General features: G+C 66.2%; 203 protein-coding genes and 2 tRNA genes (1 of these 205 cut by a window edge). 99 read left to right on the forward strand and 106 right to left on the reverse strand.

The genetic code is table 11. The features are described 5' to 3' along the window. Positions 1-13: 13 nt before the first annotated feature. The gene (gene mazG / locus SSA01S_RS00005) at positions 14-751 is read left to right on the forward strand and encodes a nucleoside triphosphate pyrophosphohydrolase (RefSeq protein ID WP_082794840.1); all 738 of its coding nucleotides are present in this window, start codon (positions 14-16) and stop codon (positions 749-751) included. Here the strand turns inward: mazG and hflX are convergent. The 7 genes from hflX to dusB form a co-directional block, all read right to left on the reverse strand. After that, positions 732-2,024 (reverse strand): GTPase HflX, encoded by a 1,293-nt coding sequence (gene hflX / locus SSA01S_RS00010; RefSeq protein ID WP_061778641.1) that lies wholly within the window; start codon positions 2,022-2,024, stop codon positions 732-734. The genes mazG and hflX overlap by 20 nt on opposite strands. Next, positions 2,021-2,602, reverse strand: a complete 582-nt coding sequence (hfq, locus tag SSA01S_RS00015; RefSeq protein WP_439951125.1) for an RNA chaperone Hfq — start codon at positions 2,600-2,602, stop codon at positions 2,021-2,023. The genes hflX and hfq overlap by 4 nt, the downstream gene beginning before the upstream one ends. A 50-nt stretch (positions 2,603-2,652) precedes the next feature. Beyond that, positions 2,653-4,029 (reverse strand): nitrogen assimilation response regulator NtrX, encoded by a 1,377-nt coding sequence (gene ntrX, locus SSA01S_RS00020; RefSeq protein ID WP_058715954.1) that lies wholly within the window; start codon positions 4,027-4,029, stop codon positions 2,653-2,655. Between the two features lie 6 nt (positions 4,030-4,035). Further along, the gene (locus SSA01S_RS00025; RefSeq protein WP_061778642.1) at positions 4,036-6,282 is read right to left on the reverse strand and encodes a sensor histidine kinase NtrY-like; all 2,247 of its coding nucleotides are present in this window, start codon (positions 6,280-6,282) and stop codon (positions 4,036-4,038) included. Between the two features lie 64 nt (positions 6,283-6,346). Next, complete coding sequence (gene ntrC, locus SSA01S_RS00030; protein WP_061778643.1) at positions 6,347-7,789, reverse strand: nitrogen regulation protein NR(I); 1,443 nt, start codon at positions 7,787-7,789, stop codon at positions 6,347-6,349. Next, on the reverse strand, positions 7,786-8,802 hold the full coding sequence (locus SSA01S_RS00035) for a two-component system sensor histidine kinase NtrB (protein WP_082794841.1): 1,017 nt from the start codon (positions 8,800-8,802) through the stop codon (positions 7,786-7,788). The genes ntrC and SSA01S_RS00035 overlap by 4 nt, the downstream gene beginning before the upstream one ends. A gap of 34 nt (positions 8,803-8,836) precedes the next feature. After that, a complete protein-coding gene (gene dusB / locus SSA01S_RS00040; protein ID WP_061778884.1) occupies positions 8,837-9,838 on the reverse strand; it encodes a tRNA dihydrouridine synthase DusB in 1,002 nt (333 codons plus the stop codon). A gap of 93 nt (positions 9,839-9,931) precedes the next feature. Here dusB and SSA01S_RS00045 point away from each other — a divergent pair, with 93 nt between their 5' ends. The 3 genes from SSA01S_RS00045 to SSA01S_RS00055 are packed head-to-tail and all read left to right on the forward strand — an operon-like array spanning position 9,932 to position 12,115. Next, entirely contained in the window at positions 9,932-11,092 is a 1,161-nt protein-coding gene (locus tag SSA01S_RS00045; protein WP_061778645.1) for a bifunctional 2-C-methyl-D-erythritol 4-phosphate cytidylyltransferase/2-C-methyl-D-erythritol 2,4-cyclodiphosphate synthase, read from the forward strand. Beyond that, positions 11,089-11,613, forward strand: a complete 525-nt coding sequence (locus SSA01S_RS00050; RefSeq protein ID WP_061778646.1) for a hypothetical protein — start codon at positions 11,089-11,091, stop codon at positions 11,611-11,613. The genes SSA01S_RS00045 and SSA01S_RS00050 overlap by 4 nt, the downstream gene beginning before the upstream one ends. Position 11,614: 1 nt before the next feature. Continuing rightward, a complete protein-coding gene (locus tag SSA01S_RS00055) occupies positions 11,615-12,115 on the forward strand; it encodes a CinA family protein (RefSeq protein ID WP_058750946.1) in 501 nt (166 codons plus the stop codon). On the opposite strand, the gene SSA01S_RS00060 is transcribed toward SSA01S_RS00055, so the two are convergent. Beyond that, positions 12,076-12,534 (reverse strand): type II toxin-antitoxin system RatA family toxin, encoded by a 459-nt coding sequence (locus SSA01S_RS00060; RefSeq protein WP_058750945.1) that lies wholly within the window; start codon positions 12,532-12,534, stop codon positions 12,076-12,078. The two genes, SSA01S_RS00055 and SSA01S_RS00060, sit on opposite strands and share 40 nt — an antisense overlap. Beyond that, the gene (gene lipA / locus SSA01S_RS00065; RefSeq protein WP_061778647.1) at positions 12,534-13,457 is read right to left on the reverse strand and encodes a lipoyl synthase; all 924 of its coding nucleotides are present in this window, start codon (positions 13,455-13,457) and stop codon (positions 12,534-12,536) included. The genes SSA01S_RS00060 and lipA overlap by 1 nt, the downstream gene beginning before the upstream one ends. Positions 13,458-13,607: 150 nt before the next feature. On the opposite strand from lipA, the gene SSA01S_RS00070 reads away from it, so the two are divergent. Next, positions 13,608-14,264: a carbonic anhydrase gene (locus tag SSA01S_RS00070; RefSeq protein ID WP_061778648.1), complete on the forward strand. Its 657-nt coding sequence runs from the start codon at positions 13,608-13,610 to the stop codon at positions 14,262-14,264. A 95-nt stretch (positions 14,265-14,359) separates the two neighbouring features. Here SSA01S_RS00070 and aspS read toward each other — a convergent pair whose 3' ends face one another. Then, on the reverse strand, positions 14,360-16,174 hold the full coding sequence (gene aspS, locus SSA01S_RS00075) for an aspartate--tRNA ligase (protein WP_061778885.1): 1,815 nt from the start codon (positions 16,172-16,174) through the stop codon (positions 14,360-14,362). Between the two features lie 138 nt (positions 16,175-16,312). On the opposite strand from aspS, the gene rnd reads away from it, so the two are divergent. Both rnd and SSA01S_RS00085 read left to right on the forward strand, forming a co-directional pair. Then, positions 16,313-17,491 carry a ribonuclease D gene (gene rnd / locus SSA01S_RS00080; RefSeq protein ID WP_061778649.1) on the forward strand — a complete coding sequence of 393 codons (1,179 nt, stop codon included), beginning with the start codon at positions 16,313-16,315 and terminating at the stop codon, positions 17,489-17,491. Next, entirely contained in the window at positions 17,488-17,775 is a 288-nt protein-coding gene (locus SSA01S_RS00085) for an I78 family peptidase inhibitor (protein ID WP_061778650.1), read from the forward strand. Before rnd ends, SSA01S_RS00085 begins: the two co-directional genes overlap by 4 nt. Here the strand turns inward: SSA01S_RS00085 and SSA01S_RS00090 are convergent. From SSA01S_RS00090 to SSA01S_RS00105, 4 genes are read right to left on the reverse strand one after another with little or no spacing between them, the layout of a single operon-like run. Continuing rightward, positions 17,762-19,234: a Ppx/GppA family phosphatase gene (locus SSA01S_RS00090; protein WP_061778651.1), complete on the reverse strand. Its 1,473-nt coding sequence runs from the start codon at positions 19,232-19,234 to the stop codon at positions 17,762-17,764. The two genes, SSA01S_RS00085 and SSA01S_RS00090, sit on opposite strands and share 14 nt — an antisense overlap. A gap of 17 nt (positions 19,235-19,251) precedes the next feature. Continuing rightward, a complete protein-coding gene (locus tag SSA01S_RS00095) occupies positions 19,252-21,417 on the reverse strand; it encodes an RNA degradosome polyphosphate kinase (RefSeq protein WP_061778652.1) in 2,166 nt (721 codons plus the stop codon). A 16-nt stretch (positions 21,418-21,433) separates the two neighbouring features. Beyond that, on the reverse strand, positions 21,434-22,042 hold the full coding sequence (locus SSA01S_RS00100) for an HdaA/DnaA family protein (RefSeq protein ID WP_061778653.1): 609 nt from the start codon (positions 22,040-22,042) through the stop codon (positions 21,434-21,436). Further along, positions 22,039-23,298, reverse strand: coding sequence for a heavy-metal-associated domain-containing protein (locus SSA01S_RS00105; protein WP_061778886.1), 1,260 nt, complete (start codon positions 23,296-23,298; stop codon positions 22,039-22,041). The genes SSA01S_RS00100 and SSA01S_RS00105 overlap by 4 nt, the downstream gene beginning before the upstream one ends. A 59-nt stretch (positions 23,299-23,357) precedes the next feature. On the opposite strand from SSA01S_RS00105, the gene purM reads away from it, so the two are divergent. From purM to SSA01S_RS00125, 4 genes are read left to right on the forward strand one after another with little or no spacing between them, the layout of a single operon-like run. Beyond that, a complete protein-coding gene (purM, locus tag SSA01S_RS00110) occupies positions 23,358-24,491 on the forward strand; it encodes a phosphoribosylformylglycinamidine cyclo-ligase (RefSeq protein WP_061778654.1) in 1,134 nt (377 codons plus the stop codon). Continuing rightward, entirely contained in the window at positions 24,481-25,059 is a 579-nt protein-coding gene (gene purN, locus SSA01S_RS00115; RefSeq protein WP_061778655.1) for a phosphoribosylglycinamide formyltransferase, read from the forward strand. Before purM ends, purN begins: the two co-directional genes overlap by 11 nt. Next, a complete protein-coding gene (locus tag SSA01S_RS00120) occupies positions 25,056-25,343 on the forward strand; it encodes an MmcQ/YjbR family DNA-binding protein (protein WP_061778656.1) in 288 nt (95 codons plus the stop codon). Before purN ends, SSA01S_RS00120 begins: the two co-directional genes overlap by 4 nt. Beyond that, the gene (locus SSA01S_RS00125; RefSeq protein ID WP_061778657.1) at positions 25,340-25,939 is read left to right on the forward strand and encodes a hypothetical protein; all 600 of its coding nucleotides are present in this window, start codon (positions 25,340-25,342) and stop codon (positions 25,937-25,939) included. The genes SSA01S_RS00120 and SSA01S_RS00125 overlap by 4 nt, the downstream gene beginning before the upstream one ends. Here the strand turns inward: SSA01S_RS00125 and SSA01S_RS00130 are convergent. From SSA01S_RS00130 to SSA01S_RS00145, 4 genes are all read right to left on the reverse strand, one after another. Beyond that, positions 25,936-26,454 (reverse strand): GNAT family N-acetyltransferase, encoded by a 519-nt coding sequence (locus SSA01S_RS00130; RefSeq protein ID WP_061778658.1) that lies wholly within the window; start codon positions 26,452-26,454, stop codon positions 25,936-25,938. The genes SSA01S_RS00125 and SSA01S_RS00130 overlap by 4 nt on opposite strands. Beyond that, positions 26,454-26,876 (reverse strand): nucleoside-diphosphate kinase, encoded by a 423-nt coding sequence (ndk, locus tag SSA01S_RS00135; protein ID WP_007403624.1) that lies wholly within the window; start codon positions 26,874-26,876, stop codon positions 26,454-26,456. Before ndk ends, SSA01S_RS00130 begins: the two co-directional genes overlap by 1 nt. Before the next feature lie 117 nt (positions 26,877-26,993). Further along, a complete protein-coding gene (locus tag SSA01S_RS00140; RefSeq protein WP_061778659.1) occupies positions 26,994-27,434 on the reverse strand; it encodes a DNA polymerase III subunit chi in 441 nt (146 codons plus the stop codon). A gap of 19 nt (positions 27,435-27,453) precedes the next feature. Beyond that, complete coding sequence (locus SSA01S_RS00145; RefSeq protein WP_061778660.1) at positions 27,454-28,920, reverse strand: leucyl aminopeptidase; 1,467 nt, start codon at positions 28,918-28,920, stop codon at positions 27,454-27,456. Positions 28,921-29,100: 180 nt separating this feature from the next. Here SSA01S_RS00145 and SSA01S_RS00150 point away from each other — a divergent pair, with 180 nt between their 5' ends. From SSA01S_RS00150 to rsmA, 4 genes are read left to right on the forward strand one after another with little or no spacing between them, the layout of a single operon-like run. Beyond that, a complete protein-coding gene (locus SSA01S_RS00150; RefSeq protein WP_170171688.1) occupies positions 29,101-31,329 on the forward strand; it encodes an LPS-assembly protein LptD in 2,229 nt (742 codons plus the stop codon). 58 nt (positions 31,330-31,387) lie between these two features. Then, the gene (locus SSA01S_RS00155; RefSeq protein ID WP_061778662.1) at positions 31,388-32,770 is read left to right on the forward strand and encodes a peptidylprolyl isomerase; all 1,383 of its coding nucleotides are present in this window, start codon (positions 31,388-31,390) and stop codon (positions 32,768-32,770) included. 13 nt (positions 32,771-32,783) lie between these two features. Next, positions 32,784-33,779, forward strand: coding sequence for a 4-hydroxythreonine-4-phosphate dehydrogenase PdxA (gene pdxA, locus SSA01S_RS00160; RefSeq protein ID WP_082794843.1), 996 nt, complete (start codon positions 32,784-32,786; stop codon positions 33,777-33,779). Between the two features lies 1 nt (position 33,780). Beyond that, a complete protein-coding gene (gene rsmA, locus SSA01S_RS00165) occupies positions 33,781-34,605 on the forward strand; it encodes a 16S rRNA (adenine(1518)-N(6)/adenine(1519)-N(6))-dimethyltransferase RsmA (protein WP_061778663.1) in 825 nt (274 codons plus the stop codon). A 139-nt stretch (positions 34,606-34,744) separates the two neighbouring features. On the opposite strand, the gene SSA01S_RS00170 is transcribed toward rsmA, so the two are convergent. From SSA01S_RS00170 to guaB, 3 genes are read right to left on the reverse strand one after another with little or no spacing between them, the layout of a single operon-like run. Further along, positions 34,745-35,248: a tetratricopeptide repeat protein gene (locus tag SSA01S_RS00170; RefSeq protein WP_061778664.1), complete on the reverse strand. Its 504-nt coding sequence runs from the start codon at positions 35,246-35,248 to the stop codon at positions 34,745-34,747. A 32-nt stretch (positions 35,249-35,280) separates the two neighbouring features. Beyond that, entirely contained in the window at positions 35,281-36,468 is a 1,188-nt protein-coding gene (locus SSA01S_RS00175) for an RsmB/NOP family class I SAM-dependent RNA methyltransferase (protein ID WP_061778665.1), read from the reverse strand. Positions 36,469-36,486: 18 nt separating this feature from the next. Beyond that, positions 36,487-37,944: an IMP dehydrogenase gene (guaB, locus tag SSA01S_RS00180; protein WP_058716891.1), complete on the reverse strand. Its 1,458-nt coding sequence runs from the start codon at positions 37,942-37,944 to the stop codon at positions 36,487-36,489. A gap of 127 nt (positions 37,945-38,071) precedes the next feature. Here guaB and SSA01S_RS00185 point away from each other — a divergent pair, with 127 nt between their 5' ends. Continuing rightward, entirely contained in the window at positions 38,072-39,046 is a 975-nt protein-coding gene (locus tag SSA01S_RS00185) for an SPFH domain-containing protein (RefSeq protein WP_061778666.1), read from the forward strand. Beyond that, positions 39,043-39,498 carry an NfeD family protein gene (locus tag SSA01S_RS00190; protein ID WP_061778667.1) on the forward strand — a complete coding sequence of 152 codons (456 nt, stop codon included), beginning with the start codon at positions 39,043-39,045 and terminating at the stop codon, positions 39,496-39,498. The genes SSA01S_RS00185 and SSA01S_RS00190 overlap by 4 nt, the downstream gene beginning before the upstream one ends. A gap of 51 nt (positions 39,499-39,549) precedes the next feature. On the opposite strand, the gene SSA01S_RS00195 is transcribed toward SSA01S_RS00190, so the two are convergent. Then, positions 39,550-41,157, reverse strand: coding sequence for a phosphoenolpyruvate carboxykinase (locus SSA01S_RS00195; RefSeq protein WP_061778668.1), 1,608 nt, complete (start codon positions 41,155-41,157; stop codon positions 39,550-39,552). A gap of 210 nt (positions 41,158-41,367) precedes the next feature. On the opposite strand from SSA01S_RS00195, the gene SSA01S_RS00200 reads away from it, so the two are divergent. From SSA01S_RS00200 to SSA01S_RS00230, 7 genes are read left to right on the forward strand one after another with little or no spacing between them, the layout of a single operon-like run. After that, entirely contained in the window at positions 41,368-42,075 is a 708-nt protein-coding gene (locus SSA01S_RS00200; protein WP_061778669.1) for a response regulator transcription factor, read from the forward strand. Continuing rightward, the gene (locus tag SSA01S_RS00205) at positions 42,044-43,609 is read left to right on the forward strand and encodes a sensor histidine kinase (RefSeq protein ID WP_061778670.1); all 1,566 of its coding nucleotides are present in this window, start codon (positions 42,044-42,046) and stop codon (positions 43,607-43,609) included. Before SSA01S_RS00200 ends, SSA01S_RS00205 begins: the two co-directional genes overlap by 32 nt. Beyond that, entirely contained in the window at positions 43,606-44,049 is a 444-nt protein-coding gene (locus SSA01S_RS00210; protein ID WP_061778671.1) for an HPr kinase/phosphorylase, read from the forward strand. Before SSA01S_RS00205 ends, SSA01S_RS00210 begins: the two co-directional genes overlap by 4 nt. Continuing rightward, positions 44,049-44,960 (forward strand): RNase adapter RapZ, encoded by a 912-nt coding sequence (gene rapZ, locus SSA01S_RS00215; protein ID WP_061778672.1) that lies wholly within the window; start codon positions 44,049-44,051, stop codon positions 44,958-44,960. The genes SSA01S_RS00210 and rapZ overlap by 1 nt, the downstream gene beginning before the upstream one ends. A gap of 18 nt (positions 44,961-44,978) precedes the next feature. Continuing rightward, complete coding sequence (locus SSA01S_RS00220) at positions 44,979-45,386, forward strand: PTS sugar transporter subunit IIA (protein WP_061778673.1); 408 nt, start codon at positions 44,979-44,981, stop codon at positions 45,384-45,386. Further along, a complete protein-coding gene (locus tag SSA01S_RS00225) occupies positions 45,383-45,655 on the forward strand; it encodes an HPr family phosphocarrier protein (RefSeq protein WP_061778674.1) in 273 nt (90 codons plus the stop codon). The genes SSA01S_RS00220 and SSA01S_RS00225 overlap by 4 nt, the downstream gene beginning before the upstream one ends. Next, entirely contained in the window at positions 45,655-46,467 is an 813-nt protein-coding gene (locus SSA01S_RS00230) for a TrmH family RNA methyltransferase (RefSeq protein ID WP_061778675.1), read from the forward strand. The genes SSA01S_RS00225 and SSA01S_RS00230 overlap by 1 nt, the downstream gene beginning before the upstream one ends. A gap of 59 nt (positions 46,468-46,526) precedes the next feature. Here the strand turns inward: SSA01S_RS00230 and SSA01S_RS00235 are convergent, their stop codons facing one another. The 3 genes from SSA01S_RS00235 to recR form a co-directional block, all read right to left on the reverse strand. Then, a complete protein-coding gene (locus tag SSA01S_RS00235; RefSeq protein ID WP_061778676.1) occupies positions 46,527-47,987 on the reverse strand; it encodes a DNA recombination protein RmuC in 1,461 nt (486 codons plus the stop codon). 106 nt (positions 47,988-48,093) lie between these two features. Further along, on the reverse strand, positions 48,094-48,615 hold the full coding sequence (def, locus tag SSA01S_RS00240) for a peptide deformylase (protein WP_061778677.1): 522 nt from the start codon (positions 48,613-48,615) through the stop codon (positions 48,094-48,096). A gap of 45 nt (positions 48,616-48,660) precedes the next feature. Next, complete coding sequence (recR, locus tag SSA01S_RS00245) at positions 48,661-49,257, reverse strand: recombination mediator RecR (RefSeq protein WP_061778678.1); 597 nt, start codon at positions 49,255-49,257, stop codon at positions 48,661-48,663. A 53-nt stretch (positions 49,258-49,310) separates the two neighbouring features. Here recR and fmt point away from each other — a divergent pair, with 53 nt between their 5' ends. Together fmt and truA are read left to right on the forward strand one after the other, a co-directional pair. Next, the gene (gene fmt / locus SSA01S_RS00250) at positions 49,311-50,216 is read left to right on the forward strand and encodes a methionyl-tRNA formyltransferase (protein WP_061778679.1); all 906 of its coding nucleotides are present in this window, start codon (positions 49,311-49,313) and stop codon (positions 50,214-50,216) included. After that, positions 50,213-50,962: a tRNA pseudouridine(38-40) synthase TruA gene (gene truA / locus SSA01S_RS00255; RefSeq protein WP_061778680.1), complete on the forward strand. Its 750-nt coding sequence runs from the start codon at positions 50,213-50,215 to the stop codon at positions 50,960-50,962. The genes fmt and truA overlap by 4 nt, the downstream gene beginning before the upstream one ends. Here the strand turns inward: truA and SSA01S_RS00260 are convergent. The 10 genes from SSA01S_RS00260 to smpB form a co-directional block, all read right to left on the reverse strand. Further along, positions 50,944-52,140 (reverse strand): class I SAM-dependent RNA methyltransferase, encoded by a 1,197-nt coding sequence (locus SSA01S_RS00260; protein ID WP_061778681.1) that lies wholly within the window; start codon positions 52,138-52,140, stop codon positions 50,944-50,946. The two genes, truA and SSA01S_RS00260, sit on opposite strands and share 19 nt — an antisense overlap. Before the next feature lie 4 nt (positions 52,141-52,144). Next, complete coding sequence (locus SSA01S_RS00265; protein ID WP_061778682.1) at positions 52,145-53,527, reverse strand: bifunctional ADP-dependent NAD(P)H-hydrate dehydratase/NAD(P)H-hydrate epimerase; 1,383 nt, start codon at positions 53,525-53,527, stop codon at positions 52,145-52,147. Next, positions 53,524-53,910, reverse strand: a complete 387-nt coding sequence (locus SSA01S_RS00270) for a hypothetical protein (protein ID WP_061778683.1) — start codon at positions 53,908-53,910, stop codon at positions 53,524-53,526. The genes SSA01S_RS00265 and SSA01S_RS00270 overlap by 4 nt, the downstream gene beginning before the upstream one ends. Next, the gene (gene ilvD / locus SSA01S_RS00275) at positions 53,897-55,618 is read right to left on the reverse strand and encodes a dihydroxy-acid dehydratase (protein ID WP_058750912.1); all 1,722 of its coding nucleotides are present in this window, start codon (positions 55,616-55,618) and stop codon (positions 53,897-53,899) included. The genes SSA01S_RS00270 and ilvD overlap by 14 nt, the downstream gene beginning before the upstream one ends. 92 nt (positions 55,619-55,710) lie before the next feature. After that, positions 55,711-56,073: a response regulator gene (locus SSA01S_RS00280; protein ID WP_439951123.1), complete on the reverse strand. Its 363-nt coding sequence runs from the start codon at positions 56,071-56,073 to the stop codon at positions 55,711-55,713. 31 nt (positions 56,074-56,104) lie between these two features. Beyond that, a complete protein-coding gene (locus SSA01S_RS00285) occupies positions 56,105-58,522 on the reverse strand; it encodes a hybrid sensor histidine kinase/response regulator (protein WP_061778888.1) in 2,418 nt (805 codons plus the stop codon). A 78-nt stretch (positions 58,523-58,600) separates the two neighbouring features. Further along, entirely contained in the window at positions 58,601-60,628 is a 2,028-nt protein-coding gene (locus tag SSA01S_RS00290) for a M13 family metallopeptidase (protein WP_061778889.1), read from the reverse strand. 62 nt (positions 60,629-60,690) lie between these two features. Beyond that, entirely contained in the window at positions 60,691-62,748 is a 2,058-nt protein-coding gene (locus tag SSA01S_RS00295; RefSeq protein ID WP_061778684.1) for a M13 family metallopeptidase, read from the reverse strand. A 95-nt stretch (positions 62,749-62,843) separates the two neighbouring features. After that, positions 62,844-63,419 (reverse strand): DUF2062 domain-containing protein, encoded by a 576-nt coding sequence (locus tag SSA01S_RS00300; RefSeq protein WP_170171684.1) that lies wholly within the window; start codon positions 63,417-63,419, stop codon positions 62,844-62,846. After that, the gene (smpB, locus tag SSA01S_RS00305) at positions 63,419-63,898 is read right to left on the reverse strand and encodes an SsrA-binding protein SmpB (RefSeq protein ID WP_007403364.1); all 480 of its coding nucleotides are present in this window, start codon (positions 63,896-63,898) and stop codon (positions 63,419-63,421) included. Before smpB ends, SSA01S_RS00300 begins: the two co-directional genes overlap by 1 nt. 124 nt (positions 63,899-64,022) lie before the next feature. On the opposite strand from smpB, the gene SSA01S_RS00310 reads away from it, so the two are divergent. Further along, entirely contained in the window at positions 64,023-64,934 is a 912-nt protein-coding gene (locus SSA01S_RS00310; RefSeq protein ID WP_061778891.1) for an endo alpha-1,4 polygalactosaminidase, read from the forward strand. Here the strand turns inward: SSA01S_RS00310 and SSA01S_RS00315 are convergent. After that, positions 64,931-65,134, reverse strand: a complete 204-nt coding sequence (locus tag SSA01S_RS00315) for a hypothetical protein (protein ID WP_156477598.1) — start codon at positions 65,132-65,134, stop codon at positions 64,931-64,933. The genes SSA01S_RS00310 and SSA01S_RS00315 overlap by 4 nt on opposite strands. 191 nt (positions 65,135-65,325) lie before the next feature. Next, positions 65,326-66,225, reverse strand: a complete 900-nt coding sequence (gene dapA, locus SSA01S_RS00320; RefSeq protein ID WP_061778686.1) for a 4-hydroxy-tetrahydrodipicolinate synthase — start codon at positions 66,223-66,225, stop codon at positions 65,326-65,328. A gap of 80 nt (positions 66,226-66,305) precedes the next feature. Here dapA and SSA01S_RS00325 point away from each other — a divergent pair, with 80 nt between their 5' ends. The 4 genes from SSA01S_RS00325 (at position 66,306) to SSA01S_RS00340 (ending at position 70,128) form a co-directional block, all read left to right on the forward strand. After that, the gene (locus SSA01S_RS00325; protein ID WP_061778687.1) at positions 66,306-68,312 is read left to right on the forward strand and encodes a lytic transglycosylase domain-containing protein; all 2,007 of its coding nucleotides are present in this window, start codon (positions 66,306-66,308) and stop codon (positions 68,310-68,312) included. A 30-nt stretch (positions 68,313-68,342) separates the two neighbouring features. Continuing rightward, positions 68,343-68,825 (forward strand): transcription elongation factor GreB, encoded by a 483-nt coding sequence (gene greB / locus SSA01S_RS00330; RefSeq protein WP_061778688.1) that lies wholly within the window; start codon positions 68,343-68,345, stop codon positions 68,823-68,825. Between the two features lie 113 nt (positions 68,826-68,938). Next, a complete protein-coding gene (locus SSA01S_RS00335) occupies positions 68,939-69,319 on the forward strand; it encodes a DoxX family protein (protein ID WP_061778689.1) in 381 nt (126 codons plus the stop codon). Positions 69,320-69,345: 26 nt separating this feature from the next. Next, positions 69,346-70,128, forward strand: coding sequence for an NYN domain-containing protein (locus SSA01S_RS00340; protein WP_058732352.1), 783 nt, complete (start codon positions 69,346-69,348; stop codon positions 70,126-70,128). Positions 70,129-70,149: 21 nt separating this feature from the next. Here the strand turns inward: SSA01S_RS00340 and SSA01S_RS00345 are convergent, their stop codons facing one another. Both SSA01S_RS00345 and ettA read right to left on the reverse strand, forming a co-directional pair. Further along, complete coding sequence (locus SSA01S_RS00345; RefSeq protein WP_206378986.1) at positions 70,150-71,334, reverse strand: sensor histidine kinase; 1,185 nt, start codon at positions 71,332-71,334, stop codon at positions 70,150-70,152. Between the two features lie 137 nt (positions 71,335-71,471). Continuing rightward, the gene (gene ettA / locus SSA01S_RS00350) at positions 71,472-73,151 is read right to left on the reverse strand and encodes an energy-dependent translational throttle protein EttA (protein ID WP_056434837.1); all 1,680 of its coding nucleotides are present in this window, start codon (positions 73,149-73,151) and stop codon (positions 71,472-71,474) included. Between the two features lie 107 nt (positions 73,152-73,258). On the opposite strand from ettA, the gene SSA01S_RS00355 reads away from it, so the two are divergent. From SSA01S_RS00355 to bfr, 4 genes are all read left to right on the forward strand, one after another. After that, entirely contained in the window at positions 73,259-74,656 is a 1,398-nt protein-coding gene (locus SSA01S_RS00355) for a M20/M25/M40 family metallo-hydrolase (RefSeq protein WP_061778690.1), read from the forward strand. Positions 74,657-74,849: 193 nt separating this feature from the next. Further along, the gene (locus SSA01S_RS00360) at positions 74,850-75,116 is read left to right on the forward strand and encodes a hypothetical protein (RefSeq protein WP_058716863.1); all 267 of its coding nucleotides are present in this window, start codon (positions 74,850-74,852) and stop codon (positions 75,114-75,116) included. A 137-nt stretch (positions 75,117-75,253) separates the two neighbouring features. After that, positions 75,254-75,329 (forward strand) — tRNA-Ile (locus SSA01S_RS00365). A gap of 91 nt (positions 75,330-75,420) precedes the next feature. Beyond that, the gene (gene bfr, locus SSA01S_RS00370; RefSeq protein ID WP_058751020.1) at positions 75,421-75,936 is read left to right on the forward strand and encodes a bacterioferritin; all 516 of its coding nucleotides are present in this window, start codon (positions 75,421-75,423) and stop codon (positions 75,934-75,936) included. A 76-nt stretch (positions 75,937-76,012) separates the two neighbouring features. Here the strand turns inward: bfr and der are convergent, their stop codons facing one another. The 5 genes from der to SSA01S_RS00395 form a co-directional block, all read right to left on the reverse strand. After that, entirely contained in the window at positions 76,013-77,383 is a 1,371-nt protein-coding gene (gene der / locus SSA01S_RS00375; RefSeq protein ID WP_061778691.1) for a ribosome biogenesis GTPase Der, read from the reverse strand. Positions 77,384-77,479: 96 nt separating this feature from the next. Next, on the reverse strand, positions 77,480-78,802 hold the full coding sequence (locus SSA01S_RS00380; protein WP_061778692.1) for an outer membrane protein assembly factor BamB family protein: 1,323 nt from the start codon (positions 78,800-78,802) through the stop codon (positions 77,480-77,482). Next, the gene (locus tag SSA01S_RS00385) at positions 78,799-79,467 is read right to left on the reverse strand and encodes a tetratricopeptide repeat protein (RefSeq protein ID WP_240954757.1); all 669 of its coding nucleotides are present in this window, start codon (positions 79,465-79,467) and stop codon (positions 78,799-78,801) included. The genes SSA01S_RS00380 and SSA01S_RS00385 overlap by 4 nt, the downstream gene beginning before the upstream one ends. Positions 79,468-79,583: 116 nt before the next feature. Next, positions 79,584-80,450, reverse strand: coding sequence for a 3-methyl-2-oxobutanoate hydroxymethyltransferase (gene panB, locus SSA01S_RS00390; protein ID WP_061778694.1), 867 nt, complete (start codon positions 80,448-80,450; stop codon positions 79,584-79,586). 49 nt (positions 80,451-80,499) lie between these two features. After that, positions 80,500-80,844 carry an ArsC family reductase gene (locus tag SSA01S_RS00395; protein ID WP_061778893.1) on the reverse strand — a complete coding sequence of 115 codons (345 nt, stop codon included), beginning with the start codon at positions 80,842-80,844 and terminating at the stop codon, positions 80,500-80,502. Between the two features lie 228 nt (positions 80,845-81,072). On the opposite strand from SSA01S_RS00395, the gene SSA01S_RS19990 reads away from it, so the two are divergent. The 3 genes from SSA01S_RS19990 (at position 81,073) to SSA01S_RS00405 (ending at position 84,114) form a co-directional block, all read left to right on the forward strand. Beyond that, positions 81,073-81,243 (forward strand): excalibur calcium-binding domain-containing protein, encoded by a 171-nt coding sequence (locus SSA01S_RS19990; RefSeq protein ID WP_240954756.1) that lies wholly within the window; start codon positions 81,073-81,075, stop codon positions 81,241-81,243. A gap of 64 nt (positions 81,244-81,307) precedes the next feature. After that, a complete protein-coding gene (locus tag SSA01S_RS00400; protein ID WP_061778695.1) occupies positions 81,308-83,356 on the forward strand; it encodes an NAD(+) synthase in 2,049 nt (682 codons plus the stop codon). Positions 83,357-83,469: 113 nt separating this feature from the next. Continuing rightward, the gene (locus tag SSA01S_RS00405) at positions 83,470-84,114 is read left to right on the forward strand and encodes a GntR family transcriptional regulator (RefSeq protein ID WP_061778696.1); all 645 of its coding nucleotides are present in this window, start codon (positions 83,470-83,472) and stop codon (positions 84,112-84,114) included. Here the strand turns inward: SSA01S_RS00405 and SSA01S_RS00410 are convergent. From SSA01S_RS00410 to SSA01S_RS00415, 3 genes are read right to left on the reverse strand one after another with little or no spacing between them, the layout of a single operon-like run. Continuing rightward, entirely contained in the window at positions 84,104-85,402 is a 1,299-nt protein-coding gene (locus SSA01S_RS00410; protein WP_061778697.1) for an NAD(P)/FAD-dependent oxidoreductase, read from the reverse strand. The genes SSA01S_RS00405 and SSA01S_RS00410 overlap by 11 nt on opposite strands. Continuing rightward, positions 85,402-85,551: a hypothetical protein gene (locus SSA01S_RS19360; RefSeq protein WP_156477599.1), complete on the reverse strand. Its 150-nt coding sequence runs from the start codon at positions 85,549-85,551 to the stop codon at positions 85,402-85,404. The genes SSA01S_RS00410 and SSA01S_RS19360 overlap by 1 nt, the downstream gene beginning before the upstream one ends. A gap of 48 nt (positions 85,552-85,599) precedes the next feature. Next, positions 85,600-86,850, reverse strand: coding sequence for a chymotrypsin family serine protease (locus SSA01S_RS00415; protein ID WP_240954754.1), 1,251 nt, complete (start codon positions 86,848-86,850; stop codon positions 85,600-85,602). A gap of 66 nt (positions 86,851-86,916) precedes the next feature. Between SSA01S_RS00415 and SSA01S_RS00420 the strand changes: the two genes are divergently transcribed. Further along, entirely contained in the window at positions 86,917-87,162 is a 246-nt protein-coding gene (locus SSA01S_RS00420) for a hypothetical protein (protein ID WP_156477600.1), read from the forward strand. A gap of 110 nt (positions 87,163-87,272) precedes the next feature. On the opposite strand, the gene SSA01S_RS00425 is transcribed toward SSA01S_RS00420, so the two are convergent. From SSA01S_RS00425 to SSA01S_RS00465, 9 genes are all read right to left on the reverse strand, one after another. Next, on the reverse strand, positions 87,273-87,869 hold the full coding sequence (locus SSA01S_RS00425) for an alpha/beta hydrolase (RefSeq protein WP_061778699.1): 597 nt from the start codon (positions 87,867-87,869) through the stop codon (positions 87,273-87,275). An 82-nt stretch (positions 87,870-87,951) separates the two neighbouring features. Continuing rightward, positions 87,952-88,371: a hypothetical protein gene (locus SSA01S_RS00430; protein WP_058716854.1), complete on the reverse strand. Its 420-nt coding sequence runs from the start codon at positions 88,369-88,371 to the stop codon at positions 87,952-87,954. A gap of 200 nt (positions 88,372-88,571) precedes the next feature. Then, positions 88,572-89,180: a TetR/AcrR family transcriptional regulator gene (locus tag SSA01S_RS00435; RefSeq protein ID WP_058716853.1), complete on the reverse strand. Its 609-nt coding sequence runs from the start codon at positions 89,178-89,180 to the stop codon at positions 88,572-88,574. Positions 89,181-89,258: 78 nt separating this feature from the next. Then, entirely contained in the window at positions 89,259-90,662 is a 1,404-nt protein-coding gene (locus tag SSA01S_RS00440; RefSeq protein ID WP_061778700.1) for an amino acid permease, read from the reverse strand. A 51-nt stretch (positions 90,663-90,713) separates the two neighbouring features. Beyond that, positions 90,714-91,424: a GntR family transcriptional regulator gene (locus SSA01S_RS00445; protein ID WP_082794845.1), complete on the reverse strand. Its 711-nt coding sequence runs from the start codon at positions 91,422-91,424 to the stop codon at positions 90,714-90,716. Further along, a complete protein-coding gene (locus tag SSA01S_RS00450; RefSeq protein WP_058716851.1) occupies positions 91,424-92,338 on the reverse strand; it encodes a dihydrodipicolinate synthase family protein in 915 nt (304 codons plus the stop codon). The genes SSA01S_RS00445 and SSA01S_RS00450 overlap by 1 nt, the downstream gene beginning before the upstream one ends. 69 nt (positions 92,339-92,407) lie before the next feature. Next, positions 92,408-94,141, reverse strand: a complete 1,734-nt coding sequence (locus SSA01S_RS00455) for a DUF885 domain-containing protein (RefSeq protein ID WP_061778896.1) — start codon at positions 94,139-94,141, stop codon at positions 92,408-92,410. Positions 94,142-94,220: 79 nt separating this feature from the next. Next, complete coding sequence (locus SSA01S_RS00460) at positions 94,221-95,231, reverse strand: Ldh family oxidoreductase (protein ID WP_061778701.1); 1,011 nt, start codon at positions 95,229-95,231, stop codon at positions 94,221-94,223. Continuing rightward, positions 95,228-97,603 carry a glycoside hydrolase family 127 protein gene (locus SSA01S_RS00465; protein WP_240954753.1) on the reverse strand — a complete coding sequence of 792 codons (2,376 nt, stop codon included), beginning with the start codon at positions 97,601-97,603 and terminating at the stop codon, positions 95,228-95,230. The genes SSA01S_RS00460 and SSA01S_RS00465 overlap by 4 nt, the downstream gene beginning before the upstream one ends. 102 nt (positions 97,604-97,705) lie before the next feature. On the opposite strand from SSA01S_RS00465, the gene SSA01S_RS00470 reads away from it, so the two are divergent. After that, on the forward strand, positions 97,706-100,450 hold the full coding sequence (locus SSA01S_RS00470) for a DUF5695 domain-containing protein (RefSeq protein WP_061778702.1): 2,745 nt from the start codon (positions 97,706-97,708) through the stop codon (positions 100,448-100,450). On the opposite strand, the gene SSA01S_RS00475 is transcribed toward SSA01S_RS00470, so the two are convergent. After that, positions 100,396-100,863, reverse strand: coding sequence for a (deoxy)nucleoside triphosphate pyrophosphohydrolase (locus tag SSA01S_RS00475; protein WP_061778703.1), 468 nt, complete (start codon positions 100,861-100,863; stop codon positions 100,396-100,398). The two genes, SSA01S_RS00470 and SSA01S_RS00475, sit on opposite strands and share 55 nt — an antisense overlap. 40 nt (positions 100,864-100,903) lie before the next feature. Here SSA01S_RS00475 and SSA01S_RS00480 point away from each other — a divergent pair, with 40 nt between their 5' ends. The 3 genes from SSA01S_RS00480 (at position 100,904) to SSA01S_RS00490 (ending at position 101,758) form a co-directional block, all read left to right on the forward strand. Beyond that, the gene (locus tag SSA01S_RS00480; protein WP_061778704.1) at positions 100,904-101,089 is read left to right on the forward strand and encodes a Flp family type IVb pilin; all 186 of its coding nucleotides are present in this window, start codon (positions 100,904-100,906) and stop codon (positions 101,087-101,089) included. A gap of 125 nt (positions 101,090-101,214) precedes the next feature. Further along, a complete protein-coding gene (locus SSA01S_RS00485; protein WP_058750891.1) occupies positions 101,215-101,385 on the forward strand; it encodes a Flp family type IVb pilin in 171 nt (56 codons plus the stop codon). Between the two features lie 202 nt (positions 101,386-101,587). Next, on the forward strand, positions 101,588-101,758 hold the full coding sequence (locus SSA01S_RS00490; RefSeq protein WP_058716844.1) for a Flp family type IVb pilin: 171 nt from the start codon (positions 101,588-101,590) through the stop codon (positions 101,756-101,758). Between the two features lie 67 nt (positions 101,759-101,825). Here SSA01S_RS00490 and SSA01S_RS00495 read toward each other — a convergent pair whose 3' ends face one another. From SSA01S_RS00495 to SSA01S_RS20125, 4 genes are read right to left on the reverse strand one after another with little or no spacing between them, the layout of a single operon-like run. Further along, entirely contained in the window at positions 101,826-102,776 is a 951-nt protein-coding gene (locus SSA01S_RS00495; RefSeq protein WP_061778705.1) for an acetyl-CoA carboxylase carboxyltransferase subunit alpha, read from the reverse strand. 11 nt (positions 102,777-102,787) lie between these two features. Next, a complete protein-coding gene (locus SSA01S_RS00500; protein WP_061778706.1) occupies positions 102,788-103,687 on the reverse strand; it encodes a tyrosine-type recombinase/integrase in 900 nt (299 codons plus the stop codon). Next, positions 103,684-105,447, reverse strand: coding sequence for a hypothetical protein (locus tag SSA01S_RS00505; protein ID WP_272867539.1), 1,764 nt, complete (start codon positions 105,445-105,447; stop codon positions 103,684-103,686). The genes SSA01S_RS00500 and SSA01S_RS00505 overlap by 4 nt, the downstream gene beginning before the upstream one ends. A gap of 46 nt (positions 105,448-105,493) precedes the next feature. Next, a complete protein-coding gene (locus SSA01S_RS20125) occupies positions 105,494-105,628 on the reverse strand; it encodes a hypothetical protein (RefSeq protein WP_257575576.1) in 135 nt (44 codons plus the stop codon). 81 nt (positions 105,629-105,709) lie between these two features. Here SSA01S_RS20125 and SSA01S_RS00510 point away from each other — a divergent pair, with 81 nt between their 5' ends. From SSA01S_RS00510 to SSA01S_RS18950, 3 genes are read left to right on the forward strand one after another with little or no spacing between them, the layout of a single operon-like run. Next, positions 105,710-106,252, forward strand: a complete 543-nt coding sequence (locus SSA01S_RS00510) for a shikimate kinase (protein WP_058716841.1) — start codon at positions 105,710-105,712, stop codon at positions 106,250-106,252. Beyond that, positions 106,249-107,349, forward strand: coding sequence for a 3-dehydroquinate synthase (aroB, locus tag SSA01S_RS00515; RefSeq protein ID WP_061778707.1), 1,101 nt, complete (start codon positions 106,249-106,251; stop codon positions 107,347-107,349). Before SSA01S_RS00510 ends, aroB begins: the two co-directional genes overlap by 4 nt. Then, a complete protein-coding gene (locus tag SSA01S_RS18950; RefSeq protein WP_082442294.1) occupies positions 107,349-107,489 on the forward strand; it encodes a DUF2256 domain-containing protein in 141 nt (46 codons plus the stop codon). The genes aroB and SSA01S_RS18950 overlap by 1 nt, the downstream gene beginning before the upstream one ends. Positions 107,490-107,492: 3 nt before the next feature. On the opposite strand, the gene SSA01S_RS00520 is transcribed toward SSA01S_RS18950, so the two are convergent. Beyond that, positions 107,493-108,863: a cryptochrome/photolyase family protein gene (locus tag SSA01S_RS00520; RefSeq protein WP_061778708.1), complete on the reverse strand. Its 1,371-nt coding sequence runs from the start codon at positions 108,861-108,863 to the stop codon at positions 107,493-107,495. 7 nt (positions 108,864-108,870) lie between these two features. Beyond that, positions 108,871-109,794, reverse strand: a complete 924-nt coding sequence (locus SSA01S_RS00525; protein ID WP_061778709.1) for a histone deacetylase family protein — start codon at positions 109,792-109,794, stop codon at positions 108,871-108,873. A gap of 19 nt (positions 109,795-109,813) precedes the next feature. Here SSA01S_RS00525 and SSA01S_RS00530 point away from each other — a divergent pair, with 19 nt between their 5' ends. The 11 genes from SSA01S_RS00530 to SSA01S_RS00580 are packed head-to-tail and all read left to right on the forward strand — an operon-like array spanning position 109,814 to position 120,375. Beyond that, the gene (locus SSA01S_RS00530) at positions 109,814-110,788 is read left to right on the forward strand and encodes an alpha/beta hydrolase (protein WP_061778710.1); all 975 of its coding nucleotides are present in this window, start codon (positions 109,814-109,816) and stop codon (positions 110,786-110,788) included. A gap of 2 nt (positions 110,789-110,790) precedes the next feature. Next, positions 110,791-111,306, forward strand: coding sequence for an RNA pyrophosphohydrolase (locus tag SSA01S_RS00535; protein WP_061778899.1), 516 nt, complete (start codon positions 110,791-110,793; stop codon positions 111,304-111,306). Positions 111,307-111,317: 11 nt separating this feature from the next. Beyond that, the gene (locus tag SSA01S_RS00540; RefSeq protein ID WP_061778711.1) at positions 111,318-112,229 is read left to right on the forward strand and encodes a DUF481 domain-containing protein; all 912 of its coding nucleotides are present in this window, start codon (positions 111,318-111,320) and stop codon (positions 112,227-112,229) included. Positions 112,230-112,279: 50 nt separating this feature from the next. Continuing rightward, positions 112,280-113,482 carry a hydrolase gene (locus tag SSA01S_RS00545; protein ID WP_061778712.1) on the forward strand — a complete coding sequence of 401 codons (1,203 nt, stop codon included), beginning with the start codon at positions 112,280-112,282 and terminating at the stop codon, positions 113,480-113,482. Further along, positions 113,479-114,498 (forward strand): arginine N-succinyltransferase, encoded by a 1,020-nt coding sequence (locus SSA01S_RS00550; RefSeq protein ID WP_061778713.1) that lies wholly within the window; start codon positions 113,479-113,481, stop codon positions 114,496-114,498. The genes SSA01S_RS00545 and SSA01S_RS00550 overlap by 4 nt, the downstream gene beginning before the upstream one ends. Before the next feature lie 5 nt (positions 114,499-114,503). Then, entirely contained in the window at positions 114,504-115,757 is a 1,254-nt protein-coding gene (locus SSA01S_RS00555) for an N-succinylarginine dihydrolase (protein WP_061778714.1), read from the forward strand. 39 nt (positions 115,758-115,796) lie between these two features. Then, positions 115,797-116,015 carry a hypothetical protein gene (locus SSA01S_RS00560; protein WP_058716832.1) on the forward strand — a complete coding sequence of 73 codons (219 nt, stop codon included), beginning with the start codon at positions 115,797-115,799 and terminating at the stop codon, positions 116,013-116,015. A gap of 49 nt (positions 116,016-116,064) precedes the next feature. Then, entirely contained in the window at positions 116,065-116,964 is a 900-nt protein-coding gene (gene cysD / locus SSA01S_RS00565; protein WP_061778715.1) for a sulfate adenylyltransferase subunit CysD, read from the forward strand. A gap of 1 nt (position 116,965) precedes the next feature. Next, positions 116,966-118,879 carry a sulfate adenylyltransferase subunit CysN gene (gene cysN, locus SSA01S_RS00570; RefSeq protein ID WP_061778716.1) on the forward strand — a complete coding sequence of 638 codons (1,914 nt, stop codon included), beginning with the start codon at positions 116,966-116,968 and terminating at the stop codon, positions 118,877-118,879. Continuing rightward, a complete protein-coding gene (locus SSA01S_RS00575) occupies positions 118,876-119,607 on the forward strand; it encodes a 3'(2'),5'-bisphosphate nucleotidase CysQ (protein WP_170171678.1) in 732 nt (243 codons plus the stop codon). Before cysN ends, SSA01S_RS00575 begins: the two co-directional genes overlap by 4 nt. Before the next feature lie 57 nt (positions 119,608-119,664). Further along, entirely contained in the window at positions 119,665-120,375 is a 711-nt protein-coding gene (locus tag SSA01S_RS00580) for a ZIP family metal transporter (protein ID WP_061778718.1), read from the forward strand. A gap of 53 nt (positions 120,376-120,428) precedes the next feature. On the opposite strand, the gene SSA01S_RS00585 is transcribed toward SSA01S_RS00580, so the two are convergent. From SSA01S_RS00585 to SSA01S_RS00605, 5 genes are all read right to left on the reverse strand, one after another. Then, positions 120,429-120,947: a YciE/YciF ferroxidase family protein gene (locus SSA01S_RS00585; protein ID WP_061778719.1), complete on the reverse strand. Its 519-nt coding sequence runs from the start codon at positions 120,945-120,947 to the stop codon at positions 120,429-120,431. A gap of 25 nt (positions 120,948-120,972) precedes the next feature. After that, positions 120,973-121,755: an SDR family NAD(P)-dependent oxidoreductase gene (locus SSA01S_RS00590; protein ID WP_061778720.1), complete on the reverse strand. Its 783-nt coding sequence runs from the start codon at positions 121,753-121,755 to the stop codon at positions 120,973-120,975. A gap of 11 nt (positions 121,756-121,766) precedes the next feature. Beyond that, positions 121,767-122,942, reverse strand: coding sequence for a zinc-dependent alcohol dehydrogenase (locus SSA01S_RS00595; protein ID WP_061778721.1), 1,176 nt, complete (start codon positions 122,940-122,942; stop codon positions 121,767-121,769). Further along, positions 122,939-123,529: an SRPBCC family protein gene (locus SSA01S_RS00600; protein ID WP_061778722.1), complete on the reverse strand. Its 591-nt coding sequence runs from the start codon at positions 123,527-123,529 to the stop codon at positions 122,939-122,941. Before SSA01S_RS00600 ends, SSA01S_RS00595 begins: the two co-directional genes overlap by 4 nt. 117 nt (positions 123,530-123,646) lie before the next feature. Next, complete coding sequence (locus tag SSA01S_RS00605) at positions 123,647-124,363, reverse strand: Crp/Fnr family transcriptional regulator (RefSeq protein ID WP_244885490.1); 717 nt, start codon at positions 124,361-124,363, stop codon at positions 123,647-123,649. 544 nt (positions 124,364-124,907) lie between these two features. Here SSA01S_RS00605 and SSA01S_RS00610 point away from each other — a divergent pair. After that, complete coding sequence (locus SSA01S_RS00610) at positions 124,908-126,098, forward strand: amino acid aminotransferase (protein ID WP_061778724.1); 1,191 nt, start codon at positions 124,908-124,910, stop codon at positions 126,096-126,098. 85 nt (positions 126,099-126,183) lie between these two features. On the opposite strand, the gene xylA is transcribed toward SSA01S_RS00610, so the two are convergent. The 3 genes from xylA to SSA01S_RS00625 are packed head-to-tail and all read right to left on the reverse strand — an operon-like array spanning position 126,184 to position 130,108. Continuing rightward, positions 126,184-127,506, reverse strand: coding sequence for a xylose isomerase (gene xylA, locus SSA01S_RS00615; RefSeq protein WP_061778725.1), 1,323 nt, complete (start codon positions 127,504-127,506; stop codon positions 126,184-126,186). A gap of 1 nt (position 127,507) precedes the next feature. Continuing rightward, on the reverse strand, positions 127,508-128,956 hold the full coding sequence (gene xylB / locus SSA01S_RS00620) for a xylulokinase (protein ID WP_061778726.1): 1,449 nt from the start codon (positions 128,954-128,956) through the stop codon (positions 127,508-127,510). Positions 128,957-128,965: 9 nt separating this feature from the next. Then, a complete protein-coding gene (locus SSA01S_RS00625) occupies positions 128,966-130,108 on the reverse strand; it encodes a glycoside hydrolase family 43 protein (protein WP_419836501.1) in 1,143 nt (380 codons plus the stop codon). A 247-nt stretch (positions 130,109-130,355) separates the two neighbouring features. Here SSA01S_RS00625 and SSA01S_RS00630 point away from each other — a divergent pair, with 247 nt between their 5' ends. The 5 genes from SSA01S_RS00630 to SSA01S_RS00650 all read left to right on the forward strand — a co-directional run bounded on the left by SSA01S_RS00630 (position 130,356) and on the right by SSA01S_RS00650 (position 137,792). Continuing rightward, positions 130,356-131,426, forward strand: coding sequence for an alpha/beta hydrolase (locus SSA01S_RS00630; protein ID WP_167348871.1), 1,071 nt, complete (start codon positions 130,356-130,358; stop codon positions 131,424-131,426). Positions 131,427-131,461: 35 nt separating this feature from the next. Next, positions 131,462-133,378 (forward strand): NPCBM/NEW2 domain-containing protein, encoded by a 1,917-nt coding sequence (locus SSA01S_RS00635; protein WP_061778728.1) that lies wholly within the window; start codon positions 131,462-131,464, stop codon positions 133,376-133,378. A gap of 81 nt (positions 133,379-133,459) precedes the next feature. Continuing rightward, a complete protein-coding gene (locus SSA01S_RS00640) occupies positions 133,460-134,596 on the forward strand; it encodes an endo-1,4-beta-xylanase (protein WP_061778729.1) in 1,137 nt (378 codons plus the stop codon). Further along, on the forward strand, positions 134,593-136,257 hold the full coding sequence (locus SSA01S_RS00645) for a glycoside hydrolase family 43 protein (protein ID WP_061778730.1): 1,665 nt from the start codon (positions 134,593-134,595) through the stop codon (positions 136,255-136,257). The genes SSA01S_RS00640 and SSA01S_RS00645 overlap by 4 nt, the downstream gene beginning before the upstream one ends. Further along, a complete protein-coding gene (locus tag SSA01S_RS00650; RefSeq protein WP_061778731.1) occupies positions 136,254-137,792 on the forward strand; it encodes a glycoside hydrolase family 43 protein in 1,539 nt (512 codons plus the stop codon). The genes SSA01S_RS00645 and SSA01S_RS00650 overlap by 4 nt, the downstream gene beginning before the upstream one ends. A 15-nt stretch (positions 137,793-137,807) precedes the next feature. Here SSA01S_RS00650 and SSA01S_RS00655 read toward each other — a convergent pair whose 3' ends face one another. Then, positions 137,808-139,352 (reverse strand): tryptophan halogenase family protein, encoded by a 1,545-nt coding sequence (locus SSA01S_RS00655; protein ID WP_061778732.1) that lies wholly within the window; start codon positions 139,350-139,352, stop codon positions 137,808-137,810. 64 nt (positions 139,353-139,416) lie between these two features. After that, positions 139,417-142,338 carry a TonB-dependent receptor gene (locus SSA01S_RS00660; protein ID WP_061778733.1) on the reverse strand — a complete coding sequence of 974 codons (2,922 nt, stop codon included), beginning with the start codon at positions 142,336-142,338 and terminating at the stop codon, positions 139,417-139,419. A gap of 304 nt (positions 142,339-142,642) precedes the next feature. On the opposite strand from SSA01S_RS00660, the gene SSA01S_RS00665 reads away from it, so the two are divergent. Together SSA01S_RS00665 and SSA01S_RS00670 are read left to right on the forward strand one after the other, a co-directional pair. After that, complete coding sequence (locus SSA01S_RS00665) at positions 142,643-143,332, forward strand: SapC family protein (protein WP_061778901.1); 690 nt, start codon at positions 142,643-142,645, stop codon at positions 143,330-143,332. Continuing rightward, positions 143,329-144,336, forward strand: a complete 1,008-nt coding sequence (locus SSA01S_RS00670) for a cupin-like domain-containing protein (protein ID WP_061778734.1) — start codon at positions 143,329-143,331, stop codon at positions 144,334-144,336. Before SSA01S_RS00665 ends, SSA01S_RS00670 begins: the two co-directional genes overlap by 4 nt. A gap of 4 nt (positions 144,337-144,340) precedes the next feature. Here SSA01S_RS00670 and SSA01S_RS00675 read toward each other — a convergent pair whose 3' ends face one another. After that, complete coding sequence (locus tag SSA01S_RS00675) at positions 144,341-146,803, reverse strand: glycosyl hydrolase 115 family protein (protein WP_061778735.1); 2,463 nt, start codon at positions 146,801-146,803, stop codon at positions 144,341-144,343. Between the two features lie 113 nt (positions 146,804-146,916). Between SSA01S_RS00675 and SSA01S_RS00680 the strand changes: the two genes are divergently transcribed. Continuing rightward, positions 146,917-148,161 carry an SGNH/GDSL hydrolase family protein gene (locus SSA01S_RS00680; RefSeq protein ID WP_240954752.1) on the forward strand — a complete coding sequence of 415 codons (1,245 nt, stop codon included), beginning with the start codon at positions 146,917-146,919 and terminating at the stop codon, positions 148,159-148,161. Here SSA01S_RS00680 and SSA01S_RS00685 read toward each other — a convergent pair whose 3' ends face one another. The 4 genes from SSA01S_RS00685 to SSA01S_RS00700 form a co-directional block, all read right to left on the reverse strand. Next, entirely contained in the window at positions 148,162-150,561 is a 2,400-nt protein-coding gene (locus tag SSA01S_RS00685) for a TonB-dependent receptor (RefSeq protein WP_244885492.1), read from the reverse strand. Beyond that, positions 150,558-151,493, reverse strand: coding sequence for a FecR family protein (locus SSA01S_RS00690; RefSeq protein ID WP_061778736.1), 936 nt, complete (start codon positions 151,491-151,493; stop codon positions 150,558-150,560). Before SSA01S_RS00690 ends, SSA01S_RS00685 begins: the two co-directional genes overlap by 4 nt. Further along, the gene (locus tag SSA01S_RS00695; protein ID WP_061778737.1) at positions 151,490-151,981 is read right to left on the reverse strand and encodes an RNA polymerase sigma factor; all 492 of its coding nucleotides are present in this window, start codon (positions 151,979-151,981) and stop codon (positions 151,490-151,492) included. The genes SSA01S_RS00690 and SSA01S_RS00695 overlap by 4 nt, the downstream gene beginning before the upstream one ends. Positions 151,982-152,121: 140 nt before the next feature. Then, the gene (locus tag SSA01S_RS00700) at positions 152,122-155,271 is read right to left on the reverse strand and encodes an autotransporter outer membrane beta-barrel domain-containing protein (protein WP_061778738.1); all 3,150 of its coding nucleotides are present in this window, start codon (positions 155,269-155,271) and stop codon (positions 152,122-152,124) included. Between the two features lie 279 nt (positions 155,272-155,550). On the opposite strand from SSA01S_RS00700, the gene mgtE reads away from it, so the two are divergent. Continuing rightward, complete coding sequence (gene mgtE / locus SSA01S_RS00705) at positions 155,551-156,909, forward strand: magnesium transporter (RefSeq protein WP_061778739.1); 1,359 nt, start codon at positions 155,551-155,553, stop codon at positions 156,907-156,909. Positions 156,910-157,038: 129 nt separating this feature from the next. On the opposite strand, the gene SSA01S_RS00710 is transcribed toward mgtE, so the two are convergent. From SSA01S_RS00710 to SSA01S_RS00720, 3 genes are all read right to left on the reverse strand, one after another. Then, complete coding sequence (locus SSA01S_RS00710) at positions 157,039-157,896, reverse strand: glycoside hydrolase family 16 protein (RefSeq protein WP_061778740.1); 858 nt, start codon at positions 157,894-157,896, stop codon at positions 157,039-157,041. A 72-nt stretch (positions 157,897-157,968) separates the two neighbouring features. Further along, positions 157,969-158,772, reverse strand: coding sequence for an SDR family NAD(P)-dependent oxidoreductase (locus tag SSA01S_RS00715; RefSeq protein ID WP_061778741.1), 804 nt, complete (start codon positions 158,770-158,772; stop codon positions 157,969-157,971). Positions 158,773-158,794: 22 nt separating this feature from the next. Next, positions 158,795-159,541, reverse strand: coding sequence for an alpha/beta fold hydrolase (locus SSA01S_RS00720; RefSeq protein WP_061778742.1), 747 nt, complete (start codon positions 159,539-159,541; stop codon positions 158,795-158,797). Positions 159,542-159,743: 202 nt separating this feature from the next. Between SSA01S_RS00720 and mgrA the strand changes: the two genes are divergently transcribed. Together mgrA and SSA01S_RS00730 are read left to right on the forward strand one after the other, a co-directional pair. Beyond that, on the forward strand, positions 159,744-160,826 hold the full coding sequence (gene mgrA / locus SSA01S_RS00725; RefSeq protein ID WP_061778743.1) for an L-glyceraldehyde 3-phosphate reductase: 1,083 nt from the start codon (positions 159,744-159,746) through the stop codon (positions 160,824-160,826). Between the two features lie 113 nt (positions 160,827-160,939). Then, complete coding sequence (locus tag SSA01S_RS00730) at positions 160,940-162,055, forward strand: glycoside hydrolase family 43 protein (RefSeq protein WP_061778744.1); 1,116 nt, start codon at positions 160,940-160,942, stop codon at positions 162,053-162,055. A 54-nt stretch (positions 162,056-162,109) separates the two neighbouring features. Here the strand turns inward: SSA01S_RS00730 and SSA01S_RS00735 are convergent, their stop codons facing one another. After that, entirely contained in the window at positions 162,110-162,967 is an 858-nt protein-coding gene (locus tag SSA01S_RS00735; protein WP_061778745.1) for a hypothetical protein, read from the reverse strand. A gap of 69 nt (positions 162,968-163,036) precedes the next feature. After that, positions 163,037-164,335 carry a S8 family serine peptidase gene (locus SSA01S_RS00740; RefSeq protein ID WP_061778746.1) on the reverse strand — a complete coding sequence of 433 codons (1,299 nt, stop codon included), beginning with the start codon at positions 164,333-164,335 and terminating at the stop codon, positions 163,037-163,039. Between the two features lie 80 nt (positions 164,336-164,415). Between SSA01S_RS00740 and SSA01S_RS00745 the strand changes: the two genes are divergently transcribed. The 6 genes from SSA01S_RS00745 to SSA01S_RS19945 all read left to right on the forward strand — a co-directional run bounded on the left by SSA01S_RS00745 (position 164,416) and on the right by SSA01S_RS19945 (position 171,517). Beyond that, a complete protein-coding gene (locus tag SSA01S_RS00745; RefSeq protein ID WP_394664509.1) occupies positions 164,416-164,907 on the forward strand; it encodes an RNA polymerase sigma factor in 492 nt (163 codons plus the stop codon). Then, positions 164,904-165,614, forward strand: a complete 711-nt coding sequence (locus SSA01S_RS00750; RefSeq protein ID WP_061778747.1) for an anti-sigma factor family protein — start codon at positions 164,904-164,906, stop codon at positions 165,612-165,614. The genes SSA01S_RS00745 and SSA01S_RS00750 overlap by 4 nt, the downstream gene beginning before the upstream one ends. A gap of 108 nt (positions 165,615-165,722) precedes the next feature. Further along, complete coding sequence (locus SSA01S_RS00755; RefSeq protein ID WP_061778748.1) at positions 165,723-166,739, forward strand: LLM class flavin-dependent oxidoreductase; 1,017 nt, start codon at positions 165,723-165,725, stop codon at positions 166,737-166,739. A gap of 323 nt (positions 166,740-167,062) precedes the next feature. Further along, positions 167,063-169,813 (forward strand): DNA gyrase subunit A, encoded by a 2,751-nt coding sequence (gyrA, locus tag SSA01S_RS00760; protein WP_061778749.1) that lies wholly within the window; start codon positions 167,063-167,065, stop codon positions 169,811-169,813. 41 nt (positions 169,814-169,854) lie between these two features. Then, a complete protein-coding gene (locus tag SSA01S_RS00765; RefSeq protein WP_061778904.1) occupies positions 169,855-170,160 on the forward strand; it encodes a DUF952 domain-containing protein in 306 nt (101 codons plus the stop codon). A 73-nt stretch (positions 170,161-170,233) separates the two neighbouring features. Continuing rightward, positions 170,234-171,517 (forward strand): methyl-accepting chemotaxis protein, encoded by a 1,284-nt coding sequence (locus SSA01S_RS19945; RefSeq protein ID WP_061778750.1) that lies wholly within the window; start codon positions 170,234-170,236, stop codon positions 171,515-171,517. 4 nt (positions 171,518-171,521) lie between these two features. Here SSA01S_RS19945 and SSA01S_RS00775 read toward each other — a convergent pair whose 3' ends face one another. Continuing rightward, positions 171,522-171,956, reverse strand: coding sequence for a DUF488 domain-containing protein (locus tag SSA01S_RS00775; RefSeq protein ID WP_061778751.1), 435 nt, complete (start codon positions 171,954-171,956; stop codon positions 171,522-171,524). A gap of 74 nt (positions 171,957-172,030) precedes the next feature. Here SSA01S_RS00775 and trmFO point away from each other — a divergent pair, with 74 nt between their 5' ends. Then, on the forward strand, positions 172,031-173,425 hold the full coding sequence (gene trmFO / locus SSA01S_RS00780; RefSeq protein WP_061778752.1) for a methylenetetrahydrofolate--tRNA-(uracil(54)-C(5))-methyltransferase (FADH(2)-oxidizing) TrmFO: 1,395 nt from the start codon (positions 172,031-172,033) through the stop codon (positions 173,423-173,425). Here the strand turns inward: trmFO and SSA01S_RS18955 are convergent. From SSA01S_RS18955 to pdhA, 4 genes are all read right to left on the reverse strand, one after another. Further along, positions 173,334-173,825 (reverse strand): EF-hand domain-containing protein, encoded by a 492-nt coding sequence (locus SSA01S_RS18955; RefSeq protein ID WP_082794848.1) that lies wholly within the window; start codon positions 173,823-173,825, stop codon positions 173,334-173,336. The genes trmFO and SSA01S_RS18955 overlap by 92 nt on opposite strands. A 275-nt stretch (positions 173,826-174,100) precedes the next feature. Then, positions 174,101-174,793: a squalene/phytoene synthase family protein gene (locus SSA01S_RS00785; protein WP_061778753.1), complete on the reverse strand. Its 693-nt coding sequence runs from the start codon at positions 174,791-174,793 to the stop codon at positions 174,101-174,103. Positions 174,794-174,880: 87 nt separating this feature from the next. Next, positions 174,881-176,311, reverse strand: coding sequence for a pyruvate dehydrogenase complex E1 component subunit beta (locus tag SSA01S_RS00790; RefSeq protein WP_061778754.1), 1,431 nt, complete (start codon positions 176,309-176,311; stop codon positions 174,881-174,883). Position 176,312: 1 nt separating this feature from the next. After that, a complete protein-coding gene (gene pdhA, locus SSA01S_RS00795; protein WP_058734033.1) occupies positions 176,313-177,356 on the reverse strand; it encodes a pyruvate dehydrogenase (acetyl-transferring) E1 component subunit alpha in 1,044 nt (347 codons plus the stop codon). A 171-nt stretch (positions 177,357-177,527) separates the two neighbouring features. On the opposite strand from pdhA, the gene SSA01S_RS00800 reads away from it, so the two are divergent. From SSA01S_RS00800 to SSA01S_RS00810, 3 genes are read left to right on the forward strand one after another with little or no spacing between them, the layout of a single operon-like run. Further along, a complete protein-coding gene (locus SSA01S_RS00800) occupies positions 177,528-178,880 on the forward strand; it encodes an MFS transporter (RefSeq protein WP_061778755.1) in 1,353 nt (450 codons plus the stop codon). Beyond that, complete coding sequence (gene cysK / locus SSA01S_RS00805) at positions 178,877-179,797, forward strand: cysteine synthase A (protein ID WP_058734035.1); 921 nt, start codon at positions 178,877-178,879, stop codon at positions 179,795-179,797. Before SSA01S_RS00800 ends, cysK begins: the two co-directional genes overlap by 4 nt. After that, positions 179,794-181,083, forward strand: a complete 1,290-nt coding sequence (locus SSA01S_RS00810) for a cell wall hydrolase (protein ID WP_061778756.1) — start codon at positions 179,794-179,796, stop codon at positions 181,081-181,083. Before cysK ends, SSA01S_RS00810 begins: the two co-directional genes overlap by 4 nt. A 106-nt stretch (positions 181,084-181,189) precedes the next feature. Here the strand turns inward: SSA01S_RS00810 and SSA01S_RS00815 are convergent, their stop codons facing one another. Genes SSA01S_RS00815 through SSA01S_RS00830 form a run of 4 tightly spaced genes read right to left on the reverse strand, consistent with a single transcriptional unit; the run spans position 181,190 to position 182,798 of the window. Next, positions 181,190-181,600, reverse strand: coding sequence for a MerR family transcriptional regulator (locus SSA01S_RS00815; protein ID WP_061778757.1), 411 nt, complete (start codon positions 181,598-181,600; stop codon positions 181,190-181,192). Positions 181,601-181,632: 32 nt separating this feature from the next. Beyond that, the gene (locus tag SSA01S_RS00820) at positions 181,633-182,142 is read right to left on the reverse strand and encodes a lipoprotein (RefSeq protein WP_061778758.1); all 510 of its coding nucleotides are present in this window, start codon (positions 182,140-182,142) and stop codon (positions 181,633-181,635) included. Beyond that, on the reverse strand, positions 182,139-182,501 hold the full coding sequence (gene hisI, locus SSA01S_RS00825; RefSeq protein ID WP_061778759.1) for a phosphoribosyl-AMP cyclohydrolase: 363 nt from the start codon (positions 182,499-182,501) through the stop codon (positions 182,139-182,141). Before hisI ends, SSA01S_RS00820 begins: the two co-directional genes overlap by 4 nt. 45 nt (positions 182,502-182,546) lie before the next feature. Then, positions 182,547-182,798: a Rho termination factor N-terminal domain-containing protein gene (locus tag SSA01S_RS00830; protein ID WP_061778760.1), complete on the reverse strand. Its 252-nt coding sequence runs from the start codon at positions 182,796-182,798 to the stop codon at positions 182,547-182,549. Between the two features lie 146 nt (positions 182,799-182,944). Here SSA01S_RS00830 and purF point away from each other — a divergent pair, with 146 nt between their 5' ends. Together purF and SSA01S_RS00840 are read left to right on the forward strand one after the other, a co-directional pair. Then, a complete protein-coding gene (purF, locus tag SSA01S_RS00835) occupies positions 182,945-184,396 on the forward strand; it encodes an amidophosphoribosyltransferase (RefSeq protein WP_170171568.1) in 1,452 nt (483 codons plus the stop codon). Beyond that, the gene (locus SSA01S_RS00840; RefSeq protein WP_061778762.1) at positions 184,396-185,106 is read left to right on the forward strand and encodes an SDR family NAD(P)-dependent oxidoreductase; all 711 of its coding nucleotides are present in this window, start codon (positions 184,396-184,398) and stop codon (positions 185,104-185,106) included. The genes purF and SSA01S_RS00840 overlap by 1 nt, the downstream gene beginning before the upstream one ends. A gap of 20 nt (positions 185,107-185,126) precedes the next feature. On the opposite strand, the gene SSA01S_RS00845 is transcribed toward SSA01S_RS00840, so the two are convergent. The 4 genes from SSA01S_RS00845 to SSA01S_RS00860 are packed head-to-tail and all read right to left on the reverse strand — an operon-like array spanning position 185,127 to position 188,993. Further along, positions 185,127-186,101, reverse strand: a complete 975-nt coding sequence (locus SSA01S_RS00845) for a DNA polymerase III delta subunit-related protein (RefSeq protein ID WP_061778763.1) — start codon at positions 186,099-186,101, stop codon at positions 185,127-185,129. 7 nt (positions 186,102-186,108) lie between these two features. After that, a complete protein-coding gene (locus tag SSA01S_RS00850) occupies positions 186,109-187,281 on the reverse strand; it encodes a D-alanyl-D-alanine carboxypeptidase family protein (RefSeq protein ID WP_061778764.1) in 1,173 nt (390 codons plus the stop codon). 31 nt (positions 187,282-187,312) lie between these two features. Next, on the reverse strand, positions 187,313-187,993 hold the full coding sequence (locus tag SSA01S_RS00855) for a septal ring lytic transglycosylase RlpA family protein (RefSeq protein ID WP_061778765.1): 681 nt from the start codon (positions 187,991-187,993) through the stop codon (positions 187,313-187,315). Then, on the reverse strand, positions 187,977-188,993 hold the full coding sequence (locus SSA01S_RS00860; RefSeq protein ID WP_061778766.1) for a lytic murein transglycosylase: 1,017 nt from the start codon (positions 188,991-188,993) through the stop codon (positions 187,977-187,979). Before SSA01S_RS00860 ends, SSA01S_RS00855 begins: the two co-directional genes overlap by 17 nt. 341 nt (positions 188,994-189,334) lie before the next feature. Here SSA01S_RS00860 and SSA01S_RS00865 point away from each other — a divergent pair. The 6 genes from SSA01S_RS00865 to SSA01S_RS00890 all read left to right on the forward strand — a co-directional run bounded on the left by SSA01S_RS00865 (position 189,335) and on the right by SSA01S_RS00890 (position 197,597). Continuing rightward, positions 189,335-189,424: transfer RNA gene (locus tag SSA01S_RS00865), tRNA-Ser, on the forward strand. A gap of 70 nt (positions 189,425-189,494) precedes the next feature. After that, complete coding sequence (locus SSA01S_RS00870) at positions 189,495-191,066, forward strand: DUF4435 domain-containing protein (protein WP_206378929.1); 1,572 nt, start codon at positions 189,495-189,497, stop codon at positions 191,064-191,066. Positions 191,067-191,292: 226 nt separating this feature from the next. Beyond that, positions 191,293-193,107, forward strand: coding sequence for a DUF885 domain-containing protein (locus SSA01S_RS00875; RefSeq protein WP_082794850.1), 1,815 nt, complete (start codon positions 191,293-191,295; stop codon positions 193,105-193,107). Between the two features lie 133 nt (positions 193,108-193,240). Continuing rightward, a complete protein-coding gene (locus SSA01S_RS00880) occupies positions 193,241-193,387 on the forward strand; it encodes a hypothetical protein (protein ID WP_167348872.1) in 147 nt (48 codons plus the stop codon). 51 nt (positions 193,388-193,438) lie between these two features. Next, complete coding sequence (locus SSA01S_RS00885; RefSeq protein ID WP_061778769.1) at positions 193,439-194,029, forward strand: NADPH-dependent FMN reductase; 591 nt, start codon at positions 193,439-193,441, stop codon at positions 194,027-194,029. 493 nt (positions 194,030-194,522) lie between these two features. Next, positions 194,523-197,597, forward strand: coding sequence for a TonB-dependent receptor domain-containing protein (locus SSA01S_RS00890; RefSeq protein ID WP_082794851.1), 3,075 nt, complete (start codon positions 194,523-194,525; stop codon positions 197,595-197,597). A 97-nt stretch (positions 197,598-197,694) separates the two neighbouring features. Here the strand turns inward: SSA01S_RS00890 and SSA01S_RS00895 are convergent, their stop codons facing one another. Beyond that, on the reverse strand, positions 197,695-199,884 hold the full coding sequence (locus tag SSA01S_RS00895; RefSeq protein ID WP_061778771.1) for a putative bifunctional diguanylate cyclase/phosphodiesterase: 2,190 nt from the start codon (positions 199,882-199,884) through the stop codon (positions 197,695-197,697). A gap of 159 nt (positions 199,885-200,043) precedes the next feature. Between SSA01S_RS00895 and SSA01S_RS00900 the strand changes: the two genes are divergently transcribed. Then, positions 200,044-200,883, forward strand: coding sequence for a hydroxypyruvate isomerase family protein (locus tag SSA01S_RS00900; protein WP_061778772.1), 840 nt, complete (start codon positions 200,044-200,046; stop codon positions 200,881-200,883). Positions 200,884-200,929: 46 nt separating this feature from the next. On the opposite strand, the gene SSA01S_RS00905 is transcribed toward SSA01S_RS00900, so the two are convergent. After that, the gene (locus SSA01S_RS00905; protein ID WP_061778773.1) at positions 200,930-201,820 is read right to left on the reverse strand and encodes a LysR family transcriptional regulator; all 891 of its coding nucleotides are present in this window, start codon (positions 201,818-201,820) and stop codon (positions 200,930-200,932) included. Positions 201,821-201,912: 92 nt separating this feature from the next. On the opposite strand from SSA01S_RS00905, the gene SSA01S_RS00910 reads away from it, so the two are divergent. Both SSA01S_RS00910 and SSA01S_RS00915 read left to right on the forward strand, forming a co-directional pair. Beyond that, complete coding sequence (locus SSA01S_RS00910; RefSeq protein ID WP_061778906.1) at positions 201,913-202,899, forward strand: NAD-dependent epimerase/dehydratase family protein; 987 nt, start codon at positions 201,913-201,915, stop codon at positions 202,897-202,899. A 9-nt stretch (positions 202,900-202,908) separates the two neighbouring features. Further along, on the forward strand, positions 202,909-204,129 hold the full coding sequence (locus SSA01S_RS00915) for an FAD-dependent oxidoreductase (RefSeq protein WP_061778774.1): 1,221 nt from the start codon (positions 202,909-202,911) through the stop codon (positions 204,127-204,129). Here SSA01S_RS00915 and SSA01S_RS00920 read toward each other — a convergent pair. Then, on the reverse strand, positions 204,126-206,222 hold the full coding sequence (locus SSA01S_RS00920; RefSeq protein ID WP_167348873.1) for a TonB-dependent siderophore receptor: 2,097 nt from the start codon (positions 206,220-206,222) through the stop codon (positions 204,126-204,128). The genes SSA01S_RS00915 and SSA01S_RS00920 overlap by 4 nt on opposite strands. Before the next feature lie 98 nt (positions 206,223-206,320). Here SSA01S_RS00920 and SSA01S_RS19365 point away from each other — a divergent pair, with 98 nt between their 5' ends. The 6 genes from SSA01S_RS19365 (at position 206,321) to SSA01S_RS00950 (ending at position 214,733) form a co-directional block, all read left to right on the forward strand. After that, positions 206,321-206,623: a hypothetical protein gene (locus tag SSA01S_RS19365; RefSeq protein ID WP_156477602.1), complete on the forward strand. Its 303-nt coding sequence runs from the start codon at positions 206,321-206,323 to the stop codon at positions 206,621-206,623. Between the two features lie 103 nt (positions 206,624-206,726). Further along, positions 206,727-207,401, forward strand: a complete 675-nt coding sequence (locus tag SSA01S_RS00930) for a response regulator transcription factor (RefSeq protein WP_061778777.1) — start codon at positions 206,727-206,729, stop codon at positions 207,399-207,401. After that, the gene (locus tag SSA01S_RS00935; protein ID WP_061778778.1) at positions 207,391-208,752 is read left to right on the forward strand and encodes a sensor histidine kinase; all 1,362 of its coding nucleotides are present in this window, start codon (positions 207,391-207,393) and stop codon (positions 208,750-208,752) included. The genes SSA01S_RS00930 and SSA01S_RS00935 overlap by 11 nt, the downstream gene beginning before the upstream one ends. A 159-nt stretch (positions 208,753-208,911) precedes the next feature. Beyond that, entirely contained in the window at positions 208,912-212,142 is a 3,231-nt protein-coding gene (locus SSA01S_RS00940) for an efflux RND transporter permease subunit (protein ID WP_061778909.1), read from the forward strand. Further along, complete coding sequence (locus tag SSA01S_RS00945) at positions 212,135-213,310, forward strand: efflux RND transporter periplasmic adaptor subunit (protein WP_061778779.1); 1,176 nt, start codon at positions 212,135-212,137, stop codon at positions 213,308-213,310. Before SSA01S_RS00940 ends, SSA01S_RS00945 begins: the two co-directional genes overlap by 8 nt. Then, positions 213,303-214,733 carry an efflux transporter outer membrane subunit gene (locus SSA01S_RS00950; RefSeq protein ID WP_061778780.1) on the forward strand — a complete coding sequence of 477 codons (1,431 nt, stop codon included), beginning with the start codon at positions 213,303-213,305 and terminating at the stop codon, positions 214,731-214,733. Before SSA01S_RS00945 ends, SSA01S_RS00950 begins: the two co-directional genes overlap by 8 nt. A 6-nt stretch (positions 214,734-214,739) precedes the next feature. On the opposite strand, the gene SSA01S_RS00955 is transcribed toward SSA01S_RS00950, so the two are convergent. The 4 genes from SSA01S_RS00955 to SSA01S_RS18960 are packed head-to-tail and all read right to left on the reverse strand — an operon-like array spanning position 214,740 to position 218,036. Beyond that, positions 214,740-215,348, reverse strand: a complete 609-nt coding sequence (locus SSA01S_RS00955; protein ID WP_061778781.1) for a class I SAM-dependent methyltransferase — start codon at positions 215,346-215,348, stop codon at positions 214,740-214,742. Further along, complete coding sequence (locus SSA01S_RS00960) at positions 215,345-215,998, reverse strand: PIG-L deacetylase family protein (RefSeq protein WP_061778782.1); 654 nt, start codon at positions 215,996-215,998, stop codon at positions 215,345-215,347. Before SSA01S_RS00960 ends, SSA01S_RS00955 begins: the two co-directional genes overlap by 4 nt. Next, positions 215,995-216,990 (reverse strand): acyl-CoA dehydrogenase family protein, encoded by a 996-nt coding sequence (locus tag SSA01S_RS00965; protein WP_082794852.1) that lies wholly within the window; start codon positions 216,988-216,990, stop codon positions 215,995-215,997. The genes SSA01S_RS00960 and SSA01S_RS00965 overlap by 4 nt, the downstream gene beginning before the upstream one ends. Further along, the gene (locus SSA01S_RS18960; protein ID WP_082794853.1) at positions 216,987-218,036 is read right to left on the reverse strand and encodes a glycosyltransferase family 2 protein; all 1,050 of its coding nucleotides are present in this window, start codon (positions 218,034-218,036) and stop codon (positions 216,987-216,989) included. Before SSA01S_RS18960 ends, SSA01S_RS00965 begins: the two co-directional genes overlap by 4 nt. A gap of 179 nt (positions 218,037-218,215) precedes the next feature. On the opposite strand from SSA01S_RS18960, the gene SSA01S_RS00975 reads away from it, so the two are divergent. Beyond that, a complete protein-coding gene (locus SSA01S_RS00975; RefSeq protein WP_061778783.1) occupies positions 218,216-220,378 on the forward strand; it encodes a catalase in 2,163 nt (720 codons plus the stop codon). Positions 220,379-220,451: 73 nt separating this feature from the next. Here the strand turns inward: SSA01S_RS00975 and SSA01S_RS00980 are convergent, their stop codons facing one another. The 3 genes from SSA01S_RS00980 to SSA01S_RS00990 are packed head-to-tail and all read right to left on the reverse strand — an operon-like array spanning position 220,452 to position 224,877. Then, a complete protein-coding gene (locus tag SSA01S_RS00980) occupies positions 220,452-221,333 on the reverse strand; it encodes a polysaccharide deacetylase family protein (RefSeq protein ID WP_061778784.1) in 882 nt (293 codons plus the stop codon). A gap of 42 nt (positions 221,334-221,375) precedes the next feature. After that, positions 221,376-222,584, reverse strand: a complete 1,209-nt coding sequence (locus SSA01S_RS00985; RefSeq protein WP_061778785.1) for an MFS transporter — start codon at positions 222,582-222,584, stop codon at positions 221,376-221,378. Between the two features lie 40 nt (positions 222,585-222,624). After that, positions 222,625-224,877, reverse strand: a complete 2,253-nt coding sequence (locus SSA01S_RS00990; RefSeq protein ID WP_061778910.1) for a beta-glucosidase — start codon at positions 224,875-224,877, stop codon at positions 222,625-222,627. A 198-nt stretch (positions 224,878-225,075) separates the two neighbouring features. Between SSA01S_RS00990 and SSA01S_RS00995 the strand changes: the two genes are divergently transcribed. Beyond that, positions 225,076-228,120: a TonB-dependent receptor gene (locus SSA01S_RS00995; protein ID WP_061778786.1), complete on the forward strand. Its 3,045-nt coding sequence runs from the start codon at positions 225,076-225,078 to the stop codon at positions 228,118-228,120. A gap of 102 nt (positions 228,121-228,222) precedes the next feature. Then, positions 228,223-229,213: the 5' portion of a tryptophan halogenase family protein gene (locus tag SSA01S_RS01000; protein ID WP_061778787.1), read on the forward strand. It continues 527 nt past the right edge of the window; the window shows 991 of its 1,518 coding nt (coding positions 1-991); it begins with the start codon at positions 228,223-228,225; its stop codon lies beyond the right edge, outside the window.

Genomic DNA, 229,213 nt, shown 5'->3' on the forward strand with positions numbered 1-229,213 from the left:
AAGGAGATCGGCGTTGGAGCGCCTGCTGACCATCATGAAACGCCTTCGCGACCCCCAGACCGGTTGCGAATGGGATGTGGCGCAGAGCTTCGAGACGATCGCGCCCTATACCATCGAGGAAGCGCATGAGGTGGCCGACGCGATCGCGCGCGGCGACATGGCCGATCTCAAGGACGAACTGGGTGACCTGCTGCTTCAGGTCGTCTTCCACGCGCAGATTGCCGAGGACCTCGGACATTTCGTCTTCGCGGACGTCGTGACCGCGATCAGCGACAAGATGGAGCGGCGCCACCCGCATATCTTCGGCGATGTGGCCGAGGGCGGCCATCATCTGTGGGAGCAGATCAAGGCCGAGGAACGCCGTGCGAAGGCCGCCAGTGGGACGCTCGACGGCGTCGCGCTCGGCCTGCCCGCGCTGATGCGGGCGGAGAAACTCCAGAACCGGGCGGCGCGGGTCGGCTTCGACTGGCCAGACGAGGCTGGGCCGCGCGCCAAGATCGACGAGGAAATGCAGGAAATCGTCGAAGCCACGCCCGACACGCTGGAGGAAGAGTTCGGCGACCTGCTGTTCACCGTCGTCAACTGGGCCCGCCACCGGGGCGTCGATGCCGAAGCCGCGCTGCGCAACGCCAATCTGAAGTTCGAGCGCCGCTTCAGGGGCATGGAAGAGATCGCCGGTGAGGGCTTCTCCGCCCTCGACTTGGAGGCGAAGGAAGCCCTCTGGCAGGACGTCAAACGTCGCGGCGATTGAACCGCTCGTAATCCGGTTCGGACAGGCGGACGTCATAGACCGCCTGATCCCCCTCAATCACCTGATCCAGCACCTCGCCATGCGCGTGGAGCCAGGCGGCCCCCGCCCCGTCACCGGCATCCAGCGCGATGCGATAACGACGATGGCCCGAGGTCAGCGCGGCGGCAACCTGTTCGATCAGGTCGTCCACGCCCTCCCCCGTCATGGCGGAGAGTGCGACGATGTTCGGGCGACGCGCCGCCTCGACCAGTACGTCCTCACGGTTATCGCCCTCGATCAGGTCGACCTTGTTCCATGCCTCGAACCGCGGGGTTTCGGGATCGACGCCGATCTCGGTCAGCACCGCCTCGACATCGGCGCGCTGCGCCTCTGTATCGGGATGCGCGATATCGCGAACATGGATCAGCAGGTCAGCCGATACCACCTCTTCCAGCGTCGCCTTGAAGGCAGCAACCAATTGAGTCGGCAGGTCGGAAACGAAGCCCACCGTGTCCGACAGGATCGCCTTGTCGATGCCGGGCAACTGGATTTGGCGCAGCGTCGGGTCGAGCGTGGCGAAGAGAAGGTCCTTCGCCATGACATGGGCACCGGTCAGGCGATTGAAAAGCGTCGACTTTCCGGCGTTGGTATAACCGACCAGCGCAATCACCGGCCAGGGTGCCCGCTGACGACGTTCGCGGTGAAGGCCACGCGTCCGGCTGACCTGATCCAACTCCCGTCGCAGCCGCGCCATGCGGTCGCGGATCATGCGCCGGTCGGCCTCGATCTGGGTTTCACCCGGACCACCCAGGAAGCCGAAACCGCCGCGCTGGCGCTCCAAGTGGGTCCAGCTGCGCACGAGGCGGCCAGCCTGATAATCGAGATGGGCGAGTTCGACCTGCAATCGGCCCTCGGCCGTCGCGGCGCGCTCACCGAAGATTTCGAGGATCAGGCCGGTCCGGTCGATGACCTTGGCCTCCAGCGCGGTTTCCAGATTGCGCTGCTGCACCGGGGTTAGCGCGGCGTCGAACACGACAAGCTGCGCTTCCTCCATCCGCACCTGCTGCGCGACCTGCTCAACTTGGCCGCTGCCGATCAGCGTCGCAGGCTTGGGCGCGCGGACGCGCAACGCGACCCGCTCAACCACGTCCAGGCCGATGGCCATAGCAAGGCCCGCCGTCTCATCGAGCCGGGCCTCGGCGTCCCGCGCGGCATCGCCCTGGTCGGGCAGGACGATGACCGTGCGGGCGCCCCGCGCGAACTCACCGCGGTCGCGATCGAAACCGGTGCTCAATCCTCCGCCGATCCCGCCTGCTCTTCGGCCAGGTTCAGCGGACGTGCCGGCTGAATGGTCGACACGGCATGCTTGTAGACGAGCTGCGCCATGCCCTCACGCTGCAGCAGCATGCAGAACAGGTCGAAGCCCGCAATCTGGCCCTGCAGCATGACGCCGTTGATCAGGAACATGGTGACGGGGTCTTCGGACTTGCGCACCGCGTTCAGGAAGATTTCCTGCAAAAGCGGGTTCTTACGCTGCTGTTCGTTCACGCCGTCCACAATCGCGGCGACGTCCAGCGGGCCCGAAGGCATAATAGTGGAAATGGCGTGCTTATAGATCAGCTGCGACTGGCCGTCGCGCCGCAGCAGCACCGAAAAATTGTCGAACCAGGTGACGATACCCTGGAGCTTGACGCCCTTGACGAGGAACATAGTCACCGGCGCCTTGGAGCGGCGCAGTGCATTCAGAAACAGGTCCTGCAGCGAACCCGATTTGTCGGCCATGGGAAAGCCCTTGTTCTTGGCGGGTCCGTGCCCGCGATTAGCGCCGTTTCCCGGCGTCGGAGATGCACCCGTGGACCGGGCACGACCAATATCTAAGATTTCGAGCGGCGTTCGTCCAGAGGGACCGGCCGCCCCATCAATCAATCCTCGCGCGTTTCGCTGATGCCCAGCAGCTTCAACTTGCGGTGCAACGCCGAGCGCTCCATGCCGATGAAGCTGGCCGTACGCGAGATATTGCCGGAGAAGCGCCGGATCTGTACCCGCAAATACTCGCGCTCCCAGCTTTCGCGCGCTTCCCGCAACGGTGCGCCCATGATCGCGGTCGCGCCCGATCCGCCCATATCGGCCCCCTCACCCAGCACTTCGGCCGGCAGCAGGTCTAGATCGATCCGACCGACCCGGTCGCCGGGCGCTAGGATGATCGTGCGCTCGACCACGTTGCGCAGCTGGCGGACGTTGCCCGGCCAGTCATAGGATTGCATCGCCACCATCGCATCGGGCGCAATCTCAGGTGTGCGCACGCGCCGCTCGGTGGCGTAATGTGCCATGAAATGCTCGACCAGCGGGGGGATGTCCTCGCGCCGTTCGGCCAGCGACGGGATGGTCACCGGCACGACATTGAGGCGGTAATACAGGTCTTCGCGGAACCGTCCCTCGGCAATCTCTTGGGTCAGATCGCGGGCGGTCGCAGAGACGACGCGGACATCGACCTTCACGACGCGTGTACCGCCAACGCGCGTAAAGCTCTGATCGGTCAAGACGCGCAGGATACGCGCCTGGGTCGCGATCGGCATGTCGGCGATCTCGTCCAGGAACAGCGTGCCGCCATGCGCCTGTTCCAGAAGGCCGGTACGAACGAGGTCTCCCCCCTCCTCCACACCGAACAATTCCTCCTCGACGCGCTCGGGCGTCATCCGCGCGGCGCTGACCACCACGAAGGGGGCGTCCGCTCGGTTGCTCCAACCGTGGAGGAGCCGCGCGGCGACTTCCTTGCCGACACCCGCCGCGCCCATGATCAGCACCCGGCTGCCCGTCGCCGCCACGCGCTTCAGGGTGGCGCGGATGCCGTTGATGGCACTCGACGATCCGGTCAGGTCGGTCTCGCGCCCGGCGGAGGCGCGCAGCGAGGCGTTCTCGCGCCGCAGCCGCTCGGTCTCGGTCGCCCGGCCGACCATCAGGAGCAGACGTTCGGCCTCGAACGGCTTTTCGATGAAATCGGCTGCGCCCTTGCGGATCGCGGCGACAGCGGTGTCGAGATTGCCATGTCCGGAAATGACCAGCACGGGGATCGACGGATCGCGGCGCTTGATCTCGTCGAGCAGTTCCAGCCCGTCGAGCTTCGACCCCTGTAACCAGACGTCGAGCAGCACCAGCGACGGACGGCGCACCGCCACCGCTTCCAGCGCGGCATCGCTGTCCGCCGCGACTCGGGCGTCATAGCCCTCGTCCTCCAGCACGCCCGCGACGAGTTCGCGGATATCAAGTTCGTCGTCAACGACGAGGATGTCCAAAGCCATGATCTTTTACGTCCGGGTACGAGTCAAAGCAGTGAGCTGGCCCTCCCCAGCCAGTTCGGGTTCGGCGCCGCCCTGATCCAGCGCCGCAAGAGCACCGGCATCGAACATCATCGAAACGATGGTGCCGCCGGTGGGATTGTCGGAAAAGCCGATCGTGCCGGCATGTTCCTCAATGATCTTGTTGACGATGGCGAGGCCCAGGCCAGTGCCCCGCGCACGGGTCGTCATATAAGGCTCGATGATCCGGTCCCGCTCCGGCGGCAGGCCGATGCCGTTGTCCGAAACCGTGATGGTGACCATCGTCGCCTGCTGGCCGACGGTCATCACGACCTTGCCACCCTTCATGCCTTCGGGCCTGGATTCAATGGCTTCGACGGCATTCTTGACGATGTTGGTCAGTGCCTGGCTCATCTGTCGCCGGTCGCAGACCAGGGTCGGAGCGGGCTCTTCCTGATTGAGCTGGAAGGTCACCTCCGGGTGCGCGACTTCGTGCAGGAACATCGCCTGGGCGCAGATATCGGCGATCGCTTCTTCGCGGAACACCGGCTTGGGCATGCGCGCGAAGGACGAGAATTCGTCGACCATGCGGCGCAGGTCGCCGACCTGGCGGACGATGGTTTCGGTCAGGCGGCCGAACGTTTCGTCCTCCGGCCCGATGATCTTGCCATAGCGCCGCTGGAGACGCTCAGCCGCAAGCTGGATGGGCGTCAGCGGATTCTTGATCTCATGCGCGATGCGCCGGGCTACGTCGGACCAGGCCGCGCGCCGTTGATCGAGCAGTTGCTGGGTGATGTCGTCGAAGGTCAGGATGGGACCATCGCCGGTCTGCGCGATCCGCACCGCCAGCGTTCGCATATCACCGTGTAATGCGATCTGCACCGTGGCTTCGCGGCGCCCTTGGTCCAGCAAATCGTCGAGTTCGGGCGCGACCTCGGCCAGCTTGCGGCCCACCAGGCCATCCTGATCGGCGCCCAGTAGCAGGTCGGCCGAGTTGTTCGCGATCCGAATACACCGGTCGCGACCCACCGCGATGACGCCAGCCGACACGCCCGCCATCACCGCCTCGATCAGGGCGCGCCGGTTGTCGAGCTGCGCATTGGCTGTGACCAGCTGCGTGTTCTGACGCTCCAGCTGGCCGGTCATCTGGTTGAAGGCGTTGGCCAGCGTGCCCACCTCGTCGCGGGTGCGGGGGTCGGGCACTCGCGCCGTCAGATCGCCGCCCGCGATCCGCCTGGCCGCTTCGACCAGTTCGCCAACCGGCCGGACAAGCCGGTCGGCGACGGCCAGCGCGATCCAGACGGCAATGCCGACGATCAGCAGGGCGATCGCGAACAGGACGAGGTTGAATTTGAGTTGGAGCGAGCGGGCGCGCCCCTGAAGCGCGCGGTAATCGTCGAACACGTCTTCGGCGGCAAAATGCTGCTTGCTGAGGAAGTCGGCATTCACCCCGGTGCCGACATACAACATGATCCCCTTGCTATTGGGGAGGGGAGTGACCACCCAGACGCGGCGCTCGTTGATGCCGACTTCCGGCCGGTTGGCGCGCTGGGCCTGCTGCACCATGTCTGGGGTCACCAGTTCGCGGAATTTCGAGTCCGATGGCGGGAAGACATAGTCGTAGAATTTGAAGCCCTGCTTCGGGTCATAGGAGAAGAGTACCGCCTCCTCCAATTCACGCACCAGCATCTGCGAGCCGAGATATTGGTGAAATTCCTCGCGATTTTCCTTCAGGACTGGAAGGTTGCGGCCGAGGTCGCCCGACATCGCGCCAGCGCCCTTGACCCAGCGCTCGATGATCTGCTGCTGCGACTGGCGGGCGATATCCATCGCGTCGCCGAACGCCTTGCGCGCACGGTCGGAAATCCAGAACTCGGCGGAGGACTGGAACAGCACCGAGGCCGTGACGACCGTCAACAGGATCGGAATGCTGGCGGTCAGCGAGAAGATCGCGACCAGCCGGACATGCAACCGTCCCCCCCCGCCGACCGGAGACTCATCCGCACGGCGCATCGCCACGCGCCGCCCGAGCAACATCAGAAGCAGAACACCCGGCACTAAATTAAGCGCCAGCAGGGCTGCCATGACCGGAGGCGCGATCAGCCCTTGTGTATCATGGCGACTGTCGATGAAGACATAGGTGCCAATCGCGACGGCCACGGCGCCGATGATGACCGCGATCTCCATCGCCGGGGTCACCGCGAAACGGGATCGCGGTGGTTCGGCAGGTCCAGCAGGCTTCAGGGACGCCAACATCGTTGCAATCGTACAACGTGAAGCGTGTCCTGCAAGACACAATTCGTGAAAATAATGTCAGCCCTTATCCCGCATCGTCGTCGCCGCTGACCAGGATGTTCAAGCTGTCGAGCCGCTTGCGCAAGGTATTGCGATTGATCCCCATGGCGCGCGCCGTGCGCAGCTGATTGCCGCCGTGGCGTGCCAGCATCGCCTCGATCAGGGGCCGTTCGACCTCGCCGATGATCCGATCATAGAGCGTCCCGTCGTCCAGCGCATGGGGCTGTGTCGTCGCCAGCCGGGTCAGATAGGCATGGACGGCCGCACTCAGATCGCCCCCGGCCCCGCCACCGCTCTGCTGGACAAGGAACGAGCGTGCCTCTCCCAGCATGATACGTACTGCATCGGCGTCGATCACTTCATCGCGCGCCAGCACGGCGAGGCGCCGCATCATATTCTCCAGCTCGCGGACATTGCCGGGCCAGTCATGGGCAACCAGCACGTCGAGCGCATGGGCATCGATCCGGCGCCGCGGAAGTCCCTGAAGCGCGGCATTTTCCAGGAAATGGCGGGCGAGCAGCGGAATGTCCTGCCGCCGTTCGCGCAGCGCGGGCAAGGCGATCGGTACGACGTTCAGGCGGTAGAACAGGTCTTCGCGAAACTGGCCCGAGGTGACTTGTTGGCTGAGGTCGCGATTGGTCGCAGCGACGATGCGGACATCGGTGCGGATCGTCCGCGCGCCGCCCACCGTCGTGAACTCGCCGGATTGCAGGACACGCAGCAATCGCGTCTGCGCCTCCATCGGCATATCGCCGATCTCGTCCAGGAAGAGTGTGCCGCCCGCCGCCTGCTCGAAGCGTCCTGCATTGCGCTGCGCCGCGCCGGTGAAGGCTCCGCGCTCGTGCCCGAACAGCTCGGCCTCGATCAGTTCACGCGGGATGGCGGCCATGTTGATCGCTACGAAGGGCGCGGCGCGTCGAGGGCCCAGGTCGTGGATCGCTCGGGCGACCAGTTCCTTGCCGGTGCCGGATTCGCCCGAGACCAGCACGGTCAGGTCGGTCGACACCACGCGCGCGATGACCCGGTACACGCCCTGCATCGCCTGCGACCGGCCGATCAGCGGCAGGGCGCGGTCATCCTCGCCCAAGCCGTCCTCGACCAGCACACCGCCCCGCGCCAGCGCTCCAGCTACCGCTTGGGTCAGTGCATCGAGATCGAAGGGCTTGGGCAGATATTCATAGGCCCCGACCTCGGCCGCCCGGACGGCGGTGGTCAGGGTATTCTGCGCCGACAGGATGATGATGGGCAGCGCAGGGAACCGCTCCGCCACGCCCCGGATATGGTCGATGCCGTCGCCATCGGGCAGGATGACATCGGTCACCAGCACGTCCGGCGCGCCCCCCGCCAGCACGCGGTCCAGCCGCGCCAGCGTCTCGACCGCCGTCACCTCATGCCCAGCCCGGCGCAGCGCCTGCCCGACGACGGTGCGGATTGCGGCGTCGTCATCCACCACCAGGACGTGGCTCATGCCTGGGCCCTGGGCAGCAGCAGACGGAGTACGGTCATTTCGGGCGAACCCTCTCTTGCATATTGGATGATGCCGCTCATGTCGCGGACCAGCTTATCGACGAGCGCGAGGCCCAGCCCCTGCCCTTCGCGGCGGCCCGAAACGAACGGGTCGAAAAGATGGTCGGCGATGTCCGCCGGAGCGCCCGGCCCATTGTCGATGACGCAGATTTCGATGGGCAACGGCAGGCGGGGTCGCCCTTCGCCGGTGCTGACCGACATGCCGTGGCGATAGGCGGTGGTGATGACAATGCGCGGGTTACGCACCTCCCGCACGGCCTCGCGAGCATTTTTCAGCAGGTTGATGACGATCTGAAGCAGCGCGTCGCGGTTGATCCGCGCGGGCGGCAGCGAGGGATCGAAACGCTCCTCCACCGGAACTCCGCGCGCAAAACCGGCCAGTGCCACCCCGCGCGCGTGGGCCAGCAGCGGATAGATATTCTCCGATGCCAGCGGCAAGGGCCTGGTATCGCTGAAATCCTGCATGCGGTCGATCAGCGCGGCGATGCGGTCGACCTCGGTCGTGATCAGCGTCGTCAGTTCGCCGCCATTGAGCAATTGCGCCGCGCCGCGAATACCCGACAGCGGGTTTTTGATCTCATGCGCCAGCATGGCGGCCGCCCCCACCGCCGCCCTTGCCCCTGCGCTGCGCTCGGACGCGTGGCCGAGCCGCCGCGATGGCCCTGCGCTGTGCAATGTGATCGCATGCCAGCCCGGATAGTCCGGGATTTGCGCTTCGACGAAATCGACGCGGATTTTGGGGCCATGCGGTGTAGCGATGACGGTATCGTACACCGCGAAGCCATGGCCGTCCCGGCTCCGCGGCGCGTCGGGCGGCGGCAGGATCGCCGCGAGCGGCTGTCCGACCATCAGCCGCTCGGACAGGTTCAGCAGCTGTTCGGCCAGCGCATTGGCATGGGCGATGCGGTTGTCGGGGTCGACTACCACGATGGCCACGGGCAAGGCGGCGAACATCGCCCCAAACCCAGGGCGACTGCGCCCTGCCGGATCAGGCAGCCGCTGCAAGCTCGATCTGCGGCATGTAGAAATCGTACAGCATCGCCTTGACCCGCTCGGCGCTGGCTTCGTGGTTCACCGTGTTGCGGAACTCGGCCGAACCGTGCAGGCCACGCGTGTACCAGCCGATATGCTTGCGGGCCATGTTGACGCCCGTCTCGGTGCCGTAATGCTCCAGCATCGCGTCATAATGCTCGGTCACGGCGCGATACTGCTCGTCCAGGGCTGGGTCCTCGCGGCGTTCGCCGGTGGCGAACCAATGCATCACCTGCCCGAGCAGCCAAGGACGGCCATAGGCACCCCGCCCGATCATGACGCCGTCGGCTCCCGACTGGTCGAGCGCCGCATCGGCATCGTCGATCGAGCAGATATCGCCATTGGCGATCACCGGGATGCTGACCGCGTCCTTGACGTTGCGAATGAACGCCCAGTCGGCGCTGCCCTTGTACATCTGATTGCGAGTGCGGCCATGGACGGTGATCATCTTGACCCCGATATCCTCCGCGATGCGCGACAATTCGGGTGCGTTCAGGCTGTCATGACACCAGCCCATCCGCATCTTCAGCGTCACGGGCACATCCACCGCCTTCACCGTCGCCTCGATGATCGCCGAGGCCAGCTTCAGGTCGCGCATCAGCGCCGAGCCCGCATCGCCATTGACGACCTTGCGCACCGGACAGCCCATGTTGATGTCGATGATCGCCGCCCCGCGATCGGCATTCAGCTTGGCCGCCTCGCCCATCTCATAGGGGGTGCAGCCGACCAGCTGCATCGACACCGGCTCCTCCACCGGGTGCCAGGCTGCCTTCTGGATCGACTGGCGCGTCTCGCGGATCGCCGCCTGGCTGGCGATCATCTCGGTGACGTTCAGGCCGGAGCCATAGCGGCGGACAAGCGTGCGAAAGGGCATGTCGGTGACACCGGTCATCGGTGCCAGCACGACGGGGCTGTCGATCGTCACCGGACCGACCTGGATGGGAGCGAGGTTACGCATCATACTGCCTGAAAAATAAGCATTCGCCTTATCGCAAGGTCCCCACAAAGGCAAGATTGGCGGCCTTGCCCAAAAGCCGCTAGGCGAAGGTTCATGAGCCAGGATGGAAAGATCGCCGCGCTGATCGTCGCGGCGGGCGGCGGCAGCCGGATGGGCGGCGGCGTGCCGAAACAGTTTCGCGATCTGGGCGGGCGGCCGATGCTGGCCTGGAGCCATGCCGCCTTCTCGACACATCCGGCGATCGATACGGTGTTGACCGTCGTCGCGGAGGATCAGCGCGACCATGCCGGCTCGATCCTGCCCGATGCCTGGATCGAGGCCGGCGGGGCCAGCCGTCGCGAGTCGGTGGCGCGCGGCCTCCGCCACCTGGCGCTGAGGGGCGTAACCAAGGTGTTGATCCATGACGCGGCCCGCCCCTTCCTTTCGGCCGACGTCATCGACCGCGTGCTGGAGGGGCTGAGTTCGGCGGATGGGGCCATGCCGGTGCTGGCCGTCGCCGATACGCTGGCGCAGGGCCAAGACGCCGTGCTGGGTGAGATCGTGCCCCGGGACGGCGTGGTCCGCGTCCAGACGCCGCAAGGCTTTCACCTGCAAGCCGTGATCGCCGCCCATGCCGCCTGGCCCGCCGAGGCGGAAGCCACGGACGACGCGCAGATGGTGCGACGGCTTGGCGGGCGCGTCGCTTTGGTGCAGGGCGATGCCATGCTCGACAAGATCACCTATCCCGACGACATGACCGGAGCCGATATGCGCCTGACCTGGGAAACCCGGACCGCCATGGGCTATGACGTCCATCGGCTGGAGGATGGCGAGGAATTGTGGCTGGGCGGCGTGCTGATCCCGCACCATCAGGGTCTGTCGGGGCATAGCGACGCCGACGTCGCGCTCCACGCGCTGACCGACGCGCTGCTCGGCACGATCGCGGCCGGAGACATCGGTACCCACTTCCCACCCAGCGACCCGCAGTGGAAGGGCGCCGAGTCGGGCCAATTCCTGCAGCATGCCGCCAAGCTGATCGCCGACAAAGGCGGCCGGATCGATTTCGTCGACCTGACCATCATCTGCGAAGCGCCCAAGATCGGCCTGCACCGCGCCGCCATGGTCGAGCGGATCGCCGCGCTGCTGGACATCGACCAGAGCCGGGTGAGCCTGAAGGCCACCACGACCGAGCGCCTGGGCTTTACTGGGCGTGGCGAGGGCATCGCGACCCAGGCCGTGGCGACGGTACGACTGCCAGGCGGAGCAGCGGCATGAAGCGCCTCGGCCTGATTGCCGCGCTGGTGGCCTTGCTCGCGCCCGAATTGGCGACGGCCCAGCGCGCCTGCATCACCGCACCCGAGGCGGAGGCCATGACGCTGGTCGCCATGCCCGACATCCTGCGCGAGACGGGCCGGGTGTGCGCCGCACGGCTGCCCGCCAACAGCCTGATCCGGGGCGGCGGTTCGCTGATCTCGAAATATGAGGGCGCGGCCGACCAGGCATGGCCCGCCGCACGGGCGGCAATCGTCAAGCTGTCCGATCCGGCGATCGATACGCTGCTTCAATCGGACTATGCCCGGCCGCTGCTGACCTCGCTGCTGGTGCCGTTCATCGTCGGGCGTATCGGGTTGGAGGATTGCGGCACCATCGACCGACTGGTGACCCAGCTTGCCCCCCTGCCCCCGCGCAATATGGCGGGTGTGGTCGTGACCGCGCTGCAATATCTCAAGACCGAAAAGGCGCGGGGACGGCAGGTCGCCGTGCCCGACCTGCCGCTGTGCACCAACGGAAACTGATATGGACGTCCTTCTTCCCCGCGAGCTGATCGAACTGGCCGAGCGCGTGGTCGTCGCCAATCGCGCGGCGGGTCGCCGCGTCGCGCTGGCCGAAAGCTGCACCGGTGGACTGGTCTCGGCGGCGCTGACCGAAATTCCGGGCTCATCAGATGTGGTCGAGGCCGGGTTCGTGACCTATTCCAACCAGGCCAAGATCAGCATGTTGAACGTCAGCGCGGAGGTCATCGAGACCTTTGGCGCGGTGTCGACCGCGACCGCCTGGGGCATGGCGCAGGGGGCACTGGCGGCGAGCGAGGCGGATGTCGCGGTCGCCATCACCGGCGTGGCCGGGCCCGGCGGCGGCACCCCGAAGAAGCCGGTCGGGACGGTCGTCTTCGCCCAGGCGCTACGCGGCGGCGACCCGGAAGAGGTCAAGGCCGAGCGTCACGAGTTTGGCGATATCGGCCGTGGGGCGATCCGGCTTCAGGCGGCGCTGTTGGCGCTGGAGCTGTTGCTGCCGTAAAGTTTGGCGGCGCGGTCCTCGAACGCGCCGATCATCCGTCGGAGCGCGGTGCCGAACACCTGCCCCGCCAGCATCTCGAATACCCGGTTCTTGAACGCGAAGTCGACGGTGAAGTCGACCGCGCATCCCTGTTCCTCGGGTCGGAAACGCCAGTTGTTGCGCAGATATTTGAGCGGGCCGTCGAGATATTCGACGTCGATCGATTCCGGCCGCGCCTTGGTCACGCGGCTGGTAAAGGTCTCGCGCAGTCCCTTGAAGCCGACGATCATGTCGGCCACCGTTTCGGTCGGCGTATCCGAGCGGACCCTCATCGCCGACACCCAGGGCAGGAACTCCGGGTAGCGGGCGACATCGGCCACCAGATCGAACATCTGCTCCGGCGTATAGGGCAGATGCCGCGTCTCGCTATGCTTGGGCATCAGCGCGCAGTGGCCAGCTTCGCCTCACGAGCTGCCCGCAGCCGCTCGAAATCGTCGCCCGCATGATAGCTCGAACGGGTCAGCGGCGAGCTGGCGACCAACAGGAAGCCCTTCGCCCGTGCGATCGCCGCATAAGCATCAAAGGCCTTGGGCGTCACGAACTCGGCGACCTTGGCGTGACGCGGCGTCGGCTGCAGATACTGCCCCATGGTCAGGAAATCGATGTCGGCCGAGCGCATGTCGTCCATCACCTGATGAACCTCGAGCCGCTCTTCGCCCAGGCCCAGCATCACGCCCGACTTGGTGAAGATCGACGGATCGTGCCGCTTCACGCTCTCTAGCAGGCGCAGCGACGCATAATAGCGGGCACCCGGCCGGATCGTCGGATAGAGCCGGGGAACCGTCTCCAGATTGTGGTTGTAGACGTCCGGTCGCGCCTCGACGATCGACTCGATCGCGGCCTGCGCCTTGTTGCGGAAGTCCGGGGTCAGGATTTCGATGGTCGTGTTGGGCGTGGTCCGGCGAAGTGCCTGGATCACCTTCACGAACTGCGACGCACCGCCATCGGGCAAGTCGTCACGGTCGACCGAGGTGACGACGATATGGTTCAGCCCCATCTGCGCGGCGGCGTCCGCCACATTCTGCGGTTCCATCGCGTCGACCTTGCGCGGCATGCCGGTCTTCACGTTGCAAAAAGCGCAGGCGCGGGTGCAGGTGTCGCCCAGGATCATGACGGTCGCATGCTTTTTCGACCAGCATTCGCCGATATTGGGACAAGCGGCCTCTTCGCAAACGGTCGTCAGGCTCTTGGACCGCATCAGTTCGCGCGTGGCGGCGAACCCGGCGCTGGTCGGAGCCTTAACGCGAATCCAGTCGGGCTTGCGCGCGCGCCCCGGCGCGGCCAACGGTGTCAACTCGTTCATGGGTTGCGAAATAGCGATGCACCGGGTCGGACACAATGCCTACCGGCCTCGTGGTCAGCGCCCGGCAGACATACTTTGATATGGAACCGAAACGGCCGTGTCTGGTTGGCCTGCTAGAACGAAAATTCCTTCATGGGATAAGAGAGAGCAATGACCGACTTTAACGACCTCGTGGATGGCTATCAGCGCTTTCGGACCTCCGATTGGCGTCGCCAGCGCGACCGCTGGGCCGAATTGAAGGAAGGCCAGAGCCCTAAGGTGATGGTGATCGCCTGCTCGGACAGCCGCGTCGATCCGGCGCAAATCTTCGACACGCTACCGGGTGAAATCTTCGTCGTGCGCAACGTCGCCAACCTCGTGCCCCCGTTCGAGACTGGTGGCGGTCATCACGGTGTGTCGGCCGCGCTGGAATTCGCGGTGACACAGCTCGAAGTGACCGACGTCGTCATCATGGGCCATGGCGCGTGCGGTGGCTGCAAGGCCGCGTTGACGCAGGGTTTCGCGCATGCTCCGCAGGGCGAAGGCGGCTTCGTATCGGACTGGGTGAGCCTGCTGGACGGTGCCCGTGAGAAGGTAATCGCCAAGCATGGCGATGATGCCGATGCTGATGCGATGCGCGAGATGGAGCTCGAATCGGTTCGCACCTCGATCGCGAACCTGCGCACCTTCCCGTTCGTGACCAAGCGGGAAGACGCGGGTACGCTGACCCTGCGGGGTGCCTATTTCGCCATCGCTGACGGCGTTCTTCACATCATGGACGAGCAGGGCGAGTTCAAGCCCGCGGCTCCTGCACTCGTCGCGGCCTAAGCGAATCTGCCCGGTTCCCTGGACCCGGGCATGACACGAAAAGGGCGGACGCCACATCCGGCGCCCGCCCTTTTTTATAGACCTTCGGAGAAGGATCAGCCCGCCGGAGCGACGACGACCTGATCCCCTTCCTTCTTGGGCTCAGCGGTCGAGCGGAGCGACAGTTCGCGCATCTGCTTGTTGCTGGGCAGGCTGGGCGCCCCCATCAGCAGGTCTTCGGCGCGCTGGTTCATCGGGAATAGCGAGATTTCGCGCAGGTTCTGTGCGCCGCAGATCAGCATGACGATGCGGTCGACACCGGCGGCCATGCCACCATGCGGCGGCGCGCCGTACTGGAACGCGCGGTAGAGGCCGCCGAAGCGTTCCTCGACATCCGCCTTGGACAGGCCGACCTTCTCGAACGCCGCGACCATGAGTTCAGGCGACTGGTTGCGGATCGAGCCCGACGCGATCTCGAAGCCGTTGCAGACCAGATCATACTGGTACGCCTTCAGCGACAGCGGATCGGCGGAGTTCAGCGCCTCCATGCCACCCTGCGGCATCGAGAAGGGGTTATGCGCGAACTCGACCTTCTTCTCGTCCTCGTCCCATTCATAGAAGGGGAAGTCGACGATCCAGCAGAGGCGGAACGCGCCCTCTTCGATCAGGCCAAGCTGCTCGGCGACGCGGGTGCGCGCCAGGCCCGCCAGCTTGGCGGCCGCCTCGACCTTGCCCGCCGCGAAGAACAGGCCGTCATCGGGGCCGAGGCCCAGTGCGGCGTAGATGGCTTCCATGCCCTCGGTACCATGGTTCTTGGCGATCGGACCGCCGAACTCGCCGCCCTTGCGGGTGACATAGCCCAGGCCCGCATGACCCTCGGCGCGCGCCCACTCGTTCATCTCGTCGAAGAACTTTCGGCTCTTCTCGGCAGTCTTCGGCGCCGGGATCGCACGGACGACGCCGCCCGAGCCGACGATCTTCTCGAACAGGCCGAAGCCCGAGGTCGTGAAGTGCTCCGAGACATCGGTGATGATCAGCGGGTTGCGCAGATCGGGCTTGTCGTTGCCGTATTTCAGCATCGACTCCGAATACGGAATGCGCGGAAACTGGCCGATCGGGGTAACGGTGCGGCCATCGGCGAACTTCTCGAAGATGCCGCCAATCACCGGCTCCATCGTCTCCCACACCTCTTCCTGGGTGACGAAGCTCATCTCCAGATCGAGCTGGTAGAACTCGCCCGGCAGGCGATCGGCGCGCGGGTCTTCGTCGCGAAAACAGGGCGCAATCTGGAAGTAACGGTCGAAGCCCGCGACCATCAGCAACTGCTTATACTGCTGCGGCGCCTGGGGCAGCGCGTAGAACTTGCCCGGATGGATGCGACTGGGCACCAGGAAGTCGCGCGCGCCCTCGGGCGACGACGCGGTCAGGATCGGGGTCGAATATTCGGTGAAGCCACAGGCCTCCATGCGACGGCGCATGTCGGAGATCACCTGCGTGCGGCGCACGATATTGGCGTGCAGCGTCTCGCGGCGCAGGTCGAGGAAACGGTAACGCAGGCGGATATCCTCGGGATATTCCTGCTCGCCCGCCACCGGCATCGGCAGTTCCTCGGCCGCCGACAGCACGGTCGCGCCGCGCGCGAACACCTCGATCTCGCCAGTCGCCAGGTTCGGGTTGACGGTGCCCGCCGAGCGCGCCTTCACCACGCCGTCGATCGTCACGACCGACTCAACCCGGACGCTCTCCAGGATGGCGAGCGCGGGCGTGTCGCTGTCCGCGACGATCTGGGTGATGCCATAATGGTCGCGAAGATCGACGAACAACACGCCGCCATGATCGCGCTTGCGATGGACCCAGCCAGACAGGCGGACCGTCTCGCCGACCGCCTCAGCAGTCAGCGCGGCGCAGGTGTGGGTACGATAGGCGTGCATGGCGGACATTCTCTGTACGTCTGGGGAAAGTGCTGCCGCTTCCCCGCCCGCCCCCTTTTTGTCAATCCCAATGTGCCCGAACGGGCTTGTCTTGCGTTCCTCTTTGTCAACCTGCGTGAGCCGGGCTATGTGCAGCAAATGCACGTTCATCCGTTGATTACCGACAGCGCCACGCTCGCCAATCTCTGCGCCCGCCTCTCGCAAGCCGACTATGTGATGGTCGATACCGAGTTCATGCGTGAAAGCACCTATTGGCCCGAACTCTGCCTGATCCAGATCGCCGATACCGAAGAGGCCGCCGCGATCGATCCGAAGGCGCCGGGGCTGGACATGACCCCGCTGCTCGACCTGCTGGTCAACAATGACGAAGTGCTGAAGGTCTTCCATGCGGGCGGCCAGGACATCGAGATCATCTACAACCTGACCGGCAAGACCCCGCATCCCCTGTTCGACACGCAGATCGCGGCGATGGCGCTGGGCCAGGGCGAGCAGATCGGTTACTCCAACTTGGTCGACAGCTGGCTGGGCATCTCGGTCGACAAGGGCGCGCGCTTCACCGACTGGTCGCGCCGTCCGCTCGACCAGCGTCAGGTCGATTACGCCATCGGCGACGTCACCCATCTGGCCGCCATCTTCCCCAAGATGCTGGAGCGTCTGCGCAAGACCGGGCGCGGCGCATGGCTGGACCAGGAAATGGAGCGGCTGGCCGACCCGGCGCACTATGCCAACGATCCCGATGTCGCATGGAAGCGCGTGCGGGTTTCGGGCCGCAAGCCCGACATGCTCGGCCGCCTGAAGGCGCTGGCCCGTTGGCGCGAGCTGGAGGCGCAGGCCAAGGACCTGCCGCGCGGCCGCATCGTCAAGGACGAGACGCTGGCCGACCTGGCCGGCCATCCGCCGCGCAAGCAGGCCGATCTGGCCAAGGTGCGTGGCCTGTCGGCGACCTGGGCAGGCAATGATATCGGGGCGCGGCTGATGGATGCGCTCGAAGCAGCTCAGCCGCTGGACGCCGACGAGCTTCCCGCGCGCGACGAGCGCAAGCCGGGCCTGGGTCGTGAAGGCGCATTGGTGGCCGACTTGCTGAAGCTGCTGTTGAAGATCCGGGCCCGCGATATCGACGTGGCCCCCCGCCTTCTCGCCCGCGCCGACGATCTTGAGATGCTGGCAGCGGGCGTTCGTTCGGATTTGTCAGTTCTGGAAGGCTGGCGGTTCGAGCAGTTCGGGCGCGATGCGCTGGATCTGGTCGAGGGACGGCTGGGCTTCGTGGTGAAGGGCGGCAAGCTCAAGATGGTTCGCAATACCGAGGAGGTTGCATGAAGCGTGCGATCGGCATGATCGCGCTGACCGGCCTGGCCGCCTGCGCGCCCGCACCCAAGCCTGCGGCATTTGGCGAGGGCAGCACCTGCGGCGACACCAGGGTCGCCAAGCTGATCGGTCAGGTCTGGCGCGAGTCGCAGCGAGCCGAGACACTCAAGGCCTCGGGCGCGCCGTCGCTGCGGGTGATCGCGCCGGGCACGGTCGTCACGATGGACTTCCGCCCCGAACGGTTGAACATCGAAACCGACGCCAATGGGCGGATCACGCGCATCAAGTGCGGCTGATCCTCGCCGGCGTCTTACCCAGCGCCGTGGCCAGCGCGGCATGGCGGCGTTCGACCGCCTCGCCGTAAAAGCCCCGATCCTCATTCGTGAGGGCAAGGCCCAGCGTCGTCTCGCCGAGTTCCAGCGCAGTCCGCTCCAGCGGTCCGGCCAGACCGCCGCTCAACCGCTGCCCCAGACGAATGGCCAGGCCCCAGCTGGTCGCGAGCTTCAATTGGGCTGGGCTCGCGAGTTCCGCCAGTGGTGAGGGTACGTCGAGGCCGCCGCCGAGGCTGGTGTGCAGCGCCTGGGCCAGCATCGCCCGGCCCTCCGCATCGATACCGACCCAATTGCCGTGGAGGGCTATCTCGACGCCGCGCTCCGCCCGGAATTCCGGGTTGGCACGCCAGCCGACATCGGCGAGCAGGCAGGCAGCATGGCGCAACCGCGTTTCGGCCGACGCTTCGCCGACAAACAGCGGCGCGATCCACTGTTCGAGCAGATCGCCATGCTCCGGGAAGCGCCCTAAAAGCCTTCCCTCCTCGCGCGCCGCGACGATCAACGGATCGAGCGCACGGGTCTTTGCATCGAGGCCGCCATAGAGCAGCCCCTCGCGCAGGCCGAAGGCGGACACCACCGTCGTGCTGCTGCCCAGATGCTTGAGCAACACGCTCAATAGGGCGGTCGCATCGCCCAGCGTCGCGGCGCGGCTGGAGGATAGCCCCTTCACCTCGCGCAATCGCGCCTTGCTGAGATGCGGGATGGTCCGCGACAGCCGCAATATGTCGGTCGGCGTCAGTTCGTAATGATGGATGATCGGGAGCGGATAATCGGCCAGCGTCATGTCCAGCCGCGCCAGCGCACGCCACGATCCGCCGACCAGATAAAAGGGCAGACCCCTGCCCCGGCTTTCCCAGCCCGCATCCTCAATCAGGCGACCGATCTGCCGCTCGAAACTCTTGCTTCCCTTTTCGCGCAGCGCCGGGATGCGCAGGACGCCGAGCGGAAAGGACACCCGGTCCTCGACCCCGCCATCGCGGACCCGCACCAGTTCCAAGCTGCCGCCGCCGAGATCACCGACGATGCCATCGGCATCGGGAATGGCCGACAGCACGCCTTCGCCCGCTGCCTTGGCTTCCTGTTCGCCCGAAAGAAGTTCGACGTCCAGCCCCAGCGACTCGGCGCAGGCGATCAATTCGCCGCCATTGGCCGCATCGCGCACCGCCGCCGTCGCGACCGTCCTCAGGCCCGTGACGCCCATCTCGCGCGCCAGGCTGGCGAAACGGGCAAGCGCCACCTGCGCCTTGGCCAGCGAGCCCGGATCGATAGCCCCCGTCGCCGCCAACCCGCGCCCCAGCCCCGCCATCACCTTTTCGTTGAACAGGATCGCGGGAAGACGCGCCGGGCCCTGATAGACGACCAGGCGAACCGAGTTGGAGCCGATATCGATGATCGCCGTACGCGGCGCGCGGGAGGCTGCCATGCTTCAACGCTCTCCCGTCATCGCTGCCGCCGAAGCGACAGGGTCGGCACCGCCTTGCTGGTGTCGAGCGCGGCACCGCGCCCCGAAAGCGAAGGATTGGTCATGAAATACCGATGCAGGTTGAAGGGGCGATCACCCGGCGTATCGCGGACATAGCTGCCATCGGGCTCCAGCTCCCAGCTTTGTTCGTTGTCGAGCAGGTTGGCGACCATCACTTGGTCCAAAATCTGGTCGTGCACGGTCGGGTTCTGGATGGGCAGCATATATTCGACCCGGCGATCGAAATTGCGCGGCATCCAGTCGGCCGAGGAGATGAAGACCTTGGCCGAGTCGTGCGGCAGGACCTTGCCGTCACCAAACGCCCAGATGCGGCTATGCTCCAGGAAGCGGCCGACGACCGACTTGACCCGGATGTTATCCGACATGCCCGGCACGCCGGGCCGCAGGCAGCAGATGCCGCGCACGATCAGGTCGATCTGGACGCCCGCATCGCTGGCTTCGTACAGCTTTTCGATGACCTGAGGATCGACCAGCGAGTTGACCTTGGCCCACAGGCTGCCCTTACGCCCCGCCCGGGCATGGGCGATCTCGGCATCGATCAGCGCCATCAGATTGTGGCGCAGGTCGCGGGGGGACAGGCTGACCCGGTTCATCGCCACCGGTTCGACATAGCCGGTGATATAGTTGAACATCTGCGCCGCATCGCGCCCGATCAGCGGATCGGCGGTGAAGAAGCTGAGATCGGTATAGATGCGCGCGGTGACCGGGTGGTAGTTGCCCGTGCCGAAGTGGCAATAGGTGCGGAAATCGCTGCCCTCGCGCCGCACGACCATCGACACCTTGGCATGGGTCTTCCAGTCGATAAAGCCATAGACGACCTGCACGCCCGCCCGCTCCAGTGCGGACGCCCAATAGAGGTTCTGTTCCTCGTCGAAGCGCGCCTTCAGCTCGACGATGGCGGTCACCGACTTACCCGCTTCGGCCGCGGCGATCAGCGCCGCGATGACCGCCGACTGTTTGCCCGCGCGGTAGAGCGTCTGCTTGATCGCCACCACGTCCGGGTCCGCCGCCGCCTGTTTCAGGAAAGCGATGACGACCTCGAACGTCTCATAGGGGTGGTGGACGACGATATCCTTGGCCTTGATCGCGGCGAAGCAATCGCCCGCAAATTCGCGGATACGCTCCGGGAAACGCGGGGAGTAGGACGGGAATTTCAGGTCCGGGCGATCCTCGTCGACCATCGCCACCAGATCACCGATGCCCAGCATGTTGCCGCTCTCGGTAATGATTGCGTCCGCGCCGCCTAGTTCGTCGCGCAGCACATCGGCCAGTTCGTCTGGCATGCCGGTTTCCAGCTCCAGCCGAATCACCCGTCCACGCCGCCGCCGCTTGATCGCGTTGGCGAAGTAGCGGACCAAATCCTCCGCCTCTTCCTCGATTTCGATATCGCTGTCGCGCAGCACGCGGAAGGTCGCCGCCCCGTTGACGATATAGCCGGGGAACAACAGCCCCGAGAACCGGCGAAGGATGGTCTCGATCGAGACGTAACGCGATCCCTCGCCAGGCAGACGGATGAAACGCGGCATGGTGGACGGAATCATCACCAACTCGCGAATCGGGGCCTTGTCCGACACGCGGGTCAGGTCGAAGATCATCGACAGACCCTTGTTGGGGATGAATGGAAATGGGTGGGCCGGGTCCAGCGCCTGCGGGGTCAGGATCGGAAAGACCTGATCGCGGACATGGTTTTCCAGCCAGGCACTTGCCTCCTGGTCGATGGCGTCACGACGCAGGACGAAGATGCCCGCCTCGTCCAGTAGGTTGCGCAGGTCTCCCCACACTTCCTGTTGGCTCTCCATCAGGCGATCGGCTTCTTGCACGATCCCGCTCAGCTGCTGCCCCGGCGTCAGCCCGTCGACCGAGCGTTGCTCGACATCCTGTGCTTGCTGCCCCTTCAGGCCCGCCACGCGGACCATGAAGAACTCGTCGAGGTTCGATCCCGAGATAGAGAGGAAGCGCAACCGCTCGAGCAGCGGATGGGCGGCGTTGCACGCCTCCTCCAGCACCCGCCGGTTGAAGGCGAGCCAGGAAAGTTCGCGATTGAAGTAACGGCCGTTCGGCTCGGTCGAGAAGTGATCGTCGTCCGGTTCGGACATTTGCGCGATATGAGCAGGACGGGTCATCGTTTCTCGCTTGGGCTTACGGCTCGGCGATCAGGCCAGCCGCGATCAGAGTGGATCGTGCAAGGGGAATGGACAAGCGCGCGCGCCGTTCCATCGCCCCCTGGTCGAGCATATCCACTGCGCGGATGACAGAAAGGTGACTCCGCTCGATCCGCAGCGTCAGCCACTCGATCAGGTCGGGTCGTGCATCCAGGCCGCGCCGCTCGAACAGATGCTCGAAGAGCCCCGCGACCAGTTCGTCATCGGGCGCGCCGATCTCGGCAAGGCTGCTGTTCGCCAGCCGCGAGCGCAGGTCGGGCAGCTTTACCTGCCAGCGCGGCGGCGGCGCATCCGCGACGATCAGCAGCGGCAACCGGTCGGCCTGCGCCCGGTTCCAGGCATGGAAGATCTGTACCTCCGGCACCCGCTCGGCATCGTCGATGATCGTGCCGCCGGTCCGCGCGGCGAAGATGCGCGCCAGTAGCGAGCGACCCGACTTGCGTGGGCCGGTCAGGATCGCGGCCATGGTCGGCCACGCCACCCATTGGTCGAGCATCCGCGCCGCCAACCGGTTGGACTCGGTCATCAGGAACGCATCGGATCGGGGGTCCGCCGGCCATTGCAACGGCAGCGCCATCTGGTTCATCCGGTCGTCACACTATCCGATGGAAGCGCGGGCGTCTGCACCTGGGGTGCGCGCCTGATGCGCAAGGTCGTGCCCGAACCGGACACCTGGAATCCACGCTGCTCCAGCGCGCGGCGAAGCTGGTCGGGATCGCCGTCATAGGTCACCGCCATGATCGATACGCCGCCCAGCGCCAGGCTGGTCGTGCTGGCCCGGACCACGCCGGGAATGGTGCGCACCAGGCTTTCGGCATTGGCGACTGCGCTGGCGGTAGGCGCGTCATATTGCAGCGAGACGGCGATGCCCGCGCCCGATGACGCGATGGCGGCATCCACTCCCGCGATCGGCTCCTCGCCCGGCGCACTGTCGTCGACGACGGCCACCTCCGCCTTGGGCGGCGGGGTGAGCGACGAATCGGGGTGCAGCGCACCGCTGGCCAGCGCCCGCTGGTACAGTCCGTCCAGTCGCGCCACGCCGGTATCGAGCAACTGGTTCAGGCCGTCCGTGCTCCCGACCCGCAGGGTGATCGTACCCAGCAGCGCATTGTCGGGGCCATGCCGCGCCTCGAACACGCCGATCACCGGGCCGCCGGGCCATTGGCGGTAAAGATGGACGACGGGGATCAGGATGTCCGACGCGCCATATTGATCGAGCACGGTCCGCCACCATCCACGCGAGCGGCGGCCGATCTGTCCGGCGTTCAGCAGCAGCGGGTCGGTGCCGGTGCCCGACGGCCGAATATAGTCGATCGTGCTGTTGCCCGTGCGGAACCGCGCCCAGGCCTGTTGCCACGGCGTGCGTGCCTCGAACATCTGCGACACGCCGCCCGAGACCTGCAGCGGCATGACCAGCATCGGCGGCGAGCGATCGGCATAGGCTGAGACGCCCAGCACCGAGGCCGCGCGTACCCGGTCGAACAACACGCCCAGCTTGGCGACATAGCGGGTCGGGCCGATCTGTTCGTTTTCGACCACAATGCCGCTGACTAGCGAATCGAGCAGGCCGTCCGACGCGCCGGTGCCGCTGCGCCCCAGTCGCTGGGCCAGCATCGCCCAGGCCTTGCGCTGCGCGATCCGCCAGCCGCCAAGCCGCGCATCCTCCGCCGTCTTGCCCGAAACATCGACCGACACCCCGGTCACTTCGTAGGAGCCGCCATTGTCGATGGGGGTAACGCCGCGCGACTGCCCTTCGATCTGGGCGAGCACCGCCCCGCCCCCGGCACCCAGGCCGACAAGCGCGACCAGACCGAACATCAAGGAGGGCGAACGCAAACGCATCGCGGCCTTTTGGCGAACCAGACGTGGAAATCCAAGCGCGATGTCGCTAACCGGCAAACATGACCGACAATAGCACGCCGTCCCCCACCCCTTCGCCCGCCGAAACCGGCGCGTCCTACACCTATGCCGATGCGGGCGTTTCGATCGCCGCGGGCAACGCGCTGGTCCGCGCGATCGGCCCGCTCGCCAAGGCGACGCGGCGGCCGGGGGCCGATGCCGACCTGGGCGGCTTCGGTGGTTTCTTCGACCTGAAGGCCGCCGGTTTCACCGACCCGTTGCTGGTCGCGGCCAATGATGGCGTCGGCACCAAGCTGAAGCTCGCCATCGAGCATAACCGCCATGACGGCGTGGGCATCGATCTGGTCGCGATGTGCGCCAACGACCTCGTGGTGCAAGGCGCCGAGCCCTTGTTCTTCCTCGATTATTACGCGACCGCCAAGCTGGAGGGCGATGTCCCCGAGCGCGTCATCGCCTCGATTGCCGAGGGCTGTCGTATCGCGGGCTGCGCGCTGATCGGCGGCGAAACGGCCGAGATGCCGGGCATGTACGCGCCCGGCGACTATGACCTGGCGGGCTTCTGCGTCGGCGCGGTCGAGCGTGACCAGGTGCTGACCGGTGCCACCATCGGTGATGGCGACGTTATCCTGGGCCTCGCCTCGTCGGGTGTCCATTCCAACGGCTTTTCGCTGGTCCGTCGTCTGGCCGCCGACAAGGGGTGGAAGCTCGATCGTCCCGCGCTGTTCGATCAGGACGTGCTGCTGATCGAGGCGCTGATGGCTCCGACTCGGATCTACGTCCGTTCGCTGCTCCCGTCGATCAAGGCGGGTTCGATCAAGGGGCTTGCCCATATCACCGGCGGCGGGCTGCTCGAAAACATCCCACGCGTGCTGCCCAAGGGCGCGCATGCCGTCGTCGATGCCGATGGCTGGGAACAGCCGCGCCTGATGGCCTTCCTGCAGGCGCAGGGTGGCATCGAGCCTGAGGAAATGGCGCGCACCTTCAACTGCGGCGTCGGCATGGCGGTGATCGTCGCGGCCGACCAAGCCGATGCGGTCGCCGAGACGCTGCGCGCGGCGGGGGAGACGGTCGTCACCATCGGTCGGGTCGAATCGGGCGAGCGCGGCTGCACCGTCAAGGGTTCGGCGGGCACTTGGAGCGCGAAGGCGGACTGGACCGCGACCCATGTCGGCTGACCAGCCGGTGAAGGTTGGTATCCTGATTTCCGGCCGGGGTTCCAACATGCAGTCGCTGGTCGCGGCGTCGAGGGAAGCGGGCGCGGCCTATCAGGTCGCCCTCGTCGCCTCCGACAAGCCCGAGGCGGCGGGACTGGCCTGGGCGAAGGAACAGGGGATCGCTACTTTCGCCCTGTCGCCCAAGGGCATCGGTAAGCCCGCCTATGAAGCGGCGATCGACCAAGCCCTGCGCGATGCGGGCGTTCAGGTGATCGCGCTGGCCGGTTACATGCGGCTGCTGTCCGGCGATTTCGTCGCGCGGTGGCAGGGACGCATCGTCAACATCCACCCCTCGCTACTGCCGCTCTACAAGGGGCTCGACACGCATGCGCGCGCCATTGCGGCGGGCGATGCGACGGCGGGCTGCTCGGTCCATGTCGTGACCGAGGAACTGGATGACGGCGAAGTGCTGGGCCAGGCGGAGGTGCCGATCCTGCCGGGCGACGACGCCACGGCACTTGCGGCGCGTGTGCTCGTTGAGGAGCATCGTCTCTATCCCCAAGTCCTGACGGAGTTCGTGCGTCGATGACCGATACCCTGACCCGCATCCGCGACATCGCCATGCTGCTGCCCGGCACGACCGAAGATACGCAGGCGAGCGAAACCCGCTTCCTGGTCGAAGGCAAGCCGTTCGTCCGCGTCGCGGAAGGCGCGTCGGGCGTGCATGTCTGCACCGCCGACGAAGGCACCGAGCCGCATTGGAGCGAGATCGCGCTGTCGGGCGACATCGACTGGACGCTGGTCGAGGATCGCATCGCGCGGAGTTGGGAACTGGTCGCGCCAACCGAGTTGCTGGAGGCTGGCGGCCGATGAGTGACCGGGCTGGTGACGAAGCGGCCGACCGCGCCAAGTCACGGCGCCGCTTGCTGAGCCTGGCGGAGTTCGTCGCGGTGGCGGGCCTGCTCGTCGCTGCGCTCACGCTCTATCTCAACTGGTCCCAACGGCGCAGCGATGCCGCCGACAAGGCCGCGACCGCCACGGCGCAGCGCAACGAGCGCGCCCGGTTGGATCTGACCGCCACGGTCGAGAATGACGGCCGCCGCCTGGCGCTGCGCGATCCGAATCACGACCTTCAGGATGTGGCGATAGACTTTCCGGGGAAGTCGGGCATTGCCCGTCAAGCGCCGGTCGGCGATCCGGTGATCGAGGCAGGGCCGATCGCCGATCCGATCCTGGCCCTGACCGATGGCCAGACGGACACGAAGGAAGGCCGCCTGCCCGTGCTGATCACCGTCCGCTACTGGGACGGCGATACTGCGCGGACCGTGACGGGCCTGTACGACGTGATCTGGAGCACCCATGGCCGGTTGCTGCGCGGCCGAACGTTGCGGCTGGAAGGACTGCGGCTGAAGGATCGCAACGGCACGCCCGCCAAGCTCGACGCGGCCTGGGCGGCCAAGCGCGGCTAAAGGTCGCGGGCGTAGACGACATCGTCATAAACGGTGTCGCCGACGCGAAACTGGCGCGTTCCAGCCAGCGTAAAGCCTTCACGTTCGTAGAACGCGCGTGCATTGTGGTTGATTCCCAGTACGCCCAGCAGCATGCGGCGGCGTCCAAGGGCTCGCGCATCGTCGATGGCACGCGTCATGAGCTTGTGACCCAATCCGGTGCCGCGCGTCAGCGACAGGGCGTAGATGCGGCGGAGTTCGATGTCGCGGGGGCCGGTTTCGATCGGCAGATCGGGCGGTACGAGAAGACTATAGCCGACCGGCGCGGCGCCGTTGGGATGCTCAGCCAAGGTGGCGACGCAGGACATGTCCGCGATCCAGCCATCGAACTTGGCGACTGAGCTGTTGGTGGTGCAGTGGCGCACCATGTCGGGACCGGTGATGATCCCGGCAAAAGTCTCGAGGAAACTGGCGGCCGCGACCAGCGACAGCGCGGGCGCATCGCCCGGCCCCGCCTGTCGCAGCCGCCATTCCATCAGCCGACGATTTCTTCCGGCTTGAAGAAGTACGCGATCTCGATCTCGGCATTCTCGTCCGAGTCCGAACCGTGGACGGTGTTGGCTTCGATCGACTCGGCCAGTTCCTTGCGGATCGTGCCCGGCTCGGCATTCGCCGGGTTGGTCGCGCCCATGATGTCACGGTTGCGCTGCATTGCGTTCTCGCCCTCGAGAACCTGCACGACGACCGGACCCGAGATCATGAACTCGACCAGATCGTTGAAGAAGGGGCGCTCCTTGTGCACCGCGTAGAAGCCTTCGGCCTGCTCGCGGGTCATCTGGATACGCTTCGAGGCGACGACGCGCAGGCCGGCTTCCTCCAGCATCTTGGTGACGGCGCCGGTCAGGTTGCGGCGGGTCGCGTCGGGCTTGATGATCGAAAAGGTACGGTTCGCGGCCATGATGGTCACGCAGCTCCTGAATAAGTTGGCTGGAAGTGGCGCCGCCCTAGTCGGGGCCGGGCGGCATTGCAATGTCTTATGGTGAGCGGTTGATCCTCCCCCTCGCCAGGGCGATCGCTATGCCGCCTGTTCCCAGCGACCTTGGTCGTTCTGCTTCCAGTAACGCCGTTCCACCCCTTCGCGGTCGGCCAACGCGCGCCAGGCTGCGCGCGCCTCGGCGATACGGTCGCGGTCGAAGAAGTGAAACGTGCGATCGAAGTCGAGCGCCTCGTCGCGCCACACGCCGTCTGCCAGTGCGACATGGCGCGCGCCATTGGTCGGCTGCACCTCGGATGCGATCAGGATCGGCTGGGCGGCATCGTCCGCTTCCCCCGCCTGGGCATGGGGCAGGAACCCGTCAGGGGGGATCATCCACAATTGCCGGTCGAGCGCGGCGCGCTGTTCGGCATCGCCGCTTACGATCAACAGGCGACCACCGCCCGCCATCACCCGATCGGCGATGACGGGCAGCAGCCGGTCGAGCGGCGCCATCGTCAGATGATAGAAATCGACCTGCACGCGCCGCTCCCTGCTTCGATTACGCCTCGAACCGCTCGGCGACGAACCGGTCGAGCAGGCGCACGCCGTAACCGGTCGCGCCCTTGTCGTGGTTGATGCCGGGCTTGTCCGACCAGACCATGCCCGCGATATCCAGATGCGCCCAGGCGACACCCTCATGGATGTAGCGCTTCAGGAACTGCGCCGCCGTGATCGAGCCGCCGCCGCGCGGACCGACATTCTTCATGTCGGCGATCTGGCTGTCGATCAGCTTGTCATAGGCATCGCTGAGCGGGAAGCGCCACAGCTTCTCGCCCGTTTCCTTGCCCGCCGCCAACAGCGCGTCGGCCAGCGAATCGTCATTGGCGAACAGGCCGCCATGCTCGTTGCCCAGGCTGATGATCATCGCGCCGGTCAGCGTCGCGAGATCGACGATGGTCGAGGGCAAATGCGTCTTCTGGACCCAGGTCAGCGCGTCGCACAGGACCAGGCGGCCTTCGGCGTCGGTGTTGATGACCTCGATCGTCTGGCCCGACATCGACGTCACGACGTCGCCGGGACGCTGCGCATTGCCGTCGGGCATGTTCTCGACCAGGCCCATGACGCCGACGACATTGGCCTTGGCCTTGCGCGCGGCGATCGCCTTCATGGCACCCGCGACGGCACCCGCGCCGCCCATGTCCCACTTCATGTCTTCCATGCCAGCGGCTGGCTTGATCGAAATCCCGCCGGTGTCGAAGGTCACGCCCTTGCCGACCAGCGCCAGCGTCTCGGCATCGGCCGCGCCGCCATTCCACTTCAGGACGAGCAGACGTCCTTCGCGCACCGAGCCCTGGCTGACGCCCAGCAGAGCCCCCATGCCCAAGTCGCGCATCTGCGCCTCGTCGAGCACGGTGACCTCCAGGCCGAGCCCCTCGACATCGGCCAGCACGCGCTCGACAAAGGTCTCGGGATAGAGCTTGTTCGGCGGCTCCGAGACGAGCGTACGGGTCAACTCCAGCCCGCCGTTCACCGCATGGATGCGGGCATAGGCCGCCTCGGCATCGGTGTCCGCGTCGACGATCGCGATACGCGTCAGGGTCGGCTTGGCGCTTTCGGGCAGCTTGGTGCGATAGACGTCGTGCCGCCAGCCGCGTTGCACCGCAGCCCCGGCGAATTCGGCGACTGCAGTCGCGGACGGCTTGGTACCCAGCCCGGTCAGGATCAGCGACGCCGAGGATGCGGTGGTCAGCAGCTTGGCGGTCAGCGCGCCGCCCGCCTTGCGCCAATCCGCATCGGTGCCCGAACCGATGCCCAGCAAGATGATGCGACGAATGCTACCGTCGAAGGGGGCGAAGAACTCGACCACGGAGCCCGCCTCGCCCTTGAAGCGCGCGGCCGCGATCGCCGCCTGGCCCATCGCGACCATGCCGTCCCCGCCCGCTCGAGCGAAGTCCGTCTGATCCTTGCCCAGCGGAATGACGACAACGTCGTCGGACTCGACGGAGGCATTGAACGCGATCTGCATGAAGAACCTCTGATCAACTGATATCGGATGCTACCATCTAGGCCTTGTGCCGCTCGAGGCAAGCGCGCGATTGCAGCAAGCCGCCGGTGATGCGATAGGCGGGCGTTCAGCGGCGTCGCCCGGCCGGGGGAGGCTTATCATCGTGTCGGCAAGGACGGACCAGATATCATCGTGCGCAGAATGACGCTTCTGACCGGCAGCGCCCTGCCCTTTGCCCTTCTGATGGCCGCGCCATCGGCCGCCCAGGACCTTCAGGATCGCGCCGTCGCGCCGCCACCCAGCGAAGGGCCTGCGCCCTACAATCCCGATCAGGTTCGTTTCAGCGCCGAGCAGCTGGAGTATGACATCAACGCCGATATCGTCACGGCAACCGGCGAAGTGCGGATGCTCCGCCAGGGCGAACGACTGCGTGCCGACAAGGTCACCTGGAACCGCAAGACGGGCAAGGTCCTGGCGACGGGCAACATCGCGGTCACCAATCCCCAGGGCGATATCGCCTATGGCGACCAGATCGAGCTGACCGATTCGCTAAAGGACGGCGTGGTCGACAATATGCTGGTCGTGCTGGAACAGGGCGGTCGCCTGGCCGCCGTACGCGGCACCCGCCAGCAGGACGGCACGGTCAACCTCGAGCGTGCTGCCTACACCCCTTGCGCGGTGGAGACCTCCGAAGGCTGTCCCAAGGAGCCGTCGTGGAAAATCACCGCGGTCCGCGTCACCTATCGCCCTGATCGCGAGCGCGTCTATTTCAACGGTGCCAAGCTCAACCTGTTCGGCCTGCCGACCATCCCGCTTCCCCGGCTGTCCGCGCCGGTCGGCTCCGGCGGCGACAGCGGTTTTCTGACCCCCGACATTCGGCTGGACCGCGTGAACGGTGTCGAACTCGCCGCACCCTATTATTGGAAGCTCGCCCCCAATAAGGGGCTGACCGTCACGCCGCACATCTTCACCGCCGTGCTGCCGATGTTGGAGGCGCAGTATGAGGCGCTGACCACCAAGGGTGCCTTCCGCATCACCGGCTATGGCACCGCCAGCCGTCGCAGCGACGACCTGAACACGCTCAATCCGACCGACACCAGCCAGGCGTTCCGTGGTTATCTGGATGCCGTCGGCCGCTATCAATTCTCGCCGGAATGGAGCCTGTCGGGCTCGATGCGGATCACCACCGACCGCACCTTCCTGCGCCGCTATGACATTTCCCGCGACGACCGGCTGCGCACCACCGCCAGCCTGGAGCATATCGACGCCGACAGCTATTTCGCGCTGACCGGCTGGTATGTGGAAACGCTGCGCGTCAACGATCCGCAGGGGCAGCAGCCGATCGCATTGCCCGAGCTCGACTATCGCCGCCGGTTCAACGACCCCTGGCTGGGCGGCAAGTTCGAGATGCAGCTCAATACGCTGGCGATCAGCCGGACCGCCGGACAGGATACGCAGCGCGCCTTTGCCAGCATGCGCTGGGACCTGCGCCGCCTGACCGACTGGGGTCAGGAGGTGACCTTCACCGCCTATGGTCGCGCCGACGCTTATAACGCCAACAACATCGCGACTACGCCGCTGGTCTATCAGGGGCTGGAGGGTTTCCAGGCCCGTGGTATCGGCGCGCTGGCCGTCGATGTGAAATGGCCGTTCGTCGGCGAGCTATGGGGCGGCAGCCAGCGCTTCACTCCGCGCGTGCAGATCGTGGCCAGCCCCAAGATCCGCAATATCGAAATCCCCAACGAGGATGCGCGGTCGGTCGATCTGGAGGATTCCAACCTCTTCGCGCTGAACCGCTTCCCCGGTTACGACCGGTTCGAGGATTCGACGCGCATCACCTATGGCGCGCAATGGGCGCTGACCCTGCCCGGCTTCACCTTCGACACGATCGTCGGGCAGAGCTTCCGCCTGAACGACCGGCCGACGATCCTCTATCCGGGGACCGGCCTGTCCGATCGCTGGTCGGATATCGTCGGGCGTACCGACATCCGGTTCCGTGATTTCGTCTCGCTGACCCATCGCTTCCGCCTCGACAAGGACAGCTTTACCGTCCGCCGGAACGAGATCGACGCGACGGTAGGCTCGCGCACCACCTATGCGCAGGTCGGCTATCTTCGGCTGAAGCGGAACATCTTCACCTCGATCGAGGATTTGCAGGACCGCGAGGAAGTGCGGCTGGCGGGACGCGTGCAGTTCGCCCGCTTCTGGTCGGCATTCGGATCGACCGTCATCGATCTGACCGACCGGTCGGAGGATGCGCTGTCGCTGTCCAACGGCTTCGATCCGATTCGCCACCGGCTGGGTGTGCAGTATGAGGACGACTGTCTGCGGCTCGGCTTCACTTGGCGACGCGATTATGTGAACACCGGCGACGCGCGGGCGGGTAACAGCTTCCTGTTGACGCTGGCATTCACCAATCTCGGCCGCTAAGCCGATATTCAGCATTGGCGAACCATATCGCGACGGTTACGCGCCTTCGTCAGGCGCGATGGGGATCACAGACACGGTGAAGCACGACATTCGTACCAAGGGCCGCCGCTTCCGCGCGGGCGCAACGTTGATGCTGGTCGCGGTGGCGACGGGCGCGCTGGCGCAGACCGTGCCCGACCAGACCGTGCCCGATACGGGCGGCCTGAACATTCCGTCCAACATGCAGTTGTTCGGCAAGCTGGACCCCAATGTCCGCAAGCCGACCGCGATCGTCAACGACACGGTGCTGACCCAGACCGATATCGACCAGCGCATGGCGTTGGCCATGGCGCTGAACAACGCGACCAACCTGTCGCCGGAGGACCGCGACCGGCTGCGCATGCAGATCCTGCGTCAGTTGATCGACGAGACGCTGCAGATCCAGGAGGCGAAGACCGCCGACATCACCGTCGGCGCCGATGAGATCAACCAGGCCTTTGCCCGCTTTTCCAAGCAGTTCGGCAAGTCGCCCAGCGAGATGAGCGCCTTCCTGCGACAGGTCGGTTCGTCCGACAAGTCGATGCGCCGCCAGATCGAGGGCGAGCTGGCCTGGAGCCGCTATCTGCGTCGCAAGGTCGAGCCGACCGTCAATGTCGGTGACGACGAAGTGAACGCGATCCGCGCCCGCCTGGAAGCGGCCAAGGGGACCGAGGAATATAACCTCAAGGAAATCTTCCTTTCGGCAAACGAAGCAACCCAACAGCAGGTGTTCAGCAACGCCCGCCAGATCATCGGCGAGATCCAGAAGGGCCAGCAGCCCTTCGAGTATTTCGCACGCAGCTTTTCCGAAGCCTCGACCCGCGCGGTCAACGGCGATCTTGGCTGGGTCCGCTCGGCGCAGTTGCCGCCGGAGCTCCAGTCGGCGGTGCAGCAGATGCAGGTCGGCCAGGTCGCCGGACCGATCCAGATCCCGGGCGGCTTCTCGATCCTGTACCTGACCGACAAGCGTCAGGTGCTGACCGCCGATCCGCGCGATTCGCGCCTGTCGCTCAAGCAGCTGACGGTGAAGTTCCCGGCGGGTACGACCCAGGCGCAGGCCAGCGCCCGTGCAGCCGAATTCGCCAAGGCGACCCAGGCGATCCGTGGCTGCGGCGACGTGCAGCGCGTTGCCACCACGCTCAACGCCGAAGTGGTCGACAATGACCAGGTCACCATCCGCCAGCTGCCTGCGCCATTGCAGGAAATCCTGTTGAAGCTGCAGATCGGCCAGGCAACGCCGCCCTTCGGTTCGCCCGAACAGGGTGTCCGCTCGCTCGTCCTGTGCGACCGCGAGGAACCGCGCTCGGGCCAGTTGCCGACCAATGACCAGCTCCAGAACCAGCTGGAGCAGCAGCGGGTCAATCTGCGCGCGAACCAGAAGATGCGCGACCTTCGCCGCGACGCGGTGATCGAATATCGCTGATGGGGGTAAAGCCATGATCCGGCCACTGGCGATTTCGATGGGCGACCCGGCCGGAATCGGGCCGGAGATCATTGCCAAGGCATGGGCTGCGCGTCGCGATGCCGATCTGCTTCCCTTCGTGGCGGTCGGCGACGCGCGGGCGGTCGAGCGGGTGTGGAACGGCCCGATCGTCCGGGTGTCGGACATGGCGGCGGCCGTCGCGGCCTTTGAAGCGGCGCTGCCGATCCTGTCGGTCGACGACGCGGGCGAAATTCGTCCCGGGCAGCCGGATGTCGAGGGTGCGCGTTGCGCCCTGCATTCGCTGGAACTCGCGGTCGGGTTGGTCCGGTCGGAGGCTGCCAGCGCGCTCGTCACCGGACCGGTCAGCAAGGCCCAGCTGTACGATATCGGCTTCAACCATCCGGGGCAGACCGAGTTCGTTGCCGAACGCTGCGGCGTTTCCGGGGCCAATGCGGTCATGATGCTGGCGGGCCCTAGCTTGCGGGTCGTGCCGATCACCACCCATGTGCCGTTGGCGGACGTCTCCGGCCTACTGTCGGTCGACCTGATCGTCGCGAAGGGCCGCGCGACCGCACGGGGACTTTGCAAGAATTTCGGCATCACCGCGCCGCGCCTCGCCTTTGCCGGGCTCAATCCCCATGCGGGCGAAAGCGGCGCCATCGGGCGCGAGGAAATCGACCTGATCGAACCCGCCATCGCGCAGTTGCGCGCCGAGGGCATCGACGCGACCGGGCCGTTCGCGGCCGACACGCTGTTTCACCCGCGCGCCCGCGCGGCCTATGATGCGGCGCTGTGCTGCTATCACGACCAGGCACTGGTGCCGATCAAGACGCTGCATTTCGACGAGGGCGTGAACATCACGCTGGGCCTGCCGATCGTGCGGACCTCGCCCGATCACGGCACCGCCTTTGGTATTGCGGGCCAGAACGTCGCGCATCCCGGGGCCATGATCGCCGCCATCGCGATGGCGGGCGACGCCGCGCGTCGTCGGGCCGCAGCCGCCGCCTGATATGGACCCCGTTACGCCCCTGCCGCCTTTGCGCGAGGTCATCGCGCGCCATGGTCTGTCCGCCGCCAAGTCGCTCGGCCAGAATTTCCTGTTCGACGGCCAGTTGCTCGCCCGGATCGCCGCCATTCCCGGCGATCTGACCGACAGGCAAGTACTCGAGATCGGCCCTGGCCCCGGTGGTCTGACCCGCGCCCTGCTGATGGCAGGCGCAAAGGTCACGGCGATCGAGCGAGACCGCCGCTGTATCCCGGCGCTGGCCGAACTGTCCGAGGCTTTTCCGGATCGGCTTAAGGTGATCGAGGGTGACGCCCTGCGCATCAACGCGCCCGAGCTGTTCGACAGCAAGCCGCATATCGTCTCCAACCTGCCCTATAATGTCGGCACGCCGCTGCTCGTCGGCTGGCTGTCGGGTGCGTGGTTGCCCTGGTGGCAGTCGTGCACGCTGATGTTCCAGAAGGAAGTAGCGGAGCGGATCGTCGCTGCCCCGGACCAGTCGGCCTATGGTCGGCTGGCCGTGCTGACCCAGTGGCGCAGCGATTCGCGGATCGCGATGCCGGTCCACCGCTCGGCCTTCACCCCGCCACCCAAGGTCATGTCGGCGGTCGTGCACATCACGCCGAAGGAAGCGCCCGAAGGGGTCAGCTTCCGCACGCTGGAGCGCCTGACGGCCTCAGCCTTCGGACAGCGCCGCAAGATGCTACGCCAGAGTTTGAAGCCGGTCGCGGGCGCGAACGAAGCGATGGAGTCGATCGGCATCGACCCCGCGCGCCGAGCCGAAACGCTGTCGGTGGCGGAGTTCGTCGCCCTCGCCCGCGCCTTGGGGTGATTAATCCTCCCCGTTTCGGGGAGGTGGCAGGCCGGAAGCCTGACGGAGGAGGCTTTCCGCCAAGCACGCCGTTTGACGATATCTCCCTCCACCATGCTGCGCATAGTTCCCCTCCCCGTACCGGGGAGGATTAGAGCTCTTACGGCGTCGGCGGGGTCTTCCTGTCGACCTGAGCGGTCGTCACGGTTGCGGGCGGGCCCTTGGCGATCTGCGCGGCGAGCGCGGTCGCGTCGGCGCAGTCGGCCTTGCAGAGCGTCTTGATCTTCGCGAGGTTATCCTTCGCACGCGCCACCGCACCACGCTGAACCAGCGCCTCGCCCTGCCCGCGCAACGCGCGCGTGTCGTTCGGGTCGAGCAGCAAGGCCTCGCGGTACAACCGGATCGCCTTGCCCGGCAGGCCGCGCGCATCGGCGACTTCGGCGAGCAGCACGAACGCGGCCCGGTTGCGCGGATCGACGGTCACCGCCGTCTCCAGCATGTCCGTCGCCCCTTCCAGATTGCCCGCCGCCTTCAGGCTTCGCCCCTGTTCCAGCAACTGCATGGAGCGGGCGTCGATCTGGCTGTCGGGGCGCTGGCCGCTGAGCGAGGTGGAAAGCGAGACCACCGCCAACGCGGCGGCGGCGGCCAGGGACGACAAACGCATGAGGAACTCCGGACGTGGCACTGGGCCTGATGCTAGCATGGCGCCCGGAGGCAGGCGACAAAAAAGCCGTCGGTGCCATGGGTGCCCGGATCGAGCCGATGGCCAAGACCGTGCGGCGTCCCGATGGCGGGCTGGATCGCCTCGACCGACCAGCCACCATGCCCGGCCAGGAAGGCCGCAACCTGATCCGTGCCCTCGGCATCGAGTAGCGAACAGACGATATAGATCATGCGACCGCCCGGCTTGACCAGCCCTGCGCCGATTTCCAGCACCTGCGCCTGCATCCCACCCAGCCGCGCCAGCCGCTCAGGTGTCAGCCGCCAGCGCGCTTCCGGGTTGCGCCGCCAGGTCCCGGTGCCCGAACAGGGGGCATCGATCAGCACGCCATCCGCCTTGCCCGCCCAGTCGGCCAGCATCTCGGCCTCATGGCCCGGATTGAGCAGTCGGCTTTCGATAATGCTCGCCCCGGCCCGCTCGGCGCGTGGCGGCAGTTTCTGGAGACGTGCCCGGTCGATGTCACAGGCGAGCAGCGCGCCCTGATTGGCCATGGCGGCGGCCAGCTGGAGCGTCTTGCCCCCCGCTCCCGCACACAGGTCGACGATCCATTCACCGGGCTTCGCGTTCAGCGTTGCCCCGACCAGCTGGCTACCCTCGTCCTGTACCTCGACCAGCCCTGCGCGGTAGACCTCCGATTGTTCGACCGCCGTGCCGTTGGGCAAGCGGATGCCGAGCGGGGCCAGCGGCGTGGCAGCCCCCTCGGGCCATTCGACCAGCACGGCGTCGCGCGTGGTGGCAAGGCTGTTGACCCGGAGATCAAGCGGAGCCCGGTCCACCAACGCGGCCTGCTGGCCTTCGTCCAGCCCGGAAGCGGTCAGCGCCTCGACCAGCCAGGCGGGCGCGACCCCGCCCTGGGCGCGGGGTTCGTCGGGTGTGATCGGCGTGGGGCCATGGCCTATACCGTCGAACGTCGCCGCCACCGCCGGATCATGATCGGCCACCGCCACCATGGCGGCGCGGCCCGATACTGGCACAGCCCCAGCCTGGCGGATGGCAGCATAGACCAGCTCGCGCACCGCGCGTCGGTCTTTCGAACCAGCGTAACGGCGCGTGGCGAAGTAACGCGCGATCAGCGTGTCCGCCGCCGCACCGCCACTGGCGGCCGCGGCGACGATCTCGTCCAGCAACTCGATCGCCGCCTGGGTGCGGGCTCCGGGGGTCATGCGCGGGCGTCCATGGACTTAGCGGGTCGGGTAATTGGGAGCTTCCCGCGTGATCGTCACGTCATGGACGTGGCTTTCCTTCAGGCCCGCACCCGTGATCTGGACGAACTGTGCCCGCTCGCGCAGGGCCTCCAGCGTCGCCGAGCCGGTATAGCCCATCGCCGCCTTGATACCGCCAACCAGCTGGTGGATGACGTCGCGCGCCGGGCCCTTATAGGCGACCTGGCCCTCGATGCCTTCGGGGACCAGCTTCATCTGGTCTTTGATATCGCCTTGGAAATAGCGGTCCGCCGAACCGCGACCCATGGCCCCGACCGATCCCATGCCGCGATAGGATTTATAGGCGCGGCCCTGGTACAGGAAGGTTTCGCCCGGTGCCTCTTCGGTGCCAGCCAGCAGCGAGCCGACCATGCAGGCACCCGCGCCCGCCGCCAGCGCCTTGGCAAGGTCGCCCGAGGTGCGCAGGCCGCCATCGGCGATCACCGGCACGCCCGACTTCCAGCCTTCCTCGGCGCAGTCCATCACGGCGGTCAGCTGCGGCACGCCGACGCCCGCGACGACGCGGGTGGTGCAGATCGAGCCCGGCCCGATGCCGACCTTGACCGCATCCGCGCCGGCTTCGATCAGCGCACGGGTCGCGGCGGCGGTCGCGACATTGCCCGCGATCACCTGAACCGTGTCGGACAGCTTCTTGGCGGCTTCCACGGCGCGGGCTACGTCGCGGTTATGGCCGTGGGCGGTGTCGATGATGACGCAGTCGACCTCGGCCTCGATCAGCGCGCGGGTCCGCTCGAACCCCTTCTCGCCCACCGTCGACGCGGCGGCGACGCGCAGGCGACCGGCCGCGTCCTTGGTGGCCGACGGATAGGTCACCGCCTTTTCGATATCCTTGACCGTGATCAGCCCGACGCAGCGATAGCTTTCATCGACGACCAGCAGCTTTTCGATCCGGCGCGCGTGAAGAAGGCGGCGCGCCTCGTCCTGGCCGACGCCGACCTTCACGGTCGCGAGATTCTCGTGCGTCATCAGCTCGGAGACGGGCTGCTGCGGGTTCTCGGCGAAGCGGACGTCGCGGTTGGTCAGGATGCCGACCAGACGGCCATCGAACTCGACAACAGGGATGCCGCTGATCCGGTGCCGCGCCATCAGCGCCTGCGCCTCGGCCAGGGTCGCGGTCGGCGAGATGGTGATCGGGTTGACGACCATGCCGCTCTCGAACCGCTTGACCTGGCGGACGGCGGCCACCTGCTGCTCGACGGTCAGGTTGCGGTGGAGCACGCCCATGCCGCCCAGCTGCGCCATGACGATCGCCATGTCGGCCTCGGTCACGGTATCCATCGCCGCCGAAAGGACGGGGATGTTGAGCGCGATCGAACGGGTCAGTTGCGTGCGCGTGTCTGCGGTGCTCGGCAGAACGTCGGACTCCTGGGGCACGAGGAGCACGTCGTCGAAGGTGAGGCCGAGGCGGATATCCATGGGGCTGCCAAATCCTGCGGAGGGAACAAGTGGCGGGCCATGTAACCAAAGCAAGCCGTTCCCGCTAGGCCCTTGCTGCACCGCCATGCTAGAACCCGCATCAGACCGATAAAAGGGGGAGCCGTCCATGGGCCTGATCATCGCCGCACTCGCCGTCCTGCTGGTGCTGATGTATCTGATGATGTCGATCAAGATCGTCCGCCAGGGCTATCAATATACGATCGAACATTTCGGCCGCTACACCGGCACGGCCATCCCCGGTTTCAATTTCTACCCCGCCTTTTTCTATCGTGTCGGCCGGAAGGTGAACATGATGGAGCAGGTCATCGACATTCCGGGGCAGGAGATCATCACAAAAGACAATGCGATGATCTCGACCGACGGAGTCGTCTTCTTTCAGGTGCTGGACGCGCCCAAGGCGGCCTATGAGGTGTCGGACCTCTATGTCGCGCTGCTAAACCTGGTGACGACCAATTTGCGAACCGTCATGGGTTCGATGGATCTGGACGAGACCCTGTCCAAGCGCGACGAGATCAATGCGCGTCTGCTCAACGTGGTCGACCATGCGACAACGCCTTGGGGCGTGAAGATCACCCGCGTCGAGATCAAGGACATCCGCCCGCCGGTCGACATCGTCAACGCCATGGCCCGCCAGATGAAGGCAGAGCGCGAGAAGCGCGCCAACATCCTCGAAGCGGAGGGCTCGCGCGCCTCTGAAATCCTGCGCGCCGAAGGGCAGAAGCAGGCGCGTATTCTGGAGGCCGAAGGCCGCCGCGAGTCGGCCTATCGCGACTCGGAGGCCCGCGAACGCGCGGCCGAGGCGGAGGCCAAGGCGACGCGGGTCGTGTCCGAGGCGATCGAGTCGGGCGGCACCCAGGCAATCAACTATTTCATCGCGCAGAAATATGTCGAAGCGGTCGGCAAATTCGCGACCAGCCCCAACGCCAAGACGATCCTGTTTCCGGTCGAGGCGACCCAGTTGATCGGCACGCTGGGCGGTATCGGTGAATTGGCCAAGGAAGCGCTGGGCACCACCAAGTCCGACGCCCCTGCCCCGCGCGTCACGACCAAGCCGGGGCCGTTCGACCAGTCCTCTTCGTGACGATCGCGGATATCGATCCCGCCGCGTTGTGGCTCGCGGCGGGGCTGGCGCTCGGCATCGCGGAGCTGCTGGTGCCTGGCGTCTTTCTGATTTTCCTGGCGATTGCAGCGGGTGTGACCGCCCTGACCGCCTGGGCCATCCCGGAATTGCCGGTCGGGCTGCAGCTCGCCGAGTTCGCGGTGTGGAGCGTCGCCTGTGTGATGATCGGGCGGCGCTGGTATCGGGATTTTCCGGTCGAGAGCGATGCGCCGGTGCTGAACGCGCCCACCCTTCGGCTGCGCGGGCAGATCGTCACCGTCACCACGCCGATCATTGGCGGCGAGGGCCGGGCCCGGCTGGGTGATGGTGAATGGCCAGTACGCGGGCCGGACGCAAACATCGGCACGCGGTTGCGGGTCGCACATGTCGACAGCGGGATATTGCTGGTCGAGCCGATCGGGAATGGAGACTGATGCAAGGCCAAGGGAAAGCGCCCTCCCTAGAACGCTTTCCCCTGACCAGGTTTAGGCCGTGACCGCCACCTTGGGCGCCGCCGCGCGGACGCCTTCGTCGACATGCTCGGCGAACTGCTGGAAGTTTTCGTTGAACAGATCGACCAGCTTGGCGGCCGTTGCATCATAGGCGGCCTTGTCCGCCCAGGTGTCGCGCGGGTTCAGGATCGCGGGATCGACGCCTGGAACCGCCACCGGCACCTGGAAGCCGAAATTCGGATCGGTACGGAACTCGGCCTGGTTCAGGCTGCCGTCGAGCGCGGCGTTGAGCAGCGCGCGTGTCGCCTTGATCGGCATACGATGGCCGACGCCATACTTGCCGCCGGTCCAGCCGGTGTTGACCAGCCAGCAATCGACGCCTCCCTTGGCGATCCGCTCCTTCAGCAGGTTGCCATAAACCGAGGGATGACGCGGCATGAACGGCGCGCCGAAACAGGTCGAGAAGGTCGCATCCGGCTCGGTCACGCCGATCTCGGTGCCAGCAACCCGTGCGGTATAGCCCGAGAGGAAATGGTACATCGCCTGTTCGGGCGTCAGCTTGGCGATCGGCGGCAGGATGCCGTACGCGTCCGCCGTCAGCATCACGATGTTGCGCGGCACACCCCCCATATTGTCCTTCGACGCATTGGGGATGAAGTCGATCGGATAGGCACCCCGGCTGTTCTCGGCCAAGCTGTTGTCGTTCAGGTCCAGCTGGCGCGTGACCGGGTCCATGACGACGTTTTCCAGCACCGTGCCGAAACGCTTGGTCGTCGCGAAGATTTCCGGTTCCGCCTCGGGCGACAGGCGGATCATCTTGGCATAGCAACCTCCCTCAAAGTTGAAGACCGCCGTGTCCGACCAGCCATGCTCGTCGTCGCCGATCAGCGTGCGGCTGGCGTCGGCCGACAGGGTCGTCTTGCCGGTGCCAGACAGGCCGAAGAATACGGCCGTCGATCCGTCCGCGCCCATATTGGCCGAACAGTGCATCGGCATCACGCCGGTCGTCGGCAGCAGATAGTTGAGCAGGCCGAAGACTGACTTCTTCATCTCACCCGCATAGCGCGTCCCGCCGATCAGGATCAGCTTCTCGGTCATGTTGACCGCGATGACCGTCGAAGACCGGCAGCCGTGACGCGCCGGGTCGGCACGGAAGCTGGGGAGGTCGATGATGGTGTAGTCCGCGACGAACTTGCGCAGCTCATGCTCTTCGGGGCGGACCAGCATCGTGCGGATGAACAGATTATGCCAGGCCAGCTCGGTCACGACGCGGACGCGGACGCGGTGTTCCGGCTGCGAGCCACCATAGAGGTCCTGGACGAACAGGTCTTCCTTCTGGCCGAGCGCCGCGAAGAAATCGGCCTTCAGCACGGCGAAATCGTCCGGGCTCATCGGCTTGTTGGTCTTGCCCCACCAGACGGTATCGCGGGTCTCGTCGTCGCGGACCATGAACTTATCCTGCGCCGACCGGCCGGTATGCTCGCCGGTCTCTACGACGAGCGGGCCGTCCGCCGACAGCTTGCCCTCGCCGCGCGCCACGGCGGTTTCGATCAGTCGTGCGGTGACCAGGTTCCAGTGCAACGTCGCCCGGGTCTCGATGCCCTGCGCCTGCAAACCGATCTCAGGAATCCGTTCGTTCATAAGAGTTTCCTCATTCCCCAAGCCGCCCGGGTCATGATCGCCCGGCCCTATCCAGCGCACGCGAATACGTATGCGTTGACCGGTTCCATAGCCGATTTGTTTAACACGTCAAACAGCGTTGAACGCGAAGATGGTTGAGCCGTGCCTCACTTTGGCCTAACCGACCTTCATGGCGGTTCCTTCGCATGACAGGGCTCTGGGGTTGATCGCATGACCGCAACCATCGCGCTGGTCGATGACGACCGGAACATCCTGACCTCGGTGTCGATCGCGCTGCAGGCAGAGGGATTCGTGACCCGCGTCTATGCCGATGGCGAGGCGGCGTTGAAGGCGCTGACCGACAATCCGCCCGACCTGGCAATCTTCGACATCAAGATGCCGCGCATGGACGGGCTGGAGCTGCTTCGTCGCCTGCGGGAGAAGAGCCAGATCCCGGTCATTTTCCTGACCAGCAAGGACGACGAGCTGGACGAGGCGCTGGGCCTGGCGATGGGCGCGGACGACTATATCGCCAAGCCCTTCTCCCAGCGCCTGCTGATCGCGCGCATCCGCGCCATCCTGCGCCGGTCGGAATATGTCGGCACGCCGCAGGGGACCCCCGCTGCCGATGCGCAGGGGCCGCTGACGCGCGGCGCGCTGGCGATGGACCCGGCACGGCACCGCGTAACGTGGAAGGATGAGCCGGTGACGCTGACCGTCACAGAATTCCTGATCCTGGAAACGCTGGCGCAGCGCCCCGGCATCGTGCGCACCCGCAACCAGCTGATGGATGCCGCCTATCAGGACGACATCTATGTCGACGACCGCACCATCGACAGCCACATCAAGCGCCTGCGCCGCAAGTTCCGGCAGGTAGACCCCGAATTCGACGCCATCGAGACGCTCTATGGCGCCGGCTACCGATTCTCCGAGGAGTGAAGCCCCCGACCTGGCGTTACGCTGGTCGGGCCAGATCTCGCTGACACAGCGGATTCTGGCGATCAACATCTTTGCTCTGCTGCTGCTGGCGGGCGGATTCTTCTATCTCGACAGTTATCGTACCCGGCTGCTCGACAACCGGGTTGCCCAGTCGCTGCGCGAAGTGCGGCTGATGGGCGAGGCGCTGACCTCGGTGCGGAGCGAGGAGCGCGATGTGCTGGTCATGCGGCTGGCCCGCGATACCGGGGGGCGCATCCGGCTGTTCGATGCCGGGGGCAATCTGGTGGCGGACAGCCGCGCGCTCGGCATCCGCAATGTCGTGCTGCGCGATCCCGACAAGCAGGACTGGGGGCAGGTGATCGCACGTTTCCTGGACGCCGGGATCGACACGGTGGTCGGCGCGGCGCGGCCCCCGCTCTATCGCGAGCGACGTGGCGGCGCGGAATGGCCCGATGTGCGGCTGGCGCGTGAGGGGCGCGTGTCCGCTTCCGTATGGCGTGCACCGGATCGCACTCCCGTCATCACCGCCGCCGCCCCCCTGCCCGGCGGCGGCACGATCATGGCGACCGAAAACGCCCGCTTCATCACCGAGACGGTGCGGATCGAACGGTTTCGCTTGAGCGTGTTGCTGGCGCTCGTCGCGCTCATCTCCGTGCTGCTGTCGCTGTTTCTTGCCAGGACGATCGTCCGGCCGCTCCGTCGCCTGGCTCGTGCGGCGGTACGGGTCCGGTTGGGGCGCGCTCGCGAGGTCGTGGTGCCGCGCCTGCCCGACCGGCGCGACGAACTGGGGATGTTGGCGCGCGCCCTGTCCGACATGAGCCTGGCGCTGCGCGCCCGGATCGACGCGACCGAAGCGTTCGCCGCCGATGTCACGCATGAGTTGAAGAACCCGCTGGCATCGCTGCGGTCCGCCGTCGACACGCTGGAGACGGTCCACGACCCCGATCTCCAGGCCCAGTTACTGGCGATCGTGCGCGACGATGTACGACGGCTGGACCGGCTGATCACCGATATTTCCGATGCCTCGCGACTGGACGCGCAGCTCAGCCGTGCCAAGTTCGATCCGGTCGACCTTCACGCCCTGCTGGCAGGCCTGATCTCTCAGCGCGAGGCGCGCGGGGTCGAGCGGGGCATCCGCCTGCGTTTCGACTCGACCGAACCCGGCCCCGCCGTCATCGCGGGCGAGGGCGCCCGGTTGGAGCGGGTGTTCGAGAACCTGATCGTCAACGCCCTGTCCTTCTCGCCCGACGATGCCGTTGTCGCAATCAGCCTGGCGCGCGAGCAGGAGGATGTTGTCGTCCGGGTGGAGGATGAAGGCCCCGGCGTGCCGGAGGAAGCGCGCGAGGCAATCTTCCGGCGCTTCCATTCGATCCGCCCGAGCAGCGAGGATTTCGGCCAGCATTCGGGCCTTGGCCTCGCTATCGCGCGGACGATCGTCGAGGCGCATCAAGGCCGCATCCATGTCGAGTCGCGCGAAGACCGGTTGAGCGGTGCCCGCTTCGTCGTTCGTCTTCCCTTGGCGGTGGGCGCATGACGGGGTCGCAAGAACCGGAACTGATCCACGCGACCGCCGTGGCGATCGGCGAGACCGGCGTGCTTCTGCTCGGTCCGTCGGGGGCGGGCAAATCCGATCTGGCGTTGCGGCTGATCGATCGCGGCGCGACGCTGATCGGCGACGATTATCTCCACGCTCGACAGGTCGATGGCGGCCTCCAAGTCGTCGTGCCGGACCGGATCGCGGGACTGATCGAAGTGCGCGGGGTGGGCATCATGCCCATGCCGCATCGCCCGACCGCGATGATCGGGCTCGCTATTCACCTGTCGAACGAGGCCGAAGGCGAAGAGCGGCTGCCAAACCCCCGCGAAACTGTGATCGCGGGCGTCACGATCCCCCTCTATAGCCTTTTCCCCTTTCCCGCTTCGGCCCCGATCAAGGTCGAGCTTCTGGTATCGTGCCTCAAGGAACGCCTATAATGGACCGAAAACGTATCCTGCTGGTCACCGGCATGTCCGGTGCGGGCACGTCGACGACGTTGAAGACGCTGGAAGATCTCGGCTGGGAGGTGGTCGACAACCTGCCGCTATTCCTGCTCGATGGCCTGCTGGAGGCCGCGCCGCCGCGTGGCATGGAGGGCAAGAACCGGCCGCTAGCGATCAGCATCGGCGTGCGCACCCGCGACTTCGCCCCCAGCCAGATCACACAGAGCATCCGGCGGCTGAACGAAAGCCCCAATCTGGCGATCGAGACGCTGTTCCTGAATTGCGGCGGCGCGGAACTGAAACGGCGCTATGCCGAGACTCGCCACCGCCACCCCCTGGCCATGGACCGATCGGCCGACGACGGCATCGCGCATGAACGGGCGCTTCTCGCTCCAGTGCGCGACATGGCCGACCGATTGCTCGACACGACCAACATGACCAGCAACGACCTGGGCCAGTGGCTGCGCGCCAATTACGCGGTCGAGGGGCTCAGTGAGCCGGTGCTGACCGTTATGTCCTTCGGTTTCTCCAAAGGGCTGCCGCGCAACGCCGATCTGGTGTTCGACATGCGGTTTCTGCGCAATCCCCACTGGTCGGCTGAGCTCCGCCCGGGCACCGGGCTGGATCAGGGCGTGATCGACTATATCCGCCGCGATCCCGTTTACGAGACCGCCGTGGGCCAGATCGAGACGCTGCTCGACACGCTGGTGCCGCGCTACATCGCCAGCGGAAAATCCTATATCACTATCGCCATCGGCTGTACCGGCGGGAGACATCGTTCGGTCCATGTCGCCGAACGGATCGCGGAACGGTTGCGCAAAAGCGGATTTTCGCCCACGGTGGTACATCGTGATTTGAGTGCCGTGCCGAAAGACTCTCTGGAAGCCGGGCCGGCCAAGCAATGATGGATATGCGTGTCTGACATGATCGGTCTGGTTCTGGTGACGCACGGGCGGCTCGCCGATGAGTTCGTGACCGCGATGATACATGTGGTCGGTCCGCAGGAGCGGATCGCTACCATCGCGATCGGGCCGGAGGATGACATGGAGGAGCGGCGCACCGACATTGCCGCCGCCATCGCCACCGTCGATGCCGGGCGCGGCGTGATCGTGCTGACCGACCTGTTCGGCGGCACGCCCTCCAACCTCGCCATCTCGCTGATGGAGCGTGGCCGGGTTGAGGTGATCGCGGGCATGAACCTGCCCATGCTCATCCGTCTGGGATCGGCGCGCAAGTCGATGCAGGTGGTCGACGCCGTCGCCGCCGCGCGTGAGGCGGGTCGCAAATATATCTCGGTCGCCTCCGAAGTGCTGGGCGAGGCCGCCGCATGACGGAACAGAGCCGCACCGTCCTCATCACCAATCGCCGTGGCCTCCATGCCCGCGCCAGCGCCAAGTTCGTCACCCTCGCCTCTACCCAGCCCTGCGAGGTGCGCGTGGCCAAGGATGGCAGCGCGGTGACCGGCACGTCGATCATGGGCCTGATGATGCTGGGCGCCGCCATGGGCGACACCATCACGATCAGCGCGGCCGGTGACGGTGCGGATACGACGGTCGAAGCGCTGGCCGCGCTGGTGGAAGCGAAATTCGGCGAAGACTGATGCCTCGTGAGATTACCGCTTACTCCAACCCACTGATCAAGTGGGTGCGCGACCTGCGCGACAAGCGTCACCGCAAGCAGGCGCGCCAGTTCCTGGCCGAGGGCCTGCGCATCCTGACCGAGGCGCGCGAAACGGGGCGGCTGCCGCACCTGCTATTCTACGCCAGGCCCTCTGCCAATCACCCGCTCGTCCGCGATCTGGTCAAGGCGGTTGAGGCCGCCGAGGGCGAGGCAATCGAGACGACGCCGGACATCCTGTCCAAGCTGTCGGGTAAGGACAATCCGCAGGCGGTCGTCGGCGTGTTCGAGGAATTCGCGGTCACGCTGGACGATCTCGATCGCAGCAAGGCCGGTATCTGGCTGGTCGCCGAGCGCCTGCGTGATCCGGGCAATCTGGGCACGATCCTGCGCACCGGCGATGCGGTGGGCGCGGGCGGCCTGATCCTGATCGGTGAGTGCGTCGATCCCTTTTCAGTCGAAGCGGTGCGCGCCAGCATGGGCGCGCTGTTCACCGTGCCGATCGTGCGGACCGAATGGCAGCTGTTTCTCGACTGGCTGCGGCAAGGGCCGGGCCAGCTGGTTGGGCTCAGCCTGGACACCGACTCGGACTATCGCGCGGCGCATTATACCGCGCCGACCTTCCTGCTGACCGGCAACGAGGCGCAGGGGATGCCCGACGATTATGCCGCCGCCTGCGATACGCTGGTGAAGATCCCGATGCTCGGCAAGGCGGACAGCCTGAACGCGGCGGTGGCGACGGCGGTCATGGCCTATGAAGTTCTGGCCCAGCAACGCGGCGCGAAGGCGGGCTGAACAATATCACTCGCCTCTGACGGAGATGGCGACCAGCCACTCCGTCAGGACGGCGACCGTTACTCCGCCACTTCCGCCGCACCGGTCAGCTCCGCCACCGGCATCAGCTTGGTCAATGGACGCACCGACTGTTCGATGAGCGGTGGCGACTCGATCGTCTTGCCGCCCGTATCGATGTTCAGCGCCTCGAAGCGCTTGGCGCTGGTCAGGACATTGCTCTCCAGGCTGCCGACAAAGGCATTATAAGCGGTCATCGCCGTATCGAGATTCTTGCCCAGCTTCGCGACATGGCCACCCATGACCGACAAGCGGCCGAACAGCTCCTTGCCGAGCACACCAATCTCATGCGCCTGCTGCGCCAGCTTTTCCTGGCGCCAGACGGCGGCCACGGTCCGGGCGATGGCGATCAGGTTCGTCGGCGTCGCCAGCAGCACCTTCTTGTCGAAGGCAAAGTCCCACAGCGTCGGATCATGCTCCAGCGCCGCCGACAGGAAATGCTCGCCGGGGACGAACATGATCACATAGTCGGGCGTGTCCTCGAACTGGCTCCAATAGCTCTTGTTGCCCAGCCCGTTGACGTGGGCGCGCATCGCCGCGGCATGGCGGGACAGCCCCAGTTGCCGGTCAGCCTCGTCGACCGCGCCGAACGCATCCTGATAGTCGTTCAGCGAGACCTTGGCATCGATGACCAGCGCCTTGCCGCCCGGCACGCGCACGATCGCATCGGGACGAAGACGCCCGCCTTCACCGTCCGCGACGCTGACCTCGGTCTGGAAATCGGCATGTTCGGACAGGCCGCAGGTTTCCAGAACATTGCGAAGCTGCTGCTCGCCCCAGCGACCCCGCGCCTTGGGGGCGTTGCGCAGCGCATTGACCAGCTTCGCTGCCTCGCCTGAGACGCGTTCCTGGCCGATCCGCATCGCCTCGATCTGCCCCTTCAACTCGCCGAATGCATCGCGGCGCTCGTCCTCGACCTTGCGCACCCCTTCCTCGTAGCGCTGGAGCCGCTGGTGCACCGGGTCGAGCAGCGCCTTGAGCGTCTGGCCCGAGGCTTCCTCCGACTGACGGAACCGCGCCTCGGCCCGCTCCAGAAACTGGCGCTGGGCGACTTCCAGCGCGCGGGCGGCGGCCTCGCCGAACTGGGCATTGATCTGTTCGCGGGCCTGGCCAAGCGCCTCCAGCGTCTGGGCATAGGCGGTCTCACGCTCCTGCGCCCGCGCACGTAACTCAGCAATTTCCCGCAGCGCCGCGTTGCGCTCCGCCTCTACGGCATCGCGCGCCGCCCGGATCACATCGAGATCGGCCGCCCGGCCCCGTAGCTCGGCCAGCGCCTGGAGCGCATCGGAGCGTTCCCGTTCGGCCGCCTCGCGAGCCGCGCGCAGCGGCTCGACCTCGGCGGCGCGCGTCGTCGCGGTGGCCAGCTCGGCCGCCAGCCCATCGGCCGTGCGCCGCGCGGCCAGCCAGCCGACCACGCCCCCCAGCAATAGGGCGAGCAGCGCGACGGCGATCAATTCGGGCATTTCAACAACCTGTCAGATACGGGAAACAGGTCGGAACATAGAACGAACGAAGCCGGTCGAACAAGGCTATTCGACCGGCTTCGGGAAACGCAACGGTCGGCTGGGCTTAGCCCTTGCGGAGCTTGGTCAGCTTGCGCATCAGCATGTCGCGCTTCAGTCGGCTGACATGATCGATGAATAGCACCCCGTTCAGGTGATCGATCTCATGCTGCATGCAGGTGGCGAGCAGGCCGTCGAGCTCGGCCTCATGCGCGTCGCCCTTTTCATCCAGCCACTTGACCTGGCACGTCGCGGGCCGCTTCACCTCGGCATATTGCTCGGGGATCGACAGGCAGCCCTCGTTATAGGTCGACAGCTCTTCGCTGACCGACAGGATTTCGGGGTTGATATAGGCCTGGGGGTTCTTGATCGGCTTGCCTTCCTCATCCTCTTCCTCCTGCAGGTCGATGACGAGGATACGCTGGTCGACGCCGACCTGGATCGCGGCCAGGCCGATGCCGTGCGCGTCATACATCGTCTCGATCATGTCGGAGACGAGCTGGCGGACGCTGTCGTCCACCGTCTCGACGGGCTTGGAGACGAGGCGCAGGCGGGGGTCGGGAACTTCGACGATGGGAAGAATGGCCATGACGGTTTCGCTACGGTCAGCGGCCCAAACCGTCAAGCCAGCGGATCAGACGACCGGCCGCCGCGCCCGCAGCGCCTGGGCCAGCGTCCCTTCATCGAGATAATCGAGTTCGCCGCCGACCGGCAGGCCATGCGCCAGCTGCGTCACGCGCACCGGGAAGCGCTCGATCCGCTCGGCGATATAGTGGGCGGTGGTCTGCCCCTCCAGCGTCGCGTTCATCGCGAGGACCACTTCGTCCACCCCGCCGCCCTCGATGCGGCGGACCAACGCGTCGATGCTGAGATCTTCGGGCCTCACACCCTCGAGCGCCGAGAGACGCCCGCCGAGCACATGGAAACGCCCCGGGAAAAGCCGCGACCGCTCCAGCGCCCAGAGGTCGGCGACCTCCTCCACAACACACAGCGCCCCTGCATCCCGCCGGGGGTCGGAGCAGATCGCGCACGGGTTTGCCGTGTCGATATTGCCGCAGGTCGAGCAGGTCTCCAGCCGCTCCTCCACCGCGCTCAACGCGGCCAACAACGGGCTGAGCGCTGCCTCGCGCTTCTTGAGCAGATGCAGGACCGCGCGACGTGCCGATCGGGGGCCAAGGCCAGGAATACGCGCCAGCGCCTGGGTCAGCGCCTCGATCTCGGGGGATGCCATATGGGACAGATAGGGGGTTGCGCGCCGTCCCGCCAGCGGGGAGAGGACGGCTCATGCGGATCATCTTCATGGGTACGCCGGGCTTTGCCGTCCCGGTCCTGCACGCGCTGGTCGAGGCCGGGCATGATGTCGTCGCCAGCTATAGCCAGCCACCGCGTCCCGGCGGGCGTCGCGGACGGCAATTGGTGCCCTCGCCCGTGCAGCAGGCAGCGGAAAGCCTGGGCATCCCGGTCCTGACGCCGGTATCGCTGCGTGTCGCCGAGGAACAGGCGCGGTTTGCGGACTTCGGAGCCGATGTCGCGGTCGTCGCGGCCTATGGTCTGATCCTGCCGCAGCCGATCCTGGATGCGCCTCGCCTGGGTTGTCTGAACGTCCATGGCTCGCTGCTGCCCCGGTGGCGGGGGGCCGCGCCGATCCAGCGGGCCATCTTGGCAGGCGATGTGGTGACCGGCGTCGGCATCATGCAGATGGAGGCGGGCCTCGATACCGGACCGGTGCGGCTGGAGGGCTCGACCCCGATCGGGCGCAAGACCACCGGCGAGCTGACCGACGAACTGGCGACGATGGGGGCCAGGCTGATGGTCCAGGTCCTGGTCGACCCGGATCGCTATCCGCCGCGTCCCCAGCCCGAGCACGGCGTCACCTATGCCGCCAAGGTCGATAAGGCCGAGACGCGGCTGGACTTCACCCAGTCCGCCGCCCAGCTGGAACGCCAGGTCCGAGCCTTCCAGCCTGCGCCGGGCGCGTGGTTCGAGGTTCAGGGCGAGCGGATCAAGATGCTGTCCGCCGAACCGATCGACGCGAAGGGCGCGGCGGGTGAAGTGCTGGACGAACATTTGACCATCGCCTGTGGCGAAGGCGCGCTGCGCCCGATGACGGTCCAGCGTGCCGGACGCGGCGTGTCGAGCGCGCAGGAGCTGCTGCGCGGCTTCGCCATTCCGGCGGGAACGCGGCTTTGACGCGATTCGCGCTGACGGTGGAGTTTGACGGGCGGCCCTTCATGGGCTGGCAGCGTCAGTCGCATGGGCCAAGCGTGCAGCAAGCGCTGGAGGATGCCGTCCATGCCGTGACGGCCGAGCGCACCGCCGTCCATGCGGCGGGTCGCACCGACGCAGGTGTGCACGGGCTGGCGATGCGCGCGCACGTCGATATTGCCAAGGACATCGCGCCCTTTCGCCTGATGGAGGCGATCAACGCGCGGATCAGGCCGAACCCGGTGGCGGTGCTCGACTGCATGACGGTGCCGGACGACTGGCACGCCCGCTTCTCATGCATCCGTCGGTCTTACGAATATCGGATCGTCAACCGCCGCGCGCCGCTGACCCATGAGGCCGGACTGGCTTGGCAGGTGCCGCAGCCGCTGGATGAAGTTGCGATGGCCGACGCCGCCGCGCGGCTGGTCGGACGGCACGACTTCACCACCTTTCGCTCGGTGCATTGCCAGGCGGATAGTCCGGTACGGACGCTGGACCTGCTGTCGGTCGAGCGAGAGGGGGCGCGGCTGTATATCCGCGCCGCCGCCCGCTCGTTCCTCCACCATCAGGTGCGGTCGATGGTCGGCTGTCTGGCCTTGGTCGGCATGGGCCGCTGGTCGCCCGACGATGTGGAGGCGGCCCTGGTCGCCCGCGACCGCGCGCAGCTGGGGCTGAACGCGCCGTCGGACGGGCTGTTCTTCGTGGCGGCCGATTACCCGGAGGAAAGCTGACGCGAGAAGCGCGCCGCCAATTCGACATGGGTCGACCAGCGGAACTGCCCCACCGGCTGCACCCAGTCGAGCTGCCAGCCATGCTCGACCATCGCCTTGGCATCGCGCGCGAAGCTCGCCGGGTTGCACGAGACATAGGCGACCGCGCCCACCTCCGCCACGGCCAGCGCCTCGGCCTGATCGCGGGCCCCCGCGCGCGGCGGGTCGAGGACGATCGCGTCGAAGCGGTCGAGCTCGGCTTTTGTCAGCGGACGGCGGTACAGGTCGCGATGCTCGGCAAACACCATCCGCCCGGTCGCATTGGCCGCGCCCTTCAGCGACAGGATCGCATCGCGCGCGCCCTCGGCCGCGTAGACCTTACCGGGTAGCGCCAGCGCAAAGGTGCCGAGCCCGGCAAACAGATCGGCGGTCGTACGCGGCTGGCCCACGGCTTCGCGCACGGCGGCGACCAGCGCCGCCTCACCATCGCGCGTCGCTTGCAGGAAGGAGCCCGGCGGCAAGGGCACGCCCACCCCGCCCAGCGTGACCGTCACCGGCTCCGGCTCCCAGCGCGTTTCCGGGCCGAGCCCGTCATCGACCGCGAAGCGCGCGACGCCGTGCCGCTGGCAAAAGCCGATGATCGCCTCGGCGGCTTCCAGCCCGTCGGGTGAAAAGCCGGTGACCAGCACGTCCGCGCCCTGATCGGCCAGCGTCAGGTGCACATCACCGCGCCGCTTGAACCCCAGCCGCTGGAGCAACCCGCGCAAAGGCGCGACCAGCGCAAATAGCTGCGGGTCGAGGATATGGCATTCCGCCATGTCGACGATGGCGTGGCTCTTTTCCTCCGAAAAGCCGATCAGGACACGACCACCCTTGAACTCGGCATGGAGCGTCGCGCGACGGCGGCTGTGCGGCGGCGAGACATGGGTCGGACGCAGCGGCGCGGTCAGCCCTTGCGCATCGAGCGCCGAGGCGACCCGATCGGTCACGAACCCGGCATAGCTTTCATCGTCCAGATGCTGGAGCTGGCACCCGCCACAGCGCGGAAAATGGCCGCATGGCGGTGTCTGATGATGCGGGCCGGGCGTGACGCGACCGTCCTCGGCCAGCGTGTCGCCGGGGGCGGCAAAGGCGGCATGGCGGCCGTTCGCGGTCACGCCGTCGCCTCGGGCGGCAACGCGGATGATGATATCGCTCATGGCGTCAGCCTCTGACGGCGGAAAGCGCGTCTGCCAAGTCGTCCGCGATGAAAGCCTTACCGCAAGCCCGCGCGGCCTCGGCATGAAGCCATACGCCCGCCTCCGCCGCTGCCAGCGGTTCGAGGCCCGCCGCCAGCATCGCCGCCACCGCACCCGCAAGCACGTCACCCGTGCCGGCGGTGGAAAGCCAAGGGCTCGCTTCGGGGCAAAGGATCGCGCGACCATCAGGGGCGGCAATCACCGTATCCGCGCCCTTATGGACCACGATGGCATTCGATCGCTGGGCGGCGTCGAGCGTCGCCGTCAGCTTGTCGGTCGTCATGTCGCCGAAGAGATGGGTGAACTCGCCGCCATGCGGGGTCAGGATCTTGGGGCCGATATGCGCGGCCAGCGCCTCCGTCTCGACCAGACGCAGCGCATCACCGTCGATCACCAGCGGCCGTCCGCTGCCCAGCGCCGCACCCAGCCGTCGCCGTGCATCGTCGTCACGGCCCAGGCCGGGGCCGATTGCAACCGCACCGATCCGGTCATCCGCGAGCGCATCCGGGCTAAAGTCGCGTCGCACGATCGCGTGGGGCTTTACCGGTCCACTCGTACCGTCAGAGGCGAGCAGCAGCACATAGCCAGCGCCTGCCCGCGCCGCCGCCATCGCCGCCAGTTCGGACGCACCCGACATGCTGCCCGCGACGACCGCGACCATGCCCCGGCTATATTTGTGCGAGTTGGCGTCCGGGCTGGGCAAAGCGGGTGCCGCCATGACCCGAACCGCGCCACTGCTCGGCACACCGATGTCGAGAAGACGGACTTCGCCCATGCGACCTGCGGCGGGTTGCAGGAGATGCGACGGCTTCACCGCACCCAGCGCCAGGGTGACATCGAAGCGCGGCACCTCCCCCAGCAATCGACCGGTATCGGTGGCGATGCCGCTGGGCATATCCACGGCGATGCGGAGCCATGCCGCCTCGGTGAGTCGGGCGAGGCTTTGCTCAGCCACTGGCTCTAATCCGCGTGACAGGCCGGTGCCGAAGAGCGCGTCGACCAAGACGGGCGCCGGTTCCACGTCGTCGAGCGATGCCACCGCCCCGCCCCATAGCTCGGCCGCACGCCGACATCCCTCGCTGCGCGGCTCGGCCAGCGCCGCGACTCGCACCGCCTGGCCCTGCTCACGCAATCGGGCAGCGGCGAGATAACCGTCGCCGCCGTTGTTCCCCGGCCCACACAGGACCAAGATCTCGCGCCCGGCGGCCAGACGGGCCACGGCCTGGGCGATGGCGCGGCCCGACCGGTCCATCAGCGCCGCTTCGGGCACGCCCTGCGTCATCACCGCCTGCTCGGCCGCTCGCATCGCCGCAGCGGTCAGGACGGGCTGGCCTTGGATCGGAATCATGGCGTCCCGACCGTCGCTGGGAGGCGGTAGCGGTCGTCGCCCAGCTGGACTTCGATCTGACGGTTTCCGGCCACCCGAACCTGCGCCGGAACCGCTCCATCAGCGGCGGCAACGCCGCGTCCGTCTTGCGTAACCCGAAGCCGCCGGAACCCGCCATCGGGATGCCGCAGGGTCAGGATCGGTCCGTCTGCAGAGGCAGACTGTTCGACGGTGCAGGCCCGCGCAAAATTCTGTGCGCCCGACAGCGCGCATTCGATGGCGAGGCCGGGGTTCTGCGGCGCGGACGGCGTGTTGGCGGCCGCCGTCCGCTCATCCCCCTGCCCGCCCGAACAGCTGGCCAGCGCCAGGGCACCGGCCAGCCAGCGGACATCAGATGTCCGCATAGACATGGCGCTCGGACTTGGCGCCGGGATGGGTGACCGCGCCCTGATGCGCGGGGCCGACATTCTGGGCATAGCGCCACAACACGCCGGACTGGTAATCGTTCACGCGCGGGGTCCAGCGCGCGCGGCGCTCGTCCAGTACCGAAGGCTCGACCAGCAGGTCGATCGTGCCCGCCTCGGCATCGATGCGGATGGCATCGCCATTCTCGACCAGCGCGATCGGACCGCCATCGGCCGCTTCGGGCCCGACATGGCCGATGCAGAAGCCGCGTGTGCCGCCCGAGAAGCGGCCGTCGGTGATCAGCGCCACCTTCTCGCCCAGCCCCTGGCCATACAGCGCCGCCGTGGTCGACAGCATCTCGCGCATGCCCGGGCCGCCCTTCGGCCCCTCATAGCGGATGACGACCACGGTACCGTCGGTGATCTCGCGCGCCTCGACGGCGGCAAAGGCCTCTTCCTCGCAATCGAAGACCCGCGCCGTGCCCTCGAACTGCAGGCGCTTCATGCCCGCGACCTTCACGATGGCTCCTTCGGGCGCCAGGCTGCCGCGCAAGCCCACGACGCCGCCGGTCGGGGTGATCGGCGTCTTCACGTCGTAGATCACCTTCTGGTCGGGGTTCCAGGTCACCTCGTCGATATTCTCGGCCAGCGTCTTGCCCGTGACCGTCATACAGTCGCCGTGCAGGAACCCGCCCGCCAGCAGCGTCTTCATCAGCATGTAGACGCCGCCCGCCTCGTACATGTCCTTGGCGACATAACGACCGCCCGGCTTCAGGTCGGCGATATAGGGCGTGGTCTTGAAGATTTCGGCGACGTCGAACAGGTCGAAGTCGATCCCCGCCTCGTTCGCCATCGCCGGCAGGTGGAGGCCGGCATTGGTCGAGCCGCCGGTCGCAGCCACCACACGGGCGGCATTCTCGAACGCCTCGCGGGTGCAGATGTCGCGCGGACGCAGGTTGCGCGCGACCAGCTCCATCACCTGTTCGCCCGCCGCCTCGGCGATGCCGTGGCGATCGAGGAAGGGCGCTGGCATCATGTTGCTGTTGGGCAGCGACAGGCCGATCGCCTCGCCGACGCACGCCATGGTGTTGGCGGTGAACTGCCCGCCACAGGCGCCGTGGCCGGGACAGGCGACCTTTTCCAGCGCGATCAGGTCATGGAGCGGGCAGTTGCCCGCCGCATGCTGGCCCACCGCCTCGAACACGTCGACCACGGTCACGTCACGGTCCTGGTGACGGCCGGGCAGGATCGATCCGCCATAGACGAAGATCGACGGCACGTTCAGGCGCAGCATCGCCATCATCATGCCGGGCAATGATTTGTCACAGCCCGCAAAGCCGACCAGCGCGTCATAGCAGTGGCCGCGCACCGACAGCTCGACCGAATCGGCGATAACCTCGCGACTGACCAGCGAGGACTTCATGCCCTGGTGCCCCATGGCGATGCCGTCGGTCACGGTGATGGTGTTGAACCGGCGGGGCATGCCGCCGCCACGGATCACGCCGCCCTGCGCGGCATCGGCCTGCGCATCGAGCGTGGTGTTGCAGGGGGCCGAATTATTGCCAGCGCTCGCCAGCGCAACGAACGGCTTGGCGATATCCTCTTCCTGGATACCCATGGCGTAATAATAGCTGCGGTGCGGCGCGCGCTCCGGTCCGACGGAGACGTGGCGGGACGGCAGGCGGGACTTGTCGAATTGGCGTGTCATGGCGCAGGCCTATGTCGCGAGACAGGCCTTTGACGCAAGCAAATTTCGCAAATTGCAAAACCGACGGTCGTGGGACCGCTCGATCACCGATGTCAGAGTGCGCTCAACGCCTTGGCCACGCCGTCCATGGTGAACGGCTTTTGCAGGCGTGGGCGGTCACGGAAGCGCTCATCCACCGCATCGTCCGAGCCGCCTGTGGCGAAGACGAAGGGGACGCCGCGTTCGGCCAGCGCCTCGGCGACGGGCGTGCTCTTCTGGCCGCCGCGCAGGTTGACGTCCAGGATCGCCGCGTCGATGCCGCCTTCGGCGACACGCGCCAAAGCATCGTCTACGCTGTCCACGGTCCCCGCGACCTGTTTGTCGAGGACATCCAGGAAATCCTCGAGCATCATGGCGATCAGGGGTTCGTCCTCGACGATGAGGATCTGCACGGGCTCTGTCATCAACACCGCCATATCATGCTTTACGCCATCCGCCAGCGACTTGTTACGATGATGTATCGGCGCCGGTGCCTTGCGTGAGCGCCGCCTGGGTCGCTTCGGCCAGTTGCTGGACCGAGAAGGGCTTGGGCAGGAAACCGACATTGGGCAGCGTGATCGACTTGCGTAGCTGCTCCTCGGCATAGCCCGACATGAACAGGACCGCGAGGTCGGGATAGCGTTTGCGGACATGGCCGACCATCGTCGGGCCGTCCATGGTGGGCATCACCACGTCGGAGATCAGCAGGTCGGGCTTGCCATGCTTGTCGAGCATTTCGAGCGCAGCCTCGCCATTCTCGGCGGCCAATACGGTGTAGCCCTGCCGCGACAAGGCGCGTTCGGCCACCGCGCGCACCATATCCTCGTCCTCGACCAGCAGAATGGTGCCCGTGCCCCAATGGCTTGCAGCACGAGCGGCGGGCTTTTCCGGGCTCGTCCTTGCGGCGGGCAGCGCGGGGGCCGCGTGGACCGGCAGATAGATGGAGAATTTCGCGCCCCCGCTCGGCGGCGAATCGGCGAAGATATAGCCGCCCGACTGCTTGATGATGCCATAGACGGTCGACAGGCCCAGGCCGGTGCCCTTGCCCAATTCCTTGGTCGTAAAGAAGGGCTCGAAAATCTTGGGCAGGATCTCCGCCGGGATACCGGTGCCGTTGTCGCTGATGGTGAGCGCCGTATAATCGGCGGCGGGCAGGATATCGTTGCCCATCGCGCGGACGTCCGCCACCGAGACGGCGCGCGTCTGGATGGTCAGGATGCCGCCGCCCACCGGTTCGTTGTCCAGGATCGCGTCGCGCGCATTGACCGCCAGGTTTACGACCACCTGCTCCAACTGCCCCGGATCGGCGCGGATCGGCCCCAGATTGCGGCCATGGCTGACGTCCAGCCGTACCCGTTCGCCCAGCAACCGCTTGAGCAGGTTCGACACTTCCGACACGACATCGGGCAGTTGCAGGATTTGCGGGCGCAGCGTCTGCTGGCGCGAAAAGGCGAGCAGCTGGCGCGTCAGGCTGGCCGCGCGGTTGGAGTTGGTGCGGATCTGCTGGATGTCGTCATAATCGCTGTCGCCCGGCGAATGGCGCATCAGCATCAGGTCGCAATGCCCAATGATCGCGGTTAGGATATTGTTGAAGTCGTGCGCGACACCGCCCGCCAGCTGGCCGACCGCCTGCATCTTGGTCGCCTGCGCCACTTCGCGCTTCAGGCGGCTTTCCTCCGAATTGTCCTTCAGGCTGAGCAGCACCGCCGCCTCGCCCAGCCCGCGTGCACCCGCGATGGTCAGCGCGACCGGCTCCTCCGGGTGATCCTTCAGGCGAACTGCCATATCGGCGGAATGCGTCGCGCCCCCGGCGAAGCGGCGAATCGCATCCGCCACCGCCGCCTTGTCCTCGCGCACCACCAGATCGCCCGGATAGAGCGGCGGCGTACCGCCCGCCACGCCCGCCGCGCGCATGAAGGCGGAGTTCATCTGGATGAAGCGTCCGTCCCGATCGACCAGCGCGATGCCAAAGGGCATGAGCGAAACCAGGCCACGCACATGGCTGCCCGCATTGGCACCTGCGGGCGCGACCAGCGGCTCGTCCTCGTCGAGCAGGACGACCAGCATCGGCGCGCCCTCTCCCTCGACAAAGGGAATTTGCAGGACACGAAGGGGTCGCCCCTCGGCCTTGCCCAGTTCGGCGGCGAAGCGCACCTGTCCGCCCGCATCGTGCGCCAGGAACGTCGCGAAATCGCGGCCGACGATCGACAGCATCTCACCGCCCATCGCGCGGGCACAGAGAACGCGGTTCGCCGCGCGCACCCGGCCATCCGGTGCGATCAGCGCGGCCATGATCCCGGCCGTCCCCAGCCGGTCGCCATGAATGCCGCCGATCAGCCGCTCGACCGTCTCCGCCAAATCCTGTTCATCGGCCACCGCGAAACGCCAGACGAGCAGATCGGCTTCGTCGCCCGCGCGCGTTACCAGCACCGACAGCTCGGTCCCCATCACCGCAATCCGGTCGGCCCGGCCCAGCCCATCGCGCCACGCCGTCCGCCCCGCCTGGGCCAACGCCTCGACGCTGGGCGCATCCAGCGGCACGCCCGGCGGCGTCGGCATCATCGGGAACAGCGAGGCATAGGCGTCATTGGCGCAGACCAGCCGCCCCGCCCGGTCGGTGACGGCGATCGCATCATGGCTGGCATCCGCCACGACACGCGCGAAATCCCAGTCGACGCTGCGGCGTGTCTGCTCGACCCGTGGCGTCAGCAATCGCCAGGTCAGGATCACCCCGAAAACGAGAAGCGCCGCAGCGAGAAAACCCGCCGCGACGATCCAGCTGCGGATCGCGACGAACAGCAACGCCGCCGCCCCCGCCCCGCTGGCGATCGAGACGAGGCCCGCGACGCGGACGGGGTTAAACCTTTCGGAGGACGCAATCGCCATGACGAAACTCTTCATCCGGCGACCCGCCACGGGTCAAGCGCGATCCTGCGCCCGACACCGTGGCGGGATTGCGGAGGTTTACCAGATACGGACGCGCTGCTCGGGCGTCAGATACAGCTTGTCGCTGGGCTTGGGGCTGTAGGCACCGTACCAGGGGTCGAGATTGCGGACGACCCAGGCGCGCTGCTGTGACGGGGAATGCGGATCGGTCAGCAGGCGGTTGCGCAGATTGGCCTCGCGATAATTGCGCCGCCACACCTGCGCCCAGCCCAGATAGAAGCGCTGGTCGCCGGTAAAGCCGTCGATCACCGGAGCCGTCTTGCCGCCCAGCGAGGCGTGATAGGCGTCATACGCCACCGACAGCCCCGCCAGATCAGCGACATTCTCGCCCAGCGTCAGAGCCCCCTTCACATGCAGGCCGGGCAGCGGCTCATAGGCGTCATACTGCTTCACCAGCGCGCCCGTGCGCGCCTTGAACGCCGTGACATCGGCGGGCGTCCACCAGTCGGTCAACTGGCCCTTGGCATCGAACTTCGATCCCTGGTCATCGAAATGATGGCTGAGTTCGTGACCGATCACCGCGCCGATACCGCCATAATTGACCGCCGGATCGGCTTTGGGATCGAAGAAGGGCGGTTGCAGGATGGCGGCCGGGAACACGATCTCGACCATGCCGAAATTGGCATAGGCGTTGACCGTCATCGGGGTCATGCCCCATTCCCAGCGCTGGATCGGCTTGCCGAGATGGCCGATATTCTCCTCATGCCGCCACTGGGCGGCGCGCAACGCGTTGCCGAACGCGTCGCCGGAGACGATCTTCAGTCCCGAATAATCCTTCCAGCGATCGGGATAGCCGATCTTGGGCGTGAAGGCGGCCAGCTTGGCATGCGCCTTCGCCTTGGTTTCCGGGGCCATCCAGTCGAGCTGGTCGATCCGCTTGCCCATCGCGGTCAAGACGTTCTTCACCAGCGCATCGGCGGCCAGCTTCGTCGCAGGCGGGAAATAGCGCGCGACGTAGACCTTGCTCACCTCATCCGACAGCGCGCTGCTGGTGAAGTCGACGGCGCGCTTCCACCGTTCCTGCTGCTGCGGGGTGCCTGACAGGACGGTGCCGTAAAAGGCGAACTGCTCGCGGTCGAACTGGGCGGGCAGGACATCGGCGAACTCGTCGAGCGAGCGGAGCAGCAACTGGTCCTTCAACACCGCGATCGGCGTCGACTGGATAAGGGCGGCGATGCCCGTCACCGCCGTCGGCTGCGCGACGACCAGCGTATCGACCGGCGTGCCCACGCCCTTCAAATAGGTCGCGAAGTCGAAGCCGGGCGCGCTCTTCGCCAGATCGGCCACGGTCATCTTGTTGTAGGTCTTGGTCCGATCGCGGCTGTCGATCCGGGTCCAGTGGACCTTGGCGATCTCCGTCTCGAAGGCGACGACCGCCTGGGCCCGCGCCTCGGCATCCGGCTCGCCCGCCATGGTCAGCATCTTGGACAGATGGGCCTGATAGGCCGCGCGCTGGGCGGCGATCTTCGGATCGTTGCTGAGGTAATAATCGCGATCCGGCATCCCCAGACCGGCCTGACGCAAACCGACGGTGTAGAGATTGGGCTGGCGGGCATCCTGCCCGACGCCCGAGCCGAAGGGGATACCCACACCGTTGCGATCCGCCTCGGCGAGCAAAGCGGCATAACCCGACTTGTCGTTCAGCCCCTTGATCCGGTTCAGCCAGGGCTGGATCGGTGCCAGGCCCTTGGCCTCGATCGCCGCGGTGTCGAGATAGGTGGCATAGGCAGTGCCGATCTGGTTCCGCTGCCCCTTGGCCTGTTCCAGGATCGTATGGGTGCGCTCCCGCGACAGGTCGGCGAGCTTGTCGAACGCGCCATAGCTGGACTTGTCAGCCGGGATCGCGGTGGTCTTCGCCCATTCGCCATTGGCAAAGGCATAGAAGTCGTCGCCGGGGCTGACCGACTTATCCATGCCCTTCTCGTCGAAGCCGAAACGCCCATAGGTCGGGCCCTTCGAGGCGGCGGGGCTGGTCTGCGCGTTCAGCGCCACAGCACCGGTGATCGCGGTCGCGCCCAATAGCGCGGCGATGGCCAAGCTCTTCATCATTCTCTCCGAAACCAAAAAAACGGCTCCCCGGTCGTCGCCGGGGAGCCTTGTTCAAGCGATCACCAGATGCGGACGCGCTGCTGCGGCGTCAGGGCCATCTTGTCGGTCGGCTTGACGCCGAACGCCGCGTACCAGGGGTCGAGGTTGCGCACGGTCAGCACGCGCTCATGGCCCGGCGAATGCGGATCGGACAGCAACGCCTGGCGCAGCGCCGGTTCGCGCCACTTGGTCCGCCACACCTGCGCCCAGCCATAATAGAAGCGCTGGTCGCCCGTCGTGCCGTCGATGATCGGCGCGGGCTTGCCGCCCAGCGACTTGTGATAGGCGTCGAGCGCCACGGTCAGACCCGCCAGATCGGCGATATTCTCGCCCAGCGTCAGCTCACCCTGGACATGCTGGCCGGGCAGCGGTTCGTAACCATCATACTGCTTCACCAATGCGTCGGTGAAGGTCTTGAAGCGGGACACGTCCTGCGGCGTCCACCAGTCGGTTAGCTTGCCGGTCGCGTCATACTTGCGGCCCTGATCGTCGAAGTGATGGCTGATCTCGTGCCCGATCACCGCGCCGATGCCGCCATAGTTCACCGCCGGATCGGCCTTCGGATCGAAGAAGGGCGGCTGCAGGATCGCCGCCGGGAACACGATCTCGTTCATCGGCGGGTTGGCATAGGCGTTGATCGTCATCGGCGTCATGAACCACTCGCCACGATCGATCGGCTGGCCCAGCTTGTTCAGGTCCCGCTGGAACTCGAAGGCGTTGGCGCGCGCGACATTGCCGACCAGATCGCCACGCTGAATCTGCAGCGCGGAATAATCCTTCCACTTGTCGGGATAACCGATCTTGGGCGTGAAGGCTGCAAGCTTGGCCAGCGCCTTCTGCTTGGTCGCGGGCGCCATCCATTCCAGATTGCGCAGGCGGTCGCCCATCGCCGAGATCAGGTTCTTGACCAGCGCGTCGGCAGCGGCCTTCGATTCCGGCGGGAAGTATTTGGCGACATATTGCTTGCCGACTTCCTCGCCCAGGCCGTTGGAGACCAGGCCGACACCCCGCTTCCACCGTGCCTGCTGCTCGGGCGTGCCCGACAGAGTGGTGCCATAGAAGGCGAAGTTGGTCTTGTCGAAATCGCTCGACAGGTAACCGGCATAGCTGCGCAGGACCTTCAGCATCGCATAGTCCTGAAGGACGTTCAGCGGCGCTTCGCTGTAGAGCTTGGCCTCGCCGGTGATCGCGCTGGGCTGTGCGACCAGATAGGCGGGACGCCCCGACACGCCCATCGTCTGCATATACTGCGCCCAGGGGAAGCCCGGTGCCTTGGCGGCGAAGTCGGCGGCCGTCCACTTGTTATAGGTCTTGTCAGCGTCGCGGCTCTCGATCCGGGTCCAGTGGACACCAGCCAGTGCCTTTTCGAAGTTGAAGACGGCCGCCGCGCGCGCCTCGGCATTCTGCTCGCCCGCCAACGTCAGCATCTTGGCGAGATAGGCCTGATAGGCGGTGCGTACGCTCGCCAGCTTGGCGTCGTCCTTCAGATAATAATCGCGGTCAGGCAGGCCCAGGCCGCTCTGGCCGAAGCTGGGGATATAGGTATCTGGGGCCTTGTCGTCCTGGCCGATATAGACGCCGAAGGGCGAGCCGACGCCTTGACGCTGGAGCTTGGCCATTTCGATGGCCAGTGCGTCCCGGTCCTTGGTCGCGCGCAGCTGCTCCAGCCAGGGCTTGACCGGGGTCACGCCCTTTGCGTTGACGGCGGCCTCGTCCATGAAGCTGGCGTAGAAGTCACCGGCCTTGTTGCCGGGCTGCTTCGTGGCTTCGTCCAGGATCGTGCGGGTCTGCTCCAGCGAGCGGTCCTGCAGGACGTGGAACATGCCATAGGAGGAACGGTCGGCGGGGATCGTCGTCGCCTTGTACCAGGTGCCGTTCGCATAATCGAAGAAATCGTCGCCCGGCTTCACCGCCGTGTCGCGGCCCGCCATGTCGAAGCCGAAATCGCCGATTTCCGGACCATTCTTGGCGTTGGGCTTGACCGGGGCGACGGCGGCCTTGTCGACGGGGTTCTTCGTCTGGGCAACGACAGGGGAAATGGCGGTCGTGAGGAGGGCGGCGATCAGCAGAGAGCGCATCTGAATTCCCAAAAAGGATTGTGATAGCGCTGTTGTAGCGAGACGATACGCCTAGTCAAACCGTTAGAAAGACACGCCAAACCGAGATACCGCTATCAAATTGCGGGCGATCTCCGACGGTTGCGCCATTTGCGGGCAATCCATACCCGCCAGCCCAGGGCCGATGCCAGATAGCCCACCACCGCGCATCCGGCAGTCAGGACGCACAGGCCCAGGCCAAAGGCAGGCCCCTGCTCCCACAACCAGTGAAAGGCGCTCAACGCCCATTGCAGCCAGCCCGTCGCGGCCTCTGCCACCGGCTGGGTGTTGATCGGCGTCTCGCTGCGCAGCAGGAAGGTGCCGATGCGATAGGCGATCAGCCACAAAAGCGGCGTGGTCAGCGGATTGGTGATGAAGGTCGTCAGCGCCGCGACCGGAACATTGGCGCGAAACGGCAGGGCAAAGACCGCCGCGATGGCGATCTGCGCGACCGGAAACAGGAACCCGGCCACGACACCCAGCGCAACGCCGCGCGGCACCGAGCGCCGCGTAAAGCGCCACAGCTCGGGCGCAAGCACGCGGTGCGCTACCGGCCGGAGCAGCCGGTTGTTCTCCATCGAATCGCGGGTCGGCATGTTGCGGCGGACCCAGGCCATGGAACGGCCCCACATGGTGGGCACGGCCGAAGCCATCAGCCGCGGTCGCGCAGGATGCGGCCCTGCTCGCGCTTCCAGTCGCGTTCCTTGATCGAATCGCGCTTGTCGTGCGCTTTCTTGCCCTTCGCCAATGCCAGCTCCACCTTCGCGCGACCGCGCGAGTTGAAATAGATCATCAGTGGCACCAGGGTCATGCCCTCGCGCGCCACCGCACCGTGGAGCTTGTTTATTTCGCGCTCATGAAGGAGCAATTTACGCGGCCGCTTCGCCTCGTGATTGAAGCGGTTGCCATGGCTGAATTCCGGCACGTTGGAATTGACCAGCCACACCTCTTCGCCGCGCACCTCGGCGTAGGACTCCGCGATCGATCCCTCGCCGAAGCGAAGCGATTTCACCTCGGTCCCGGTCAGGGCGATACCAGCCTCATAGGTGGTCTCGATGGCATAATCGAAGCGGGCGCGCCGGTTCTCGGCGACGATCTTCTTCTTGTCGAACGTTTGGGGTTTCGGGCGCATGGACGGGCCGATGTAGGCGCTTGGAGCCCGCGTGAAAAGCCGGTCGCGACGGTCTGTCCCGTTTCCGGGCGCGAGCGGCGATGCAACGGTGGTCAAGCGGGCCGCGCTGTCGCATGGCCAAGCCATGGGCAACACACGGAATCATCCCGTCTTCGCACGGTGGATCGGCGGTCTGGCCGCGGGGCTTTGCGTCGCGACGGCCAGTGCTTGCGGCGGCGGCGGTGGGGGCGAAGACCCCGCCCCCATCATTTCGCCAACACCCTCGCCGCAGCCCTCTGCTTCGCCCAGCCCGACCGGCAGCGCCAGCAACTGGTGGCGACCGGCCCGCGCGACCAGTTGGCAGTGGCAGCTCAGCGGGACACTCAACACCCGCTACGACGTCGCGGTCTATGATATCGACCTGTTCACCACCGATGCCGCCACCATCGCGGCGCTGCACGGGCAGGGTCGCCGGGTCGTCTGCTATTTTTCGGCGGGCAGTTCGGAAAAGGGGCGGCCCGACGATGCGCTGATCCCCAGTTCGGATCGCGGCAAGGTGCTGAGCGGTTGGCCCGACGAACGCTGGCTGAAGACCGATTCGGCGACGGTGCGAAAGGTGATGGCCGCCCGGCTCGATCTCGCGCGGGCCAAGGGCTGCGATGCGGTCGAGCCGGACAATGTCGACGGCTATGCCAATGACAACGGCTTGGGCCTGACCGCCGCGATGCAGCTCGACTATAACCGTTTCCTGGCGAGCGAGGCCCATGCCCGGGGGCTGGGCGTCGGACTGAAGAATGACACCGACCAGCTCGCGCTGCTCCAGCCTGCGTTCGACTTCGCGATCAACGAACAATGCCATGAATATGACGAATGCGGCGGCTATGCGGTGTTCCTCGACGCGGGCAAGCCGGTGTTCGTCGCCGAATATGCCGACCGCTATCGCACCAACAGTAATGGCGCACGCGACGCGATGTGCGCCGCCTCTCGCCAGCAGGGTCTTCGCACGCTGGTCCTGCCGCTGGCACTGGACGACAGCTATCGCTTCGCCTGCGATTAATGCCTGCGCGGACCGCCGAGCGGGATCTTGAGGCGGATCATCGCCCGGTTGCTAGAGAAGCTGCCGACCCCGGCCTGCTCGACCTCGGCGGATAGCGTGCCGACACCGGAAATGTCGGTGCGGGCCTTGGGCAGCGTGAAGGGGCGCGAATAGTCCGGGATGGTGCCGATGCGATCGGCGTCGGAGGATCGGCCGCACACCACCACATCGTCACCATTATCGCTGGGCGGGCAGCGACGTGTGGTAGGCGCGCGGCGGGGCGCGGGAAGTACGGGCCCGGCACCGCACCGGCTTGCAAGGCCATCAACACCACCGTCCACATGGGCCGCCGCTCCCTTACGCCATCGACGAAGCGATGCTGACGCAGGAATGCGGCGGAAACGCGGCCGGGTCAGATCAGTCCGGCATGGGCCAGGGCAGCGTCGACCTGGGCCCGCGCCGCCTCGGACGGCCAGGTCATCGGCAGGCGCACGCCTTGCGGGAAATGCGGCAGGATGCGGCTGAGCGCGTACTTCACCGGGCCCGGCGACGCATCGACGAACATCGCCTCGTGCAGCGGGAACAGGCGGTCGTGCAGCTCCAGCGCACGCGCCATCTCGCCCGCCGCGCACGCTGCTTGGAACTCGGCACACAAGCGCGGCGCAACATTGGCCGTTACCGAGATACACCCCACCCCGCCCATCGCATTGAAGGCGAGCGCCAGATCGTCATTTCCCGAGAGCTGACAGAAATCCGGGCCCAGCGCTCCGCGATGATGCGACACCCGCGCCAACGCACCGCTGGCATCCTTGACGCCGACAAAGACCTTGGGCGCGGCCTGCACCACACGGATCAGCGTCGCAGGCTGGATATCGGTCACGGTCCGGCCGGGCACGTTGTAGAGTACGATCGGCAGCGGCGCGTTCTTCGCCAGTTCGGCGAAGTGAAGGGCGATGCCCTCCTGGCTCGGCCGATTGTAATAGGGCGGCACCATCAGCGCGGCGTCGGCGCCCGCTTCCTGCGCGGCCTTCAGGTTCTCGATCGCGACGATCGTGTCGTTCGAGCCTGCGCCCGCGATCACCGGCACCCTACCCCGCGCCTGGTCGACGCAGATGCGGACGACATGGAAATGCTCGTCCTTGGGCATGGTCGCCGCCTCGCCCGTCGTCCCGCACGCGACCAGCGCGGTCGAGCCCTCGGCGATCTGCCATTCGACGAAATCGCGGAATTTCGCTTCGTCGAACGCTCCGCCGACATGACCGTCCTGATCGTCGAACGGCGTCACGAGCGCCGGTATGGACCCTGAAAACATGAGAGGAAATGCGCTCCTGCTGCGCCGAATGGGACACTTTGTTCAGGACATGTACGGGTAGAGTCCCTATTCTGTCCACCATGATGGCATTAACGAAGGCGGGGGCGCTCCTCGCGACATTGGCGGGATCGATGGTCTCGCCGGGCGGGCAGGACCAGCTCGACCGGTATCGCACCCAGATGGCGAATATGAGCCCGAACCAGAGCACGGCGGTCATGCCGTCTGCGGCCGACGGCGCGATCGCCGCCGCACTGGCCCAGTGGCGCGCGCTGCAACAGACCGATGCGCTGCCCTTCGACAGCTATGCCGGGTTCCTGATGGCGCATCCCGGCTGGCCCGGTGAAGCGGGCATTCGCCGCGCCGCCGAGCGGCAGGCGGCGAACTTCACCGCCGCGCCGTCCAGCATCGTGTCCTATTTCCGCCGCTTCCCGCCCCAATCGGCGACGGGCGGCGTGGCCTATGCCCGAGCGCTGCTGGCCACCGGAGCGCCGGGCGAAGCGGCGCAGGCCGCGCGCACCGCATGGCGGCGGGGCACGCTGTCGCCGACCGACGAGGCGCTGGTGATGACCAGCTTCGCCTCGGCGCTGACGCCGGAGGATCATGATGCGCGCATGGATGCGTTGCTCTGGTCGGGACAGACCAGCGCGGCCGCGCGCCAGCTCGGTTATACCAGCGCAGCACGGCGGCCGGTCTTCGCCGCCCGGCTTGCCTTCCGCACCAAGTCGGCCGATGCCGCCAGCCTCTCGGCCTCGACCGCCGAGCTTTATGCCAATGATGCGGGCTATGTCGCCGACCGGGCCCTGTGGCTGCGCGATACGGGCGACAGCCTGACCGCGCGCTCCTGGCTGGCGCGCAGTCGCCAGCTGTCGGTGCGACCGGGCAATGTCGAGAAATTCTACGAAGCGCTGCTGGTCAATGCCCGTGCGGCCTCGGCTGACGGACAGCTCCAGACCGCCTACGACATCGCGCGGCAGGTCGACGATGCCTATCCGGCGGGGACCGATGTCTCGACCAAGCCCTATGGCGAGCGCGACGACTATACCAGCCTGGTATGGCTGGCCGGGCAGACCGCGATGAAGCTGGCCCGGCCCGCCGATGCGATGACGCTGTTCGACCGTTACGGCCGCGGCAGCCAATCGCCGCAGACGCGCGCCAAGGGCTTTTACTGGGCGGGTCGCGCGGCGGAAGCGGCCGGGCGGTCGCTCGAAGCGTCGGGCTATTACAACCGCGCCGCGCAATATCGCGACCAATTCTATGGTCAGCTGGCACTGGAGCGGACCGGCCGTCCGCTGGTCGCGCCGCCCGCCATTGCCGCGACCAATGTCGCGCCCACCGCCCGCGCCGCCTTCGACGCGCGCGAGACGGTGCGCGCCGCCAAGTTCCTGGGCCAGATCGGCCAGTGGCAGGACCAGACCGCCTTCGTCCGCCAGATCGCGGCGGATGCGCAGAGCGAGACCGACCATCTGCTCGCCGCCGACCTGTCACGTACGATCAACCGACCCGATCTGGCGGTGATGGTCGGGCGCAGCGCCATGCAGAACGGGCTGACCGACTATTCGGCCGCCGGTTTCCCCACCGTGCCCGTGCCCGCAGGCTATGAGCAAAGCTGGACGATCATCCACGCCATCGCCCGCCAGGAGAGCCAGTTCGACCGCGCCGCCGTCAGCCATGCCGGGGCGCGGGGCCTGATGCAGCTGATGCCCGCCACCGCCGCCGAACAGTCGGGCAAGATCGGACTTGCCTATTCGCCCGCATCACTGACCGCCGATCCGAGCCTGTCGATCCAGCTTGGTGCCAGCTATTTCGAGCGAATCCGCAATAATTTCGGCAGCTATCCCCTGGCCATCGCGGCCTATAATGCGGGCGGCGGCAATGTGAACAAATGGCTACGTGCCAATGGCGATCCGCGCACCGGTACGGTCGATATCGTCGACTGGATCGAGGCCATTCCCTATGCCGAGACGCGCAATTACGTCCAGCGGGTGCTGGAAAATGCGGTCGTCTATGACCTGATGAACCCGGCCCGTGCCACCAGCCGGGGGCCGACGCCGCTCAGCTGGTATCTCGGCAAGTCACGGCCGGGTTGATCGCGGGCGTAGGCGCGATAGAGCGGCGGGATGGACCGTCCCAACTATATCACGCCAGCGGGTTACGCCGCGCTTCGTCAGGAATATGAGGCGCTGTTCGCGGTCGAGCGGCCTAAGCTGGTCGACACGATTGCCTGGGCGGCGGGCAATGGCGACCGGTCGGAAAATGGCGACTATATCTATGGTCGCAAGCGCCTGCGTGAAATCGACCGGCGGCTGGGCTGGCTGTCCAAGCGGATGAAGGCTGCCAAGGTCATCGATCCCGCCCGGCAGGAGGATCGCAGCAAGGTGTGGTTCGGCGCGACCGTCACCATCGCCGACGAGGACGACAACGAACGCGTGCTGACGCTGGTCGGCGATGACGAAGCCGATGCGGGCCAGGGCCGGGTGGGCTGGAACGCGCCGCTGGTCCGGGCGCTGCGGGGCGCTGCGGTCGGCGACCTGCGGCGCGTGACGCTGCCTGCGGGGGAGCGGGAATATGAGGTAACGGCGATTACCTATCCCGATCCATAAGCGCATCTGCAACGGATCGTTTCGCATCCGGTTCTTGCTGCCGTTCAGGCCGGTGGCAAAATGCTGACCAAGGAAGCGCGATCGTCGCGGCCCTTCGTCACCGAGTATTCGCCATGCCCATTCCCGCCCGCTTCTCCGCCCCGCTTCTGTCCCTGTTCCGCGCTGTGTTCGGCCTGATGTTCCTGGCGCATGGCGTGTCGAAATTCTTCGCCATCCCGCCCTTTCCCATGCCGCTCAATCCGCTGCTGACGGTTGCGGGTGTGCTGGAGCTGGTAGGCGGTGGCCTGTTGTCCATCGGCCTGTTCACCCGGCCGGTGGCCTTCCTTCTCTCGGGGCAGATGGCGGTTGCCTATTTCATGGCCCATGCGCCCCAGGGCTTCCTGCCGCTCGCCAATGGGGGCGAGGCGGCGATCCTCTATTGCTTCGCCTTCCTGTATCTGGCGGCGGCCGGTGGTGGATCGATCGGGGTCGATGCAATGCGCCGTGGCAGCTGACCCTGCGCTCTGATAGGCAGGGCGTCATGAACGCCCTGACCCGCAACATTGCGCTGCTCATCGATGCCGACAATGCCCAGTCGGCCGCCATCGACCCCGTGCTGACCGTCCTGGCGGAGCTGGGCACGGTCAATGTGCGCCGGGCCTATGGCAACTGGTCCAAGCCCGGCCTGAAGGGTTGGCGCGACGTCATGGTCAAGCACGGGATCGAGCCGCAGCAGCAGTTCGACCTGACCAAGGGCAAGAATGCCACCGATATGAAGATGACCATCGACGCGATGGACCTTCTGTTCCGGGGGCGGATCGACGGGTTCGGCATCATGTCGTCGGACAGCGACTTCATGCCGCTGGCCACCCGCATCCGGCAGGACGGCTTCCCCGTATATGGCTTCGGCAATTCCCGCACGCCGGAGGCCTTCAAGCAGGCGTGCAGCCGCTTCATCGATGTCGGCGCGCTGATCAACGAAACACCCCGACCCGAACGCGCCAGTGGCAAGCCTACTCCCGCCGACGTGCCGCTGGCCGATTCGCTGCCGCCCTCGATCGAACAGTCCAAGCGGACGGCGGGCACGCCGCGCCCGATCGACGACGAACTGCTCAAGCTGCTGGTCGATGCCTATAATTCGGTCAAGCGCGACGAACGCGGCTTTGCCAGCCTGTCGGCGATGGGTCAACTGGCGGGCAATCGTTCCAGCTTCGACACACGCAACTACGGCTTCAAGCGGCTGTCCGACCTGATCGAGGCGGTGCCGAACTTCCAGACCGAACGGCGCGAGGACGGCCGGACCTTCGTGAAGCGGGTGCGGTAACGATGCCCCCGAGGGGCAACGTTAATCCCTCGGGTCCGGCATGGTCAGCGTCGCACAGGTCCCGGGCTCCGCATTCTCGAATCGCACCTCGCCGCGGAGCTGCCGCGCAAGGCTCGAGATCATCCGCATGCCCAGGCTGTGGCGCGAGGCCGCCTTCATGTCGAAATTGGCGGGCATTCCCTTGCCCTCGTCGCGCACCGACAGGATGATATGGCCGTCGCGGGCATGCAGCGACACATGGATCGTCCCGCCCTCTTCGCCATAAGCATATTTGATCGCGTTGGTCAGCAGTTCGGTCAGCATAAGGCCGATCGGAATGGCGGTATCGGCGTTCATCTCGATCGCCTCGATATCGCACTGCACCTGATGCTGCTGCGACTGTTCGGCTAGCTGCTCTGCAATACCGCAAGCCAGATCGTCCAGCGACACCATGCCGACCCGCTCGCTGCGCCACAGCCGATCGTGCGTCTGCGCGATGGCTGCGATCCGCGCCTGCGCATCGTTGAGCATGCGTAGAACGCGAGGATCGTCGTCCTCCTGCTTCTGAAGGTTGAGCATGGCCGACACCAGCGCCAGGCTGTTCTTCACCCGGTGGCTGGCCTCGCGGGTCAGCAATTGCTGATGCTCGACCGCCTCGGCCAGGCGGCGCTCCGCCTCCTGACGTTCGATCGCGACGCCGATCAGGTTGGCAAAACCCTGCATGAAGGCGAGGTCGGCCTCCTCGAACCGCCCTTCGTCGGGACTATCGACTTCCAGCACGCCATAACGCTGGCCGGACGCCTCGACGAGCACATTGATCGCACGGCGGATCTTGTGATCGGCCATGAACTGCGGCGTGCGAAACCGCTCTTCCTGGTCGAGATGGTTGGAGATGACCCCCTGCCCGGTCTGGAGCGCGAACCCGGCCGGGGAGCCCAAATCGGTGCGCATCTCGGTCGAACCGACCACGCCCGGCCCCCAGCCGACCCCGGTGCGGACCAGCAGCGTTTCGCGTTCCGGCTTATATTCCAGGAACTTGCAGAAAGAAGATCGCATCCCTTCTGCGCATAATTCGGTTGCCCGCTGCAGCATGGGATCGAGATCGCGAGCGCGCAGCGCCTCGATGCCAAAGGCGGCAAGGACCGATTGCTGGCGAAGCCGGTAATGCAACTGTCCTGCGCTGGCGACCTCCTGATCGTCACCCTGCGCCTGTTCCACCACCGCCATTCCCGCTCGAACCCCTTATTTCTCTTGTTGCGATAACGAATAAATTGGGATTTCGCCGCATTCTTTTAAACCCAGGATAGGAAAACGCCCTCCCCGATCGCTCGGAAAGGGCGTTGCCGAACCCCAGATTGCCGAAATCAGCGGGTCAGTTTCTTGTAGGCCAGACGGGTCGGACGATCGGCCGCATCGCCCATGCGGCGACGCTTATCCTCTTCATACGATTCGTAATTGCCCTCGAACCATTCGACGTGGCTGTCGCCCTCGAACGCCAGAATGTGGGTGCAGAGGCGGTCGAGGAAGAAGCGATCGTGGCTGATGACCACGGCGCAGCCCGCGAACGTCTCCAGCGCCTCTTCGAGCGCGCGCAGCGTTTCCACGTCGAGGTCGTTGGTCGGTTCGTCGAGCAGCAGGACGTTGCCGCCCTCCTTCAGCATCTTGGCCATATGGACGCGGTTGCGCTCACCGCCCGACAGCTGGCCGACCTTCTTCTGCTGGTCGGGGCCACGGAAGTTGAACGCGCCGACATAGGCGCGCGTGCCCAGTTCCTGCTTGCCGAAGCGGAAAACCTCCAGCTCGTCGGAGATTTCCTGCCAGACATTCTTGTTGGGATCGAGTTCGTCGCGGCTCTGGTCGACATAGCCAAGCTTGACGGTCGAGCCGATCTCGATGGTGCCCGCGTCGGGCTGTTCCTGGCCGGTGATCAGCTTGAACAGCGTCGACTTGCCCGCGCCGTTTGGCCCGATCACGCCGACGATCCCGCCCGGCGGCAGCATGAAGTCGAGGCCTTCGAACAGCAGTTTGTCGCCATAGGACTTGGTCAGCCCCTTGGCCTCGATCACCTTGCCGCCCAGGCGCTCGGGAATCTGGATCAGGATTTGCGCCTTGCCCGCGACGCGGTTCTCCTGCTTCTCCATCAACTCCTCGAACGCGCGGATACGCGCCTTCGACTTGGTCTGGCGGGCCTTGGGCGTCTGACGCATCCAGGCCAGCTCGTCGGCGATCGCCTTCTGCTTGCCTGCCTCGTCGCGCTCTTCCTGCTCCAGGCGCTTGGCCTTCTTTTCCAGATAGCCGGAATAGTTGGATTCGTAGGTATAGTAGCGGCCGCGATCGAGCTCGAGCACCCAGTTCACGACGTTATCCAGGAAGTAACGGTCGTGGGTGACGAGAATGACGTTGCCGGTATATTCCTTGAGGTAGTTCTCAAGCCACGACACGCTCTCAGCGTCCAAGTGGTTGGTCGGTTCGTCGAGCAGCAGGATGTCGGGCTTTTCCAGCAGCAGCTTGCAGAGCGCGACGCGGCGCTTTTCACCACCCGACAGGCGGGTGACGTCGGCATCGCCGGGCGGACAGCGCAGCGCTTCCATCGCCTGTTCCAGCTGGCTGTCGAGCGACCAGCCGTCGACGGCGTCGATCTTGGCCTGAAGCTCGCCCATCTCTTCCATCAGGGCGTCGAAATCGGTGTCGTCCTTCGGGTCGCCCATCTCGGCCGAGATGGCGTTGAAGCGATCGACCAGATCGGCGATCGGACGCACGCCGTCCTTGACGTTGCCCATCACGTCCTTCGACGGATCGAGCTGCGGCTCCTGCGCCAGATAGCCGACGCGGACACCCTCGGCGGCCCAGGCCTCTCCGGTGAAATCGGTGTCCATGCCCGCCATCACCTTCATCAGCGTGGACTTGCCCGCGCCGTTCGGGCCGATGATCGCGATCTTCGCGCTCGGCAGGAACTGGAGGTGGATGTTGTTGAGGACAGGCTTGTTGGCGCCGGGGAAGGTCTTGGTCAGACCCTTCATCACATAGGTATATTGGACGGCCATGGCGGCGCGGGGCTCCGTGCTTTTCTTGCGACTGTGGAAATTTCCCGTCCATGTAGTGGGTGCGCGACCCGTTGGCAAACGGGACGACCTGCGCAACACTCCGACGCATGAAGCGCTTGATCCTCGCGGCCCTGACCGCCTCCGCCCTCACCTCTCCCGTTCTGGCCCAGCGCACCGCGCCGCCCATGCCCGCCATTGTCGATCCGCAGGTGACGCAACTGCGCGATGCCGCGCTGAAGGACGATACCGCCTGGGACATTATCGAAGGGCTGACGACCGAAGTCGGGCAGCGGCTGGCCGGAACCGAGGCCGAGGCGCGCGCACGCACCTGGGCGGTCGCCAAGCTGACCACGTTGGGCTTCAAGAATGTGCGGGTCGAGCCCTATCGGATGCCCGTCTGGGAGCGCGGCGCGGAAACGGCCGAGATCATCGCGCCCTTCCCGCAGAAACTGACGCTGGCTGCGCTCGGCAATTCGGGCGCGACGCCCGCGACCGGCCTGACCGGCGAGGTCGTGGTCTTCGCCAATATGGCGGCGTTCCAAGCTGCGCCGGACAACGCGATCAAGGGACGGATCGTCTATATCGGCAACGCCATGCCTCGTACGCAGGATGGGTCGGGCTATGGCGCCTATGGCACCGCGCGCTTCGTCGGACCGGCATTGGCGTCGCAGCGCGGCGCGGCGGCGATCATCATCCGGTCGATCGGCACCGACCATCATCGCTTTCCGCATACCGGCACCACCGACTTCCCCGCCGGTGTGAAGCCGATCCCCGCTGCGGCCCTGTCTGTCCCGGACGCTGAACAGTTGGAGCGAATCGCGGCTCGCGGTGCGCCCATCCGCATGAAGCTGGTCCTGACGCCGCGCCAAGTCGGCATGCGCGAATCAGGCAACGTCATCGCCGAGGTGCCTGGCAGCGATCCGTCGGCAGGCATCGTGCTGGTCGGCGGCCATCTGGACAGCTGGGACTTGGGCACGGGCGCGATCGACGACGCCAGCGGCATCGCGATCACTGCTGCCGCCGCCAAGCGGATCATGGACGCGGGCCAACCGCGCCGCACGATCCGTGTCGTCTGGTTCGGTGCCGAAGAAGTCGGCGGCATGGGCGGCGCGGCCTATGCCAGGGCCCATGCGGGCGAACGCCATGCCACCGCCTCGGAAAGCGATTTCGGCGCGGACCGGGTCTGGCGGTTCGAGGTGAACCTGCCCCCTGCGGCCAAGCCCGTCGCCGACCGGTTGCAGACCGCCCTCGCGCCGCTGGGCATCACGCGGGGCAGCGGCCTGGGCGGTGACGGCACCGACATCGGTCCGACGCTGAAGCTGGGGACGGCGGCGATCGACCTGAACCAGTCGGGCTGGGATTATTTCGATACCCATCACACGCCCGACGACGTGATCGACCGGATCGATCCGGCCGCCCTGCGCCAGAATGTCGCGGCCTGGACCGCGATGTTGGCGGTCGTCGCCAACGCGCCTGAGGCGATCGATGCCGTGAAACCGCGCTAAATCGTAAGGGCATTGGTAACGTTTTGGTAACGCCAACGCCTTGAAAAAGCCCGATAGCCGCCATCGGTTCGTCGCGAACCTTGCCAGGAAGTGAATTTTGCGGATTGACCGCGATGAACCGCGCGTTATTTGAGCCGCTTCGCGACGGCATTCGGGTCGGCCGCGATGATTGCTTATGCTTGGGAGCATTCGAATGAAGAAGATCGCTTTCGTTCTCGCTGCCGCCGGCCTGATGTCCGTGGCCGCCTGCAACAAGTCGCCTGAAGCTGCCGCTGTTGAGAACAACGCGGACATGCTGGCTGACAACATGGAAATGCAGGCCGACAACCTCGAAGCGGTTGCCGACAACACCTCGAACGGTGCTGCTGCTGCCTCGCTCGAGAACGCTGCTGACAACATGAACGCCGCTGCCGACAACGTCCGTGACGCTGCCGACGCCAAGGCTGACAACATGCAGTAATGCCGCCTCGGACCTTCGGGTCCGAAGCGCCGACTGTTATGTCGGAAAAGGGCGCCTTCCATTGCGGAGGTGCCCTTTTTCTTTGACGTTTCACGCTTGCGAACGAGTCCGACGTCACGCTACGGACATCTTCGGTGGGGCCTGTAGCTCAACGGTTAGAGCTGGCCGCTCATAACGGCTAGGTTGCGGGTTCGAGTCCTGCCGGGCCCACCAACACTGCACGAATTTACCTGTAAAAACCTGTTGCCGTCCGGGGCCCCGACTTTCTAGGGTGCGCCAAATCATTGAGGACGAGCATATGAAGGTGAAGGGCGACCCCAAGGTCATCGAGTTTCTGAACGAAGCGCTCAAGAACGAATTGACCGCTATCAATCAGTATTTCCTGCACTATCGCCTGCTCGATCACTGGGGCGTCTACAAGCTCGCCCAGTTTGAATATCACGAATCGATCGACGAGATGCGCCATGCCGACTGGCTGGCCGAGCGCATCCTCTATCTGGACGGCCTGCCCAATTTCCAGCTGCTCGGCCGCCTGCGCATCGGCGAGACCGTCGAGGAAGTCCTGAAGGGCGATCTGGCGATCGAGATCGAGGCCGTGGCCCAGCTCAAGGAAGCCATCGCCTATTGCGAGCAGGTCCGTGATTACGTCAGTCGCGACCTGTTCCAGCGTATCCTGGCGAGCGAGGAAGAGCATGTCGACACGCTGGAGCGCCAGTTCGAGATGATCGAGCGCATGGGCATCCAAAACTATGTCCAGCTGAACGCCATGGCGGAAAACGACACGCCCAAGTCGGGCGCAGCGCCGCATCTTCAGGGATAAAGGTGGCGGGGCGGGTTTCAGCGAGCCCGCCCTTACCTCTTTCCCGGCTCAAGGCACGGGGCCTAGGCCCCTGCCCTCAATCCTTGTTGCCGAACGGATTTTTCGGCGCGCGCAGCGTCAGACGTACCGGCACCGCGCCGAACCCCAATTCCCGCCGCATCGAGTTCACCAAATAGCGCTCATAGCTGGCGGGAAGCTGATCCACGCGGGTACCAAAGATCACGAAGCTCGGTGGACGCGACTTCACCTGAGTGACGTAGCGCAGCTTGATCCGCTTGCCACCCGGTGCGGGTGGCGGGTTGGCGTCGATGGCCCGCTCGAACCAGCGGTTGAGTTCGCCTGTCGGCACGCGCTTCGACCAGGCCGCGCGCGTCTCGAACGCCGCCTCGATCAGCGTATCCAGCCCCTTGCCGGTCGCACCCGACACCGCCAGCAGCGGCACGCCCTTCACCTGGCTGAGCCCGTCCTCCAGCGCCTTCTTGACGCCGTTGAACAGCGAGGAGGGATTTTCCGCCACGTCCCATTTGTTCAACGCGATCAGCAGCGCCCGGCCCTCTTCCAGCACACGGTCGGCAATTCGCAGGTCCTGCGATTCCAGGCCCAGCGTGGCGTCGAGCAGCAGCACCACGACCTCGGCAAAATCGACCGCGCGCAGGGCGTCGGCGACCGACAGCTTCTCCAGCTTGTCCTGCACCTTGGCCTTCTTGCGCATACCGGCGGTGTCGATCAGGCGGACCTGTCGCACCTCACCATCCCGGTCATGCCATTCCCAGTCGATTGCGATCGAATCGCGGGTGATGCCCGCCTCGGGCCCGGTGATCAGGCGGTCCTGGCCCAGGAAGCGATTGATCAGCGTCGACTTGCCCGCATTGGGACGTCCGACAATGGCGAGCTTCAAGGGCGCGAAGGGGTTTTCGAGATCGACCTCCTCCTCTTCCTCGACCTCTCGATCGATATAGGGGAGCAGCGCCTCGAACAGATCGCCCACGCCTTCGCCATGTTCAGCCGACAGCTGGACGGGATCGCCGAAGCCCAGCGCCAGCGCTTCCAGGATGCCCTGTTCGGCGGCGCGCCCTTCCGCCTTGTTGGCGGCGAGCACGATCGGCGTGTCGGAGGCACGAAGCCAGCGGGCGATTTCCTCGTCCAGCGGCATGATCCCGGCGCGGGCATCGACCAGGAACAGCGCGACATCGGCTTCGGCTACCGCCGCCTCGGTCTGGCGACGCATCCGGCCGGGGAGCGTGTCGGGGTCTTCGTCTTCATAACCCGCCGTGTCGATGACCCGGAAATCCAGGCCGAGCAGGTGCGCGTCGCCTTCGCGCCGGTCGCGCGTCACGCCGGGCCGGTCATCGACCAGCGCCAGCTTCTTTCCGACCAGACGGTTGAACAGCGTCGACTTGCCGACATTGGGACGGCCGACGATCGCGACGATAGGAAGATTTGCCATCGCGTTCCGTTAGCGAAAGGCGAGGCTTTCGTCACGGGTATAGCGGTACAAATGTTCCGGCCCGTGGAACATAGGTCCCACGGGCCGGAAAGATCGTTACTTATAGGCGGAGATCCGCCCCTTCTGGTCGAGGACATAGAGCGTGCCATTGGCCACAATCGGCGGCAGCGCGAAGGGCGTCTTGCCGTCGACGGTCGCCTGCACCGATCCGTCACCCGGGTTGGCGTAGACGATCTGCCCTTCCGAATTGGTGAGGATCAGGCGATTGCCCGCCAGCACCGGACCGAACCAAGTGATGGCGCCGCTCTTCTTCTTCTCGTTATGGAAACGCTGCAGCTGCGCGATCCAGCGGGCCTTGCCGCTCGACCGGGCAAGCGCCACGAGGCGCGCGTCGTCGGTCACCAGGAAGATCCACTCGCCCGCGATCCACGGGGTCGAGATCCCGGCGAAATTCTGTTCCCACAGCCGCTGGCCGGTCGACAGCTCCAGCGCGATCATGCGACCGCCCTGGCCCAGGGCATAGACGCGGCCCTGGTCGATCACCGGCGCGGCATCGATGTCCGACAGCGTCGACACCGAGGTCGAGATGCTAGTCCGCGACAGCGCGTCCTGCCACAGCATGCGGCCATTCTCGTACCGATAGGCGTTCAGCTCACCGCTCGAGAAACCGGCAACGACCGTGCCTTGGCTGGCGGCGGGGGCCGCGACGCCGAACACGCCCTGCGTTTCCAGCGTGCCCTGGCCCGCCCAGACGATCTTACCGTCCGTCTGGTTGATCGCGTACAGCTGATTGTCCTGGGTCAGGACATAGACATTGCCGTTGGCGATGGTCGGCGATCCACGCAGCGGGCCGCTGGGCTTGGCGCGCCACAGCACCTTGCCGTCCGCCGCGTTGGCCGCAATCACATCGCCCAGGCCGTCGGTGGCGAAGACCGTACCGCTGTCATAACTGGCACCGCCACCAAAGCGCGCGAGCCGGTTCTCGTCGCCCTCGGTGATCGATGTGGTCCAGAGCTTCGCGCCCGTATCGGCGTTCAGGGCGACCAGGTCGCCGCCGGCATCGACGACAAACATCTTGCCGTCGGCCACGACCGGCGGCGCGCCCAGCGGATCGCGCGCCGAACCGCCGTTGATCGTCGCTTCCCAGACCCGGCGCGGCTGTTCCGCCAGCGCCAGCTGCCCCATGGACTTGGAGGCGTTGCCGCCCGGCTGCGCCCAATCGGGGTTGGTTTCGGGGGCGGGCAGCGTGACCTGCACGTCCGCGATCGTCTTGTCGGCCTCCACGCCGGTTTCCGAGACCAGGATCGGCACGCGGTTGCCCACGGTCGGCGTCTTCTTCGGCGCGGACTTGAACACCCCGCAGGCGCCCAGCGCCATCAGCGCGGCCAGCGCCGCGGAGGTGCGGAAATTCTTCGTCATTGGGTCTTGGTGTCCTCGCTCTGGCCGACCGCGTCGACCCCCAATACACCGGCCATCTGAACCGCACGTTGCCGCAGGGTATCGGGCACATCCTTGTCGCTGGCAATCTGGCCGAACAGACGGCCCGCCTGGTCGCGCTTGTTGAGGCGCAGATAGGCGACGGCCACCATCTCGCCCGCGCTGCCGAACCAAGCATTGCCAGGCACCGCCATGCCGCCCAGTCGGGCGATCACGGCTTCGGGCTTCATCGTGTCATATTCGGCCATGGTCTGGCGGATCAGAGCCAGATCGCGGAAGGGCTGGGCCAGCGACGCATCGTTGGCAACCGCCGCGAAACGGGCCGCCGCGCCCTTCAGATCGTCCTTCTGCAGAAGGATATCGGCCTGGGTGAACTGCGCCAGCGCACGATAGGCATCGACGTCCGAGCCCGCCAGCGCCTTCAGCTTATCGCTGGCCGCCTTGGGATCGTTCTGGCCCAGCGCGTCATAGGCGGCCTGCAACTGCTCGCCGTCCGTGCCCGCCGCCTGGGCCTGGCGATGCTGCCAGTAAAGATAGCCGCCGAACGCCGCCAGCGCGACGACGATGACGCCCGCGATAATCAAGCCCCAGCGGGTCCAGAACGAGGTCAGCCTTTCGCGACGCAGTTCGTCGTCGACCTCGCTCATGAAGGCCTGGCTGGATTGGGGCGTTAGGGCCAAGACGGGCTCCGCTATTCTGGATCAAGGCAACAAGAAGCCGCGACCTTTAGCGAGGAGCGAGCCCGGTGGGAAGCGGCCTTGATTTATCCGGCATCGCGCGGAGCATAGATCTGCTCCGGCCCCGGGAAGCGCCGGGTCCGCACATCTTCGGCATAGGCGCGCGCGGCTTCGCCGATCCGCTCGCCCATCGTCTCGTAGCGGCGCACGAAGCGCGCGGTCCGATCGAACAGGCCCAGCATGTCCTCGCCGACCAGCACCTGGCCGTCGCATTCGGCCGATGCGCCGATGCCGATGGTCGGGCAGGCAATCTGCTTGGTGATTTCAATGGCGATGGGTTCGACCACGCCCTCGATTACGACCGAGAAGGCCCCCGCCTCGGCAACCGCGACCGCATCGGCGATGATCTTTGCGGCTTCCTCCGGCGTCCGCCCGCGCGCGCCATAGCCGCCCAGCACGTTGACCGCCTGCGGAGTCAGGCCGACATGGCCCATGACCGGAATGCCGCGCTCGACCAGGAAGCGGACGGTCGGAGCCATCGCGACCCCGCCCTCCAGCTTGACCGCCGCCGCGCCGGTTTCCTTCAGGAGCCAGGCGGCATTCTCGAATGCCTTTTCCGGGCTGGCCTCATAGCTGCCAAAGGGCAGGTCGATGACGACGACCGCATGATAACTGCCCCGCACGACCGCTGCGCCGTGCGCCGCCATCATCTGAAGCGTGACCGGCACGGTCGAGGGCAGGCCGTAGATCACCTGCCCCAGGCTGTCGCCGACCAGCAGCATGTCGCAATGCGGATCGAGCAGCTGTGCCGAGCGCACCGTATAGGCGGTCAGCATGACCAGCGGCGTCTCGCCCTTGGCGCGACGGATCGCGGGTACGGTCAGCCGCTTCATCGGAGCGGGCGTGGGATTGGCGCGACTGGTCGCGGTGTCGAGCGTGTAGGTCGTTGACATGGCAGCGCCTTACCCTCGCCGCGCGCCGGGCTCCACCCCCCGGATGCGCTTAGAAGATGTCGGCGTAACGCTCCGGCTTGAACCCCACGGTCAGCGCGCCGTCGCGGTCGAGCACGGGCCGCTTGATGAGCGAAGGCTGGGCCTGCATCAGCCGGATCGCCTTGTCGGCATCGATATCCTGCCGATCCGCCTCGTCCAGCTTGCGAAATGTCGTGCCCGCGCGATTGAGCAGGACTTCCCAACCGGTCTGGTCGACCCACTGGCGGAGGGTCGCCTCGTCGATACCGTCCGTCTTGTAGTTGTGAAAGCGATAGGCGACGCCCTGCTGGTCCAGCCAGGTACGGGCCTTCTTCATCGTGTCGCAATTGGGGATGCCGAAGAGGGTGATGGTCATGACGGTTTCCATTGCTGAATCCGATCAGGGTTACAATCGCCACCCCAGGCCGTGAACCGATTCTTCACGCGTCCGACCCATTCATGACGAATGCGAACTTCCACCATTCTTACGATAGCCGGTGCAGTCGTAGTCGGCACGATCGTGGGTATCGGCATAGCGCCCGGCGGCTCATCGACATCTCCATCGATCCAGACGCCCGGAACCATAGTGTCCGACGCAGCAGCCATGACCGGCATAAAGCGCCGACGCGAGCCAGAAATCGGAGACCATTGGGGCGGGTGCAACGATGCCCGTGCCGCGGGCACTGTCCCGATCCATCGTGGAGAGCCCGGCTATGATGCAAAGATGGATGGTGATGATGACGGCATAGCTTGCGAACCGAGTCCCGGCGCCTGAGGCGCTCACCCGCCGCAAACTGCATGGGGTAGCGTCCCCCTCCCCGGCCCGCTATCTCGGAGCCATGCAGGATCACCCCTTTTACGCGCTCCACACCCATGGCCTGATCCGTGTTGCGGCGGCGACGCCCGCCGCGTCGGTGGGCGATGCGCGGGCGAACGCAGCGGCCATGCTCGATCTGGCGCGGCAGGGCGATGAGGATGGGGTCGACCTGATCGTCTTTCCCGAATTGTCGCTGACCTCCTACGCCATCGACGACCTGCATCTTCAGGGTGCTATGCACGGTGCCACGCTCGACGCGCTGGGCGAGATGGTGGACGCCAGCGCTGCCCTGTCGCCCGTAATGCTGGTCGGGGCCGCCCTGCCGCGCAACGGACGGCTGTATAACTGCGCGGTGGCGATCGCGCGGGGGCGTATCCTGGGCGTGGTGCCCAAGACCTTCCTGCCCAACTACCGCGAATATTATGAGAAGCGCTGGTTCGCGAGCGGAGCGGGCCTCACCGGCCTGACCATCGCAATCGACGGGCAGAGCGTGCCCTTCGGCACCGACCTGATCTTCGCAGCGGAGGACGTGCCCGGCTTCGTTTTCCATGCCGAAATCTGCGAGGACTATTGGGCCCCCACCCCGCCCTCGACCTTTGGCGCGCTGGCGGGGGCGACCATCTGTTGCAATTTGTCGGCGTCGAACATCGTGATCGGCAAGGCGCGCGACCGGGCCATGCTCGCGGCGGCGCAATCGGCGCGGGCGACCTGCGCCTATATCTATTCCGCCGCCGGGATCGGCGAGAGCACGACCGACCTTTCGTGGGACGGCCAGGGGTTGATCCACGAGCTGGGCGAGACGATCGCCGAGTCCGATCGCTTCCTGCGCGAGCCCTCGCTGACCATTGCCGATATCGATGTCGAGCGGATCGCGCAGGAACGGCTGCGCTTCGGGACATTCAATGATGCCGCCGCCTTTGCCGGTCATCCCGAGCAGCGTTTCCGCCGAATCGGCTTCGTTCACGATGCCGAAGCCCAGGACCAGGGCCTGCGCCGCGCCGTTCGCCGCTTTCCCTTCGTGCCCGACGATCCCGCCCGGCGCGATGCGGATTGTTACGAGGCCTATAACATCCAGGTCGAGGCGCTGGCCAAGCGACTGGAAGCCAGCGGTGCCAAGACGCTGGTCATCGGCGTGTCCGGCGGACTGGACTCGACCCACGCGCTGATCGTTGCGGCCAAGGCGACCGACCGGCTCGGCTGGTCGCGCGACCGTATCCTGGCCTTCACCATGCCGGGCTTCGCGACCGGACAGGGCACCAAGGCCCAGGCCTGGGCACTGATGCGCTCGCTCGGCGTCTCGGCGGAGGAGATCGATATCCGTCCCGCCGCGCACCAGCTTCTGGAGGATATGAACCACCCCTTCGCGCAGGGGCAACCGGTCCACGACGTAACGTTCGAGAATGTTCAGGCGGGGCTGCGCACCGATTATCTTTTCCGCCTGGCCAATCAGCGGGGCGGGATCGTGCTGGGCACCGGCGACCTGTCGGAGCTGGTGCTCGGCTGGTGCACCTATGGCGTCGGTGACCAGATGAGCCATTACGCCGTCAATGCGGGCGTTCCGAAAACGCTGATCCAGTTCCTGATCCGCTGGTGCATCCGGACCGGACAATATGACGACGCGACCAACACGGTGCTCGCCGCCATCCTGGCACAGGAAATCTCCCCCGAACTGGTGCCCGCCGACGCCAGCGGCGCGATGCAGTCGACCGAGGCGATGATCGGGCCCTACGCGCTCAACGATTTCTTCGCGCATTACGTCATCCGTTACGGCCTGAAACCGTCGAAGATCGCGTTCCTGGCCTGGCATGCCTGGCACGACGCCGATGCGGGCGGCTGGCCCGAGGACCTGCCGCAGGATGCGCGGGTCGCCTATGACCTGCCGACCATCCGGCACTGGCTGGAGCGGTTCCTGACCCGCTTTTTCCAGACCAGCCAGTTTAAGCGATCGGCGCTGCCCAATGGCCCCAAGGTCTCGCCGGGCGGTGCCCTGTCGCCCCGTGGCGACTGGCGGGCGCCGTCGGACGGCACCGCCTCGGTCTGGCTGGAAGAGCTACGAGACAGCCTTCCGTAACCGTAATCACACTCTTGGCAGGCCATGACGAACAGGTCTATGCTTATAACCTAACTCTAACATTTAACCCGGAATTACAGGCTCCTCCCGGCCTGTCGGCACGAGAGACATTCATGAGCCTTGTCGTTCGCACATTGTCGGAACAGATCTTCACGATCGTTCGCGAACGCATCATCAGCGGCCATCTGCCGGAGGATCAGCCGATCCGTCAGGATGCGCTGGCCAACGAACTGGGGGTCAGCAAGATTCCGCTGCGCGAGGCGCTCGCCCGGCTGGAGCAGGAAGGGCTGCTGACCAGCCAGGCCAATCGTGGTTTCTTCGTACGGTCGCTGGGCGCCGCGGAAGCCGAGGAAATCTATGAACTGCGCCTGGCGATCGAGCCCGATGCCGCCGCACGGGCCGCCCGCGTCGCCACGGCGGCGGACCAGGACATCGCCCGCGAAACCCTGGCCGCGCTGGATGTGGCGACGCGCGACGCGCTGCACGAAGTCGCGCACCGCAATCGCGCCTTTCACCTGGCCCTTGTCCGCCCGCTGGGTGCCGCTCTGACCTTCCAGCTGATCGAGCGGTTGCAGGTGCTGGCCGAGCGTTATGTGGTCCAGCATCTGCAACCGGCTGGCCGCGAAGATCGCGCCCATGAGGAACATCATGCGCTGCTCGATGCATGGCTGGCCCGCGACGAGGCACGGGTCGCCGGATTCCTGACCGACCATATCGGCGCCACGATGGTCGATCTTCGCGCACAGCTTAGTCGCTAAGTTCGGCTTCCTTGCACGGGCGGGCTGGCGCAGACGTGATGATCCGCGCGCCCCGCCGATAGGTCAAATAGCGCCACAGCCATTGCAGGCTGACGCGGATACGCTGGGCGAAATTGACCAGCAGCACGACATGGACGATCGCCCAGAGCATCCATGCCGGATAGCCCTTCAGCCGATAGCGTCCGAAATCGAAGATCGCGGCATGGCGACCGATGATCGCCGCGTTACCCCGATTGTGAAAACGGAACGGCTTGGACATCTGCCCGCTGACCATTTCCCGGCGCAGCGCCGTACCCAGATAGCGGCCCTGTTGCTGGGCGACCTGTGCAAGACCGGGTAACGGCGTGCCGTCCTCGCCCAGGCAAGCCGCCACATCGCCCAGCGCATAAACATTCGCAACGCCGGATACACGGAGCCGGTCATCCACCGCCAGCCGACCGCCGGGTCCTGGCGGGGCGCCCAGCAGGGCGGCCGCGCCCGTCGGCGCGACACCCGCTCCCCACAACACGGTGCGAGCGGGAATGAACCGGCCCCCGGCGGTCAGCCCTTCGGCCGTGATCGTCTCCACCGGCATGTCGGTCATGACCTGCACGCCGATCCGCGCCAAAGCCCGCTCGGCATAGCGCGCCAGCGACTCAGGAAAGGCCGACAAGATACGCGGGCCACCCTCGACCAGGATGATCCGCGCCGTCTCCGGCCGAATACGCCGAAAGTCCGACGCCAAGGCGTAGCGGGCCAACTCCGCCACCGAGCCCGCCAGTTCGACGCCGGTCGGGCCGCCCCCGACGATGACAAAGGTCATCAGCGCCTCGCGATCGGCCGCCCCGTCGCGTTCGGCCTCCTCGAACGCCCCCAGGACGCGCGACCGAATGAGCCGCGCCTCCTCGATCGACTTGCAGGCCGGGGCGTAGGCGCGCCATTCGTCATGACCAAAATAGCTGCTGGTGGAACCGGTCGCGATGACCAGCCGGTCATAATCCAGCCTCTCGCCGGTGCCGAGGGTCAGTTGGCGAGACCCGGCATCGATCCCCGTCACCTCGCTCAGCACGACGCGAATATTGGGATAGCGGCCCAGAATATGCCGGATCGGTTCGGCAACGTCCGCCGGAGACAGGGCGGCGGTCGCCACTTGGTAAAGAAGCGGCACGAACAGATGATAATTGTTCCGGTCGACGACCGTGACCCGAACCGGCGCATGGGCAAGCTGCTGCGCCACCGCCAGGCCGCCGAACCCAGCGCCTATGATGACGACATGGGGCCAATTTGGATCGATGGTCGACATGTCCATCACGTAACCGCCAGCATGTCGAAGCGGCCATCGGCCTGAGGGGCCCAGGGCGCGGCGACGTTCAGCCGCTCTAAGAGGCTTTGCTCCCGCATCCGGCTGAGAGTATCCGGTGCGTGAAAGGCGATTGCTTTTATATCAAGGTCTTGCATTGCATCATCCTTGATCCAGCCAACGCGGCGCGCGCGTCATGCGATCCCTCAACCCGTCGCCAGCGTCCACCCGTCGGGCAGGAAATCGAGCGACATGTAATAATAAAAGGCGCAGCTGCCGTCGCCGCGATAGCTGCCGCCCTTCACAATGCCATAGGCCGTGCCGCCCAGGAAGACGGGGCCACCGCTGTCCCCGCTGCGACAGGTCGGACCGCGCACTGCCACCCATGTCGGCGTGCAGCCGCCGCCGCACAGATCACCGGCGGGCGCGAAGTCGGGCATCCAGACCTCTGCACAGCTATACCCCGTCCGCTCGCCGCGATGGCACACGATGTCGCCCGCCCGGGTCGAGGCCCGGGCGCGCGCACCGACGACGCGGCGAGTGACCGTCTTGGCCGTATCGCTCCAGAACAAGGGCAGAAGCGGAGTGGGACTGACATTCACCTGCACGTCCTGATAGCCCCAACCCCATTGCCCCTGAAAGTGAAGCGGATGCGCCGTGCCGTTCGCATCGATCCAGGACAGATCGTCGGGACAATGCGCGGCGGTCACCACCGCATCCTCACCCCCACGCCGCACGACGAAACCGCTGGTACAGGCATAGCGCCGCCCATTGGCCGGATCGACGCCAACCATGCGCGCGCCGCCCTGCAAATCCGCCAGATCGACATCCGGCGCCTCCAGCGTCGCGATGCGCACCGGCACGCCTGCGAGCCGCGCGATCCGATCGCGCATCGCCTCCGCAGGCTCGGCCGCCAGGTCGGCGCGCGAGACCATGACCACCAGCGCACCGATACGCGGGTCGATGCCGATGCCAGGCGGCTGGGTCAGACTGGCGCGAATTTCGGTCTGGTGCAGCGCCAGCGCGATGACCAGCTGGGCATGGCTGGCATAGGCCCCTGTCCTGAACCGGACGAGCACCGGCGTGCCTGCAACCATCTCCGACCGATCGGCTACCGGGCTATCCCCGGTGAGCAGCACATCGACATGAAACGGCGCATGACCGACCGACAGCCCGGCGATGCGATCCGCAAACTCCACCTCGAGCGCATCGGTCAGCGCCACCGAAGCCTGCTGCACCTGAAGCGCGCGCAACGCCGTTGTGGGCGATTGCCCCGAGACCGCGGCATAGGTCGCCGCATCCAGCGCCAGTGCCGCCGAATCGTCCAGCGCGACCGCCGGCACCACTTGCGCCTGTGCCGTACCACCAAGGACGAATGCCAGGATCAGGACGACCAGTCCGCTCGCCAAAGCCCAGCTATCAAGACCCCAAGATTTCGGCTGGTTATATCCCATCATTTTACTATGTATTACGTCCTCAAGGTCGATGAGGGCCATACACGAAATACGAAGGGGACCGAACCGATGTTGCGACGCCATGGCCTGCCGATGATCCTGACAGCCTCCGCCCTCGCGCTGGCGGCTTGTTCGCCCACGGGGTCGGGCAATGTGACGGCGACGGACAATAGCGGTGTCGAGGCTCTGCCGAACGAGGGTCTGTCGAACGAGACGGTGGCGAACGACGAGCTTGGGACGGTGGACAATGCCGTCGCGCCGGACGACCTGCTCGGCGAAAACGCGGGCGCACCCAATGCCGCGGCTGCGCGATAAAGTTTCTCTCGGCGGCGGGGCTCCTGGCCTTGTCTCCGCTCCTGCCTCGCCAAAGGAAGCTCCCTAAGGCGATCGACTGGCCCGGCGGATAGACCCGCCGGGCCGTTTTTTTAAGGGCGGTCGTGGATGCCCAGCGTGCGCAGGACACGCATATCCTGTTCGACGACGCCCGCCGACAGCCGCTCGATCAGGCGCTGCGCCTGACGCCACATGCCGGTCGGTCCTGCATTATGAACCGGCGCGTCGAGCAGGCGGCCACCGCAGAGTTGCGCCAGGGCCGAGCCGTGCAGCGATCCATCGGCTATGAGCGACGGAAAGGGCAAGGCCGCGTCGGGGGAGGCGAAGAGCTGACCGCTCTGCCGGTCGAGAGCGGTCGTCGCAGGCGGTTGGAAAAACACGGCACCGGCCACCTTCGACACATAATGGCTGGGCGACAGTCGTGCCCACCAGATGCTGGCCAGGCACGCCGCGCCTTCCGCTACCAGCAGAACGGCCTTGTCGGCCTGCGCCACCGCATGATCAAGCTTGGTCGCCCAGACATCCCGCCCCTCGCGCGAGCTACCGTCGAAGGCGAGCTGGACATCGCCCCGGCGCGGCCAGGCGAACAGATGTTCCCATGGCAGGGCGCGATCGGCCTGATCGCCGGGTCCGGCCATCGGCAGGGTGATGATCGAAAAGGGGTCCTTCAGTCGCAGTTCGGCCCGCATGATCTGCTCCCGTCGCTGATCTCCTCAGCCAAAGGTACGCAAGGCCGCGCGAAGAGCAAGGGGCCGTCGACGCGGCCCAGCCTCATTCCGCCGCGACACCCCGCGCTGCGCGCCGCGAATCGCTGAGCGAGACCGCGATGCTGTCGACCATCAGCTCATATTGATCGGCGGTATAGCCCGACGCCAGGAACGCGCGAACCTCATGCGACGGCACGCTATAGCCATGGTGCCAGCTGAGCACCGCCATGCGGCGCAGCGCCTCCAGCGATGGGTCGGCGAGGCGCGGATTGCGGGTTTCGCCGAAGATGCTGCTGATCGCGCGGACCAGCCGGGTCGGCTCGCGCAGGCTGGACACCCGGTCACGCCGGGCGAGCGCGACAACCTGCCATTCCAGCGCGGAGAGTCGTGCATCGGGCCGGATCGCCGCAGCCCCCTGCTGCGCCATCACGGCATCCCGCGCCACACGCGCCGCACCGATTTCCTGAAAAGCGACATAGGCCATGACACACCCCTTTTTGTCGCGCGACATCCCGCCCCGGCCAGCCCCATGCCCGCCGAAGTCGACGGCCCCATGCAGCCACTGCTGCTGTCTCGCCAATTTTGCCTGTCGAAGATGCTTGGCACCTTCGATACTGGTCGGTATATTAATCTAACCGAAAGCGGTCAAGCATTTTATACCGGTCGTTACGGAATATTTTTCGCTCAGCGCGACGGCCAGATGGCCAGCGCAGACCCGATCAGCGCTTCGAGCTGATCGCGCGGCACGCCAGAGCCCGCCTGGACCCCCATGCCCTGCAACAGTCCGAACAAAAGATTGGCGAGGCCCAGCGGATCGACATCGCTGCGCAGGTCGCCTTCGTCCACCGCACGCTGAAACCGGGCGACCAGCGCGGCCTGCGACGAGGAACGCCGCGCGACGACCTCGGCCTTGATCGATTCGGCCTCCGATCCGCACGCCACCGAATGGATCACGCCCAGGCAACCGCGCGGCTCGCTCTGGCTGGTCATCACCTCCAGGGCCCCGCGCAGCAGATGCTCGGCCACCCCCCGCGCGGTCGGCTGGTCCAGCGCGTCGCGAAGATAGGCCAGTTTTTCCGCCTCGTAGAGGTCGAGCGCCTTATGGAACAAAGCTTCTTTGTTCCCGAACGCCGCATAGAGGCTGGGCTTGGTGATGCCCATCGCCTCGGTTAGGTCCGTCATGGACGCGCCTTCATACCCCTTGCTCCAGAAAACGCGGAGCGCGGATGCCAGCGCCTGGTCGGTGCAGAATTCGCGGGGACGCCCCTTACACACGGGCAGGATATTTTTCATAACGCTTGGTATAGAACTCAAACGTGCAAATTTAAAGCCCCGCCTTTCATCGAGGCGGGGCTTTAACGGGACGAGATGTCAGCCCTTGGCGAGGGCGCTGCGTCGACGCCCATAGGCGAAGTAGAAGGCCAGACCCCCGATGTTCCAGATCACGAACCGAACGATCGTCGAACTGGGCAGGCTGAACAGCAGATACAGACAACCCAGGATCGCCAGCGTGCCGACGAGATAGGGCTGCGGACAGCGGAACAGCCGCTTTGCATCGGGTGCCTTGCGCCGCAGCACCATCAGGCAGGCGCCGACCGCGATGAAGGCCAGCAGCGTGCCTGCATTGGCGAGCTCGGCAATCTCGTCCAGCCGGAACAGGCCCGCGACGATCGCGATCGACACGCCGGTCACCAGCGTGATGCGCGTCGGCGCACCGCTGCGCTTGCTGACCACCGCCAGCGACTGGGGAAGCAGGCCGTCGCGCGCCATGGTGAAGAAGATGCGGCTTTGCCCGTACATCATCACCAGAATGACCGAGGGCAGCGCGATCACGGCGGCCAGCGCGATCAGGTGCGCGGCGGTCGGCTGGCCCAGCGAGCGCAGGACGAGCGCCAGCGGCTCGGGCGAATTCGCCAGCTGCTGGAAGGGCAGCGAGCCGATCGCGGCGATCGCGACCGCCATATAGATGAGCGTGCACACCAGCATCGATCCGACGATGCCAATGGTCAGGTCGCGACCGGGGTTCTTCGCTTCCTCGGCCGAGGTGGCCACCGCATCGAACCCGTAAAAGGCGAAGAAGACGATCGCCGCCGCCGCCATCACCCCGCGCTTGGCCCCGTCCACCTCATGCGCGGCAAAGCCGTACGGCATGAACGGATGGAGATTGTCGGCATTGAACGCGGGCGCGGCGAAGGCGACGAAAACGCCCAGCGCAACCAGCTTCACGATGACCAGGATGATGTTCAGCGTCGCGCTTTCCCGCGTACCCGCGATCAGCATCCCCATCACGGACAGAGCGACCAGCACGGCCGGCAGATTGATGATGCCGCCGCCATGCGGCCCCGACAGCAATTCGGGCGGCAGATGGACGCCCGCCGCCTGTATCCAGCCCACCAGATAGCCCGACCAGCCGACCGCAACGGTCGAACAGGCCAGCGAATATTCCAGGATCAGGCTCCAGCCGACAACCCAGGCCAGGGTCTCGCCCAGCGCCGTGTAGCTGAAGGTATAAGCGCTGCCCGCTGCCGGGATCAGCGTGGCCAGCTCGGCATAGGCAAGCGCGGCGCAGGCGCAGACCGCGCCCGCAATCGCAAAGGCCAGGATGACGGCGGGCCCGGCCCGTTCCGCGCCAACGCCGGTCAGTGTGTAGATGCCGGTGCCGACGATCGCGCCGACCCCCAGCGCGATCAGATGCGGCCAGCTCAGCGTCTTGGCGAGCGCCTGTCCCTCGGCATGGCGGGTCGCGCTGCCCAGCGGTTTGAAAGGTCCGAACATGATGTGAGAAAATCCCCCCGCCTTATCGGCTTATGCCATATTGCTTTATCGTCAGGCGACGGGCGCAAACCCGCCTTTCAGATCCATCAACGTGGACCGGATATGCACGTCAAGCAATGCCTGAAGCCGCGTGGCGTCGCGCGCCAGAAAGGCGTCTAGCTGTTCGCGATGCTCCAGATGGGCCCGCGCGTCGCGCCCGGCGGGCTGCAGATGGGCGACGACATAGCGTTCGGCCAGAATGGCCAATTGCCGGATCAACTGGATGGTCAGCGGCCGCCGAAGCGGGCGGACCATCGCCATGTGGAATTGCCGATTGCAGATGGCGACGCGCGCCAGATCGCTGGACGCGGCTTGGTCGAGCGCGTCGAACGCGGCGATCAGCTTCGCCCGGTCCTGTTCATCGGCGGCCACCGCGGCCCGCGCGGCAGCTTCGGGTTCCAGCTTCAGGCGGAGTCCGTAGATATCTTCCGCCTGGGCAGCGGATAGCGGCGCGATCATGTAGCCGCGATTGGCGACCCCTTCGAGCAGGCCTTCCTGCTCCAGCCGGGCCATCGCCTCGCGCAGGGGAATCTTGCTGACCCCCAGTTCGGCTGCGAGCGCATCCTGGCGGATCGCGCGATCCGCCGGGATCGCTCCGGCGATGATGCGCTCGCGGACGATGGTGAAGATCCGGTCCGCCAGCGTCTGCACCAGAATGGCGCCCTCGCCCCGACCCCGCGCTTCCATGCGGGCGGCGTCGTCGAGCGAGAGCGCCGTCGCCATCAGGCGGCCTTGGCTTGGGTCAGGCTGGGACGGGTCGCGGCGGCCTTCTCGACCATCGCGATGACCTCGGCGCGGCGTTCGCCCTCCAGGATGTAGCGCGGCGGCAGCACGCGCTCAGAACCGCGACCCATGACCTGCTCGGCCAGCTTGATCGACTGGACCAGATCATGCTCGGCATCCAGGTGGAGCAGCGGCATAAACCAGCGATAGATTTCCATCGCCTTGGCATGGTCGCCACGGTCGAACGCCGCGACCAGCTCGACCGACTCCTTCGGGAAGGCGTTGGTCAGACCCGAGACCCAGCCCTGCGCGCCCAGATACAGGCCTTCGAGCGCCACGTCGTCCAGCCCGGCGAACAGGGTGTAGCGATCGCCGAACGCGTTGCGGAAATCGGTGAAGCGGCGCGTGTCCGGCGCCGATTCCTTGACCGCGACGATGTTCTTCACATCGACCAGCGCTTCCAGCACCGTCTGGTCGATGACCGTCCGATAGGCGGGCGGGTTATTGTATAGCATGATCGGCAGACCGGTCTGGTCGGCCACGCCCTTGAAATGGTTCACCAGCTCATGCGCCTTGGGCACATAGACCATCGGCGGCAGCAGCATCAGGCCATCGGCCCCGGCCTTTTCGGCGGCCTGCGCATAACGCACCGCGCGGCGCGTGTCATATTCCGACACGCCGGTGATGACCGGCACGCGACCCGCCACGGCTTCGACAATGGCGGTCAGCACGGTGACCTTCTCGTCATAGTCGAGCGAGTTGTTCTCGCCGACCGTGCCCAGTGCGATGACGCCGGTCACGCCGTCATTCACCAGATCATCGACGACCCGCTGCGTATCGGCGAGGTCGATCGACAGATCTTCCCGGACCTGGGTCGTCACTGCGGGGAATACGCCGCGCCAGCCGATGCTCACTATCTGTCTTCCTGCTATTGTTTTAGATATCGTATACCGTCTATCGAATTAGTGTGCCGTGGTCAATCATCATTCCTCGTCAGGATAGGGACCTTTGCCCCCATTCGCGATGAATTGATCGGTCCGCATCTCTATCACCGGCAGTGGGACATAGCCGAGTTGCAGCATCGCATCGTGCCAGGCGCGGATGTTGAACTTCGGCCCCAGCGCCTTCTCGGCCTTGGCCCGGGCCCGTTGGAAGGCCAGCTGCCCCGTATAATAGGACAGCGCTTGGCCCGGCCATGCGATGTAGCGGTCCACCTCCGTCTCGATCTCGTGATCGGACAGCGCCGTATTGTCATGCAGATAGGCCTGGGCCCGCTCGCGGCTCCAACCCATCGCGTGAATGCCGGTATCCACGACCAGTCGCGCCGCGCGCCAAGCCTGGTAGGATAGCATCCCGAACCGCTCATAGGGCGTCTTGTAGATACCCATATCCTCGCCCAGCGCCTCGCAATAGAGCGCCCAGCCTTCGCCGTAAGCCGACAGATAACTGTCGCGCCGGAAACGGGCCAGATCCTTGTTCTCGGCGGCCAGCGGCATTTGGAATGCGTGGCCGGGTGCGCTTTCGTGCAGCGTCAGCGCGGGCAGCGAATAAAGAGGACGCGACGGCAGGTTATAGGTGTTGACCAGATAGATGCCCGGACCACCGCGCCCGCCGGTATAGAAGGGCGCCAGGTCGGTGGGCACCGGCTTGATCGCGAACCGGCTGCGGGGCAGGCGACCGAACCATTGCGAGGCGACCCCGTCGAAGCTCTTGGCGAACCAGGCCGCGCGGTCCAGCAGTTCCTGCGGCGTCTTGGCGTAGAATTGCGGATCGGTGCGCAGGAAGGTCAGGAAGGCGGCGAAATCGCCCTGGAACTTCACCTCCTTCATCACCTGATCCATCCGCGAGCGGATACGCTGCATCTCCGACAGGCCGATGGCGTGCACCTGCTCGGGCGTCATGTCGGCGGTGACATACTCGCGAATCTTCGAGCGGTAATAGGCCTTGCCGTCGGGCAGGTCATAGGCCGCCGTGCTGACCTGCGCGCGTGGCATATAGTCCTGGCGCAGGAAGGTCAGCAGCCGCCGATGCGCGGGCAGCACATCGTCGCGGATCGCCGCCTTTGCCTCGGCACGCAGCGCCGCCGCCGTGGCGGGCGTCATGGTGGCGGGCATGGTCTTGAACGGCTCGTAAAAGGGCTGCGCGTCGCCAGCCCCGGCATCCACCACCTGCGCGACCCCGATATCGCGCCCCTTCAGCGTGACGCGCGGCACGGTGAAACCGCGATCCAGTCCGGCGCGCATATTCGCGATCTCCTGATCGAAATAGCGCGGCATTTGGTGCAGCATGGCGATGTAATCGCGGTACTGAGCCTCGGTCGTGAAGCTGCCTCGCGCCCAGCTCGCCAGATTGCCCCAGAAGCTGGTGTCGGCGGTCAGCGGCTTTTCATATTCGCGAAAGCGCTGCGCCGCGAGCAGCGCATCGATCTGGCCGCGATAGACCATATAGTCGATGCGGACGCTCGGCGACAGGCTGGCCGGATCGATCGCGTCGAGCGCCTTGGCGGTAGCCTCCCAGCGCGCCAGTCGGGCGGCCTGGGCGGCCGGGCCTTCATCGGGCAACTGGCGAGAGCCTGCGCTGCCGCTATCGTCGTCGGCCGCGCTCTGGCTGATCCGCCATTGATATTCCGCGTTCGACAGTGCGCGGAACCGGGCATCGGCTGGGCGAGTGGCAGTCCGCCCCGTCTGCGCGCGCGGCTTGCCCTTGGCTTCGGCCATGCCCGACGGAGCACTGGCCAACGCCGCCCCCGCCAACAGCCACGCGATCCGGTTCGTCAGGCCCTTGCCCCTCATCTGCTCATCCGTTCAATGCCATCACATCGCGGTACAGGTCCGCCGAAATGGTCACGCCCTGCGCCAGCGAAACCTCTCGCGCGGCATAGCGACGGGCGGAGGGTAGCCGAGCCCCCTGCCCCGTGATCGCGCCGAACATCGCCTCGGCCCGCGCCTGATGTTCGGGAAGAAGATCGCCCAAGAAACCCTTGGGATCGATCGCGATAATCAGCTCACCTCCCAACGGAGAGCCACCGCGCCCAGCATCCCACTCGATCGATTCGCGGCTGGTCATGTCACCGATCAGCGGCCCGGCGAGCAGTTCGACCATCGCGGCCAGCGCCGATCCCTTGTGCCCGCCGAACGTCCGCATCGCGCCTGACAGGATCGCCGCCGGATCGGTGGTCGGCTTCCCTTCCGCATCGACGCCCCAGTCGTTTGGCACGCTCTTGCCCGCACGCCGGTGTAGCTCGATCTCGCCGCGCGCGACCATGCTGGTGGCGAAGTCGAAGACAAAGGGTGGCCCGTCGGGGCGCGGCCAGCCGAAGGCGATCGGATTCGTCCCGAACACGGGCTCGGCCCCGCCCGATGGCGCGACCCAGGCATGGCTGGGCGTGAAAGCCAAGGCGACGAGGCCCGCCTCCGCCAATTCCTCGACCTCGGGCCAGAGCGCGGCGAAATGGACGACGTTGTTCAGCGCCAGCGCGGCAATGCCGTTCGCCTTCGCCTTTTCGATCAGCAGCGCCTTGCCCGTCTGGAAGGCCAGCTGCGCGAAGCCACCGCCGCCATCGACGCGGACCAGCGCGCGCGCCGGTTCGGACAGGACCGGCTCGGCATCGGGTACGACCACGCCCTTGTTGATGCTGGAGACCGCGACCAGCAGGCGGTAGATGCCATGGGAGGTGCAACCGTCGCGCTCGCCCGCGACCATCGTCTCGGCCACCGCCTCGGCATGCGGTGCGGCGAGTCCTGCGCCCAATAGCTTGGCACGCGCCAGTTCGCGCAACTCGTCCAGGGTCATGGCGATACCGGTCATGCGGTCGTTCCGGGCTTGGCCGCGAACAGCCGCATGCCGAAGATCGGCCCTGCCGAGCTACCGTCATGCGGCACCACGCGGATGCGCACGCTCTTCTTCCCCGCCGTCAGCGCGGGCGGGAGCGGATATTCGACGTCGAAGAACGCACCCGGCTTGTCGTTTTCCAAATGCTGGGTCGCGATCTTCACATTGTCGACCAGGATGTCGAAGTCACGCTTGCGCTCATCGCCCCAATAGGTGCCCTGCAGGATCATCGGCCCCGGGCGCACCGCCATGGTGAACTCGAAATAGCCGCCCGAACGGGCATCCCGCCCCTGCTTGCCGCGATAGGAGACGGGATAGGAAATCTCCGAGGTCAGGGCGTGATCGCGTTCCGGCTGCATCTCGCCAAGATGCATGACGTCGACCGAGCGGGCGGCAATGTCGCGGGCGCGCGCCTGATCGGCTAGGAAGGCCGCCTGCTCGGTCTTCCACCCCGCTTCGGTAAATCGCTTGAAATAGACGGCGCTGCGCCGGTCATATTGGCTGAAAAAAGGAACGAAGGCGAAATCCACCGGGCGGAACACGCCTTTGGTCGCATAGCGCGCCTGTGCGGCATCGGTCGCGGTGAAGCCGTTCAGCGGATGCGCGCCCACCAGCACCGGATCGGGCGAGTCCCACTTGTCGTCGCGACCGCCCAGATCGGCAGCCATCACCATCGGCCCGCGCATGACAGCCACCACGCTGTCGTCGCCGGGCGTCGTCTCGACCCGCAGGTCGAGCGGCAGGCGGATGGAGACACTGTCCCCCGCCTTCCACCGCCGCTGCACGACCGCATAGCCACGCTCGAAGGTCGGCGTGACGGCCTGGCCGTTCACTTCGACGGTCGCTTGGCCGTTGGCCCAGCCGGGCACCCGCAGCGCCAGCGGGAAGCGCCCCGCCCGGTCGAGCCGGGTGAAGCGCAGCGTCGCCTGCCCGTCCATCGGATAGGCCGTATCGAGCGTAACGGTCGCGCCACGCTTGTCCCAGCGCGCTTCCGCCGGGATGTAGAGATTGACGAAAAAGGTGTCGCCGCCCTGCCAGAAGATGGAATCGCCATGCTTGGCATGGGCCTCCATCCCCGACCCGACGCAGCACCAAAAGGCGTCGTCCTTGACCGTCGAATAGTCGCGCGCCGTGCCCGACATCAGCGGCGTCATATAGGTGAAGCCACCATTGCCCGGATGCTGCGCCGCCATCGTATGGTTCAAGTGCGCCCGCTCATAATAGTCGAACAGCTGACCATCCGGCTTCCAGCCGAAGAGATGCCGGGTCAGCTTCATCATATTGTAGGTGTTGCAGTGCTCGCACGTCTGGTCGGTGACGTGCCGCGCGATGGTATCGGGTTCGGAGAAATACTCCCGATCGGCATTGCCGCCGATGACATAGCTGTGATGACCCGTCACCGTGTCCCAGAAGAAGCGCGCGCCCTTGGCGGGATCGGGCTTGCCGGTGATCTCATGGATGCGCGCCAGGCCGATCAGCTTGGGCACCTGGGTATTGGCGTGGAAATTGGCCAACTTGTCCTGTCCCGCCACCAGCGGATCGAGAACCTTGCGGTCATAGATGCGCTCAGCCAGCGCCAGCCACTGGCGGTCGCCAGTACGCTGGTACAGTTCGGCAAAGCTCTCGTTCAACCCGCCATATTCGCACCCGAGCACCGTCTGCATCTGCGCATCGTCGAGGGCGGCGAACACCTTGGCGAAATAGCCGCCGAGCTTGACCGCGACGTCCAGCGCCTGTGCATTGCCCCAGCCGCCATGCACGTCGAGCAGCCCGGCGAACAGCTTGTGCACCGTATAGAGCGGCGACCACGAGCCGTTGAGGTCGAAGCCCCCCGACTTGATCTTGCCCGCCATGATTTCGGGAAAGATCTCCTCGCCGTCGACGACCGTCCCGTCGGGCCGCTTGCGTCCCAGCGCGCCGACATAACCGGTGCCGCGCTTCGCCTGTGCTTCGGCCAGTTCGCCGACGATATAGTCGGCCCGCGCGCGCATCTCCGGATCGTCGGTCTGCTGCCACGTCAGGACCAGCGCGGAGAGGTAGTGGCCCAGCGTGTGACCGGCGATGGTGTCGCTTTCCCAGCCACCATAGATCGCGGCCTTGGGCTCCAGCCCGGCATAGGCGCGGAAATTGTGGAGCAGCCGGTCGGCGCTCAGGCGATGAAGATAGCCCCGGTTGGTCTCGACCGCCGTCGCATAGATGGACGGGCGCAGCCGAACCGCCGACAAGGGCAAGGGCTCCGCGGTATCGGGGAGCAGCGATGCACCCGCCGCCATCGCCTTGGGGGCCGCGCCGACCAGCGCCAGCGTGGCCGCGCCGCGCATCCATTCGCGCCTATTGGTTTTCAGCATCTTGCCCTCCCGCTAATACTGTATACCAATATACCGCGATAGGGAGAGGGTCAATTGCGATGGTTTTCGCCTGTGCCCTCCCGCCACCAGGGGGTTTTGTTGATGCGTCATAGCCTTGTCCGCCTCGTTCCGATGACGCTCGCCACGCTGTCGATCCTCGCGGGCACGCCGAGTATCGGTGCCGCCCGGTCTAAGCGGGTGGCCCCTGCCCCGGCCCGCGTGACGCCCGGCCTGCGCGTCGGCCAGTTCACGCTGCTGCTCGATCCCACCAGCCAGACGGCGCGCGGGCTGTCGCCAATCGGCGCCCCCGGCTTCGACTTCCTGCCCATCGGCCGCGCCAAGGAACGCGCTGGGAATGGCTACAACCATCTGGGGGACATCCATCTGCGGCTGCGCAGCGGCACCGGCGAGTGGCACGATTACTCCTCGTCGCGCGAGCGGCGGCCGGTGCGCGCCCTGCCCGCTCGCGGGAGCACGCTTGCCTCGGCCGATATCAGCGGGTCGATGGGGGCCGACCTGCCGCTGCGGGTCGTGCGTGACTGGGTGAATGACAAGGGCGCTCCGGTGCTGCACTTCACCCTCACCAACACGTCCCGCGCGCCGGTCGAGATCGGAGGCTTGGGCATTCCGATGGTGTTCGACAACATCATCACCGACCGCACGCTGGAACAGGCGCATGCCCAGGCGAGCTTCGCCGATCCCTATATCGGGCGCGATGCGGGGTATGTGCAGGTTACGCGGCTGAATGGGGCGGGCCCCGCGCTGCTCGTCCTGCCCGAGCGAAATACCCCGCTGGAGGCCTATGTCCCCATCCCGACGCTCCGCGAAACCAAGGGCCAGGCGGTGATCGTCGAGGCGAGCCCGCGCGCCCAAACCTCCGAAGGTTTCTACGACTGGACCATTGCCAGCGCCGCCTATGCCCAGAAGGAATGGGCCAAGGCGGGGGCGCCGTGGAATGAGGCGACCAGCTTCACCCTCGCGCCCGGTGAAAGCCGCCAAATCGGCCTGCGTCTGGTCGCGGCCCCCAGCATCCGCGCGATCGAGCCGACGCTGGCGGCGCAGGGACGGCCCGTGGTGGTCGGCGTGCCCGGCTATGTCGTACCGACCGATCTCGACGCGACGCTGTTCGTGCATGCGCCTTCGGCGATTACCGGCATCGCCAGCTATCCGGCGGGTGCACTCGACGTCACGCGGCAACCGGGCAAGCCAGGCTGGACCCGGCTGTCGGTGCGGGGGCGGAATTGGGGGCGGGCGCGCCTGACCCTGACCTATGCCGATGGCAGCGTGCAGACAGTCCAGTATTTCGTCACCAAGCCGCTGGAGCAGACCATGGCCGATCTCGGCCGCTTCTCGACCACGAAGCAGTGGTTCGAGGGCAAGGGTGATCCCTTCGGCCGCTCGCCCGCCATCCTGACCTATGACCGCGAGGCGCAGAAAATCGTCACCGCCGATCCGCGCGTCTGGATTTCGGGCATGAGCGACGAAGGGGGCGCAGGCAGTTGGGTTGCGGCGGTCATGAAGCAGCTCGACAACCCGAACGCCGACGAGATCGCCCGCATCGAGCAGCTGGTCGACAAGACCGTCGTCGGCCACCTTCAGGTCGCCGATGGCGACCATGCGGGCGGGGTGAAGAAGAGCCTGTTCTATTACGATCCCACCGTCTTTCCCAATCTCTATCAGCCCGCCAAGGACTGGCAGAGCTGGACCTCATGGAAGAAGGACCAGGCGGACGATCTGGGTCGCGCCTATAACTACCCGCATGTCGCGGCGGGGCATTGGGTGCTGTATCGGATCGCGCGCAATCATCGCGGCATGACCCGCGTCCATGCCTGGGACTGGTATCTCGACCATGCGTATCAGACTATCGTCGCGATGATGCGCGACGCGCCGCATTATGCGCAGTTCGGGCTGATGGAGGGCGATGTTTTCGTCGACATCCTGACCGACCTGAAGCGCGAAGGCTGGACCGCCAAGGCGGCCGAAGTCGAACGGCTGATGAAGGGTCGCGCCGACCACTGGCGCACGCTGCAATATCCGTTCGGTAGCGAGATGGCGTGGGACTCGACCGGCCAGGCGGAGGTCTATGCTTGGATGCGCTATTTCGGCTATGGTCCGCAGGCGGACGTCACGCGCGAAGTCATCCTGGGCTATGACCCGTCGATCCCGCACTGGGGCTATAACGGCAATGCCCGGCGCTATTGGGACTTTCTGTACGGCGGCAAATATCCGCGGCTGGAGCGGCAGATCCATCATTACGGATCGACGCTGAACGCCATCCCGCTGTTCGATTCGTTCCGGCGCAAGCCCAGCGACCTGCACCTGCTGCGCGTCGCTTATGGCGGGTTGATGGGCGGCATCACCAATATCGATCAGGACGGCGCGTCCTCCGCCGCCTTCCACAGCTGGCCCGACCGGATGCAGTGGGACCCCTATAGCGGCGACTATGGCATGGGCTTTTTTGGCCATGCCTATGCGGCGGGCACTTATGTGGTGAACGATCCGGCGCTCGGCTGGCTCAGCTATGGCGGCAATCTGTCGCTGGCGGACGGCCATGTCCGGGTCGTCCCCCGCGACGGCGCCCGCGCGCGGGTATTCGTCGCGCCGGTCGGGCTGTGGCTGACGCTGGAGGCGGGCAAGATCGCCGGGGTCGATTACGATCCCGCCACCGGCAAGGTTCGCCTGGCCCTCGATCCCGCGACCGCCGCCACGCCTGCTGCTCGGCTGTTCGTCGAGACGACGACACCCGGCGGCCACATCTACACCCCCGATCGCGGGACTCTGGAGCGCGGGGGCTACACCGTGCCGCTGTCGGCGGCGACAACCGACATCACGCTGTCGGCGAGGTAACTCCGCAACTGGCGGACGAGCGGCCCGTCGGCCGGCGGCATGGGCCAGGCGCCCATCGCCGCTGGTTCGCACCAGATCAGCCCGTCCGCCTCCAGCGCGACTGGCATCCCCTGCCAGGACCGGATGACGTAGAGCAGCAACAGGAGATGGCGACCCGGCAACGCCTCGGTCGCGAATCCCGCCGGTTCCAGGGCATCCGCCGTCACCATGATGCCCAGTTCCTCGCGCAGCTCGCGGACCAGCGCGTCTTCGGGGCTCTCGCCGGGCTCAAGCTTCCCGCCGGGAAACTCCCACAATCCCGCCAGCGCCTTACCGGCCGGTCGCTGCTGCAGCAGGACCCGCCCCTCCTCATCGACCAGCGCCGCCGCGACGACCGGAAACAGACTTGCGGACCTATCGGCGATATCGACCATTTGTTAACCCTTATCCGATTATGTCGCAAACGTCATGAGAATGCCCCAGGCCTTCCGCGTCCTGCGCCATGTCCTCGCCGATACGCGCGGCGCGTCGGCGGTGGAATATGGCCTGATCGTCACGGCCGTCATGGTGGCGATTTTCGCCGGATTGTCGCAGCTTGGGGTAAGCTTCCAGAGCCTGTTGGCCTTCATCGCCGATCATCTCCGCCAGGCCAGCGGTTAAAAATCACTTTCCGCGCAGCGCATTAAATCTTCGTCAACCAGTGGCGGGGTAAAGCTCCGGCAGCTGAACCGGCGCTCCGGCTCAGCCGGGTGATCGACCAGATACTGCAATTAACGGAGACCGGAATGAAGACGCTTCGCAAGATGGTGAAGGACAACAAGGGTGCGACCGCCATTGAATATGGCCTGATCGCCGCCCTGATTGCCGTCGCCGCGATCGGCGCGATGTCCAGCCTGGGCACCCAGCTGAACACCACCTTCGGCAACATCTCGAGCAAGCTGAGGACGAACTCGTAAACGGTTCGTGGCAGGACAGGTGGCGCATCGTCGCCACCTGTTCGCGCTTCTCGGCATGATCGGCCAGCCCGTGCGCCACGCGACGGGCCTATGCGTCATTCGACGCTTCTACAGACCTGGTGCCGCACGGCGCACCGCTCGCTGGCACCGGCCAGCGTCCAGGTTCACCCAACCGGCTCCGGCTCTCGACCCGGAGATTGGTATGACTATGATCCGCAAGACCTTGCGCAACCGCAAGGGCGCGACCGCCATCGAATATGGACTGATCGCCGCCCTGATCGCCGTGGCGGCCATTGGCGCGATGAGCGCGCTCGGCACGCAGTTGAACACCACGTTCAACAACATCTCGACGAAGCTCAGCACCAACAGCTAAGCCGGAACCCGCTGCTAGCGACATTCGGGGCCGCCGACGGATATCCGTCAACGGCCCCGCTTATTGTTTAGAGGCGGCCCATCGCCAGGAACTTGGCTGCCCGGCCGCGCTTCAGCTCGTCACGGCCCAGGCCGCTCAGGTCGCCGAGCGCCTTTTCGATCGAATCGCCCAGATTGGCGATCGCACCCGCATGGTCGCGATGCGCGCCGCCGACCGGCTCGGCCACGATGGTGTCGATGATGCCGAAGCTCTTCAGGTCCTGCGCGGTCACGCGCATCGCCTCGGCCGCATCGGCCGCCTTATCGGCGGTCCGCCACAGGATCGAGGCGCAACCCTCGGGCGAGATCACCGAATAGACCGCGTGCTCGAACATCAGCACCCGGTTGCCCGCCGCCAGCGCCACCGCACCGCCCGAACCGCCTTCGCCCACGATCGCCGAGACGACCGGCACGCCCGCCGCCAGACAGGCCTCGGTCGAACGCGCAATGGCTTCCGCCTGGCCGCGCTCTTCGGCCTGGATGCCCGGAAACGCGCCCGACGTGTCGACCAGCGTCACGATCGGCAGACCGAAGCGATCGGCCAGCTCGACCAGGCGAATCGCCTTCCGATAGCCCTCGGGCTTGCCCATGCCGAAATTGTGGCGGAGGCGGCTGGCGGTATCCTCGCCCTTTTCATGGCCCAGCACCATGACGCGCTGACCACGGAACTGGGCGAAACCGCCCATGATCGCCTGGTCGTCGCCAAAGGCGCGGTCGCCCGCCAGCGGCACGAACTCGTCGAAAAGCCCCGCGACATAATGTTTGAAGTGCGGGCGCTGCGGATGGCGGGCGACCTGCGTCTTCTGCCACGGGGTCAGCTTGGCGAAGGTGTCGCGCAGCAGCTTGTCGGACTTGGCCTGGAGCTTGGCGATCTCCGCGCCGATATCGACCGACCCTTCGGCGGTCGTGTCGCGCAGTTCGTCGATCCGGCTCTGAAGCTCGGCGATCGGTTTCTCGAAATCGAGGAAGGTCGTTGACATGGGCCTAGCGCCTAAGGGCGCTTTGCCCGAAAATCAACGAGCGGGTGGCGGGTGTTGACGAGTTCCACCAGCTTCTGCGCCTCGACATGGGTATAGATCTCCGTCGTGGCGATGTCGGCATGGCCCAGCATCGCCTGCACCGCGCGCAGATCGGCACCCCCGCCCAGCAGATGCGTGGCAAAGGCATGGCGCAACACATGCGGGCTCACCCGGTCGGGCGGAATGCCCGCCTCTGCCGCCAGCGCCTTGATCAATTGGTAGAGGCGGATGCGGGTCAGGTGATTTTTGCCGCCGGGAAACAGCCACGGCGTGTCGGCCGGAACATGGACCCGCCACGCCGCGACCGCCGCCCGCGCCCGGTCGGATATCGGCACCATCCGCTCCGTACCGCCCTTGCCCTTCAGGATCAGGAAGGGTCGGTCGGGATGAACCGCCCCTCGCGGCAAGGCGACCAGTTCGCTGGCCCGCAGGCCCGAGCCGTAGAGCAGCTCGACCAAGGCGGCCAAACGCAGATCGTTGGCGCTCGGATGCTGGGCCCCGGTTCGCTCGCCGATCGCGGCGAACAGCCGGTCGATATCGGCATGGCTCAATATCTTGGGCAGTCGCCGCTTCGGACCGGGGCGGGGCAAGACCGAAGACGGATCGTCGGCCCGCAACCCTTCTTCGTGCAAAAAGGCATAAAAGCGCCGGAGCGCCGCCGCCTTGCGCGCAACGGTGGCATTGGCCAGCTCTGCCCAGCCATCGGCCAGCCCACGCAGCGCATCGGCGTCAGCATCGGCCAGCCCGCCCATCGCTTCCCCTGCCAGCCGCAGGTCGGAGCGATAGGCGGCCAGCGTATTGCCCGCCGCGCCCGCCTCGGCCGCCATCATCTCCAGAAAGCGGTCGAGCAGCGCGCCATCGCGAACCGTCATGCGCGCGCGATGGCCTCCGCCGCGATCATCCGGGCCTCGGTATCCATGCCGACCGAGCGAAGCGCTTCCAGGATGCGATACAGTCCCTGGGGCGGTACGCCGCGCCAATTGCCGGTCTGCATCCCGATCGCGCAGAGCAGCACGACCATGCCGGGCTGCTCGTCGGCCACCGCCTGGTCGAGCGCCTCGGTCCAGGCGTTGCTCTGCCCGACCCGCACGTCGAGCGCTTCCGCGCCCTTTTCGATATCGGCCCGCGACAGCCGACCGAGCCCGGCGAGCCCGGCAAAGAACAGGCGCTGCTTGAACGCATCGCCACCGCCATAGCTGCTGACCTGATCGTAGGAGACCTGTCCCTGCCGGTCAGGATCGCTGAGCATGATCATCGCCCAGCCGTCGCTTCCGGCCTTGACCGCATCGCGCCAACGCGCCGCGCTACGATCCAGACCGGCCGACAGCATCGAGGCGACCAGCCGGTCCGCTTCGGTCCCATCAGCCACCACCGGCAGGCGCGCGACGGCGCGGGCGGTGAGGATCAGGCGGGCATAGGGCGTGCGCTCCGCCGATCCCCAGAGCGACCGGATCGCGGACAGCCGCTGTCCCTCGTCGCTGGCGGCATAGGCATTGCGCAAGTCGTTGCCGATGGCGGCCTGATCGCGGCTCGCCTGATCGTCATCGGCCAAGTCCGAGTAGAAATCGACCAGCGCGGCATTGGACAGCACGCCCATCGCCGCCGCCTGGTCGACCACCGCCGCCCGGTCGGTCGCGGCCACCGGCGCCGAGGTCGCCAGCCATCCACGCACCTGCGGCCCGACATAGGCCAGATAATCCGGCGGCACGGTCATCCCGGTCGCTGTCGCCAGGCCATAACGCCAGGTGGTCAGGCGATCGGCGTCGCCCCATTCGATCGTCACCGCACGCCGCCCGGCGCTGGCGCCCATCAGCTTGTCGGCGAGCTTCATGTCGAACTCGTCGGCGATGCCCTGGCGACGGACCTGCCGCACCAGCGCCGTGCCGCGCGCGCCATCTCCCGCCAACGCCGCGCACCATCCCTGCGCCACGCGATAGCCGCCCAGCCCGGTCACGGCGGCCCCGCCATCGGCGAGCGGGCAGAGTCCGGCCGGATCGCTGGAGGCGAGCAGCGCGTTCATCGCGACCTGATAGAGCTTGGGCGTGTAGTTGCCCGGATCGACCGACTGGACGACCGCGCGGGCGACCTGCGCCTCGCCCATGCGCAGCAGCAACCACGCGCGTTCGGCGGCGAAGTCCGCGCCGTTCACCCCGCGCGGCGTCGTCATGCGGCTCGCCAGCGCCCGCCGTAGCAGAATCGAGGCCCAGCGCGACGGCAGCGGCGCGGACAGTCGCCGCATCAGCGCCTCGGCGACGCGGCCATCGGCACCCGCAAAGACATTCTGGTCGAGCGCACCTTCGCCCGGTCCCGCCGGGCCGACTAGGGCCAGCGAACGCCGCGCCGAAGCGGGCAGCTCATATTCGGCCAGTTGCCGCGCGCTCATCGTCGGGGTCGGCGACGGCGTGGGGCTCGGCGTCGGGCTGGCCAGCGATTCGATCAGTGCGCCCACCGCATCGGCCGGGGTCGGCGTCGGCGCAGGCGCCGCCACCGCGCCGGGTGCCGTCCGCACCGGCGACGACGTTGGGCGCGGCGTTGCCCGCCCGGTGGCGGGCGCGGAGGGCTGGCCGAAACCGGGGGGAAGCAGCGATTCGGGCCGATCCTGTGCCGCGGCGATCGCGGCAGCCCCCACCATCAATAAGGCGACGGCCCGGGGAAGATGGCGAAAAGCGGCTACCCGCTTATTGCAGGTTGCCAAGCGAAACCGCCTTTTCGACCTGGGTGGTCGGCCGTTCGGTCGCCCGGCCCGAGAGCAGGAACAGGCCCCCGACGACGATGACGAGGAGGACGATGAGCGAAACGACCATACGGGACATGAAACGCAAAACCTTATAATGGACCCGTGAAAGCCCGGCCGGTGTTGCCGGGCGCGCGCCCGCTGTATAGCGCAGAGTGCAATGTTGCAAAGCCACAACCCTGTAGATGCAAGCTGGAACGGGTCGCCCATCGTGCTCGTCGGTCTGATGGGCGTGGGCAAGTCGACCGTGGGACGCCGCCTGGCGAATCGGTTGCGGGTGCCCTTCGTCGATGCCGACACCGCGATCGAGGAAGCCGCCGGTATGAGCGTGACCGAAATCTTCGCCCAGTTCGGCGAACCCTATTTCCGCGATGGAGAGCGCCGGGTGATCGCCCGGCTGGTCGATGGCCGTCCCAAGGTGATCGCGACCGGCGGCGGGGCGTTCATCAACGACGATACGCGCGCGCTTATCCTGGAACAGGCGACCGCGATCTGGCTGAACGCCAGTCCCGAAGTGCTGGCCGAGCGGGTGAAGCGCCGCGACACCCGACCGCTGCTGCGCGGGAAGGACCCGTTGAAGGTCCTTCGCGAACTCTCCGAGAAGCGCAACCCGATTTACGCGCTCGCGCCCATCCACGTCTCCAGCAAGCGGGGCCCGCATGAGGCCACCGTCAACGCCATCCTGAAAGCCATCGGACGATGAAGACCGTCACCGTGTCGCTCGGCGACCGCAGCTATCCCATCCATATCGAGGGCGGCCTGCTGCCCCGCGCCGCCGAGTATCTCGCCCCCCTGTCGCGCGGGCGGCGTATGGCGATCGTGACCGACGAGAATGTCCGGCCGCATCTGGAGGTGCTTCAGGCGAGCTTGCGCGCGGCGGGTGTCGAGAGCGAGGCGATCGTCCTGCCGCCCGGCGAGAAGACCAAGAGCTGGGCGATGCTGGAGCATGTCTGCGACCGGCTGCTCGAACTGGGCGTCGAGCGCGCGGATCATGTCATTGCTCTCGGCGGCGGGGTGATCGGCGATCTGGTCGGTTTCGCCTGCTCGATCGTCAAGCGCGGCTGCCGCTTCGTGCAGATCCCGACGACTCTGTTGTCGCAGGTCGACTCGTCCGTCGGCGGGAAGACCGCGATCAATACGCGTGCGGGCAAGAACCTGATCGGCGCCTTCCACCAGCCCGCCATGGTGCTGATCGATCCGGACGTGCTCGACACGCTGCCCGCTCGGCAGGTCCGTGCGGGTTATGCCGAGGTGGTGAAGTACGGCCTGATTGACGATTTCGCCTTTTTCGAATGGTGCGAGGCGAATGCGCCTGCGCTTTTGGCGGGTGACGCGGAAGCGCGCGTCCATGCCATCGCCCATTCGGTCGCCGCCAAGGCGCGGATCGTGGCCGCGGACGAGCATGAGATCAACGGCATCCGCGCGCTCCTGAACCTGGGCCATACCTTCGGCCATGCGCTGGAGGCCGAGGCGGGATTTTCCGACCGGCTGCTTCATGGCGAGGGCGTGGCGGCGGGCTGTGCGCTGGCCTTCCGCTATTCGGTGCGCAAGGGGATAGGCGAACGGCAGGATGCCGAGCGGGTCGCCGCGCATTTCCGCGCGGTCGGCCTGCCTGATGGCCTCGCCGCCGCCGGGATCGATGCGCCGTCCGCGACGTTGGTCGAGCATATGAAGCATGACAAGAAGATGGCGGCGGGCACCCTGCCCTTCCTGCTCGCGCGGGGGATCGGGCAGACCTATCTCGACAAGACGGTCGATCTGGCGGACGTCGCGGCCTTCCTGGACGCCGAGCCGCGCTGATGCCCAACGGGGTCGCCAAGCAGAATTTGCCGAGCAAGACCTGTCCGGCCTGTGGGCGACCCTTTACGTGGCGCAAGAAATGGGCGCGGGACTGGGATCAGGTGGTCTATTGTTCGGATGCCTGCCGGAAGAAACGGTAGGGGCTATCCCCGCATGGCCTTCGCCGCCGCCAGTGCGCGTTCGCGCCCTTCGCGGTGGCCGATGATCTTGGCCGGATACGTCTTCGGACGACAGCCCGCGTCTTCGGGATCGTGGATCGCCGCATCCGACACGTTCTTCAACTCCGGCACCCATTGCCGGATATAGTCGCCCGCATCGAATTTCTCCGACTGGCTGAGCGGCGCCATGATCCGGCCGAACATGTTGGAGTCGATGCCCGTCCCCGCCACCCATTGCCAATTGACCGCGTTGTTCCCGTAATCGGCGTCGATCAGGCAGTCCCAAAACCAGCGCTCGCCCTCCCGCCAGTCGATCAGCAGATGCTTGATCAGGAACGAGGCGGTAATCATCCGCACCCGGTTGTGCATCCAGCCGGTCGCCCAGAGCTGCCGCATCCCTGCATCGACGATCGGATAGCCGGTGCGCCCGGTCTGCCAGGCCTTCAAATCAGCCTTGGCCTGCTGGCCACTGCGCCACGGCATCACGTCGAACGCATCGCGGCCGTTGCGATCAGCATAGTCGGGCAACGCCATCACCACGCCATCGGTAAAGTCGCGCCACGCCAGTTCCTTGCGAAACGTCTCTGTATCGCCGCGCCGGTCCAACGAGTGCCAGACGGCGCGCACCGACACCTCACCGAAATGGAGATGCGGCGACAGGCGGGAGCTTCCCTCCTCCGACGGCATGTTGCGCGCCGTGTCATAGGCGACCGCCTTGTCGCCGAAATCCGCCATGCGTTCGCGCGCGGCCGCTTCGCCCGGTGTCCAGTCTTCGGCGAAACCGGTCGACCAGTCGGGCTTGGTCGGCAACAGCGCCCAGTCGGCGAGTTTCTCGCTTTTCGGCCACTGGCCGGGCGCATCCAGAGAGGATGGCGGATCTAGCGGATGGGCGGGCGGCATGTGCTCCTGAAGGCCCTTCCAGAACGCCGAGTAGATGCGGAACGGCTTGCCGCTGCCTGTGGTGACCAGTTCGGGTCTCGCGAGGTGATTGCCGTCGTGCAGGCACAGGCGGTCGCCCAGTTCCTCCTCGGCCGCGCGCCACCAGGGTTCATAATGGCGGATGGCGTGGATTGTCGTCGCCTCCGTATCCTCCACGAGCGCGCGCAAGGTCTCGACCGCCTTGCCGCGTCGCAAGATCAGGCGACTGCCCAGCGCCTTCAGGTCCTTGGCCAGCGACGTCAGGCTGTGGTGCAGCCACCAGCGCTGCGCCGCTCCCATCCGCCAATCGCCGGGGGTGTCGTCGTCCAGGATGTAGACCGGAATGACCGGTCCTTGTTCCGCGGCGGCGAGAAGCGCGGGTTGGTCGTGAAGGCGAAGATCCTGGCGAAACCACAGGATCGTGGGGGATGCGGTCATCCAGCCGCTACGCTTCGATACGCGCCGGGTTCCGATGGGACAGTCTTTCACCCAGAGTCAGGATGGCGTCGACATGCCGCTGCGCGATCGCCATCACATCCTCGCCATAGCCGCCGCCCACCGTGCTCGCCAGCGGCACCCCCCGCGCCAGGGCGATGTCCGCAATCAGCGTTTCGCGCGCGATCAGCCCTTCGCGCGTCACGGCCAATCGCCCCAGCCGATCCTCGACAAAGGGATCGACGCCCGCCTGATAGAGGATGATATCGGGCCGATGTTCGTCGAGGAACGGCACCAGCGTCGCCTCCAGCTCCGCCAGATACCCATCGTCGTCGACGCCGTCCGCCAGGCCGACGTCCAGGGTCGAGCGGGCCTTGCGGGCGGGGAAATTCTTCTCGGCATGGATCGAGTATGTCGCGATGTCATGCCGTCCCGCCGTCAACGCGGCAGTTCCGTCGCCTTGGTGCACGTCGCAATCCACGATCGCGACCCGCGCCACCACATTCTGTTCGACAAGCCGCACTGCCGCGACTGCCAGATCGTTAAATACGCAATAGCCCGCGCCGGTATTGGCGAGCGCATGATGGCTGCCCCCTGCCGTATTGGCGGCAAAACCGTGTTCGAGCGCCAGCATCGCCGCCGTCCATGTCCCGCCCGGCACCGCCTGTGCACGAAAGGCGACCTGTTCGGTGATCGGAAAGCCCGTCCGCCGCGTCTTTTCGGGCGGTACCCGTGCCTCCAGCACTTCCGCGACATAGTCCGGGTCGTGCACCGCCTCCAGCCATGCGCGCGGGATCAGCGCCGGTTCGGTCCAGGCCACCGCTTCCCCCTGCGCGCGGAGCAGATCGCGGATCGCGCCGTTTTTGCCCCAGCGATAGGTGGAGCGCGCCGGAGCCTCGGTCACATAGGCGGGGTGATGGACGACATGGATCATCGCCCCTAGGTAGGAAGCCATGACCCGCAATAGGAGGGCTCCCGCCCCGCTGCCCGAGCTGCGCGCCGATGTCGCCCGCTTCCTCGGCTATTATAACCGCCTGCCCGGCCCGCCCCAGGAGCAGCGTGGCCCAGAGGCCGCCCGTGAGATGATGCGCGCCGCGCGCGACCTGACCGACCCGCCGATCGGGCCGCTGGGTACCGAGCACCGCTTCACGATCGACGGACCGGCGGGCCCGATCCCGGCGCGACGGTTCGATCCACGCGAGGATCGCGACGCAGGGCCGGTCGTGCTTTTCTTTCATGGCGGCGGCTTCGTGATCGGCGATATCGACACCCATGCGCCACTCGCCGCCGAGATGGCCCGGACGCTCGACCTGCCTGTCGTCTCTATCGACTATCGCCTCGCCCCCGAGCATCCCTGGCCCGCTGCCCCGGATGACTGCGAAGCGGCGGCGCGCTGGCTGGCAGAACAGCCGGACACCACCGGCCTGATCGTCGCGGGCGACAGCGCGGGCGGGACGCTGGCCATCGTCGCCGCCATGGCCTTGCGCGACCGACCCGCCGCCGTGCCGGTGATCGCGCAAGCCCTACTCTATCCCGCCGCGGACATGGCGCGGGCGCATCCGTCGCTACGCGATTTCGCCGAGGGGCATTTCCTGACCCGCGCGATGCTCGACTGGTTCGTCGCCTGCTATGCCGCAGACCTCAGCGATGTTCGCGCCGCGCCGATGCGGGCCGACCTCGGCGGGATGCCGCCCGCCATCGTCATGACCGCCGAGTGCGATCCGATCCGCGACCAGGGCCGCACCTATGCCGCCGCGCTCGCCCGTGCGGGCGGGTCGGTGACCTTCCGCGAGGCCAAGGGCACGATCCATGGCTTTGCGACGCTGCGCAAAGCGATCCCGTCGGGCGTGGCCGATCTGACCGCATTCCTGCTTGCGTTGAAGGCCATGATCGTCGAGGCGGAGGATATCCGCCCGATGGGACAATGATCATGACCGACCTTCCCTATCGCCCCTGCGCGGGCGTCATCCTGATGAACCGAGACGGCCGGGTATTCGTCGGCCAGCGCATCGATTCGACGCTGGAAGCGTGGCAGCTGCCGCAGGGCGGGATCGATCCGGGCGAGGATGCCGACACGGCCGCCTTGCGCGAGCTGTTCGAGGAAACCGGCGTCACCGCCGACAAGGTCGAGCTGATCGCCCGTGCCCCGCGCGAGCTGACTTACGACCTGCCCGACGACCTGATCGGCAAGGTGTGGAAGGGCAAGTGGCGCGGCCAGCGGCAGAGTTGGTTCCTCTATCGCTTCCTGGGCGAGGACGGCGACATCCGTATCGAGACCGAACATCCGGAATTCCGCGCCTGGCGCTGGGCCGAGCCGGAAACGCTGCCCGCGATGATCGTGCCGTTCAAAAAGGCGCTGTACGAGGAACTGCTGGTCGTCTTCGCGGAGCATTTCGCCGCACATCATGGCGACCGTGCGGTTTCCTCGGTCGCGGACGAGGCATAAGGCTGATCCTCATGAACACGCGGCTGTTGCTGATCCCGATGGCGCTGGGCCTGCTCGCCAATGTCGAGCCCAACGATCCCGATCCCGCGCTGATCCCGCCGCAGATCCGCGCGATGCTGGAGGCGGCGATCGCCAGCGGGAACGAGAACGACATCACCACCGTCGTCCGCTACGCACGCAACGCCGTACCCGAAGCGGCGGATGCGATCGACGCGATGGCCGATGTCTGGCGCGACGAAAAGACCGCCAGCCGCAGCCGGACGATCCGCGAGGCGACGTTCTTCGACCTGTGGCATGGCCGCGTCGAGTTGGGCGGCTTCGCGACGACGGGCAACAGCCAGAATATCGGCCTGACCGGCATCGTCGACCTGAACCGCGAGGGGCTGCGCTGGCGGCACAAGCTGCGCTTCCAGGGTGATTACCAGGAAAGCTTCAACGTCGTCAGCCGCGAACATTATGTCGCGTCCTACGAACCCAATTTCAAACTCAGCGCCAACAACTATGTCTACGGCGCGGCGCAGTATGAAAGCGACAAGTTCCTCGGCTATTTCAACCGTTTCTCCGCGTCGAGCGGCGCGGGCTACAGCGCCATTCGCAAACCCCGCATGACGCTCGACGTCGAACTCGGCCCTGCCTTCCGACACACCGAATTTACCGATGGCCGGATCGAAAGCGCCCTGGCCGCGCGCGGCAATCTGAACTTCGTGTGGAAGCTGACGCCAGCCATGTCGTTCAACCAGAACGCCTCGGCCTATGTCCAGAAGTTTAACAGCACCGTCAGCACCAATTCGGCGTTGAATGCCAAGCTCTTCGGTCCGCTGTCCGCCTCGCTCTCCTACAATGTCCAATATGAAAGCGAGCCGCCGGTCGGCCGCCAGACGACCGACACGATTACCCGCGCCTCGGTGGTCTACAGCTTCTAATTTCCGAAGCGGGGTTCACCTTGGCGGTCTGCTTGGCCTAGGTAAGGCCGATGGAGAGACTGAACCCGATCGAGCGTGACGCCGTGGCGTCCGCCGCCGCCTACCCCATGCTGCCCCTCGTAGAAGAGTGGAGCGCGATCAACAGCGGTACCCGCAACATGGCCGGTCTGGCGATCATGGTCGACCGGCTGGCGGCGGCGTTCTGCGCGCTGCCCGGTACGCTCAGCCTGATCGACCCCGAACCGGTCGAGCGCGTCGGCGCCGATGGCACGCCCTCTCCCTTGGAGCATGGCCGCCACCTGCGCCTGTCGGTCCGCCCCCAGGCGCCGGTGCAGATGCTGTTCACCGGCCATATGGACACGGTCTATCCGGTCGACCATCCCTTTCAGGCGGTGACGCGGATCGACGACAACCGGCTGGGCGGGCCCGGCGTCGCCGACATGAAGGGCGGCTTGGCGGTACTGCTCGCCGCCCTGTCGGCGGTGGAGGCCAGCCCCTTGGCAGAGCGCTTCGGCTATGACGTGCTCATCAACTCGGACGAGGAAACCGGCTCTGCCTCTTCCGCCGCGCTGATCGCCCGGTGCGCGAGTGGCAAAGTCGCCGCGCTGACCTATGAGCCCGCGCTTCCCGACGGCACGCTGGCCGGCGCGCGGGGCGGCACCGGCAATTTCACCATCGTCGTGCGGGGCCGAAGCGCCCATGCGGGCCGCAACCCCGAGGAGGGGCGCAACGCCATTGTCGCGGCGGCGCGGATCACGGTGGAACTGTCGCAACTCGCTGCCGCCGACATCACCGTCAACCCGGCGCGGATCGATGGTGGCGGACCGAACAATGTCGTGCCCGACCTGGCCATGCTGCACGTCAATTTCCGACCCCGCGCGCTGGCCGCGATCGAGCGGACCGGCCCTGCCATGCAGGCCATCGCAGAACGGATCGCCGCCGACCATGATGTGAGCGTCAAGGTGCATGGCAGCTTTAATCGTCCGCCCAAGCCCATCGACGACGGCGCGGCGCGGTTGTTCGAGACCGTTCGCGCGGCAGGCGGGGACCTGGGCCTCACCATCGGCTGGCGCGACACGGGCGGCGTGTGCGACGGCAACAATATCGCCGCGGCGGGCGTGCCGGTGGTCGATACCATGGGGGTACGCGGCGGCGCGATTCATTCGCCCGACGAGTATATGCTGATCGACAGCCTGGCCGAACGCGCGGGCTTGTCGGCGCTGACCATCCTGCGCATCATCGGTGCCGCATGAGCCGCTTCTGCATCCGTCCCGCTGTCGATAGCGACGTCCGTCACCTGTATGAAATGGCCAAGCTGACCGGTGGCGGCTTCACCAACCTGCCCCCCGACCGCCGCGCCCTGACCGCCAAGCTCGCCCGCAGCCATGAGGCCTTTGCCCGGGAGGCGGACGGCAGCATCCGCGACGAGCTGTTCGTCCTGATGCTGGAGGATCAATCGACCGGCGATGTGCGCGGCACGTGCCAGATCTTCACCCATGTCGGGCAGAAACATCCTTTCTACAGCTATCGCATCGGCACGCTGACCCAGCATAGCCGCGAGCTGGACCGGACCTTCCGCGCCGAGATGCTGTCGCTGGCCACCGATCTGGAAGGCGCGAGCGAGGTCGGCGGCCTGTTCCTCCATCCCGGCGAGCGTGCCGGGGGGCTGGGCCTGCTGCTGGCGCGAAGCCGCTATCTGTTCATGCGGGCCAACCGCCCACGCTTCGCCGACCGCGTGCTGGCCGAATTGCGCGGGGTGATCGACGAGGCGGGCGGATCGCCCTTCTGGGATGGCTTGGCGGGCCGCTTCTTCGGCATGAATTTCCAGCAGGCCGACGAGTTCAATGCGATCCACGGCCATCAGTTCATCGCCGACCTGATGCCCAAGCATCCCATCTACACCGCGATGCTGACCGAGTCGGCGCGCGCCGCCATCGGCCTGCCGCATCCCTCGGGCCGCGCCGCGATGCGGATGCTCGAAAATGAGGGCTTCGCCTTCGAGCATTATATCGACATTTTCGACGGCGGACCGACCATGACCGCGCGAACCGACCAGGTGCGCACCATTCGCGACTCGCGCGAAAGCACGGTGGTCGCGATCGACGCGCAGCCGGGGCGAGAGGCCCTGGTCGCGGCGGGGCGGCTGGCCGATTTCCGCTGCGCCCTTGCCGACATTCGCGACGGTGATGGCGGGGTCATCCTGTCCGAGGAAACCGCCCGCACGCTCGACCTGACGGTCGGCGATACCGTCCTCCATATCGATCGGTGAGCGCCATGCTGAGAGAGATCAATTTCGACGGCATCATCGGGCCGAGCCACAATTATGCCGGGCTCAGCCATGGCAACCTCGCCGCCACCCGCAATGCGGGCAAGACCTCGCAGCCTAGGGCCGCCGCGCTTCAGGGGATCGCCAAGATGCGCGCGAACCTCGACCTGGGGCTGGTCCAGGGCATCCTGTTGCCGCACCCCCGGCCCGACCATGGCTGGTTGACGCGGCTGGCGACCGATTATGACAGCGCCTCGCCGGTCCTGAAGGCGCAGAGCCTGTCCGCCTCGGCCATGTGGGCGGCCAATGCCGCGACCGTCTCGCCCTCACCCGATGCGCGCGACGGGCGCTGCCACCTGACGGTGGCCAACCTACTGACCATGCCGCATCGCAGCCATGAATGGCCCGCGACGCTGGCGCAGCTGCGGCTGATCTTCGCCGATCCGGCCTTTATCGTCCATGCGCCCGTGCCCGCGCCCTTTGGCGACGAGGGTGCGGCCAATCATATGCGGCTGTGCAGCGGGCACGATCATCCGGGCGTCGAAGTCTTCGTCTATGGCGAAAGCGGCGGCCCCTTCCCCGCGCGCCAGCATCGCGAGGCTTGCGAGGCCGTCGCGCGCGCGCATCGCCTGTCCCCCGACAGGGTGCTCTTCGTCCGCCAGTCCGACGCCGCCATCGCGGCGGGAGCCTTCCATAATGACGTGGTCGCGGTCGCCAACGAACGCGTGCTGTTCGCGCACGAACAGGCCTTTGCCGATCGCGACACCTTCTACGCCGACCTGCGCACCCTGATGCCCGATGTCGAGATCGTCGAGGTTCCCGCCGACCGGGTGAGCCTGGCGGATGCCATCGCCTCCTACCTCTTCAATGCTCAGCTGGTGACGCCGCCGGGCGGCGAGCCGACGCTGATCCTGCCGCAGGAGGCGCGCGACAATGCAGCCGTATGGTCCTGGCTTCAGGAGCATGTCGCGGGCAATGGCCCGATCCGGCGGCTGGAGGTCGTGAACGTCCGCGAATCGATGGCCAATGGCGGCGGGCCCGCCTGCCTCCGGTTGCGCGTCGTCGCCGATCCCGCAACCATCGACCCGCGTTTCCTGGTCGATCACGCCCGACTCGACCGCATCGCCGCGATTGTCGAGGCGCATTGGCCCGAGGCGATCGACCCGACCGAGATCGGCGACCCTGCGCTGATCGCCAAGGTCGAGGCGGCGCGGACCGCCCTGCTGACCGAGCTGGACTGTCTCATATTGGCAACCGGTTGAGGCTTGGCGACGGGGCGATCCGGTGGTGTAACGCACGGCATGTGGTCCCGCCTGGTTGCCCTGTTCACCATCAAGACGAAGTTCGAGGCGTTTCTTGTAATCTACGGGCTCGGCCTCGGCGCGGTCGAGCGGGGCATGCACTATCTGACCCTGTATCCCGGCTGGCAGGGCAAGCTGCTCTTCGCCGCCTGCCCTATCGCGGTGTTCATGGCGGGGGCGCGAATCCTGGACTCGCTGGAGCGGGACTATCGCGATTGACAGGATAAGTTGGTCGCGCGGTTCGCTGGCGACATTATCTGACAATCCGATGACTGGACTAACGCACCTTCAACGGCTCGAAGCCGAAAGCATCCATATCCTGCGCGAAGTGGTCGCCGAGACCGAGCGGCCGGTGATGCTCTACTCGGTCGGCAAGGATTCGGCCGTGATGCTGCATCTGGCCAAGAAGGCATTCTTCCCGGCGCGTCCGCCCTTCCCGCTGCTGCATGTCGACACGACCTGGAAGTTCCGGGCCATGTACGAACTGCGCAACCGCGCGGCCGAGGAGGCGGGGATGGAGCTGATCGTCCACCGAAACCCGGAAGCCGAGGCGCTGGGCATCAACCCCTTCGACCATGGCAGCCGCCACACCGATATGTGGAAGACGGAGGGGCTGAAACAGGCGCTGACTGCAGGCGGATACGATGCGGCGTTCGGCGGCGCGCGGCGCGACGAGGAGAAGAGCCGGGCGAAGGAGCGCGTCTTCTCCTTTCGCTCCGCGGCACATGGCTGGGACCCCAAGGCGCAGCGACCCGAGCTGTGGAACCTGTACAACAGCCGCATCCATAAGGGGGAGAGCATCCGCGTCTTCCCGCTGTCCAACTGGACCGAGCTCGATATCTGGCAATATATCCTGCAGGAGGGCATCGAGATCGTGCCGCTCTATTTCGCCGCCCCCCGCCCGACGGTGGAGCGCGACGGGATGCTGCTGATGGTCGATGACGACCGTTTCCGCCTGAAGCCCGGCGAAATGCCGGTCGACCGCTCGATCCGGTTCCGTACGCTCGGCTGCTATCCGCTGACCGGCGCGGTCGAAAGCGAGGCCGCGACCCTGTCCGAAGTCATCCAGGAAATGCTGCTGACCACCACGTCCGAGCGGCAGGGGCGCGCGATCGATCACGACCAGGCGGCCAGCATGGAGAAGAAGAAGCGCGAGGGGTATTTCTGAGATGACCGCCTATCAACCCGATGCGCTGATCGCCGCCGATATCGACGCCTATCTCGCCACCCATGCCGCCAAGTCGATGCTGCGCTTCATCACCTGCGGCTCGGTCGACGACGGCAAGTCGACGCTGATCGGTCGGCTACTCTATGATTCGAAGACCATCTTCGAGGACCAGCTGAGCCAGCTGGAGGCGGACAGCCGCCGCGTTGGCACGCAAGGGGCGAATATCGACTTCGCGCTGCTGGTCGACGGTCTCGCCGCCGAACGCGAGCAGGGCATCACGATCGATGTGGCTTACCGCTTCTTCGCAACGGAGAAGCGCAAATTTATTGTCGCCGATACGCCCGGCCACGAGCAGTATACCCGCAACATGGTGACCGGCGCTTCGACCGCCGACCTGGCGGTGATCCTGATCGACGCGCGGAAAGGTGTGCTGACCCAGACACGGCGGCACAGCTATTTGGCGCATCTGGTCGGGATCAAGGAGATTGTGCTGGCGGTCAACAAGATGGATCTGGTCGGCCATGACCAGTCGGTCTTCGACGCCATCGTTGCCGATTATACCGCCTTCTCAAAGGGTATCGGGATCGACCGCTTCACGGCGATTCCGCTGTCGGGCCTGACCGGCGCGAACGTTACCACGCCCTCGCCCGACATGCCCTGGTATGACGGCCCGCCGCTGCTGCCGCATCTGGAGACGGTGGCAATCGACGGTGACCGGGCGGGCGCGGCATCGTTCCGTATGCCGGTGCAATGGGTCAATCGGCCCGATCTCGACTTCCGGGGCTTTGCGGGTCTGATCGCCAGCGGCCAGGTATCGGTCGGCGACCGGGTGCGGATCGCACCCTCCGGCAAGACGACCAGCATCGCGCGGATCGTCACCTATGACGGCGACCGCGAACAGGCAATTGCGGGCGAGGCGGTGACGCTGGTCTTGGCCGAGGAGGTCGACTGCTCGCGCGGCGACGTGATCGCCGCCGCCGAGGACCCGCCTGAGGTCGCCGACCAGTTCGTCGCCACCATCGTCTGGATGGCCGACGCAGCCTTGGTGCCGGGGCGCAGCTATTCGCTGAAGCTGGGAACCCAGCTGGTCGGTGCGACGGTCCAGCCGCCGCGTCATGTGGTCGACGTCAACAGCCAGGAACAGCGGCCCGCCGACACGCTGGCGCTCAACGATATCGGCCTCGCGGAGGTTTATGCCGACCGCCCGATCGTGTTCGAGCCGTATGAGAAGGGCAGCACGCTCGGCGGCTTCATTCTGATCGACCGCGCGACCAATGCGACGGTCGCGGCGGGCATGATCGACCATGCGTTGCGCCGCGCGCAGAACGTTCATTGGCAGTCCGCCGTCATCACGCGCGAGGCCCATGCCCGGCAAAAGGGCCAGGCCCCCAAGGTATTGTGGTTCACTGGCCTCTCCGGTTCGGGCAAGTCGACCATCGCCAACATGGTCGAACAGAAACTGCATGGGCTGGGCCGCCACAGTTTCCTGCTGGACGGCGACAATATCCGCCACGGCCTGAACCGCGACCTGGACTTCTCCGAAGCGGGCCGCGTGGAAAATATCCGACGGGTGGGCGAGGTCGCCAAGCTGATGGCCGATGCGGGCCTGATCGTGCTGACCGCGTTCATCTCACCCTTCAAGGCCGAGCGGGACATGGTCCGCGCCCTGCTTCCGCAAGGTGAGTTCGTCGAAATCTTCGTCGACACCCCGTTGGCGGCCGCCGAGGAGCGCGACGTGAAAGGCCTCTACGCCAAGGCGCGGGCTGGCGAGATCGCCGAGTTCACCGGCATCTCCAGCCCCTATGAAGCCCCCGACCGACCCGAGATCCGGATCGACACGACCAAGGAGACGGCGGAACAGGCCGCATCGCGGATCGTCGAGCATGTGCTGGGCATCTGGAGTTACGATCTGTGACCGACGCCGAACTGGCTCGCCTGGTCGCTGTCGAGGCGGGCGAATTGCTCAAGTCCCTCCGCGCGTCGAGCGGGCTGGACGGCGCGGCCCTCGGCGCGCTGGGTGACAAGGAGGCCAATACGCTGATCCTCGATCGCTTACGCGCCGCGCGGCCCGACGACTTCATCCTGTCGGAGGAGTCGGTCGACGACCGCGCCCGCTGTGCCGCCAGCCGGGTCTGGATCGTCGACCCGCTCGACGGCACCCGCGAATATGCCAGTGGGTCGAGCGAATGGGCTGTGCATATCGGCCTAGCCATTGACGGCCGTCCGGCCCTCGGCGCGGTGTCGGTGCCCGACCGCGATCAGGTGTTCGCGACCGACGACCTGCCCCCCCAACATCCTCCCTGCCCGGCGGGCCTGCGCGTCGTCGTCAGCCGTAGCCGCGCGCCCGATATTGCGGCGTGCGTCGCCAACCGGCTAGGGGCCATCATGATCCCGATGGGATCGGCGGGTGCCAAGGCGATGGCGGTCGTAGAGGGGCGCGCCGATGTCTATCTGCATGACGGCGGCCAATATGAATGGGACAATTGCGCTCCCGCCGCCGTAGCGCTCGCGGCCGGGCTCCACGCCTCGCGGATCGACGGGTCACCTCTCGTCTACAATTGCGAGAACCCGTTATTACCCGACCTGCTGATCTGCCGCCGGGAGGTCGCCAATACCGTGCTGGAAGCGATTGCCCGGGGCTGATACAGGTTTCCGAAATGTGACCTTGTAACGTCTCATTCCCTCGTTCATGGGTCGCCAATGACGCTCATTCCTCTTGCCTTCGGACTGGCCGCCATGGTCGCGACGTTGGCCGGCGGGCTGTTGGCGCTGCGCTTGCGGCACCGGATCGGGCTGGTACTCGGCCTGACCGCCGGGATCGTCGTTGGCGTCGCGCTGTTCGACCTGGTGCCAGAAGCTTTGGAGCTGGCGGCGGATCGCTGGCCGGTGCGGGCGCTGATGGCGTTCACCGCGCTGGGGCTGGCGGGCTATATGCTGCTCGACCGGTTGCTGGCAAAAATTCCGCGAGCCGCCGCTGTATCCTGGCGCGGCGACCTGGGCCCGGCGATGCTGTGCCTGCACAGCCTGATGGATGGGCTGGGCATCGGCGTCGCGTTTCAGATCGATACGGCGGCGGGCTGGATGATCGCGCTGGCCGTGCTGACCCATGACGTGGCGGACGGGGTCAACACCGTCTCGCTGAGCCTCGCGGCGCGGTCCGAGGCGGCAGCGCGGCGCTGGCTGGTGCTGAACGGGGTGGCACCGATGTTGGGCGTCATTATCGGCCTCGCCATCTCGATCCCGTCGACCATGCTCGCCCCGCTGATGGCGCTTTTTGCCGGGATTTTCCTTTACATCGGTGCGTGTGAACTGGTGCCGCGCAGCCAGTCACTCGATCCTCGCCTGAGGACGGGCCTGGGAACCATTGCGGGCATCGTGCTGATGCTCGCCGTCACGCACTTCGCCCATTAAGGTAAAGGGCACCATCGCCGCGCGGGTTTGGCCCGGCGGCGATGCCCGCCACCTCAGATGGTCTGGACGGCCTCTGCCGCCGCGTTAGCACCACCTTCGGCCAAGCCCGTCAGCTTCTCGTCGGTCGCCTTTTCTTCGGCCAGCGTCTCGTCGAGGATCGCCGCGCAGTCGCTGCGCCCCAGCTGTCGCGCCCAGGCGACGAGCGTGCCATAGCGGGCGATTTCATAATGTTCGACCGCCTGTGCCGCCGCAATCAGCGCTGCGTCCAGAACGCGCTTGTCCGCGACCTCGCCCGCGACCTCATTGGCTTCCTTGATGATGCCGTCGATGGCGGGGCACGTCACCGCCTTGGGCGTTTCGCCGTGCATCTCGAACACCTGTTCCAACCGCCGGATCTGGCCTTCGGTCTCGCGCAGGTGCTGCTCGAACCCCGCCTTCAATTGGGCGTCGGTCGCCTTGTCGATCATCTTGGGCAGCGCCTTGGTGATCTGATGCTCGGCGTAATAAATATCCTGAAGCTGGTGGACGAACAGGTCGTTCAGCGTCGCGATATCCTTGGAAAACAAGCCCATGATCGTCTCCTTTATGATATGATGTTTAGCGGTCGGCCGAGCCGGGCTCGGCAATCTTGCGGTGCGCCTCGGCCAGAACGGACTGGGGCACGACGCCCGCGCCCGCGACCTGCGCCTTGTTCTCCAAGCCGGGGACGATATGCCCCTCGCCCGCTTTCATCGCCTCCCAGCCCTTGCGCGCCACCTCGGCTGGGTCTGCCTTCTCGCCCGCACCCACCCGGGTATCGAGCATGTCGGCCCGCGCGAAGAAAGCGGTGTCGGTCGGGCCCGGCATCAGGGTAGTCACGGTAACACCCCGATCCTCCTTCAACTCGTTGCGCAGCGCCTCGGTGAAGTTGTCGATGAACGCCTTGGTCGCGTTATAGATCGCGTTGAAGGGGCCGGGAATGAAGCCGACGATCGATCCGGTCACCAGCACCTTGCCCTCGCCACGCCGGACCATGCCGGTCAGTACCCGCTGGAGTAGGTGCACCGTTCCGGTCACATTGGTGTCGATCGAGCGCCGCCAGTCCTCCACCGACTGATCGAGGAAGGCCCCGCCCTTGCTGTTGCCCGCATTGGCGCACAGCACGTCGATGGCACGCCCATCGGCAGCGGCGAGCAATGTGTCGACTCCCTCCCACGTCGCAAGATCGGCCTCGACTGCCTGCACCTGCGCGCCCAGCGCCGCCAGATCGCTGGCCGCGACATGGATGGCGGGCTCATCCGCGACGATCAGCAGGTCATAGCCGTCGCGCGCCGCACAGGCCGCCAGATGATAGCCGATGCCCGTCGAGGCACCGGTCACAATTGCGAATTTCTCTGCCATGGCGGGTCTCCTTACTGACCGGGCTTCAGCACGATCTTGGTGACTTCGTTCTGCTGGTCGTGGAACATCCGGTAGCCCTCCGGCGCCTGGTCCAGCGGCATCCGGTGCGAGATGAGGAAGGTCGTATCGATCTTCCCCTCCATGATCGCATCGAGCAGGCCGGGCAGGTAATGCTGGACGTGCGTCTGCCCGGTCTTGAGCGTCAGCCCCTTCTGCATCACCGCACCCAGCGGAAACTTGTCGACAAAGCCGCCATAGACGGCGGGCATCGACACACGGCCGCCCTTGCGACAGGCCAGGATCGCCTGTCGGATGGCGTGGATGCGATCGGTGCCGAGGAAGGTCGACGCCTTGATCTGGTCGATCGCGTTGTCGACGAACATCCCGTGCGCCTCCAGCCCGACGGAGTCGATCACGGCATCGGGACCAATCCCGCCGGTCATCTGCATCAGCGCGTCATAGGTCGCGCTCTGCTCGAAGTTGATCGTCTCCGCGCCGAACTTGCGCGCCAGTTCCAGCCGGTGCGGGAAATGGTCGATCGCGATCACCCGTTCGGCACCCATCAGAAACGCCGACTGGACGGCGAAGAGACCGACCGGACCGCAGCCCCAGACCGCAACCGTATCGCCGGGCTCGATCTGCGCATTTTCGGCGGCCATCCAACCGGTGGGCAGAATGTCGGAAAGGAACAGCACCTTCTCATCGTCCACGCCGTCCGGGATGACGATGGGGCCGGCGTCGCTGAACGGCACCCGGACATATTCCGCCTGCCCGCCCGCATAACCACCGGTCATGTGGCTATAGCCGAACAGAGCCGACATCGGTTGGCCGTAGAGTTCGCGCGCGATATCCTGATTGTCGGCCGGGTTGCCGTTCTCGCAACCCGAATATTGATGTTTGCCGCAATGATAGCAGGAGCCGCAGGCAATGGTGAACGGCACCACCACCTTCTGCCCCTTTTTCAGCGTCGAACCCGAACCCGTCTCGACCACCTCGCCCATGAATTCATGGCCGAGAATGTCGCCCGACTGCATCGTCGGAATATAACCGTCGTAGAGGTGCAGGTCGGAGCCACAGATGGCCGTCGCCGTCACCTTGATGATCGCGTCGCGGGGATTGACGATTTCCGGGTCGTCGACATTGTCGATGCGGACGTCATGCTTGCCATGCCAGGTCAGCGCCTTCATGCGGCTTGCTCCTCATATTGCCGACGGTTCATCGCGTTGGTCGCGACCTCGCCCGTCTCCATCTGCTGCTTGAAGCGCGCCAGGTCGCGGCGGAGCTGGATATGGGGTTCGCGCTGAAACAGTTTCGCGACCAGCTTTCCGATCATGCCTGCGGGCGGATCATAGAGGATGGTGGCGGTCACGATCGTCCCGCGTGGTCCGGCATCGCGAAAGGCGACACGCCCCGAATGGGCGACGTCGGCGCCCTCGGCCGATGCCCAGGCAATCAGACTGTTCTCTTCCTCCTCGGTCACGATGGCGTCCCATTCGACGGTCGTGCCACCGGGTGCCTTGACCACCCAGTGCGAACGGCGGTCGTCAAGCACCTCGATCCGCGCGACATTCTCCATGACCGTCGCCAGGTTCGCGAAGTTGCGCCACCAGGCATAGAGTTCGGCCACCGGCCGGTTGATCGTCACCGCCCAGCCGGTCAGGCTGTCTCCCCGGTCCTCGACGGCTTCCTGGGTGGCGATACGGACGGCGGCCTTGCTGTCCTTGGACGCGGCAAGCGGCGCATCGTCATAGGGTCTGTCGGCGGTGTCGGGCATGGACCTCTCTCCTCATTCCGTGCCCGGACAGCGATGGAGAAGACGGCTTGTTCCTTATTTAATGACCTTTTTACAATATCTTGATGAACATCAATGATACAACACAGGAAGCCTTGGTCAGCCGCTCGAAACCCGCACCTGCGCCCGTCCGACCTTGCGCGACAGAGCCTTGGGATCGGGGATGGTCATCGAACGTGACGACCAGAGCAGGTCACCCGCACGCCGTGCCGCCTGCAGCATCCGGTTCACATGCACCGCCGTCAGCCCCAGCGCATCGGCCAGCGTTTCCTGCGTGATCGGCAGGTCATAGCTCGCCCCCTGGGTCAGCCCGCTCATCGCCAGGCGCTCCTGAAGCTCCAGCATCAGGTCGCCGATCCGCTCCATCGCGTTCATCCGGCCCAGCCGAGCGATCTGGGCAAGCAGATAGGCCTCGTCGAGGGCATGCGCGACCGCATAGGCCTCGTCCAGGCTGGGTGACGTACCCCAGTCGGGCGGGACGCAGGTCGTCACCTCTGTCAGGGTAATGACACTGGTCGGCGCGACCGGGCTGTGATGATGATAGTGACCGACGACATCGCCGGGCAGCAGGAAATTCAGGAACTGCCGCCGCCCGTCGAGCAGAATGCGAACGCGCGCCGCCCAGCCCGACAGGATCAATTGCGGGCTGGGGATGTCGCGCCCTTCCACCACCAGGTCGCGACGCGGCCGATAATGTTGCGACCGCCCCATCGACTCCGTCAGGGCCGAGACGGCCGCGTGGTCCATCGGCGCCAACCGCGACAGGCGGTGGAGAGCTGGCGAAAAATCCATCGATGCGCGGGAAAGAACGCTCACGGCAGGGTCCCCGCCGCATCCTTCATGGGCATGATCGTCCATGCCATGCCGACATGGCCCATTCCTCGGGAAAGCGGTGCGTTACGAAACACATTCATCGCAGATAATCCTCATCGGGCCGACAACCGATTGCGGTCGAACGGCGAGGGCGATGACGCGACAGACGTCACCAGAAATTCTATCATTGGAGGTTCGAGCGGGCCGAACCGTCGGTCAGTCCCGGGTTCGCTTGCCGTCACGATTATCGCGAACGGTCCGAGCGTCACCGGGACATCTTCCGTTCCCACGGTCTACGAACAACTGTTGCCGACGCTCCATAATGCACATCAATATCGTCTATTTTTCGGGTCTTATTTGAATAAACAGGGCAGGGTGTTGGATTTCCGGGGCATGTCGCGACACTATTGCTGCTCCATTCAGGCTGGTTTCGGGATTGAGCGGGGCCGCCCTCTGGTAAGCCGCCGACGGACAGGGCATCGGACATTCCCTTTCGCGATCGAAACCCTATGGTGCGCGCCTTGCTGTTGAAGAGGCTTTTTCCACGATGCGTTTCGCGACCCTGACCCGCCAGCCCGACGACCCCTTGCTGCGGATCATCGGCCAGCATGGCGCCGATCCCCGGCCCGACAAGATCGATCTGGGCGTCGGTGTCTTTCGCGACGAGGCCGGGCACACGCCGGTGATGACCGCGGTCAAGGCGGCGGAGGCCCGCCTGCTCGCCGAACAGTCGAGCAAATCCTATCTCGGCCCCGAAGGCGATATCGGCTTTGTCCGCGCGCTGGCCGGGCTGGTCATCGGTGACACGGTCGCTGCCGAGCGCATCGTCGGGCTGCAGACGCCGGGCGGCACCGGCGCGCTCCGGCTGGCGGCGGAGGTGCTGGCGCGCGCGGGCGTAGCGAAAATCTGGATCGGCAGCCCAAGCTGGGCCAACCATGCCCCGCTCTTCCGTCAGGCGGGCGTCGAACCGGCACTGATCCCGTGTTTCGACCTGAACAGCCAGACCTTCGACCTGAACGGTTTCCTGGCCGGGTTGACCGGCGCGGCGGCCGGCGACGCGGTGCTGCTCCACGGCTGCTGCCACAACCCGATCGGGATTGATCCCGATGCGGCGGGCTGGGCCGCGATCGCGCAGGACGTGGCGGCGCGCGACCTGCTGCCGGTGGTCGACCTGGCCTATCAAGGGCTGGGCGACGGGTTCGATGTCGACGCCGAGGGTGCGCGCACGATCCTGGCGGCGGTGCCAGAGGCGCTGCTGGCCTATTCCTGCGACAAGAATTTCGGGCTGTATCGCGAGCGGACCGGCGCGCTGTTCGCCCTGTCGCCCGATCGGGACACGGGGGCCGTGGTGTTCTCGAACCTGCTCGCGCTCGCCCGCGCCAACTGGTCGATGCCGCCCGATCATGGCGCAGCGATCGTGCGGATCATCCTGGAAGACGAAGGCCTGACCGCCGAATGGCGCGACGAGCTGGAGACGATGCGCCAGCGATTGGAAAGCCTGCGCGCGACCCTGGCGGCGGGTGGCCGGATCGGCGCGATCGATCTGGGCGCGGTGGCGCATGGCAAGGGCATGTTCGCCACCCTGCCGCTCTCGCCGTCGCAAGTGGAATGGCTGTGCGACCGGCACGGCATCTATATGGCGGGGTCCGGCCGGATCAATATCGCCGGGTTCAACACGACGGCGATCGGGCGTTTCCACGATGCGCTGCGGGACATGGCGGCGAACGGCGTGGCGTAAGACGATACAGAAAGGGCGCGCCCGGATCGCAGGGCGCGCCCTTTGCGTTTAGCGGGTTGGAAGGGACGACCCCGGCCCCCTGCCCTTACTTGCCCGAATGGACGATGCGGTTGACGAGATTCTCGATCCGCTCCTGACGGCCCGAGCGGGGCTTCGGATCGATCGCCTGCTGCTCGGCAAGGTCCGCGATTCCGGCGAGGTCCAGCCCACCGACCTTCTGACCGAAATCACCGTCCCAACCGGCGTAACGCTCGGTCTTGATCGCATCCAGACGACCGTCCTCGATCAGCGCGGCGGCGTTGAGCAGGCCCTTGGCCACCACGTCGATGCCGCCGACATGGCCGTGGAACAGGTCCACCGCGTCCATCGACTGGCGACGCACCTTGGCGTCGAAGTTGAAGCCGCCGGTGGTGAAGCCGCCCGCCCGGATGATCTCCAGCACCGCCAGCGTCAGTTCCTCGACCGAGTTGGGGAACTGGTCCGTATCCCAGCCATTCTGGTGGTCGCCGCGATTGGCGTCGATCGACCCGAAGATGCCGAGCGCACCCGCCGTCGCGATCTCATGCTCGAAGGTGTGACCGGCCAGCGTGGCGTGGTTTGCCTCGATATTGACCTTCACTTCATTCTCGAGGCCGTACGCCTTGAGGAAGCCGTACACGGTGGCCGTGTCGAAATCATACTGGTGCTTGGTCGGCTCGTGCGGCTTCGGCTCGATCAGGATGGTGCCGTTGAAGCCGATCTTGTGCTTGTGCTCGACGACCAGGGTCAGGAAGCGGCCCAGATTGTCCAGTTCGCGCTTCATGTTGGTGTTGAGCAGCGTCTCGTAACCCTCGCGACCGCCCCACAGCACATAGTTCGCGCCGCCCAAGCGATGCGTCGCCTCCAGCGCGTCGCGGACCTGCATTGCGCCAAAGGCATAGACTTCGGGGTCCGGGTTGGTCGCGCCACCGGCGGCGAAGCGCGGATGGCTGAACAGGTTGGCGGTGCCCCAGAGGAGCTTGCGACCCGAGGACGCCTGCAGCTTTTCGAGATGATCGACCGCTTCGGCGAAGTAACGGCGATGCTCGGCGACGCCCTGCGCATCGGCCATCACGTCGACATCGTGGAAGCAGTAATAGGGTACGTCGAGCTTCGAGAAGAAGTCGAACGCCACTTCCCGCTTCTGCGCGGCGGCGGCGCTGTCATTGGCGCCCGCATGCCAGGGGCGGTTGAAGGTGCCGCCGCCGAACACGTCCGAACCCGGCCAGCAGAAGGTGTGCCAGAAGCACGCGGCGAAGCGGAGATGCTCCTCCATCGTCTTGCCCAGCACGACACGGTTCTTGTCATAGAAGCGGTAGGCGAGCTCGTTCTCGCTGTCCGGGCCTTCATAGCGAATCGTCGGGATGTCGGCGAAAAAGTCGGTTGCCATGTTACGAATTCCTCGGAGTGATGCGGGAATAGCTGTCGCGGAAGCGCGCGATCTTGGGGGCAAAACGCTCGGCGAGTGCGGCGTCGGGGGCGATGGTGTGAGACACTGGCGGCGGTGCGCAGACCTCTTCCGGCGATCCGCCGTCGACCGCCAGCTGGGCAAGACGGGCAGCGCCCAGTGCGGGGCCGACCTCGCCACCCTTCAGATAGACCAGCTCGACGTTCAGCGCGGCGGCCAGCGTCTGGCCCCAATAGGACGACCGTGCGCCGCCGCCAATGACCGAAAGCTGCGACAGTTCGGTCCCGGCGTCGCGCAGCACCGACAGGCCATCGGCCAGCGCAAAGGCCACACCCTCCAGCACCGCCTGTGCCAGCCGCTCCGGCGTGGTGTCATGGTCCAGCCCCAAAAAGCCCCCGCGAACCTCGGCATCGTTATGCGGCGTGCGCTCGCCGGACAGATAGGGGAGGAAGATTTCCGGGCCGCTGGCCGGGCCGACGCTTTCCGCGCGAGCGAACAACTCTGCGGCACCCGGCGTACCGGTCAGCCGTGCCACCCAGTCGATGCACGCAGCCGCCGACAGATGGACCGACATCTGATGCCAGACATTCGGCAGACAGTGACAGAAGGCGTGGACTGCGCCGGCCGGGTTGGGACGAAATTCCTTCGTCGCGGCGAAGATCACGCCAGACGTGCCCAGCGACAGCAGCGCATCGCCGTCCTTCACCACTCCGACACCAGCGGCCCCGGCGGCGTTGTCGCCACCGCCGCCCGCGACCGGCACCTGATCGATGCCCCAGGCCTCCGCCACGTCGGCACGCAGGCGTCCGGTCTGTGCCGTGCCCTCGACCGCCTGCGGCATCTGCGCGCGGGTCAGCCCGGTCGCGGCGAGGATGTCGTCGCTCCACGTGCGCGCCGCCACGTCGAGCCACAAAGTGCCCGCCGCATCGGACACGTCCGACGCCTTCTCGCCCGTCATCCGCAACCGGACGTAATCCTTGGGCAGCAGGACGGTGCAAATTGCCGAAAACGTTTCTGGCTCGTGATGCGCGACCCATAGCAATTTGGGCGCGGTAAAGCCCGGCATGGCCAGATTGCCCGCGATCCGGTGGAGATCGGGGGCCTTGTCCTCCAGTTCGACGCACTCGGCATGGCTGCGACCGTCATTCCACAAGATACCGGGGCGAAGCGGCCGGTCGTCCGCGCCCAGCAGGGTCGCGCCGTGCATCTGCCCGGCGAGGCCGATGCCGCGCACCGCGCGGCGAACGGCCGGGTCGATCGCGCGGACGGCGGCGGTCGTCGCCTGCCACCACGCCTCCGGGTCCTGTTCGGACCAGAGCGGGTGGGGACGCTGTACGGTCAGCGCCGCCGTCCCTTGCCCCACCACTGCGCCATGTTCGTCCAGCACCACGGCTTTGACGCCGGACGTGCCGATATCGATGCCCAGAAACATCCGCCGTCCTTACTTCACGAACGGGTCGATGGTCGGGATCGTCCCGTCCGGGTTAAACTTCAGCTCGGTCATCTTGACGTTGCGCAGATGATTCTTCCCCGACAATTGCGTGTCAGCGTAGAAGAGCCACCATTTGCCCTTCCACTCGACGATCGAATGATGAGTGGTCCAGCCCTGCACCGGGCTCAGAATATGCCCCTTATAGGTAAAGGGGCCGTACGGGCTGGTGCCGATCGCATAGTTCAGGAAATGCGTGTCGCCGGTTGAATAGGTATAATAATATTTGCCGTCCCGCTTGAAGACCCAGGACGCCTCGAAGAAGCGCTTGTCATGGTCGCCGCCCAGCACCGGTTTGCCCTTTTCGTCGAGGATCACGACGTCGCGCGGTGTCTCGGCAAAGGTCTTCATGTCGGGGTTTAGTCGGGCGATCTTGCCCGAAATGGCGGGCTGGTCGTCCTGCTTCAGGTCGGTGTCGCTGCCGTTCGGATCGTACTTGCCGTCCTTCCAACGCTGAAGCTGACCGCCCCAGATGCCGCCGAAATACATATAGGCCTTGCCGTCCGCGTCCTGGAACACGGCCGGGTCCATCGAATAGCTGCCGGGGATCGCCTGCGGTTCGGCCTTGAAGGGGCCCATCGGATTCTTGGACGTCGCGACGCCGATGCGGAACGCGCCCAGGCCGTTCTTGTCCTTGGTCTTATCGCGCGCCGGGAAATAGAGATAATAGGTGCCGTCCTTATAGGCGGCGTCGGGTGCCCACATCTGCTGCGAGGCCCAGGGCACGTCCTTCACGTCGAGCGCGACCGGGCCGACGGTGACGGGCCCGCCCGGCTCGTCCATGCGCAACACGCGATAGTCCCGCATCGCATATTGGTTGCCGAGATCGTCGTCCTTCGTCTCGGTCGGGATGTCGTGGCTGGGATAGATATACATCTTCCCGTCGCCCCAGACATGGGCGGACGGGTCGGCGGTGAAGATATCGCGCACCAGCGGCTGCGACAGGTAATGACGGCCATCGGGAGCGGTCGGGTTGGGATCGTTGGCCGCGGCGGCGCTATTGTCCTGCACCGCATTGTCGGCCGTCTTGGGGCCACCACAGGCCGCCGTGCCAAGACCCAGCACGACCACGCTGGTCATCATCAAGCGCTTCATCGCTTACCTCTCCCACGCGCTCCATCTTTGGAGCTTTGATCGCACGATAGCGCTATCAGTTGGCGGGATGCAAGGTCGGTTCGTCGTTTTCGGTTTTGTCGACACGGGAGACGTCGCATTGCTTGACAAAGGGCCGCCGTGCATTGTTGGTAACGATATCTGACCCCTCGCTCACCATCGCAGGGCTCGCATCACGACAAGACCGACACGTGATGTCGGCGGATACCCAGGACAGAGGATGACCCGCATGGCCCTTCGCTTCTCGCACACCCGCTGGCTGTTCGCCGCCGGTCTGGCGCTCGCGCCGCTGGCCGCCGCACCGGCCCAGATGGTCACCCAGTCGCCCGCCACCGTGCCCGGTGCCAGACCCGTCACGGTCGAGCGGATCAAGGTCCATTCCGCCGCGATCGAAGGCAACCTGGAGGGCAACAGCGCCGACCGCGACGTCATCGTCGTCTTGCCGCCCGACTATGCGCGGAACAAGGTGCGCCGCTATCCGGTCGTCTACGCGCTCCATGGCTATTCGATCGGCGCGGACCAGTGGACGAAGGAGATCCATGTCCCCGCCTCGGTGGAAGGTGCCTTTGCGCGCGGGGTGCCGCCGATGATCCTGGTCTTCCCCGACAGCAAGACGATGCACAACGGATCGATGTATTCTTCATCCCAGACCGTCGGCGATTTCGAGCGGTTCATCAGCCACGACCTGATCGCCGCGATCGACGCGCGCTATCGCACCATTCCGAAGCGCGAAGCCCGTGGTCTCGCCGGTCACTCGATGGGCGGATACGGCACCGCGCGCATCGGCATGAAACACGCCGATATGTACGGCGCGATCTACATGATGAGCCCGTGCTGCCTGTCACCGCGCATGATGGCCCGGCCCGAGGGCACTGACGAGAAGCTGCTGACCAGCCTCGCCTCGCCCGCCGACTCCGCCAAGCTTAACTGGGGCCAGCGCGCGATGCTGGCCGCCTCGGCCGCCTGGTCGCCCAATCCGAAGAACCCGCCGCTCTACCTCGACCTGCCGGTCAAGGACGGCGAGATGCGCGATGACATCACCGCAAAGTGGCTGGCGAACACCCCGCTCGCCTTTGTCGACCAATATATCGCGCCGCTCCGCAGCTACCGGGCGATCGCGCTGGATGTGGGATCGCAGGACGGACTGAAGGCTGATGCCCAGGCGCTGCACGAGGCGCTCGACCGCTATGGCATTACGCACCGGTTCGAAATCTATGACGGCGATCACGTCAACCGCATCGGCGTCCGCTTCCAGGAACAGGTCCTGCCCTTTTTCGGCCGCGCCCTGGCGACGAAGTGAGGGAGAGACCAAAGCTCATGCGGGAAGGACAAGCCATGCGACGAACGAAACGCGCCTTATGGACGGCAGCGGCGACGCTGGCCTGGGTCGCCCTGCCCGTGACCGCGAATGCCGCGCCGGACAAGGCCGACCCGCTCGCCCCGACCGGTCGCTGGAGCGCCAATCAGGATGGGCAGGCCGCCCTGCCGCCGATGGGCTGGAACAGCTGGAACGCGTTCAACAGCGATGTCGATGAGGACAAGGTCATGGCCTCGGCCCGGCTGATCGTCGACAAGGGCCTTCGCGAGGCGGGCTATCGTTACATCAACATCGATGACGGCTGGTGGCTGCGGCGTCGCCAGCCCGATGGCCGCTTGGTCATTCGCGCCGACAAATTTCCCTCCGCCGCCGCTGGTGCAAACCAGCAGACCAGCTTCCGCCCGCTGACCGACCGGCTCCACGCGATGGGGTTCAAGGCGGGGATCTATTCCGATATCGGGCGCAACAGCTGCGGCCAGGTCTACACCCCCAATTTCGCCAACCAGCCCGAGGGCACGATCGCCGAGCGCGAGGTCGGTCTGTACGGCCATATCGATCAGGATATCGCGCTCTATTTCCGCGAATGGGGCTTCGATTACATCAAGGTCGATGGATGCGGCATTCGCGGGCTGGGCAAGGACAGCGAGCATGTCCGCAAGGGCGATTATCGCGCGCTTACCCCGCTGATCGACATGAATTCGCTGGCACGGACCGACATCCCGGCCGTCCGCTCGCTCTATGAACAGGTCGCCACCGCCCTGCGTCGCGAGAACCCGGACGGCGACTATCTCTTCTCGCTCTGCCTGTGGGGCTCATCGGACGTGCGCAGCTGGGGCAAGCAGATCGGCAATGTCTCGCGGACCAGCGACGATATCACCGCACACTGGTCGCGGATGCTGACCAATCTCGATACCAGCGCGACCCGCGCGCTCTATGCCCATCCGCACACATGGAACGACCCGGACATGCTGTTCATCGGCTCGGGCGATTTCGATGCCAACCACATGACCGAAGCGCGCTCGCACTTCGCGATGTGGGCAATGATGAACGCGCCGCTGCTGATCGGCTTCGACCTGCGCAAGGCCAATGCCGAGCAGATCGCGCTACTGGGCAACCGGGCGATCATCGCGCTGAACCAGGATGCGGCCGGCAACCAGGCGGTGCCCGCCTATCTGTCCGATGACGTCCAGATCTTTGTGAAGAGCTTGGCCAATGGCGACAAGGCGGTGGCGATCCTCAACCGCACCGCCGCGCCCATCCAGCCGATGCTGACCACCGACCACCTGAAACTGCGCGGCGAGGTCGAGCTGACCGACCTGTGGACCGGCGCGAAGAGCCGCTTTTCGGGTGAGACGAAGCTGACCCTCGCACCGCACCAGACGCTGATCTACCGCGTCACCGGCGCACACCGGCTGGCGGACGGCCATTATCTGTCCGAAGCGCCCAGCGACGTGAACCCGGCCGAGGACGGCATCGCCCTGCCCGAGGGCGACCCGACCATCCATCACGAACTCAGCCCCTGGGGCGGCAGCAAGGGCCCAGGCGACTTCCCGCAATATGACGGCTGGGGCGGTGCTCAGGCCGACCGCACGCCGTTCGGGCGACCGCTTCGCCTGATGGGCAAGGTGTATGATACCGGCATCGGCGTACTCGCCAATTCGCGGCTGGAGGTGCGCAATCGCGGGCAGTCCCGCTTTGCCGCAACGGTCGGGATCGACGATTCCGCCACCGCGCGCGGAAGGCGTGTGGTATTCGAGGTTTATGGCGACGGCCAGCTGCTCGCCCGCTCGCGCCCTGTCAGCCTGAACGAAGCGCCCGCCGCTATTCAGGCCGATGTGCGGGGCCGCCAGATCGTCGAATTGGTCGCCCGCTCCGATAGCGCTCCCGACGCCCCGCTGCCTGTCGTATGGGGCGATGCGCGACTGACTGACTGACTTGGATTAGCGTGGATCGTCATGGTCTTGCCGTTTGATCGGCCCCATGCAAATGTCGATGAAAATCATAGGGAGAGGGTGATGAGACCCGATTGGCAAGGGCCGGTGCTGACCCGTCGTCAGCAGCTGGCCGGCATAGCAGGCGGCTTGGCGATGGGAGCGCTACCTAGCGTAGCCTGGGCGGCGGATGATCGCGCCAGCCTGCGCGACCTGGCGGCGCAGAAAGGCATTCTCTTCGGCACCGCAATCAATGCGGGGCGCGGATCGCCGATCAACGACCCAGGCTATGGCGCCATCGTCGCGCGCGAATGCGGCGTGCTCGTCCCCGAAAACGAGATGAAGGTCTATGTGCTGGGCAATGATCCGGCGCATCTGAACTTCGCTCCGGCCGACCGGATCGCAGGCTTTGCGCAGGACAATGGCATGAAGCTGCGCGGCCACACCCTGCTGTGGAACTACAGCAAATATATCTCGCCCGCGCTGGCCCAGACGGTGACCGCGACTGGCGCGGAGACATGGCTGCGCCGTTACATCGCCGCCGTCGCTGGGCATTTCGGCGACCGCATCTATAGCTGGGACGTGGTCAACGAGACGATCGATCCCAAGACCGGCGAGGTCCGGGGCACGGTGTTCGACCAGGCGCTGGGCTTCGACGTGTTCAAGATCGCCTATGAAACCGCGCGCGAGCACGCCCCCCATGCTCAGCGCGTCTATAACGACTATATGTCCTGGGAGGTCGGCAACGAGACGCACCGCGCGGGCGTGCTCCGCCTGCTGGAGCGGTTCCGCAAGGAGAACGTCCCCGTCGACGCGCTCGGCATCCAGAGCCATCTCGGCAATGACGGCAGCCATTCCAAGGTCCAGCGTGCGGAATGGAAGCGCTTCCTCGATGAAGTCACCGCCATGGGCTATCGCCTGCTGATCACCGAGTTCGACATCAACGACCGCGAAATGCCCAAGGACATCGCCCAGCGCGATGCGCAGGTCGCCGCCGTCGCCAAAAGCTATCTCGACCTGATGCTGTCCTATCCACAGCTCGACCAGCTTCTCTGCTGGGGGTTGTGGGACAAGCATAGCTGGCTGAATGGCTTCGCCCCGCGTGCCGATGGCCTGCCGCAACGGCCTTTGCCCTATGACGATGCGCTCAGCCCCAAGCCGATGCGCGCCGCCATCGCCGACGCCCTGCGCGCCGCGCCGGTCCGAAAGGGCATCGCGTGATCCGCAACCTGACCGCGCTGGCACTGGCCCTGTCGACCGCCGGGACCGCCGCTGCCCAGACCGCGACGTTCGAGCGTTTTACCTATCAGGGCCGCTCGATCGAACAGGCGAAGCCCAAGGCGGGCGAGTATCTCAACCCGATCATCGCGGGCTATTATCCCGATCCGTCGGTGACGCGGGTGGGCAAGGATTATTACCTCGTCAACTCGTCCTTCGCGCACTTTCCCGGCCTGCCGATCTTCCACTCGACCGATCTTGTCCACTGGACCCAGATCGGCAATGCGATCGACCGGCCCGGACAGCTGGACTTCAGCGGCCGTTCGGTGTCGGAGGCGGTGTTTGCGCCCGACATCAGCTATCACGACGGCACCTTCTACATCGTCAACACCTGCGTCCAGTGCCGGGGCAATTTCGTCATCACCGCCAAGGACCCGGCGGGGCCCTGGTCCGACCCGATCTGGCTGCCATTTGAGGGGATCGACCCGTCGATCTATTGGGAAGGCGACCGCGCCTATATCGTCAACAACCGCGCCCCCAATGAGACGCCGCGCTATGACGGCCACCGCGCCATATGGGTCCAGGAATATGATTGGCGCGCGGGCAAGATGGTCGGCGAGAGCACGCAGCTGGTCAATGGCGGTGTCGACCTGTCGAAAAAGCCCGTCTGGATCGAGGGGCCGCATATCTTCAAGAAGGACGGCTGGTATTATCTGACCGCCGCCGAAGGGGGCACCAGCGTCAACCACTCGCAGGTCGTGCTGCGATCGAAGGAACTGCGCGGCCCCTATGTGCCCTTCGCGGGCAACCCGATCCTGACCCAGCGCGACCTCGATCCGAAGCGCCAGCATCCGATCAGCGCGGCGGGCCATGCGGAGCTGGTGCAAACGCAAAATGGCGATTGGTGGGCCACCTTCCTGGCGACGCGGCCTTACGCCGACGACTATTACAATATCGGACGCGAGACCTTCCTGCTGCCGGTGACGTGGAAGAATGGCTGGCCGATAATCCTGGACAAGGGCAAGACCGTGCCCTGGACGCTCGCCAAGCCCCGCCTGCCCGCCAGCCCCGCCCCCAAGCTGCCGACCAGCGGCGATTTTGGTTACACGGACGAGTTCGACGGCACCAAGCTCGCCATGCAATGGATCGGCGTCCGCACGCCGAAGACGCCGTTCTACACGGTCGCGAACGGATCGCTGACGATGCGAGGCGGCGACGCGCTGGGCGATCGGCAGGGTGTGCCGGGCTTTGTCGGGCGGCGGCAGCAACACGCGATTGCCGATATCTCGACCACCCTGACCTTCACCCCCGCCAAGGACGGCGCGCGGGCCGGGCTGGTCGCGATGCAGAACGACTATGCCTATCTGTTCTTCGGCCTGACCCGGATCGACGGCCAGCCGCGCATCGCGCTCTACACCCGTTCGGGCCGGAACACCCGCGACGAGACCGCCCCCGAGACGCTGGTCGCCTCCGCGCCCCTGAATGCGAAGGGCCCCGTCACCCTGTCGCTCCATGCCAAGGGCGGGACCATGGCCTTCGATTATCGGGTCGGCGGCAAGACGATGACGCTGAAAAACGATCTCGATACCCGCTTCCTCAGCACCGCGCGGGCGGGCGGCTTTGTCGGGACGGTCATCGGCCCCTATGCGTACACGCCGCGATGAAGTGGCTGTCCCTCGCGCTGCTCCTCGCCGTGCCGTCGCTGGCGGGGGCACAGGCCTGGCAATCGGACAAGGGAAACGGCACTTACGCCAATCCCCCGCTCTACGCCGACTATCCCGATCCTGACATTATCCGGGTCGGGCGCGATTTCTATTTCATCACCACGACCTTCGCGAACGTGCCCGGCCTCACCATCATGACCTCGCGCGATCTGGTGAACTGGCGCTTCGTCGGGCATGTCATCGATCATCTGGACGGCCTGCCCGAATATGACCTGAAGAAGGGCGGCGCGTATCGAAAGGGCATCTTCGCCCCCAGCCTGCGTTATCGTGACGGCATCTTCTACATCGCGGTGACCCCCGTCGGCGAGAAGACTCGCATCTATCGATCGAAGGACATTCGCGGTCCGTGGGAAATGAACCGGATCGGCGAGGCGGCGTTCGATCCCGGCCTGTTCTTCGACACCGATGGCAGAGCCTATATCATGACCTCGGTAGGATCGGACGGCACCAACACGCTGCTCAGTCTGGACCGTAACCTGCGCACCGTGACCGACAAGCGGGTCGTCTATTACAACAAGGGCGCGGAGGGCTCGAAGGTCGTCAAGCGTGGCGACACTTACTACATGTTCAACGCCATCCCCCGGCGGCTGGGCATGACCGTCTCGCGCGCCAAAAGCCTGTTCGGCCCCTGGGAAACCCGCGACCAGATCGACGACACGACCGGCGGCCATCAGGGCGCGATCGTCGACCTGCCCGACGGCACCGACTATGGCTTCGTCATGACCGATGCGGGCGCGGTCGGGCGGATGACCAATATCAGCCCGGTCTTCTGGAAGGACGGCTGGCCCGTCTGGGGCACGCCGCAAGCGCCGGGCCGCGTTCCCGCCACCGCGACCAAGCCGATTGAGGGCCAGCCGGTCACCCTCCTCCCCGCCTCGGACGATTTTGCGGGGCGGAAGCTCGGCCTGCAATGGCAATGGAACCACAACCCTCTGCCCGACCATTGGTCGCTCACGGAGCGTCCCGGCTATCTCCGCCTGCGCGCGACCCAGGCGCCCGCGCTGTGGAGCGCCCGCAACACCCTCCTGCAAAAAGGGCAAGGGCCGTTCAGCCGGGGCGTTGTCGCGGTCGACGCCTCTCATATCCGGGTGGGCGACCAGTGCGGCTTCGGCACATTCGGCAAATATAGCGGCCATATCGCGGTCAGCCGGGGTAGCGATGGACGGCTGACGCTGACCATGCGCGTGATCGAGGATCTGGCGACGAGCCAGAAGACCGACGTCCGGGTCGATGCACAGCCCTTGTCGGGAGAGCGCCTGTTTCTGCGCACCGATATGGACTTCAAGACCGACCGGGCGAGCGTTGCGTACAGCAGCGACGGCCACGACTGGCGGACGCTGGGCGGCGACTTCCCGCTGGCGTTCGACTGGCGGACGGGCACGTTCCAGGGGCAGCAATATGCGCTGTTCTGCTACAATCCCGGCGCGCCGGGCGGATGGATGGATGTGGACAGCTTTACGCTGACGGGGCGCTGAGGGGCGTCCCGTGGTCTAGAAAGTCGGCAGTCCCCGCTCGACGATTTTGCGGATGAGGTCGCGGTGACGCGGCAGGCCCGCCAGCAACCGTCCGGTCTGCACCTCATTCTCCCGCCGAGCCCGCTGCGCCGCGATGGTCTCGGGGGCGAGGCTACCCGGTGCGATCTCCGTCCGCTGGCCCATGCCGTAGAGGACATATTGATAGCTGGCCGAGGGAAAGACCTCCTCCACCCGGTCGAACTCGTCGTGCATCCACGGCACTTGGTAGCGCCACAGTTCCATCAGGTCCCGCAACCGGTCGGGCATGGTCTCGGGGCGGCGATTGTCCCGCCAGAAGTCGCTGTCGGTGCGCTGGGTCAGGGCGTAGTGCAGCTTCAGGAAATCGACGATCCGGCCCCAGCGATAGAGCGTCGTGTCGTTGAAGCGCCGCGCGACGGTGTCCATCACCTCGCGACAGGCGGGCATCTGCTCGGCGATCAGCTTGGCCGATAGCTCGATCAGCACGATGGCGGAGGCCTCCAGCGGTTCAAGAAAACCCGCTGCCAGACCCACCGCCACGCAATTGCGTTCCCAGAAGCGGGCCCGGTGACCGGCCCGGATCTTCAACTCGCGCACCGACAGATCGCGCCCCGCCTCGCCCAGATAGGCGCGAAGTTCACGCTCCGCTTCGTCGCGGCCGATATGGCTGCTGGAAAAGACATGCCCCACGCCGCGCCGGGTCGGCAGCCCAATATCCCATATCCAGCCCGACGACTGGGCGGTGGAAATGGTGTGCGAGGCGATTGGAGTTTCGGGATCGTCATAAGGCACCTGGATCGCCAGTGCCGTGTCGCAGAACAGCACGTCGTTCAGGGGGCGGAACGGCACCCCCAACGCCTCTCCGAGCAGCAGCGAACGAAAGCCGGTACAATCGACGAACAGATCGCCCGTCACCTCCCCCGCCTGGGCGGTGCGCACCGCGCGGATGTCACCGCTCTCGGCCAGCACCACCTCTTCGACATCGGCCAGCACATGCCGCACCCCGAGTTGCTCGCAGCAATGGCGGCGCAGGAAGTCGGCGAACTTGCCCGCGTCCAGATGGTACGCGTAATTGGCCAGCGCTTCATATTCCGGCGTCGCGATCGTCTTGGGGGCGAGCCCGGCGTCGCAAATCCGCCCTTGCGGCGTCACCGCGTCGCAGAAGCTCGCCTCCTCCTCCCCCGCCAGCCAGTGCGACGCGAGATTCACCTGTCCAAAACTCTGCGGCAGCATCAGCGGATGATAATAGCCGTCCTCCGCCGCGCCGGTGGTCCAGCGATTGAACCGAGCCCCTTGTTTGAACGAGGCGTCGCACTCGCGGAAAAACGTCGTCTCCGAAACACCCATCGCCTTCAGCGTGGCGCGGAGCGTCGGCCATGTGCCCTCGCCCACCCCGATGATCGGCACGTTGGGAGATTCGACCAGCGTCACGGTAAAGCCATGCGGCCGCCGCCCCTGATGCCGAGCAGCGATGACGCCCGCCGTCAGCCACCCGGCCGTCCCGCCGCCGACGATCACGATATGCTGAACAGGCTGAACCATGATGGCAAGACAGTCCGATAAGCGCCGGGGATGTCAAGCCGAAGCCTGACATCCCCGTGCATCGTCAGAAGCGATAGCGCGCGCCCAAGGTGAAGCGGCGACCATAATCGAACACGTCGAGCAGCTGGTTCTTGAACCGGCCATGCGTGCTCTGCTTGTTCTTGTTGATGTTCAGCGCCTCGGCAAAGATCGAGAAGTTCTTCGTGACGTCATAGCTGCTGGTCAGATCGACCTGGAAGCTCTGGTTCACGAAGGTCGGCTCGGCGCCGTAAGAACCGGTATTCTGGTTCTGGCCGAAGCCCGCCAGATACTCGTCACGCCAGTTGAGCGCGGTACGGAACTGGAAGCCGTTCTTGTCGTAGAAGCCGACGAAGTTCGCCGAGTTGGCGAGGCCCGTGACCGCAAAGCCGCTCTGACCGACCAGTTTCGGATCATAGGGCTTGTTCGTATCGACGAAGGTCGCATTCGCCTGGAAGCCGAAGCCGCTGTCGCCGAACACCTGCTGCCAGGCGATTTCGACACCGCGCACCGTTGCATCGGGACCGTTGACCTGGGCCGAGATGGCGAAGACTGCCGGGCGGCCCGTCGTCGGGTCGATCACGCCGTTCACCGTCTGGTTGGTGACGCCCCCGACGATGAAGTTGCTGACATTCTTCAGGAAGAAGTCGACCGCCAGATACGAGTTGCGCTGATAATACCATTCCGCCGCGACGTCGAAATTGCTGGCGAGATAGGGCTTCAGGTTCGGATTGCCGCCGCTGCCCGACAGGGCACCGACGCGCTGGCCGTTGCCGATGCCGACGACCGGGTTGAGCAGGCTGAGGCCCGGACGGGTCAGCGTGCGCGACGCGTCAAAGCGCAGCTGCAGATTGTCGGTCACCTCCAGCCGCAGATCGACCGAGGGCAGCACATAGGTATAGCTGCTGCGGTTCGCGATCGGCTGCGTGTCGGTGAAGGCGATGGACAGCAGCGTGGGGTCGGCGGCGCTGCGGGTGATCAGGGTCGGGGCACGACCCTGACCGATCGACAGCAGGCGGGTATTCTCGGTTCGCACTCCGAAGGCGGCGTGGAGCGGCATGTTGCCGATCCGCCCCTCCATCGCCCCGCTGAAGAACAGCGACAGCGTCTTTTCGTTGACCGACAGGATGCTGCCCGGATCGACCGCCTCGACGAACTGGCCGGTAAAGCCGTTGACGCCGCCATTATAATTGAAGCCCGGCACATTCTGTGCCTGCGGATTGCCCAGGCTGGTCAGGTAATTCTGATAGGCCTGCGGGCTGTAGACCAGCAGCGAAGGCGGCAGGCTGCCCGCAAAGCCTGGGATGAAGTTGTTGAGGCTGATCGTGCCCTGATACAGGCTCGACGGCAGCGGCGAGACGCCCGAACCCTGGCCCGACGGCCCGCCATAACCGGCATAGGCCTGCCAGAAATTGTTGGTGAAGGTGCTGCGGTTCAGCAGGTTGAACGTGTCGTCGGTATATTGACCACCGGCCTTCAGCGTGATGTCATCGGCCGCCTTCCACGTCACGACACCACGGAATTGCTTCAGTTCGTCGGTGTTCTTCTGGGTCTGAAGGACCGTGACGTGCGAGCCGATGACGGTCGGATCGGCCCAGCGCCCGGCATTCCCTGCGGGGCCGAAATTGCTGATCGTCGGGAAGGCCTTGTTGCTGTCGGCGGTGATATTGAAGCCCAGATTGGTGCCCAGCGCTCCGCCATAGCCGATATCGCCATTGCTGCTGCCGATCGTGTTGCCGGGGTTCAACCAGCTCTTGGCATAGGTGCCGTCCGCCTCGACGGTCAGCTTCTCGTTGACGTCCCACTTCACGTTCAGACCGGTCTGGTTGGTCTGAAGGATCTGCTTGTTCATCGCCGCGGTGAAATCGGTCGGCGAGCCTGCCTGGGTGAAGCTGACCGCCGTGCCGTTGGCGTCCTGCGTCACGTTGCGCAGGCTGGGCTGGCTGAACCACACGCCAAAGCCATAGATGTCGGTCGAAATGGTCTGACGCGCGAAGTTGTTGTCCAGCGTGACCATCAGGTCGTTGGACGGATGCCATTGCAGGGCAATGCGGCCATCGACGCGCTCGTCCTGGGTCCGCTGCTGCTCGGCGCCATATTGCTGCGGGAACCAGCCGGTCAGCGTGCGACGCTGGCTGGGGTCGGCGGTGGCGCTATCGGTCGGTGCGCAGACGGCCGCGGTGCTGCCCGTCAGCTGGCAGGGGGCGAAATTGCCGCCCGGCCAACCCGACACGAAGACCCGGTTGGTATCGGTATCACGCCGCGTATAAATGAAGCTCGACAGGATACCCAAAGTATCATTGGCGAAGGTATCGCTGACCAGCGCGCCCAGCGTCGGCACGACATGGCCCGCCCGATCCTGCAGCGAGCCCGACGCGCTGGTGGCGACGCGGAAGCCCGGATGGTCGAACGGCTTGGGGAACTGGATATCGACGGTCGCGCCGATCGAGCTGGACGCCAGCGTCACGTCGGGCGTCTTCAGGACGCTCAACTGGCCGATGAAATCCGAGCCGACCGTGCTGAAGTCGATCTGGCGACCGCCCGTCGCGGTCGAGATGCGGCGGCCGTCATAGAGGGTGGTGTTGAAGTCGCCGCCAAAGCCGCGCACCGTAATGCCGGTCGGCTCGCCACGCGCACCCGAGCGCTGGATCGAGACACCGGGTAGGCGCTGGAGCGAGGCCGCGACGTTGGAATCGGGAAATTTGCCAATGTCTTCCGCCGAGATGGCATCGACGACGCCGGTCGCGGTCCGCTTGATGTCGAGATTGCGCTGGAGCGAGTTGCGCAGGCCGGTGACGATGATCTCGGCCTCGGACGCCTCGCCGGAGGACGATGGGCTGTCATTCTGGACACCGGGGGCGGTCGCCTGATCCTGTGGCGTTCCGGCCTGCTGGGCGGAGTTGGTCTGAGCAAAAGCAACGCCCGGCGTCATCAGGGCCAGCGCCACCAGCGGCGAGACCCCGACCATCAGGCCATGGCGTGAAACGAACGCAGCCACAAAAGCAGGGCGTGACACCATCTTCCCCTCTCCTTCGGTTTTATATTCTCCCGAGCGATCGGTGTTGAATCACCGTACCGCCCATTCGATGACGTGATGTTAGCGTTATAATTGATTCAGAACAAGGCGTTTGTCGGAGTGTTCCTGTTCCGCTATCGCCATGTCTTGACGACAGGACGATGGCTACGGTCAAAAGAACCGATGGCATCGCCAGCATCGGCCAACAGGTCGCAAAGACGGGTGACCGGAGATGATAACGGAGGGATTGACGATCATGGCCGACATGGAATTGCTCGACAGTGCGCGACATGCCGCCCTGCGGGTTTCCTCCGCCCCGGATGCCACACGGCATTTCGTCCAGTTGGTCGCGGGCGAGTTCCTGTCCGCCGCGCTCCATTATCCGATCCTCTTCGCGCGCAACCCGGAAACCGGCGATCTCTATCCCGGAGCATTGATGGGCTTGGTGCCGGACGAAAATCTCTGCCTGGGGGGCAAGGGCTCGCTGTCGGGCTATCGCCCGGCCGATCTGGAGCGACAGGCCTTCTATGTCTCCGGCGAGAATATCGCGATCGACCCCGCCCACCCCGCTTTGACCCAAGCAGACGGTGCCCCCTTGTTCGAGGCGGACGGTAGCCCCGCCCCCGCCCTGCGCCGGGTCCAGGCAGCACTGCGCACGCTTCACAGCGGCCTGCCCGAGACCGAGGCCTTCATCGCCCGGCTGCTGGAGCACAAGCTGGTCGAGCCGATCGACCTGAGCTTTCGGTTCGACAATGGCGAGAGCCTGAGGCTAGACTCGCTCTACACGATCAGTCTGGATGCGCTGCACGCCCTGTCGGACCAGGCCGCCTTGGCACTGTTTCGCAACGGCGATCTGCAACTCGTCTATGCGGTGGCGGGATCGGTGCGGCACATCCCGCAACTGGCCGGGCGGCGCAATGACCGGCTGAGCGGGCTGGCCGAATGACGGAAACGGCGAACGCGGTCGATCCGTCGTTGCTGGCCGACCCGGACGCCTTCCACCGGCTGGTCGTCGAGCCGTGCCGCCCGGTCGTTCTTCGCGGCGCGGTGTCCCACTGGCCGCTGGCGCGCGCCGCGGCGGAAGGCGGCGCATCGCTGGCTGACTATCTCGCGGAGTTCGATGTCGGGCGACAGGTCGAGGCCTTTGTCGGCGCGGCGGGGATCGGCGGCCGCTACACCTACACCGACGATCTCGCTGGCTTCAATTTCCGTCGGGAATCCATGACTCTGGGCGAGGCGATCCGGCGCATCACGCGCGCGGAGGGCGATGGCGATACGCTTTATGTCGGGTCGCTGCCGATGCCCGTCGTGCTGCCGGGCCTTGGTGAAGCCAATGGTCTGGGTTTCATGGCGCCAGCCGTGGCCCCGCGCATCTGGATCGGCCATGCGTCGACCGTCGCCTGCCATTACGACATGATGGACAATCTCGCCTGCGCGGTGGCGGGACGGCGGCGCTTCACCCTTTATCCTCCCGATGCGATCGGCGACCTCTATGTCGGGCCGATCGACCACAGCATGGCGGGACAGCCCGTGGCACTCGCCGCCGAGGCCGAGCCGGGCGATCCGCGCTATCCCCGGTTCGACCAAGCGCGCGACCGGGCGATCACTATCGACCTGGAACCCGGCGATGCGCTCTACATGCCAAAGCTCTGGTGGCACCGGGTCGAGGCGCGCGGTGCATTCAACCTGCTGGTCAATTACTGGTGGGACGCTTTTCCCGTCGCGCCGGACCAGCCCTTTCCCACGATGCTCCTGGCGATGAGCGCGATCGCGGGTCGGGCACCGGAGGAACGGGCGGCATGGCGGGCGTGGTTCGACCATTATGTATTCCGGCCCGACGGCCATCCCCTGTCCCATCTGCCGGAGGCGCGGCATGGCGTGCTGGGCGACGGGCCCGAGAACACCAAGATGCTCCGCGCCCACGCCATGCGGATGCTGCGCGGCGGATAGCGACTTAACCGGCGGGGTCGAGCGTCACCCCCTCGAACACCACTTCGGGATCGACCAGCCACAGGGTGATCCGGTGCCTGCCCGCCGCCAGTGACGGCAGCACGGTCGTGGCGACGCGGCGGTTTTCGATCACCGCGCGCCCCCAGCTTGCCTCGCTTTCCCCCCCCATCAGGTTCAGCATGATGGGCGCGCCGTCATCGACCGACAGTGCGACCCGGTGTTTGCCACCACCCCGCACGTCCAGCCCGGGGGCGGTGACGACGCCCAGCGTGACCGGACCAGCGCGGTCCCAGTTCACATCATAAACGATATGCGGACTGTCTCCACCAGGCCGCTCGATCACCGGGGCAGTGGTAGGAGTCGCGACCATCGCCGCGCCCTCTACCGTAAAGCCCGCCACACGCTGCCATCGGACACCCCGCCCATCGACCGCGCGTCCCGCATCGGCGGCGATCCGCAAGTGTGGCACGGCGGCAATCGGGGGAAGCGGCAGCGGCTTATCCACGCTGGCCAGCGCAGGCATCACATCGCTATCGGGCTGTTGCCAGCCGGTATAGCCGATATGGGTCTGGGCCATCATGCTGGTCCACTTGCCGCCCGCCGTGTCGACTTCATAGTGCCGCCGGATCGCGGAATCCTGCGCGAAATAGCCCCGTGCCGCCTCGGCGAAACGCGCCGCCGCCTTCGCATCCCCCGCTTGTGCCGCCGCTCGGTTGGCCGCAACCGCCTGATACAGGCGATGAAGGTTGGTCATCGCTTCGATCCGGTGGAGGACCAGCTCGTAATAGGCATCGGGCTGGGCGGCGGGGAGCGCGGCCCCGACCTTACGCGCGGCCGCATCGAGCGCATTCCACTCGCCCAGCACCCGCGCCCATTCGCCATTCGCCAGACCATAGGTCGTCGCATCGATCAGCTCGGGCTTGCGGCGGCTGGCGAGTTGCCCATAGCGGGTCAGGAGCGCACCGATCTCGGCCCCATGCGCCGGGCCGAACTGCTGCGTCGCCCAGCGGCTCGGGTAAGACTGCATCGCCGTCAGGTCCATCCGCGCCGGATTCCACGCCATGTCGAGGAAGAAGCTGGTCGGATATTCCATCGGCTTCAGGTCACCAACATTGACGATCCACAACCGGTCCGCGCTATAGTCGGATGCCATCCGCATCTGCTGCCATACGCGCGGGATCGCGTTGGTGTCCAACCACTTATAGTTGCGCGGGCCGCCGACATAATCGAAGTGGTAATAGACGCCCGCCCCCCCGGCGCGGCGTGCCCCCACGGGTGGAAGGCGGCGGATATTGCCCCAATTGTCGTCGGCGAAGAGCAGGGTCACGTCATCGGGGACGCGCATCCCCTGGTCATAATAATCCTGCACTTCCTTATAGAGCGCCCAGACCTGCGGCGTATCCAATGCTGGGCGGTGGGTCACGTCGGCGATGATCTGTCGCTGGTCGCGCACGATCCCCTGGAGCAGGTCGATCGCGGTGCCTTCGGTCATCGGCTCGTCACCGTCGCCGCGCATTCCGATCGTCACGGGGTCCTCCGCCTTGCCCCGCCGCTCGATCCCCTTGCGCCAAAAGGCGCGAAGTGCTGGGCCGTTCTTGCTATAGTCCCAGGGGCCGCTCCCCTCGCGTTTCCAGTCGGCCTGGGCCCGCTGCATCGGTTCATGGTGCGAGGTGCCGAGCAATATCCCCATCTGCTGCGCCAGCGGGGCGGAGGCGGGATCGTCTTCCCAGAGCGACTTGCCCCACATGGCGGGCCACAGGAAATTGGCCTTGGAGCGCAGCAGCAGGGTGAAGACCTTCTCATAGGCCAGGTGATTGACCCCGCCGAACTTGGCACGCGCCCAGCCGCCGAAACCGGGCTCTTCGTCGTTGATGAAGATGCCGCGATACTTGACCACCGGATGGTCGGCGACCCGGCCTGCCGTCAGATAGAGCGTCGGACGGCGCTGCGCCGGAACGTCCGCCCACCATGTCCAGGGGCTGACCCCGGCCTTGGCGCTGATATCATAGAGGCCGAAAATGGTGCCCCGCCGATCCGCACCCACGATCACCAAGGCACGGGTGACGCCCGGCAGGGGGTTGTCGACGACCTGTTCGACATAGCCTTCCCACTGACCCGCCAAGCCCCGCGCGTCGATCTTGCCCGCCCTCACCAGCGCGTCGATCACCGCGCTATGGCCGAGCGTTCCGGCGATGATCGCCACACCGCCGCCCGGCTTATCGGTCAGGCGGACATCGCCGCCGCCCACCGCCTTCAGGTCGGCGACCAGATCGGTCGCGGCACGGCGGACGCCCGGTTCATCCTGCGGATCGACCAGCACCCCGGTGGAGCGCCTCGGCGCCAACAGGCTCAGCGCGCCGGGCGTTGCCCGCTCGCACGCCACAACCGGCCCCGCACAGTCCGGCGCAGCCCAGGCCACACCCGGCAACAGGGCCAGCCATGCGGCGGACAAGAGCAAATGGCGCATCGTCTCTCTCCTGACCCTCTGGCAATCTGGCCAGGAGCCTTCTCGTTTGCTTTGAGCCACGTTATCGCTACCATAAGCCATGGCCGCAAGCGCCGATCGATGGAAATGAGAGGATGGAGATGAAGGCACGCCGCTTTCCGCACCGGTTGACGGGGCTGCTCGCGCTGCCGCTTCTGGTCGCCGCTCCGGCACTGGCGCGGGAGGTGCGCTGGACGCCCGCCTGGGGCTCGGCGCAGATGCGGGTCGATGGCGCCAACGCCGACAAGCTCGCCAAGGCCGGTCCCGCCACCATCCGCCAGTTCGTCCACCTGACCGCGACGGGCAAGGTTCTTCGCCTGCGCCTGTCGAACCTGACCGGCTCCACGCCGCTGCACATCGGCGCGGCGAGCATCGGTCTCGCCACAACCGGCCGAGCGGACGTCGCGGCTCCGCTGCCGGTCCGCTTCGACGGCCGGGCGGACGTCATCCTGCCGCCCGGAGCCGAGCTTTACTCCGATCCGATCGCGCTGCCGGTCCAGACGGGGAGCGATGTCGCGGTCAGCCTCTATTTCCCTGACACCGTCACCACGCCGACCGGCCATTCGGCGGCGCGGGGCACGACCTTCCTGATCGCAGGCGACGCCACCGCGCGCACCGCCCTGCCCGAGGCGCAGGCCATTGGCGGCTGGTGGAGCCTGTCCGATGTCGAAGTGCAGGACGCGGTGCAGCGCCGTACCATCGTGACGATCGGGGACTCGATTACCGATGGCTATGGCATCGCCGACAACAGCAACCGGCGCTGGCCCGATGACCTCGCCCGGCGGCTCGCCGCCTCCCCCGCCACGCGCGGCTTTTCGGTCGTCAATACGGGGATCGGGGGCAACCGGGTGCTGCTCGACGGGCTGGGGCCCAATCTGATGGCGCGGTTCGATCGCGACGTCATCGCCCGGCCCGGCGTCAGCCATGCGATCCTGCTGGAGGGCGTGAACGATCTGGGCGTGCTGACCCGCGAGCACCCCGTCGACGCGGCCACGCATCAGGCGATGGTGCGCCAGATCATCGCCGCCTATCGCCAGCTGGTCGAGCGGGCCCATGCGCATGGCATTCGTCTGATCATCGGGACGATCACGCCGTTTCAGGGCAACGACTATTACCATCCCGGCCCCGAGACCGAGGCGGATCGCCAGGCGATCAATCGTTTCATCCGTACGGCGGACATCTTCGACGGGGTGGTCGATTTCGACCGGGTGGTGCGCGATCCGGCCAAGCCCGACCACCTGCTGCCCGCCTATGACTCCGGCGACCATCTCCACCCCAGCATGGCGGGATATCAGGCGATGGCCGAGGCGGTGCCGCTGTCCCTGTTCACCAAACCCTGATCAGAACGCCGCGTCGAGACCGATACGAAGCGTACGCGGGCGCAGCGGCGTCACCTGATCTCGACCGGTGGCGAAGGGCGTGCCCAGCGCGAACCGGTTGCCGCGTACATTGGCCAGGTTGGTGATCCCCGCCGTCAGCCCGAACGGGCCCAGCCCCAGTCGCGAGGTCACGCCGCTGTCCCAATACTCGCCCTGCCGCTCGCCCAGGATCGGCCCGACGCCCAGTCGCGACGCGCCGACATAGCGCAGCCAGCCATCGACGCGCAGGTCGCGCTCGCCCGCCAGCGTCCGCCGATAGACCAAGCCCGTCCGACCGGTGAAGCGGGCGATGTTGGGAATTTGGCTCAGCCGCGCCAGGATCGCGGCGCGGTCCACCGTCTGCCCGTCCATCAAGGCAAAGACCTGCGCGCTCGACGGCTCATCGATCCGGCTGTCATTATAGGACACCGCTCCCTCGACCCGCAGTCCGGCCGCGATCCGAAAGCCCGCCAGCGCCTCGATCGTCCAAAGCTGGCCGTCGCCGATATTGGCCGTGCTGGGCAGGCCGGTTGCGTCGATGAAGTCCGCCTGGATATCGCGCCATGACGTGTGGGCGAGCGTCAGCGATCCGTCGAACCGGTCGCGCCCGGGCTGCCCGCTCCGCAGGCCCGCCTCGATCGTCGACACCCGGTCGTTGCGGAACCGGCGGACCAGAGGCCCCTCGATCGTCAGCCCGCCGGGCCGAAACCCCTGCTGATAGCGCAGGAACAGCTGCGCCCCCGGCGTCAGGTCGATCAGCGCGGATGCGGAGGGCAGCAAGATGGTCTGCGCGCGCCGTGCCGTAACCTCGCGCAGACGCGCCAGCGTCTGGAAGGACAAGGCGGCGGGCAAATCCTCCCCCGCCCCATCCAGCACCGAACGGGTCACGCGAAGCCCGCCGGTGGTCAGCAGGCCGGGAAGCAGGCGCAGGCTCGCCTCGCCATAGAGCGTCGCTTCCTCCACCGTGTTGACGACACCGGTGCGGGGCACCAACTGCCCCGGCTCACCGAACAGGCGCGTCAGGCGGGTACGGTTGTGGACATAGCTGAACCCCACCAGCCAGCCTGATCCGTCCGGCGCGGAATGCCAGGCGCGTGTCTCATTGGCCTGCATCCGCGTGGCGTTGGCCTGAGCGAACAGCTGGACCGGGCCGCCGGGCGGGGTGGCGTCGTAACGCTCCATCAAATCGTGCGCGGTGATGCCGCTGCTGGAGCGGAAGCGGACCTGTCCCAACCGCCCGGAGACGACCAGCTGCGCCTGTCCGAAATCGGACGAAAAGCCCTCGGTAACGGGTGAGGAACGGGTCAGCGGCGGGCCGTCGCGATCGGCATATTGGCTGTCCGCACCGCGAATACGCTGGCCGATGCCGATCGCCTCGATGGTCCATCCGCCACCGAGATCGGCCTTCAGCGCCGCCCGGCCGCCCGCGATCCGGGTCCGGTTGACATCGGTGCGGCCGAGCAGCGGCTTATCGATATAGCCGCCCTCGCTGGCGCTGTCAGCAACCAGGCGGATCGCCAGCCGGTCAGCGATGATCGGCACGTTGAGCACTGCTTGCGCATCCACCCCCGGCGCGCCGTCGGTCGTCGCCGATCCACCGAGCATCACCGACCCCCCGGCTCGCGTCGCATCGGGGGCGTTGGGCACCAGCCGGATCAAACCACCCAGCGAACCCGCGCCGTATAGGGTCCCCTGCGGCCCCTCCAGCACCTCGACCGCCGCCAGATCGGCCAGGCGCAGGTCAGGATCGGGCGCGTTGTAGCTGAGCCGCAGGTCGCCGAAATATTGTCCGACGGTCGCCTGGGTCGGCCCGGTGAAGCTGGAATCGGCAATGCCCCGGATGAACAGCTTGTTGCGCCCCGCGCCCAGATAGGTGGACGCGATGGCCGTCATCCGGTCGGCGAGTTTCGATGTGCCGCCCGCCCCGCCCAGTTCCAGGTCGGCCCCCGCGACCTGCACCACCTGTCCGGCGAAATGGTCGCGGGTCGTATCGCGCTTGCTGGCGGTGACGACGATATCGTCGCTGGAGACTTCGGGAGGCAGCGGCCTGGGGGAGCGGCGCACCACAGGCGGCGCGGGCGTTCGCAGCCGCGGGGTCAGCCGCCATGCGCCGGGGCCCAGCACCTCAACCCGCGCGCCGCTGCCCCGCGCGATGGCCGCCAGCGCCTGTTCGACCGACAAGCGCCCGCGCAGGGCGGGCACGGGGCGGCGCCACAGCCCGGCATCCGGCACGGTGATATTCGCCCGCAAGGCGCGGCCCAGCGCCATGACCTGCGTGCCCACGGTCCCGGCGGGCAGGTCGACCGGCACACGCTCCGCCGCCAACGCGGGCGCGCCAGCGAACAGGGCGATCCCGACGATGCCGCCCGCGGCTATTCTCACCCGCGTGGTTCCAGCATCCAGCCAGCGGCGTCTTGCCGCACCCGTACATCCATCAACGATCCCAACAAGGCCGGGTCGCGCCGGACGGCCTGAATGTCGATCACGCCACGGAACGGCCGCGTCGCGATGGCGGGCGCCACCGACACCGGCTGTCGCAGGAAGCGCGACAGGTCTTCGGCCACTTCGCGCAAGGGTGCGCCGTCAAAGGCCAGCCGCCCGTCCCGCCAGCCGCCGACATCCTCGGGCTCGACCGACGCGCGGACCAGCCGGTCCTTCTCGACCACCACGGCCTGCCCGGCGTCGAGGCGCATCGCGGCCCCCTTGGGATCGACCATGACCGCGCCCTCGGCGACCGCCACGCGGGTCTGCCGCTGGCCCAGCCGCACGTCGAACACCGTGCCCAGATCGACCAGCGCGACCCCGCCCGCCTGCACCGCGAAGGGACGCCGGTCGTCATGCTTCACTCGGAACAGCGCCTCGCCCCGCTCCAGACTCGCCCGGCGCGGATCGGCGCGGTCCAGCGCGATCCGGCTCGCGCCCGCCAGCGTGATCGCGCTGCCGTCGGCCAAAGCCAGTACACGAGTCTCCCCCGCCGCCGTCTCCACCGCATAGGGTTGCGACCGGTCCTGCCATGCCTGGAGCCCGATGGCGCCCACCAGTGCCGCGGCCACCGCTCCGCCGATCCAGCGCAATGCGCCGCGCCGGGGTGCGGTCGGCTGAGGTTCGGCCAGCAGCTCGGGATGCGCCGCCAAGGCCTCTTCCGCGTCCAGCAGCGTCGCCGCCATCCGGTCGTAGCGCTCGGCATGACCGGGGTCGACCTCCAGCCAGTCGGTGAACGCATCCCAGTCGGCGCGCGCGGGGTCCGCCATGCGCAGCGCCCAGTCGAGCGCTTCGGCGTCGATGCCGGGGGCGGTATGTCGGTCCTGGCTCATCCGATCTGTTCCTTGAGCGCGGCAATGGCCTGGGCGGCCAGGCGAAGGTCGTTTTCGACCGTACTGATACTGATCCCCAATTCCTCGGCGACCCGCTTCTGCGCCAAACCCTCCACCCGCACGCGGCGAAAGACGGTGGCGGGCCGTTCGCCCAAAGCCGCCAGTGCCTGGGCGATCCGCTCGGCGGTCTGGCGGGCGATCAGGGTCCGCTCGGCCTCGGGAGTTTCGGACTCATGCCCTTCTGCCCAATGCTGTTCGCGCTGCTCCGATTGCCTGCGCGAGCGATAGCGGTCGATCATCAGCATGTCGGCCGCGCGGTAGAGATAGGCCAGCGGGTTGGCGATCGGCCCATCCATCCGCCCCGACAGCTTGACCCACAGGTCCTGCACCAGATCCTCCGCCGCATCGCCCGCGCCGCGCGCCGCCAGGAAGCGGACCAGCTTTTCGCGATTGGCGAGGAAAACGGCCTCGATCCCGGTGGGCGACATGGAGTGAACCGGCGAAATGGGCGGGGAGCATCGGCGTTTAGCCGAACCGCCCTGATATGAAAAGGAGCCCCACCGGGACGCGTGGTGGGGCTCCGAACGGCCGCGTGCGCTACAGGGGGGATGCACGCGACCGAACTCGCCTAGAAGGCGAACTGAAGGGCCGCGCGCGCCGACAGCGCGACGTTGCCAAGACGTTGTTCGGCGTTGACCTCGCCGCTCAGGCGAATCTCGCTGGTGCCGGTGATCGCACGGACGCGGCCCACCCAGCCGCCGTCGCGTGCCTCGGGATTGAGGACGAAGGGCGTGCCGTCACCGAAGCTGGCGACCGTGCGGCCCAGCGTACCCGCGATACGCTCGCGCCGACCGCCCTCGATCTCCAAACGGCTCCACTGGGCATAGCGATTGTCGCCGCCGAAATTGATGCCCGCCGCGACGCTGGCGGTCAGGGCCAGCTCGTCGCTGGTCCGCTTGCGCACCGTCAGGTCGTATCCGGTGCCGCCGCCGCTCTCGCGGTGAGCGTCCTCGTTCAACCGGTAATAGTCGACCGCCAGGATCGGTCGCACGTTGAACTGCCCGACCCAATGCTCCCACGAGACCGAACCGGAACCCGAATAGAGCATGCCGTTCCAGTCGGCGGTCGCCCGGCGCTGGACCGCTTCGGTTCCGATCACACCATCGAACTGGCGCTGCGAGTCGAAGGACAGGAAAGCCGCCGAAGCGCGCGCCTGCGCCGCCAGCGCGCCCCAGCGGGCCCGCCAGAAGCCAGCCAGCTCATACTGGCTGTGGTTGACGCGATTGACGGCGGAGCCCTCGTTATCGCGGCCGCTCATGTAGGACAGCGAGGCCCCGAAATTGCCCGCATCGGTCTTGTGCTCGATCCCGCCGCTGACGCCCCAGCCGCGCACATCATAGCTGCGGGTCGAACGCGTCCCCTTCGACGCGTCCCAGCCAAGCGGGGTCAGCCAATAGCCCCATTTGCCCTCTTCGCTGAACTCACCCGCCGGTTCGCGAAGCTGCGCCGCGGCGGCGCGGGACGCCAGGGTCACGCCCTCGAACACGCTGCCGGTATAGTTGGGCAGCATTTGCTCGACCGCACCCCGGAAGGCCGCACCGTCATAGATGCCGCGGATCGCATCGGAGAGCTTGGCGTCGCTGCCGATCGCGGTGTCGATCGCATCGAAGGCGCTGACGCCTGCATTGCTCAGGCCCAGTTCGGTCTTGGCCTTGCGGCTGACTTCGACGGCGATCTCGTTCAGCTGGCCCGCGACGATCGCGCCCTTGTAGAGGAAAGGCATGGCCGAGGGGGCGAGCGTCAGGTTGCTCGCCCCGGTCAGCGTGCCCGAGCGCAGGACGACATAGCGCCCCGTCACATCCGTCCCGCCCGAGACGCGCAGGGCCAACTGGCTGTTCGCGCCGATCGTCGTCGCGCCGCCGACCTGGATCAGGTTGCCCGTCGGGTTCGCTTTGTCGAGCGCAACGCTCAGGATCGATTGGTCGCCCAGGCTGAGCGAGGCGATATTGGTCACGCCATTGGCGGCGAAGGTGCCGCCGCCGCTGGCGACCGTGACCGCGACATGGGCGGCGTTGGTCAGGCGTCCGGCGAAGATGCCCTTGCCGGTGATCGCCACAACGTCCTGGCCCAGGCCGGCAAAGTCCGCCACGCCGTTGAAGCTCGCGGTGTCGCCGATGGTCAGCGTGTCCGCGCCCGTCCCGAAGGTCGCGGTGCCCGCATAGGTGCCGGAGCCACTCATCTCCAGGCGGTTGTTGCCGGTGCCGAAGGTCACGTCGCCGCTGACCGAGCCCGCACCGATCTGAAGCCGGTCATCACCGCTGCCGAAGCGGATCGCGCCGGTGATGCTGGGCGCGGCGGCGCCGGTCGCGGGGGCGATCTGGCGCACCACCGCGCCGCTCGTGTTGGCCGACAGGTCGATCGCCGTGCTGCGCGAACTGTCCGCGCCTGCCCCCGCGATGGTCCCGGCATTCTCAACCAGGGTCAGGCCACCGCTGCGGTCGAGGATCGCCGTGGCACTCGCGCCCGATGCGCTCGCCCGGATCGCGCCGGTGTTGCGGATCGTCGGCACCGACGCGCCCGTGTCGATCAGAACGGCCGTGGTCAGCGCGGTCGGCGCACCTCCACCGGTCGCGGTCACTGCACCACCGACCGTCAAGTTCGGCGTCGATGCGCCCGAACCGAAGCGGATCGCGGTTGCCTCGGCACCGTTCGCGGTCGCCTGCACCGTCCCGCCGACCAACACGCCCTGCGCGATCTGCACATTGCCGCCGAGCCCGCCGATCGAGAGAGCGGTCGCGCGGACACCGCTATAGACACCCGCACCGGTGATCCGACCGTTGACCACCAGCCCCGCCGCCGGAGTCGCGCCCCCGGTCGCGCCGATCACGACGGCCCGCGTCGCCGAGCCGATCTGCATCGCAGGTGCCGCGCCGTTGGAGATGATATCGGCCACCTTGCCGGTCGCATTGCCCAGCGTGATACCGCCCGCGACGTTGCCGCCGATCACCAGGGCCGATCCGCCCTGGAGCAGATCGTCCGGGTCGAGCTTCGACACGTCGGCGGGCGGCGTGGTGTAGCGATAGCCGGTCGAACCGATCCCGCCCTCGATGGTCAACGCGCCGCCAATATCGCCATCGACCCGCGCGCCGACCGCACCCTCGCCCACCGCGACGATGCTGCCACCCAGCGTCACATTGCCCGACACCGCACCGGTCCGCACACCGACCGAGCGATCGCCCAGCACGTTGATCTTGCCGGATTGAACCAAGTTGCCGGTCAGCGGGCCGTTCAGATAGATGCCTGCCGAATCATTGCCCTCGATGGTGATCTCGCCGCTATTGGCGATGTTGCCGGTAAAGCCGCCCGCCGTGCGGATGCCGGTCCGCCGCGCGCCTTGGGCGAAGGGACCGTCGAGATCGCCGTCCTTGTCGATATCGGTCGGCGTATAGGTCTCGTCGAGGATGATCTTGCCGCTATTGGCAATGTCTCCGGTTACGCCCGCCGCCGCGCCGATGCCGATCGCGTCATTGGCATCGGTCGTCTGGATGGTCCCGGCATTGGCGAGCTTGTTGTTGCTGTCGATGGTGACGGCGGTGCCGCTGCCGCTGGTCACCACGCTGCCCGCCGCCGCGATGCTGATATCCGCCGCCGCGCCGTTGTTGACGGTGGCGGTACGGACAGGCGTCGTCCGCTTGGTATCGATGACGGTCTGGGCCGAAGCGGCCGTCCCCGCCACCAGGGCAAGCGTGGCGGTCGAGGCGAAGAGCAGGCGATGCACGAATAGAGTCCCCTTGGATATGCCTTTGCCCCTCCAGACGGAGCCGCCGCGCCGAAACCTTGGTCCGCACATTAAATATTTGTCAGGTGCCGCCGCGGTGTTGACGATCGCGCCTCACGGGATCAGAGGGCGGATCAGGCGCGGGAGCCCCCGCGTCGTTCCAGAAAGCGAGAACATGTCCAGCGACAGTTCCAGTAGCGCCGCACGCCTCGGGGTCGTCCGCTAGTTTCGCGAAACTGGCTTTCGTCCGCCCCGGGTCGTGCGGACGAAAGGTTTGAAATGGTCAACGATCTGATTGCCGGTGTCACCGCCGGTTTCCGTTCCTCCCGGCGCGGCCTGTCCATCGCCGATCTCGTCGATACGCTGCAGTCGCTTTCCATCGAGGAAGCGGCCGACGCCCTGACTCAAATGCCCGACGCCCGCGCCGTCGCCGTGCTCGACAGCCCGGAACTGCGCTCGGCCGCCGATATCCTGTCCCGCCTGGCCCCGGCCCGCGCGGTCGCGCTCCTGTCGCAAATGTCGGAGGACCGCGCCGCCGACGTGCTGTCCGACATGGAGGAAGAGGACGCCGCCGCGCTGCGCGCCGGGCTGCCTGCCCCCGTCCGCGCCTCGATCGAAACGCTGCTCCGCTGGCCACCCGCCAGCGCGGGCGGCATGATGACGACCGAATATGTCGCCGCCTCCGCCGATGCCACCGTCGCCGAGGTGCTGGCGCATATCCGCACCGTCGAGCGCAGCCGCGAGACCGTCTATTCGGTCTTCCTGCTGGAGCCGCAGGGGCGGCTGGTCGCGACCGTCTCGCTCCGTCAGCTGATCGCCGCCGAGCCGGAGTCGCCCGCGATCGATCTGGCCCGCGGTCATGATCCGATCACCGTCGCGCCGACCACCGACCGCGAGGAAGTGGCGCATCTGATCCGTCGCCACGACCTGCTCGCGCTGCCGGTCGTCGACGAACAGGGTCGGCCGATGGGCATCGTGACCGTCGACGACGTGCTCGACGCGCTGGTTGCGGCGCATACCGAGGACACACAGAAGTTCGGCGGTGTCGAGGCGCTCGACGATCCCTATCTCGAAACCGGCTTCCTCGCGATGATCCGCAAGCGGGCCGGGTGGCTGAGCATCCTGTTCTTCTCGGAAATGCTGACCGCCAGCGCGATGCAGCATTTCGAGTCCGAGCTGGAGCGCGCGGTCGTGCTGACCCTGTTCATCCCGCTCATCATGAGCTCGGGCGGCAATAGCGGCAGCCAAGCGACCTCGCTGATCATCCGCGCCCTCGCCCTGAACCAAGTCCGCCTGCGCGACTGGTGGCGGGTCGCGCTGCGCGAACTGCCCGCCGGGCTGACGCTCGGCGCGATCCTGGGCGTACTCGGCATGGCGCGGATCACGCTGTGGCAGACCTTGGGCTTTTACGACTATGGCCCGCACTGGGGTCTGGTCGCGACCACGGTCGGCACCGGACTGGTCGGCATCGTCACCTTCGGCTCGCTGGCGGGATCGATGCTGCCTTTCGTCCTGCAACGGCTGGGCTTCGATCCGGCAAGCGCCTCGGCACCGTTCGTCGCGACGCTGGTCGATGTCACCGGGCTGGTGATCTATTTCACCATCGCGCTGGCGATCCTGTCGGGGACGCTCCTGTAAGATCCTCCCCGGCACGGGGGGTGGCAGCGCGAAGCGATGACGGAGGGGGGGCTTCCGCAAAGGTCATCTGTTGTGGCGCTCCCCCTCCACCAGCTTCGCTGGTCCCCCTCCCCGTGCCGGGGAGGATTATCAACGCTTCCAATAGCGCACGTAATCGACCTTCATCACCTGCGGCAGGGCGGCATCATCCACGCCCTTCTGCCCGCCCCAGTCGCCGCCGACCGCCAGGTTCAGGATCAGCGAATAGGGCCGGGTGAACGGCCACGCCGCCGCGCCGCCGGGCTGGTCGTTCTTCACCCGCATATAGGCACGGCCGTCGACCCCGATGGTGATCGTCTCGGGCGTCCATTCCAGTTGGTAGCGATGATAGGTGGTGCAGGCGCCCGCCACACGAAGCTGCGCCCCGCGCTGTGTCTTCAGCCGGTGATTGAACGCGGCGGAGTGGACCGTCGCGTGGATCACATCGGGGTCGAAGCCGACCATTTCCATGATGTCGATCTCACCGCCATCGGGCCAGCGTGAGCCGTCCATCGGGAGCAGCCAGATGGCAGGCCACATGCCGCGCCCGCACGGCAATTGCGCTCGCACCTCGTAAAAGCCGTAGCCCAGCGGGTCGCGTGTCACCAGCTTGGCAGAGGTATAGCGCTGTCCGCCCCAATCGGCGGCGTCGCGCGGTGTCTCGGCGCGAGCCTCGATGACCAATGCGCCCTTTTCGACGCGGGCGTTGGTCCGTTCCGGCCCGGCATAATATTCGAGTTCGTTATTGGGCCAGCCATGCTTGTTCTGCGCCGTATCCCAGCGCCACCGTCTCTGGTCGATCGTCCGGGTAAACTCGTCGCCGAAACTCGGCCGCCCGGACGGGGTGACCATCGCACCGGTATAGGCATAGTTGGTAGCGCCTAGCGACGGCGCCTCGGCCTGCTGTGCCAGAGCCGTTCCCGCCGCCAGCAGTGCCACGCCCGCCAGCCACCATGTCGAATATCGCATCCCTACCCCTTTTATCATTCGGGACAGCGTAGCGTGCGACGATGCCGAACGCCACGCCGTCCCGATCCGACATCAGGTGGCGATGGTAAAGACCGATCCCGAGTCCACCCGCAGGCCCGCACCGTTGATAAAGCTCGCCCGTTCGGACACGAGGAAGGCGACGGCGGCGGCAACCTCTTCGGGACGGCCACGCCGCTTCAGTTCCATGCCGGGACGCTCTTCGTCCAGGAAGCTCTCGATCGCTTCGTCGAAGCTGACGCCCTTCTCCTTGGCGCGCTTCTCCATCATTGCATCGGTCATCGGCGTGGCGATGAAGGCGGGCGACACGGTGTTCACCAGCACATTGTCGCCGCCATAGGCCTTGGACAGACCCTTGGCGAGGCTGAGGATACCGGCCTTCGCCGCGCAATAGGGCAGTTCCTCGACATAGGGCTGCACCGCGTCTTCGGACGCCATCAGAATGATGCGACCCCAGCCCTTGCGACGCATCGCGGGGATCGCCTCACGACACATGCGGACCGCGCCCATCAGGTCGATGTCCAGCGTCTCCTGCCAGCCCTTGTCGTCGATCTCCAGGAAATCGCCAGTCGCGCCGGTGACGCCCGCCGAATTGACATAGATGTCCGGCTCGCCCAGCCGCTCGCGCACCTCGGCCCAGAGCGCGGCGACATCCTCGGGCTTGGTCACGTCGCCCGTCACCGCGATCACCTCGCCCAGCGACGTCAGTTCCTCGACCGCCTGGTCGAGCGAGCCACCCGGCTTATCCGTCAGGGCGACCCGCACTCCCGCCTCCAGCAACAGGCGGGCGGTTTCCTTGCCCATGCCGGAGTCCGCGCCACTGATCAGCGCAATGCGGCCCTTGATACCTAGATCCATCGTCTCTCTCCTCGAAATCCTGTCAGGCGTGATGTCGGTCGGCAAAATCCGCGATCAGTTTGGCAACGACGTCGGCCGCCTCCAGCGGCAGGAGATGCGCAGCGCCCTCGACCACCAAGACCTGTGCCTTGGCATAATGGGGGGCGTTCCACTGGCGCTGCGCCGCCTCGCCAAGGTCGCCGTCTTCGCCGCCCGCCACGATCAGCGCGGGCATCGCCATCACGCCCGCCGCCGCCCGCCAGTCCTCCCGGCTGCCGCGCTCCAACCAGCCCGTCCACGCATCCGGCGAAGACCGGCGGACATCGACGATTGCCGCCTCGCGCAGGGGCTCGGGCAAAGGCTTCGCACTGTTGCCATCGACGAACTCCGCCGCCTGTGCCTCGTTAGCGGGGCCGTCGCGGAACCAGTCGAGCATGTCCTCCCGACGATCCTCAGCCATCGGCTCGGGCGCGGGTGGCGAGGCGGCCAGCAGCACGACCCCGCCCAGGCCGGAGCCGTCCTGTTCGCGCGCGGCCAGCAAGGTGGCGAACTTTCCACCCATGCTGTGCCCGACCAGAAACCAGCGTTCGGGCCGCCGCGCCGCGACCTCGGCCGCCAGCCAGCCGATCATCGTCGCGACATCGACATAGCCCTCGTCGGCACGGTCACCGAAACCCGGCAGGTCGAGCGCCACGCAATCGAAACGGTGGTCCAGCCGATCGATGACGCCCGTCCAGGCCTTTGCGCTACCACCCAACGCATGGAGCAGGAACAGGGTGGGTCGGCGCATAGGCGTTCATTCCGATCATTCACGCGGATCAATAATCTGCGGCATGAAGAACCGACCGCCCGATCGGGTTCCCCCCGACCATGGCCGATAAGTCTTTGAGGTGGCATGGAACCAATCGCGATCTCGACGGGTCGAGCCTCTTCGATTGGCGGTCGCGGCGACAACGCCTAAAGATCGCCGCCGACACGAGAGGAAACAGTCCATGCCCTTCCCCGCTCCCTATGCCGCCGACCCCGCACGCTATGACGGTCGCATGCCCTATCGCCGCACCGGGCGTAGCGGCCTGAAGCTGCCCGCGATCAGCCTGGGCCTGTGGCAGAATTTCGGCGGCAGCGACGTGTTCGAGACCGGTCGCGCCGTCCTGCGCCGCGCCTTCGATCGCGGCGTCACCCATTTCGATCTCGCGAACAATTACGGCCCGCCCTACGGCTCGGCGGAGGAGAATTTCGGCCGCGTCCTCGCCAGCGACTTCGCCTCGCACCGCGACGAATTGATCCTGTCGACCAAAGCCGGATGGGACATGTGGCCCGGACCTTACGGCGACATCGGATCGTCGAAGAAATATCTGATCGCCAGCTGCGACCAGAGCCTAAGGCGGATGGGGGTCGATTATGTCGACATCTTCTATTCGCACCGCGTCGATCCGACCACGCCGCTGGAGGAGACGATGGGCGCGCTGGTCCAGCTGCATCGACAGGGCAAGGCGCTGTATGTCGGCATCTCCTCCTATGACGCAGGGCTCACCCGCCGCGCCGCCGCCATCCTGGCGGAGGAGAAGGTGCCGCTGTTCATCCACCAGCCGAGCTATTCGATCCTGAACCGCTGGATCGAGCGCGACCTGCTGGCGACGCTGGAGGATCTGGGGACCGGCTGCATCGCCTTCTCGCCGCTCGCCCAGGGCATGTTGACCAATAAGTATCTGAACGGCGTGCCGGAGGATGCACGGGCCAGCCGGGACGGATCGCTGTCGCAGTCGCTGCTGACCGAGCGGAATCTCGGCGCGATCCGGCGGTTGAACGACATCGCCCAGGCGCGCGGGCAGACACTGGCGCAGATGGCCATCGCCTGGGTGCTGCGCGATCCCCGCGTCACCTCCGCCCTGATCGGGGCCCGCACGGTCGAGCAACTGGACGACTCGCTCGATGCCGTCGCACGGCTGGACTTTACCAGCGACGAACTGGCGGCGATCGATCAGGCGGCCATGGACGGCGGGATCAACCTTTGGGCGGAATCCTCCGACATTACGGAATTGCCCGCAGCGCAGGGCATCCCGGCTCACGGCTAGCATTCACGCTGATAAATGCCATAGCGCCGTTCATCCTGACATATTTTGTCACGGTCGGCCTATGGCATTTGTCGGACAGTTGACATAGCCTCTCCCGAAAAGGGGAGAGATGGATGAAGACCTTGATTCATACGTGCGTGGCCATCGGCGCGCTCCTGGCAACAACGGCGATCCATGCCAGCGGACAGGCACCCGCCACCGCGCCTCGCCAGTTGGAAATCGTGGCCAAGGATCGCCTGCCCAAGCCGCCCGCCCCCCGCGATGCGCGGACGGCCTATCTGATGACCTATTTCACCGACGAAGATCATTCGCTTCACTTCGCGACGTCGCGCGACGGCTACAGCTTCACCGACGTCAATGGCGGCAAGGCGGTGATGAGCGGGCGGGAAGCGGCCGAGCAGAAGGGCATTCGCGATCCCCATATCATGCGCGGTCCCGATGGCGGCTTCTATATGTCGATGACCGACCTCCACATCTTCGCCAAGCGCGAAGGGTTGCGCGATACCCAGTGGGAACGGCCCGAAGAGCAGTATAGCTGGGGCAACAACCGCAACATGATCTTCATGAAGTCCTATGACCTCATCCACTGGTCACGGTCCCGTGTCATGCCCTCGGCCTTGTTCCCGCGCTACCGCAACGCGGGCAATATGTGGGCGCCCGAGACGATCTACGATCCTCAGCGCAAGGCATTGATGGTCTATTTCACCACCCGCGACGGCAACGGGCCCAACTATCTGGTCTATTCCTATGCCGACAAGGATTTCATCACGCTGACCGAAGAGCCCAAGACGCTGTTCGACTATCCCGATCCCAAGGTGAACGTGATCGATGCCGACATCACCAAGGTCGGCGACAAATATCATATGTTCTATGTGGCGCATCAGGCACCCGGCAATATCCGCCATTCGGAATCGTCGAGCATCAACAGCGGCTGGACGAAGGACCTGCGCAAGGTCGATCCCGAAACCGTCGGGACGGAAGCGCCAACCCTATGGAAGCGTAGCGGCAAGAACACCTATGTTCTGATGTACGATGTGTTCGGCATCAACCCGAACAATATGGGTTTTTCCGAAACCACCGACTTCGTGACCTATCGCAATATCGGCCGCTTCAACGAGCCGGGATCGCCGATGAAGGCGACCAACTTCGCCCGGCCCAAACATGGCGCGGTCGTGGCGATCAGCCCGGCCGAGGCCACGCGGCTGGAGCGGTATTTCGCCACCCGCTAAACGTGAAAATGCGCCCGACCATCATTGGTCGGGCGCATTCCCTTGTCCGCGATATTACTTGGCGGCGCTGCTCACACCGCCCTGCCCCATGGCAGAAACCAGGACGTTGCCCGAGCCCGAGAAGTTCGCGGCGGGCAGGTTGGCGATCCGATCACCCACCTTCACGAGCACCCGCTCTACCGCGCCCTCCGCATTGGTGCGGACCGACTGAACCGCACCGATCGCCCGGCCCTGCGCGTCGTTGACGACCATGCCGGTGTTGACTGGGAAGGCCCCGCCCTGCGCAGCACCGCTACCCGCCAGCGCCAGGTTGCCCGACAGCGCGCCATTGCCGCCCGCCGCCGACAGCGAACCCGAACCGGAGCCCGCGGCATTCCCGGCCGCATTGGCGGCGCGCCCGGTCAGGTTGGAGACCGCACCCCGTGCCCGGTTTCCGACCGCGCCAGCCGTATCACGCGCCCGGCCAGCGACGTTGCCGACCGTATTCACGCCGCGACCGGCCACGTCGCGCACTGCATCAGTGCCGATCAGCTGGGCATCGACGCCGCCACCGACCGTGCCGAAGGTCGTGCCATTGGCGCCGCCCGACCGGTTCCCGACCCGCGTCGCGCTGTCCAGCGTCGAACCACCCGTGGCATTGCCCGACGCGCTGACCCGGCCCCGGCGCAGGTCGACATTGCGGTCGCCGCGCACCGAACCCCGGGCGCGGGTCGCATTGTCGGTGGCGACCCGACCCGACCGCGTGGCGCTGTAGAGACTGCCGGTCAGGCCACCGGTCGCGCCGCCAGCAACACTGCCAAGCTGACCACCCAGACCACCGGTCAGGCCGCCACCACCAAGAAGCTGCGCCGATGCAGGGCTTGCGACCAGAGCAATGGCAAGGATCGCGGTGCCAGACAGAATGTTCTTCATCTTCGTTCTCCTTAACTTCTGCTGGGACAACGAAACGGGTGATGGGTTTAATCCGCAATTTTTCGATTTTTATTGGGGATCGGTGCGACAATCCCCGCAAACCATTCCACGACCGATGCTTTTTTCGGGCCCGCGCAGCCCCGATCGACGCGCCTCGGCATCGATCTTCGCCAGCGTGGCACGACGCTGCGCCGGGTCGGGCGTCGGATAGACCGCCGCGATCCGCCCCGCGACCAGGGGCGCGGCAAAGGAGGTGCCACGCACCGCAAAGCGTCGGCCGCTGACACCCGCCGCCAGCATGTCCGCCGCCGGGGCGACATAATCGAGATGCTCGGCCCGCCCCGCCTCGATCAGCGGACGGTTGCGGCGGTCGACGCCGCTGACCGCGATGACACCGGGATAGGATGCAGGATAGGCGGGCGGCGAGGCGGCGCCATTGTTGCCGACGGCCGCGACGATGATCGTGCCCCGCGCCTGCGCCGCCGCGACGACCCGCGCCAGCAAGGGATTGGACGGCCCGACCAGGCTGATCGTCACCACCGGCACCCGCGCGCCGACCAGCCAGCCGAGCGCCTTGGCGATGGCGGTCGCATTGCCGCCCGCCGGATCGGTGCCATAGACATCCGCCGAGGCGATCCGCGCTCCGGGCAAGGCGCCCCGAATGCCGTGCCCCCCGGCGATCAGCGACGCGACGGCCGTGCCATGATCGTTGGGGCGCGGCGCACCGCTTGCAAAACCGCGCAGCATCGCCGCCCCCTCGACACCGCCGTCGATCACGCCGACCATCGTGTCCGCCTTCGCCGCCTGTCCGGCGAGCGGCGGCGCGACCATCGCGACCCCAGCGCCGCTCGCCAGATGCAGCTGATCCGCGCTCACGTCGCCGCCCAGCCTGCGCAGCTGGTCCAGCGCCGTTTTGAGCGACACGCCCTGGGGCACCCGCAACCGGGCGAAACCGACGCCGAGCACGTCGTCCCGCTCGATGATCGCATAGCCCGCCTTGGTCGCTGCGGCGATCAGCCCATCGCTGGGGGTGTCGACCACCACCTCCCCGGCGCGCGCGGGAAAGCCCTGGGGGTCGAGCACGATGGCATCGGGATGCTCGCGGACCAGCTGGGCGAAGGTCTGGCGACGCAAGCCGTCCAGCCGTGCCGCGGCCCGCCGCGCCAGATTGTCGACCGGACCCAACAGGTCCTGCGCCCTGGGCAGTCCAAACGACGACAGCGGCCCCGGTATGGGCAGGCCCGGTGCCTCGCCCTGCGGCAGATTGGGCAAAGCGCCACCCAGCTGGGCGCGCACCATGCCAGCCCCGCCCGCGATCCCGGCGGTCGCCATCAGCAGCGTCAGGTATTGGCGAGCGCGCCACTTCATCGATCGTCTCCCATTGCCAAAAATCGTCCTGACATGGATTAAACGAAACTCGTCATCCGTTTCATCCCCACAAGAAGGAAATTGGCTTGGCCGCATTCGAGAATGAGCTGTTGGCGCTGCTGCCGCGATTGCGACGGTTTGCGCGATCGCTCACCCATGATGCAGCGGATGCCGATGATCTCTGCCAGGTCACGGTCGAAAAGGCGCTGATGGCGCGTGGCTCGTGGCAGGCGGGGACGAGATTGGACAGCTGGATGTACCGGATCATGCGCAACGCCTGGATCGACACCGCCCGCTCGCGTCGCCGGGCGGCGGAGACGTTCGTCGGCGAGGAGGCCGGAATGACGGTCGGAGCCCAGGGCAATGCCGAGGCGCGCGTCGCACTGGGCGAAGTCGACGCCGCGATGCAGGCGCTACCCGCCGACCAGCGCGAGGCGGTCGCGCTCGTGCTGGTCGAGGGGTTGGCCTATAAGGAAGCGGCCGAGATACTGGACATCCCGATGGGAACACTGACCTCGCGACTGGTGCGCGGGCGACAGGCGCTGATGGCGCGGCTGGGAGAAGCGGCATGACGATCGAACCGGAAATCCTGATGGCCTATGCCGACGGCGCGCTCGACCCTTTGACGACCAAGCGCGTCGAGCGGGCCATGGCGGCGGACCCCGCGCTGGCCGAAGAGGTCGCGCGCCACCGGCACCTGAAGGCCCGGCTCGCCCAGGCCTATGCCCCGCTGACCGAAGAGCCGGTGCCCGATCGCCTCGCGGCCCTGCTGACCGGCAGCGCCGCCAGCAACGTCGTGCCGATGCCGGTGCGCACCGCTCCCCCCAAGTCGCGCTTTGCGATGCCTTCCTGGCAGTCGGCGGCGGCGATGGCGGCGTGTCTGGTCGTCGGCGTGCTGGTCGGCCAGGGTGTCGATCGGGGACCGATCGCCGCGACCGGCCAGGGGCTCTATGCCGCTGGGTCGCTCGCCCGCGCGCTCGACGATCAGGCGAGCGGTGGGAACGGCCCGGTCCGCGTCGCGGTCAGCTTCCGCGCCCGCGACAATGGCTTTTGCCGGGTGTTCCAGTCGGCCCAGGCCGATGGCATCGCCTGTCGCGACCCCAAGGGCTGGGCGCTCCGGCGGACGATGCCCGGCTCCACACCGGCCGCCAATGGCGGTTACGCCCAGGCCGGATCGTCCGACGCCGAACTGATGGCGGCGGCGCAGGACATGATGGCCGACATGCCGCTCGACGCGGCGGGCGAGAAGGCGGCGATTGCGCGCGACTGGCGGAAATAGGCTTTCCGCTCATCGGCCGCAGAAGACACCAAGGGCGCTACTTTTCGGAAAGCGAGCGTTTCCATGGCGGCAGGTGCACCCCTCGCGCATTGGCCCTATCTTGGGGCCATGAAGAAGATCGGTTTCCTGTCGTTCGGCCATTGGTCGTCCTCGCCCCAGTCCGCGACGCGCTCGGCGCAGGACGTGTTGCTCCAGTCCATCGACCTGGCCGTTGCGGCCGAAGAGCTGGGCGCGGACGGGGCCTATTACCGCGTCCACCATTTCGCGCAGCAGCTTGCCTCCCCCTTCCCGCTGCTCGCCGCCGTGGGAGCCCGGACCTCTCGCATTGAGATCGGGACCGGTGTCATCGACATGCGCTACGAGAACCCCTTCTACATGGTCGAGGATGCGGGCTCCGCCGACCTGATCAGCGGCGGGCGGCTGCAACTCGGCATCAGCCGGGGTTCGCCCGAACAGGTGATCGAGGGCTGGCGGCATTTCGGCTATGGCCCGGCGCAGGGCGAAACCGATGCCGACATGGGCCGCCGCCATGCCGAGGTGTTCCTGCACCTGCTGAAGGGCCAGGGATTTGCCAAGCCCAATCCACGCCCGATGTTCGCCAACCCGCCGGGGCTGCTCCGTCTGGAGCCGCATTCGGCGGGCCTGCGTGACCGCATCTGGTGGGGCTCAGCCTCCGACGCGACGGCGATCTGGGCAGCCAAGCAGGGCATGAACCTGCAGAGCTCAACGCTCAAGGCCGACGAAAGCGGCGAGCCGTTCCATGTCCAGCAGGCCAAGCAGATCCGCGCCTATCGCGAAGCCTGGACGGCGGCGGGCCATAGCCGCACGCCCCGCGTGTCGGTGTCCCGCTCGATCTTCGCGCTGACCACCGATCAGGACCGCGCCTATTTCGGTCGCGACGACAGCCAGGACCAGGTGGGCGTGATCGACAATATGCGCGCCGTCTTCGGCCGCTCCTATGCTGCCGAGCCCGAACGGCTGATCGAACAGCTGCGCGCCGACGAGGCGATTGCCGAGGCCGATACGCTGCTGCTCACCGTGCCCAACCAGCTGGGCGTCGATTACAACGTCCACGTGATCGAGAACATCCTGCGCCACATCGCACCGGCGCTGGGCTGGCGCTGAGGCGAGCCGACCGGTTCTTATCATTTAGATTACAGTATTGTAACATCCGAGACATTCCACCGAAAGCGTTGGAATTGCATAAGAACCGGGCTGGTCGCCGTTTACTCCCGTCGGCGGCCAGCGCCTGATAAGTCCCGCGAACATGCTGCCGAGGGGGGGAGCAGAGCCGCCGGGCCCATCCCCGCTGCGCCGCGTTTCCACGCCTCCGCCGTTCCTCCCAAACGGCCTCTCGCGAATGGCGGTGCGCGGGGGTGGTCAGGCGCTTTCCGCTGGGCTAGAAACGACAATTCCCATCTGACCACCAAGCCGGAAAGCAACAGACTTTGGCCGACGAGACGACCCTCGCGGAACCTTCCGATATTTCGACGATCTCCATCGTCGACGAGATGAAGTCGAGCTATCTCGACTATGCGATGAGCGTGATCGTGGCGCGCGCGCTGCCCGACGTGCGTGACGGCCTGAAGCCCGTCCATCGCCGTATCCTCTATTCGGCCGCCGAAAGCGGCTTCGTCGCGGGCAAGCCGTACCGCAAGTCGGCGCGCATCGTCGGCGACGTGATGGGTAAATACCATCCGCACGGCGACAGCGCGATCTACGACGCGCTGGCCCGCATGGCGCAGGACTGGTCGATGCGCGTGCCGCTGATCGACGGTCAGGGCAACTTCGGATCGATGGACCCCGATCCGCCCGCCGCGATGCGTTACACCGAAGCGCGTCTGGCCAAGGTCGCCAACTCGCTGCTCGACGATCTCGACAAGGACACGGTCGACTTCCAGCCCAACTATGACGGCTCGGAGCGCGAACCCTCGGTCCTGCCCGCCCAGTACCCGAACCTGCTGGTCAACGGCGCGGGCGGCATCGCGGTTGGCATGGCGACCAACATCCCGCCACATAACCTGGGCGAGGTGGTCAACGCCTGTCTTGCGTACATGGAAAACGGCGCGATCACGGTCGAGGAACTGAACGAGATCGTTCCCGCCCCCGACTTCCCGACGGGTGCGCTGATCCTGGGCCGCTCGGGCGCACGCTCGGCCTATCAGACCGGGCGCGGCTCGATCATCGTGCGCTCGCGCCACGAGATTGAGGAGATGCGCGGCGATCGCCGGGCCATCGTCCTCACCGAAATCCCCTATCAGCAGGGCAAGAACGCGCTCGTTGAAAAGATCGCCGAGGCCGCCAAGGAAAAGCGGATCGAGGGGATCAGCGACATTCGCGACGAATCGAACCGCGAAGGCGTTCGCATCGTCATCGACCTGAAGCGCGACGCGACCCCCGAAGTCGTGCTCAACCAGCTGTGGCGCCATACGCCCGCGCAGACCAGCTTCCCGGCCAATATGCTCGCCATTCGCGGCGGCCGCCCTGAGTTGCTGAACCTGCGCGATATCATCCAGGCGTTCGTCCAGTTCCGCGAGCAGGTCATCACCCGCCGCTCCAAGTTCGAGCTGGCCAAGGCGCGCGAGCGGGCGCACATCTTGCTGGGCCTCGTCATCGCGGTGACGAACCTGGACGAGGTGGTGCGGATCATCCGGGGTTCGGCCTCGCCCGTCGCCGCGCGCGAGGCGCTGCTCGCCCGCGAATGGCCGATCGCCGAGATCGCCCAGTATATCCGTCTGGTCGAGGCGGTCGAGCATGAGGGCTTTGGCGATACCTATCGCCTGTCGGAGACGCAGGTTCGCGCGATCCTCGACCTGCGACTGCATCGCCTGACCGCGCTGGGCCGCGACGAAATCGGCGACGAGCTGAAGGGGCTGGCGGACTCGATCACCGAGCTGCTCGAAATCCTCGCCAATCGCGTGAAGCTGTACGAGGTGATGCGCGGCGAGCTGGTGGCCATCCGCGACCAGTTCGCGACGCCGCGCCGTTCGGAAATCGCCGCCGCCGCCGATGGCATCGACGACGAGGACCTGATCGAACGCGAAGACATGGTCGTCACCGTGACCATGCAGGGCTATATCAAGCGCACCCCGCTCGATGCCTTCCGCGCGCAGAACCGGGGCGGCAAGGGCCGCTCGGGCATGGCGACCAAGGACGAGGACGTCGTCACCGAGCTGTTCGTGACCAGCACGCACACACCGGTCCTGTTCTTCTCGAATCATGGCAAGGTCTATCGCTACAAGGTGTGGCGCCTGCCCGAGGGCGGCCCGGCCACGCGCGGACGGCCGATGGTCAACCTGTTGCCGCTGGCACCGGGTGAGGTCATCTCGACCGTCCTCCCACTGCCGGAGGACGAAGCGGAGTGGGGCAAGCTCCACGTCATGTTCGCCACCGCGAAGGGCGCGGTGCGCCGCAACTCAATGGATGCGTTCACCAACGTGCCCTCGAACGGCAAGATCGCGATGCGCTTCGACGACGAGAGCGAGGACCGGCTAATCGGCGTCGCGCTGCTCGGTGCCGAAGACGATGTGCTGCTCGCCACCCGTTGCGGTCGGGCGATCCGCTTCGCCGCCGACGATGTGCGCGAGTTCCAGAGCCGTACCTCGACGGGTGTGCGCGGTATCACGCTGAAGGACGGCGACGAGGTCATCTCGCTGTCGGTCCTGCACCGGGTCGGCACCACCCAGGAAGAGCGTGAGGCTTACCTCCGCTTCGCCCCCTGGAAGGGCGAGAAGGAAGGCGAGCCTGAGCTGTCGGTCGAGCGGTATGAAGAGCTGCGCAATTGCGAGCAGTTCATCCTGACCGTCTGCGCCAATGGCTATGGCAAACTGTCCTCGGCCTATGAATATCGCCGCACGGGCCGCGGTGGTCAGGGCATCACCAACATCGACAATATCGCCCGCAACGGCGATGTCGTCGCCAGCTTCCCGGCGGCCAAGGGGCATCAGCTGATGCTGGTGACCGATCAGGCCAAGCTGATCCGTATGTCGCTCGCATCCTTGCGGGTCATCGGGCGCGGCTCGGCCGGTCTCCGCCTCTTCAACGTCGCGCCGGGCGAGCATGTCGTCTCGGCCGCGCGCATCGAGGAGACCGAGGAGGACGCCGAGATGAACCTGGCCGACGGCACCCCCGAGATCGCGCCCGAGCCGGATGCAGAGATCGGCGAAAATCTGGCCGCCGGGCCGGAGGATGGCGAGTGAGCCACCCGGCCACCGCCTACAAGGTGCTGACCGCCGATCAGATGGCGGTGCTGGAGCAGGAAGGCGTCTTTACGGGCGCTCCGGTGGATCTGGCCGATGGCTATATCCACCTCTCCACCGCCGCCCAGCTGACCGAGACGGTCGACAAGCACTTCGCCGGACAGACCGACCTGCACATCGCCGCCGTCGATCTGGAGGCGATGGGCGAGGCGGTGAAGTGGGAGGAGAGCCGCGGCGGCCAGCTCTTCCCACACCTCTACGCTCCCCTGCCGTTATCCGCGGTGGTGGCTTATGGCCCGATGAAGCGCGACGAGGATGGTTCGGTCCGGTTGCCCATCACGGGCTGAAAGACGTTTCGTCATCGAAACGTCACCAAACCCTAAGATCGCGTTTACCCTTAGCCGGTAGAGAAGCGGGGCGATGAAGCCGCCTGTCTTCTCTACCTGGCCGCAAACGGCCGAGTGCCCGGTGATCGGCGACGATGAATCGCTGACCGCCGCCATCGCGCTGTTTCGCCAGCATCCCGACATGCGGCTGCTGCCGGTTCTCGACGCCGAACGACGACCGGTCGGGGCGATCCGGGAGCGGGATGTAAAGGGGCTGCTCTACAATCCCTTTGGCCATGCCCTGCTGCAGAACCCGGATTTCGGGTCCTGCCTGACGGCCTATGTCCGCACCCATCCCTGTTGCGACCTAGAGGCGCCACTCGCCGTAAAGCTGGCGCTGCATGCCGATTGGGGCGCTCCCGACGCGCTCATCCTGACCGACAAGGGACGCTTCGCCGGGACGCTGGATGCCGCGACCTTGGCCCGGCAGGCCGCCGATGCCCAGACGGCCCTGGCCCGCGAGCGCATTGCCCGGTCGGAGCGCATGGACGTGGCCGCGCGGACCTATATGGCGGAGGTTGCGACGCTCTCCGACACGCTGCTTCGCGCCACCGGCGACATGGGCCGCATGGCGCGCGAGCTGGGCGGCTATGCCAGCGACACCCATGCCGGGGCCGAACGCATGACCCACGCGATGGGCGACACCGGCAAGGCGCTGGGCGACATCGCCGCGCGCGGCCACGGTCTGGCGAACACCTTTGCCGCGATCACCCGCGACATGGACCAGGCCCGCGACATCCGCGACACGGTCCGTCACCAGATTGCCGTGACCGATCGGCGCGCCAACGCGCTGGCCGACAGCGCGACCGCCATCGACACGCTGCTCGCCTTGATCGAAAGCGTGGCCGCTCGCACCAACCTGCTGGCGCTCAATGCCGCGATCGAGGCGGCGCGCGCCGGGGATGCGGGCCGTGGCTTCGCCGTGGTCGCGCATGAGGTGAAGGCGCTGGCCGGCCAGACGCGCGAGGCCGCGCAGGACGCGACGCGGAATGTCTCGGAGGTGAAGACGCATCTCCACGCCCTGCTGGCCGAACAGTCCCAGCTCAACCACGCGGTCGATGCCATCGGCACGCTGTCGCATTCGATCGACCAGGCGGTCGCGGCACAGGGGATCGCAACCACCGCCATTGCCGCCAATGTCGACCAGTCGGTCGCCTCCGCCCGCCAGATCGGGCAGCAGGTCCGCCAGATCGAGACCGATGCGACACGGATCGACGAGGATGCGGGTGCGCTCCTGACGCTGGCCGATGCGCTAGGCCAGACCATTCAAACACTGCGCACACGCACCGCCGATTTCATCCAGACGGTCGCCGCCTGAACGGTCACACGTAGAGGTCGACGACCGCCACCCCCTGCCCGACGGCCTCCAGCAACAGCGTCCGGTGGCAATGACAAGGATCGCGCTCGAAACAGAGCAGCGCGCTCGGCTTCTCGCCCGCCAGATCGAGCATCCGCGCGGCGGCGGCCTGCGCTTCGGGCAAGGCAAGTTGGTCATCATAAACTTCGCGAAGTGTCCCCACGTCGCCCTTCTTGGCCGCATCGCGTCCGCGCTTGGGGGTGCCCAGATCCTTCAGATGGACATAGTCGATGCCGACCTCCTTCAGCGCGGCGGCCAGCGATGACTTAGAAAAGCCGGGTCGCCGTGAGAGGGGCAGCGCGCGGACATCGATCAATCGCTCGACCCCGGCCGATTTCAGCGTCGCGAGGAAGCCGTCGACGGTCGCCCCCTCATACCCGATGGTGAAGATGGTGGTCATGTCACCGACTTGGGGAGCCGCGTCCGACACGCCAAGTCCTTCCAACCGGAGCCGTCCGGGTTTAAGGCGGCGCGATGACTTATGACATTCATGTGATCGGCGGCGGGCTCGCGGGCTCGGAAGCCGCGTGGCAGCTGGCCGAGGCCGGGCTGAAGGTGCGCCTGTCCGAAATGCGCGGCGGGGCGGAGACCACGCCTGCCCATCATGGCGGCGACCTGGCGGAGCTGGTCTGCTCCAACTCCTTTCGTTCGGATGACGCGACCTCCAACGCGGTTGGCCTACTGCATCAGGAGATGCGCGCGCTCGGCTCGATCATTATGGCCAAGGGCGATGTCCATGCGGTGCCTGCGGGCTCGGCGCTGGCGGTCGACCGGGACGGCTTTTCGGGCGGGGTGACGGCCGCGCTGGAGGCGCATCCCAACGTCACTATCGTTCGCGAACGGATCGATGCGTTGCCCGATGGGCCTGCGATCATCGCCACCGGCCCGCTGACCGCGCCGTCGCTGGCGGGTGGCATCGGCGAGGCGACCGGCGCGGAGGCGCTGGCCTTTTTCGACGCGATCGCGCCCATCGTCCACCGCGAGTCGATCGACATGGACGTCGCCTGGTTCCAAAGCCGCTGGAACAAGGGCACGGGCAAGGATTACATCAACTGCCCGATGGACAAGGAGCAGTATTACGCCTTCCATCAGGCGCTGCTCGACGGTGAGAAGACCGAGTTCCGCGAGTGGGAAAAGGACACGCCCTATTTCGATGGCTGCATGCCCGTCGAGGTGATGGCCGAACGCGGGGTCGAGACGCTGCGCTTCGGGCCAATGAAGGGCGTCGGGCTGGACGATCCGCGCACCGGCCGCTGGCCCTATGCCGTCGTCCAGCTGCGACAGGACAATGCGGCGGGCACGCTGTGGAACATCGTCGGTTTCCAGACCAAGCTGAAATATGCCGAGCAGATCCGCATCTTCCGCACCATTCCGGGTCTGGAAAAGGCCGAGTTCGCGCGGCTGGGCGGCCTGCACCGCAACACCTTCATCCGCTCGCCCGAGTTGCTCGACGCGACGCTGCGGCTGAAGTCGCGACCGAATCTGCGCTTCGCGGGCCAGATCACGGGGTGCGAGGGCTATATCGAGAGCGCAGCAATCGGCCTACTCGCCGGACGTTTCGCCGCCGCCGAACTGACCGGCAAGACCATCGCGCCGCCGCCGGTCGAGACGGCGCTCGGCGCGCTGCTCGGTCATATCACCGGGCTGGCCGAGGCCGAGACCTATCAGCCGATGAACGTCAATTTCGGCCTGTTCCCGCCGATCCCCGGCCGGACCAAGAAGGCCGACCGCAAGCGGATGTACACCGACCGCGCACGTGAGGCGCTGCCCGGCTGGCTCAACTCTCTTCCGCCGGGGCCGCCTCCGGTGCCTCAGCCGGTGCCGTTCGTGCCGGAGGACAGTCCCGCCGAGCAGCCGGTCGACGCTTGACGGCGGTGGTGGCGAACTCGGCCGCGGTCATCGCGCCCGATTTGTCCCGGTCGGCGGTGGCGAATTTGGTCGTGGCCTTGATCGCCCATTCGTCGAAGGACAGCTTGCCGTCGCCATCGCGGTCCAGCTTGGCATAGGCCTTACGCCGCGCGGCCAGATATTCCTCGCGCGTGATCGTGCCGTCGCGGTCCTTGTCGTACCGGTCGAAGCGCTTCTGCTCGCGCGTCCGGGCGGAGGCTTCGGGCAAGGGCGCGTCGTCCTCGACGGTTTGCGGGAAAGCCGCCGTTGCGGCGCTTGCGGCGGGGAGCGGCGACGGCGTGTCGGATCGGCTACCCCATAGGAATAACCCTGCCCCCACCAGTACCAGCGTGCCCAACCCACCGGCCAAATAGCGCCACATCGGTTTCGTCTCCCCCGTCAGACAATTTTATGGTTAACCGGGGTTAGGCATGGGCGGCAAGGCGATTTCCTTGGCCTTCGACTTCGCTCAGATCCAACGGGATTGCCGACACCCGCCTCTCCAGCCGTACCCCGGCGAAGGCCGGGGTACGGTTACTATGCGGCTTATGGCGCGCCATGGATCGGCGAAGAGGCAAATGCCCTGCGCCGTCGATAAGGCAGAGCAACTGGACCCCGGCCTTCGCCGGGGTACGGCCTGTGTTTTGATTATACTGATCAGCGCCCCATCAAACCGTGCCACGCCAATCGCGCGGCGCGCATCGGGTGGCCGGGCAGACGATCCGGGTAGCGCAGGCTTTCGCGGGCCAAAATGGCCAATCCACTCAAACCCCGAACCGGCTTGGATGATTTCGACGCCAGTATCGCGTCCAAGTCCGACAGAACCGCAGCCCCGATCCGCGTGCGGGTCGCTTCATCGGAAACATGCTTCGCCAGATCGGCTCTGGCCCATGCCGCCCCTAGCGGCTCGATACCAGACTGCCCGAGCAACCGCCCGACGCTTACGAACAATACGCCCCCGCGCATATCGGCATGACGCGCGATACGCTCGTCGTCCAACGCCTCACCATCATCAAGCAGCGCCTCCCACCCCTCGATCATCGGGGCCAGGTCCGCCCCCCGGACCCCGACGGGCAGCACCGACGCCGCCAGCCGCTGCAACACCGGATGCGCCGGTGCAGGCTCGCGGTCGAGCTTCTCCAGCGCCTCATACCACCAGGTCAGCCGCATCTGGCCGATCATCGGCTCGGTCGTGCTTTGCAAGATCGAGGCGAGTTGGTGGTCGAGATCGAGCAGCGCCGCGAACCCCTCGCGTGCCGACGCGGGCGCGTAGCCCACCGCCAGCGCCTGTTCGCGCATCACCGCTTCGACGGCGGGATGCTGGGGATCGGCGCGGGGCATATCGGTCATGTCCCGCCCTTCGCACAGGTCGCGCCCATGAAAAAGGGCCTCCCGATCACCCGGAAGGCCCCATTTCTCTACAGAAGAACCCGTCGCTTAGCCGCGATAGGTCACCTTCTTGACCGCCGCGACGACCTTGTTCGCGTCGACCAGCGCCAGCTTTTCGAGGTTGGCGGCGTAAGGCAACGGCACGTCCTCGTTGGTCACGCGCAGCACCGGCGCGTCGAGGTCGTCGAACCCTTCTTCCATCACCACGGCGGTGATTTCCGACGCGATCGAGCAGGTCGGCCAGCCTTCCTCGACCACGACCAGGCGGTTGGTCTTGGCGAGCGACTTCAGCACCGTCTTGGTGTCGAGCGGACGCAGCGTGCGCAGGTCGATGACCTCCGCGTCGATGCCCTCGGCGGCCAGCTTCTCGGCGGCTTCGAGCGCGACGCCCACACCGATCGAGTAGGAGACCAGGGTCACGTCCTTGCCCTCGCGCATGATCCGCGCCTTGCCGATCGGCAGGACGAAATCGTCGAGCTTGGGCACGTCGAACGAACGACCGTACATCAGCTCGTTCTCGAGGAACACGACCGGGTCTTCCGAACGGATCGCGGCCTTCAGCAGGCCCTTGGCATCGGCCGCGTCATAGGGTGCGATCACGATCAGGCCGGGGACCGAGGCATACCACGGGCCGTAGTTCTGCGAGTGCTGCGCGCCGACGCGGCTGGCGGCACCGTTGGGACCACGAAACACGATCGGGCAGCGCATCTGACCGCCGGACATGTAATTGGTCTTGGCGGCCGAGTTGATGATGTGGTCGATCGCCTGCATGGCGAAGTTGAACGTCATAAACTCGATCACCGGGCGCAGGCCGCCCATGGCCGCACCCGTGCCGACACCGGCAAAGCCATATTCGGTGATCGGCGTGTCGATCACGCGGCGGTCGCCGAACTCGTCCAGGAGGCCCTGCGTCACCTTGTACGCGCCCTGATACTGGGCAACTTCCTCGCCCATCACGAAGACGCGGTCGTCGGCGCGCATTTCCTCGGCCATCGCATCGCGCAGCGCTTCACGGACGGTCAACTTCACCATCTCGGTGCCTTCCGGAATCTCCGGCGAGGCGGGCGCTTCCTGCTCCGCACTAGCGACCAGCTTCTGCGTGCCGCTTTCCTGCTCGGCGGCGGCGGCACCTTCCGGCATTGGCGGGGCGTTGTGGTCGGTCGCCTCGTTCTTCGGCGCGGCGTTGGCCGCATCGCCCGAACGCGAACCCGAAGCGGCGGCGGACGCGACGTCCTCGCCCTCTTCGGCCAGCAGCGCAATGGCGGTGCCGACCTTCACATTGTCGGTGCCTTCGGCGACCAGGATCTTGGCGATCACGCCCTCATCCACGGCCTCGAATTCCATCGTCGCCTTGTCGGTCTCGATCTCGGCCATGATGTCGCCGGACTTGACCGTATCGCCTTCCTTCACGAGCCACTTGGCGAGCGTGCCCTCTTCCATGGTCGGGGAAAGGGCCGGCATCTTGATCTCGATCGCCATCTTAGTAACGCTCCACCAGCACTTCAGTGTAGAGTTCAGCCACATCGGGCTCGGGGGTCTGCTCGGCGAAGTCCGCCGCTTCGTTGACCGTCTTGCGGATGTCCTGCTCCAGGACCTTCAGATCGGCCTCGGTGACGCCCTGCGCCTCCAGCAGCTTCTTGACGTGATCGATCGGGTCGGACTTGTCGCGCACGCCCTGCACTTCCTCGCGGCTGCGATACTTGGCGGGGTCGGACATGGAGTGACCGCGATAGCGATACGTCTTCATCTCCAGGATCACCGGGCCCTTGCCCGCGCGGACCCAGGCCAGCGCTTCTTCGGCCGCACCGCGACAGGCCAGCACGTCCATGCCGTCGACCTGGATGCCGGGGATGCGGAAGCTTTCGCCACGGCGATACAGCTGGTCCTCGGACGAGGCGCGGTTCACCGCGGTGCCCATGGCATACTGGTTGTTCTCGATCACGAAGATGATCGGGAGCTTCCACAGCTCGGCCATGTTGAAGCTCTCGTACACCTGGCCCTGATTGGCCGCGCCATCGCCGAAATAGGCGAGGCAGACGCCGCCGTCATTGCTGTACTTGTGCCCGAACGCCAGGCCGGTGCCCAGCGACACCTGCGCGCCCACGATGCCATGGCCGCCATAGAACTTATGCTCGGTCGAGAACATGTGCATCGACCCGCCCTTGCCCTTGGAGATGCCGGCGGCACGCCCCGTAAGCTCGGCCATGATGACCTTGGGATCGATGCCGTAAGCCAGCATGTGGCCATGGTCGCGATATCCGGTGATCACCGAATCCTTGTCGCCGTCGAGCGCCGACTGGAGACCCACCGCCACGGCCTCCTGGCCGATATACAGGTGGCAGAAACCGCCGATCAGGCCGAGGCCATAGAGCTGACCCGCCTTTTCTTCAAAGCGGCGGATCAGGAGCATCTGCTTGTAGAAATCCAGCAACTGTTCCTTGGTAGCCTGGAACGGTTGCGGTTCGGCGGGACGCTCCCGATTGGGAATGGGGGGCTCGCTGGTACGGCTTGGAGCTTTTGCCACAGTCGGGAACACCTTTGTTTCCGTTAGGGAAGGATGCGAGCCTATTGGCGCGCTTTGTCAGGAAACTCAATTCCCCCTTTGAATTCCCACCCAGACAGCGGGAATTTAGGGGAGAATAGCTTTGCCTCGGTTGCCTTGTCGGCGAACCACAGCCTACAACGCGCGTCAACCATGGACAAACCCCTACACCCGTTCCGCATCGCCAATTTCCGCAGCTATTGGCTGTCGCGGTTCAGCGGAACCATTGCCGTCTCCGCCATGTCGATCGTCATCGGATGGCAGGTCTATAACCTGGCGCGCGAGACGATGGACGTGCGCCAGGCCGCCTTCATGCTGGGCATGATCGGTTTCGCGCAGTTCGTGCCGCTGTTCCTCCTGACCCCGATCACCGGGCTGGTCGCCGACAGCGTCGACCGCCGCTGGATCGTGCGGGCGACAACCGCACTCCTGGTCCTGACGGCCGCATCGCTCTGGCTGCTGACCCGGACGGGGCATCTGAGCTTGGCGGCGCTCTTCACCGCCGCCGTCGCCTTCGGCATCGCACGCGCCTTTTCAGGGCCAGCCTATTCCTCCCTGGCCCCCAATCTGGTGCCGCGCGAGAGCCTGCCCACCGCCATCGCGGTCAGTTCGATCGCGTGGCAGGTCGGCACCATCGCGGGGCCGAGCGTCGGTGGCCTGCTCTATGCGGTGCATCCCGAATTCGCCTACGGCGTCGCAACTCTGCTGTTCGCCGTCGCCCTGGTCTGCATCTTCCTGATCGGCCCGGTGCCGCAGCCGCCTGTACAGACCGACCATCGCCCGCTGGCCCGAATCGTCGAGGGGTTCAGCTATGTCCGCCGCAACCGGCTGGTGCAGGCGGCGATCACGCTCGATCTGTTCGCGGTGCTGCTCGCAGGCGCGACCTCGCTGCTGCCGGTCTATGCGCGTGACATCCTGCATGTCGGGTCGCAGGGGCTGGGCGTGCTGGCGGCGGGCATGGGGATCGGCGCGGCCTCGACCGCCATCTGGTTCTCGTTCAAGCCGATGACGCAGAATGTCGGCGTGAAGATGCTGATCGCGGTCGTCGTGTTCGGCCTGTCGATCCTGACCTTCGGCATCGCCAGCCACATCACCGGCGCGCTAGGGTTGAGCACGGGTACGCTGGCGCTGGGCGGTACGAATATCTTCATCCATCCCGCCTTCCTCCTCAGCCTCGCCGCACTGATCTGCGCGGGCGGCGCGGACATGGTGTCGGTCTATGTCCGCCAGTCGCTGATCCAGCTTCACACCCCCGATGCCATGCGTGGCCGGGTGAGCGCCGTGTCGCAGCTGACCATCTCCGCCTCCAACGAGCTGGGCGAGTTCGAGAGCGGGGTCATGGCCTCGATCCTCGGCCCCGTCGGGGCGGTCGTGTTCGGCGGACTGGGTGCGATCGGCGTCACGCTGCTCTGGTCGCGACTGTTCCCGGAACTCCGGCGAGCGCGAACCTTTGATCCTCCTGAAATCCTTGCAACCGAACCTAGCCACGGAGAAGCCAAGCCATGAAGGCCAACACCATCCTGGAGACGATCGGCAACACGCCGCATGTGAAGATCCAGCGGCTGTTCCCCGGATCGGAGGTCTGGATCAAGTCGGAACGCTCCAACCCCGGCGGATCGATCAAGGACCGCATCGCGCTGGCGATGATCGAGGCGGCGGAAGCCAGCGGCGAGCTAAAGCCCGGCGGCACCATCGTCGAGCCGACCAGCGGCAATACCGGCGTCGGCCTGGCGATGGTCGCGGCGGTCAAGGGTTACAAGCTGATCCTGGTAATGCCCGAATCCATGTCGATCGAGCGGCGTCGCCTGATGCTGGCTTATGGCGCGACCTTCGATCTAACGCCGCGTGAAAAGGGTATGAAGGGCGCGATCGAACGCGCGCTGGAGATCGTGCGCGAGACGCCCGGCGCCTGGATGCCGCAGCAGTTCGAGAACCCGGCGAATATCGACGTGCATGTCCGCACGACCGCGCAGGAAATCCTGAACGACTTTCGCGATTCGCCGATCGACGTCATCATTACCGGGGTCGGCACCGGCGGCCACATCACTGGCGTCGCCGAGACGCTGAAGAAGGAATGGCCCGGCCTCAAGGTCTATGCGGTCGAGCCCGCCGCCTCGCCGGTCATCCAGGGTGGCCAGCCGGGTCCCCACCCGATCCAAGGCATCGGCGCGGGCTTCATCCCCGCCAATCTCCACACCCAGGCGATCGACGGCGTGATCGAGGTCGATGCCAATGTCGCCAAGGACATGGCCCGCCGCTCGGCGCGCGAAGAAGGGCTACTGGTCGGCATCTCGTCGGGCGCGACACTCGCCGCGATCCTGCAGAAGCTGCCCGACCTGCCCGAAGGCGTACGCGTGCTCGGCTTCAACTATGACACGGGCGAGCGTTACCTGTCGGTGCCGGACTTCCTGCCCGAACAGTGAGCACCGCTGATCGGCCGCGCGGCGGCATCCGCGCGGCACTGTTTGCCATCGCCAGTACGGCCAGCGTCGTACCGGCTTTGCTCGTAGCGAACGCGCCGACCATCCCCAAGGCGCACCGCGCCGCCATCGAGCGGCTGCGGCAGGCTCCGCGCGTCGTGCCGCCAGCCGAACTGCCCCCGGTCGAGCCGGTGTCGTTCATCGACATGACCCCGGACGAAGCACGCGCCTATAATGAAGGCGTCCCCTTTTCGACCGATCCAAACCCGGCGGCGCGCCCCTTCGTCTATCGCGGGGCGCCGGAGGACAAGGCCCGCGCGCTCGACTGCCTGGCGGCGGGCGTGCTGTACGAGGCGGGCGACGATGCCAAGGGTGAGCAGGCGGTGGCGCAGGTCGTCCTCAACCGCCTGCGCCATCCCGCCTTCCCCAAGACGGTGTGCGGCGTGGTGTTCGAGGGGCAGGACCGCACGACCGGTTGCCAGTTCACTTTCTCCTGCGACGGCGCGCTGACCAAGTGGCAGCCGCCGGAAGCCGCCTGGACCCGCGCTCGCGAGATCGCGGCGATGGCGCTGAACGGCAAGGTATTCCGCCCGGTCGGCCATGCGACCCATTACCATACCGACTGGGTCGTCCCCTATTGGCAGGCGAGCCTGGACAAGGTCGCCCGTGTCGGCAGCCATTTGTTCTTCCGCTGGTCCGGCTGGTGGGGCACGCCGCCCGCCTTCAACCGACATCTGGTGCCGGGCGAGCCGGTCATCGAGCATCTGGCCCCCTTCTCGCCCGCGCACCGGGCGGGGGCGGATGCCAGCGACGAAGCGGGCGCTGCGTTGGCCGAGGGGGCGGTCGCGACGGGGAGCATGGCGCCGCTGGCCGGCGAGCCCGACACCTTCCTCATCACCCTGCCCGCCGGACTTTCGCCCGACGGTTTCCCGGCTCTGGCTACGACCCTGTGTGGCCCGCGCAAGCATTGCACGATCATGGCATGGCGGGACGCCGCCGCAACGGCCTCCTCGGTGCCGCTCAATCAGGCCCAGATGGAGACGATGGCCTTCAGCTATTTCCGCGATGCCGGGATCGGGCTGGAGCGCACGCTGTGGAATTGCGCTATCTATCCGGCGTTCAAGGGGCCACGCTGTATGAAGCGGATGCCCCTGACGATCGCACCAGCAGTCGCTCCAACACCGCAGCCTAGTCCAACGCCGACACCGACCCCTGCGGACGAATTAACCGGAGTCCGTCGCGCCAGCACGACGCCAGCGGAGGCCAAACCCAAAACGCCCCCGCTATAGGGCAGGGCTGTACAGCCGAAAGTTTACGCCCTTCCTGGCGAAGGCCGGGGTGCAGTCATAAGCCGATGAGAGGCCATCACCGCCCTCGCCCCGACTGCGCCCCGCCCTATTCCCGGTGTGATGCGACCAGCGCGACAAACTCGGTCAGCTCGGCGATCGCGGCGTCGATATCGCGCTTTTGCGCCTCGAGCGTTTCGATCTTGGCGGTGCAGCGGGCGATGGTGACCTCGCGCTGCTGGCGGCGACCGTCGCCCAGGTCGTACAGGTCGATCATCTCGCGGATATCGGCGAGGCTGAACCCCACGCGCTTGCCGCGCAAGATCCAGGCGAGCCGCGCCCGGTCCCGCTGCGAATAGATGCGCTGTGTGCCGCGCCGCTCCGGCGAGATCAGCCCTTCATCCTCGTAGAAGCGCAGCGCACGCGCGGTCACGCCGAATTCGCTGCACAATTCGGTGATCGAATAATCGTCGCGATCGGCGCGGGGCGGCGGTTCGGCGGAGGCGGCGACCTTGGTCATGGCACAAACGCTATATGCCCTTTACGTGAACGTCAATCGACGCACAGCGCCTTGCCGCCGGGACTGCGCAACGTGCGCGCCTCTGCGACCGAAGTGCTGATCCGCTCGACGATCAGCGCCGACAAAGTGGCTCGGCCCGTGCACAGCGCGTTGCATTCGGTCGGCAGCCCAGCGGGAAACTGGATACTGTCGCCATCGAAGCGCGCACTGAAACGGCACGCGCCGAGCGCGACCTTCAACTCAGCCCCAGACCGCTCCAGCGTTCCCGAAGCGACGCATCCCTGCCCCTCGCCATAATCGAGCACCACGCCGATCCGCCGCACCGGATCACCGTCTTTCGCCCCTCGGGGGAGAATGCACATCCGGTCGGTATCGCGCGACCACATCCCATCGAGCGGCACGGCGGCCGGATCGGCGACCAGGCCCGCTGCGATACTGGCCGTCTCCAGCCGATCCCCCGCCGCATTATCGATGCTGTCCGCACCCTGCCCGCAACCCGCGAGCACCAGCGTCGCCACCAGCGCCAGGACGGAGCGTCTCACGCGATCGGAGCCAGTCCGTCGCCCTCGATCCGGCGAAAGAAGCAGCTCCGTGCGCCGGTGTGACAGGCAGGCCCCGCCGGTTCGCAGATCAGCCAGAGCGCATCCTGGTCACAATCGATCCGCATCTCGACGACGCGCAGGACATGGCCCGACGTTTCGCCCTTCTTCCATAGCCGCCCTCGGCTCCGCGACCAGAAATGCGCCTCGCCACTGGCCCGCGTCGCTGCCAGCGCCTCGGCATTCATATGCGCGACCATCAGCAACTCGCCGCTCGCGCGGTCGGTTGCAATCGCGGTCAGCAATCCGTTGGAATCGAATTTAGGATCGAGCGTCAGCCCGGTATCGCGTTTGTCGGCCATCCGCTCAGATTAAAGCGGAACGGGGCGGAAGTCATCCACCGCCGGTCAACCGTGACCGCGAATCGCCTCGACCAGCTCCGCCTTGTTCATCTTCGAGCGCCCCGCAATGCCGATCTTGCGCGCCTTCTTCATCAGATCGTCCTTGGTGCGATCCTCCAGATGCGTCGAGCGATGTTCCAGCGTGCCCTCGGCCTTTGCGTTGGCAATGCGCGCCGCTTTTTCCTTGGATTCGCCCTGCTTGCGCAGTTCCTCGTACAGGGCGTCGTCCTTGATCTGCGGCCCATGATCGCGCGCCATATGGCATCTCCTGCTTTCGGGCCTCCGAAACGCAGCGTCTGCGAAAATGATCCGGGCGATGATGACAAACAGGCGACAAACCCGGATCACATTCCTATATGCGCCCCGTCTGCCCCTTAGTTGCGAACGTTGCGAGCGCCTCTCCCATGCTGACCACCAACCCCTTCGACGACGACAAACTCCGCGAGGAATGCGGCATTTTCGGCGTGTCCGGCGCCAGCGGCGCGGCCGCGCTGACCGCGCTCGGCCTTCATGCGCTCCAGCATCGCGGGCAGGAAGCGGCTGGCATCACCAGCTTCGACGGCACGTTGTTCCACACCCACCGCGCGATGGGCCATGTCGCGGGCAATTTCGACCGTGACGACGTGATCCGTGGCCTGCCGGGCGAAGTCGCCTGCGGCCATGTCCGTTATTCGACCACCGGCGAAACCGCGCTGCGCAATGTCCAGCCGCTCTATGCCGACCTGTCGACCGGCGGCTTCGCCATCGCGCATAACGGCAATATCTCCAATGCGATGAAGCTGCGTCGCGAACTCGTCCGCCGCGGTTCGATCTTCCAGTCGACCAGCGATACCGAGACGATCATCCACCTCGTCGCGACCTCCAACTATCGCACCCTGCTCGACCGGTTCATCGACGCGCTCAAGCAGGTCGAGGGCGCCTATTCGCTGATCGTGATGACGCCCGAGGGCATGATCGCCTGCCGCGATCCGCTAGGCATCCGGCCGCTGGTCATGGGCCGCCTGGACGGCGCGGTGATCTTCGCGTCGGAGACGGTGGCGCTCGACGTGTGCGGCGCGACCTTCGAGCGTGCAGTCGAGCCCGGCGAGCTGGTCATCGTGCAGGGCACCGAAATCCGCTCGATCCACCCCTTCCAGGCGGTCGATGCCCGCCCCTGCATCTTCGAGTGGGTCTATTTCAGCCGCCCCGATTCGATCGCGGGCGACCAGTCGGTCTATTCGGTGCGCAAGGAAATCGGTGCGCAGCTGGCCCTGGAAGCGCCGGTCGATGCCGATCTCGTCATCCCGGTGCCCGACTCCGGCGTCCCCGCCGCGATCGGCTATGCCCAGGCCTCGGGCATTCCGTTCGAGCTGGGGATCATCCGCTCGCATTATGTCGGCCGTACCTTCATCCAGCCGGGCGACAAGGTTCGCCATCTGGGCGTCAAGCTGAAGCACAACGCCAATCGCGCGCTGATCCGGGGCAAGAAGGTCGTCCTGATCGACGATTCGATTGTACGTGGCACCACCAGCCTGAAGATCGTGCAGATGATGCGCGAAGCGGGCGCGGCCGAGGTTCATATGCGCATCGCCAGCCCGCCGACGCGCCACTCCTGCTTCTACGGCGTCGACACGCCGGAGCGCGCCAAGCTGCTCGCCGCCAAGCTGGACCTGGGCGGGATGACCGACTTCATCCATGCCGACAGCCTGTCCTTCGTGTCGATCGAGGGGCTGTACAAGGCGCTGAACGCGGCGCGCGGCGACAAGCCCAGCTATTGCGACGCCTGCTTCACCGGCGACTATCCGACCACGCTGACCGACCATGACGAAAGCTCGACGGTCGACCAATTCGCGATGCTGGCCGAGCGGGTAGCCTGATGGCGGGTCCGCTCGACGGCAAGCTGGCGCTGGTCACCGGGGCCAGCCGGGGTATCGGCGCGGCAACCGCTATTGCGCTGGGCGCGGCGGGGGCGCATGTGGTCCTGACCGCGCGTAGCCCCAAGGGGTTGGAAGAGGTCGAGGAGACGATCTTCAACGCCGGGGGCTCGGCAACCATCGCGCCGCTCGACCTGGCCGAAAATGAGTCGATCGGCCGTCTCGCCGCCGCGATCGGCGAACGCTGGCAGGCGCTGGACGTCATGGTCCTGAACGCCGGGATGCTCGGCTCGCTGGCCGCCGTGCCCGCGGTCGATCCCAAGGAGTTCGCCCGCGTCCTGACCCTGAACGTCAGCGCGCAGGCGGCGCTCATCTCCGCCTTCGACCCGATGCTTCGGCAGTCGGCAGCGGCGCGGGTGATCGGTGTGACCTCTTCCGTGGGGCGCAAGCCACGAGCCTATTGGGGTGCGTACGGCGCGTCCAAGGCGGCGTTCGAGACGCTGCTTGCCGCTTATGGCGACGAGACGGCGGAGATCAGCAAGATCCGCACCGCCATCGTCGATCCGGGCGCGACGCGCACCCAGATGCGGGCCAAGGCCTATCCGGGCGAAGACCCGGCGTCAGTGAAGGCTCCGGAAGTGGTCGCAGCGCGGATCGCCGAACTGGCCATCCATGGGTTCGAGGCCGGCCATTTCGAGCGGGTGGGCCTGTAAGGCCCATCCGTAGGGGCACATCACCGCAATGTCGCGATGATCCCCGCCATCTCGAACACCGTGCCCTGCGCATCGAGCGACAGCCCTCGCGCCGCCCCCGCCAGGTCCTGGGCCGCGGCGTAAGCATCCAGCGCCACCTTCAAGCCCGATCCCGATCGTCCCCGCGCGCGGCCTGCGATGAACGCAGGAACCCGGTCCAGAAATGCCTCGTATCGGGCCTGCGCGGCTTTGCCCGCCAGCGCCTTGGCCAGCTTCACCCGCTCGGCATTGCCTGGATCGCCGGTCTCCGCGATCCGGGCAATGGCACTGTCCAGCCCAGCGATGTTGAGCCCGGCGAAACGCAAGGCCCGGCCCGGCGCGCCATCCGCCACCGCCACGAGCGAGGCGATCTCGTCTTCCTCCGCCTCGGGCAATTGCTGGCGCAACACCCGCGCGACATCATCGTCCGCCAATCGCTCAAAGCGGAGCAACCGACACCGCGAACGGATCGTCGGCAGCAACCGGCCCGGCGCATGACTGACGAGCAGGAACACCGTCCCCGCAGGCGGCTCCTCCAGATTCTTCAGCAGCGCGTTTGCCCCACCTCGCTCCAGATCGTCGATCGCATCGATCAGGACGACCCGCGCCGGGCCCATGGCGGGCGCGGTCGCGAACATCGGCTGGAGCGTGCGGACCTGCGCGATGGTGATCGAGCGTGCCAGGTCCTGATCCGGCTTCTCGGCATCCTTGGGCAGCCGCGCCATGACCCGGAAATCGGGATGCGACCCCGCCGCCATCAGCTTTGCGGTCGGATGATCCTCCCGCACCGCCAGCCCAGGCGGCATCGCCCCCGCCCCGGTCGCCCGCGCGAGCAGGCGGGTGGCGGCGGCGCGCGCGAAGCTGGCCTTGCCCACGCCCTCCGGCCCGGCGATCAGCCAGGCGTGGTGCAGCTTCGCGCCGCCCAGCGCTGCGGCAAAGGCGGCCTGGGCCGCGTCATTGCCGACCGGCAGGTTCACGGGCGGATCAACCGAAGAAGGAGGTCAGCCCGGCCCAGGCGCGGCCGAAAAAGCCCGCCTCGCTCACATCCTTGTCGGCGACCAGCGGCAGGCGCTGCGCGGGCATGTCGGGCGAGCTGACGACCAGATCGGCGATATGCTGGCCCGCCTTGATCGGCGCCTTGATCGGGCCCTGATAGACGACCTTGGCGCTGATCGCGGGGTCGAGACCTGCGGGCAGCGTCACGGTCAGCTGGCGCGGCGCGACCAGGCCGACGCTGCTCGACGATCCCATCTGAACCTCGGCATCGGCGACCTTCTTGCCCTTGGCGACGACCGGCTTGGCCTGCCATGCGCGAAAGCCCCAATTCATGAACTTCACCGACTCCTCGGCCCGCGCGCCGAAGCTGTTCAGGCCAGCCATCACCATCACCAGACGGCGACCATTCTGCTCGGCCGAGCCGGTGAAGCCATAGCCTGCCTCTTCGGTGTGACCGGTCTTCAGGCCATCGGCACCCGCCACGCGACCCAGCAGCGGATCGCGGTTCGCCTGGGTGATGGCGTTGCCGCCCATCGTCTTGCCCCAGGAGAAATCACGACGCGAATAGAACTGCTTGTAGAGCTGCGGGAAGTCCTGGATCGTATGTTCGGCCAAGTCGGCGAGGTCGCGGGCGGTGACATAGGTCACGCCGCCATCGGGCCAACCGTTCGAGGTGCCGAAATGGCTGTTGTTCAGGCCGATCTGCTTGGCGGTGCGGTTCATCCGCTCGACGAAATTCTGCTCGGTGCCCGCGATATGCTCGGCCAGGACGACGCAGGCGTCGTTGCCCGACAGGGTGACGATACCATAGAGAAGGTTCGCGACGCTGACCTGCTCACCGGGCGACAGGAACATGGTCGAACCCGCCTGCGGCCCGTGCCACTTCTTCCACGTCTCCGGCTGCACGGTGACCATGTCGCTGAGCTTCAACTGGCCCTTCTTCACCAGGTCGAAGGCGACGTAGACGGTCATCATCTTCGCCATCGACGCCGGGGGCATGCGGCGATCGGCATCCCGCTGGAACAGGATCGCGCCCGAGGACAGGTCCTTCATGAACGCGACCGGCGCGGGCGTATCGAAGGCGGGAGCGGCCGCGATCGAAGGAGTGGCGAGCGCGATCAGGGCGAGCGGAGCGGCAAAAGATGCGTACAGGGTCTTCATGGGTGTTCCGTGACCAAAGGGAGCCGGGAGGTCAATCCTGATGCAGGATGCGGGCGTCTTCATAACCGGCCTGAACCGCCGCGTCACGCAGGGCTTTGGCGGAATCGGCATTCATGCCCGATCGCTCGACGCGCCAGAGACGTCCCGCCGCACGGGCCCGCGCGTCGAACCGGCGGGCGAGCGCCACGGCCCGGTCATGGCTGGAAAAACTGCCGAGCTGCACGCGGTAAAGGGCTTGCGGATCGAGGGCGATGGGCTTGGCGATCGGCGCCACCGCCGTTGCGCCCGCCAGGATCAGGCCGGGAGCACCTCCGCCCGGCGCCAGCGCGCGCAGCCGGACATGCGCCACCGCCCGCTTGTTGGTGCCGAGCAGCCGCGCCGCGCCCAGCGACAGGTCCGCCACCCGGTCACCCCGGCCCGGCCCGCGATCACCGACCCGCGCGACGATCGTGCGGCCGGTATCGACATCGGTCACCTCGACCATCGATTCGAGCGGCAGGGTGCGATGCGCGATCATCACATCATCGGGGTCGAAGCGCTTGCCCGTCGCGGTCCGCCGCCCGGCCAGCTCATGACCATACCAGCTCGCCCGCCCGGTCGCGTCATACTGGCCGTAACGCGGCGTCGACGGCGCATCGTCCTTCCCCGCCGCCGCGACCGGTGCCGCACAGAGCGCGGCGAGCAGGGCGATCAGCTCAACCCGCAATCGCATCGGCCAGCAATCCCACGGACAGCGCGTAGAAATTCGAGCAGTTGTAATCCAGGATGACCCGGTAATTGCCGGTCAGCAGATAGGCGGTCGCCCCCGGCCCGTCCGGCTCCATCAGCGTGGCGAGCACCTGGTCGTTCGGCCAGGCCGCGCCCTGCGGCACGATGCCCATCGCGCGCCACTCGGCGATGGTGCGCCATCCGCTATGCCGCTCGAACACGCGCGGGCAGCGTGGGCTGACCAGCCGGTTGCGGACCATCGAGCGGTCGAACCCGGCCGGGATCGTCACCGCAAAGCCCCAGGGCTGGCCCGCCCGCCATCCGGCATTGACGAAGTAATTGCCGATCGAGGCCAGCGTATCGGCCTCGCTATTCCAGATATCCGCCCGGCCGTCGCCATCGCCATCGCGCGCGAGGCGCAGATAGATGGAGGGCAGGAATTGCGGATTGCCGGTCGCCCCCGCCCAGCTACCCTTCAGCTGGTCGCGCGTGACGCCGCGGTCCATCATCTTCAGCGCGGCGATGAACTCGCCCTCGAACAGCGGCCGCCGCCGCCCTTCATAGGCCAGGCTGGCGAGCGAGCGGAGCAGGTCGAAATTGCCGGTATAGGCACCGTAATTGGTCTCATGGCCCCAGATGGCGACCATGATCGATTCCGGCACGCCCGTCTCGCGCTCGATCCGCGACAGGCGCGGGCGCTGCGCCAGATATTTGGTCCGCCCGCGCCCGATCCGCGCCGCATCGACGTGCGCGGCCTTATAGGGCGCAAAGGGACTGAAGCCGGTATTGGCGGGGCCGCCGGGCTGGCGACGGTCCAGCTCGATCACCCGCATGTTGAGCGTCAGCGTCGGCAGGACCGAGTCCAGCGTCGAGCGGCTCACCCCATCGGCCAGCGCGGTGCCGCGCACCTGTTGCAGATAGCTCTGGAAACCGGCCTCGTCCTGGGCCTGAGCCGGTACGCCGCCGACCAGCATCGCCAAGGTCGAAATGAAGCCGAGGCGCATCACGCGCCGGGTAATTGTCCCCCACATGGGACCCTGTTTGCCATAGCCACGCCGCCGCCGGAACCTCGCGCCACCGCAACCCAGGCACAACCAGCCGCGCTCCGGCCGTGACGATAGCCGATAATCCCCAGTAGATTCGCCCGCCCGCTTGCCGTAGAGGCACCTCCACCGCGCACGGGGAAGAGTGGCCGAGCGGTTTAAGGCACCGGTCTTGAAAGCCACTGGAGGTTCAAGGCCGACGCGGTGAGAAGATGAGGATTTCTGCGGGTCTGCCGCTACGTCGGGGTTGTGGGCGCGAACGCCCGTAAGTAGATTGTAAGCAGCAGGCGCGCTGACGGTACGGAAGAGTGTCCGAGTGGTTTAAGGAACCGGTCTTGAAAACCGGCGAGCGGGCAACCGTTCCGTGGGTTCGAATCCCACCTCTTCCGCCATTAGAAAAGGGGCGAGATTTTGGGGCTTACGGGTCGCTTTGATGTGCCAACCTTTCATGGCACGATCCCTGTGGAAGTCAGCGCCGGCGCCAGCATCGTATTCGTTGGCGCAAACGGCGCCGGCAAGACACGATTAGGCGTACTTTTAGACACGGGCCTATCAAACGCCGGAGTCGAGGTGCACCGCATTGCCGCGCATCGTTCGTTAACACTAAATCCAGAGATTGTGCCATCAAGCCTGGAGATCGCTACCAAGCGTCTGCGGTATGGCTGGGATCAAGGGACTCACGCTCACAAGCATGGTCACCGTTACGGTGGAAAGCCTGAAACCGCATTGCTGTCGGACTATGACTTGGTTCTGTCCGCGCTGTACGCTGAAAACAATGATGTTTCGGTAGCGTACCGACAGGCTCGGCAGGTCAGCTATGAAGACTCGTCTCCGCCGCCTTCCGCCAAGATCGATACGGCGAAGAAGATATGGGAAAGTGTCCTACCCCACAGACAGTTGATTATCCTCGGTAACGCTCTGAAAACCGCAACGCCAGGAGGGCAGGAGTATTCTGCTTCTGACATGAGTGATGGCGAGCGCGTGACGTTCTATCTGATTGCACAAGCTCTGTTAGCGCAGCCAGATACACTTCTGATATTCGATGAACCCGAACTGCACATAAATCGCTCGATCCTAGCTAAGCTCTGGGATGAAATAGAGGCGGCGCGTCCGGATTGCTGCTTCCTCTACATCACGCATGATGTGGATTTCGCAAGTTCCCGCCATGCCGCTACTAAGTATGCACTTCGGGAGTTCCGCAGAGATCCGTCAGATGCATGGGACATCGAGCTTGTACCAGAAAACGGTAGTCTGCCCGATGATATCGTCGCCACGATCATTGGTAGTCGCCGACCCGTGCTATTCGTGGAGGGGGATGGCGGCAGCCTCGACTCGTCGCTCTATCGCCGGGTGTATGGCGACTTCACAGTCGTTCCCGTTGGGGGGTGCGAACAGGTAATCCAAACCGTGGCAACATTCGCTGCTAGGCCGGACCTACATCGAGTCGGGTGCGCCGGCCTTGTGGATGCAGATGGACGCACTGACGGCGAAGCTGCTTATCTAGAGACGAAGGGCGTCTATCGGCTCCCAGTCTCGGAAATCGAGAACGTTTTTCTGCTGCCTGGCGTCTTCTTGGCGCTGGCGGCGTCGCTGAACTTTTCGGCGAACGATGCCCGGACGAGGCTTTCGACGCTGCAAGAACTCGTGTTTTCGCAAGCCGGCCAGCAGATCGATGCAATCTGCCTACGGTATGCAAGACGCCGAGTTGATTCTGAAATGAAAAAGATAGGACTCGCTTCCAACGATATCACTTCGCTAGATACCGAGTTTAAACAAGCGGCGGGTGGCGTGAATCCAATAAACATCTTTAACGAGATAAAGGCCAAGCTTGGTACTGCCATCGCTTCGCAGGACTATCGAACTGTGCTGTTGTACTACGACAACAAGGGTTTGCTAAACGAAGTAGCTCGACTGCTGGGTTACCAGCAAAAGTCTCTTGAGGAGTTTATCGGACGCACCTTACGGTCCGATGCCAGCTCCGTACTTCATGCCGCACTAGCAGACGAGCTACCAGTCCCAGTGCCCCGCCCCTGAGCGGTTCAACTTACGATTTTCTGCGATCTTGGCCTGCAACGCCCAGAAGCTGCGGTGATTGAGTGACTTAGTTCGAACGACCGCCAAATATGATAACTGCCAAGGAGCCGCAGCGTGCTGGGCCCAACTCGCTCTTAACCCCCGTTGAAACTCGGAGTGGCCATACCGCCCCGTAAGGTCTGTCGTCACATTTGACGCAGCACGCACCACCGTTCATCAATCGGAAATGACCAGCCTTTTCTCCCGCCGCGACACCCTGATCGGCGCTACCGCCCTGACCGCCGCGACCGCACTCCACGGGGCCGTCCCGCCCGGCGATGCGGCCGGCGCACTGCTTGATCGGATCGCTTGGGGATTGTTGCCGCTGGTGCCGGAGCGGGCGACGACGCTTGGGGTCGATGAGGGTGCCCATGCCGATCTCCGGCGGCGGCTGGAGGATCGCTCGCCCGCCGGGGTGGCGGCGCGACAGCGCTTTCTGACGCAGAGCCTGAAGGAGTTGGCGCGGTTGCCGCGTACCGGGCTCGATCCCTCGACCGCGACCAGCATCGCGGTGGTCGAAAGCGCATTTCGCACCGCGCTCGACGGCATGGCGCTGCCTTATGGCGTCGCGACGATCGGCGACTGGCGCAACACGCCCTACGGCGTCATCCAGAATGTCGGATCGTGGCTCGACGTACCGCAGATGCTGGACGGCGACCAGCCGGTCCGCAACGCCGCCGATGCGGAGGCCTATCTCGCGCGCCTCGCCGCCATGCCCGCGCAACTGGATGGGGAGACGGTGCGGATTAGACAGGCGCGCGAACAGGGGCTGGTGCCGCCGTCCTTCCTGCTCGACAAGACGATCACCGGCATGACGCGCACCATCGCCGAGGCGGCCAACGCCGATGGCCCGCTGGTCGGGCCGCTGGCGCGCAAGGCGAAGGCGATCCCCGGCGACTGGACGGGCCGCGCGGTGCAGATCGTGCGGGCGGCCATCATGCCCGCGCTGGAACGACAGCTGGCCGAACTGCGCGCCCAGCGGGCGGTGGCGAGCGATGCGCCCGGCATGGGCACCCGCCCGCATGGCCCCGAATGGTATGCCTGGGGCCTGCGCGCCGGGACCACCACCCGCCGCAGCCCGACCGAGCTGCACCAGATGGGCCGCGACCGGCTGGCGGATCTCCAGGCGCAGATGGACGTCATCCTGCGCAAGGAAGGGCTGACCCAGGGCAGCGTCGCCGAGCGCGCCATCGCCTATCAGCGTCGCCCCGGCATCGGCTTTCCCGACAATGACGAAGGGCGCCAACAGATCGTCGCCTATATGCAGGCGAAGATCGACGCGATCCGCCCGCGCCTGCCACAAGCGTTCCGGCGGCTGGCGCGCGGCCATCTGGAGATCCGGCGGATGCCGCTGGCGCAGGAGGCGGGTGCCCCCGCGGCCTATGGCGGCCCCGGCACGATTGACGGGCGTGAGCCGGGCAAGGTCTGGGTCAATCTGGGCGATCCGACCATCCACAATCGCGTGACCATTCCCGACCTGGTCTATCACGAGGGCATTCCGGGCCATGTCTGGCAGGGCGAATATGCGCAGAAGCTGCCGCTGATCCGGTCGATCCTGGCGTTCAATGCCTATTCGGAGGGCTGGGCGCTCTATTCCGAGCAGCTGGCCGACGAGCTCGGGATGTACGCCGACGATCCGGCGGGGCGGCTGGGCTATCTGATGGGGCTGGCATGGCGCGCGGTGCGGTTGATCGTCGACACCGGCATCCACGCGATCGGCTGGTCGCGCGACAAGGCGCTGGCCGAGTTCATCGCCGCCACCGGCCTGCCGCGTACCAATGCTGTCAGCGAAGTGGACCGCTATTGCGCCTGGCCGGGCCAGGCCTGTGGTTACGAGGTCGGCCGCGCCGAGATCGTCGCCCAGCGCGCCCGTGCCAAGGCGGCGCTTGGCGCGCGCTATGACCTGCGCGACTTCGACCAGGCGGTGGTCGATGGCGGCAACGTGCCGCTGAACGTGCTGGCCGACAATGTGTCGCGCTATATCGCAGCCGCGCGGGGTTAGCCGTCCGCGTCAGGTCCCCGCCCCGGGTGCCTTCGCCAGCGCTTGGGCCAGAGCCTGCACCTGCAAGGGCCGAAGGCGGCATTTCACCATGGTCGCCCCTCCGGCGCTGGTTCTGCATGGCGAGGATCATCAAATGGTACCCTTTGCCACCGTCAGCAGGCTGTCGCGAGACGTCGTGAAGGGTGCGGTGCTTACATCCTATCCGGGCTATCCGCCCGACATTCCGATCCCTCATGCCGACCGGATCAACGCCGATCTGCTCGCGTTTATCGAGGAGTGAGGCTGGACGGGCGGCCCGATGGTCCGCCCGCTCCATGATGGGAGAGGCACGATGGCCGACCGCATATTGATCTTCTACGGCTCCTACCGGTCCGATCGACAGGGTATCCGGCTCGCCGATTTCCTCGTCCGATCGTTCGGGGAACGCGGAGCCGAGGCCGAACTGATCGACGCCAAGGCGATCGGCCTGCCGATGCTCGACCGGATGTACAAGGAATATCCCGCAGGCGAAGCGCCGCCTGCGCTGGAGGCGTTGGCGGATAAGATCCGCTCGGCTGATGCGTTCGTCTTCGTGACTGGCGAGTATAATTGGGGCCAGCAGCCGGGCCTGAAGAACCTGACCGACCATTTCCTGGAGGAATGGTTCTGGCGCCCGGCGGCGATTGCCAGCTATTCGGCGGGTCGCCTGGCGGGAGCCCATGCCAGCGTTGCCTGGCACGGCACGTTGACCGAGATGGGCATGGTCGTGGTGTCGAGCACACTTCCGGTCGGCGGTATTGGCCACGCCCTGGATGCGGAGGGGCGTCCGACCGGAGACAGCGGCGCATCGCTCACCCGCGCCTTTCCGCGCTTCGCCGACGACCTCGCCTGGTGGACCGCCGCCGCCCGCGAACATCGCGCCCGCGTCGCCCCACCTTATTAAGGTTCGGGCTATCGACGGGTGTGTCAGCTCACCCGATTTAACACCACAAGATGACAGTGCCGCATACCATCCACGCCGTCAGCCATGAACCATGGAGGTTATGTGTCGTTTTATCGCTTTGAAGTTCGATATCTCTTCCCTTTATAAATAATGACTTAGGGCGCAGCCAGCTCTCGCGCCGCCAAACTTCTTCATATATTTCCAGTTCTTAGATGAAGCACCAGAATTTCACGGTCTCTGAACCATTTTGGTTGCCAGGCTGAACTTCGCCCCACTTTTCTGGAGTGATCGCAACGATATGGCGCGTCCACCCGGGTTGATATTGGTCTTCTAATGGACTTGATCACAAAAATGACTTCGTTACGTTTGCACGAAGGAAACGTCATAAATATCAAAAGAATTTTCGCGACGTTCCGAGAAGAACACGGCCGATAGAGCCGAAGATACGACAGGGAAACGGCAGAAAATTTCGCCAAATTTTAGGGGGAAGATTATGACAAAAAAGGGGTTTCTACTCGCTACCAGCTGCGCCGCGATCGTCTGGGCTATGCCCGCCGCCGCCCAGTCTGACCAAGCGACGCCAGCTGCGTCCGATTCGGCCAAAAGCGAGAGCCGCAAAAATGCAGAGCGTGAAAATGTCCGCCTGAACGCCGACGATGCGGGCCCGTCGAGTAACGGCTCGAACGATGTCGTCGTAACCGGCTCGCGCATCGTCAATCCGAACCTGGCCTCCGCCGCGCCGATCCAGGCGATCTCGGCCCAGGAAATCAAGCTCAGCGGCGCGGTAAACATTGAGGACGTTCTCAATCGCCTGCCGCAGATCGTTCCTTATGCGCCGCAGGCCGATGACGAAGGCAACGGCACCGCGCGCGTCAACCTGCGCAACATCGGCGGTTCGGGCGGAGCGGCGCTCGTCCTGCTCGATGGTCAGCGGTTGGGTGGCCAGGTGGCGGCCGACGTCAACTCGATCCCTCCTGCGCTGGTTCAGCGCGTCGACGTGCTGACCGGCGGCGCGGCCGCGGTGTATGGCCCGGACGCCCTGACCGGCGTCGTCAACTTCATTCTGAAGAAGAATTTCAAGGGGCTGCAGGTCGATGCCAATTACGGCTTTTTCAACCATCTGAACCGCAGCAATATCGTCACTGACACGGCCCGGTCGCGCGGTTTCCCGACGCCATTGGGCTGGGCCAATGACGGTGCGCGCGCGACGATCAACATTGCGGCGGGAACCCAACTGTTCGACGATCGCCTGTCGCTGTCCAGCTACTTCAGCTACCGCCACACCGATAACCTACCATATAATTCTCGCTCGTCCCAAGCCTGCCACTTGTTGCAGGCCGGCATCGACGGAGCACTGAGCTGCGACAGCACACTCTATTCGCGCTATGGCTACATCTACAATCTGAACGGCGGAACGCCACAGATCAATGCGAATGACGGCAGCCGAGTCTTCCGCCCCTATCGCAACACACAAAATGCGATGACCGATCGCCAGAACCGCATGGACGACAGCTATCAGATGCTGCGTGCGAATGAGCGGTATAATGCTGGCGGGTTTCTGTCGTTCAAGGCGACCGATTGGGCAGAGATCTACGGCAGCTACATGTATACCCGCAACACCAGCCAGGGGACGTACCTGCCCGCCACGATCGGTGAGCAGACCAATGGCGCGGGCGGCTATCAGTTGAACTGCAACAACCCGCTGATGTCGGCTCAGCAGGCCGGCGTGCTTTGCGGTCCGCTGGCGGGTACGGCAGCAACGGTGCCGATCGACTTCGGCTATCGCTTCCAGCATTATCCGACCCGCTCGATCGACTATCAGCAGATTTACAATCGCGCGACTCTGGGGGTGCGCGGAGACTTCGGCGGCGCATGGCATTATGACGTTGGCGGTGTCTGGGCCAAGAGCCTGGTCAAGAGCGCGATCAACCGCAACTGGGCTCCATCGGGCGAAAACATCGCCAAGGCGCTGAACGTCGTCAGCGTCAACGGCGTGCCGACCTGCGTGTCGAAGGTGAACGGCTCCGACCCGGCCTGTGTCCCGCTGGACATCTTCCGCGGAGATTCCGACGACCCCGCCGCCTACAATTATATCTTCGCCTCTGCACCCAATGGACCGCGTCGCAATGTCGGCTATTTCTTCGACGTGCAGGCCAATATCAGCGGCGACTTGGGCCGATACGGCATCCGCTCGCCGCTCGCGACCGACGGCGTGCAGATCAGCCTGGGTGCCGAGCTGCGTCGCGACATCGCGAACAACTTCACCAGTGCCGATTACAACACGATCATCCAGGGCACGCCCAACCCCTCCTCCTTCTCGCGCGGCACCCAGACCGCCAAGGAACTGGCAGCCGAAATCCAGCTGCCGCTGATCCAGGACCAGTCGTGGACGCACCTGCTGGGCTTCAGCGGCGGTTATCGCGCATCGAATTACGACACGTCGTCGCGGACCTTCTTCAGCACCTGGAAGCTGGAGGGGACCTGGGCACCGATCCGCGACATCCGCTTCCGCGTGGCGCGCAACTTCGCCTCACGCGCACCCAACGTCTTCGAGGCGACGGAAAACATCAACTTCGCGCGCAGCCTGAACTTCGTCGACATCTGCGGCGCATCGACCGCAAACGGCGGTGCCCCGGCAGCGAGCCTGGCCGCGTGCCAGCTGCAGCCGGGCTTCAACCCGGCGACCTATGGCAGCGTGTCGATCCGTTGCCCGGATGCTGGATGTATCTATCGCAACGGCGCAGTCGACCCGGCGCTTGGGCCGCAGACCGCCAATACCCTGACCTATGGCCTCGTACTGACGCCGAGCTTCCTGCCGCGCTTCAGCTTCTCGGTCGACCATTACGAGATCCGGTACAATAACCAGATCGTTGGTCTGGATCAGGATACCATCATTAACAACTGCATAGACTATACGGCCAACCCGACCGAGCTGAATAAGATTTCGTGTCAACAATTTGTCCGCAACGGCAACGGCACATTGTACGGCAATATCAACAATCCGACATCGGGCTATGTCAGCTCGCTCGTGCTGAACGTACCCAACCAGATCGGTACCACCGGCTATGATTTCCAGGGTCACTACGACCTGCCGGTCGGCTCGGGCACCTTTGCCACCGACTTCAACGGCGGCCTGGTCACCAGCGCGGCCTCAATCAGCAACCAGTCGGGTAGTGTAGGATATTTCGGCGACGGCGTGGGTAATCCCATTCCGAAGTGGCGTCATAACCTGCGCGGCACTTTCACCGGCCAAGACGGTCTGTTCCAGGTATCGCTGAACTGGCGCTATATCTCTGCCACCCGGAGCGGCACGGTCCGTCGCACGGTTCAAAACACCTTCGCGCGCATTCCCAATTACAGCTATTTCGACTTGGCGGCGAATGTGAACATCGCCAAGCGGATGACATTGGGCGTGACGATCAACAACCTGCTGGACAAGGACCCGCCGATCATTCCGGCGCGGGGTGGCAACAACACCTATTCGATCAACGGCTGGCAGAACTCGCCGGTCAACTTCTACGACATCTACGGACGCTATATCCAGTTCTCGATCACGACGAACTTCTGACCGGGCGTGGCCGCGATCCGGTCGCGACCAACTCCGAGAAAGCGACCCCCCGGTGGCTAAGCCGCCGGGGGTTTCTTTCGTGCCAGACGGGCTACCGCTAACCGGTCCGCAAGATCGTCTGGGGCGGCGCCGACGAAGTCTCGCTCAAATTACCTTCGCCAGCAGTCGAAGCAAAAAGCTCGCGAATTGCTGCAGCCTCCATGGGCCGTCCGGTGAACCAGCCCTGGGCCTGCGACCAGCCATTGGTTCGCAGCCAGTCGAGCTGCTCCTGCGTCTCGACACCTTCGGCCGTCGTCGTCATCTCGAAGGCTCGGCCCATTTCCCCGGCCGCCCGTGCGATCGCTTGCGACTGGCGCGAGCTGCCGACGTCGCCGACGAAGCAGCGGTCCAGCTTCAGCTTGTCGAACGGGAAATGGCGCAGATAGGACAGCGACGAATAGCCGGTGCCGAAATCGTCCAGCGCGATCCGAACCCCCGCCTTGCGCAGGGCATGCAGGATGGCGAGGTTGCGCTCGTTCTCGTTCAGGAGCACGGATTCGGTAATCTCCAGCTCCAGACGCCCCGGCGCCAGCCCGACCTCGGCCAGCGCGCTGACGACGCGCCGTGGCAGGGTTTCGTCGCGGATCTGGATCGGCGACAGGTTGACCGCGATCGTCTTATCCTCGGGCCAAGCCGACGCTTCCCGACACGCCTCCGACAGAACCCAGTTGCCGACGGGGACGATCAGGCCCGTATCCTCGGCCAGCGGGATGAACTCGTCAGGTCGCACATCGCCCCGCGTCGGATGCCGCCAGCGCAGCAACGCCTCCGCGCCTGCAAAGCGGCCGGTGGCGATGTCCATGATCGGCTGATAAACCAGCCGCAATTCGCCCCGCCCCAGCGCCGCCTCCAGGTCGAGCTTCATCGACTGGCGCGCCTGCACCCGTTCGGCCATCGGCGTATCGAAGGTGCGGATCACGCCGCGTCCTTCCGCCTTGGCCCGGTAGAGCGCGATATCGGCCGCGCGAAACAGGTCGTTGTCCGAGGCATGGGTGGGCGAAGAGGCCGCGATGCCGATGCTGGCGGCCAGCTTGATCGCGACTCCGTCGACCATGAAGGGCTTCGATAAGCTCATCATCAGCGCACGGGCCAAGGCCTCTGGTCCGCGCGTCCCGGGGCCGGGCAGATGGACGACCGCAAACTCGTCGCCGCCCAGCCGCGCCAGCACATCGCCTTCGCCCAGCATTGTGGTCAGTCGGAGCGCGACGGCCCGCAGCAGCTCGTCGCCGACCGAGTGACCGAGCGTATCGTTGACCTCCTTGAACTGGTCCAGGTCGAGCAGCAGGATATGCGTCTCACGCTCCAACCGCTGCTCAAAGGCGTGGCGCAGCGCTGCGCTGAACACCGCCCGGTTAGCCAGCCCGGTGAGCGGGTCTTCGTGGGCGAGTTGAACGAGCGCGTCGCTGGCGCGGCGCCGTTCGGTCATGTCGTGGAAGAAGACGGCCAAGCCGTCACCCATCGGGCATGCCTTGACGTCCACCCACATGTCGAGATTGGCCACATAGGACTCGAATCGGACCGGTTCTCCCGTTTCGATCGCCTGCTGGAAGCAAATCTCGAATTCGGAACCGCGATAATCGTCGTAGAGGTTCCAGAAGGAGTCGCCGACCTTACCCCGACGCAGTTTTTTGACGAAGGCCGCGCCGCGCGTATTCATGAAGGTGATGCGCCACTCGCGGTCCATGACCATGACCATGTCGGTGGTGCTTTCCAGCACGCTGCGAGTCAGCGCCTCGCTGGTTTTCAGCGCCTCTTCGGCCAGATATCGGTCATGTCTGTCCTCAATCATCCCGTGCCAGGAGAGAATCGCGCCGTCCTCCCCCCGGCGCGGAGCCAAACGACATTGGAACCAGCGCCATTCGCCGCCACGCATGACCAGCCGGAAATTGGTTTCCATCGCCTCGCCGGTCGAACGGGCATGCTCCCATATGGCCTGAACCTGCTCGACATCCTCAGGACAAATCGCCGCCGCCCAGCCTTCTCCCAGGCCTTCCTCAATGGTCAGGCCCGTCAGCCTCTCCCAGAGCGGGGGCAGATGGACGATCTCGCCGCTGGGTGTCGCCGTCCACGGAATCTGGTTGCCCAGCTCGCAGGCGAATTGATGGCGGACTTCCTGGTCGGCAAGGCGTTCGGTCAGGTCGGATATGGCCGCTTCCAAGGCAGCGATACGCTGGACCGCGGCAAGATCGCTGTCTTGCCGCTCGGCAGAATGATCGACGAATCGACCCTGCTCAGACGTCTTGCTCAATGTTTACGCTGCCCTGTTTACTCATCCATGTTGGACCAGCTTAGGCCGAAATGCCTAAAGATAGGGTTTCCGTGCCAGGCACATGGGCGCATCGGATCGACGGGGTGCACGATCGGTCGGGTCCCTTGCGCTGCCCGTCCGCTGGGTTAGGCTGCTGTCATGATCGATCGACGCCATCTCCTCGGATCTTCGCTGGCCCTCTGCGCCACGTCCGGCCTTGCCGCCACGCCCTCCAAGGCCGGGCGGCTGAAGCAATCGGTCAGCCGCTGGTGTTATCAGGATATCCCGCTCGACAGGCTGTGCGCCGCCGCCGCGAAGATGGGATTGCAGGGCATCGACCTGCTGCAACCCGCCGAATATGACGTCCCGCGTCGCTACGGCCTGCGCTGCACCATGGGCTATGCCGCCGATATGATGACGATCGCCAACGGCCTGAACCGGCGCGAAAATCATGCGGCGATCGAGCAGGCCTTTCGCATCGGCATCCCCCAGGCGGCCAAGGCGGGCGTGCCCAATGTCATCGCCTTTTCGGGCAACCGCCGCGGCCTGTCGGACGAGGAGGGCGCGGCCAATATGATCATCGGCCTCAACCGGCTGAAGCCCATCGCGGAGGACCACGGCGTCACGATCTGCGTCGAGCTTCTCAACAGCAAGGTCGACCATGCCGACTATATGGCTGACCACACCGCATGGGGCGTGGGCGTGTGCAAGGCCGTCAACTCGCCACGGGTCAAGCTGCTCTACGACATCTATCACATGCAGATCATGGAGGGCGATCTGATCGATACGATCCGCAAGAACATCGCCTGGCTCGGTCATTTCCATACCGGCGGCGTTCCCGGCCGCCACAATCTGGACGACACGCAGGAGGTGAACTGGCGCGCGGTCGCCAAGAGCATCGCCGACCTGCGGTTCGACGGCTATCTGGCGCATGAATTCGTGCCCACCGGCGACGCGCTGACCGCGCTGGCACAGGCGGTTCGGACCTGTACCGTCTGATCGCGCGGATCGCCCTTGGGCCGGTTCGCCACCAAGCGTCAGTCGATCACCCGGCGGCAACGGCCGCCAGCGCCGAAGCCAGCGCGTCGAACACCACGCGGCACCGGGCCGTGCGCCGTAGATCCTCATGCGCGACGATCCACAGAGGCAATGGCAGGTCCAGCACATCGGCGAGGACGCGGACCAACGTGGGATCACGTTGTGCAATGACGGTCTGGCAAATCCCGATGCCGAAGCCGGCCTGGATGGCGGCGAACTGCGCACCGTCGCTGTCCACGCGCAGGGCGAAACTGGACCGGTCGATCCCCGGCAGGTGCCGCATCGCCGCGCGGATGAAGCGGGTCTCCGTGTCGAAGCCGATCAGGTCGTGGTCGACCAGATCGGCCAGCGTGGTCGGCACCCCGCGCCGGTCGAGGTAATCGCGACGGGCATGAAAGCCCAGGCGGACATGGCCGACATGCCGGGCGATCAGCGCCTGTTGCGTCGGCTCGAACATCCGCACCGCGATATCGGCCTGCCTCTGCAACAGGTCGTCGGGCTCGTCGGACAGCGACAATTCGATCGTCAGCGCGGGGTGCGCCCGGCGCAAAGCGACCAGGATCGGCGGCAGGTGCATGACGCCGACCGCCTGGCTGGCGCTGATCCGCACGACGCCCGCAACCGCATCCGGCTCACCACTGCTCGAGCGCCGCAACGCCTCGGCCGCGCTGACGAGCATATCGGCATGGGGGCGTAGCGCGAGCGCACGGTCGGTCGGCGACAGGCCCCGCTGCGAGCGAACGAAGAGCTTGGCGCCGATCGCCTGTTCCAGCGCGTCTATGTGCCGCGCAATGCTGGGCTGCGTCACGCCCAGCCGCCGCGCCGCGCCCGACAGCGATCCTTCGCGCAGGACCGCCGCGAAGCTGCGATAGACATCCCAACTGGGTTCACTGTTCATCGATTTCCGTATAGCATATCGCCACTTTTCGGCAATTTCCGTTTGGTCGCTCTCGCCTCATTTTGCGCTTCATCACCATGAAGGAGGCGATCATGACACAGCGAACGGCCCTGATCCTGGGAGCGACCGGCGGCATCGGCGGCACCATGGCCCGACGATTGCTGGCGGGCGGATGGCGGGTGCGGGCATTGACCCGAACGACGGCCGCCTCGCTTGCCGACGGATGCAAACGCGTCATCGGCGATGCCATGAATGCCGCCAGCGTGATCGAAGCGGCGACAGGGGCCGAGGCGATCATCCATGCCGTGAACCCGCCGGGCTATCGCAACTGGAGCACGCTGGTCCTGCCCATGCTCGACAGCACGCTGGCCGCGGCGCGGGCGAACGGCGCCCGTATCGTCCTGCCGGGGACGGTCTATAATTTCGGGGCGGACGCTTTTCCGCTGATCGCCGAAGATGCGCCCCAGCGCCCCCACACGGCCAAGGGCGCGATCCGGGTCGAGATGGAACGGCGGCTGGCGGCGGCGGCCGAGGCCGGGGAAGCGAAGGTGTTGATCGTCCGCGCGGGCGACTATTTCGGGCCCGGCGCCGCCAATAACTGGTTCGGCCAGGGTCTGGTCACGCCCGGCGCTCGGCCGCGCGTCATCCGCAATCCTGGCGGGCGGGGCATCGGCCACCAATGGGCCTTTCTGCCGGATGTCGCCGAGACGATGGCGCGGCTGCTCGACCACCCCGCCCTGCCCGCCTTTGCCCGCTTTCATATGGAGGGGCACTGGGACGCGGATGGTCGCCAGATGGTCGAGGCGATCGCGCGTGCACTCGGCGACCCGTCGGTCCCGATCCGCCGCCTGCCCTGGTGGCAGCTTCGCCTGGCCGCGCTGGTCGCCACCACGCCGCGCGAGTTGATGGAAATGCGCTATCTGTGGCAGCAACCGGTCCGCATGACGAACGATCGTCTGGTCGCGGAACTCGGTCAGGAACCCCATACCTCGCTGGACGAGGCCGTGCGGCGAACCCTGGCGGGGCTGGGCTGCATCGGTCCCGTCAAAGATGATGCCTCCGTCGCCCAGTACGGCTAGGCTGGCGGGATGCAGCGTCTTCATATCGCCATTGCGGGTTGTGGCCCGGCGGGTCTTGCCACCGCGTTGCTGCTGCATCGCGACGGCCACCACGTCACCTTGTTCGAGCGGTTCGATACGCCGCGCCCGGTCGGATCGGGACTAATGATCCAGCCGACGGGCTTTGCCGTGCTGCGCGAACTGGGCTTGGCCGATGCGCTGATCGACCACGGTGCGCGGGTCGACCGGCTGCATGGCGAGGCGGGCAATAGCGGTCGGATCGTCCTCGATGTCCGTTATGCCGCGCTCGGCAAGCGTGCAGGCTTCGGGGTCGGCGTCCACCGCGCGACGCTATTCACCCTGCTGCACCGGGCGGTCGCGGCCGAGGGGATCACGGTCGAGACCGGCTGCGCGGTGACGGGGAGCGAGCTTTCGGCCGGGGACCGCCGTCACCTTACGCTCGAAGGGGGACGGCGGATCGGGCCGTTCGACCTGATCGTCGACGCACTAGGGACACGCACGCCGCTCGCCCCGCCCTGCGGCAAGGCGCTGTCCTATGGCGCGCTTTGGGGAACGCTGGACTGGCCCATGGATGCAGGGTTCGATCCCGGTACGCTCGAACAACGCTATTGGCGGGCCAGCAAAATGGTCGGCGTCCTGCCCATCGGTCGCTTCCCCGGCGAGACGCGCCAGCAGGCGGCGCTGTTCTGGTCGCTCCGCGCGGACCGGCTGGCGGAATGGCGGACGGCGGGGCTCGAGCATTGGAAGGCGGAAGTATCCGCGCTCTGGCCCGCGACCCGGGCGCTGCTCGACCAGATCGGATCGGCGGAGCAACTTACCTTCGCCCATTACGCGCACCGCACGCTGTCGACCCCGGCCGAGACGGGGATGATCCATATCGGCGACGCGTGGCACTCGGCCAGCCCGCAGCTGGGCCAGGGCGCGAACATGGCGTTGCTGGATGCCTATGCGCTGGCGCTGGCTTTGCGGGGCTCGACGGACGTTGCAAACGCACTCGGCAAGGCGGTCGCGATGCGGCGGAGGCACGTCCGTCTTTATCAGGCGCTGACCGCGCTGTTCACACCCGTCTATCAATCCGACAGCCGGGTGATCCCCTTCATCCGCGACCGGATCGTCGGCCCCGTGTCGAAGCTCTGGCCCGCGCCGGGCATCCAGGCCGCGACGGTGAGCGGGCTGATCGGCAACCCGCTGAAACCCTTATTCGGGATGGCCCCGGCGCATCGTCCTTAAAGATCGAGCGACAGGCTTAGCCGCACCGTCCGGGGTAGCCCCTGCGCCAACAAGCTCGATCCGGTCGACGCCCAGTAGCGCCGGTCGGTGATATTGTCGCCATAGGCACGGATCGTCGCCATCTTGCCCAGCAGGACGAAGCGATAGGCGCCGCCCAGATCGAAGGTCGTATACCCCGGCGCATAGCCTTGGTTGAAGGCGTTCACCGCGCGCCGTCCGACCCGGAACAGGCCCGCCGAAACGCTCAGACCCGGCACGTCGGGCAAGCGATACTCGGCGAAGAGCGAGCCTGAGAATTTGGCGGCATTCTCGATCTGCTTGCCGACCACGCTCGCCGCGCCGGTCCGCTGCCGCGCCGACAAGGTCATGGCGCTCGCCGTGATCGACAGGTTGCGGCCGACTTCGCCCACCGCGCTGAATTCGCCGCCCTCGTACACCGCCTCTCCGTCCTGAACGAAGACATTAGCGCTGTTGAGATAGGCGGAGGGTCGCGCGATGTGGAACCAGGTGCCGGTCAGCAGCAACCCAGCCATCGGCTCCAGCTTGACGCCCGCTTCCTTCTGGCGACTGATCGCGGCGGGCAGGATTTCGCCCGCATTGTTCGCGATCTGCTGCGCGATCGGCCCGGGCTCCAGACCCTCGATATAATTGGCATAGACGCTGGCCCAGTGCACCGGCTTCACCATCAGGCCATAGGATAGCGTGTCGGGCTCGACCTTGTAGGAGCTGGTGCGGCTGACATCGGTATAGCGGGTCTTGCGCCAGCCGATCGTCGCCTGCAACCAGTCGCCCAGCGAGGCGCGGTCGAACACATAGAAGCCCAGATCCTCGGTCCGCGTCGGGTTGGGAATGATCCGGGGCGGCGGGGCCTGATAGGGGATCGCGACCGGATCGTAGAGATTCTGCGCGAAGGTCCTGCGCACGGCGGTCGGCACGTTGCCGTCGCGGGTCTGGAAAGCGAGCCCAACTAGCAGGTTATGCTCGATTGGACCGGTGCGGACCACGCCCGACACGTCCCCGCGATAGACCATGTTGGTATAGTCGTTGCCGGTCGTCTGCGCCACGGTCAGCGTGCCGTTGCCGCTGACCGGATCATAACGGCCAAAGGAGGAATAGGCCCGGTCGCGCGTCAGATAGGAGCGCCCCACCGCACCCGCAAAGCGCCAGCCGGGCGCGAAATCGTAATTCACGCGCGCGAGAAGGTTCGTCTCCTTGCCCCGCGCCTGCATCCAGTCCGCCCCCAAATTCTGGCGCGGCGAGGGCAGCGGCGGCAGCGTGATCGTGCCGTTGACGGCGGTCAGACTGAACTCGGTCGGCTCGGTGATCGATTTATAGATATACTGGCCGTCGAGCAGCACCTGCACATTGTCGGCGGGCTTCCAGTCGAACGCCGCACTGACGAAGCCGCGCACGCCATCGGTCCGCCGCACCCCGGTTGGCAGGATACCCGTCCCCGCATTCAGGCGCAGCCCCGCCGTGCCGAAACGGCGACTGACATCGGCATGGACCCCGAGCGAGCCGTTGACGTCACCCTGCAGCTCGACACGAGTCACCGGCTGTGCGGCGGGGCGCTCGGTGACCAGATTGACGATGCCCGACGGCGTGGCAAAGCCGTAATAGAGCCCCGCTGCGCCCTTCAGCACCTCGATCCGGTCGAGGCTTTCGATCGGCTGCTCGATCAGGTTTACCACCGGCAGCACGCCGTTCCAGCGGACATTGGTGAAGTTGTTGAGGGTGATCCCGCGCACCGCCAGATTGCTGTAGATGCTGGTGTTGATCTGCGCCTGGCTGACCCCGGCGGTGTTGCGCACCGCATCGTTGATCGAGCGGGCCTGCTGCGCGTCGAGCAGCGAGCGCGTCATGATCGCGACGGTCAGCGGCGTGTCGACCAGCCGCGCATCGCGGAACGTGCCCGCCTGCACGAAGTCCGCGCCAAAGCTGTCCCGGCGATCGGCGGTAACAACGATCTCATTAGTTGGTGTGTCTGCTATAGACTGCGCCAGGACGGGCGTGGCGAACATCGGCGCGGTCGAGACAAGCGCCATCGATAGCAGAAGCACCCGCGCCCGGCGGGCCTGCGACACAGCAAGCATGAATATTTCCCCTTCGCCGGGGCCCATGCCATTTATGCGAATGACATGCAATAGCTTTCGGAGGGGTATGGCGGGAGCCTTCTGCGCTTCTTCGCCCCATGGCCCGCGACGACGGACGCGGCCTCAGGGATCAGGCGCGCTCAGACGTCGTGATGCGCGGTCGAACCCGGCAAACCTTGCGGCCCCGCGCGATCATGGAAATCCTTATGGGCATGATGGCGCCGCAATCGGGGATGCGCTGGCGGTTCGTAGCAGGGCGTCGCATCGCTCATCGGCGCGGCGGAGAACGGACAGGGATCGTCGCCGGCCGCTATCGCTATGGGATGATCATGCGGCCCCATCGGCGATATCGCCGCCAGCGCGAACAGGACAGGATAGGCGGGAAGGATCATGGCAGGTGAACCCAGAAATGACGGGGGCTCTCCTGCGCCGGGGCGAGATGGCAGGCGAGTTAAATGAATTTCACTTTGCCTCGGCCCCGCCAGGTGGAATGCGAAGGGCGATATGGCGCGGATATTGGTGATCGAGGATGACGAGGCGACCGCAGGCGCGATCGTCGCGGAGCTGGAGCGACAGGGCCATGAGGTGGCCCGGGCCGCCGATGGCGAGGCCGGGTTGCAGATGGCGACGCAGGACGGCTTCGATGCGATCACGCTCGACCGGATGCTGCCCGGCTGCGACGGCTTGTCCGTGGTCGCGCGCCTGCGCGAGCGGCATATCGCGATCCCCGTGCTGATGCTCAGCGCCCTGAGCGATGTGGACGAGCGGATCGCGGGCCTGCGCGCGGGCGGCGACGACTATCTGACCAAGCCGTTCGACCTGGCCGAGATGGCGATGCGGGTCGAGGTGATGCTGCGACGGCGCGAACAGGCCGAGGCCGTCATCCTGCGCGGCGGCGGCATCGAGCTGGATCTCGTCCGCCGCACGGTGCGGGTCGATGGCGATCCGGTCCGCCTGCTGCACATGGAGTTCCGTCTGCTGGAATTCCTGATGCGCAATCGCGGCGAGGTGGTGACGCGGCGGATTATCTTCGAGCAGGTCTGGGGCTATTATTTCGATCCAGGTGCCAACTTGATCAGCGTGCATATCGCCCGGCTGCGCAAGAAGATCGACCGGCCCGACCGCCCCTCGCCGATCCAGACGGTCAAGGGCGAGGGATATCTGTTCGATGCGGGGTGAGACGCGGCTGCGGCTGCGCGAGATCGTCGGGATCAGCACCTTTCGCCTGTCGATCGCACTGGGCGGGGTGTTCGTCACCGGGCTGATCGTGATGCTGGGCGTCGTCTATATCGTGCTGGCGCGCGACATGACGGCCCGCAGCGACCATATCCTCCACGCCGCCGCCCGTCGCCTGGTGACGGTTCCCGCCGAAGACCTGCCCGACCGCATCCGGGCCGAGCTGAACCGCGACCAGAGCGGGTTCAACTATCTCGCGCTGGTCGCACAGGACGGCAGCGTCGTGATCGGCAACCTTCACGACGGCCGCACGCCGCCGGTCAGCCGGGTGACCGATGTCGAGGCGACCAGCGAGCACGGTCCCTTGCGCCTGCTGGCGATCCGCACCCGCCGGGGCGAGACGCTGGTCGTCGGGCGGGACATCACGCTGCTGCGCGACCTGCGGCACACCCTGTTCGAGACGCTGGTCGTCAGTGGGCTGCTGACCCTGTTGTGCATCGCCGCCGTCGCGATCCCCTTTGGCCGCGCCCCGCTCCGCCGCGTTCGTGCACTGCAAAGCGCCAGCCGCGAGATCGCAACAGGCAATTTCGCGGCGCGGATGCCCATCGCCGGGCGGCATGACGAGCTCGATCAGTTCGCCGCGACGATGAACGCCACCGTCGAGGAGATCGGCCGTGTCGTCGCCCAAGTGAAGGGCGTGACCGACGCGATCGCGCACGACCTGCGAACCCCGCTCACCCGCGTGCGGACCACGCTGCACGGCCTGCGTCGGGAAGCGGGCGATCCGCATGCCGTTGCCGCCGGGCTGGACCGCGCCGCCGCCGACCTCGACCTCGTGCTCGAACGCTTTGCCGCACTGCTGCGCATCTCCGAACTGGAGGCCAGCCAGCGAAGAGCGGGCTTCCAGACGGTCGACCTCGCGCTGCTCGCCCAGCGGGTGTGCGACCTGTACGAGCCGCTGGCCGAGGACCGCGACATCGCGCTCGTCACCACCAGCCAGCCGCTGCGTATCGAGGGCGACGAAAAGCTGTTGTTCGAGGCGCTGAGCAATCTGATCGACAATGCGATCAAGTTCACGCCGCCTGGCGGCACGGTCCAGGTGGCGGTGTTCGAGGACGGGGGCGCACCTGCGATCGAAGTCCGCGACAACGGACCCGGCATCGCGCCCGACCAGCGAGAGGCGGTGCTGCGCCGCTTCCACCGCGGGGCCGACGCACAAGGACTGCCCGGCAGCGGCCTGGGCCTGAGCGTCGTCGTCGCCATCCTGCACCTCCACGGCTTTACGCTGTGCCTGGGTGATGCAGGGCCGGGTCTTGCCGCGCGGATCGTCATGGCACGCGCCTCCGGCCAATAGCGCCATGGCCGGCCGTGACGGCCGCTTGAGGTGAAATTCATTTAAGTCGCCATTTCGCACCCGCAGCGCGATGGGATGCGGGTCGACGGCGGCGCGTGGTCTCCCTCCCCCCTTACCCGCGCGCCGTCGGCACCATTCGTGTCCGATACCGGGATGCCCATGCTTCAGCTCGTCAAGCTCGCCCTCGCCAAACCCTATACCTTCGTCGTCCTCGCAATCCTGATCGTGCTGGGCGGCGGCATCGCGGCGGTCGAGACGCCGACCGACATCTTTCCCGATATCCGCATCCCGGTGATCGCCGCGGTCTGGAGCTATCGCGGCCTGCCGCCGCGCGACATGTCGGGGCGCGTCGTCTATTATTACGAGCGCTCGCTGTCCGCGACCGTCAACGATATCGACCATATCGAGAGCCAGTCGCTGTCGGGCGTCGGCATCGTGAAAATCTTCTTCCGCCCCGGCGTCGACGTCCGCACCGCCACGGCGCAGGTGACGGCGGCGTCACAGACGGTGCTGAAGCAGATGCCGCCGGGCATCACCCCACCGCTGATCCTGAACTACAACGCCTCGACCGTGCCGATCCTGCAGCTCGCCTTGTCGGGCAAGGGACTGTCCGAGCAGAAGATCTACGACCTGGGCCAGAACATGATCCGCCCGGCGCTCGCCTCGGTGCAGGGCGCGGCGATCCCGTCGCCTTATGGCGGCAAGGAGCGGCAGATCCAGATCGACCTCGATCCCGCCGCGCTACAGGCGCACCGCCTGTCGGCCACCGACGTCGCCAATGCGCTGGCCCAGCAGAACCAGATCATCCCCGCCGGCACTGCCAAGATCGGCCAGTACGAATATAACCTTCGCCTGAACAACAGCCCCGATGCGATCGACGACCTGAACGCCCTGCCGATCAAGACGGTGGACGGCGCGACCGTGTTGATGCGCGACGTCGCCCATGTCCGCGATGGGTCGCCGCCGCAGCGTAACGAAGTCCGCGTCGACGGTGCGCGGTCGGTCCTGATGACCGTGTTGAAGAGCGGTTCGGCCTCGACCATTGCGATCGTCGATCAGGTCAAGGCGCTGATGCCCAAGCTTGCGGCCACCCTGCCCGCTGGCCTCTCGGTCAAGCTGCTGTCCGACCAGTCGGTGTTCGTGAAGGCGGCCGTATCGGGCGTGATGCGCGAAGGGGCGATCGCGGCGGTGCTGACCAGCCTGATGATCCTGCTGTTCCTGGGCTCTTGGCGCTCGACCATCATCATCGCCGCGTCGATCCCGCTGGCGATCCTGGCCGCCATCGCCGGGCTGGCGCTCGCCGGGCAGACGCTGAACATCATGACGCTGGGTGGCCTGGCGCTGGCGGTCGGCATCCTGGTCGACGATGCGACGGTGACGATCGAGAACATCAACTGGCACCTGGAACAGGGCAAGCCGGTCCGCGACGCGATCCTGGACGGCGCGAAGCAGATCGTCGGCCCCGCCTTCGTCTCGCTGCTGTGCATCTGCATCGCCTTTCTGCCGATGTTCTTCCTGCCGGGCGTCGCGGGCTTCCTGTTCGCGCCGATGGCGCTGGCGGTCGTCTTCGCGATGATCGCCTCGTTCGTCCTGTCGCGCACGCTGGTGCCGACGATGGGCAATTACCTGCTGCGTGATCATGCCACCGAACACACGGCCGAGGTCATGATGACGCATGACGCCCAGGCGGGCCGCCCCGACACGCGCAATCCGCTGCGCCGGTTCCAGCATGGCTTCGAAATGCGGTTCGAGCGGGTGCGCAGCTATTATCTGACCGTCCTCGCCGCTGCGCTGGGACGCCGCAGGGCCTTCGTCATCGGCTTCATGGGCGTCGTACTCGTGTCGTTCGCGCTGGTGCCGCTGCTCGGCCGCACTTTCTTCCCGACGGTCGATTCCGGCCAGATCAGCCTGCACGTCCGCGCGCCCGTCGGCACCCGGATCGAGGAGACCGCCGCGCTGTTCGACCATATCGAGGATCGCATCCGTAGCGTGATCCCGCCCGACCAGCTGGACACCATCGTCGACAATATCGGCCTACCGGTCAGCGGCATCAACCGCGCCTATTCCAACACCGGCGGTGTCGGTCCGCAGGACGGCGACATCCTCGTCACGCTGAAGGAAGGCCATGCGCCGACCCAGGGCTTCGTCAAATCCTTGCGCGAGACCCTGCCGGCGGCCTTCCCCGGATCGTCCTTCGCCTTTCTGCCTGCCGATATCGTCAGCCAGATCCTGAACTTTGGTGCCCCCGCTCCCATCGATGTGCAGGTCGCGGGCGCCGACACCAAGGGCGGCGAGGCCTATGCCCGGATGCTGGTGGCCAAGCTGTCGCGCATTCCCGGACTGGCCGACGTTCGACTGCAGCAGGCGTCCAACTATCCCGAATATGCCGTCGATATCGATCGCGACCAAGCGAGCCGGGTCGGCATCACCGAGAACGACGTGACGCGCAGCTTGGCGGTCAATCTGTCGGGCAGCTCCCAGGTCGCACCGACCTTCTGGCTGAACCCCAAGAACGGCGTGTCCTATCCGATCGTCGTTCAGGCCCCGCAATATCGCGCGAGCACGCTGGAGCAGCTCGACAACCTGCCGATCACCGGCACGACGCCGGGCAGCTTCCAGATCCTGGGCGCGCTGGGCACGCTCCACCGCGAACCCAGCCCGGCGCTGGTGTCGCACTATGCCGTCCAGCCGGTGTTCGACGTGTTCGCCACCACGCAGGGCCGCGACCTGGGGGCCGTCGCCGCCGACATTCGCAAGGTGATCGACCAGACCAAGGGCCAGCTGCCCAAGGGATCGTCCGTCGCGATGCGCGGACAGGTGGAGACAATGAACACCGCCTTTATCGGCCTGATCCTGGGTCTCGCGGGCGCGGTCGTGCTGATCTACCTGCTGATCGTCGTCAACTTCCAGAGCTGGATCGATCCGCTGGTAATCGTCAGCGCGCTGCCCGCCGCACTGGCCGGGATCGTGTGGATGCTGTTCGCGACGCACACGCCACTCAGCGTCCCCGCCCTGACCGGCGCGATCATGTGCATGGGCGTGGCGACCGCGAACAGCGTGCTGGTGGTCAGCTTCGCCCGCGAGCGGCTGGCGGCGTGCGGCAATGCGGTGCAGGCCGCGATGGAGGCCGGAGCCACCCGTTTCCGCCCGGTTCTGATGACCGCGCTGTCGATGATCATTGGCATGGCCCCGATGGCGCTCGCGTTCGGCGAGGGCGGCGAACAGAATGCACCGCTGGGCCGTGCGGTGATCGGCGGACTGATCTGCGCGACGATCGCGACGCTGGTCTTCGTGCCCGTCGTCTTCGCCATCGCGCACCGCAAATCCTCGGCACCCGCTGCCGACCCCCCATCCCATGACCTCCCGATCGGAGATGCGATCCATGCATGACGCAGCCCCCCTGCCCGCCGTGACGGCGGACACCCCCGCCCCTCGCGGCTTGAAGACCGCCGGGATCACCGCCGCCCTTTTCGCGATCGGCGTCGTCGGCTTCGGCATCGTGACCCGCGACCATGATGTGGCGCGCGCCGCCGCCTGGTCCGACGCCAACGCCATCCCGACTGTGCATCTGGTCCCGGTGAAGGGCGGCGCGGCGACCGACACGCTGGAGCTGCCCGCGACGCTGGCGGCGTGGAACGCCGCGCATCTCTATGCCCGCGTGCCCGGCTATGTGCAGAGCTGGTCGCAGGACATCGGCGCCCAAGTCCACGCCGGTCAGCCACTGGGCATCATCGAAACGCCCGAGTTGGACGAACAGATCGGCCAGGCCCGCGCCGCCCTCGCCAGCGCCATGGCCCATTTGCAGCTGGCGCGCAGCACCGCCGCCCGCTGGAACGACCTGCTGACCAGCAAGTCGGTGTCGAAACAGGAAGTCGACGAGAAGAATGGCGACCTGGCGGTCAAGACCGCCGACGTGGCGCAGGCACGCGCGGCGCTCGCCCGGTTGGAGGCCGAGAAACGCTATGCCGTGGTCCGCGCGCCGTTCAGCGGCACGGTGACGCAGCGCAATGCCGAGATCGGCGATCTGGTCGGCCCCGGTGCCGCCGCGCAGACGCCGATGTTCGCGGTCGCCGATACGGGCCGCATCCGCGTCTATGTCAGCGTGCCGCAGGCGCTGTCCGCCGCGATCCGGCCGGGCATGTCCGCAACGCTCTCCGTGCCGTCGCTGCCGGGGCGGACCTTCACCGCCAGCGTCGTCGGTTCGTCCGACGCGATCGACCCGCAATCGGGCGCTTTCCGGGTCCAGCTTACCGCCGCCAATCCGGCGGGCGCGCTGAAGCCGGGCGGCTATGCCCAGATCCATTTCGACCTGCCCGAACACAGCGGCGCGGTGACCGTCCCCTCCAGCGCGATCCTGTTCCGCGCAGGCGGCGCACAGCTGGCGACCGTCGATGGCAAGGGGCATGTCCAGCTTCATGCCGTACGCATCGGGCAGGATGACGGCCCCACCGTGCAGATCCTGTCGGGCGCGACCGCCGGGATGCGGGTCGTCGACAATCCCCCGGACTCGCTGTCCCCTGGCGAACTGGTCCGCGTGGGAGCCGCCAGCCATGGCTGATGCAGTCCGCAAACCCTTTCGACGTTGGCTGGCCGGCTCGGCGCTGGCCCTGCTGGGCGGATGCTCGATGGCACCCGCCTATCACCCGCCGGTGATCGCCGCGCCGCCCGCCTATAAGGAGGCAGCGCCAGCGAACGGGGTCTGGCAACCCGTGGGCGCGGCCCGTCCCCGTTCGGACTGGTGGACGAGTTTCGGCGACCCGACACTCGACACGCTGGAGGCGCGGATCGACGGCGGCAACCCGACACTGGCGGGGGCGCTCGCGCGCTATGACGTCGCCCGCGCCTATCTGGCCGGGGCGAAGGCGGGGCTGTTGCCGCATGTCGGGCTCGACGCAAGCCTGATCCGCAATCGCCAGTCGGACGAGCGCCCCTTACGCGGCGGCAGTCAGCCCGACTTCTATACGGCCGCCGCGATCGGTGGCGATATCGGCTATGAGGCCGATCTGTGGGGCCGGGTGCGCAACTCGGTCGCCGCGGGCCGCGCCGAGGCGCAAGGCGCGGCCGACGAGGTTGCGGCCGTCAAGCTGTCGCTGGAGGGGCAGCTGGCCAGCGAATATATCGCCCTGCGCGGCCAGGATCGCCAGCTAGCCCTGCTGAACGAGACGATCGACGCCTTTGGCAAGGCGGACGCGCTGACCCGACGGCGGTTCAAGGGCGGCATCGCATCAGGCATGGATGTGGGGCGTGCCGACGCGCTGCTGGGCGAGGCCCAGGCCCAGGCGGCCGAGGTCGCGGCGAGCCGGGCGCGGACCGAACATGCCATCGCCGCATTGGTCGGCGAACCCGCCTCGTCCTTCACGCTGGCCCCAGCCGCGACAGTCCTCGCCATTCCCGCGATCCCGACGGGCCTGCCCTCCACCCTGCTCGCCGCGCGTCCCGATGTCGCCAATGCGGAGCGGCGCATGGCCGCCGCCAACGCTCGGATCGGCGTCGCCAAGGCGGCCTTCTTCCCGCAGATCACGCTGGGCGGCAATGGCGGTTTCCAGAGCACCGCGCTCGCCGGTCTCATTGCCGCGCCCAACCTGTTCTGGGCGGTCGGGCCGGGCGCGATCCTCAACCTGTTCGACGGCGGCCGTCGCCGCGCCGATCTGGCCGCTGCCCGCGCGGCCTGGACGCTGGCGGCCAGCGACTATCGCGCCCGTGCGCTCGGGGCGTTCCAGGATGTCGAGGATGCGCTCGCCACGCTGCGCCATCTGGGCGACGCACAGGCGGCGCAGGACCGCGCCGTCACCGCCGCCACCACGACGCAGGCGATCGCGCTCGACCGGTATGTGAAGGGCGCGGCCACCTATCTCGACGTCGCCACCGCGCAGGAAGCGGCGCTCCGCGACCGCCAGGCCGCGTTGGACCTGGAGACACGCCGACAGGCGGCCAGCGTGGCGCTGTTCCGGGCCATCGGTGGCGGCTGGCAGCCTTCATAAGCCCGATTACAAGGTGGGGAGCGACCGGAAACCCTGCGTCGCTCCCCGCCGCGCGATAAGCACCTGCCACTTCGCGCGGCGGCGCACGGTATGGATCGTCCATGGCACGCCCGTGATGTGCAGAAAGCGCTGCTGGATACCGGCCGCGTGCTGCGCGAAGTCGTAATAATCGATCCGGTGATGCGCCAATACCAGCCGCCCGCCCGGACGAAGCGTTTCGGCGACACCCAGCGCCACCTGCCGCATGGCGTCGGGCGAAAGATAATAGAGCAGCTCCGCGATCACCACCGCGTCATAGCGAAGCTTCGGAAAGCGTGCGGGCAGAGCCAAAGTCACCGCCCGGCTGCGCGGCCAGGGCGCAATGGCGCGGGCCGTCAGGCGCGTACCCTCATCCGTCCCCTCGGTCGCGTCGAGCCGTAGGGCGCGCGCCGCCAGTGCCCGACTGTTCGAGCCGTTGCCGCTGCCCAGTTCCAGAATGCGGCCCCACGGCCCTGCGCCCAGGGCATGCAGGATCGCCGCCCGCTTCACCGCCTCGTCCCGGTCGGAGAAGGTACGCCAAGGGTCATCATCCGCCGCAAATTTCTGCGAAAAGCCGCTCAGGTCGATCGCTCTCATGCCCGCGCCTCGACGAAATATTCGACTGGGTGGGCGAAGACCGTCAGTTCGTGCCGGGCGATCGAAAACCCCTGAGGATCGTCGGTGATCGCGCCGAGTTGCGTGCGGTGCGCCCGGATGAGCGACCGCTTCACCAGCGCTCCGCCAGTCAGCGGGACGGTGCGGCAGCGAGGGCCCATCCGGCGCTGCGGCGGCCAGACCTGATAGGTCAGGCGACGCCCGCCGAAGCGGTAACATCGCAGCGCATCGGCCACGGCCCGGTGGTCGGGATGCGCATCGGTCGCCGCAGGACCGACCAGCAGGTCCGGCTTCCCTTGCCGCCGCAGGGTCTGATGCAATGCGACGCAACACCGATCCTGCCCGTCCGACAGACCGCCATCGGGCAAACGCAGGAAGGTCACCGCTCCGCGCCGCACCCCCAGCCGGCGCAGCGCGTGCAGGCTCTCCCCCTCCCGTGCGGCGGCCAGGCGCTTGGCGGGCCATGCCACGCTGTTCGGATGCGACGCAGCGCCGTCGCTGACCACGATGACCGCGACTTGGCTACCCTGTCGCCGCAGGGCCTGGATCAACGCGGCTGCCCCGATCACTTCGTCATCGGGATGCGGCGCGACGATGACCGCCCGGCCTATGCCTGCCAGCCGTAGCCTCACAGCGCAGGTGCCAGTAGGCCCAGTTGCACCGCACGCCCGACGCGGAGGCGCTGGGCATCCGGCACCGGCTGGCGCAGATAGACGGCGAGGTCGCTCAGCATGGCCGAGAGCGGGTGCTCCAGAAAATGGCCGGCCAGCCCGACCGCTCCTTGCGCGATCGCCATGGCTCGCTCGGCCGCGTCGGTCACCGCCAGACGCGCCGCCGCCACCCGTGCCAACCGCGCATCTTCCGCTGCCCCGTCCTCGAACCAGAGACGCGCGGTCCGCCGCACGACCGCCGCCGCCATGTCGGCCAGTCCGAACAGTTCGGCCAGTCGCGCCGATTGAAAGGGATCGTCGGCCCGCCCCGTCTCGATCAGATGGTCGCGGGTCCGGTCGACAATCCCCGCGATTCCGCCCGCATGGACCGCCACGAAGCGTAGCGCCCCGCCGCTGAAATAGGGTTCGCGGGCATAAAGGCCGGGCGCACCGATCCGATCCTCGTCCTCGATCGCCGCATCATGCCAGCGGACCCGATGCGTCTCCGACCGCTGCATACCCGTCACGTGCCACCAGTCGCGATCGATCTTCGGGGCCACACGCGCCAGGTCGAGCAGCAGCAGTTGCGCGCCGCTGGGCCCGTCGGCGGTCACCAGCGCATGGCTCAAGACCCCGGCACCGGAGGCGTAGCTTTTGCCACCCGACAGCCGATAACCGTCCAGCCGCAGCGGCTCCCCCGCCAGCGCCGCGTTCCACACGCCCAGCGTCGCCCCGTTGGCAACCAGATGCTGCAACCGGTCCCGCTGGCGGTCCGAACCATAACGCTGCACGATCTGCACCGCGTCGACATGGCCCTCCAGCAAGCGTCCGAGTGGCAGGTCGCGACGGCCGCATTCGTACAGCGATGTCAGCAGCGCGACCAACGCGTCGACGGTCTGCGGATCGCCCGGCGGATGCTCGGCCCAGCCCGACGCGGCAACCGCGTTTCGCAAGGCAGCGGCCATCCCGCTCATGCCGCGATCTCGCAGCACCGGTTTTCCAGGATCGTCAGTATATCCTCCGCTTCGTCGAGAGACACCATGTCGTTATGGATGGGCGCCGCCGGGACAATCCGCATCGCAAACGCCTCCGCATTCGGACAGTCGCGCACGACGCCCAGCACATGATCCGCCGTCAGGCCCAGCCGCTCGCCCAGCCTCGCCCGTTCATCCAGCCGATCCATCACACCGAAGCCTTGTCGCGCCGCCGCCTGCGCTCGCCATTGCCACGCCACGCCACGCGGATCGGCCATGCGCGGCTGCTCGCCCTGGTCCAGCGCCCGCAACAGCCCGGCCAACCCGCCTGCGATGCGTCCCTCGCGGCGAGAGGATGTCTCGACCACCATCGCCGCGTCCCGGCGGACGCGCAGACCCGCCCGGCTGGCGTCGTCCAGCAATCGCGCATCCTCGCCGGACGGCATCGGCAGAAAGCCCCCGATCATGCGATAGGCGCTGGCCCGCATCGCGATATTCGCGCCGCCGCTAAAGTGATGCGTGTCCCGCGCCTCCCAGGCCACCGGATCGAGGCTGCGCCGATAACGATGCAGCCGGTCGTAATAGCGCTCGATCCGGAATGCTTGCGGATCGCCGGTCGCGCGGGTGCGGACGATGCGCCCCGCGACGACCTCCGCTTCGGCCAGGGCCTTGCAACCCATCATGATCCAGTCAGAATGCGGTCGGCTGTCGGCATCGGTCGTGAAGATCAACCCGTCCTCGCCGTCCAGCAGGGCCAGCCCCATCGCCACCGCCGCCCCCCGCGCCGCGCCCGCATTCGGCACGCCGTCGGCTCCGCCCTGCGCGACGGTCAAGCGATAGGGCAAAGTCGGGACGATATGCTCCAGCCAGGCCGAACTGCCATCGCTGCAATCATCGAGATAAAGGCAGACGGTCAGCAGCGCGCGGTCCACCGTCAATTCGGCCATCGCCTGCATCAGCTGCGGCAACATCGCCTCTTCATTTCGGGCCGGAATGCAAATGACTATGGGCATGTCGTCGAGCACATTCGTTCTCCCATGCCTCATTCAACAAATTGACGGATACGAGCTCCATCCCCGTTCGAGCCCAAGAACGCCGTCAAGATTATTCACCTACATCAAACTCCGCCAGCTTCCATTGATGAAGATCAACCAAATATTTATCGGACGAAGATCGCTGCCACGCGTTGAAGGAGCCAATCCTATCAACAGCGAAAGATACATCCATGGGCACGCGAAGCAGCAAGAGCGACAGCGGCAAGACCAAGGCCGCCCCGTCGGCCAAGACGGACCAGGCCCAGTCCTATGCCGAGGCCCAGGGGCACGGCGGCGAAACCCATCAGAGCACCGACGACCTCGCCCGCACGATGACGACCCAGCAGGGTGTGCCGATCGCCGACGATCAGAATAGCCTGCGCGCCGGGGAGCGTGGTCCGACGCTTCTCGAGGATTTCATCCTGCGCGAGAAGATCTTCCATTTCGACCATGAGCGCATTCCCGAACGCGTTGTCCATGCGCGCGGCTATGGCGCGCACGGCGTGTTCGAACTGACCGAGAGCCTGGCCGACTATACCCGCGCCGACGTGCTGAGCACCGTGGGGCAACAGACCGAGGTTTTCGTCCGCTTCTCGACGGTGGCGGGCAACAAGGGGTCGATGGACCTGGCGCGCGACGTGCGCGGCTTTGCCGTCAAATTCTATACGAAGCAGGGCAATTGGGACATTGTCGGCAACAATATCCCGGTCTTCTTCATCCAGGACCCGATCAAATTCCCCGATCTGGTCCATGCCGTGAAGCAGGAACCCGACCGCGCCTTTCCCCAGGCACAGTCGGCGCATGACAATTACTGGGACTTCGCCTCGCTGAGCCCCGAGGCATGGCATATGGTGATGTGGCAGATGTCGGATCGGACGATCCCGCGCTCCTTCCGCACCATGGAGGGCTTTGGCGTCCATAGCTTCCGGCTGGTCGATGCCGAGGGCAAGTCGACCTTCGTCAAATTCCATTGGAAGCCGCACCAGGGCCTCCAGTCGGTGCTGTGGAACGAGGCGGTCAAGATCAACGGGGCCGATCCCGATTTCCATCGCCGCGACCTGTGGCAGGCGATCGAAAATGGCGACTTCCCGCAATGGGATCTGGGCGTCCAGCTATTCGACCAGGAAACGGCCGACCGGTTGCCCTTCGACCATCTCGATTCGACCAAGCTGATCCCGGAAGAAGAGGTGCCGGTTCGTATCGTCGGCACCATGACGCTAAACCGCAATGTCGACAATTTCTTCGCCGCGACCGAACAGGTGGCCTTCTGCACGCAGAATGTCGTGCCGGGCATCGACTTTTCCGACGATCCGCTGCTCCATGGGCGCAACTTCTCTTATCTGGATACCCAGCTGAAGCGGCTGGGCGGGCCCAATTTCACCCATATCCCGGTCAACGCACCGCGCTGCCCGGTGATGAATTTCCAGCAGGACGGCCATATGGCGATGCACAACCCCAAGGGGCGCGCCAATTACGAGCCCAATAGCTGGGGCCCGGACGGTGGCCCGCGCGAAAATCCGACCATCGGCTATCGCAGCTTTCCCGCCGAGGTTCAGGGCACCAAGCAGCGCATCCGAGCCGAAACCTTCGCCGATCATTACAGCCAGGCACGGCAGTTCTTCATCAGCCAGATGCCCATCGAACAAAAGCATATCGGCGATGCGTTGGTGTTCGAGCTGTCGAAGGTGGAGCGGGTCGATATCCGCGCCCGCGCCGTCTCTCACCTGCGCCTGATCGACGAGGGGCTGGCGGCGACGGTGGCCGATGGCCTGGGTCTCGACCTGCCCGAACCGGCGCAGGCGGCCAAGCCGACACTCGAACTGCCGCCCTCCCCCAAGCTCAGCATCCTCGGCAATGCGCCCGAGGACTTCAAGGGGCGCAAGATGGGCATCCTGCTGACCGACGGCAGCAGCGCCGAGTTGTTCGCCGCCCTGACCAAGGCGCTCGACGCGGAAGGGGCGCTCTACGAAGTGGTCGCGCCCAAGATCGGCGGCGTGACGCTGGACGACGGGACCAAGGTCCCCGCCCAGCAGAAGATCGATGGCGGCCCCTCGGTGCTCTACGATGCAGTGGCGGTCCTGCCGTCCAAGGCGGGCGTCGCCATGCTCGCCAAGGACGCCACGGCCAAGGATTTCGTCGCCGACGCCTTCGCCCCTTGCAAGTTCATCGGCCATACCGAAGCAGCCGCCACGCTGTTCCAGGCCGCCGGTGTCACGGAGCCGGACGACGGCTTCATCGCGCTTGCCAAGGCAAAGGACGCCAAGGGCTTTATCGTCCAGTGCCGCTCCTTGCGCTTCTGGGCCCGCGAGTTGCGGGTCGATCTGGATGCGGCCGCGCTTAAGGCCCCCGCATAATCGGCCGTGCGACGGGAAGGTCCGACAGGCCTTCCCGTTTGCCTTGGGGTCATGTCGTGTTTGGCCGCAACGCCTACACGGCCAGCCCCTTCGCATCGACATGCTCGGCAATGGCTCCGGCGGTCGTCCACCAGATACGGGGATCGTCCGCCTCGCGAAGCTCCTCCAGCACGCGCGCCAAGGGGGGCACGCGGTGCGCCTGACCCATGATGTAGGGGTGAAGCGCAATGCCCAAGACCGAGGGACGCCGATCCGCCTCGGACAGCAGCTGAGTGACCGCATCGCGGATCATCGTGGCGAAGCTCTCCGCTTCCTGCCGACGCTGGATCACCGAGGGAATGTCGTTGATCTCCTGCGAATAGGGGATCGACAGCAGATCGCCATGCCGGGTCCTCAACCGCGTCGGCTGGTCGTCATGCGCCCAGTCAAGCACATATCGATAACCCGCCGCCTTCAGCAGATCAGGCGTCGCCTCGCTCTCCGAAATCCAGGGCCCCAGCCATCCCGCAGGTCGAACGCCCAACGACGCCAAGCGCTCGGTTACGTCGGCGATCAGGCGACGCTCCTTGCCCTCGTCCAGTTCACCCTGCGCCTTCGCATTGGTGCCACCATGCGCCGCGATCTCGTCGCCGCGATCGCGGCAGGCGTCCGCGAGGCCGGGACAGCGATCGAGTATCTCCGCGTTCACGAGCGCGGTCGTCTTCAGCTCCAGCCGGTCGAACAGGTCGAAGAGCCGCCACGCGCCCACGCGATTGCCGTAGTCGCGCCAGGCGTAGTTCATGACGTCGGGCTGGGTCTGCGACGGCGCGAGTTCGGCGCCCAGGCCCCCGCCAAAGTCAAAGATCTCGTGATTGACGCCCAGATAGATGGCGACCCGCCGCCCCTCCGGCCAGTCATAGACCGGACGATCGACGATGGGGCGATAGGGGTAACGGCCATGCTCGGAAGAATTCATCGCGCCTCAACGCGGGCGGCCGGGAATGGATGCCCCTGACGCCTAGCGCCAGGCCCGCACGCCCAGGATGGTCACGCCGCCCGCCAGCGTCATCAGGGCGAGTACGGACAGGACAGGGCCGAAATCATGCGGCGTCGCAAACCGCCAAGCCAACCCGGCCCCGATCAGACCGGGCAGCGTATTGGTGAGGTTGAATAGTCCCAGGTCGCGGCCGCGATGGCGCGGATCGGGCAGCAGCTGAAAGCTCAGGCCCGAATGAAGCGCGACGAAGACCGACGACCCTGCGGTGTAGAGAATGAACGCCGCCGCCGCCACCACGGCCCCCTTGGCGAGCGCCATCGCGAACAATCCCGACGCCGCGACCAGCGCTGCCAGCAGCAGCACATATTGCCGCCGCGCGGTCCGATCCGCCATCCGCCCCAGCAACAGCGCGATGGGCAGGGGCACGATAAAAGCCAGGGTGAAGACCTGCCCGACCCATCGCGGTAGGTCGGCGCGCGCCGATGGAGGTACGATCGTCTCGAAATAATAGAGCAGATAGCCATGGGTCACCACCGCCGCGACCTGGACCAGCAGGCGCGAGAGCCCGGCCGTCCAGAAATCGCGCCGGGGCGGGCGGGCGGCGGGCGCGACGATGGCGGCCTCCTCCCCTGCCATGCGGGGCCGGACCAGCAACAGCGGCAACGTGCATAGCAGGACGACCGCGACCACCATGACCAACCGCCCCCGCTCCCCCAGCCACTGCTCGCCCACCAGCCAGGCGGAGAGCGCCGCCGCCACCGGATTGCCCAACGCAAGCAGCGCGCCCGCCATGCCGCGCCGGGCATCGCGGATCTCCTCGGCCATGACCGCCATCATCGGCGCGAGCAGCGCGTTGACCGCGACCTGGAAACCCAGCACCGACAGGGCCAGCGCCATCGGGGTCGCCGCCCAGCCGATCGCCGCATAGCTGGCGGCGATTCCGGCCAGCCCCAGCGCCATCCAGACCCGCCTGCCCCCGCCTGCCCGCCGCGACCGATCGCTCAACCAGCCGAACAGGATATTGGCGCCGCTTGCCGCCACCGCCCCGGCGACCGCAATCAGGGACAGAAGCGCGATCCGCTCGTCCGGGCTCACCACCTCGACCCGCATCGGCACGAGCAAGGTCAAGAGCGGCCAATAGGCGATCACCCCGCCGATATTGGCGAGCGCAAACAGCCACAGGGGCAGAGGCGTGCGCGACCGCAGGGGATCGGGATGGGAGACAGACATGACCCACCCTGCCCCCGATCATGCGTTTCGGCAACGCCCGTTACGGCTTCATCGTCTGCGCCTCGACCGTCGTGGTGCTCACCATCGCGCGGTCGGCGGCGTCATGCGCCACCGCAACTCGGTAGGCACCGCCCGCGATCCGCCAGCCCGGCAGGCCGGTATCGTAATCGGCCAAGATGCGCGGCTCGGCGGTCAGAGTGATGCGACGAGTCTCGCCGGGCTTCAGTGCGACGCGCTTGAACGCGGCCAACCGCATCGGCTCTCCGCCGCCGTCGCGGGCGACATAGACCTGCGCCACGTCGGAGCCTTCGCGCTGGCCTGTGTTGACGACATCCACCGTCACCCGGATCGTCCGCCCGCCGGTGACCACCGGGTTGCGATAGGCGAAGCTGGTATAGCTGAGCCCGTGGCCGAACGGGAACAGCGGCTTCAGCCCCTTTTTCTCGTACCAGCGATAGCCGACATCGGCACCCTCGACATAATCGACCGGGAAGCTTTGCAGCGTTACGCCCTGCGCGGCAGCCGGATTGGCGGCAGCAGCGGCTTCGACCTCGCTCAGCCGGTCAAGGCCCACGGGGCGCGGACGCGGCGGTTGCGATGCGTCGGCCGGGAAGGTGATGGGCAGGCGACCCGAAGGGTTGACCTGGCCGGTCAGAATGGCGGCCAGCGCCTCCCCCCCGCGCTGCCCGGGATACCAGGCCTGAACGATGGCGGGCACCTTGGCGATCCACGGCATCAGCACGGGGCCGCCGGTTTCCATGACCGCGACCGTCTTCGACTGCACGCCCGCAATCGCGGCGATCAGCGCGTCCTGCTGGTTGGGCAGGCGCAGATCGTGCACGTCATCGGCCTCGGTCGTCCACTGCGTGGCGAAGACGATTGCCATGTCCGCCGTCTTGGCCGCAGCCAGCGTGGCATTCAGGTTGCGCCCGTCCTGCCATTCGATCTCCACCCCCGGCAGCGCCTTGCGCAGTGCGTTGAGCGGCGAGGAGGCGTGATAGGTGATGCGCGCGAATGAGGCCGACCCGCCATAGGCCAGCGGGATCTCGACCGGCGCACCGCCGACCGAGCGGACCTGCGACGAGCCCCCACCCGACAGCACGCCGACATCGGCATTGCCACCGATCACCACGATGCGCTTAGCGGTGCGTGCGATGGGCAGCAGGTTGCCGTCATTCTTCAGAAGCACGATTCCGGCCTCCGCCGCGCGCTGCGCCACATCGGCATGGGCGGCGTAATCGGGGGTCGCCGCCTGGGTCGGGACAGGCGTGTCATAGGCACCCGTCTCGATCAGACCGGTCAGATAACGCGCGACCATGTCGTTCAACCGCGCCTCGGACACTTCGCCCTTGGCCACCGCCTCGGCGAGCGGGGCACCGAAATAGACCTCCTTGTCCAACTCCTGGCCCGACTCCTGGTCCAGCCCGGCATTGGCGGCCTTGGCCGTGGAGTGCACCGCGCCCCAGTCGCTCATCACCCAACCGGCATAACCCCAGTCGCGCTTCAAAACGTCGGTCAGCAGATGGCGGTTCTCGCACGCCCAGTCGCCGTTGATCTTGTTATAGGCGCACATGACCGAGCCCGGCCGCCCCTTCTCGATCGCAATCTGAAAGGCGAGCAGGTCGCTCATCCGCAATGCCGCCTCGCCGATCCGGGCGTCGAGCACGTTGCGCCCGGTCTCCTGCGCGTTGAGGACATAGTGTTTGATCGTCGAGACGATGCGGTTCGACTGCACGCCCTGGATATGCGCACCGCCCAGCGTGCCCGCGAGCAGCGGGTCCTCGCCCAGATATTCGAAGTTCCGCCCGTTCCACGGATCGCGGGTCAGGTTAACGCCGCCCGCCAGCAGCACGTTGAAGCGCTTGTCCCGCGCCTCCGCTCCGATCATCGCGCCGCCTGCCTGCGCGATAGCAGGATCGAAGCTGGCCGCCGTGGCGAGCCCCGAAGGCAGTGCGGTGGCGACGTCGCCGACCCGCTGCTCGACCTGGTTCGCCACGCCAAGCGAGGCGTCGCTCTCGCGAACCAGCGGCACGCCCAGCCTGGGAATGCCGTCGATGTGACCGGCCGAGGGGATCAGCTCGTTGGTCGTCTTGCCCGCCGCCATCGGCGGGAACAGGCCATGGACCAGCGCGATCTTTTCCTCTCGCGTCATCTTCGCGACGATCCGATCGGCCCGCGCGCGGGCCGCCGCGGACGTTGTCTTCTTCTGCGCCTTGGTGGTCGGCGCCTGTCCCTGAACGGGTGCGCTGGCCCCCGCCGTGACCAGCGCGATCATCGCCAGGCCGCCAGCCATCTGTCCCTTCGTCACCGTCATCCTCCCGAAATCGAATGCTTTGGTCACCTTGTGTTGCATAACTGCCATCGTGTCCAGAGAACGTTCACAATCGCGACTTTTCGACGGATGGTCTCTCTTGACACCGTTTGGTCTTTGAAGGAGTGAACGTTCTCAAGAGCGCGGGTTACCGCGCCCGTTCACGAAGGGGAGGATTTCATGCGAAGCGTTCGTGCTCGCCTGCTTTCGAATTTTGCCATCGGTGTTTCCGCAGTCGCGCTGACTCTGCCTGCCGCCGCGCTGGCGCAGGATGCCGCCGCCACCATGGGCAATACCGGCCCGGCCCAGACCGATCCGCAAGCGCCGACCACCGGCCCCGCCGATCCCGCCCAGGGCGAAGGCGATATCGTCGTCACCGGTATTCGCGCCAGCTTGCGTCAGTCGATCGACATCAAGCGCAACGCACAGGGCGTGGTCGACGCGATCAGCGCCGAGGAAATGGGCAAGTTCCCCGACACGAACCTGGCGGAGTCGCTCCAGCGCATCACCGGTGTGTCGATCGACCGGTCGAACGGCGAAGGCCAGTTCGTGACGGTGCGCGGCTTCGGCCCCGAATACAACCTCGTCACCCTGAACGGCCGCCAGATGCCGACCGCCGCGATCGGCGACGGAATGAGCGCGCCCGGCTCCCGTTCGTTCGACTTCGCCAACCTCGCCTCCGAAGGCGTTGCCGCGCTCGAAGTCTACAAGTCCGGGCGCGCCACCGTGCCCTCGGGCGGCATCGGCTCGACCATCAACATCCGCACGCCGCGCCCGCTGGATAAACCCGGCCTGCGCGGATCGCTCTCGGCGCGCGGCGTCGTCGACACCTCGCAGAATGGCGGCAAGAACGTCACGCCCGAAGTGTCCGGCATCTTCTCCGACACCTTCGCCGACGACCGGATCGGCGTCCTCGTCACCGGTGCCTATCAGCGCCGCAATTTCAGCCAGAATCAGGCCAATGTCGGTTGGCGTGACGGCTATCTGGGCTCGGAGAACAATTGGGGTTCGCTGGCGCAACAGGGTGATCCCCGCTACGCCAACATCACCAACCGGCCTGGCGCGAACGACGTCTATCAGGTGCCGCAGAACGCCAGCTACAACATCGTCAATGGCCGCCGTGAGCGCATCAACGGCCAAGCCGTCCTGCAATTCCGGCCGTCGGACAATCTGACGGCGACGGTCGACTATACCTATTCGCAGAACACCGTCGACATTCGCGACAACAATGTCGGCATCTGGTACAACCACAACGACACGTCGAGCGCGTGGACCAACGGTCCGGTCGCCGGGCCGGTCTTCTACACCGAGCGCTTCACCGCCGCCGAGGGCAAGGACCTGGCCTATTCCGCGTCCGAAACCTCGGTGCGCAGCATCAACCGGTCGCTGGGCGGCAACCTGACCTGGAAGGGTCCGGGTGGCGTCACCATGTCGCTCGACGCGCACCACTCGACCGCCGAGTCCCGTCCGGACAATCCGTACGGCAACAGCAACTCGGTCGGCACCGCCATCTTCGGCGTGCAGAGCCAGACGATCAACTTCGACAACAAGCTGCCCGTGATCTCGTTCGCGATGCAGCCGGGCATCGATCCGCTGAACGCCGCCAACATCGTTCCCACGGGCAACGCGTTCCGCAATTCCTATTTCCGGGACGAGATCAACCAGGTGCAGCTGCGTGGGCATTACGACCATGAGCAGGGCTTCCTGGACAGCCTGGACTGGGGTTTCGACTATACCGACAACAAGGTTCGCTCGGCGTATAGCGTGCTGCAGAACGACACCTGGGGCGGCACCGGCGGCGACAGCGCGGCACAGCGCGCAGCGGCTGCGGCCCTGATCCCCGACAACCTGTTCCAGCAGATCAGCATCCCCGACAAGTTCTCGGGTATTGGCGGCGCAAATAATTCGGCGATCGTGAAGTCCTTCTTCGGCTTCAACTTGCCCAACATGGTCTCGCTGCTCGACAAGGCGTATGGTATCTGCGGCGGCAACGGCCAGTGCCTGATCCCCTACACCACGGATTCGCGCATTCGTGAAAAGACCGTCTCGCCCTATTTCCAGTTCAACGGCAAGATGGACCTGTTCGCACGGCCCGCGCACCTCATCGCGGGGCTTCGCTTCGAGAATACGGACGTCTCGGCCTCGGCGCTGGTACCGACCCCGGTCGGCGCACGACAGAATTCGCAGAACGAATTCAACATCCTGTTCTCGGGTAGCGGCTTCACGACCTTCAAGGGCAGCTACCAGAACTGGCTGCCGTCGGTGGACTTCGACTTCCAGCCGCTGGAAAACGTCAAGCTGCGCGCGTCGTACAGCCACACCATCACCCGCGCCGACTATGGCAGCCTGCAGGGCGGTCGCAATCTGTCTCAGCTGTTCCGCATCGGCGGCGGCACCGGCAGTGTCGGCAACCCGAACCTGATCCCGTACAAGTCTAAGAATATCGATCTGTCGGCGGAGTGGTATTACAAGTCCGACAGCTACCTTTCGGTCGGCTTCTTCCACAAGGACGTGTCGAACTTCATCGGCCAGACCCAGGTCAACTCGACCGTTCCGGGCGTGACCTCTCCAGTGACCACCTTCAACGGCGTGACGCAATATGGGCCCCGCTATCAGGCGGCGATCAATGCGCTGGGGGCCAACGCGACCTTCGCGCAGGTCCGCGACTATATCGCCGCCAACTTCCCCGGCGGCGTGGTCAACGGCACGATCGTGGCGCAGCCCAACGATCCGGCGGTCAACTTCGTTATCACGACGCCGTTCAACAGCAGCCAGACAGCCAGCGTCGACGGCTTCGAGTTCGCGATCCAGCACAATTTCTGGGATACCGGCTTCGGCACGATCCTGAACTACACGATCGTCAACGGAAACCGGAAATACGATAACCGCTTGCCCGCCACCGTGTCGCAGTTCGCGATCACCGGCCTGTCGGACAGCGCCAACGCGGTCCTGTTCTACGACAAGTTCGGCATCCAGGCGCGTGCGGCCTATAACTGGCGCAAGGGGTATCTGGCGGGGGCGGGCATCAACCCGGTCTATGTCAACACCTATGGCCAGCTGGATGCCAGCGCGAGCTATGCGGTGACGAAGAGTGTCGCCATCTTCGCCGAGGGCATCAACATTCTGGGCGAGAACCGCAGCGGTCACCTCCGCTCGGATCGCAACGTCAACTTCGTCACGAAGCAGGATGCGCGCTACTCGGCGGGTGTGCGCTTCACCTTCTGACGATCATGGGAAAAGCCGGTTTTCCCGGTCCGGGAACACTGGCTTTTCCTCCATATCGACGGCAAGGATGATGTCGGAAGACGGTCGGGGATAGGGAAAGCGGTGGACAAGCCTGTCACCCGAATCGTGATCGTGGGCGGCGGTACGGCCGGTTGGCTGGCCGCCTGCCGCATCGCTGCCGCAACCATGGGTTCGGTCACGGTGACCTTGATCGAATCTCCCGACGTGCCCACCATCGGCGTGGGTGAAGGCACTTGGCCGACGATCCGCCGGACGCTGGAGCGGATCGGCATTGGCGAAGCTGAGTTGCTGCTGGCCTGTGACGGGTCGTTCAAGCAGGGGACCTGCTTCGACGGCTGGACGACAGGCGCGGACGACGATCGCTATTACCACCCCTTCGTTCCCCCGATCGATGTCGATCCTGTTGACCTGTCCGGCGATCGGCCTTTTGCCTTCACCGCCTGCGCCCAGCCGCAGGTCTGCGTCGAAGATTTGGCCCCGCGCCAGCGCACCATGCCCGATTATGGGGGCGCGCTGAACTATGCCTATCATCTCGACGCCGCCAAGCTTGCGACGCTGCTGACCCGCCACGCGACCACCCGGCTGAATGTGCGGCATGTCCGCGATCACGTCGTCTCGGTCGATCGGGTCGAGAGCGGCGACATCGAGGCGGTGACGACCCGCCAATCGGGGGCGATTGCAGGCGACCTCTTCCTCGACTGTACCGGGCGCCGCGGCCTGCTGATCGATGAGACGCTGGGAGCGGAGCTGATCGATGCTTCCTCCGTCCTTTTCAATGACCGGGCGCTGGCTATGCAGTTGCCGGTCACCCCGGACAGCCCCATCGCATCGCAGACGGTGGCGACCGCGCACCTCGCTGGCTGGATCTGGGACATCGGCCTGCCGACGCGGCGCGGCATCGGCTGCGTCTATGCGTCCACCTTTATGAGCGACGACGAGGCGGAGGGCGTTCTGACCGACTATTGTCGACGGATCGCGCCAGATACACCCGCCCCGCGCCGCCTGAGCTTCCGCTCGGCCTATCGGGCCCAGCCCTGGACGGCCAATTGCCTGGCCATCGGCCAGTCGGCCG

The organism is Sphingomonas sanguinis NBRC 13937 (assembly GCF_001591005.1).
GTDB classification, from domain to species: domain Bacteria; phylum Pseudomonadota; class Alphaproteobacteria; order Sphingomonadales; family Sphingomonadaceae; genus Sphingomonas; species Sphingomonas sanguinis.

Bases quoted from the DNA above. Each gene is read 5' to 3' on its own strand.
- SSA01S_RS00505 (WP_272867539.1), bottom strand. From the start codon at position 105,447: ATGGTGGGGGCTGCCGCGATCGCCGCGGCACAGGATCGGCCCGAATCG.
- dusB (WP_061778884.1), bottom strand. From the start codon at position 9,838: ATGCGTAACCTCGCTCCCATCCAGGTCGGTCCGGTGACGATCGACAGC.
- SSA01S_RS00995 (WP_061778786.1), top strand. From the start codon at position 225,076: ATGCGAAGCGTTCGTGCTCGCCTGCTTTCGAATTTTGCCATCGGTGTT.
- dapA (WP_061778686.1), bottom strand. From the start codon at position 66,225: ATGTTTTCAGGGTCCATACCGGCGCTCGTGACGCCGTTCGACGATCAG.
- SSA01S_RS00520 (WP_061778708.1), bottom strand. From the start codon at position 108,863: ATGACCGCATCCCCCACGATCCTGTGGTTTCGCCAGGATCTTCGCCTT.
- SSA01S_RS00155 (WP_061778662.1), top strand. From the start codon at position 31,388: ATGGGGATCACAGACACGGTGAAGCACGACATTCGTACCAAGGGCCGC.
- SSA01S_RS00395 (WP_061778893.1), bottom strand. From the start codon at position 80,844: ATGACCATCACCCTCTTCGGCATCCCCAATTGCGACACGATGAAGAAG.
- ettA (WP_056434837.1), bottom strand. From the start codon at position 73,151: ATGGCCGTCCAATATACCTATGTGATGAAGGGTCTGACCAAGACCTTC.
- mgrA (WP_061778743.1), top strand. From the start codon at position 159,744: ATGCCCTTCCCCGCTCCCTATGCCGCCGACCCCGCACGCTATGACGGT.
- SSA01S_RS00940 (WP_061778909.1), top strand. From the start codon at position 208,912: ATGCTTCAGCTCGTCAAGCTCGCCCTCGCCAAACCCTATACCTTCGTC.
- purM (WP_061778654.1), top strand. From the start codon at position 23,358: ATGACCGACAATAGCACGCCGTCCCCCACCCCTTCGCCCGCCGAAACC.
- fmt (WP_061778679.1), top strand. From the start codon at position 49,311: ATGCGGATCATCTTCATGGGTACGCCGGGCTTTGCCGTCCCGGTCCTG.
- panB (WP_061778694.1), bottom strand. From the start codon at position 80,450: ATGTCAACGACCTACACGCTCGACACCGCGACCAGTCGCGCCAATCCC.
- SSA01S_RS00410 (WP_061778697.1), bottom strand. From the start codon at position 85,402: ATGGACATGTCGACCATCGATCCAAATTGGCCCCATGTCGTCATCATA.
- recR (WP_061778678.1), bottom strand. From the start codon at position 49,257: ATGGCATCCCCCGAGATCGAGGCGCTGACCCAGGCGCTGGCGCGTATT.
- SSA01S_RS00120 (WP_061778656.1), top strand. From the start codon at position 25,056: ATGACCGATACCCTGACCCGCATCCGCGACATCGCCATGCTGCTGCCC.
- SSA01S_RS00400 (WP_061778695.1), top strand. From the start codon at position 81,308: ATGCAGGATCACCCCTTTTACGCGCTCCACACCCATGGCCTGATCCGT.
- SSA01S_RS00175 (WP_061778665.1), bottom strand. From the start codon at position 36,468: ATGACCCCCGGAGCCCGCACCCAGGCGGCGATCGAGTTGCTGGACGAG.
- SSA01S_RS00860 (WP_061778766.1), bottom strand. From the start codon at position 188,993: ATGCGCCTCGGCTTCATTTCGACCTTGGCGATGCTGGTCGGCGGCGTA.
- SSA01S_RS00035 (WP_082794841.1), bottom strand. From the start codon at position 8,802: ATGTTCGCCGCCTTGCCCGTGGCCATCGTGGTAGTCGACCCCGACAAC.
- aroB (WP_061778707.1), top strand. From the start codon at position 106,249: ATGAAGACCGTCACCGTGTCGCTCGGCGACCGCAGCTATCCCATCCAT.
- SSA01S_RS00145 (WP_061778660.1), bottom strand. From the start codon at position 28,920: ATGCAGATCGCGTTCAATGCCTCCGTCGAGTCCGACGACGTTGTCGTC.
- SSA01S_RS00975 (WP_061778783.1), top strand. From the start codon at position 218,216: ATGGGCACGCGAAGCAGCAAGAGCGACAGCGGCAAGACCAAGGCCGCC.
- SSA01S_RS00525 (WP_061778709.1), bottom strand. From the start codon at position 109,794: ATGATCCATGTCGTCCATCACCCCGCCTATGTGACCGAGGCTCCGGCG.
- SSA01S_RS00195 (WP_061778668.1), bottom strand. From the start codon at position 41,157: ATGAACGAACGGATTCCTGAGATCGGTTTGCAGGCGCAGGGCATCGAG.
- SSA01S_RS00550 (WP_061778713.1), top strand. From the start codon at position 113,479: ATGAGCCGCTTCTGCATCCGTCCCGCTGTCGATAGCGACGTCCGTCAC.
- SSA01S_RS00610 (WP_061778724.1), top strand. From the start codon at position 124,908: ATGCGTTTCGCGACCCTGACCCGCCAGCCCGACGACCCCTTGCTGCGG.
- ntrC (WP_061778643.1), bottom strand. From the start codon at position 7,789: ATGAGCCACGTCCTGGTGGTGGATGACGACGCCGCAATCCGCACCGTC.
- pdxA (WP_082794843.1), top strand. From the start codon at position 32,784: ATGATCCGGCCACTGGCGATTTCGATGGGCGACCCGGCCGGAATCGGG.
- SSA01S_RS00950 (WP_061778780.1), top strand. From the start codon at position 213,303: ATGGCTGATGCAGTCCGCAAACCCTTTCGACGTTGGCTGGCCGGCTCG.
- SSA01S_RS00200 (WP_061778669.1), top strand. From the start codon at position 41,368: ATGACCGCAACCATCGCGCTGGTCGATGACGACCGGAACATCCTGACC.
- SSA01S_RS00500 (WP_061778706.1), bottom strand. From the start codon at position 103,687: ATGACGGTTCGCGATGGCGCGCTGCTCGACCGCTTTCTGGAGATGATG.
- xylA (WP_061778725.1), bottom strand. From the start codon at position 127,506: ATGGCAACCGACTTTTTCGCCGACATCCCGACGATTCGCTATGAAGGC.
- SSA01S_RS00490 (WP_058716844.1), top strand. From the start codon at position 101,588: ATGACTATGATCCGCAAGACCTTGCGCAACCGCAAGGGCGCGACCGCC.
- SSA01S_RS00285 (WP_061778888.1), bottom strand. From the start codon at position 58,522: ATGGCGATTGCGTCCTCCGAAAGGTTTAACCCCGTCCGCGTCGCGGGC.
- lipA (WP_061778647.1), bottom strand. From the start codon at position 13,457: ATGAACGAGTTGACACCGTTGGCCGCGCCGGGGCGCGCGCGCAAGCCC.
- SSA01S_RS00225 (WP_061778674.1), top strand. From the start codon at position 45,383: ATGACGGAACAGAGCCGCACCGTCCTCATCACCAATCGCCGTGGCCTC.
- SSA01S_RS00230 (WP_061778675.1), top strand. From the start codon at position 45,655: ATGCCTCGTGAGATTACCGCTTACTCCAACCCACTGATCAAGTGGGTG.
- SSA01S_RS00930 (WP_061778777.1), top strand. From the start codon at position 206,727: ATGGCGCGGATATTGGTGATCGAGGATGACGAGGCGACCGCAGGCGCG.
- der (WP_061778691.1), bottom strand. From the start codon at position 77,383: ATGGCAAATCTTCCTATCGTCGCGATCGTCGGCCGTCCCAATGTCGGC.
- SSA01S_RS00475 (WP_061778703.1), bottom strand. From the start codon at position 100,863: ATGGTCGATATCGCCGATAGGTCCGCAAGTCTGTTTCCGGTCGTCGCG.
- SSA01S_RS00750 (WP_061778747.1), top strand. From the start codon at position 164,904: ATGACGATCGAACCGGAAATCCTGATGGCCTATGCCGACGGCGCGCTC.
- SSA01S_RS00900 (WP_061778772.1), top strand. From the start codon at position 200,044: ATGATCGATCGACGCCATCTCCTCGGATCTTCGCTGGCCCTCTGCGCC.
- SSA01S_RS00730 (WP_061778744.1), top strand. From the start codon at position 160,940: ATGAAGACCTTGATTCATACGTGCGTGGCCATCGGCGCGCTCCTGGCA.
- SSA01S_RS00545 (WP_061778712.1), top strand. From the start codon at position 112,280: ATGGAGAGACTGAACCCGATCGAGCGTGACGCCGTGGCGTCCGCCGCC.
- SSA01S_RS00775 (WP_061778751.1), bottom strand. From the start codon at position 171,956: ATGACCACCATCTTCACCATCGGGTATGAGGGGGCGACCGTCGACGGC.
- SSA01S_RS00220 (WP_061778673.1), top strand. From the start codon at position 44,979: ATGATCGGTCTGGTTCTGGTGACGCACGGGCGGCTCGCCGATGAGTTC.
- SSA01S_RS00595 (WP_061778721.1), bottom strand. From the start codon at position 122,942: ATGAAGGCGCTGACCTGGCATGGCAAGCATGACGTCCGCATCGACAAT.
- SSA01S_RS00680 (WP_240954752.1), top strand. From the start codon at position 146,917: ATGGAGATGAAGGCACGCCGCTTTCCGCACCGGTTGACGGGGCTGCTC.
- SSA01S_RS00600 (WP_061778722.1), bottom strand. From the start codon at position 123,529: ATGCCCGACACCGCCGACAGACCCTATGACGATGCGCCGCTTGCCGCG.
- SSA01S_RS00670 (WP_061778734.1), top strand. From the start codon at position 143,329: ATGACGGAAACGGCGAACGCGGTCGATCCGTCGTTGCTGGCCGACCCG.
- SSA01S_RS00050 (WP_061778646.1), top strand. From the start codon at position 11,089: ATGAAGCGCCTCGGCCTGATTGCCGCGCTGGTGGCCTTGCTCGCGCCC.
- SSA01S_RS00025 (WP_061778642.1), bottom strand. From the start codon at position 6,282: ATGTTGGCGTCCCTGAAGCCTGCTGGACCTGCCGAACCACCGCGATCC.
- def (WP_061778677.1), bottom strand. From the start codon at position 48,615: ATGGCCATTCTTCCCATCGTCGAAGTTCCCGACCCCCGCCTGCGCCTC.
- SSA01S_RS00880 (WP_167348872.1), top strand. From the start codon at position 193,241: ATGGTACCCTTTGCCACCGTCAGCAGGCTGTCGCGAGACGTCGTGAAG.
- cysK (WP_058734035.1), top strand. From the start codon at position 178,877: ATGAAGGCCAACACCATCCTGGAGACGATCGGCAACACGCCGCATGTG.
- SSA01S_RS00495 (WP_061778705.1), bottom strand. From the start codon at position 102,776: ATGTCAACGACCTTCCTCGATTTCGAGAAACCGATCGCCGAGCTTCAG.
- cysD (WP_061778715.1), top strand. From the start codon at position 116,065: ATGACTGGACTAACGCACCTTCAACGGCTCGAAGCCGAAAGCATCCAT.
- trmFO (WP_061778752.1), top strand. From the start codon at position 172,031: ATGACTTATGACATTCATGTGATCGGCGGCGGGCTCGCGGGCTCGGAA.
- ilvD (WP_058750912.1), bottom strand. From the start codon at position 55,618: ATGACACGCCAATTCGACAAGTCCCGCCTGCCGTCCCGCCACGTCTCC.
- SSA01S_RS00300 (WP_170171684.1), bottom strand. From the start codon at position 63,419: ATGGCTTCGGCCGTGCCCACCATGTGGGGCCGTTCCATGGCCTGGGTC.
- SSA01S_RS00890 (WP_082794851.1), top strand. From the start codon at position 194,523: ATGACAAAAAAGGGGTTTCTACTCGCTACCAGCTGCGCCGCGATCGTC.
- SSA01S_RS00280 (WP_439951123.1), bottom strand. From the start codon at position 56,073: ATGGCGGTGTTGATGACAGAGCCCGTGCAGATCCTCATCGTCGAGGAC.
- SSA01S_RS00920 (WP_167348873.1), bottom strand. From the start codon at position 206,222: ATGCTTGCTGTGTCGCAGGCCCGCCGGGCGCGGGTGCTTCTGCTATCG.
- SSA01S_RS00090 (WP_061778651.1), bottom strand. From the start codon at position 19,234: ATGGCAGCCTCCCGCGCGCCGCGTACGGCGATCATCGATATCGGCTCC.
- SSA01S_RS00755 (WP_061778748.1), top strand. From the start codon at position 165,723: ATGAAGAAGATCGGTTTCCTGTCGTTCGGCCATTGGTCGTCCTCGCCC.
- SSA01S_RS00205 (WP_061778670.1), top strand. From the start codon at position 42,044: ATGGCGCCGGCTACCGATTCTCCGAGGAGTGAAGCCCCCGACCTGGCG.
- SSA01S_RS00885 (WP_061778769.1), top strand. From the start codon at position 193,439: ATGGCCGACCGCATATTGATCTTCTACGGCTCCTACCGGTCCGATCGA.
- SSA01S_RS19945 (WP_061778750.1), top strand. From the start codon at position 170,234: ATGAAGCCGCCTGTCTTCTCTACCTGGCCGCAAACGGCCGAGTGCCCG.
- SSA01S_RS00470 (WP_061778702.1), top strand. From the start codon at position 97,706: ATGCGTCATAGCCTTGTCCGCCTCGTTCCGATGACGCTCGCCACGCTG.
- SSA01S_RS00055 (WP_058750946.1), top strand. From the start codon at position 11,615: ATGGACGTCCTTCTTCCCCGCGAGCTGATCGAACTGGCCGAGCGCGTG.
- SSA01S_RS00125 (WP_061778657.1), top strand. From the start codon at position 25,340: ATGAGTGACCGGGCTGGTGACGAAGCGGCCGACCGCGCCAAGTCACGG.
- SSA01S_RS00465 (WP_240954753.1), bottom strand. From the start codon at position 97,603: ATGCTGAAAACCAATAGGCGCGAATGGATGCGCGGCGCGGCCACGCTG.
- SSA01S_RS00875 (WP_082794850.1), top strand. From the start codon at position 191,293: ATGACCAGCCTTTTCTCCCGCCGCGACACCCTGATCGGCGCTACCGCC.
- SSA01S_RS00990 (WP_061778910.1), bottom strand. From the start codon at position 224,877: ATGGCTGGCGGCCTGGCGATGATCGCGCTGGTCACGGCGGGGGCCAGC.
- SSA01S_RS00660 (WP_061778733.1), bottom strand. From the start codon at position 142,338: ATGGTCGGGGTCTCGCCGCTGGTGGCGCTGGCCCTGATGACGCCGGGC.
- hisI (WP_061778759.1), bottom strand. From the start codon at position 182,501: ATGGCCGACAAACGCGATACCGGGCTGACGCTCGATCCTAAATTCGAT.
- SSA01S_RS00590 (WP_061778720.1), bottom strand. From the start codon at position 121,755: ATGGCAGAGAAATTCGCAATTGTGACCGGTGCCTCGACGGGCATCGGC.
- SSA01S_RS00815 (WP_061778757.1), bottom strand. From the start codon at position 181,600: ATGACCAAGGTCGCCGCCTCCGCCGAACCGCCGCCCCGCGCCGATCGC.
- aspS (WP_061778885.1), bottom strand. From the start codon at position 16,174: ATGCACGCCTATCGTACCCACACCTGCGCCGCGCTGACTGCTGAGGCG.
- SSA01S_RS00850 (WP_061778764.1), bottom strand. From the start codon at position 187,281: ATGAAGACCCTGTACGCATCTTTTGCCGCTCCGCTCGCCCTGATCGCG.
- SSA01S_RS00480 (WP_061778704.1), top strand. From the start codon at position 100,904: ATGCCCCAGGCCTTCCGCGTCCTGCGCCATGTCCTCGCCGATACGCGC.
- SSA01S_RS00665 (WP_061778901.1), top strand. From the start codon at position 142,643: ATGGCCGACATGGAATTGCTCGACAGTGCGCGACATGCCGCCCTGCGG.
- SSA01S_RS00910 (WP_061778906.1), top strand. From the start codon at position 201,913: ATGACACAGCGAACGGCCCTGATCCTGGGAGCGACCGGCGGCATCGGC.
- SSA01S_RS00290 (WP_061778889.1), bottom strand. From the start codon at position 60,628: ATGAAGAGCTTGGCCATCGCCGCGCTATTGGGCGCGACCGCGATCACC.
- SSA01S_RS00130 (WP_061778658.1), bottom strand. From the start codon at position 26,454: ATGGAATGGCGGCTGCGACAGGCGGGGCCGGGCGATGCGCCCGCGCTG.
- SSA01S_RS00695 (WP_061778737.1), bottom strand. From the start codon at position 151,981: ATGTCGCCCACCGGGATCGAGGCCGTTTTCCTCGCCAATCGCGAAAAG.
- SSA01S_RS00830 (WP_061778760.1), bottom strand. From the start codon at position 182,798: ATGGCGCGCGATCATGGGCCGCAGATCAAGGACGACGCCCTGTACGAG.
- SSA01S_RS00735 (WP_061778745.1), bottom strand. From the start codon at position 162,967: ATGAAGAACATTCTGTCTGGCACCGCGATCCTTGCCATTGCTCTGGTC.
- SSA01S_RS00385 (WP_240954757.1), bottom strand. From the start codon at position 79,467: ATGAGCGAGGTCGACGACGAACTGCGTCGCGAAAGGCTGACCTCGTTC.
- rnd (WP_061778649.1), top strand. From the start codon at position 16,313: ATGCACGTTCATCCGTTGATTACCGACAGCGCCACGCTCGCCAATCTC.
- SSA01S_RS19990 (WP_240954756.1), top strand. From the start codon at position 81,073: ATGACCGGCATAAAGCGCCGACGCGAGCCAGAAATCGGAGACCATTGG.
- SSA01S_RS00585 (WP_061778719.1), bottom strand. From the start codon at position 120,947: ATGGGCTTGTTTTCCAAGGATATCGCGACGCTGAACGACCTGTTCGTC.
- SSA01S_RS00105 (WP_061778886.1), bottom strand. From the start codon at position 23,298: ATGCGTTTGCGTTCGCCCTCCTTGATGTTCGGTCTGGTCGCGCTTGTC.
- SSA01S_RS00265 (WP_061778682.1), bottom strand. From the start codon at position 53,527: ATGATTCCGATCCAAGGCCAGCCCGTCCTGACCGCTGCGGCGATGCGA.
- rapZ (WP_061778672.1), top strand. From the start codon at position 44,049: ATGGACCGAAAACGTATCCTGCTGGTCACCGGCATGTCCGGTGCGGGC.
- SSA01S_RS00045 (WP_061778645.1), top strand. From the start codon at position 9,932: ATGAGCCAGGATGGAAAGATCGCCGCGCTGATCGTCGCGGCGGGCGGC.
- SSA01S_RS00625 (WP_419836501.1), bottom strand. From the start codon at position 130,108: ATGAAGCGCTTGATGATGACCAGCGTGGTCGTGCTGGGTCTTGGCACG.
- SSA01S_RS00640 (WP_061778729.1), top strand. From the start codon at position 133,460: ATGAGACCCGATTGGCAAGGGCCGGTGCTGACCCGTCGTCAGCAGCTG.
- SSA01S_RS00715 (WP_061778741.1), bottom strand. From the start codon at position 158,772: ATGGATCTAGGTATCAAGGGCCGCATTGCGCTGATCAGTGGCGCGGAC.
- SSA01S_RS00380 (WP_061778692.1), bottom strand. From the start codon at position 78,802: ATGACGAAGAATTTCCGCACCTCCGCGGCGCTGGCCGCGCTGATGGCG.
- ndk (WP_007403624.1), bottom strand. From the start codon at position 26,876: ATGGCCGCGAACCGTACCTTTTCGATCATCAAGCCCGACGCGACCCGC.
- smpB (WP_007403364.1), bottom strand. From the start codon at position 63,898: ATGCGCCCGAAACCCCAAACGTTCGACAAGAAGAAGATCGTCGCCGAG.
- SSA01S_RS00635 (WP_061778728.1), top strand. From the start codon at position 131,462: ATGCGACGAACGAAACGCGCCTTATGGACGGCAGCGGCGACGCTGGCC.
- SSA01S_RS00070 (WP_061778648.1), top strand. From the start codon at position 13,608: ATGACCGACTTTAACGACCTCGTGGATGGCTATCAGCGCTTTCGGACC.
- mgtE (WP_061778739.1), top strand. From the start codon at position 155,551: ATGGTCAACGATCTGATTGCCGGTGTCACCGCCGGTTTCCGTTCCTCC.
- SSA01S_RS00710 (WP_061778740.1), bottom strand. From the start codon at position 157,896: ATGCGATATTCGACATGGTGGCTGGCGGGCGTGGCACTGCTGGCGGCG.
- SSA01S_RS00310 (WP_061778891.1), top strand. From the start codon at position 64,023: ATGGGCAACACACGGAATCATCCCGTCTTCGCACGGTGGATCGGCGGT.
- SSA01S_RS00455 (WP_061778896.1), bottom strand. From the start codon at position 94,141: ATGGCCGAAGCCAAGGGCAAGCCGCGCGCGCAGACGGGGCGGACTGCC.
- SSA01S_RS00980 (WP_061778784.1), bottom strand. From the start codon at position 221,333: ATGAATTCTTCCGAGCATGGCCGTTACCCCTATCGCCCCATCGTCGAT.
- SSA01S_RS00260 (WP_061778681.1), bottom strand. From the start codon at position 52,140: ATGAGCGATATCATCATCCGCGTTGCCGCCCGAGGCGACGGCGTGACC.
- SSA01S_RS00915 (WP_061778774.1), top strand. From the start codon at position 202,909: ATGCAGCGTCTTCATATCGCCATTGCGGGTTGTGGCCCGGCGGGTCTT.
- purF (WP_170171568.1), top strand. From the start codon at position 182,945: ATGCTGACCACCAACCCCTTCGACGACGACAAACTCCGCGAGGAATGC.
- SSA01S_RS00170 (WP_061778664.1), bottom strand. From the start codon at position 35,248: ATGCGTTTGTCGTCCCTGGCCGCCGCCGCCGCGTTGGCGGTGGTCTCG.
- SSA01S_RS00580 (WP_061778718.1), top strand. From the start codon at position 119,665: ATGACGCTCATTCCTCTTGCCTTCGGACTGGCCGCCATGGTCGCGACG.
- SSA01S_RS00415 (WP_240954754.1), bottom strand. From the start codon at position 86,850: ATGATGGGATATAACCAGCCGAAATCTTGGGGTCTTGATAGCTGGGCT.
- SSA01S_RS00855 (WP_061778765.1), bottom strand. From the start codon at position 187,993: ATGCGATTGCGGGTTGAGCTGATCGCCCTGCTCGCCGCGCTCTGTGCG.
- SSA01S_RS00430 (WP_058716854.1), bottom strand. From the start codon at position 88,371: ATGGCCTATGTCGCTTTTCAGGAAATCGGTGCGGCGCGTGTGGCGCGG.
- SSA01S_RS00965 (WP_082794852.1), bottom strand. From the start codon at position 216,990: ATGAGCGGGATGGCCGCTGCCTTGCGAAACGCGGTTGCCGCGTCGGGC.
- SSA01S_RS00560 (WP_058716832.1), top strand. From the start codon at position 115,797: ATGTGGTCCCGCCTGGTTGCCCTGTTCACCATCAAGACGAAGTTCGAG.
- SSA01S_RS19365 (WP_156477602.1), top strand. From the start codon at position 206,321: ATGGCCCGCGACGACGGACGCGGCCTCAGGGATCAGGCGCGCTCAGAC.
- SSA01S_RS00435 (WP_058716853.1), bottom strand. From the start codon at position 89,180: ATGAAAAATATCCTGCCCGTGTGTAAGGGGCGTCCCCGCGAATTCTGC.
- SSA01S_RS18960 (WP_082794853.1), bottom strand. From the start codon at position 218,036: ATGAGGCATGGGAGAACGAATGTGCTCGACGACATGCCCATAGTCATT.
- SSA01S_RS00335 (WP_061778689.1), top strand. From the start codon at position 68,939: ATGCCCATTCCCGCCCGCTTCTCCGCCCCGCTTCTGTCCCTGTTCCGC.
- SSA01S_RS00955 (WP_061778781.1), bottom strand. From the start codon at position 215,348: ATGAGAGCGATCGACCTGAGCGGCTTTTCGCAGAAATTTGCGGCGGAT.
- SSA01S_RS00800 (WP_061778755.1), top strand. From the start codon at position 177,528: ATGGACAAACCCCTACACCCGTTCCGCATCGCCAATTTCCGCAGCTAT.
- SSA01S_RS00540 (WP_061778711.1), top strand. From the start codon at position 111,318: ATGAACACGCGGCTGTTGCTGATCCCGATGGCGCTGGGCCTGCTCGCC.
- SSA01S_RS00325 (WP_061778687.1), top strand. From the start codon at position 66,306: ATGATGGCATTAACGAAGGCGGGGGCGCTCCTCGCGACATTGGCGGGA.
- SSA01S_RS00740 (WP_061778746.1), bottom strand. From the start codon at position 164,335: ATGAAGTGGCGCGCTCGCCAATACCTGACGCTGCTGATGGCGACCGCC.
- SSA01S_RS00405 (WP_061778696.1), top strand. From the start codon at position 83,470: ATGAGCCTTGTCGTTCGCACATTGTCGGAACAGATCTTCACGATCGTT.
- SSA01S_RS00675 (WP_061778735.1), bottom strand. From the start codon at position 146,803: ATGCGCCATTTGCTCTTGTCCGCCGCATGGCTGGCCCTGTTGCCGGGT.
- SSA01S_RS20125 (WP_257575576.1), bottom strand. From the start codon at position 105,628: ATGTCCCGTATGGTCGTTTCGCTCATCGTCCTCCTCGTCATCGTCGTC.
- SSA01S_RS00510 (WP_058716841.1), top strand. From the start codon at position 105,710: ATGTTGCAAAGCCACAACCCTGTAGATGCAAGCTGGAACGGGTCGCCC.
- SSA01S_RS00345 (WP_206378986.1), bottom strand. From the start codon at position 71,334: ATGGCGGTGGTGGAACAGGCGCAGGGTGACGATCAGGAGGTCGCCAGC.
- SSA01S_RS00485 (WP_058750891.1), top strand. From the start codon at position 101,215: ATGAAGACGCTTCGCAAGATGGTGAAGGACAACAAGGGTGCGACCGCC.
- greB (WP_061778688.1), top strand. From the start codon at position 68,343: ATGGACCGTCCCAACTATATCACGCCAGCGGGTTACGCCGCGCTTCGT.
- SSA01S_RS00945 (WP_061778779.1), top strand. From the start codon at position 212,135: ATGCATGACGCAGCCCCCCTGCCCGCCGTGACGGCGGACACCCCCGCC.
- SSA01S_RS00935 (WP_061778778.1), top strand. From the start codon at position 207,391: ATGCGGGGTGAGACGCGGCTGCGGCTGCGCGAGATCGTCGGGATCAGC.
- SSA01S_RS00095 (WP_061778652.1), bottom strand. From the start codon at position 21,417: ATGACCCGTCCTGCTCATATCGCGCAAATGTCCGAACCGGACGACGAT.
- rsmA (WP_061778663.1), top strand. From the start codon at position 33,781: ATGGACCCCGTTACGCCCCTGCCGCCTTTGCGCGAGGTCATCGCGCGC.
- ntrX (WP_058715954.1), bottom strand. From the start codon at position 4,029: ATGGCTTTGGACATCCTCGTCGTTGACGACGAACTTGATATCCGCGAA.
- SSA01S_RS00555 (WP_061778714.1), top strand. From the start codon at position 114,504: ATGCTGAGAGAGATCAATTTCGACGGCATCATCGGGCCGAGCCACAAT.
- xylB (WP_061778726.1), bottom strand. From the start codon at position 128,956: ATGTTTCTGGGCATCGATATCGGCACGTCCGGCGTCAAAGCCGTGGTG.
- SSA01S_RS19360 (WP_156477599.1), bottom strand. From the start codon at position 85,551: ATGCAAGACCTTGATATAAAAGCAATCGCCTTTCACGCACCGGATACT.
- SSA01S_RS00425 (WP_061778699.1), bottom strand. From the start codon at position 87,869: ATGCGGGCCGAACTGCGACTGAAGGACCCCTTTTCGATCATCACCCTG.
- SSA01S_RS00840 (WP_061778762.1), top strand. From the start codon at position 184,396: ATGGCGGGTCCGCTCGACGGCAAGCTGGCGCTGGTCACCGGGGCCAGC.
- SSA01S_RS00535 (WP_061778899.1), top strand. From the start codon at position 110,791: ATGACCGACCTTCCCTATCGCCCCTGCGCGGGCGTCATCCTGATGAAC.
- SSA01S_RS00720 (WP_061778742.1), bottom strand. From the start codon at position 159,541: ATGCGCCGACCCACCCTGTTCCTGCTCCATGCGTTGGGTGGTAGCGCA.
- SSA01S_RS00060 (WP_058750945.1), bottom strand. From the start codon at position 12,534: ATGCCCAAGCATAGCGAGACGCGGCATCTGCCCTATACGCCGGAGCAG.
- SSA01S_RS00360 (WP_058716863.1), top strand. From the start codon at position 74,850: ATGAAGAAGATCGCTTTCGTTCTCGCTGCCGCCGGCCTGATGTCCGTG.
- SSA01S_RS00905 (WP_061778773.1), bottom strand. From the start codon at position 201,820: ATGAACAGTGAACCCAGTTGGGATGTCTATCGCAGCTTCGCGGCGGTC.
- SSA01S_RS00655 (WP_061778732.1), bottom strand. From the start codon at position 139,352: ATGGTTCAGCCTGTTCAGCATATCGTGATCGTCGGCGGCGGGACGGCC.
- SSA01S_RS00150 (WP_170171688.1), top strand. From the start codon at position 29,101: ATGACGCTTCTGACCGGCAGCGCCCTGCCCTTTGCCCTTCTGATGGCC.
- SSA01S_RS00210 (WP_061778671.1), top strand. From the start codon at position 43,606: ATGACGGGGTCGCAAGAACCGGAACTGATCCACGCGACCGCCGTGGCG.
- cysN (WP_061778716.1), top strand. From the start codon at position 116,966: ATGACCGCCTATCAACCCGATGCGCTGATCGCCGCCGATATCGACGCC.
- SSA01S_RS00235 (WP_061778676.1), bottom strand. From the start codon at position 47,987: ATGCCCGAATTGATCGCCGTCGCGCTGCTCGCCCTATTGCTGGGGGGC.
- SSA01S_RS00460 (WP_061778701.1), bottom strand. From the start codon at position 95,231: ATGACCGGTATCGCCATGACCCTGGACGAGTTGCGCGAACTGGCGCGT.
- SSA01S_RS00085 (WP_061778650.1), top strand. From the start codon at position 17,488: ATGAAGCGTGCGATCGGCATGATCGCGCTGACCGGCCTGGCCGCCTGC.
- SSA01S_RS00785 (WP_061778753.1), bottom strand. From the start codon at position 174,793: ATGACCGATATGCCCCGCGCCGATCCCCAGCATCCCGCCGTCGAAGCG.
- SSA01S_RS00690 (WP_061778736.1), bottom strand. From the start codon at position 151,493: ATGAGCCAGGACCGACATACCGCCCCCGGCATCGACGCCGAAGCGCTC.
- SSA01S_RS00185 (WP_061778666.1), top strand. From the start codon at position 38,072: ATGGGCCTGATCATCGCCGCACTCGCCGTCCTGCTGGTGCTGATGTAT.
- SSA01S_RS00420 (WP_156477600.1), top strand. From the start codon at position 86,917: ATGTTGCGACGCCATGGCCTGCCGATGATCCTGACAGCCTCCGCCCTC.
- SSA01S_RS00630 (WP_167348871.1), top strand. From the start codon at position 130,356: ATGGCCCTTCGCTTCTCGCACACCCGCTGGCTGTTCGCCGCCGGTCTG.
- SSA01S_RS00100 (WP_061778653.1), bottom strand. From the start codon at position 22,042: ATGAACCAGATGGCGCTGCCGTTGCAATGGCCGGCGGACCCCCGATCC.
- SSA01S_RS00355 (WP_061778690.1), top strand. From the start codon at position 73,259: ATGAAGCGCTTGATCCTCGCGGCCCTGACCGCCTCCGCCCTCACCTCT.
- SSA01S_RS00650 (WP_061778731.1), top strand. From the start codon at position 136,254: ATGAAGTGGCTGTCCCTCGCGCTGCTCCTCGCCGTGCCGTCGCTGGCG.
- SSA01S_RS00985 (WP_061778785.1), bottom strand. From the start codon at position 222,584: ATGTCTGTCTCCCATCCCGATCCCCTGCGGTCGCGCACGCCTCTGCCC.
- purN (WP_061778655.1), top strand. From the start codon at position 24,481: ATGTCGGCTGACCAGCCGGTGAAGGTTGGTATCCTGATTTCCGGCCGG.
- guaB (WP_058716891.1), bottom strand. From the start codon at position 37,944: ATGGATATCCGCCTCGGCCTCACCTTCGACGACGTGCTCCTCGTGCCC.
- SSA01S_RS18950 (WP_082442294.1), top strand. From the start codon at position 107,349: ATGCCCAACGGGGTCGCCAAGCAGAATTTGCCGAGCAAGACCTGTCCG.
- SSA01S_RS00790 (WP_061778754.1), bottom strand. From the start codon at position 176,311: ATGGCGATCGAGATCAAGATGCCGGCCCTTTCCCCGACCATGGAAGAG.
- SSA01S_RS00445 (WP_082794845.1), bottom strand. From the start codon at position 91,424: ATGGCGACGGCGCTCTCGCTCGACGACGCCGCCCGCATGGAAGCGCGG.
- SSA01S_RS18955 (WP_082794848.1), bottom strand. From the start codon at position 173,825: ATGTGGCGCTATTTGGCCGGTGGGTTGGGCACGCTGGTACTGGTGGGG.
- SSA01S_RS00765 (WP_061778904.1), top strand. From the start codon at position 169,855: ATGGCGGTGCTGGAGCAGGAAGGCGTCTTTACGGGCGCTCCGGTGGAT.
- SSA01S_RS00440 (WP_061778700.1), bottom strand. From the start codon at position 90,662: ATGTTCGGACCTTTCAAACCGCTGGGCAGCGCGACCCGCCATGCCGAG.
- SSA01S_RS00530 (WP_061778710.1), top strand. From the start codon at position 109,814: ATGACCCGCAATAGGAGGGCTCCCGCCCCGCTGCCCGAGCTGCGCGCC.
- SSA01S_RS00270 (WP_061778683.1), bottom strand. From the start codon at position 53,910: ATGCGGACATCTGATGTCCGCTGGCTGGCCGGTGCCCTGGCGCTGGCC.
- SSA01S_RS00295 (WP_061778684.1), bottom strand. From the start codon at position 62,748: ATGCGCTCTCTGCTGATCGCCGCCCTCCTCACGACCGCCATTTCCCCT.
- SSA01S_RS00340 (WP_058732352.1), top strand. From the start codon at position 69,346: ATGAACGCCCTGACCCGCAACATTGCGCTGCTCATCGATGCCGACAAT.